Origin of the sequence: Kribbella sp. NPDC056951, assembly GCF_042674205.1 — a bacterium.
Taxonomy (GTDB): domain Bacteria; phylum Actinomycetota; class Actinomycetes; order Propionibacteriales; family Kribbellaceae; genus Kribbella; species Kribbella yunnanensis.
In genome coordinates, this window is sequence record NZ_JBHUQZ010000006.1 from 110,536 (window position 1) to 337,967 (window position 227,432).

210 protein-coding genes, 2 tRNA genes, 3 pseudogenes and 2 riboswitches (2 of these 217 only partly in view) are annotated in these 227,432 nt (G+C 67.9%); of the genes and pseudogenes, 84 read left to right on the plus strand and 131 right to left on the minus strand.

What is annotated here, in order from left to right:
* Together ACFTSF_RS23795 and ffh are read right to left on the minus strand one after the other, a co-directional pair.
* Positions 1-725 carry the 5' portion of a lytic transglycosylase domain-containing protein gene (locus ACFTSF_RS23795; RefSeq protein WP_380155848.1) on the minus strand. It extends 577 nt beyond the left edge of the window, so the window shows 725 of its 1,302 coding nt (coding positions 1-725); it begins with the start codon at positions 723-725; its stop codon lies off the left edge, out of view.
* 153 nt (positions 726-878) lie between these two features.
* Positions 879-2,450 (minus strand): signal recognition particle protein, encoded by a 1,572-nt coding sequence (gene ffh, locus ACFTSF_RS23800; RefSeq protein ID WP_380155849.1) that lies wholly within the window; start codon positions 2,448-2,450, stop codon positions 879-881.
* Positions 2,451-2,638: 188 nt separating this feature from the next.
* Here ffh and ACFTSF_RS23805 point away from each other — a divergent pair, with 188 nt between their 5' ends.
* Positions 2,639-3,529, plus strand: coding sequence for an arginase family protein (locus tag ACFTSF_RS23805; RefSeq protein ID WP_380155850.1), 891 nt, complete (start codon positions 2,639-2,641; stop codon positions 3,527-3,529).
* On the opposite strand, the gene ACFTSF_RS23810 is transcribed toward ACFTSF_RS23805, so the two are convergent.
* Genes ACFTSF_RS23810 through ACFTSF_RS23835 form a run of 6 tightly spaced genes read right to left on the minus strand, consistent with a single transcriptional unit; the run spans position 3,522 to position 10,117 of the window.
* Positions 3,522-4,028 carry a hypothetical protein gene (locus ACFTSF_RS23810; RefSeq protein ID WP_380155851.1) on the minus strand — a complete coding sequence of 169 codons (507 nt, stop codon included), beginning with the start codon at positions 4,026-4,028 and terminating at the stop codon, positions 3,522-3,524. The genes ACFTSF_RS23805 and ACFTSF_RS23810 overlap by 8 nt on opposite strands.
* A 45-nt stretch (positions 4,029-4,073) precedes the next feature.
* Positions 4,074-5,126, minus strand: coding sequence for a DUF2332 domain-containing protein (locus ACFTSF_RS23815; RefSeq protein WP_380155852.1), 1,053 nt, complete (start codon positions 5,124-5,126; stop codon positions 4,074-4,076).
* Positions 5,126-6,160 (minus strand): DUF2332 domain-containing protein, encoded by a 1,035-nt coding sequence (locus tag ACFTSF_RS23820; RefSeq protein ID WP_380155853.1) that lies wholly within the window; start codon positions 6,158-6,160, stop codon positions 5,126-5,128. Before ACFTSF_RS23820 ends, ACFTSF_RS23815 begins: the two co-directional genes overlap by 1 nt.
* Before the next feature lie 10 nt (positions 6,161-6,170).
* Complete coding sequence (locus ACFTSF_RS23825) at positions 6,171-8,429, minus strand: [protein-PII] uridylyltransferase (RefSeq protein ID WP_380155854.1); 2,259 nt, start codon at positions 8,427-8,429, stop codon at positions 6,171-6,173.
* On the minus strand, positions 8,430-8,768 hold the full coding sequence (locus ACFTSF_RS23830; protein ID WP_344155503.1) for a P-II family nitrogen regulator: 339 nt from the start codon (positions 8,766-8,768) through the stop codon (positions 8,430-8,432).
* A complete protein-coding gene (locus tag ACFTSF_RS23835) occupies positions 8,765-10,117 on the minus strand; it encodes an ammonium transporter (protein WP_344155500.1) in 1,353 nt (450 codons plus the stop codon). The genes ACFTSF_RS23830 and ACFTSF_RS23835 overlap by 4 nt, the downstream gene beginning before the upstream one ends.
* A gap of 263 nt (positions 10,118-10,380) precedes the next feature.
* On the opposite strand from ACFTSF_RS23835, the gene ACFTSF_RS23840 reads away from it, so the two are divergent.
* Positions 10,381-10,986, plus strand: a complete 606-nt coding sequence (locus ACFTSF_RS23840) for a TetR/AcrR family transcriptional regulator (protein WP_344155497.1) — start codon at positions 10,381-10,383, stop codon at positions 10,984-10,986.
* On the opposite strand, the gene ACFTSF_RS23845 is transcribed toward ACFTSF_RS23840, so the two are convergent.
* From ACFTSF_RS23845 to ACFTSF_RS23855, 3 genes are read right to left on the minus strand one after another with little or no spacing between them, the layout of a single operon-like run.
* Positions 10,978-11,187, minus strand: coding sequence for a hypothetical protein (locus ACFTSF_RS23845; protein WP_380155855.1), 210 nt, complete (start codon positions 11,185-11,187; stop codon positions 10,978-10,980). The genes ACFTSF_RS23840 and ACFTSF_RS23845 overlap by 9 nt on opposite strands.
* A complete protein-coding gene (locus tag ACFTSF_RS23850) occupies positions 11,184-11,618 on the minus strand; it encodes an RNA polymerase subunit sigma-24 (protein ID WP_380155856.1) in 435 nt (144 codons plus the stop codon). The genes ACFTSF_RS23845 and ACFTSF_RS23850 overlap by 4 nt, the downstream gene beginning before the upstream one ends.
* A 27-nt stretch (positions 11,619-11,645) precedes the next feature.
* Positions 11,646-12,596 carry an NAD(P)/FAD-dependent oxidoreductase gene (locus ACFTSF_RS23855; RefSeq protein ID WP_380155857.1) on the minus strand — a complete coding sequence of 317 codons (951 nt, stop codon included), beginning with the start codon at positions 12,594-12,596 and terminating at the stop codon, positions 11,646-11,648.
* 58 nt (positions 12,597-12,654) lie between these two features.
* Here ACFTSF_RS23855 and ACFTSF_RS23860 point away from each other — a divergent pair, with 58 nt between their 5' ends.
* Positions 12,655-13,230: a helix-turn-helix domain-containing protein gene (locus tag ACFTSF_RS23860; protein ID WP_380155858.1), complete on the plus strand. Its 576-nt coding sequence runs from the start codon at positions 12,655-12,657 to the stop codon at positions 13,228-13,230.
* A 37-nt stretch (positions 13,231-13,267) separates the two neighbouring features.
* The gene (locus ACFTSF_RS23865; protein WP_380155859.1) at positions 13,268-14,227 is read left to right on the plus strand and encodes an asparaginase; all 960 of its coding nucleotides are present in this window, start codon (positions 13,268-13,270) and stop codon (positions 14,225-14,227) included.
* Here the strand turns inward: ACFTSF_RS23865 and ACFTSF_RS23870 are convergent.
* From ACFTSF_RS23870 to ACFTSF_RS23900, 7 genes are all read right to left on the minus strand, one after another.
* Positions 14,199-15,422: a sigma-70 family RNA polymerase sigma factor gene (locus ACFTSF_RS23870; protein ID WP_344155481.1), complete on the minus strand. Its 1,224-nt coding sequence runs from the start codon at positions 15,420-15,422 to the stop codon at positions 14,199-14,201. The two genes, ACFTSF_RS23865 and ACFTSF_RS23870, sit on opposite strands and share 29 nt — an antisense overlap.
* Positions 15,400-15,807, minus strand: coding sequence for a YciI family protein (locus ACFTSF_RS23875; RefSeq protein WP_380155860.1), 408 nt, complete (start codon positions 15,805-15,807; stop codon positions 15,400-15,402). The genes ACFTSF_RS23870 and ACFTSF_RS23875 overlap by 23 nt, the downstream gene beginning before the upstream one ends.
* 335 nt (positions 15,808-16,142) lie before the next feature.
* Positions 16,143-17,321 carry a signal recognition particle-docking protein FtsY gene (gene ftsY / locus ACFTSF_RS23880; RefSeq protein WP_380155861.1) on the minus strand — a complete coding sequence of 393 codons (1,179 nt, stop codon included), beginning with the start codon at positions 17,319-17,321 and terminating at the stop codon, positions 16,143-16,145.
* 55 nt (positions 17,322-17,376) lie between these two features.
* Entirely contained in the window at positions 17,377-18,945 is a 1,569-nt protein-coding gene (gene cydC / locus ACFTSF_RS23885) for a thiol reductant ABC exporter subunit CydC (protein WP_380155862.1), read from the minus strand.
* A 149-nt stretch (positions 18,946-19,094) separates the two neighbouring features.
* Entirely contained in the window at positions 19,095-20,717 is a 1,623-nt protein-coding gene (cydD, locus tag ACFTSF_RS23890) for a thiol reductant ABC exporter subunit CydD (protein ID WP_380155863.1), read from the minus strand.
* Complete coding sequence (cydB, locus tag ACFTSF_RS23895; RefSeq protein ID WP_380155864.1) at positions 20,714-21,697, minus strand: cytochrome d ubiquinol oxidase subunit II; 984 nt, start codon at positions 21,695-21,697, stop codon at positions 20,714-20,716. The genes cydD and cydB overlap by 4 nt, the downstream gene beginning before the upstream one ends.
* An 11-nt stretch (positions 21,698-21,708) precedes the next feature.
* Entirely contained in the window at positions 21,709-23,127 is a 1,419-nt protein-coding gene (locus tag ACFTSF_RS23900) for a cytochrome ubiquinol oxidase subunit I (protein WP_380155865.1), read from the minus strand.
* An 82-nt stretch (positions 23,128-23,209) separates the two neighbouring features.
* On the opposite strand from ACFTSF_RS23900, the gene ACFTSF_RS23905 reads away from it, so the two are divergent.
* Genes ACFTSF_RS23905 through ACFTSF_RS23915 form a run of 3 tightly spaced genes read left to right on the plus strand, consistent with a single transcriptional unit; the run spans position 23,210 to position 26,206 of the window.
* Complete coding sequence (locus ACFTSF_RS23905; RefSeq protein WP_344155462.1) at positions 23,210-23,596, plus strand: BlaI/MecI/CopY family transcriptional regulator; 387 nt, start codon at positions 23,210-23,212, stop codon at positions 23,594-23,596.
* Entirely contained in the window at positions 23,593-24,498 is a 906-nt protein-coding gene (locus tag ACFTSF_RS23910; protein WP_344155459.1) for a M56 family metallopeptidase, read from the plus strand. Before ACFTSF_RS23905 ends, ACFTSF_RS23910 begins: the two co-directional genes overlap by 4 nt.
* Positions 24,499-24,508: 10 nt before the next feature.
* Entirely contained in the window at positions 24,509-26,206 is a 1,698-nt protein-coding gene (locus tag ACFTSF_RS23915; protein ID WP_380155866.1) for an aldehyde dehydrogenase family protein, read from the plus strand.
* Here ACFTSF_RS23915 and ACFTSF_RS23920 read toward each other — a convergent pair.
* The 5 genes from ACFTSF_RS23920 to ACFTSF_RS23940 all read right to left on the minus strand — a co-directional run bounded on the left by ACFTSF_RS23920 (position 26,189) and on the right by ACFTSF_RS23940 (position 29,793).
* On the minus strand, positions 26,189-26,749 hold the full coding sequence (locus tag ACFTSF_RS23920; RefSeq protein ID WP_380155867.1) for a dihydrofolate reductase family protein: 561 nt from the start codon (positions 26,747-26,749) through the stop codon (positions 26,189-26,191). The two genes, ACFTSF_RS23915 and ACFTSF_RS23920, sit on opposite strands and share 18 nt — an antisense overlap.
* 157 nt (positions 26,750-26,906) lie before the next feature.
* Entirely contained in the window at positions 26,907-27,998 is a 1,092-nt protein-coding gene (locus ACFTSF_RS23925; RefSeq protein ID WP_380155868.1) for a threonine aldolase family protein, read from the minus strand.
* A gap of 33 nt (positions 27,999-28,031) precedes the next feature.
* Positions 28,032-28,712: an anti-sigma factor family protein gene (locus tag ACFTSF_RS23930; protein ID WP_380155869.1), complete on the minus strand. Its 681-nt coding sequence runs from the start codon at positions 28,710-28,712 to the stop codon at positions 28,032-28,034.
* Positions 28,709-29,239: a sigma-70 family RNA polymerase sigma factor gene (locus tag ACFTSF_RS23935; RefSeq protein ID WP_344155447.1), complete on the minus strand. Its 531-nt coding sequence runs from the start codon at positions 29,237-29,239 to the stop codon at positions 28,709-28,711. The genes ACFTSF_RS23930 and ACFTSF_RS23935 overlap by 4 nt, the downstream gene beginning before the upstream one ends.
* Before the next feature lie 68 nt (positions 29,240-29,307).
* On the minus strand, positions 29,308-29,793 hold the full coding sequence (locus ACFTSF_RS23940) for a hypothetical protein (RefSeq protein WP_380155870.1): 486 nt from the start codon (positions 29,791-29,793) through the stop codon (positions 29,308-29,310).
* Positions 29,794-29,863: 70 nt separating this feature from the next.
* On the opposite strand from ACFTSF_RS23940, the gene ACFTSF_RS23945 reads away from it, so the two are divergent.
* Complete coding sequence (locus ACFTSF_RS23945; RefSeq protein ID WP_380155871.1) at positions 29,864-30,187, plus strand: nuclear transport factor 2 family protein; 324 nt, start codon at positions 29,864-29,866, stop codon at positions 30,185-30,187.
* Here the strand turns inward: ACFTSF_RS23945 and ACFTSF_RS23950 are convergent.
* The 3 genes from ACFTSF_RS23950 to ACFTSF_RS23960 form a co-directional block, all read right to left on the minus strand.
* Positions 30,177-31,145, minus strand: coding sequence for a zinc-dependent alcohol dehydrogenase family protein (locus tag ACFTSF_RS23950; protein ID WP_380155872.1), 969 nt, complete (start codon positions 31,143-31,145; stop codon positions 30,177-30,179). The genes ACFTSF_RS23945 and ACFTSF_RS23950 overlap by 11 nt on opposite strands.
* Complete coding sequence (locus tag ACFTSF_RS23955; RefSeq protein ID WP_380155873.1) at positions 31,142-32,167, minus strand: alcohol dehydrogenase; 1,026 nt, start codon at positions 32,165-32,167, stop codon at positions 31,142-31,144. The genes ACFTSF_RS23950 and ACFTSF_RS23955 overlap by 4 nt, the downstream gene beginning before the upstream one ends.
* A 74-nt stretch (positions 32,168-32,241) precedes the next feature.
* Positions 32,242-32,808: a TetR family transcriptional regulator C-terminal domain-containing protein gene (locus ACFTSF_RS23960; protein ID WP_380155874.1), complete on the minus strand. Its 567-nt coding sequence runs from the start codon at positions 32,806-32,808 to the stop codon at positions 32,242-32,244.
* Between the two features lie 127 nt (positions 32,809-32,935).
* On the opposite strand from ACFTSF_RS23960, the gene ACFTSF_RS23965 reads away from it, so the two are divergent.
* Positions 32,936-33,454: an RICIN domain-containing protein gene (locus tag ACFTSF_RS23965; protein WP_380155875.1), complete on the plus strand. Its 519-nt coding sequence runs from the start codon at positions 32,936-32,938 to the stop codon at positions 33,452-33,454.
* Here ACFTSF_RS23965 and smc read toward each other — a convergent pair.
* The 10 genes from smc to ACFTSF_RS24015 form a co-directional block, all read right to left on the minus strand.
* The gene (gene smc, locus ACFTSF_RS23970) at positions 33,451-36,999 is read right to left on the minus strand and encodes a chromosome segregation protein SMC (RefSeq protein WP_344155425.1); all 3,549 of its coding nucleotides are present in this window, start codon (positions 36,997-36,999) and stop codon (positions 33,451-33,453) included. The two genes, ACFTSF_RS23965 and smc, sit on opposite strands and share 4 nt — an antisense overlap.
* Before the next feature lie 270 nt (positions 37,000-37,269).
* Entirely contained in the window at positions 37,270-37,425 is a 156-nt protein-coding gene (locus tag ACFTSF_RS23975; RefSeq protein WP_238176310.1) for a hypothetical protein, read from the minus strand.
* Positions 37,426-37,617: 192 nt separating this feature from the next.
* Positions 37,618-38,472, minus strand: a complete 855-nt coding sequence (gene mutM / locus ACFTSF_RS23980) for a bifunctional DNA-formamidopyrimidine glycosylase/DNA-(apurinic or apyrimidinic site) lyase (RefSeq protein ID WP_380155876.1) — start codon at positions 38,470-38,472, stop codon at positions 37,618-37,620.
* Positions 38,473-39,225, minus strand: a complete 753-nt coding sequence (gene rnc, locus ACFTSF_RS23985) for a ribonuclease III (RefSeq protein ID WP_344155417.1) — start codon at positions 39,223-39,225, stop codon at positions 38,473-38,475.
* A gap of 13 nt (positions 39,226-39,238) precedes the next feature.
* The gene (rpmF, locus tag ACFTSF_RS23990; RefSeq protein WP_132408468.1) at positions 39,239-39,430 is read right to left on the minus strand and encodes a 50S ribosomal protein L32; all 192 of its coding nucleotides are present in this window, start codon (positions 39,428-39,430) and stop codon (positions 39,239-39,241) included.
* 67 nt (positions 39,431-39,497) lie between these two features.
* Complete coding sequence (locus ACFTSF_RS23995) at positions 39,498-40,013, minus strand: YceD family protein (protein WP_344155409.1); 516 nt, start codon at positions 40,011-40,013, stop codon at positions 39,498-39,500.
* Between the two features lie 126 nt (positions 40,014-40,139).
* Positions 40,140-40,613, minus strand: a complete 474-nt coding sequence (gene coaD, locus ACFTSF_RS24000; RefSeq protein WP_380155877.1) for a pantetheine-phosphate adenylyltransferase — start codon at positions 40,611-40,613, stop codon at positions 40,140-40,142.
* A complete protein-coding gene (gene rsmD, locus ACFTSF_RS24005) occupies positions 40,606-41,166 on the minus strand; it encodes a 16S rRNA (guanine(966)-N(2))-methyltransferase RsmD (protein WP_380155878.1) in 561 nt (186 codons plus the stop codon). The genes coaD and rsmD overlap by 8 nt, the downstream gene beginning before the upstream one ends.
* A complete protein-coding gene (gene recG, locus ACFTSF_RS24010) occupies positions 41,163-43,406 on the minus strand; it encodes an ATP-dependent DNA helicase RecG (RefSeq protein ID WP_380155879.1) in 2,244 nt (747 codons plus the stop codon). Before recG ends, rsmD begins: the two co-directional genes overlap by 4 nt.
* Positions 43,403-45,019 carry a DAK2 domain-containing protein gene (locus tag ACFTSF_RS24015; protein ID WP_380155880.1) on the minus strand — a complete coding sequence of 539 codons (1,617 nt, stop codon included), beginning with the start codon at positions 45,017-45,019 and terminating at the stop codon, positions 43,403-43,405. The genes recG and ACFTSF_RS24015 overlap by 4 nt, the downstream gene beginning before the upstream one ends.
* Before the next feature lie 36 nt (positions 45,020-45,055).
* On the opposite strand from ACFTSF_RS24015, the gene ACFTSF_RS24020 reads away from it, so the two are divergent.
* On the plus strand, positions 45,056-46,042 hold the full coding sequence (locus tag ACFTSF_RS24020; RefSeq protein ID WP_380155881.1) for an SAM-dependent methyltransferase: 987 nt from the start codon (positions 45,056-45,058) through the stop codon (positions 46,040-46,042).
* A gap of 70 nt (positions 46,043-46,112) precedes the next feature.
* Here ACFTSF_RS24020 and rpmB read toward each other — a convergent pair whose 3' ends face one another.
* The 5 genes from rpmB to ACFTSF_RS24045 form a co-directional block, all read right to left on the minus strand.
* On the minus strand, positions 46,113-46,334 hold the full coding sequence (gene rpmB, locus ACFTSF_RS24025) for a 50S ribosomal protein L28 (RefSeq protein WP_184830723.1): 222 nt from the start codon (positions 46,332-46,334) through the stop codon (positions 46,113-46,115).
* A gap of 84 nt (positions 46,335-46,418) precedes the next feature.
* Positions 46,419-48,401 (minus strand): aldo/keto reductase, encoded by a 1,983-nt coding sequence (locus ACFTSF_RS24030; RefSeq protein WP_380155882.1) that lies wholly within the window; start codon positions 48,399-48,401, stop codon positions 46,419-46,421.
* A gap of 35 nt (positions 48,402-48,436) precedes the next feature.
* Positions 48,437-49,267: a carbohydrate ABC transporter permease gene (locus ACFTSF_RS24035; RefSeq protein WP_344155384.1), complete on the minus strand. Its 831-nt coding sequence runs from the start codon at positions 49,265-49,267 to the stop codon at positions 48,437-48,439.
* Positions 49,254-50,291 carry a carbohydrate ABC transporter permease gene (locus tag ACFTSF_RS24040; RefSeq protein ID WP_380155883.1) on the minus strand — a complete coding sequence of 346 codons (1,038 nt, stop codon included), beginning with the start codon at positions 50,289-50,291 and terminating at the stop codon, positions 49,254-49,256. The genes ACFTSF_RS24035 and ACFTSF_RS24040 overlap by 14 nt, the downstream gene beginning before the upstream one ends.
* 1 nt (position 50,292) lies before the next feature.
* Positions 50,293-51,585 (minus strand): ABC transporter substrate-binding protein, encoded by a 1,293-nt coding sequence (locus ACFTSF_RS24045; protein ID WP_380155884.1) that lies wholly within the window; start codon positions 51,583-51,585, stop codon positions 50,293-50,295.
* Between the two features lie 130 nt (positions 51,586-51,715).
* Between ACFTSF_RS24045 and ACFTSF_RS24050 the strand changes: the two genes are divergently transcribed.
* Together ACFTSF_RS24050 and ACFTSF_RS24055 are read left to right on the plus strand one after the other, a co-directional pair.
* Positions 51,716-52,333, plus strand: coding sequence for an HAD-IA family hydrolase (locus tag ACFTSF_RS24050; protein ID WP_380155885.1), 618 nt, complete (start codon positions 51,716-51,718; stop codon positions 52,331-52,333).
* 85 nt (positions 52,334-52,418) lie between these two features.
* Positions 52,419-53,990 carry a GxGYxYP domain-containing protein gene (locus tag ACFTSF_RS24055; protein WP_380155886.1) on the plus strand — a complete coding sequence of 524 codons (1,572 nt, stop codon included), beginning with the start codon at positions 52,419-52,421 and terminating at the stop codon, positions 53,988-53,990.
* A gap of 1,210 nt (positions 53,991-55,200) precedes the next feature.
* Here the strand turns inward: ACFTSF_RS24055 and ACFTSF_RS24060 are convergent.
* The 3 genes from ACFTSF_RS24060 to ACFTSF_RS24070 are packed head-to-tail and all read right to left on the minus strand — an operon-like array spanning position 55,201 to position 57,362.
* Positions 55,201-55,593 carry a hypothetical protein gene (locus ACFTSF_RS24060; protein WP_380155887.1) on the minus strand — a complete coding sequence of 131 codons (393 nt, stop codon included), beginning with the start codon at positions 55,591-55,593 and terminating at the stop codon, positions 55,201-55,203.
* Between the two features lie 27 nt (positions 55,594-55,620).
* A complete protein-coding gene (locus ACFTSF_RS24065) occupies positions 55,621-56,751 on the minus strand; it encodes an MFS transporter (RefSeq protein ID WP_380155888.1) in 1,131 nt (376 codons plus the stop codon).
* Positions 56,748-57,362, minus strand: a complete 615-nt coding sequence (locus ACFTSF_RS24070) for an HAD-IA family hydrolase (protein ID WP_380155889.1) — start codon at positions 57,360-57,362, stop codon at positions 56,748-56,750. The genes ACFTSF_RS24065 and ACFTSF_RS24070 overlap by 4 nt, the downstream gene beginning before the upstream one ends.
* Positions 57,363-57,410: 48 nt before the next feature.
* Between ACFTSF_RS24070 and ACFTSF_RS24075 the strand changes: the two genes are divergently transcribed.
* Complete coding sequence (locus ACFTSF_RS24075; protein WP_380155890.1) at positions 57,411-58,568, plus strand: ROK family protein; 1,158 nt, start codon at positions 57,411-57,413, stop codon at positions 58,566-58,568.
* A gap of 167 nt (positions 58,569-58,735) precedes the next feature.
* On the opposite strand, the gene ACFTSF_RS24080 is transcribed toward ACFTSF_RS24075, so the two are convergent.
* From ACFTSF_RS24080 to ACFTSF_RS24090, 3 genes are read right to left on the minus strand one after another with little or no spacing between them, the layout of a single operon-like run.
* The gene (locus ACFTSF_RS24080) at positions 58,736-59,449 is read right to left on the minus strand and encodes a DinB family protein (protein ID WP_380155891.1); all 714 of its coding nucleotides are present in this window, start codon (positions 59,447-59,449) and stop codon (positions 58,736-58,738) included.
* Positions 59,446-60,243 (minus strand): bifunctional hydroxymethylpyrimidine kinase/phosphomethylpyrimidine kinase, encoded by a 798-nt coding sequence (gene thiD, locus ACFTSF_RS24085; protein WP_380155892.1) that lies wholly within the window; start codon positions 60,241-60,243, stop codon positions 59,446-59,448. The genes ACFTSF_RS24080 and thiD overlap by 4 nt, the downstream gene beginning before the upstream one ends.
* 1 nt (position 60,244) lies before the next feature.
* The gene (locus ACFTSF_RS24090) at positions 60,245-61,207 is read right to left on the minus strand and encodes a thiamine-phosphate kinase (RefSeq protein ID WP_380155893.1); all 963 of its coding nucleotides are present in this window, start codon (positions 61,205-61,207) and stop codon (positions 60,245-60,247) included.
* Between the two features lie 131 nt (positions 61,208-61,338).
* Here ACFTSF_RS24090 and ACFTSF_RS24095 point away from each other — a divergent pair, with 131 nt between their 5' ends.
* The 3 genes from ACFTSF_RS24095 to ACFTSF_RS24105 are packed head-to-tail and all read left to right on the plus strand — an operon-like array spanning position 61,339 to position 62,789.
* Entirely contained in the window at positions 61,339-61,572 is a 234-nt protein-coding gene (locus tag ACFTSF_RS24095; RefSeq protein WP_041290445.1) for an Lrp/AsnC family transcriptional regulator, read from the plus strand.
* A gap of 31 nt (positions 61,573-61,603) precedes the next feature.
* Positions 61,604-62,059 (plus strand): DUF3515 domain-containing protein, encoded by a 456-nt coding sequence (locus ACFTSF_RS24100; RefSeq protein ID WP_380155894.1) that lies wholly within the window; start codon positions 61,604-61,606, stop codon positions 62,057-62,059.
* 46 nt (positions 62,060-62,105) lie between these two features.
* Positions 62,106-62,789 (plus strand): DUF4129 domain-containing protein, encoded by a 684-nt coding sequence (locus tag ACFTSF_RS24105; RefSeq protein WP_380155895.1) that lies wholly within the window; start codon positions 62,106-62,108, stop codon positions 62,787-62,789.
* Here the strand turns inward: ACFTSF_RS24105 and ACFTSF_RS24110 are convergent.
* Both ACFTSF_RS24110 and ACFTSF_RS24115 read right to left on the minus strand, forming a co-directional pair.
* Entirely contained in the window at positions 62,726-63,844 is a 1,119-nt protein-coding gene (locus ACFTSF_RS24110) for a D-alanine--D-alanine ligase family protein (protein ID WP_380155896.1), read from the minus strand. The two genes, ACFTSF_RS24105 and ACFTSF_RS24110, sit on opposite strands and share 64 nt — an antisense overlap.
* Before the next feature lie 20 nt (positions 63,845-63,864).
* Entirely contained in the window at positions 63,865-65,064 is a 1,200-nt protein-coding gene (locus ACFTSF_RS24115; RefSeq protein ID WP_380155897.1) for a cytochrome P450, read from the minus strand.
* Between the two features lie 109 nt (positions 65,065-65,173).
* Between ACFTSF_RS24115 and ACFTSF_RS24120 the strand changes: the two genes are divergently transcribed.
* Positions 65,174-65,809: a TetR/AcrR family transcriptional regulator gene (locus ACFTSF_RS24120; RefSeq protein WP_344155337.1), complete on the plus strand. Its 636-nt coding sequence runs from the start codon at positions 65,174-65,176 to the stop codon at positions 65,807-65,809.
* Positions 65,799-66,911: a trans-sulfuration enzyme family protein gene (locus tag ACFTSF_RS24125; protein WP_380155898.1), complete on the plus strand. Its 1,113-nt coding sequence runs from the start codon at positions 65,799-65,801 to the stop codon at positions 66,909-66,911. Before ACFTSF_RS24120 ends, ACFTSF_RS24125 begins: the two co-directional genes overlap by 11 nt.
* On the opposite strand, the gene ACFTSF_RS24130 is transcribed toward ACFTSF_RS24125, so the two are convergent.
* Entirely contained in the window at positions 66,895-68,058 is a 1,164-nt protein-coding gene (locus ACFTSF_RS24130; RefSeq protein ID WP_380155899.1) for an MFS transporter, read from the minus strand. The two genes, ACFTSF_RS24125 and ACFTSF_RS24130, sit on opposite strands and share 17 nt — an antisense overlap.
* The gene (locus tag ACFTSF_RS24135) at positions 68,055-68,852 is read right to left on the minus strand and encodes a DeoR/GlpR family DNA-binding transcription regulator (protein ID WP_380155900.1); all 798 of its coding nucleotides are present in this window, start codon (positions 68,850-68,852) and stop codon (positions 68,055-68,057) included. The genes ACFTSF_RS24130 and ACFTSF_RS24135 overlap by 4 nt, the downstream gene beginning before the upstream one ends.
* Before the next feature lie 31 nt (positions 68,853-68,883).
* Between ACFTSF_RS24135 and ACFTSF_RS24140 the strand changes: the two genes are divergently transcribed.
* Both ACFTSF_RS24140 and ACFTSF_RS24145 read left to right on the plus strand, forming a co-directional pair.
* The gene (locus ACFTSF_RS24140; protein ID WP_380155901.1) at positions 68,884-70,044 is read left to right on the plus strand and encodes an MFS transporter; all 1,161 of its coding nucleotides are present in this window, start codon (positions 68,884-68,886) and stop codon (positions 70,042-70,044) included.
* A complete protein-coding gene (locus tag ACFTSF_RS24145; RefSeq protein ID WP_380155902.1) occupies positions 70,037-71,194 on the plus strand; it encodes an MFS transporter in 1,158 nt (385 codons plus the stop codon). The genes ACFTSF_RS24140 and ACFTSF_RS24145 overlap by 8 nt, the downstream gene beginning before the upstream one ends.
* Here the strand turns inward: ACFTSF_RS24145 and ACFTSF_RS24150 are convergent.
* The 3 genes from ACFTSF_RS24150 to ACFTSF_RS24160 form a co-directional block, all read right to left on the minus strand.
* On the minus strand, positions 71,191-71,439 hold the full coding sequence (locus tag ACFTSF_RS24150) for a hypothetical protein (RefSeq protein ID WP_380155903.1): 249 nt from the start codon (positions 71,437-71,439) through the stop codon (positions 71,191-71,193). The genes ACFTSF_RS24145 and ACFTSF_RS24150 overlap by 4 nt on opposite strands.
* Positions 71,440-71,591: 152 nt before the next feature.
* Positions 71,592-72,599, minus strand: a complete 1,008-nt coding sequence (locus ACFTSF_RS24155) for a sugar phosphate isomerase/epimerase family protein (protein ID WP_380155904.1) — start codon at positions 72,597-72,599, stop codon at positions 71,592-71,594.
* 12 nt (positions 72,600-72,611) lie between these two features.
* Positions 72,612-73,691 carry a Gfo/Idh/MocA family protein gene (locus ACFTSF_RS24160; protein ID WP_380155905.1) on the minus strand — a complete coding sequence of 360 codons (1,080 nt, stop codon included), beginning with the start codon at positions 73,689-73,691 and terminating at the stop codon, positions 72,612-72,614.
* Positions 73,692-73,764: 73 nt separating this feature from the next.
* Between ACFTSF_RS24160 and ACFTSF_RS24165 the strand changes: the two genes are divergently transcribed.
* Complete coding sequence (locus ACFTSF_RS24165; protein ID WP_380155906.1) at positions 73,765-74,886, plus strand: ROK family protein; 1,122 nt, start codon at positions 73,765-73,767, stop codon at positions 74,884-74,886.
* Here the strand turns inward: ACFTSF_RS24165 and ACFTSF_RS24170 are convergent.
* Genes ACFTSF_RS24170 through ACFTSF_RS24185 form a run of 4 tightly spaced genes read right to left on the minus strand, consistent with a single transcriptional unit; the run spans position 74,875 to position 79,460 of the window.
* Positions 74,875-76,539 carry a hypothetical protein gene (locus ACFTSF_RS24170; protein WP_380155907.1) on the minus strand — a complete coding sequence of 555 codons (1,665 nt, stop codon included), beginning with the start codon at positions 76,537-76,539 and terminating at the stop codon, positions 74,875-74,877. The genes ACFTSF_RS24165 and ACFTSF_RS24170 overlap by 12 nt on opposite strands.
* Positions 76,540-76,564: 25 nt before the next feature.
* On the minus strand, positions 76,565-77,695 hold the full coding sequence (locus ACFTSF_RS24175) for an aminoglycoside phosphotransferase family protein (protein ID WP_380155908.1): 1,131 nt from the start codon (positions 77,693-77,695) through the stop codon (positions 76,565-76,567).
* Positions 77,692-78,693, minus strand: coding sequence for an NAD(P)H-dependent glycerol-3-phosphate dehydrogenase (locus ACFTSF_RS24180; protein WP_344155301.1), 1,002 nt, complete (start codon positions 78,691-78,693; stop codon positions 77,692-77,694). The genes ACFTSF_RS24175 and ACFTSF_RS24180 overlap by 4 nt, the downstream gene beginning before the upstream one ends.
* A complete protein-coding gene (locus ACFTSF_RS24185) occupies positions 78,690-79,460 on the minus strand; it encodes a lysophospholipid acyltransferase family protein (RefSeq protein ID WP_380155909.1) in 771 nt (256 codons plus the stop codon). Before ACFTSF_RS24185 ends, ACFTSF_RS24180 begins: the two co-directional genes overlap by 4 nt.
* A 16-nt stretch (positions 79,461-79,476) precedes the next feature.
* Between ACFTSF_RS24185 and cofC the strand changes: the two genes are divergently transcribed.
* Positions 79,477-80,148: a 2-phospho-L-lactate guanylyltransferase gene (gene cofC / locus ACFTSF_RS24190; RefSeq protein ID WP_380155910.1), complete on the plus strand. Its 672-nt coding sequence runs from the start codon at positions 79,477-79,479 to the stop codon at positions 80,146-80,148.
* Position 80,149: 1 nt separating this feature from the next.
* Complete coding sequence (locus ACFTSF_RS24195) at positions 80,150-80,356, plus strand: hypothetical protein (protein ID WP_344155293.1); 207 nt, start codon at positions 80,150-80,152, stop codon at positions 80,354-80,356.
* A 65-nt stretch (positions 80,357-80,421) separates the two neighbouring features.
* Here the strand turns inward: ACFTSF_RS24195 and ACFTSF_RS24200 are convergent, their stop codons facing one another.
* From ACFTSF_RS24200 to leuC, 4 genes are all read right to left on the minus strand, one after another.
* Positions 80,422-81,024, minus strand: coding sequence for an HU family DNA-binding protein (locus tag ACFTSF_RS24200; protein WP_132413273.1), 603 nt, complete (start codon positions 81,022-81,024; stop codon positions 80,422-80,424).
* Positions 81,025-81,202: 178 nt separating this feature from the next.
* Complete coding sequence (gene corA / locus ACFTSF_RS24205; protein WP_380155911.1) at positions 81,203-82,363, minus strand: magnesium/cobalt transporter CorA; 1,161 nt, start codon at positions 82,361-82,363, stop codon at positions 81,203-81,205.
* Positions 82,364-82,614: 251 nt separating this feature from the next.
* Positions 82,615-83,214 (minus strand): 3-isopropylmalate dehydratase small subunit, encoded by a 600-nt coding sequence (leuD, locus tag ACFTSF_RS24210; RefSeq protein ID WP_380155912.1) that lies wholly within the window; start codon positions 83,212-83,214, stop codon positions 82,615-82,617.
* A gap of 14 nt (positions 83,215-83,228) precedes the next feature.
* Positions 83,229-84,659, minus strand: a complete 1,431-nt coding sequence (leuC, locus tag ACFTSF_RS24215; RefSeq protein WP_380155913.1) for a 3-isopropylmalate dehydratase large subunit — start codon at positions 84,657-84,659, stop codon at positions 83,229-83,231.
* Between the two features lie 112 nt (positions 84,660-84,771).
* Between leuC and ACFTSF_RS24220 the strand changes: the two genes are divergently transcribed.
* Positions 84,772-85,491 (plus strand): IclR family transcriptional regulator, encoded by a 720-nt coding sequence (locus ACFTSF_RS24220; RefSeq protein WP_012922430.1) that lies wholly within the window; start codon positions 84,772-84,774, stop codon positions 85,489-85,491.
* Here the strand turns inward: ACFTSF_RS24220 and ACFTSF_RS24225 are convergent, their stop codons facing one another.
* From ACFTSF_RS24225 to ACFTSF_RS24270, 10 genes are all read right to left on the minus strand, one after another.
* Positions 85,492-86,472 carry a LacI family DNA-binding transcriptional regulator gene (locus ACFTSF_RS24225; protein WP_380155914.1) on the minus strand — a complete coding sequence of 327 codons (981 nt, stop codon included), beginning with the start codon at positions 86,470-86,472 and terminating at the stop codon, positions 85,492-85,494. It abuts the gene before it with no gap.
* The gene (locus ACFTSF_RS24230; protein WP_380155915.1) at positions 86,456-87,343 is read right to left on the minus strand and encodes a nucleoside hydrolase; all 888 of its coding nucleotides are present in this window, start codon (positions 87,341-87,343) and stop codon (positions 86,456-86,458) included. Before ACFTSF_RS24230 ends, ACFTSF_RS24225 begins: the two co-directional genes overlap by 17 nt.
* Positions 87,344-87,351: 8 nt before the next feature.
* Positions 87,352-88,170 carry a carbohydrate ABC transporter permease gene (locus ACFTSF_RS24235; RefSeq protein WP_380155916.1) on the minus strand — a complete coding sequence of 273 codons (819 nt, stop codon included), beginning with the start codon at positions 88,168-88,170 and terminating at the stop codon, positions 87,352-87,354.
* A complete protein-coding gene (locus ACFTSF_RS24240; protein WP_380155917.1) occupies positions 88,167-89,033 on the minus strand; it encodes a carbohydrate ABC transporter permease in 867 nt (288 codons plus the stop codon). The genes ACFTSF_RS24235 and ACFTSF_RS24240 overlap by 4 nt, the downstream gene beginning before the upstream one ends.
* Positions 89,030-90,319: an extracellular solute-binding protein gene (locus tag ACFTSF_RS24245; protein WP_380155918.1), complete on the minus strand. Its 1,290-nt coding sequence runs from the start codon at positions 90,317-90,319 to the stop codon at positions 89,030-89,032. The genes ACFTSF_RS24240 and ACFTSF_RS24245 overlap by 4 nt, the downstream gene beginning before the upstream one ends.
* A 315-nt stretch (positions 90,320-90,634) precedes the next feature.
* Positions 90,635-90,710 (minus strand) — tRNA-Glu (locus ACFTSF_RS24250).
* Between the two features lie 78 nt (positions 90,711-90,788).
* Positions 90,789-90,860: transfer RNA gene (locus tag ACFTSF_RS24255), tRNA-Gln, on the minus strand.
* 138 nt (positions 90,861-90,998) lie between these two features.
* Positions 90,999-91,880 carry a CPBP family intramembrane glutamic endopeptidase gene (locus ACFTSF_RS24260; protein WP_380155919.1) on the minus strand — a complete coding sequence of 294 codons (882 nt, stop codon included), beginning with the start codon at positions 91,878-91,880 and terminating at the stop codon, positions 90,999-91,001.
* A complete protein-coding gene (gltX, locus tag ACFTSF_RS24265; protein ID WP_380155920.1) occupies positions 91,880-93,412 on the minus strand; it encodes a glutamate--tRNA ligase in 1,533 nt (510 codons plus the stop codon). Before gltX ends, ACFTSF_RS24260 begins: the two co-directional genes overlap by 1 nt.
* Entirely contained in the window at positions 93,405-94,193 is a 789-nt protein-coding gene (locus ACFTSF_RS24270; protein WP_344155255.1) for a fumarylacetoacetate hydrolase family protein, read from the minus strand. The genes gltX and ACFTSF_RS24270 overlap by 8 nt, the downstream gene beginning before the upstream one ends.
* A gap of 41 nt (positions 94,194-94,234) precedes the next feature.
* On the opposite strand from ACFTSF_RS24270, the gene ACFTSF_RS24275 reads away from it, so the two are divergent.
* The 7 genes from ACFTSF_RS24275 (at position 94,235) to ACFTSF_RS24305 (ending at position 102,603) form a co-directional block, all read left to right on the plus strand.
* On the plus strand, positions 94,235-94,717 hold the full coding sequence (locus ACFTSF_RS24275; protein ID WP_380155921.1) for a GNAT family N-acetyltransferase: 483 nt from the start codon (positions 94,235-94,237) through the stop codon (positions 94,715-94,717).
* A complete protein-coding gene (locus tag ACFTSF_RS24280) occupies positions 94,714-95,598 on the plus strand; it encodes a 3-methyladenine DNA glycosylase (protein ID WP_380155922.1) in 885 nt (294 codons plus the stop codon). The genes ACFTSF_RS24275 and ACFTSF_RS24280 overlap by 4 nt, the downstream gene beginning before the upstream one ends.
* A gap of 10 nt (positions 95,599-95,608) precedes the next feature.
* Entirely contained in the window at positions 95,609-95,803 is a 195-nt protein-coding gene (locus ACFTSF_RS24285) for a hypothetical protein (RefSeq protein ID WP_380155923.1), read from the plus strand.
* A 37-nt stretch (positions 95,804-95,840) separates the two neighbouring features.
* Complete coding sequence (locus ACFTSF_RS24290) at positions 95,841-97,751, plus strand: potassium transporter Kup (protein ID WP_380155924.1); 1,911 nt, start codon at positions 95,841-95,843, stop codon at positions 97,749-97,751.
* Positions 97,752-97,770: 19 nt separating this feature from the next.
* Positions 97,771-98,343: a DinB family protein gene (locus tag ACFTSF_RS24295; protein WP_380155925.1), complete on the plus strand. Its 573-nt coding sequence runs from the start codon at positions 97,771-97,773 to the stop codon at positions 98,341-98,343.
* A gap of 31 nt (positions 98,344-98,374) precedes the next feature.
* Positions 98,375-98,530: riboswitch (cobalamin riboswitch) on the plus strand.
* A gap of 135 nt (positions 98,531-98,665) precedes the next feature.
* Positions 98,666-101,539, plus strand: a complete 2,874-nt coding sequence (locus ACFTSF_RS24300; RefSeq protein ID WP_380155926.1) for a ribonucleoside-diphosphate reductase subunit alpha — start codon at positions 98,666-98,668, stop codon at positions 101,537-101,539.
* Positions 101,530-102,603 carry a ribonucleotide-diphosphate reductase subunit beta gene (locus tag ACFTSF_RS24305; protein ID WP_380156275.1) on the plus strand — a complete coding sequence of 358 codons (1,074 nt, stop codon included), beginning with the start codon at positions 101,530-101,532 and terminating at the stop codon, positions 102,601-102,603. The genes ACFTSF_RS24300 and ACFTSF_RS24305 overlap by 10 nt, the downstream gene beginning before the upstream one ends.
* Before the next feature lie 235 nt (positions 102,604-102,838).
* Here the strand turns inward: ACFTSF_RS24305 and ACFTSF_RS24310 are convergent, their stop codons facing one another.
* From ACFTSF_RS24310 to ACFTSF_RS24325, 4 genes are all read right to left on the minus strand, one after another.
* The gene (locus ACFTSF_RS24310) at positions 102,839-104,023 is read right to left on the minus strand and encodes an alginate lyase family protein (protein ID WP_380155927.1); all 1,185 of its coding nucleotides are present in this window, start codon (positions 104,021-104,023) and stop codon (positions 102,839-102,841) included.
* A gap of 79 nt (positions 104,024-104,102) precedes the next feature.
* Positions 104,103-104,354 carry a hypothetical protein gene (locus ACFTSF_RS24315; protein WP_344155229.1) on the minus strand — a complete coding sequence of 84 codons (252 nt, stop codon included), beginning with the start codon at positions 104,352-104,354 and terminating at the stop codon, positions 104,103-104,105.
* A complete protein-coding gene (cimA, locus tag ACFTSF_RS24320; RefSeq protein ID WP_380156277.1) occupies positions 104,351-105,940 on the minus strand; it encodes a citramalate synthase in 1,590 nt (529 codons plus the stop codon). Before cimA ends, ACFTSF_RS24315 begins: the two co-directional genes overlap by 4 nt.
* A 235-nt stretch (positions 105,941-106,175) precedes the next feature.
* Positions 106,176-106,574 (minus strand): hypothetical protein, encoded by a 399-nt coding sequence (locus ACFTSF_RS24325; protein ID WP_344155226.1) that lies wholly within the window; start codon positions 106,572-106,574, stop codon positions 106,176-106,178.
* A 170-nt stretch (positions 106,575-106,744) separates the two neighbouring features.
* Here ACFTSF_RS24325 and ACFTSF_RS24330 point away from each other — a divergent pair, with 170 nt between their 5' ends.
* Both ACFTSF_RS24330 and ACFTSF_RS24335 read left to right on the plus strand, forming a co-directional pair.
* Positions 106,745-106,942, plus strand: coding sequence for a hypothetical protein (locus tag ACFTSF_RS24330; protein ID WP_380155928.1), 198 nt, complete (start codon positions 106,745-106,747; stop codon positions 106,940-106,942).
* A 19-nt stretch (positions 106,943-106,961) separates the two neighbouring features.
* Entirely contained in the window at positions 106,962-107,456 is a 495-nt protein-coding gene (locus tag ACFTSF_RS24335) for a hypothetical protein (protein WP_380155929.1), read from the plus strand.
* Here ACFTSF_RS24335 and ACFTSF_RS24340 read toward each other — a convergent pair.
* The 3 genes from ACFTSF_RS24340 to ACFTSF_RS24350 are packed head-to-tail and all read right to left on the minus strand — an operon-like array spanning position 107,453 to position 109,806.
* Positions 107,453-108,541 carry a branched-chain amino acid aminotransferase gene (locus ACFTSF_RS24340; RefSeq protein WP_380155930.1) on the minus strand — a complete coding sequence of 363 codons (1,089 nt, stop codon included), beginning with the start codon at positions 108,539-108,541 and terminating at the stop codon, positions 107,453-107,455. The genes ACFTSF_RS24335 and ACFTSF_RS24340 overlap by 4 nt on opposite strands.
* Before the next feature lie 39 nt (positions 108,542-108,580).
* Entirely contained in the window at positions 108,581-109,630 is a 1,050-nt protein-coding gene (locus ACFTSF_RS24345; protein ID WP_344155217.1) for a 3-isopropylmalate dehydrogenase, read from the minus strand.
* Positions 109,627-109,806 (minus strand): hypothetical protein, encoded by a 180-nt coding sequence (locus ACFTSF_RS24350; RefSeq protein ID WP_344155215.1) that lies wholly within the window; start codon positions 109,804-109,806, stop codon positions 109,627-109,629. Before ACFTSF_RS24350 ends, ACFTSF_RS24345 begins: the two co-directional genes overlap by 4 nt.
* 123 nt (positions 109,807-109,929) lie before the next feature.
* Between ACFTSF_RS24350 and ACFTSF_RS24355 the strand changes: the two genes are divergently transcribed.
* The 3 genes from ACFTSF_RS24355 (at position 109,930) to ACFTSF_RS24365 (ending at position 112,218) form a co-directional block, all read left to right on the plus strand.
* Positions 109,930-110,496, plus strand: coding sequence for a class I SAM-dependent methyltransferase (locus ACFTSF_RS24355; RefSeq protein ID WP_344155212.1), 567 nt, complete (start codon positions 109,930-109,932; stop codon positions 110,494-110,496).
* Positions 110,497-110,587: 91 nt separating this feature from the next.
* Positions 110,588-111,100, plus strand: a complete 513-nt coding sequence (locus ACFTSF_RS24360; protein ID WP_344155209.1) for a SigE family RNA polymerase sigma factor — start codon at positions 110,588-110,590, stop codon at positions 111,098-111,100.
* A complete protein-coding gene (locus ACFTSF_RS24365) occupies positions 111,097-112,218 on the plus strand; it encodes a hypothetical protein (protein WP_380155931.1) in 1,122 nt (373 codons plus the stop codon). Before ACFTSF_RS24360 ends, ACFTSF_RS24365 begins: the two co-directional genes overlap by 4 nt.
* Positions 112,219-112,320: 102 nt before the next feature.
* Here the strand turns inward: ACFTSF_RS24365 and serA are convergent, their stop codons facing one another.
* From serA to ilvD, 6 genes and pseudogenes are all read right to left on the minus strand, one after another.
* Positions 112,321-113,919 (minus strand): phosphoglycerate dehydrogenase, encoded by a 1,599-nt coding sequence (gene serA, locus ACFTSF_RS24370; RefSeq protein WP_380155932.1) that lies wholly within the window; start codon positions 113,917-113,919, stop codon positions 112,321-112,323.
* 79 nt (positions 113,920-113,998) lie between these two features.
* Entirely contained in the window at positions 113,999-115,183 is a 1,185-nt protein-coding gene (locus tag ACFTSF_RS24375; RefSeq protein ID WP_380155933.1) for a serine protease, read from the minus strand.
* A gap of 114 nt (positions 115,184-115,297) precedes the next feature.
* On the minus strand, positions 115,298-116,317 hold the full coding sequence (gene ilvC, locus ACFTSF_RS24380; protein WP_344155832.1) for a ketol-acid reductoisomerase: 1,020 nt from the start codon (positions 116,315-116,317) through the stop codon (positions 115,298-115,300).
* Between the two features lie 185 nt (positions 116,318-116,502).
* A pseudogene (gene ilvN / locus ACFTSF_RS24385) lies at positions 116,503-117,006 on the minus strand (acetolactate synthase small subunit); the annotation flags it as partial.
* Positions 117,006-118,754, minus strand: a complete 1,749-nt coding sequence (locus tag ACFTSF_RS24390) for an acetolactate synthase large subunit (RefSeq protein WP_344155199.1) — start codon at positions 118,752-118,754, stop codon at positions 117,006-117,008. The gene ACFTSF_RS24390 and the pseudogene ilvN, both read right to left, overlap by 1 nt.
* Before the next feature lie 416 nt (positions 118,755-119,170).
* Positions 119,171-120,838 carry a dihydroxy-acid dehydratase gene (gene ilvD / locus ACFTSF_RS24395; protein WP_380155934.1) on the minus strand — a complete coding sequence of 556 codons (1,668 nt, stop codon included), beginning with the start codon at positions 120,836-120,838 and terminating at the stop codon, positions 119,171-119,173.
* Positions 120,839-120,892: 54 nt separating this feature from the next.
* Here ilvD and ACFTSF_RS24400 point away from each other — a divergent pair, with 54 nt between their 5' ends.
* On the plus strand, positions 120,893-121,606 hold the full coding sequence (locus ACFTSF_RS24400; RefSeq protein ID WP_380155935.1) for a class I SAM-dependent methyltransferase: 714 nt from the start codon (positions 120,893-120,895) through the stop codon (positions 121,604-121,606).
* Here the strand turns inward: ACFTSF_RS24400 and ACFTSF_RS24405 are convergent.
* Positions 121,603-122,583 (minus strand): hypothetical protein, encoded by a 981-nt coding sequence (locus ACFTSF_RS24405; protein ID WP_380155936.1) that lies wholly within the window; start codon positions 122,581-122,583, stop codon positions 121,603-121,605. The genes ACFTSF_RS24400 and ACFTSF_RS24405 overlap by 4 nt on opposite strands.
* Before the next feature lie 62 nt (positions 122,584-122,645).
* A riboswitch (ZMP/ZTP riboswitch) is annotated at positions 122,646-122,725 on the plus strand.
* Here ACFTSF_RS24405 and ACFTSF_RS24410 point away from each other — a divergent pair.
* Positions 122,713-123,651 carry a 5-aminoimidazole-4-carboxamide ribonucleotide transformylase gene (locus ACFTSF_RS24410; protein ID WP_380156281.1) on the plus strand — a complete coding sequence of 313 codons (939 nt, stop codon included), beginning with the start codon at positions 122,713-122,715 and terminating at the stop codon, positions 123,649-123,651. (Overlaps the previous riboswitch by 13 nt.)
* Here the strand turns inward: ACFTSF_RS24410 and ACFTSF_RS24415 are convergent.
* Complete coding sequence (locus ACFTSF_RS24415) at positions 123,648-124,187, minus strand: AAA family ATPase (protein WP_380155937.1); 540 nt, start codon at positions 124,185-124,187, stop codon at positions 123,648-123,650. The genes ACFTSF_RS24410 and ACFTSF_RS24415 overlap by 4 nt on opposite strands.
* A gap of 59 nt (positions 124,188-124,246) precedes the next feature.
* Between ACFTSF_RS24415 and ACFTSF_RS24420 the strand changes: the two genes are divergently transcribed.
* On the plus strand, positions 124,247-124,561 hold the full coding sequence (locus ACFTSF_RS24420) for a hypothetical protein (protein ID WP_380155938.1): 315 nt from the start codon (positions 124,247-124,249) through the stop codon (positions 124,559-124,561).
* 5 nt (positions 124,562-124,566) lie between these two features.
* Here ACFTSF_RS24420 and ACFTSF_RS24425 read toward each other — a convergent pair whose 3' ends face one another.
* The 3 genes from ACFTSF_RS24425 to ACFTSF_RS24435 are packed head-to-tail and all read right to left on the minus strand — an operon-like array spanning position 124,567 to position 126,851.
* Positions 124,567-124,830, minus strand: a complete 264-nt coding sequence (locus ACFTSF_RS24425) for a MoaD/ThiS family protein (protein ID WP_380155939.1) — start codon at positions 124,828-124,830, stop codon at positions 124,567-124,569.
* A 1-nt stretch (position 124,831) separates the two neighbouring features.
* Positions 124,832-125,917, minus strand: a complete 1,086-nt coding sequence (locus ACFTSF_RS24430) for an exo-alpha-sialidase (RefSeq protein WP_344155174.1) — start codon at positions 125,915-125,917, stop codon at positions 124,832-124,834.
* Between the two features lie 25 nt (positions 125,918-125,942).
* Entirely contained in the window at positions 125,943-126,851 is a 909-nt protein-coding gene (locus ACFTSF_RS24435; RefSeq protein ID WP_380155940.1) for a 2-hydroxyacid dehydrogenase, read from the minus strand.
* Between the two features lie 94 nt (positions 126,852-126,945).
* Between ACFTSF_RS24435 and ACFTSF_RS24440 the strand changes: the two genes are divergently transcribed.
* The 6 genes from ACFTSF_RS24440 to ACFTSF_RS24465 all read left to right on the plus strand — a co-directional run bounded on the left by ACFTSF_RS24440 (position 126,946) and on the right by ACFTSF_RS24465 (position 133,828).
* Positions 126,946-128,316: an FAD-binding oxidoreductase gene (locus tag ACFTSF_RS24440; protein ID WP_380155941.1), complete on the plus strand. Its 1,371-nt coding sequence runs from the start codon at positions 126,946-126,948 to the stop codon at positions 128,314-128,316.
* Complete coding sequence (locus tag ACFTSF_RS24445; protein WP_380155942.1) at positions 128,313-129,596, plus strand: class I SAM-dependent methyltransferase; 1,284 nt, start codon at positions 128,313-128,315, stop codon at positions 129,594-129,596. Before ACFTSF_RS24440 ends, ACFTSF_RS24445 begins: the two co-directional genes overlap by 4 nt.
* A 277-nt stretch (positions 129,597-129,873) precedes the next feature.
* Complete coding sequence (locus ACFTSF_RS24450) at positions 129,874-130,779, plus strand: LLM class flavin-dependent oxidoreductase (RefSeq protein WP_380155943.1); 906 nt, start codon at positions 129,874-129,876, stop codon at positions 130,777-130,779.
* Between the two features lie 31 nt (positions 130,780-130,810).
* Positions 130,811-131,887: a PQQ-dependent sugar dehydrogenase gene (locus ACFTSF_RS24455; protein WP_380155944.1), complete on the plus strand. Its 1,077-nt coding sequence runs from the start codon at positions 130,811-130,813 to the stop codon at positions 131,885-131,887.
* A 121-nt stretch (positions 131,888-132,008) separates the two neighbouring features.
* Positions 132,009-132,980 carry a general stress protein gene (locus ACFTSF_RS24460; protein ID WP_380155945.1) on the plus strand — a complete coding sequence of 324 codons (972 nt, stop codon included), beginning with the start codon at positions 132,009-132,011 and terminating at the stop codon, positions 132,978-132,980.
* 5 nt (positions 132,981-132,985) lie between these two features.
* A complete protein-coding gene (locus ACFTSF_RS24465) occupies positions 132,986-133,828 on the plus strand; it encodes a hypothetical protein (RefSeq protein ID WP_380155946.1) in 843 nt (280 codons plus the stop codon).
* A 265-nt stretch (positions 133,829-134,093) separates the two neighbouring features.
* Here ACFTSF_RS24465 and gatB read toward each other — a convergent pair whose 3' ends face one another.
* The 3 genes from gatB to gatC form a co-directional block, all read right to left on the minus strand.
* The gene (gene gatB / locus ACFTSF_RS24470) at positions 134,094-135,590 is read right to left on the minus strand and encodes an Asp-tRNA(Asn)/Glu-tRNA(Gln) amidotransferase subunit GatB (protein ID WP_344155151.1); all 1,497 of its coding nucleotides are present in this window, start codon (positions 135,588-135,590) and stop codon (positions 134,094-134,096) included.
* The gene (gene gatA, locus ACFTSF_RS24475) at positions 135,587-137,092 is read right to left on the minus strand and encodes an Asp-tRNA(Asn)/Glu-tRNA(Gln) amidotransferase subunit GatA (protein WP_380155947.1); all 1,506 of its coding nucleotides are present in this window, start codon (positions 137,090-137,092) and stop codon (positions 135,587-135,589) included. Before gatA ends, gatB begins: the two co-directional genes overlap by 4 nt.
* A gap of 73 nt (positions 137,093-137,165) precedes the next feature.
* On the minus strand, positions 137,166-137,465 hold the full coding sequence (gatC, locus tag ACFTSF_RS24480) for an Asp-tRNA(Asn)/Glu-tRNA(Gln) amidotransferase subunit GatC (RefSeq protein WP_380155948.1): 300 nt from the start codon (positions 137,463-137,465) through the stop codon (positions 137,166-137,168).
* A 211-nt stretch (positions 137,466-137,676) separates the two neighbouring features.
* On the opposite strand from gatC, the gene ACFTSF_RS24485 reads away from it, so the two are divergent.
* Positions 137,677-138,321, plus strand: coding sequence for an amino acid-binding protein (locus ACFTSF_RS24485; protein WP_344155142.1), 645 nt, complete (start codon positions 137,677-137,679; stop codon positions 138,319-138,321).
* Between the two features lie 16 nt (positions 138,322-138,337).
* Here the strand turns inward: ACFTSF_RS24485 and ACFTSF_RS24490 are convergent, their stop codons facing one another.
* From ACFTSF_RS24490 to ACFTSF_RS24515, 6 genes are all read right to left on the minus strand, one after another.
* On the minus strand, positions 138,338-138,604 hold the full coding sequence (locus tag ACFTSF_RS24490) for a hypothetical protein (protein WP_344155139.1): 267 nt from the start codon (positions 138,602-138,604) through the stop codon (positions 138,338-138,340).
* Complete coding sequence (locus tag ACFTSF_RS24495) at positions 138,582-140,039, minus strand: hypothetical protein (protein WP_380155949.1); 1,458 nt, start codon at positions 140,037-140,039, stop codon at positions 138,582-138,584. Before ACFTSF_RS24495 ends, ACFTSF_RS24490 begins: the two co-directional genes overlap by 23 nt.
* 95 nt (positions 140,040-140,134) lie before the next feature.
* Positions 140,135-142,234 carry an NAD-dependent DNA ligase LigA gene (ligA, locus tag ACFTSF_RS24500; RefSeq protein ID WP_380155950.1) on the minus strand — a complete coding sequence of 700 codons (2,100 nt, stop codon included), beginning with the start codon at positions 142,232-142,234 and terminating at the stop codon, positions 140,135-140,137.
* Between the two features lie 181 nt (positions 142,235-142,415).
* A complete protein-coding gene (locus ACFTSF_RS24505; protein ID WP_380155951.1) occupies positions 142,416-143,393 on the minus strand; it encodes a methionine synthase vitamin-B12 independent in 978 nt (325 codons plus the stop codon).
* Positions 143,390-144,481, minus strand: coding sequence for a tRNA 2-thiouridine(34) synthase MnmA (gene mnmA / locus ACFTSF_RS24510; RefSeq protein ID WP_344155128.1), 1,092 nt, complete (start codon positions 144,479-144,481; stop codon positions 143,390-143,392). The genes ACFTSF_RS24505 and mnmA overlap by 4 nt, the downstream gene beginning before the upstream one ends.
* Positions 144,481-145,683: a cysteine desulfurase family protein gene (locus ACFTSF_RS24515; protein ID WP_344155125.1), complete on the minus strand. Its 1,203-nt coding sequence runs from the start codon at positions 145,681-145,683 to the stop codon at positions 144,481-144,483. The genes mnmA and ACFTSF_RS24515 overlap by 1 nt, the downstream gene beginning before the upstream one ends.
* A gap of 1,030 nt (positions 145,684-146,713) precedes the next feature.
* Between ACFTSF_RS24515 and ACFTSF_RS24520 the strand changes: the two are divergent.
* The 7 genes and pseudogenes from ACFTSF_RS24520 to ACFTSF_RS24550 all read left to right on the plus strand — a co-directional run.
* Positions 146,714-147,769 (plus strand): annotated as a pseudogene (locus tag ACFTSF_RS24520) (alpha/beta hydrolase family protein); the annotation flags it as partial.
* A gap of 117 nt (positions 147,770-147,886) precedes the next feature.
* A pseudogene (locus ACFTSF_RS24525) lies at positions 147,887-149,176 on the plus strand (serine hydrolase domain-containing protein); the annotation flags it as partial.
* A complete protein-coding gene (locus tag ACFTSF_RS24530) occupies positions 149,176-150,252 on the plus strand; it encodes a M20 family metallopeptidase (RefSeq protein WP_380155952.1) in 1,077 nt (358 codons plus the stop codon). The pseudogene ACFTSF_RS24525 and the gene ACFTSF_RS24530, both read left to right, overlap by 1 nt.
* Entirely contained in the window at positions 150,249-151,031 is a 783-nt protein-coding gene (locus ACFTSF_RS24535; protein WP_380155953.1) for a GNAT family N-acetyltransferase, read from the plus strand. Before ACFTSF_RS24530 ends, ACFTSF_RS24535 begins: the two co-directional genes overlap by 4 nt.
* Positions 151,028-152,125 (plus strand): o-succinylbenzoate synthase, encoded by a 1,098-nt coding sequence (menC, locus tag ACFTSF_RS24540; RefSeq protein WP_380155954.1) that lies wholly within the window; start codon positions 151,028-151,030, stop codon positions 152,123-152,125. The genes ACFTSF_RS24535 and menC overlap by 4 nt, the downstream gene beginning before the upstream one ends.
* A gap of 48 nt (positions 152,126-152,173) precedes the next feature.
* Complete coding sequence (locus ACFTSF_RS24545; protein WP_380155955.1) at positions 152,174-153,745, plus strand: PucR family transcriptional regulator; 1,572 nt, start codon at positions 152,174-152,176, stop codon at positions 153,743-153,745.
* Entirely contained in the window at positions 153,739-154,536 is a 798-nt protein-coding gene (locus ACFTSF_RS24550; protein WP_380155956.1) for a MerR family transcriptional regulator, read from the plus strand. Before ACFTSF_RS24545 ends, ACFTSF_RS24550 begins: the two co-directional genes overlap by 7 nt.
* On the opposite strand, the gene ACFTSF_RS24555 is transcribed toward ACFTSF_RS24550, so the two are convergent.
* On the minus strand, positions 154,533-155,189 hold the full coding sequence (locus ACFTSF_RS24555) for a nucleotidyltransferase domain-containing protein (protein ID WP_380155957.1): 657 nt from the start codon (positions 155,187-155,189) through the stop codon (positions 154,533-154,535). The two genes, ACFTSF_RS24550 and ACFTSF_RS24555, sit on opposite strands and share 4 nt — an antisense overlap.
* Positions 155,190-155,235: 46 nt before the next feature.
* A complete protein-coding gene (locus ACFTSF_RS24560) occupies positions 155,236-156,027 on the minus strand; it encodes a class I SAM-dependent methyltransferase (protein ID WP_380155958.1) in 792 nt (263 codons plus the stop codon).
* 83 nt (positions 156,028-156,110) lie between these two features.
* On the opposite strand from ACFTSF_RS24560, the gene ACFTSF_RS24565 reads away from it, so the two are divergent.
* Positions 156,111-156,785 carry a TetR/AcrR family transcriptional regulator gene (locus ACFTSF_RS24565; protein ID WP_380155959.1) on the plus strand — a complete coding sequence of 225 codons (675 nt, stop codon included), beginning with the start codon at positions 156,111-156,113 and terminating at the stop codon, positions 156,783-156,785.
* On the opposite strand, the gene ACFTSF_RS24570 is transcribed toward ACFTSF_RS24565, so the two are convergent.
* Both ACFTSF_RS24570 and ACFTSF_RS24575 read right to left on the minus strand, forming a co-directional pair.
* Positions 156,766-157,713, minus strand: coding sequence for an electron transfer flavoprotein subunit alpha/FixB family protein (locus tag ACFTSF_RS24570; protein ID WP_344155095.1), 948 nt, complete (start codon positions 157,711-157,713; stop codon positions 156,766-156,768). The two genes, ACFTSF_RS24565 and ACFTSF_RS24570, sit on opposite strands and share 20 nt — an antisense overlap.
* 15 nt (positions 157,714-157,728) lie before the next feature.
* Complete coding sequence (locus tag ACFTSF_RS24575) at positions 157,729-158,502, minus strand: electron transfer flavoprotein subunit beta/FixA family protein (protein WP_380155960.1); 774 nt, start codon at positions 158,500-158,502, stop codon at positions 157,729-157,731.
* A gap of 234 nt (positions 158,503-158,736) precedes the next feature.
* On the opposite strand from ACFTSF_RS24575, the gene ACFTSF_RS24580 reads away from it, so the two are divergent.
* Positions 158,737-159,450, plus strand: coding sequence for a DUF2382 domain-containing protein (locus tag ACFTSF_RS24580; protein WP_380155961.1), 714 nt, complete (start codon positions 158,737-158,739; stop codon positions 159,448-159,450).
* A 72-nt stretch (positions 159,451-159,522) separates the two neighbouring features.
* Positions 159,523-160,257, plus strand: coding sequence for a class I SAM-dependent methyltransferase (locus ACFTSF_RS24585; protein WP_380155962.1), 735 nt, complete (start codon positions 159,523-159,525; stop codon positions 160,255-160,257).
* Here the strand turns inward: ACFTSF_RS24585 and ACFTSF_RS24590 are convergent.
* The 6 genes from ACFTSF_RS24590 to ACFTSF_RS24615 are packed head-to-tail and all read right to left on the minus strand — an operon-like array spanning position 160,244 to position 165,671.
* Entirely contained in the window at positions 160,244-161,059 is an 816-nt protein-coding gene (locus ACFTSF_RS24590; RefSeq protein WP_380155963.1) for a hypothetical protein, read from the minus strand. The two genes, ACFTSF_RS24585 and ACFTSF_RS24590, sit on opposite strands and share 14 nt — an antisense overlap.
* The gene (locus ACFTSF_RS24595) at positions 161,052-161,822 is read right to left on the minus strand and encodes an acyltransferase (protein WP_380155964.1); all 771 of its coding nucleotides are present in this window, start codon (positions 161,820-161,822) and stop codon (positions 161,052-161,054) included. Before ACFTSF_RS24595 ends, ACFTSF_RS24590 begins: the two co-directional genes overlap by 8 nt.
* Before the next feature lie 9 nt (positions 161,823-161,831).
* Positions 161,832-162,800 carry a class I SAM-dependent methyltransferase gene (locus tag ACFTSF_RS24600; protein ID WP_380155965.1) on the minus strand — a complete coding sequence of 323 codons (969 nt, stop codon included), beginning with the start codon at positions 162,798-162,800 and terminating at the stop codon, positions 161,832-161,834.
* Positions 162,800-163,579 (minus strand): enoyl-CoA hydratase/isomerase family protein, encoded by a 780-nt coding sequence (locus ACFTSF_RS24605; protein WP_380155966.1) that lies wholly within the window; start codon positions 163,577-163,579, stop codon positions 162,800-162,802. The genes ACFTSF_RS24600 and ACFTSF_RS24605 overlap by 1 nt, the downstream gene beginning before the upstream one ends.
* 50 nt (positions 163,580-163,629) lie before the next feature.
* Entirely contained in the window at positions 163,630-164,667 is a 1,038-nt protein-coding gene (locus ACFTSF_RS24610; RefSeq protein WP_380155967.1) for a Gfo/Idh/MocA family protein, read from the minus strand.
* Positions 164,664-165,671 (minus strand): Gfo/Idh/MocA family protein, encoded by a 1,008-nt coding sequence (locus ACFTSF_RS24615; protein ID WP_380155968.1) that lies wholly within the window; start codon positions 165,669-165,671, stop codon positions 164,664-164,666. The genes ACFTSF_RS24610 and ACFTSF_RS24615 overlap by 4 nt, the downstream gene beginning before the upstream one ends.
* A 167-nt stretch (positions 165,672-165,838) precedes the next feature.
* On the opposite strand from ACFTSF_RS24615, the gene glgX reads away from it, so the two are divergent.
* From glgX to ACFTSF_RS24645, 6 genes are all read left to right on the plus strand, one after another.
* Complete coding sequence (gene glgX, locus ACFTSF_RS24620) at positions 165,839-167,899, plus strand: glycogen debranching protein GlgX (protein ID WP_380155969.1); 2,061 nt, start codon at positions 165,839-165,841, stop codon at positions 167,897-167,899.
* A gap of 94 nt (positions 167,900-167,993) precedes the next feature.
* Positions 167,994-168,764, plus strand: a complete 771-nt coding sequence (locus tag ACFTSF_RS24625; protein WP_380155970.1) for an SGNH/GDSL hydrolase family protein — start codon at positions 167,994-167,996, stop codon at positions 168,762-168,764.
* Positions 168,765-168,804: 40 nt separating this feature from the next.
* Positions 168,805-169,626 (plus strand): MerR family transcriptional regulator, encoded by an 822-nt coding sequence (locus ACFTSF_RS24630; protein ID WP_380155971.1) that lies wholly within the window; start codon positions 168,805-168,807, stop codon positions 169,624-169,626.
* Positions 169,626-170,495 carry a transglutaminase-like domain-containing protein gene (locus ACFTSF_RS24635; RefSeq protein ID WP_380155972.1) on the plus strand — a complete coding sequence of 290 codons (870 nt, stop codon included), beginning with the start codon at positions 169,626-169,628 and terminating at the stop codon, positions 170,493-170,495. Before ACFTSF_RS24630 ends, ACFTSF_RS24635 begins: the two co-directional genes overlap by 1 nt.
* 46 nt (positions 170,496-170,541) lie before the next feature.
* The gene (locus ACFTSF_RS24640) at positions 170,542-171,117 is read left to right on the plus strand and encodes a TetR/AcrR family transcriptional regulator (RefSeq protein ID WP_380155973.1); all 576 of its coding nucleotides are present in this window, start codon (positions 170,542-170,544) and stop codon (positions 171,115-171,117) included.
* 33 nt (positions 171,118-171,150) lie between these two features.
* Positions 171,151-172,344, plus strand: coding sequence for a Cmx/CmrA family chloramphenicol efflux MFS transporter (locus tag ACFTSF_RS24645; protein ID WP_380155974.1), 1,194 nt, complete (start codon positions 171,151-171,153; stop codon positions 172,342-172,344).
* A gap of 385 nt (positions 172,345-172,729) precedes the next feature.
* Here ACFTSF_RS24645 and glgP read toward each other — a convergent pair whose 3' ends face one another.
* Positions 172,730-175,327 carry an alpha-glucan family phosphorylase gene (gene glgP, locus ACFTSF_RS24650; RefSeq protein WP_344155056.1) on the minus strand — a complete coding sequence of 866 codons (2,598 nt, stop codon included), beginning with the start codon at positions 175,325-175,327 and terminating at the stop codon, positions 172,730-172,732.
* Between the two features lie 221 nt (positions 175,328-175,548).
* Between glgP and ACFTSF_RS24655 the strand changes: the two genes are divergently transcribed.
* Positions 175,549-177,537: a maltotransferase domain-containing protein gene (locus ACFTSF_RS24655; RefSeq protein WP_380155975.1), complete on the plus strand. Its 1,989-nt coding sequence runs from the start codon at positions 175,549-175,551 to the stop codon at positions 177,535-177,537.
* Positions 177,538-177,764: 227 nt separating this feature from the next.
* On the opposite strand, the gene ACFTSF_RS24660 is transcribed toward ACFTSF_RS24655, so the two are convergent.
* The 3 genes from ACFTSF_RS24660 to ACFTSF_RS24670 all read right to left on the minus strand — a co-directional run bounded on the left by ACFTSF_RS24660 (position 177,765) and on the right by ACFTSF_RS24670 (position 181,825).
* The gene (locus ACFTSF_RS24660) at positions 177,765-177,992 is read right to left on the minus strand and encodes an FAD-dependent oxidoreductase (protein WP_380155976.1); all 228 of its coding nucleotides are present in this window, start codon (positions 177,990-177,992) and stop codon (positions 177,765-177,767) included.
* Positions 177,993-178,627: 635 nt separating this feature from the next.
* Positions 178,628-179,206 (minus strand): dihydrofolate reductase family protein, encoded by a 579-nt coding sequence (locus tag ACFTSF_RS24665; protein WP_380155977.1) that lies wholly within the window; start codon positions 179,204-179,206, stop codon positions 178,628-178,630.
* A 66-nt stretch (positions 179,207-179,272) separates the two neighbouring features.
* A complete protein-coding gene (locus ACFTSF_RS24670; RefSeq protein WP_380155978.1) occupies positions 179,273-181,825 on the minus strand; it encodes an ATP-binding protein in 2,553 nt (850 codons plus the stop codon).
* Between the two features lie 67 nt (positions 181,826-181,892).
* Here ACFTSF_RS24670 and ACFTSF_RS24675 point away from each other — a divergent pair, with 67 nt between their 5' ends.
* Positions 181,893-182,351, plus strand: a complete 459-nt coding sequence (locus tag ACFTSF_RS24675; RefSeq protein WP_380155979.1) for a pyridoxamine 5'-phosphate oxidase family protein — start codon at positions 181,893-181,895, stop codon at positions 182,349-182,351.
* On the opposite strand, the gene ACFTSF_RS24680 is transcribed toward ACFTSF_RS24675, so the two are convergent.
* Complete coding sequence (locus ACFTSF_RS24680; RefSeq protein WP_344155023.1) at positions 182,329-182,931, minus strand: winged helix-turn-helix domain-containing protein; 603 nt, start codon at positions 182,929-182,931, stop codon at positions 182,329-182,331. The genes ACFTSF_RS24675 and ACFTSF_RS24680 overlap by 23 nt on opposite strands.
* Positions 182,932-183,219: 288 nt before the next feature.
* On the opposite strand from ACFTSF_RS24680, the gene ACFTSF_RS24685 reads away from it, so the two are divergent.
* Positions 183,220-187,629: a S8 family serine peptidase gene (locus ACFTSF_RS24685; protein WP_380155980.1), complete on the plus strand. Its 4,410-nt coding sequence runs from the start codon at positions 183,220-183,222 to the stop codon at positions 187,627-187,629.
* A 62-nt stretch (positions 187,630-187,691) separates the two neighbouring features.
* Here ACFTSF_RS24685 and ACFTSF_RS24690 read toward each other — a convergent pair whose 3' ends face one another.
* The gene (locus ACFTSF_RS24690) at positions 187,692-188,222 is read right to left on the minus strand and encodes a winged helix-turn-helix domain-containing protein (protein WP_344155017.1); all 531 of its coding nucleotides are present in this window, start codon (positions 188,220-188,222) and stop codon (positions 187,692-187,694) included.
* 279 nt (positions 188,223-188,501) lie between these two features.
* Between ACFTSF_RS24690 and ACFTSF_RS24695 the strand changes: the two genes are divergently transcribed.
* From ACFTSF_RS24695 to ACFTSF_RS24720, 6 genes are all read left to right on the plus strand, one after another.
* Positions 188,502-189,581 carry an OmpA family protein gene (locus ACFTSF_RS24695; RefSeq protein ID WP_380155981.1) on the plus strand — a complete coding sequence of 360 codons (1,080 nt, stop codon included), beginning with the start codon at positions 188,502-188,504 and terminating at the stop codon, positions 189,579-189,581.
* Between the two features lie 104 nt (positions 189,582-189,685).
* Complete coding sequence (locus tag ACFTSF_RS24700) at positions 189,686-190,429, plus strand: hypothetical protein (RefSeq protein ID WP_380155982.1); 744 nt, start codon at positions 189,686-189,688, stop codon at positions 190,427-190,429.
* Positions 190,430-190,475: 46 nt separating this feature from the next.
* On the plus strand, positions 190,476-190,685 hold the full coding sequence (locus ACFTSF_RS24705) for a type II toxin-antitoxin system HicB family antitoxin (RefSeq protein ID WP_380155983.1): 210 nt from the start codon (positions 190,476-190,478) through the stop codon (positions 190,683-190,685).
* A 290-nt stretch (positions 190,686-190,975) separates the two neighbouring features.
* Positions 190,976-192,673 (plus strand): maltose alpha-D-glucosyltransferase, encoded by a 1,698-nt coding sequence (gene treS / locus ACFTSF_RS24710; RefSeq protein WP_344155829.1) that lies wholly within the window; start codon positions 190,976-190,978, stop codon positions 192,671-192,673.
* Positions 192,670-194,091, plus strand: a complete 1,422-nt coding sequence (locus tag ACFTSF_RS24715; RefSeq protein ID WP_380155984.1) for an aminoglycoside phosphotransferase — start codon at positions 192,670-192,672, stop codon at positions 194,089-194,091. Before treS ends, ACFTSF_RS24715 begins: the two co-directional genes overlap by 4 nt.
* Before the next feature lie 100 nt (positions 194,092-194,191).
* Entirely contained in the window at positions 194,192-197,113 is a 2,922-nt protein-coding gene (locus tag ACFTSF_RS24720) for an ATP-binding protein (RefSeq protein ID WP_380155985.1), read from the plus strand.
* Here ACFTSF_RS24720 and ACFTSF_RS24725 read toward each other — a convergent pair.
* Together ACFTSF_RS24725 and ACFTSF_RS24730 are read right to left on the minus strand one after the other, a co-directional pair.
* Positions 197,102-197,515 carry a type II toxin-antitoxin system VapC family toxin gene (locus ACFTSF_RS24725; RefSeq protein WP_380156283.1) on the minus strand — a complete coding sequence of 138 codons (414 nt, stop codon included), beginning with the start codon at positions 197,513-197,515 and terminating at the stop codon, positions 197,102-197,104. The genes ACFTSF_RS24720 and ACFTSF_RS24725 overlap by 12 nt on opposite strands.
* The gene (locus ACFTSF_RS24730; protein WP_380155986.1) at positions 197,506-197,742 is read right to left on the minus strand and encodes a CopG family transcriptional regulator; all 237 of its coding nucleotides are present in this window, start codon (positions 197,740-197,742) and stop codon (positions 197,506-197,508) included. The genes ACFTSF_RS24725 and ACFTSF_RS24730 overlap by 10 nt, the downstream gene beginning before the upstream one ends.
* Positions 197,743-197,841: 99 nt before the next feature.
* Here ACFTSF_RS24730 and glgB point away from each other — a divergent pair, with 99 nt between their 5' ends.
* Both glgB and ACFTSF_RS24740 read left to right on the plus strand, forming a co-directional pair.
* Entirely contained in the window at positions 197,842-200,076 is a 2,235-nt protein-coding gene (gene glgB / locus ACFTSF_RS24735; RefSeq protein WP_380155987.1) for a 1,4-alpha-glucan branching protein GlgB, read from the plus strand.
* 10 nt (positions 200,077-200,086) lie between these two features.
* Positions 200,087-200,959: a GNAT family N-acetyltransferase gene (locus tag ACFTSF_RS24740; RefSeq protein ID WP_380155988.1), complete on the plus strand. Its 873-nt coding sequence runs from the start codon at positions 200,087-200,089 to the stop codon at positions 200,957-200,959.
* A gap of 112 nt (positions 200,960-201,071) precedes the next feature.
* On the opposite strand, the gene ACFTSF_RS24745 is transcribed toward ACFTSF_RS24740, so the two are convergent.
* On the minus strand, positions 201,072-201,884 hold the full coding sequence (locus ACFTSF_RS24745; protein WP_380155989.1) for a phosphotransferase family protein: 813 nt from the start codon (positions 201,882-201,884) through the stop codon (positions 201,072-201,074).
* Between the two features lie 16 nt (positions 201,885-201,900).
* Complete coding sequence (locus ACFTSF_RS24750; protein WP_380155990.1) at positions 201,901-203,139, minus strand: MFS transporter; 1,239 nt, start codon at positions 203,137-203,139, stop codon at positions 201,901-201,903.
* A 23-nt stretch (positions 203,140-203,162) separates the two neighbouring features.
* Here ACFTSF_RS24750 and ACFTSF_RS24755 point away from each other — a divergent pair, with 23 nt between their 5' ends.
* The gene (locus ACFTSF_RS24755) at positions 203,163-203,621 is read left to right on the plus strand and encodes a MerR family transcriptional regulator (RefSeq protein WP_380155991.1); all 459 of its coding nucleotides are present in this window, start codon (positions 203,163-203,165) and stop codon (positions 203,619-203,621) included.
* Here ACFTSF_RS24755 and ACFTSF_RS24760 read toward each other — a convergent pair.
* Together ACFTSF_RS24760 and ACFTSF_RS24765 are read right to left on the minus strand one after the other, a co-directional pair.
* The gene (locus tag ACFTSF_RS24760) at positions 203,611-204,813 is read right to left on the minus strand and encodes an RNA polymerase sigma factor (protein ID WP_380155992.1); all 1,203 of its coding nucleotides are present in this window, start codon (positions 204,811-204,813) and stop codon (positions 203,611-203,613) included. The two genes, ACFTSF_RS24755 and ACFTSF_RS24760, sit on opposite strands and share 11 nt — an antisense overlap.
* A gap of 76 nt (positions 204,814-204,889) precedes the next feature.
* On the minus strand, positions 204,890-205,261 hold the full coding sequence (locus ACFTSF_RS24765; RefSeq protein WP_344154976.1) for a YciI family protein: 372 nt from the start codon (positions 205,259-205,261) through the stop codon (positions 204,890-204,892).
* A gap of 141 nt (positions 205,262-205,402) precedes the next feature.
* On the opposite strand from ACFTSF_RS24765, the gene ACFTSF_RS24770 reads away from it, so the two are divergent.
* The gene (locus ACFTSF_RS24770) at positions 205,403-206,881 is read left to right on the plus strand and encodes a flavin-containing monooxygenase (protein WP_380155993.1); all 1,479 of its coding nucleotides are present in this window, start codon (positions 205,403-205,405) and stop codon (positions 206,879-206,881) included.
* Here the strand turns inward: ACFTSF_RS24770 and ACFTSF_RS24775 are convergent.
* Positions 206,826-207,980 carry a citrate/2-methylcitrate synthase gene (locus tag ACFTSF_RS24775; protein WP_380155994.1) on the minus strand — a complete coding sequence of 385 codons (1,155 nt, stop codon included), beginning with the start codon at positions 207,978-207,980 and terminating at the stop codon, positions 206,826-206,828. The genes ACFTSF_RS24770 and ACFTSF_RS24775 overlap by 56 nt on opposite strands.
* A gap of 73 nt (positions 207,981-208,053) precedes the next feature.
* Between ACFTSF_RS24775 and ACFTSF_RS24780 the strand changes: the two genes are divergently transcribed.
* The gene (locus ACFTSF_RS24780) at positions 208,054-209,235 is read left to right on the plus strand and encodes a citrate/2-methylcitrate synthase (protein WP_380155995.1); all 1,182 of its coding nucleotides are present in this window, start codon (positions 208,054-208,056) and stop codon (positions 209,233-209,235) included.
* An 870-nt stretch (positions 209,236-210,105) separates the two neighbouring features.
* On the opposite strand, the gene ACFTSF_RS24785 is transcribed toward ACFTSF_RS24780, so the two are convergent.
* Positions 210,106-210,993 (minus strand): MurR/RpiR family transcriptional regulator, encoded by an 888-nt coding sequence (locus ACFTSF_RS24785; RefSeq protein WP_380155996.1) that lies wholly within the window; start codon positions 210,991-210,993, stop codon positions 210,106-210,108.
* Positions 210,994-211,100: 107 nt separating this feature from the next.
* On the opposite strand from ACFTSF_RS24785, the gene ACFTSF_RS24790 reads away from it, so the two are divergent.
* Positions 211,101-212,696, plus strand: coding sequence for a DUF5722 domain-containing protein (locus ACFTSF_RS24790; RefSeq protein ID WP_380155997.1), 1,596 nt, complete (start codon positions 211,101-211,103; stop codon positions 212,694-212,696).
* 16 nt (positions 212,697-212,712) lie between these two features.
* Here the strand turns inward: ACFTSF_RS24790 and ACFTSF_RS24795 are convergent, their stop codons facing one another.
* The 4 genes from ACFTSF_RS24795 to ACFTSF_RS24810 all read right to left on the minus strand — a co-directional run bounded on the left by ACFTSF_RS24795 (position 212,713) and on the right by ACFTSF_RS24810 (position 217,702).
* The gene (locus tag ACFTSF_RS24795) at positions 212,713-213,654 is read right to left on the minus strand and encodes a tetratricopeptide repeat protein (protein ID WP_344154959.1); all 942 of its coding nucleotides are present in this window, start codon (positions 213,652-213,654) and stop codon (positions 212,713-212,715) included.
* A gap of 76 nt (positions 213,655-213,730) precedes the next feature.
* Positions 213,731-215,524 (minus strand): NAD-binding protein, encoded by a 1,794-nt coding sequence (locus tag ACFTSF_RS24800; protein WP_380155998.1) that lies wholly within the window; start codon positions 215,522-215,524, stop codon positions 213,731-213,733.
* Complete coding sequence (locus tag ACFTSF_RS24805) at positions 215,445-217,118, minus strand: methylmalonyl-CoA mutase (protein WP_380155999.1); 1,674 nt, start codon at positions 217,116-217,118, stop codon at positions 215,445-215,447. The genes ACFTSF_RS24800 and ACFTSF_RS24805 overlap by 80 nt, the downstream gene beginning before the upstream one ends.
* Positions 217,119-217,198: 80 nt before the next feature.
* Positions 217,199-217,702, minus strand: coding sequence for a MarR family transcriptional regulator (locus tag ACFTSF_RS24810; protein WP_344154950.1), 504 nt, complete (start codon positions 217,700-217,702; stop codon positions 217,199-217,201).
* 44 nt (positions 217,703-217,746) lie between these two features.
* Here ACFTSF_RS24810 and ACFTSF_RS24815 point away from each other — a divergent pair, with 44 nt between their 5' ends.
* From ACFTSF_RS24815 to ACFTSF_RS24825, 3 genes are all read left to right on the plus strand, one after another.
* Positions 217,747-218,505: a maleylpyruvate isomerase family mycothiol-dependent enzyme gene (locus tag ACFTSF_RS24815; protein ID WP_380156000.1), complete on the plus strand. Its 759-nt coding sequence runs from the start codon at positions 217,747-217,749 to the stop codon at positions 218,503-218,505.
* A gap of 75 nt (positions 218,506-218,580) precedes the next feature.
* Positions 218,581-218,928, plus strand: a complete 348-nt coding sequence (locus tag ACFTSF_RS24820; protein WP_344154944.1) for a YciI family protein — start codon at positions 218,581-218,583, stop codon at positions 218,926-218,928.
* A complete protein-coding gene (locus ACFTSF_RS24825; RefSeq protein WP_380156001.1) occupies positions 218,929-220,191 on the plus strand; it encodes an RNA polymerase sigma factor in 1,263 nt (420 codons plus the stop codon).
* On the opposite strand, the gene ACFTSF_RS24830 is transcribed toward ACFTSF_RS24825, so the two are convergent.
* The 4 genes from ACFTSF_RS24830 to ACFTSF_RS24845 form a co-directional block, all read right to left on the minus strand.
* Positions 220,157-220,864 (minus strand): PH domain-containing protein, encoded by a 708-nt coding sequence (locus ACFTSF_RS24830; RefSeq protein WP_344154938.1) that lies wholly within the window; start codon positions 220,862-220,864, stop codon positions 220,157-220,159. The genes ACFTSF_RS24825 and ACFTSF_RS24830 overlap by 35 nt on opposite strands.
* Before the next feature lie 89 nt (positions 220,865-220,953).
* Entirely contained in the window at positions 220,954-221,112 is a 159-nt protein-coding gene (locus tag ACFTSF_RS24835) for a hypothetical protein (RefSeq protein ID WP_165952664.1), read from the minus strand.
* 291 nt (positions 221,113-221,403) lie between these two features.
* A complete protein-coding gene (gene meaB / locus ACFTSF_RS24840; protein ID WP_380156002.1) occupies positions 221,404-222,360 on the minus strand; it encodes a methylmalonyl Co-A mutase-associated GTPase MeaB in 957 nt (318 codons plus the stop codon).
* Positions 222,360-223,553 (minus strand): acetyl-CoA C-acetyltransferase, encoded by a 1,194-nt coding sequence (locus ACFTSF_RS24845; protein WP_380156003.1) that lies wholly within the window; start codon positions 223,551-223,553, stop codon positions 222,360-222,362. The genes meaB and ACFTSF_RS24845 overlap by 1 nt, the downstream gene beginning before the upstream one ends.
* Positions 223,554-223,645: 92 nt before the next feature.
* Between ACFTSF_RS24845 and mce the strand changes: the two genes are divergently transcribed.
* From mce to ACFTSF_RS24865, 4 genes are all read left to right on the plus strand, one after another.
* Positions 223,646-224,077: a methylmalonyl-CoA epimerase gene (gene mce, locus ACFTSF_RS24850; protein ID WP_380156004.1), complete on the plus strand. Its 432-nt coding sequence runs from the start codon at positions 223,646-223,648 to the stop codon at positions 224,075-224,077.
* 78 nt (positions 224,078-224,155) lie between these two features.
* Positions 224,156-225,073 (plus strand): anti-sigma factor RsbA family regulatory protein, encoded by a 918-nt coding sequence (locus ACFTSF_RS24855; RefSeq protein WP_380156005.1) that lies wholly within the window; start codon positions 224,156-224,158, stop codon positions 225,071-225,073.
* Between the two features lie 146 nt (positions 225,074-225,219).
* Positions 225,220-226,551 (plus strand): crotonyl-CoA carboxylase/reductase, encoded by a 1,332-nt coding sequence (ccrA, locus tag ACFTSF_RS24860; RefSeq protein ID WP_380156006.1) that lies wholly within the window; start codon positions 225,220-225,222, stop codon positions 226,549-226,551.
* Between the two features lie 95 nt (positions 226,552-226,646).
* A protein-coding gene (locus ACFTSF_RS24865) for a transposase (protein WP_380156007.1) crosses the window boundary here: on the plus strand, positions 226,647-227,432 show its 5' end (the start). Its footprint extends 885 nt past the window's final position; 786 of the gene's 1,671 nt are visible here — the first part of the coding sequence; its start codon is at positions 226,647-226,649; its stop codon lies beyond the right edge, outside the window.

Sequence of the window (227,432 nt, forward strand, 5' to 3'; positions counted from 1 at the left end):
GCCAGGTTGGCCCCACCCGAGCAGAGGTAGTCACCGGCGGCCCGGGCCGCGTCGAAGACGTTGTGCGGGTTCTTCACGCCGTCGCCGTTACCGTCGGCCCCGAACGACTTCCAGGTACCCGGAATGAACTGCATCGGCCCGACCGCGCGGTCCCACTGCTTGTCGCCGTCGTACTGACCCTGGTCGGTATCGGAGATGGCGGCCATCCCGGGCCCGCCGTTCAGCACCGGGCCGAGAATCTGGCCGTTGGTGTTCCCGTTCGCGTCGACCTTGCCGCCGTTCGCGTGGTCGGACTCGACCTTGCCGATCCCGGCCAGCAGCGGCCAGGTGATGTGGCAGTTCGGCTTCGCGATGGCCAGATCGTTCGCGACCTTCTGGTACGCCGCCAGGACGGTGCCGGGGATGCCGGACGCGTCACCGGGGACCCCGGGGATCGGCTGGACGCTGCCGTCGGTCGTCCCGGTGACCGGAACCGTGACGGTGGACTTCTCCTGGGTCGGCAGGCTGCCGTCGACACCGGGCTGGTTCGGTACGTCGTTGACGAGATCGTCGAAGACCGAGTCCGGGCGCTGGCCGGCCAGGGCGTGCGCGTCGACGATGAACGTGTTCGACGTGACGCCGCCGATCACGAACACGGCGACCATCGCGGTCGGCGGAGCCAAGCACACCCAGGTGGCGGTGAGCTTCCCCCGCCACGTGTCCAGGTTCTTGAACTGCTGCCTCATCCGATCCGTCCTTCGACGATCCGCAGTACCGACTTTCTCCGGGCGTAGGCACGATCTTAGCGGGCCCAGGATCATCGACAACGGGTAACGGGGTGTCACTTCGTGCAGTGACCGGTTGTCCGATCGGGCAGCACCGACCCCCGTCACTTCAGGCTACTGCCCGCCGAGCATTTTCTTCAGGTCGTCGGGCAGCTCGAAATCGCCGCCGTTCTGGCCGCCGCCGAACGCGGCCGGCAGCTGACCCGGCTGCGGCTCCTGCGGCTGCGGCGCGCCGCCACCACCGGCCCGCTTGGCCGGGTTGCCCGAGCCGCGCTTCTTGCCCTTCGCCAGCTTCTGCTGCTTCGCCTTGCGCCCGCCGGCGGCACCGCCGCCACCGGGGATCCCGGGCATCCCGGGCATGCCCGGGATCCCCTTGCCGGACGCCATCGCGGACATCATCTTGCGGGCCTCGAAGAACCGCTCGACCAGACCGCTGACGGTCGCGACCTCGGTCCCCGAACCCTTCGCGATCCGGGCCCGGCGGGAGCCGTTGATGATGTTCGGGTCGTTGCGTTCGGCCGGCGTCATCGAGTGGATGACCGCCTCGATCCGGTCGATCTCACGCTCGTCGAAGTTCTCCAGCTGGTCCTTGAACTGGCTGGCGCCGGGCAGCATCCCGAAGATCTTGGTCAGCGGGCCCATCTTGCGCACCGACTGCATCTGGGCGAGGAAGTCGTCCAGGGTGAAGTCCTTGCCGCCCTTCTTCTGCAGCTTGGCCGCCGTCTTCGCGGCCGCCTCCGCGTCGAAGGTGCGCTCGGCCTGCTCGATCAGGCTCATCACGTCACCCATGCCGAGGATGCGCGACGCCATCCGGTCGGGGTGGAAGACGTCGAAGTCCTCGAGCTTCTCGCCGTTGCTGGCGAACATCACCTGACGCCCGGTCACCTGCGCGATCGACAGCGCCGCACCACCGCGGGCGTCACCGTCGAGCTTGGACAGCACCACGCCGTCGAAGCCGACACCGTCGAGGAAGGCCTGCGCGGTGGTCACCGCGTCCTGACCGATCATCGCGTCGACGACGAACAGGATCTCGTCCGGGTTCACCGCGTCGCGGATGTCCGCGGCCTGCTTCATCAGCTCCTCGTCGACACCCAGCCGGCCGGCCGTGTCGACGATCACCACGCTGTGCTGCTTGGCCCGCGCCTCGTCCATCGCCTTCCGGGCCACGTCCACCGGATCGCCGACACCGTTACCCGGCTCGGGTGCGTAGACCGGCACCCCGGCACGCTCACCGACCACCTGGAGCTGGGTGACCGCGTTCGGCCGCTGCAGGTCGGCCGCGACCAGGATCGGCGTCTGGTGCTTGGTCTCCTTCAGCCACTTCGCCAGCTTCCCGGCCAGGGTCGTCTTACCAGCACCCTGCAGACCGGCCAGCATGATCACCGTCGGCGGCCGCTTCGCCATCCGCAGCTCACGGGTCTCCCCGCCGAGGATGCCGATCAGCTCCTCGTTCACGATCTTGATCACCTGCTGCGCCGGGTTCAGCCCGCCGCGCACCTCGGCCCCGCTGGCCCGCTCGCGGATCTTCGCGATGAACTCCCGGACCACCGGCAGCGCGACATCCGCCTCCAGCAGCGCGATCCGGATCTCCCGCGTCGTCGCTTCGATATCGGCGTCGGTCAGCTTGCCCTTGCCGCGCAGATTCTTGAACGCAGCGGACAACCGATCGGAAAGCGTGTCGAACACGGGAAAGTCCATCCTCTAGCGAGCACCGAACAACTCCCCGAGTCTACCGGCCACCCCACGCCCCTCCAGACCGCGGTGAGCCCGCAGCACACGAACGATCGAGCCGTGCCCAAGGCGGGCGGCGTGGACTGGGATGGGGTTACGATGCGCTAACCGGATTTGGATTGGTTAATGGTTAGGGAGGGATTGTGGCGCGGAGTCGGGTGGTGCTGGACGGGCCGTCGAACTTGGGGTTGCGGCCGCCGGCGGAGGGGACCGTGCCGGGCTGCTACAAACTGGCCGGGGCGTTGCGGGATCAGGGCATCGTGACGCGGATCGGGGCCGCGGATGCGGGATGCGTGGTGCCGCCTCGCTACGACCGCGGGAGCTGGAAGCCCGGGGACGGGGTGTTCAACGCCGCCGCGATGGCGTCGTACAGCGTGCGGCTGGCGGATCGGGTCGGCAGCTTGGTCGACGACGACAAGTTCGTCGTACTGCTGGGTGGTGAGTGCAGCAACCTGCTCGGGCCGGCCCTCGCACTGAAGCGGCGCGGCCGGTACGGCGTGGTCTACCTCGACGGCCATTCGGACATGCGGACCGTCGACAACGACGAGTACGTCGGCGCTGCGGGTGGCGAGGCGTTGGCACTGGTGACCGGGCGCGGGCAGCGCGATTTGACCGACCTGGAGGGATCGTCGCCGTACGTCCGCGACACGGATGCCGTCATGCTCGGGTACCGCGAGGACGAGTCGTATCTCGAGACGCTCGAGGAGGCCGGGATCCCGCACTGGTCCGCCCTCAACATCATCGAGGACCCTACGGCTGCGGCATCCGGAGTGCTCGCCCATCTGGAGCGGGAGGAACTGGACGGCTTCTGGGTGCACCTGGACGTCGACATCCTCGACGCCGCGATCATGCCCGCGGTCGACAGTCCCGATCCAGGCGGTATCGACCACGCCCAGCTACAAGCGCTCCTCCGCCCACTCGTCGCCTCGCAGAAATGCGTCGGGATCGACATCGGCATCTACGACCCCGACCTCGATCCCGAGCAGATCTACGCGGCAGAACTCACCGACACACTGGTCGCGTCACTCAGCTGAACGACACCGGAATGTAGACGTCGCCAGTGCGGTCACTCGCCGCAAAGTGGTCGCGGCGAGAGACGATCGCGCACGTGATGTCCGGGTCGCTGCAGTCGAGACCGCTATTAACCTCGGCAATCCGGATCTGCGCGGTAAAGGTGCCGTTGGAAGCGATCGGGTACGACGCGCTGCCGCCGAGCGGGTTGTTCGTCACCCACGCGGACGGCCCAACCGTCGTACCGCCCTGCCCGTCTCCACCGGCACACGGACTCGGCTTGGTCCCGTAGCTGTAGTCCGACGGCACCGCACACAGCGCGACGTAATACCCCTGGGCCGGGTTGTAACCACTGCCGGTAACAGTGATCGTCTCACCAGCCTTCGCCAGCCCGGTCGCGTTCGACGCATTCAGGGTCTTGCCAAGATTCGAAGCACTACCAGGCGCAGCCGAAGCCGGCGCAACCACGCCAACAGCCAGTGCCACAGCAGCGGTGAGAGTCAGAACGACACGACGCATCATCTGAGCGGAACTCCCTTGAGTTAGGTAAGCCTTACCTAACTCACCCTAGTCGTTCCCGGACGCCGAGGGGAAGCTCCAGACAAGGTCCTGCCCGTGATCCGCGATACGCCCAAGCACCCGCCGCCCACCCCCCGGCCAGACCTCCAGCTCAACCAGAAACTCACTCGGCGCCTCAACCCCCGGCTCAAAGCGCAACCGAGCCAGCGGCGCCGTCTCATCCGCCCACTCCCCCAGCTCGGCCACCTGCGCGTCCACAGCCGCACGGTCCTCGTCAGTCAGGTACTGCCACATGATCGAGTGCCACAACACCGTCACATGCCCCGGCGACAACTCCAGCCCGCGCACGAACGACACCGCGTCCTCTCGCCGTACGTCGGCCGGCACCCGCGCCGCGACCTCCAAGGCAGCCCGCAACCGCTCCAACCGCTCAACCATGTCCGCCCACACGTACGACGTCAGCGTGCGAGCGCCCTCGGCCGACAGCGGGTTCACCGGTGCGATGTCCGCCCCGACGCGCTCCGCGATTCGCAGTTCGGTCGGCTCCAGCTTCCGTCCTGACCACGCGTCCTCGATGACCACCGGACTGTCGGCAGCGCCGTACGACTCACCATCCGCGACGTACCGGAAGTGATCCGCCCGCAGGTTGAGTCCCGCACTCGCGCCGATCTCGAACAGGCGTACCGGCAACTGCACCTCCTGCACCAGTTGGAGCAGACCGCCGTAGAGCGCGGCCGAGCGTCGTACCTCGTTCGTCTGCGGCGGCTGAGTCAGCAGCGCGCGCACCTCGGCCGACCGGGACTGCAGCACCTGCTCGAAGGCCTCCCACCCGAGCACGGGATCCCACACCCCGTCAACACTCGGATAGAAGACCGCCAACTCCGGCACCTCCCCCGCCAGGACCAGACCGTGTACGGCGCCCAACAATCGCAGCCCGATCACGGAACCCGGTGGCGGATTCTCATATCCCGCCAGTACGTCGGCCGACACCCCGCCGAGCTCGTAGTTGTCCACGAGGCGCCGCAGGAGCTCGGCGTACATGGGCGACCCGAGGCTCTCGCACCGGACGGCCTGACGCTGGAGAGACCCTAGGAGGAGCATCAGGAACTCCAGACCATTCCTTGGCCGTGGGGGTCGGCGTGGCCTAGGACTTGGCGGGTGGCGCCTGGCCAGGTGTCGAGTTCGACCAGGAACTCGTCTCCCCATTCGCCTGGTGGCTCGAGTCGGAGGCGGGCCAGTGGGGTCGACTCGGTCGCGTGCGCGCCTAGGTCGGCCATGGCGGTGTCTACGGCTGACTGCTCGTCTTTGGAGAGGTAGCTCCACATGATTGAGTGCCAGAGGACGGTCAGGTGACCCTCGGAGAGTTCCAGGCTGCGGACGAAGGAGACGGCGTCGGCGCGGCGTACGTCGGCCGGCACCTCGCGGGCGATCGTCAGTGCGCCTCGAAGTCGCGTCAGGCGCTCCAGTTGGTCTGCCCACACGTAGGAGGTGAGTGTTCGGGCGCCCTCCTCGGACAGGGCGTTCACTGGTGCCAGGTCGCTTCCGACTCGCTCGGCGATGCGCAGGGGTGCGTGCGGGACCTCCCGGCCGGACCACGCGTCTTCGATTACCACTGGGCTGTCTGCACGGCCGTACGACGTGCCGTCGGTCAGGTTGTAGTTGAAGTGGTCGGCGCGGAGGTTCAGGCCGGCGCTTGAGCCGATCTCCATCAGTCGCACGGGCAGGGGCACCTCGTGGGCCAGTTGGAGGAGACCGCCGTACAGGGCGACGGATCGGCGGACCTCGTTGGTTTGGGGTGGCTGGAGGAGTGTGGCTCGCAGTTCGGCGGCTCGGGACTGGAGCACTTGGGCGAAGGCTTCCCAGCCGAGTACTGGGTCCCAGACTCCACCGACGCTGGGGTAGAAGCCTGCAAGCTCCGGCGCCTCGCCCGCGAGCACGAGCCGGTGCACAGCACCCAGTAGCGGCAAGGCAATGGACTCGTCGCGCTCGTGGCCTTCGTAGCTTCCGAGTACGTCGGCGGTTGCGCCGCCGAGCTCGTAGTCGTCCACCATGAGCCGCGCCAGCTCGGCGTACATCGGCGACCCGAGCTCTTCGCAATCGACGGCTTGCTGCTGTAGTCCCGCTACGACACCCATGGCGTCGAGGTTAGAAGGTCAGGCGATCCAGAACCGTCTTGGCGGTGGTGCGCGCGTCCTCCTCCTCGAGGGGCGAGCCATGGCGGTCGGTGAGGTAGAAGACGTCCACACACTCAGCACCCAACGTGCTGACGTGTGCAGAACGGATGTCTGCACCAGTCGCCGCTATGGCCGAAGCAACGTCGTACATCAGGCCAGGCCGGTCGTGAGCTCGCACCTGCAGCACAGTCGCGGTCTCGGATGCCCCCGGCAACAGATCGACACGACTGGCCACTCGAGGAGCCTTTGAGTCCCGCGCCGCCAAGCGCCGTACCAGGTCAGTGTTGTCCCGCAGCGCAACCGCAAGCCGGTCCCGCAACCGCACTGGGTCCGGCGCCGAGCCGGCCACCGTCCACTGCGAGATGCCAAGCCCATCAGCCGACGTCACTACCGCAGCACGCACGGAGAGTCGCTCAACAGCCAGTACGGCGGCCACTGTCGACAGCGTGCCCACCTGATCCGGTACGGCGACGTTGACCCGCAGGTCCCCATGATGATCGATCACGGTCACACCCAGCCGACCAATCCCGACAACCTGGTGCAGTTCCGGCACCGGAATCGGCGGAGTGTCGGTCCACATCCCCTGGCCACCACCAGCCAGTTCGCCACGCACCCGACGGCACAGCTCACCCACCAGCCGCATCCGCCATGGCGACGAAGCGGCCGGGCCGGCCGCACGCGCGTCGGCGTACGTGAGAGCTTCCAGCAGGTCGAGCGTCTCGGTGTCGCGCACGATCCCCGACACCAGCTCAACCGTCATCGGGTCGTCCAGGTCGCGCCGAGTGGCGACCTGCGCCAGCATCAGGTGCTGCCGGACGAGCAGGGTGATCGTGTCGGAGTCTGTCTCGTTGAAACCGATCCGGCGCGCGATGCGAGCAGCAATCACCGCACCGGTGACACTGTGGTCGCCCTCGACCGCCTTACCGAGGTCATGCAGCAGTGCGGCGACCAGCAACAGATCAGGGCGTCGTACGTCGCGCACCATCTTGGCTGCCTCGACACAGGTCTCCAGCAAATGCCGGTCGACAGTGAAGCGGTGGACCGCCGACTGCGGCGGCCGGAAGCGTACGGTGTCCCACTCCGGCAGGATCCGCGAGATGTAGCCGGCCTGGTCGAGCGCCTCCCACACCTCAAGCAGTCCGCTACCCGCGCCCAGCAGTGCACACAGCAGCCGCTGCGCCTCACCAGGCCAGGGCTCAGGCAATGCGAGCGCCTTGGCAGCCAACCGCGCGCAGACAGCAGGCGACAGACCGAGCTCACGATCCGCAGCAACCGCCGCGGCCCGCAGACCCAGGACGGCGTCCCGCTCCGGCCGCGCATCCGGCATCAGCACGACTTCGCCCTCGTGCTGGCCAACACCCTCATCGAGCGCGAGCAGCAGCGGCCCACCGGTCCGTTGGAATCGTCGCGAGCGCGGAGGCCGAGTCAGCAGACTCTCCACCCGCCGCCACGACATGTCGCACACATACGCAAGCGTCCGGCCAGTCGCATACACGTGGCGCAGCAACTCGTCCCGACCATTCAGTCCGAGCCCAGCCGCGACCTCACCGGCCACATCAGCGACCAAACGGTCTGTCGCCCGACCAGCCACGGTGTGCAGTTCGTCGCGCACATCCAGCAGGTCCCGCCGGGCCCGCTCCACCACGGGATGCGGGATGTCGATCAACCACGACGCCACCAAGGCACGCAGTACGACGGCATCCCGCAGACCGCCGTACGCCTCCTTGAGGTCCGGCTCGGCGAGGTGAGCGACCTCTCCGACGCTGGACGCCCGATCCCGGCACGCCTGCGCCAGCTCGGGCAGTCTGGTCTTCGCCGTACGTCGCCAGTCCGCCATCAGCACGGATCGCAGCTCCAGCGTCAGATGCGAGTCCCCCGCGACATGACGCGCGTCGAGCAGCCCCAGTGCAACTCGTACGTCGTCTGCCGCGGATTCCCGTGCCTGCGCGACGGTCCGGACGCTGTGGTCCAGCTTGGTCCGCGAGTCCCACAGCGGGTACCAGATCTGGGCAGCCAGCTCGTCCAGCCGTGGGTACCCGTCGACGTGCAGCAGCATCACGTCGAGATCGCTGTACGGCGAGAGCTCCTCCCGGCCGTAGCCGCCGACCGCGACCAGGGCAACGCCCTCGGTGGGTACACCGAGGGCGTCACAAGCCTTGGAGAGGAGCAGGTACAGCAGCGCGTCGGCCTCTTCGGCCCGGGCGCGCCGCTGTTCTGCCCGATCTGTCATCTAGAGGGCGTCTCCGTCCAGCTCACCGGTGCGCACGCGCACGATGGTCTCGACCGGGGTGACCCAGACCTTGCCGTCACCGATCTTGCCGGTCTGCGCGGCCTTGACGATCACGTCCAGTACGTCGGCGCCGTCACTGTCCTCGACGACCACCTCGAGCCGCACCTTCGGGACCAGGTCCACCTCGTACTCGGCGCCCCGGTAGACCTCGGTGTGGCCCTTCTGGCGGCCGTAACCGCTCGCCTCGGAGACCGTCATACCGGTGACGCCGAACGTCTCCAGTGCGGCCCGGACGTCTTCCAGCTTGTGCGGCTTGACCACCGCGGTGATCAGCTTCATGCGTTGGCACCTTCCTTCTCGGAAGTCTCGGTGGAGCCATTGTCCGTGGTCGCCGCCGCGGGCGCCGGGCGGGCCGACAATGCGCCGCGCAGACCGGTCGCGCTGAGGAAGTCGTACGCCGTCTCCGCGTGCTCGACCTGGTCGACACCGGTGATCTCGTCCTCTTCGGTGAGCCGGAAGCCGATGGTCTTGTCGATCAGCTTGGCCAGCAGGAAGGCGATCACGAAGGAGTAGACACCGACTGCCACGTTGGCCAGCGCCTGCCGCCCCAGTTGGCCGGCACCGCCACCGTAGAACAGACCGTCGACCGCGGACGGCGCTGCCGCCGTACCGAGCAGGCCGATCGCGAGCGAACCGAACAGACCGCCGACCAGGTGCACACCGACCACGTCGAGCGAGTCGTCGAAGCCGAGCTTGTACTTCAGCGAGACCGCGAAGGCGCAGATCGCACCGGCGAAGACACCGAGGATGATCGCGCCGATCGGGGTGACCGCGCCACAAGACGGGGTGATCGCGACCAGACCGGCGACCGCACCCGAGGCCAGACCCAGCGTCGTCGCCTTTCCGTGCACGAGCCGCTCGACGATCAGCCAGCCGATGACGGCGGCAGCGGTGGCGACCTGGGTGTTCACGAAGGTGACCGCGGCGGTAGTGCCCGCGCTCAGCGCCGAACCGGCGTTGAACCCGAACCAGCCGAACCACAGCAGACCGGCGCCGAGCAGGACCAGCGGCAGGCTGTGCGGCCGCATCGGGTCCTTCTTCCAGCCGATCCGCTTGCCCAGCACGATCGCCAGGGCCAGCGCGGCCGCACCGGCGTTCACGTGCACCGCCGTACCACCGGCGAAGTCGATCGCCTTCAGCTTGTCGCCGATCCAGCCGCCATTGCCCTCGTCCAGGAACCACACCGAGTGTGCGACCGGGAAGTAGACCAGGCAGGTCCAGCCGACCACGAACGCGATCCAGCCGCGGAACGTCACCCGGTCGGCGATGGCACCTGAGATCAGCGCCGGGGTGATGATCGCGAACATCAGCTGGAAGGCGACGAAGGCGAGGGTCGGAGTGGTGCCCGTGATCGCCTCCGGCGCCAGCAGGCCCTTCAGCCCGACCTCGGAGAAGTTCCCGATCACGTGCCCGTTGTCACCGCCGAACGTCAGCGAGTAGCCGACCACCACCCACAAGATGGTGACGACGGCGATGGTGATGAAGCTCATCATCATCATGTTCAGCACGCTCTTCACGCGCACCATGCCGCCGTAGAAAAAAGCCAGGCCCGGTGTCATCAGCATCACCAGGGCGGCGCTAGCCAAGACCCAGGCGGTATCGCCGGCGTTGATCTCCATCAACGTCATCCCTTCCATCTGCATCTGGGGGTGGCCGGCGTCCTCGATCGGGAGAACTCCACAACTCCGGGGAGCCCGCGCCCAGCCACACCGCACACGGTGCCGACACGCCGTTTCAGCCGATCGGTCCAAATGTTTCCGGCATGTGACAAAGCGCCCTCCCAGGTGACATCGGCGTGACATGGGTACCGGGAGGGCCAGGTATGGCACTCTGGCCTGGACCACACGGGACCGCAGCCGCGCCACTGCCCCCGTCCGAAGTAGGGAACGAAATGGAGATCGATCACGGGGTGACGCCGCGTCGCGGCCGGCCACGCGACCCGGACGCAGAGCCGAGGATCCGCCGGTACGCCGTCCAGCTGCTGCTGGAACGCGGATTCGACGGAATGACGGTGGACGATGTCGCGGAGGCCGCGGGAGTCGGCAAAGCGACGATCTACCGGCGGTGGGCGAGCAAAGAGGAGCTCGCGAACGATGCCATGGCCGGTCTGTTCGACATCGAGATCCCGGACGCCGACACCGGCTCGCTGGCCGGCGATCTGCGCGAGGTCTACGGGAACGCCCTGAGCTTCGTGAACAGCCCGGCCGGAGTCGCGCTGATGCGGCTGGGCATCAGTGAGGCGAACCGCGACGAGCGGTCCGCGGCCATCTACCGATCGTTGATCGATCGCCGCATCGAGCTCACAAAGGCTGCCCTGCAACGCGCCTGGGCCCGCGGTGAGCCGGTACGCCGCTCGGCGGACCCGGTGATGATGGTGCAGTGGCTGTCCGGTCTGTTCGTGCTCAGGATCCTGCTGAACGAGCCGATGCCGGCGATCGAGGACGCCGACCATCTGGTCGAGATCACCTTGCGGGTGATCCAGGAGGAGTCAGCCTGAGACGGGCAACCAGCCGTAGGCGAACGCGGCCAGGACGGCCAGCGCGATTCCCAACGCCAGCAGCACTCCGACGACCGTCGTACGGCGTCGGCGGCGTTTGAGGATCACGCCGGCCGTCCAGGCCCGGTCCGCCAGATCGAGCTCCGGCAGTTCGTCGGACACCTGGCTGAGTAGCGGACCGACGTCCTCACGCCTCATCATCTGGTCTCTCCCGCCGTGAGTGCTCTACGGAACCGTTCGAACGCGGACAGTCCCTGCGCGTGCACTGCGGTGTGCGACATGGTCAGTACGTCGGCCACTTCGAACTCGGTGAGCTCTTCCAGGTGCAGGAGCACGAGGATCGTGCGCTGGGTGGGTGTGAGGTCCGCGAGGGCTCGTTCGACCGGGTCCTCACTGTCGGGAAACGGCCGCACCCGGCTCCACCGCGTGAGGGCCGGCTGGTAGAGCAACCGCTGGACGAAGACGTCCGGGTCGTCCACCTTGGGCCAGGTCAGTGACAGCCGGGTGAATGCGTGCAACAGAGCGTGCTCTGCCCGCTCCAGCTCGCCGTACACAAGGTACGCAGTGCGTAGCCATCTACCCTGTCGCGCATCAACGTACGAAGCGAACTCCGGGTCGACCGTATCGAGCATCCACCCCTCCTGAGGCCATTCAACCTCTCAACTACCGCGCGCGGCGAGAGCCAATCGCGTCTCTTCTGCGATCAGATCCCCATTGATCGCCGCACCGGCCCGCAACCCCGCACCGGCCGCGTGCAGGACCTGTCCCATCGGGTCCGTCACGTTGCCGGCCGCAAACACCCCAGGCACTGCAGTCTCCCCCTTGGCGTCGACTTCAATCGCATCTCCGTAGACCGACCCGGCCATCTCCAGTACGGCGGTTTTCAGGCCGAGGTCGATCAGGAAGCCGGCACGGGAGCGCAGGACCGTCTGCACGGTCAGTGCGTCGCGAGGGATGACCTTGCCACCCTCCAGCCGCACACCGGTGAGCTTTCCGTCCACCACCTCGACCTGCTCGACTCTGCCTTGTACAACAGCGATCTGGCGGGCCGCGAGCTCCTCCCACTGCTCATCGGTCAGCTCGATGCTGTCGTGCAGGAACAGCGTGATGTCGTCACTCAACTGCCGGAACATCTGCGCCTGGTGCACAGCCTGCGGACTGGTCGCCAGCACACCGATCGCCTGGTCCTGCACCTCCCAGCCGTGGCAGTACGGACAGTGCAGCACGTCCTTACCCCACTGCTCAGCCAGACCAGGCACATCAGGCAGTACGTCGGTCAGTCCGCTCGTAACCAGGATCCGCCGCCCCTGGTACGTCGTACCGTCTGCCAGCTCGACCGTGAACCCGTCACCACGCCGGACCGCCGTGACGGTGCCGGTGGCGAACTGACCGCCGTACCCGGCGACCTCCTCGCGGCCGATGGCGTAGATCTCGCTGGGCGGTGTGCCATCCCTGGTCAGGTAGTTGTGCACATGGCCGGCCGGGGCGTTCCGGGGCTGGCCGTCGTCGATCACCAGCACCGACCGGCGCGACCGCGCCAGTGCGAGTGCCCCACTCAGCCCGGCCGCACCGCCGCCGATCACGATCACGTCGTACTCAGTCGTCTTCATACCGCAAAGATCCGCGATGACATTCGTTTTCGACAACATTGTTTGCCATAGTGGCAAGATGGAAGATTTCGAGGATGTGCTGGATGCGGTCGGGCCAAGGCTGCGATCGCTGCGGGCCGAGAAGGGCACGACACTGGCGCAGTTGTCGGAGTCGACCGGGATCTCGGTGAGCACGCTGTCCCGGCTGGAGTCCGGTCAACGCAAACCGACGCTGGAACTGTTGTTGCCGTTGGCACGCGCTCATCAGGTGCAGCTGGACGAACTCGTCGACGCACCGACAACCGGCGACCCACGGATCCACGCCAAGCCGATCGTGCGGCACGGCGCGACCTACATCCCACTCAGCAAACGGCCGGGCGGGCTGCAGGCGTTCAAGCAGATCGTGCCGGTGGGCTGGCCGGGTGGTGAGGTCATTCAGAAGACCCACGAGGGCTATGACTGGGTCTATGTGCTGTCCGGGCGGCTCCGGATCGTGCTCGGCGACAAGGACTTCGTCCTCACCGAGGGAGAGGTGGCCGAGTTCGACACGAGAGTGCCGCACTGGTTCGCGAACGCCGGGACCACACCGGCCGAGATGCTGTGTCTGTACGGACCGCAGGGGGAACGGATGCACGTCAGGGCGCGCACCCGCTAATCTTCGGCCGTCGGTCCGGACTGTGGAGGAGCTGGTAGTGAGCGTCGCGTTGTTCACCTTGGGCGGCACCATTGCGATGGTCGGCGACGGCCGACTGACCGGAGCGGAGCTGACAGCCGCCGTACCGGGTCTGGCCGAGCTGGGCCACGCGGTGGAGATCCAGGACGTCGAAAAGGTCTCCAGTGCCAACCTCACGATGGCAAAGATGCTCGAGGTCGTCGACGCTGCTTCAAAGGCTGTCGCCGCCGGTGCCACCGGTGTCGTGGTCACGCAAGGCACCGACTCGCTCGAGGAGACGGCGTTCCTGGTCGACCAGGTGTGGCCGCACCCGCAGCCCTTCGTGCTGACCGGTGCGATGCGCAACCCGACCCTGGCCGGGCCGGACGGGCCCGCCAACATCGTGGCCGCGTGCCGCGTCGCCTGCTCCCCCGCCGCCCGCGACCTCGGCGCCCTGGTCGTGTTCAAGGAGGAGATCCACGCCGCCCGCTGGGTACGCAAGACACACAGCACCAGTACGGCGACCTTCGTGTCGCCCAACGTCGGCCCGATCGGTCACGTGGTCGAGGACCAGGTCCGCATCCTCGCCCGGCCCGTTCGCCTGGACGGTGTCCAGGGCAGCGCCGAACCGGCCGACCTGGATGCCAACCAGGTAGCGCTCTACACGATGACGATGGACGACGACGGGCTGCTGCTGAAGGGCTTGGCCGAGACCCATCGTGGTCTGGTGGTGGCCGGCTTCGGTGTGGGACACGTCCCGGAGACACTCGCTCCGGTGCTCGGTGAGCTTGCGGCGGCGATGCCCGTCGTACTGACGTCGCGGACCGGTGCCGGCTCGATCGTGCGGAACACGTACACGTCGGCGGGCTCGGAGATCGACCTGCTGCAGCGCGGGCTGATCGACGGTGGCTTCCTCGACCCCTACAAAGCGCGGGTGCTGCTCCGGTTGCTGCTGGCAACCGATGACGACATCACTGCGGCCTTCGCTCAGTACCAGTGAGGGCGTCCGCCTTCATCGTCAGATAGTCGCGCTCGGGCAGGCTCGTCGTACGGCGAGCTGCCGCCCGGAAGTACTCGACCGCTGTCTCGTGGTCGCCGCGCATCTCATGCAGGTGCCCGCGGGTCGCATCGAGACGGTGGTTGTCCTTCAGCTCGTCGTCGATCGCCTCCAGCAGCTTCAGGCCGGCGTCAGGTCCGTCGACCATGGCCGCAGCGATCGCACGGTTGAGCTTCACTATCGGGTTGCCGGACAGGTCCTCCAGCAGTCCGTAGAGCGCGTAGATCTGCGGCCAGTCGGTGTCCTCGGCGCGCTCTGCCTCGTCATGCAGGGCAGCGATCGCGGCCTGCAGCTGGTACTCACCTAGCGGTGGCGCATGGAAGGCTTCGACGGCCAGTGCGACACCTTCGGTGATGTAGTCCGCGTTCCACAGCGTGCGGTCCTGCTCGGCGAGTGGGATGAGCTCTCCGGCACTACCGGTGCGTGCTGCGCGTCGGGCGTCGGTCAGCAGCATCAACGCCAGCAGACCAGTGACCTGCCCGTCCTTGAGCTGTGCGTGCACTGCGCGGGTCAGCCGGATCGCCTCACTGGACAGGTCATTGCGCTGCAGCTCTGCGCCGCTACTGCTCGCATAGCCCTCGTTGAACATCAGGTAGAGCACATGAAGCACGTTGCGCAGCCGGTCCGCATCGGCGGTGAGCTCGAAAGTCGCACCCTTGAGCCGGCTCTTCGCCCGACTGATCCGCTGCGCCATCGTTGCCTCAGGCACCAAATACGCGGTGGCGATCTCGGCGGTGGTAAGCCCGCCGACCGCCCGCAGCGTGAGCGCGATCGCCGAGGCCGGGGTGAGCGACGGGTGGCAGCACAGGAACAGCAGCCGGAGCGTGTCGTCCTGCTCCTCAACCTCCTCCGGCGGCAGCTCGCGCAACGCGGCGCGTTCCTCGCGGCGCCGCCGGGCCTGAGCCTGCCGGACCTCATCGATGAACCGCCGAGAGGCAGCCTGAATCAGCCAGGCCTTCGGATTGTCCGGCTGCCCGTCCCGCGGCCACGTGGTCGCCGCCGACAGCAGAGCCTCCTGTACGGCGTCCTCGGCCGCCGCGAAGTCGCCGCAGCGCCGAACGACCACGCCGAGGACCTGCGGCGTCAGCTCACGCAGCAGGTCCTCGAGCGCGTGGTCAGATGTCCCAGAAGTCTGCATCCGACTCCATCAGTCGACGCACCTCGATCGGCTGCTCGATCGGCACGCCACCAGGCCCAGGCGCGCTGGACTGCTCGGCGGCGATCTCCAGCGCCCGCTCCTCCGACTCAACGTCGATCAACGTGTACCCGGCCAGGATCTCCTTGGCCTCGGCATACGGCCCGTCCGTCACCACCGGCGCCGTGACACTCGCCGCCCGAACCACCTTCGCGTGCTTCGGCCAGGTGAGCCCCTGTACGTCGACCAGTTCACCGTTCTCGCGGAGCCGGCCCAAGGTCGCGTTCAAGTGGTCCAGGTGAGCCTGCCGGTCCGCCTCGCTCCACTCGTGCATGGTCGTCGTCGACGTGCCGCCGTCATGGTTCATCAGCAGCAGAAACTTGGTCATCTCAGGTCCTCCTCGGTGAGCATTTACCCAAAGGACGAAGCCGGCACCGGGCCCTCGACATGCTATGCACTCACGAGGGTCGACCCTAGCTCCACACGAGCCGGTACGACGTTGTGCACGGCTCAACCACGTGCACCCCTCGGAAGGTGGTTGATGCGTGCTCAAGGTGAGCTGGCCGGTTGACCTTGAGCACGGTTCGACCGTTTCGGTGGGTGTCGGGTGGCTGGTGGGTGCTCAAGGTGACAGCCCGCCCTGCGGGCTCACCCCCACGCGGCGTCACCCCGCACCACAGCACACCGCGCTTCATTCTGCTTGCGCGCAGGTGCGGGCGTCGGTCAGTCCAGGAGGGCGTCTACGAACTGTTCGGGGTCGAAGGGGGCCAGGTCGTCGGCGCCTTCGCCGAGGCCGACCAGTTTGACCGGTACGCCGAGTTCGCGCTGCACGGCGATGACGATGCCGCCCTTCGCCGTACCGTCGAGTTTGGTCAGCACCAGGCCGGTGACGTTGATGACCTCGCTGAAGACGCGCGCCTGGGTGAGCCCGTTCTGGCCGGTGGTGGCGTCGATGACGAGGAGCACCTCGTCGACCTCGGCGGACTTCTCGATGACTCGCTTCACCTTGCCGAGCTCGTCCATCAGGCCGGCCTTGGTGTGCAGCCGCCCGGCGGTGTCGATCAGGACGACGTCGGCCTCCTCGGCGATGCCTTCCTTGACCGCGTCGAACGCGATGCTGGCCGGGTCACCGCCCTCCGGGCCGCGCACGGTCCGGGCACCTACCCGCTCGCCCCAGGTTTGCAGCTGGTCGACTGCCGCGGCGCGGAACGTGTCCGCCGCGCCCAGGAGGACGTGCTTCTCCTCGGCGACGAGCACCCGGGCCAGGCGGCCGACGGTCGTGGTCTTGCCGGTGCCGTTGACGCCGACGACCAGGACAACCGCGGGCTGCGACTCCTTGCGGGTCACGGCGAGCGAACGGTCCATCGACGGGTTCACCAGCGCGATCAGCTCCTCGCGGAGGATCTCCCGCGCCTGGGCCGGTCCGACTCCCTCGACGCGCATCCGGGTCCGGAGCTTCTCCACCAGCTCCTGGGTCGGCGCCACGCCGACGTCGGCGGTGATGAGGGTGGTCTCGATGTCCTCCCACGCCTCTTCGTCGAGCTTGTCCCGCGACAGCAGCGCGAGCAGACCCTTGCCGAGCGAACCCTGCGAGCGCGCCAGCCGGGCCCGCAGCCGAACCAGCCGCCCCTGCGCAGACTCAGGCTTTTCGAGCACCTGTGGCTCGGGCAGCTCGGTGTCCTCGAGCGTCCGGGTCGGGGTGTCCCGCGGTGTCTCGGCATCCTCACCGACCGTCGGCTCGGCCGTCTCGAGCGGGGCCGGGCGGTCCGCCGGGGGCAGCGCGGAGCGGCGACGCCGGGTCACGACGAGTCCGGTCGCGCCGCCCAGTACGACCACCGCGACGACGATGATCGCGATCAGGACCTGGTCAGTCAGCAAGGTGACAAGCTCTGGGGTCAACACGGTTCCCCATCTTGGCAGACACCCGGCCCGCCTCCCGCATCCATCAGATCAGCCGTCACGGGAGGTGTACTGCCTGTCGCCGTGCGTGAGCGGGGGCCAGGTCGGGGCGGTGGGTCAGTAGGACGACCGTCCGTCTGCCTGCGGCTTGGAACAGGTCGGCGAGGAGCGCGCGGCCGGTCTCCTCGTCGAGGTGCTCGGTGGGCTCGTCCAGCACCAGTACGTCGCGGTCCGCGAGCAGCAACCGCGCGAACGCGAGCCGCTGTCGCTCGCCACCGGACAGCCGAGCCCCGTGCTCGCCGACCATCGTGTCCAGCCCGTCCGGCAGTCCTTCGACGAACACTCCGAGCCGGGCAAGGTACAACGCCCGCCACAACCGCAGGTCGCTGGCCCCAGGGTGAGCGAGCAGCAGGTTCTCCCGGATGGTCGTGTCGAACACATGACTCTCCTGGGTCAGCAGCCCGACCACCGACCGCACCTGATCACCTTCGAGGCTCGCCAGATCCACACCGTCCAGGAGCACCTCTCCATCGCGCGGCTCCAGGAACCGCAGCAGGACTGCCGCCAGCGTGCTCTTCCCCGATCCGCTCGCCCCGGTGATCACCACCCGGCTCCCGGCCGGCATGTTCAGGCTCAGCCCATCCAGTACGTCGTCGTCGCCGTACCCGACCCGGAGATGCTTCACCTCCAGGTCACGCCCGCGCGGCAGCTCCACGGCGGTGGCCGGCTCACGCACTGGCTCGGGGGCGTCGACTAGCTCCTGCACCCGACCGAGGGCGGCTCGCACCCGGATGGCGAGCTGCGCCGCAGCCGGGATCCCGCCGAGGACATCGGCCAGGGCGAGCGGAGTGAGGACGAGCACGGCGAACACCGCGCCGGTGATGTTCGCCGTGCTGCCCAGAACCAGACCGGCAATGCTCGCGCCGCCCACACACAGCACGAGGAGCGCACCGCCGAGCCCAGCACTCCAGGCCGAACGGCGCTCCGCCGCAGCCAGCCTGGCGTCACTGGCACTGAAGTCCGCCAGTACGTCGTCGACCGCGTTGAACGCGACAATGTCGCCCGCAGTCAGCAGTGTCTCGGTGGCGGATGCGGCCACATCGCCCCGCTCCCCCGCCAGCCGCCGCTCCGCACGCGCCGCCGTCCGTGCGGTCAACCACGGTACGACGGTGCACGCGATCAACACAGCCACTGCGACCGCGGCACCGGCAGTCGGCAGCAGCAACGCCAACAGAGCCACGGTCGCGAGTGCCGTCACCATCGCGACGGCAACCGGCAACAGCACCCGCAGCCACAGGTCAAGCACCGCATCCACGTCGAGCACCAGCCGCGCCAACAGATCACCTTGTCGACGACCGCTCAACCCACCAGGCGCGATCCGCTCCAGCCGTCCGGTGATCCGCGCCCGGGTCTCCCCCAACACCCGGTACGCCGCATCGTGGCCGGCCAGCCGTTCGACGTACCGGAAGACGCCCCGCCCGACCCCGAAGGCGCGCACAGCCACGATCGGCACCAGCAGGATCAGCACCGGCGGCTGAGCGGCAGCCGTGGTGATCAACCAAGCCGACGTAGCCAGCAACGCCACCGCAGACCCCGCAGCCGCAACCCCCGCCACGAGAGCAAGCACCAACCGCCACCACACTCCCCGCTGCGGCCGCACCAACGCCCAAGTCCCCCTCGTCACACGATGGGGGGATTGGGGGGTGGGAGATCGCATCCACTGCCCAGCCTCCTGTGGGCTCGGCGGGAGGTGGCTCGCGGGTTGTTGTTGGCGGCTCATGCTGGCACCAGTTCCTGGTTTCCGACGACGACTGTGCGGTCGGCGGCTGCGATCAGGGCGGGACGGTGGGCTATTAGGAGGACTGTGCGGCCGGTGGCTCGAAGGGTGGCGATGACGGTGGCTTCGGTATCGGCGTCGAGGCCGGCGGTGGGCTCGTCCAGGAGGAGGACCGGGGCTTCGGTGATGAGGGCTCGGGCGAGGGCTACTCGGCGTTGCTGGCCGCCGGAGAGGAGTTGGCCGCGTTCGCCTACTGGTTTGTCCAAGTCCAAGTCGGCGCCGGCCGCCAGAAGGGCCAGGCGGACGGCGTCATCCGTGGCGGTGGGGTTGCCGAGGCGGACGTTGTCGGCGACCGTCCCCATCCGCAGTCCCGGCCGCTGGGGCACCCAGGCGAACTGACGGCGCCACACAGTCGGATCGAATTCGTCCGCCGCACTCCCACCGACGACAACCACTCCCCGCTCCGGTACGACGAAGCCAAGGAGCACTGCGAGCACCGTCGACTTCCCAGCCCCACTAGCCCCGCTGAGCGCGACCACCTCCCCCGGCCGCACCTCCAGGTCGAAACCTTCGAGCGCGGGCTCCGACCGCCCGGGATACCGCACCGACACGTCGAACAACTGCAAAGTGTGAGACCGCAGGTCCGGTACGTCGGTCCGCTCACCTCGCTCGGGCAGTGGCGTCTCCAGCACCCGGAACACCTCCTCGCCGGCCGCGACTCCGTCCGCGCTGGCGTGGAAGTGCATGCCGACCTGACGCAACGGCAGGTAGGCCTCGGGCGCGAGGATCAGCACCATCAGCGCGGTCTGCAGGCCGAGGTGCCCTTCGATCAGCCGGAGCCCGACCCCGACCGCCACCAGCGCCACCGAGATGCTGGCCAGCAACTCCAGCGCGAACGACGACAGGAACGCCACGCGCAAGCTGCTCATCGACGCAACCCGGTGCCGGTCGGTGACCCGGCGTACGGCGTCCTCCTGTGCCTTCGCCCGACCGAACAGCTTCAGCGTCGGCAGACCGGTCACAACATCGGTGAAGTGGTGTGCGAGCACCCCCAGCGCCCGCTGCCGCCGTCGGCTGTGGGCCTGCGTCGCCCAGCCGATCAACGCCATGAAGATCGGAATCAACGGCAGCGTGACCACCACCGTCCCAGCCGCGATCAGATCGCCGGTCGCCATCCACCCGACTACCCCGGCCGGAACTGTTGCCGCGAGCACCAATTGCGGCAGATACCGGGCAAAGTACGGATCGAGATCGTCGAGTCCCTTGGTCAGCAGTGTGGTCAGCGCACTGCTGCGCTCACCACTCAGCCACACCGGGCCGAGCTTCAGCGCATGCTCCAGCACCTGCCGACGCAGTGTGGACTTCACCGCGGCCGCAGCGCGCTGCGCCACCACCTCCTGCAGCCACAGCAGCGCCGCACGCCCAGCCACCACCGCAGCCAGCGCCCAGGCCACCCCTGTCACATCCGCACCGTGCAGCACCGCTCCCGCAATCCCCTTCGCCAGCAGGACGGCCTGGACGATGATCAGCACCCCACTGGCGATGCCGATCAGCACCGACGCCACCAGGAAGGTCCGGGCGGCCTTCGCTCGGCGGAGCAACCGTGGGTCGAGGGGCTTCATGCCACCACGACCCGCTTGCGGAAGACCCAGTAAGTCCAGCCCTGGTAGAGCAGCACGAGCGGCGTGAAGATCGCCGCGATGATCGTCAGGATCTTCAGCGTGTACGCCGTCGATGCCGCCTCGACCGCGGTCAGCGTCGACTGGGGATCCAGGGTGGACGGGATCACCACCGGGAACAACGCCGCGAACAACGACACCACGGTCAGGCCGGTAGCGACCGCCGTACCGGTGAAGGCCCAGCCCTCGCGGCCGAATCGGTTGGCCACCAAACCGCCGACGAAGGTCAGTGCGGCCGCAGCCGCCACGATCGCCGAGCCGGTGTCACCGCGGAGCGCCTGTGCCCACCAGAGGAAGGCGACTGCCAGCAACGCGGTCAGCACGCCGAGCCGCGCCGCCAGCCGGTTCGCCCGCTCCCGCAGTACGCCGTCGGTCCGCAGCGCCAGGAAGATCGCGCCGTGGGTCGCGAAGACCGCCACGAACGTCACTCCGCCAAGCAGCGCGAACGGTCCGAACAGATCGCCGAGGCTGCCGACGAACTCATGTGAGCCGTCCAGCGGTACTCCGCGGACCACGTTGGCGAAGATGATTCCCCAGAGCAGTGCAGGCGCCACCGAGCCGATGGTGATCAGCGTGTCCATTCGGCCGCGCCACTCCAGGTCGGCCCGTTTCCCGCGGTACTCCAGTGCGACGCCACGCAGGATCAGCGCGACCAGGATCGCGAACAGCGGCAGGTAGAACCCGCTGAACAGCGTCGCGTACCAGTCCGGGAAGGCCGCGAACGTGGCCGCGCCGGCCATCACCAGCCACACCTCGTTACCGTCCCAGACCGGGCCGATCGTGGTGATCGCCGCCCGTCGCTCGGGTTCGTCGCGGCCGATCACCCGCAGCAGCGCGCCGACCCCGAAGTCGAAACCCTCCAGCACGAAGTAGCCGGTCCACAGCCCCGCGATCACGAGGAACCAGACAGTCGTGAGCTCCATCAGTCAGCCCTTCAGTACGCGAACGACAGTGGTTTGTCGGCGGCTTCGGAATCGTCGTCCGGTGCGGAACCCGGTGCTGGGGTGTCTGTCCCAGCCAGGCCGGCCCGGATGGTGCGGAGCATCAGCTTCACCTCGGCCACCGCGAGCACGCCGTACAGGACCGTGAAGCCGGCCAATGAGGTGATCACCTCGGCGGCTGTAGTGCCCGGTGAGACGCCCGATGCGGTGGGCAGCAGCCCGAACACCAGCCACGGTTGACGTCCGGTCTCGGTGAAGATCCAGCCGAAGCAGTTCGCCACGAGGGGCATCAGGGGTAGTGGTGCAACCGTCCAGATCAGCCACTTGGCCGGCGCCCGGCCTTTCCTGGTTGCCCAGAGCAACCACAGCGCGATCGCCCCGGACGCCAGCCCGACGCCGATCATCAACCGGAAGGTCCAGTAGGCGAGCGGGATGTTGGGACTGTAGGAGCCCGGGCCGTAGAGCTTCTCGTAGGCCTCCTGCAGCGAGTTGATGCCCTTCACCTCGCCGTCGAAGTGACCGGTGCCGAGGAAGGACAGCAGGTACGGCACCTTGACCGAGAAGATCTCCTTCGAACCGTCCAGCGTGCCGATCGTGAACAGCGACAGCGAGGCCGGCTTCTCGGTCTCGTAGAGCGCCTCGGCGGCGGCCATCTTCATCGGCTGCACCTCGGTCATCACCTTGCCTTGCTGGTCACCGCTGATCGCGACCCCGGCGCTGGCCGCGAGCACGATCACCGCACCGATCTTCAGCGCCGTCCGGAACACGTCGCGGTCCACGTCGGGCCGCCGGAGCAGGTGCCACAGCGCGACCGCGGCGACGAACGCACCGCCGACCATGAAGGCAGCGAAGATCGTGTGTGGGTAGGTGACGAGCACGACCTTGTTGGTGAGCACCGCCCCCAGGTCGGTCAGCTCGGCCCGGCCGCGCTCGGCGTTGTAGCGGAAGCCGACCGGGTTCTGCATCCAGGAGTTGGCGGCCAGGATGAAGTACGCCGACATCTGCGTGCCCAGCACCACCATCCAGATGCAGCCGAGGTGGACCAGCTTCGGCAGCCGGTCCCAACCGAACATCCACAACCCGATGAAGGTCGACTCGACAAAGAACGCGAGCAACCCCTCCAACGCCAGTGGCGCGCCGAACACGTCACCGACGAAGCGGGAGTAGTCGCTCCAGTTCATCCCGAACTGGAACTCCTGGACGAGGCCGGTGACCACGCCCATCGCGATGTTGATCAGGAACAGCTTCCCGTAGAACTTGGTCAGCCGTAGGTACTTCTCCTTGCCGGTCCGGTACCACGCGGTCTGCAGACCGGCGGTGATCGCGACCAGCGAGATCGTCACCGGCACGAAGAAGAAGTGGTACACGGTGGTGACGGCGAACTGCCACCGGGCCAGATCCAAGGTGTCCACGAGACCCCTCCAGGACGCATCTACGACGTGACGTAGTAGATGGTAGCGCGGATCTACTACAACGCGTAGTTATACTGGTCACGTGACCAGTGAGGAGAAGGCCCCGCGACCGCTCGGCGATCTCGAGCGCGTCGTCATGGAGCAGCTGTGGGCGGCGCCGGACGCGCTCACCGTGCGCGCGGTCTACGAGCAGGTCTCCACCACCCGCGACCTGGCCTACACGACCGTGATGACCGTGCTCGACCGGCTGGCGAAGAAGAAGCTGACGGAGCGCGAGCGCGACGGCAAAGCCTGGCGGTACCGGGCTGCCGCCCCCCGCGAGGAGATGGCCGCCGACCTGATGCGCGACGCGCTCGACCGCGCGGGTGACCGCCGCGAGGCCCTGGTCCGGTTCGTCGACCAGGTGAGTGACGAAGAGGCCGAGCTGCTCCGAGAGGCGCTGGCCAGGCTGGAGGAGCGGGAGGGGTGATCACCCCGGTCCTGCTCGCCGTACTGGCCCTGGCGCTCACCGGACCGGCGCCGGCCCTGCTGGCACGTTCCGCCTGGCCGTACCGGGTCCCCCGCGCCGCGGTCGCACTATGGCAGGCGATCGCACTCGCCGCCGTGCTGGCCGCACTCGGTGCCGGTATTGCGCTCTCCTACTCGACAGCCGGTCAGCCGGGTGAGCCACGCTTCAACCCGTCGTCGCCCCGCGATCTCTTGGCCGCAGCGATCCTCGCGATGACCGCACTGGTTGTACTGCGTCTTCTGTGGGCGACTGGGAAGGTGGCTGTCGGCACTCGGGCCCGACGCCGCCGGCATCGCGACCTGGTCGACGTACTGGCCACTCCAGACGGTCTGATCCCCGGACTGCGCGTTCTGGCTGAAGAGACTCCGCTCGCCTACTGTCTACCCGCGATCAGCGGCCACCGCGTGGTTGTCTCCGTCGGTGCGCTCGACCGGCTCGACGGCACCGAGCTCAAAGCAGTCCTCGCCCACGAGCAAGCTCACCTGCGTGCGCGGCACGACCTTGTCCTGGAGGCGTTCACCGCACTCCACGCGGCCTTCCCGCGCTGGGTGCGCAGCGAGGTCGCGCTCGAACAGGCCCGCACGCTAGTGGAACTGCTCGCCGACGACGATGCCCGCCGTCGCAACGGACCGCGCCCGCTGGCCCGGGCGCTGGTCGCACTGGCCGGCTCCCCCGCCCCTGAGGCCGGTCTCGCCGCTGCAAAATCCTCCACTGTCCTGCGAGTCCAACGACTGGCCGACCCCGAGCCGGGGAACACTGCACTTGCCGTCGGCACCTATACCGTCGCCGCCCTGTTGCTGGTCGTGCCGACCATCACCGTCGCGGCCCCTATCGTGCAGGCGATCGTCAACGCCGTCAGCTGAGGAGCCCCCTATGGACAGCACCGCCCCCGACCAGGCCGTCCGCGACCTCACCGATGCCAAGGACCGCTGGGCCGAGCTGCCCATCGCCGGCCGGATCGGCTATCTCGATCGGATCCGGTCCCTGCTCGCGGAGCGTTCGGACCGCTGGGTCGCTCTGGCAGCAGAAGCCAAGGGGCTGCGCGAAGACTCGCCGCTGCTCGGCGAAGAGTGGCTGGCGGGCCCGTACGGCGTACTGACCTGGCTGGCTGCCATCACGGAGACGCTGCAGGCGATCGACGCCGGCACGGATCCGCTGCGCGGGTCTGTCGTAAGTGAGCGCGCCGACGGCCAGACGGTGGTGCGCGTCGCACCGCACGACTTCAACGAGTGGCTGCTCCTCAACGGCTTCAGCTCCGAGGTGTGGATGCAGCCCGGCGTCACAGCTGCGAACGTCCGCGACCACCTCGGTTCCGCCTATCGCGGCCCGCGGGCCGCCGGCAAGGTCGCGCTGGTGCTCGGTGCTGGGAACGTCTCCTCGATCGCACCGCTCGATGTGCTCTACAAGCTGTACGCCGACAACGAGGTCGTGATCTGCAAGCTGAATCCGGTCAACGACTACCTCGGCCCACTGTTCGAGGAGATCTTCGCCCCACTGATCGCGGACGGCTTCCTCCGCTTCGTGAACGGCGGCGCGGACGTCGGCGAGTACCTTTGCACCCACCCCGGCGTCGACAGCATCCACGTGACCGGCAGCGAGCGCACCCATGACGCGATCGTGTACGGCGTCGGTCCGGAGGCCGCGTCCCGTCGGGAGCGCGACGAACGCATCAACCCGAAGCCGGTCACCTCGGAGCTCGGCGGGGTCGGCCCGACGATCATCGTGCCCGGCCCCTGGTCGAAGGCCGACATCGCCTTCCAGGCTGAGCACATCGCCACCCAGAAGCTGCAGAACAGCGGCTTCAACTGCATCGCCGCGCAGGTCCTGGTGCTGCCCGAGGGGTGGGAGCACACCGAGGCGCTGACCGCCGCCGTACGGGACGCTCTCGCCCGGGCTGAGCAGCGGCCGGCCTACTACCCCGGTGCCGACGATCGGCGGCAGGGTGTGACCGACGCCTACCCACAGGCGGAGACGCTGGCCGGCAGCCGCACCCTGGTGACCGGGATCGACGCCACGGACCCGAAGGCCTACGCGTTCACGACCGAGTTCTTCGCACCGGCGCTGGCCACGACCTCGCTGCCCGCCGGATCAGCCGCCGACTTCCTGGACCAGGCGGTGACCTTCGCGAACGAGCAGCTCCACGGCACGCTTGGCGCCAACCTCCTGATCCACCCGAAGACGATCCGCGAGCTCGGTCCGAAGCTCGACGACGCGGTGGCCGCGCTGCGCTACGGCACGGTCGGGATCAACGCCTGGACCGCGGTCGGCTACAGCAGCCCGCGCGCGACCTGGGGCGCATTCCCCGGTCACACGCCGGACGACGTACAGAGTGGGATCGGTGTGGTGCACAACGCGCTGCTCTTCGACCGGCCGCAGAAGACCGTCGTCCGGGGGCCGTTCACGCCGTTCCCCCGCTCGATCAGCGCGGGCAAGTCGTCGATGTCACCGCGCCCGCCGTGGTTCGTCACCAACAAGACCTCGCTGGTCACCTCCAGGCGGCTCGCCCGGTTCGCGGCGGACGGGAAGCTACGGCACCTCCCCGGCATCCTGCTCTCAGCGATGCGCGGCTGATCCCGTCGGTCGGTAGCGCAGCAGAACCCCGCGCTCGCCCGAAGGACGCGCCTCGATCAGCTCAAGGCCCAGCGTCGAGCCGTCGGCGGGGAACACACTGCGCCCCGCGCCGAGCAGGATCGGGCAGACGCGCAGCTCGATCTCATCGACGAGGCCGGCGGCCAGCAATGAGTGGAACAGCGAGATGCTGCCCCACAGCACGATGTCCTGGCCGTCCTCGGCCTTCAGCGCGCGGACAGCATCCAAGTCACGGACCACCGTCGCCGGCTCGTGTGCACCCCACGGAGTCTCCGCAAGGGTCGTCGAAACGACTACCTTGCGAAGCGCATTGAGTAACGGCGCAATCGGATGCTCGGCACTCGGCCAGTCACCCACGAACAACCGGTACGTCTCCGCACCGAGCAGCATGGTGTCGACCCGCTCGATCGTCGCCCGAACCTCGGCCTCGTGCTCGCCGAACGTGCCGAAGAACGAAGCCTTGCCGTCGGCGTCGGTGGCGTAGCCGTCGAGAGTGACGTACTCCTGGAAGATGAGCTGTCTCATCCGGGGAGGTTAGCCGAAGTGTTTGCCTTCGCCGCGGGCGACAGCGAGCAGGACCAGTCCGGCCAGCACGAGTAGAACAACCATGGTTACAACGAACGTCAGCACTTCTCTCCCCGATTTCCCCACACGATCCCCAGCATCTATCGGGTGGACGTGTTCACCCGCGCAAAAGTTCCCCATACGCCTTGGTGATCTCGGCCACCGACCACTGCAGGGTGTTCGGAGTGATCACCAGCTCGAGCCACGACCAGCCCGGTACGGCGGCCGGCTGCCAGCCAGCGCAGATCGACTCCCGGGTCCGCTCCATGCGGTCGACCGCGGCGGCGTCCATCGCCGCGGCGTCCCGTGGTGCGTACACCTGGAACGAGTTGGTGTGCGGCGGATCGGGCACCACGCGATAGCCCTCGCCCTGCAGAGCCATGGCCACCTCGACCGCACGCTCATACAGCTCGCCCATCAGCGGGAGCGCAGTGCGCAGACCCTCGCGCGCAGCAACGGCGTACGGGAGCATCGTGTACAGGTTGCCGCCGAGTCGGCGCTGCCAGCGTCGGGCCTCGGCGATCAGGTCCTCGGGCCCGGCCAGGACCGCACCGGCCAATCCGCCAAGCCCCTTGTAGAACGACACGTACACCGAGGTCGCCAGCGCGGAGATCTCCGCCAGGCTGTGCCCCAGGTACGGCGTGCTCTCCCACAGGCGGGCGCCATCCAGATGCAGCGGTACGCCGCGGTCCGCGCAGGCGGCCGCGAATACCACCAGCTCGTCCCAGGTGGGCAGCAGGAATCCCGGGTCGCGCAGCGGCAGCTCCAGCGTCACCGCGGCGAGCTTGCCTGGAATCGCCGCCAGCTCGTCCGGCCGCGGCTGCCGTGGGTCGGAGGTGAGCCGCTCGATCCGAAGCTGGTGCACCTCCTCCAGCGCGTTCAGCTCGTGAACCAGGAGGTGCGACTGCCCGTGGACGGCGACCCGCTTGGTCCCCGCACGGTCGGCGTACACGCGCAGGATGCTCTGCTGCGCCATGATGCCGGACGGCATGAACACCGCGGCCGGTTTGCCGAGGAGGTCGGCGACCTCCTGTTCCACGGCCTCGATGTCACCACCGTGGCCGTAGCTGTCGTACTTCTCCTCAGTAGCCGCCTCGGCCAGGCGCCGCAACCGCTCCGGCGCCGGCACGAAGGCATGTGACAACCAGCGGTCACAGTTCTCGCTGGCGGACTTACGACGGTCTCGGAGGTCGTCTGCGGAGGTAGCCACGAGTCCATCCTCTCGTGCGCCGCAAGAAGATTTTCAGACCGTCGTCGTGACCACGTGCTCGCCCTGCACGGTCTTGATCTCCACCGACTTCACCTGGTCCGGCGGCACCAGCACTCCACCACCGAAGCGGCTGCCGTCGCGCGCAGCTTTCTCCGAGATCAGCCAGCTGCCCGCAGTCCACGTCTTCCCGGCCTTGTCGGTCACGAGCATCACGCACTCGGCACCAGGCTTCAGACCGGTGATCTTGACCTGGATCCAGGCCCAGCCTTCCCGGGGCTCCACTGTGGTCGCCATCGTCGTCCCCGTCGCCGCATCCGTCGCCGTGACCTGTCTGGAGCCCGGAACGGGCGCATCGGCCTGGTCGACGGTCTGACGACCGATCAGCACGCCGCCGCCCAGCACACCCGCCACCAGGACCACTGCGGCCGCGACGAGCAGCCATGGCTTCCACTGGTTCTTCTGACGGACAGGCTTGGCGGTCTCGCGCACCTCGCGCAGCGTGCGCTGCAACAGCAGGTCACCGTCCTCGGGCGGCCCGTCCAGGAATGCCTCCGGCGGCACCTCGCCGAGGAACTCCTTCATCTCCTCGAGCTCGGCCAGCTCGGCCTGACACTCGGCACAGGTGGCCAGGTGCTCATCCACCTCACGCCGCTCGGCGGCGTCCAGCGCATCCAACGCGTAGGCACCCAGTTGTGAGTGGTCATGCTCAGTCATCGGGCCACCTCCCCGTTGTGTCCGGCCATCACCGCGCGCAGAGCTCGGAGGGCGTAGTACGTTCTTGATTTCACGGTACCCGGCGGCACCCCGAGTTCTTTGGCCGCCTCTGCCACCGAGCGGTCCCGGTAGTACAGCTCGACCAGCACCTCGCGGTGCTCGGGTGACACCTGATCCAGGGCACCCAGCACCACCATGGTGTTCACCACCGATTCGGAATGATCCCGCTCGACCGGAGGCTGGTCGACCACGTCCGCCACCTCGACAGGTCGCGCGGCTCGCGCTCTGGCCCGGTCGGTGACGATGTTGCGCGCCACCGTCAGCAGCCAGCCCCGCACCGAGCCTTTGGACTGGTCCAGGTCGTCCGCGTGCTTCCACGCCCGGACCAGCGTCTCCTGTACGACGTCCTCGGCCGCGGCCCGGTCGCCGGTCAGGCGGGTCGCGTACGCCAGCACGCTACGACCGTGCTCGGCGTACAGGTTGCGGACGAACGTCTCGCCCGCATCCGGACCCTGGTAGGCACTCACCGACGGAACGATAGCGGGTGCCCAGGCCGGGAAGAACTCGACCGGGGTGGTGGGGCGGGGAAGGTATATCAATAGCCGGCGTTGCCATCGTTCGAGGGCTGGGTCGTGATCTTCTTACCGTCCGGGCCGACCACCCACCAGATGCCACCAACAGCCTGTCCCTTGGTGTCGCCGGCCTTGGCGTCACCCGCGAACAGGTAGATCGGCAGTCCGCCGACCGCCAGCTGCTTGCTGCCGTCGGACCGGGTGATCGTCGTCACCTCGACCCCGTCGAGTTTCGGGGTGCTGTCGCCGGCCGCCACCGCCGGCCACTTCGCCAGGCACTCCCCCTCACAGTTGGACTTGCCGGCCGTGTCCTTGTCGAACACGTACACGGTCCGTCCGTTGCCATCGACAAGGATCTTGCCGAGTCCGCTGTCCGCGGTCTTCAACTGCGCTGCGGACTGCGACGTACTGGTGCTGGGGTTGCTCCCCGCACCCGTGTCGTCACCACAAGCAGTCAGCGCACCGAGCCCCAGCACGATCGCTCCCACCACACCGGCCACACGCTTCATCAGGTCCTCCTCGGAATGTCCGTTGAACACCTGCCATACGTGCCGATCCGGCTAGTGGTTCAATCGCGTTATGAGCCAAGAGATTCCGGCCGCGGTCCAGCGTGCGCTCACCGCGATCGACCAGCAGGACAACGACGCGTTCGTGGCAGCCTTCGCCGCCGACGGGTACGTCGACGACTGGGGCCGCCAGTTCCGCGGCCACGACGGTATCCGGTCCTGGAGTGACAACGAGCTGATCGGCAAGCGGGCGACGTTCACCGATACCCGCGTGTCCACACCGGGCAATCCGATCACCCTGGTGACTCAGGTGGGCGGTGACGGGTTCAACGGCCCGTCCCACTTCACCTTCGACATCCAGGGCGATCAGCTTGCCTCGATGACCATCACGGCCTGAGCAGTACCTTCCCGGTGCGGTCCGGCTGCCGCGAGTGCTGCACTGCCTTGGCGAACTCCGCCACGGGGTAGGTCGCCGCGACCCGCGCCCGCAGTACGCCGTCCACGGTCAGCCGGGCCAGTTCGCCGTACGTCTGCTCGATCTCACTCGCAGGTGTCTGTTCAAGCCAGTTAGGGATCCACAGGCCGCGCAGCTGCAGCTGCTGATAGATGTGGTCGCCCAAACCGACAGCTGGCGCTTGGCCGGTCACTGAGGAGTAGCTGACCACAGTGCCGCCAAAAGCGGCCCAATGCGCCAGGGCGCCGACTGTTGAGTCCCCGGCGCCGTCGAGCACCAGCTCGAACCGGTCCGTCCCCAGTGCGGATCGGATGCGCTCGCTGAGGTCGTCACCGTCGACCAGGACCACGTCGGACTCCAGTCCCTCCGCGGCTTCCGGTCGCCGTACGACGCTGAGGACCTTGAGCCCGGCGTGTTTCGCCAGCGCGGTCACGTACTGCCCGACCGCAGAGTTGCCCAGGTTCTGGCCAATCCAGTCGCCCGGCTTCAGATCGACGAACTTGGTCAGCGCGAGGTGAGCCGTCAACGGGTTGGTGCCCACCATCGCCAGCTGCAACGGATCACCGCCGTCCGGGATCGGTACGACGTTCGTCGCCTTCACCACGACCTGGTCGGCCCACGTGCCCTGCTCGTAGTTCGGCAGGATCAGCACGCGCCGTCCGTGCAGGGCCGGGTCGACGGCGCTGCCCACCTCGGTCACCCGCCCGATGCCTTCGGTGCCGAGGTCGAACGGCACCTTGGGCAGGTAGCCGTAGTTGCCAGAGGCAAGCATCGTGTCGACCGGGTTGATGGTGGCCGCCTCGATCGCGACCAGCACGTCGCCCGGCCCGACCGGGTCGGCGGCGGATTCGAGGACGGAGCTGTCGAGCAGCTCGCCCAGTGTCTTCAGGACTACCTTCATCGTGCTGCTCCTGTCGTGAGAACCATCCGGAATCGGGCCGCGCCGGACATCATCCGGGCGTAGGCCTCCGCGGCCTGCTCGAGCGGGACCCGCTCGACCATCGGCCGCACGTCATGCGCGAGGGCGAACGCGAGGTTTGCCTCGTTCTCGCTCGGGGTGCCGGTGAGCGACCCCTCGATCGACCGGCCGCCGAAGATCAGCGCGCCGGTGCCGACCTCGATCGGGTCGGCGGCCGCGCCGAGCACGATCAACTTGCCGCGCAGCCCGAGCCCCTCGACCAGCGGTGACATCGAGGCGCCACTGGCTGCGGTCGCGACGATCACCTGCGCACCACCGAGCTCCTGCAGCGCCTTGCCCGGGTCGACTGCCGAGCTGTCGATGTAGTCGGTCGCGCCGAGCTTGAGCGCCAGTTCGCGCTTGTCCACACCGCGGGCGATCGCGACCACGCGCAGGCCGAGCTTGGCGGCGTACTGGATGGCGAGGTGTCCGAGCCCGCCGATGCCCTGCACCGCGACGAGACCACCCGGGCCGGCCGCGCCCTTGCGCAGGCCGTTGAACACCGTGATGCCCGCGCACAGCAGAGGCGCCGCCTCCGCCGCATCCCACTCATCCGGTACGGCGACCAGTCCGCTCGCCGGCGCGGTCAGGTACTCGGCGTACCCGCCGTCGATGGTGTCGCCGGTGACCGGTTGATCGGTGCAGAACACGAAGTCGCCGCGGCGGCAGCTCGCGCAGACACCGCAGTGTCCGGCGAGGAAGCCGACACCCACGCGTTGGCCGACGGTCCAGTTCGCGACGCCGGTGCCGACCGCGTCGATCCACCCAACCACCTCGTGGCCCGGGACGACCGGCGTACCGGCTGAACGGCTGCCGTTCAGGTTGTGCACGCCCAGGACGTCGCTGTGACAGACCCCGCAGGCCTCGACCCGGATCCGCACCTGGCCGGCGAAGGGCGCGGACAGCTCGCGCTCGACCTGTTGGAAGGCTCCGTCGAGAGCCTCGATCGCGCGATAGGTAGCCATGATTCTCCTCTAAGACGGTCGGTCATCTTGGATTGGTCAGAAGAAAGCCGTCCCCTTGCGAGGACGGCGGAATTTCAGGCCAGCAGAGAGCTGAAGGTGAGGTCGAAGAAGATGTCGAAGGCCTCGCCGGACTTGTCCGCCCGGGCCCGCAGGATCGCGCCCTCCCAGGCGCTGGTCAGGTAGCGGGCGGTCCGCTCGGGGTCGAGGCCGGCGCGGATCTCCCCCGCCGCCTGCCCCGCCGCGATCGTCTCGGCCAGCGCCGACGACCAGTAGTCCAGGCCACCCTTCACCCGCAACCGCAGCGGCTCGCTGTGGTCGACCACCTCGGCCGCGAAGTTCCCGTACATGCACCCCTTGGTGTACTCCGACAGCTCCGCCCCCAACGACTCGAAGTGCCGCCGGATCCGCACCACCGGCGCCAGCGACTCGTCCCGCAACAACGGCACCGGCCGCGTCTCGCCGTACCGCTCCAGCGCCACCGCGGCGAGCGCCTCCTTGCTCTCGAAGTGGTTGTAGAACGACCCCTTCGGCACCCCCGCCCGATCGGTGATGTCCTTCACCGCCGCCGCATTGAACCCTCGCTCCAGGAACAACTCCACCCCGGACTCGAGGATCTCCTCCCGCATACTCCGTCTGGCCATGTTTCCAATATGACCGGTCGTCTCAGAAACCACAAGCCGCGCTCAGACTTTCGGTTCGGCACGAATGGTTTGTCCGGCGCGACGAGGCGTGCCTGAATGGCGGCCGACAGCTGTCGAAAGGGAGCAGATGACTGTACGCAGAACGGTCCGCCGGTTGATCCAGCTAGCAGTGGTCGGGGCGATGGCCATGGGGATGGCCACAGTGACCGGGGTGCTGCCGGCCTCCGCGGAAGACTACGCGTTCCTCTACGTCAACCAGGGCAGCCGCAACGGGTGCCTTGACCTGGGCAGCTACGCCAGCGGCTCGCCGGTCTTCTTGGCTCGTTGCAACGCAACTCTGGTGAGCCAGAAATGGATTCCGCAGGACAACGGACTGCTCCGGAACAAGGGAGCCGGCAATGGGTGTCTGGACCTGACCTCGTATCAGAACGGCGGGCAGGCGGTGCTGACTCCTTGCGACGGGCGTCTCAGTCAGCAGTGGGTCGAGGAGCAGCTCCCTGGAGGCCCGCTCGTGATGCTGCGCAGCGTCGGTAGCGGCGATGGCTGCCTCCAGTTCGCCGCGTACACCACGGGCACGCCGGCCACGTTGACCCGCTGCGCCGACAACGACCCGCACCAGGTGTGGGAAGTGACGTACCTGGGCTAGACCGGCTCGGGTTCGCGGATGCGTTGGGAGATGACCGCGGAGACGCCGTCGCCGCGCATGGTGACGCCGTACAGGGCGTCGGCGACCTCCATGGTGCGCTTCTGGTGGGTGATGACCAGGAGCTGGCTGTTCTCGCGGAGTTCTTCGTAGATCTCCAGGAGGCGGCCGAGGTTGGTGTCGTCGAGGGCGGCCTCGACCTCGTCCAGGATGTAGAAGGGCGAGGGACGGGCCTTGAAGAGGGCGACCAGGAAGGCGACCGCGACCAGGGAGCGCTCGCCGCCGGAGAGCAGCGAGAGGCGCTTGACCTTCTTGCCGGGTGGGCGCGCCTCGACATCGATGCCGGTGGCGAGCATGTCGTCGGGGTCGGTGAGGATCAGGCGGCCTTCGCCGCCGGGGAAGAGCCGGCTGAAGACGTGCTGGAAGGCGATCTCGACGTCGCGGTAGGCCTCGGTGAAGACCTGCTCGACGCGGTCGTCGACCTCCTTGACGATGTCCATCAGGTCGCGGCGGGACTTGCGCAGGTCCTCGAGCTGCTCGGACAGGAAGCGGTGCCGCTCCTCCATCGCGTCGAACTCCTCGAGCGCGAGCGGGTTGATCCGGCCCAGCTGGTTCAGCGAGCGCTCGGCGGACTTGAGGCGCTTCTCGACCTTGGCGCGGTCGAAGGGTTCGCCCTCGAGCTCCAGGGTGTTGTCGTCGCCGTCCTTGGGCAGCGGCGGCACCAGCTGGTCGGGACCGTACTCCGCGACGAGCGCCTCGACCGCGATGCCCAGCTCGCCGAGCGCCTTCTCGTACAGCTGCTCGAGCCGCATCTTCTGCTCGGCCCGGGCCAGCGCGTCGCGGTGGACGGTGTTGGTCAGCTGCTCCAGCTCGGAGCTCAGGTTGCGGGTGGCGGACCGGGCTTGCGCGAGCGCCTGCTCGCGGTCGGCGCGCTGGGCCTGGATCGCGGCACGCTCGGTCGCGGCCAGGTGCAGCGAGTTCTCCAACCGGGCCAGCACGTGGCCGGTCGCGAGGTGGACAGCCTGGGCAGCCTCGGACTGGCGAGCGCGGCGAGCAGCACGAGCGACCGCACGGGCCCGCGCTTCGCGCTCCTGGCGAGCTGAACGCTCCAGCTGGTCAGCCCGGCCGGACAGCGCCCGGGCCCGCTCTTCGGTGGTGCGCAGCGCGAGCCGCGCCTCCATCTCGGCGGCACGCCCGGCCTTGGCGGACTCGGAGAGCTGGTCGCGGGTCGACGTGTCGGGCTCGTCGCCGTCCTCGTCGAACATCTCGGCGTCGGTCAGCCGCTCTTCGAGCTCGGCCAGACCGGACAGGTTCTTGTCGCGCTCGGCCTCGGCCGCGGCGATCGCCTCGGCCATCCGCTGCGCCTCGCCACGGGACGCCTTGGCCAGCGACCCGAAGTGCGCGAGCTGCTCGGCGACCGCCGCCATCGCGGCATCCGACTCGTGCAGCCGGGCCAGCGTGATCTCGACGGACTCCTTCTGCCGGGACCGCTCGTCCTCCATACCGGCCAGCTCGAACCGCAGCCGCTCACTGCGCGCCGTCGCCTCGACCAGCTTCTCGGCGGCCTCGTCGACCGCCGACTGCACCTCGATCAGGCTCGGGGCCGCGTCAGATCCGCCGTACGCGAAGTGCGCACCCAGTACGTCGCCCGCTCGCGTCGAGCACGTGACGTCGGGCAAACCGCGGACCAGCGACTGCGCCGCCGGTACGTCGTCCACGATCGCGACCTTGCGGAGGAGTCGGCGCAGCGCGGGGCGCAGGTTCTGCGGGCACTCCACGACATCGACGGCGTACACAGCGCCGTACGGCAGGGTCGGCCAGCTTGGGTAGTCGTCGGTCGGAGCGTCGCCCAGGAGCATCCCGGCGCGGCCGAGGTCGTGCTCCTTCAGGTGACCGACCGCGGCCAGGGCGGCGTCGGCGTGGGTGATGGCGACCGCGTCGGCGGCCTCGCCAAGAGCGGCCGCGATGGCCGTCTCGTACCCGGAGCGCACGCTCAGCAGCGCCGCGACCGAACCCATCAGGCCGTTGACCTGCTCGGACGCGGCCAGCAGAGCGCCGGCGCCGTCCTTGCGGTTCAGGCCCAGCTCCAGCGCCTCCTTGCGGGCGCTCAGACCGGTCCGCTCACGCTCGGCGTCCCGCTCCTCGGCGCGCAGCTTGGCCAGCCGCTCGTCCAGCTCGTCCAGAACCGATTGAGCCGCCTCGTACTGGTCGTCCAGACCGCGCTCACCGGCATCCAGCCCGGCGACCTGGGTCTCCAGCGCGGTGAAGTCATGCTGGGCCTTGGCCGCGCGGGCCTCGGCCTCGTTCATGTTCGTGGCGAGGCGGCCGATCTCGGACTCGGCGGCGGCCGCGCGGCTCTTCAGCGCGTTCACCTGACCGGTCAGACGGGCCAGGCCCTCGCGGCGATCGGCGGCAGCCCGGATGAGCGCGGAGATCCGGCGCTCCTCCTCGGCCTCCTGGTTCTCCAGCACCTGGCGGCGCTCGACGGCCTCGGCCAGCAGCTCGGAGTGTGCCTCGACCTCGGCCTCGATCTGCGCCTCGGTCTCGCGCACCCGGGCCGCCTCGAGCTCGAGCTCCTCGGGGTCCCGGCCGGAGCGCGGGCCGTCGTCGGCCTCGTCGTTCAGCGAGCGGATCCGGTCGGCGGCGATCCGGGCGGTGCCCTTGATCTTCTCGCCGAACCCGGACAGCTGGTACCAGGTGTCCTGCGCGGCCTGCAGCGCCGGCGCGTCTTCGCGGAGCGCCTCCTCGAGCTCGGCCTCCAGGTCGCGCGCCTCGCGCAGCTTGGCCTCGATCTCGGTACGGCGCTCTGTCATCCGCGCCTCGTCGGCCAGCTCGGCCTCGAGCGCGGACTGGGCCTGGACGATGTCGTCGGCGAGCAACCGGGCCCGGCCGTCGCGGACCTCGGCCTGGATCGTCACCGCCCGGCGCGCCACCTCCGCCTGGCGCCCGAGCGGCTTCAGCTGGCGACGGATCTCCTGGATCAGGTCACCGAGCCGGTGCAGGTTGCCCTCGGTGGCCTCCAGCTTCCGGATCGCCTTCTCTTTACGCTTGCGGTGCTTGAGGACACCGGCGGCCTCCTCGACGAAGCCGCGGCGGCCCTCGGGGGTCGCGCGCAGGATCGAGTCGAGCTGGCCCTGGCCGACGATGACGTGCATCTCGCGCCCGATACCGGAGTCGCTGAGCAGCTCCTGGACATCCAGCAGCCGGCAGCTCTGGCCGTTGATCTGGTAGTCCGAGCCGCCGTTGCGGAACATCGTCCGGCTGATCGTCACCTCGGCGTACTCGATCGGGAGCGCGCCGTCGGTGTTGTCGATGGTGAGCACCACCTCGGCGCGGCCCAGCGGGCTGCGGCCGGAGGTGCCGGCGAAGATGACGTCCTCCATCTTGCCGCCGCGCAGGGACTTGGCGCCCTGCTCACCCATCACCCAGGCCAGGGCGTCGACGACGTTGGACTTACCGGAGCCGTTCGGGCCGACGATGCAGGTGATCCCCGGTTCGAAGTTCATCGTCGTGGCCGACGCGAACGACTTGAAGCCTCGGAGCGTCATGCTCTTGAGATACAAAGCGATGCTCTCCAACCCGTGAAAGGACAGACGATACCGAAGGAACCGTCGCAACTCGTAACGCTGTCGCTACCCGGGGAAGTAGTTCCGTCGCACAGTCTACAAAGCGCCGTACGCGAAACCGTGGAGGCCTACCGGTCGGAGCGGCAGGCGGGTGGATGTGGGAGCACAACATTTGCGGACAAGCACAACCGGCGGAGGCCCGGACGGGGGCCACCGCCGCCATCGTGCGGTAGTTCAGGTGCGGCCCGGTCCTCAGACCGTGGCAGGAGTGCGCAGAGCCTCGTCGACTGTCAGCAGCCGGCCCTCGTGGACCTGTGCGACGAGATGGTCGTTCTCTGCCTGCAGGCGCATCACGTGCGCCTCCAGATCGGCGACACGCCGGTTGAGCAGACGAACCTGCTCAAGCATGCGCGGGTCAGTGCCTCCAAGATGCCCTAGAAGAGCCTTGGCCATTGTGCTGTCCTCCGGAAGGGTTCTGGCCGGGTGTGCGCACCCCTGCTCAGATCGCGATGGGGAGCGCTGAAAATGTGTACCGTCTTTCAGGGTGACACCCGTAAGGCGGGCGGTCAACCTGGGCCACACTTATTAACAATACCTCGCTCACCAGCGGACGAGCCGCGGAACCGGCTGGCATCTCGGACAGCGGTACGACGAACGGTTCATGAACGGCTCGCGGCGGATCGGGCGGCCGTCCCGGGGGCACGGCGAACCCTCCTGCCCGTAGACGTTCAGACCGCGTTCGAAATAACCCGATTCGCCGTTCACGTTGACGTACAGGGCGTCGAAGCTGGTGCCGCCGACATCCAGCGCCTCGGCCATCACCTCATGGGCATGACGGAGAATTTCCCTTGCCTGCAAGGGTTTCAGCGATTCGGTGGCCCGCGCGTAATGCAGTTTCGCGCGCCACAACGCCTCGTCGGCATAGATGTTGCCGATCCCGCTGACGACTGTCTGGTCCAGCAAGGCCCGCTTCAGGCCGGTCTTGCGGCGCCGGAGCGCGGCGGCCGCGGCCTCGGCGTCGAACAAAGGATCGAACGGGTCCCGGGCGATGTGGGCGATCTCGGCGGGCAGCTCGGCGCCGCCCTCGGAATAGGACAGACCACCGAACATCCGCTGGTCCACAAAGCGGACCTCTCCACCGTCGTCGGCGAAGCGGATCCGGACCCGCAGGTGGGCCTCGTCCGGCGCGCCGACCGGCTGGACCCGGAACTGGCCGCTCATCCCGAGGTGGGTGAGGACCGCGTCACCCGAGGTGAGCGGCAGCCAGAGATACTTCCCGCGCCGGGCCGGCTCCGCGAACACCTGCCCCTTGAGCCGGGCGACGAAATCGTCCGGCCCCGCGGCATGACGCCGTACCGGGCGGGGGTGCAGGACCTCGACCGCGTCGATCGTCCGGCCGGTGGTGAAGTCCGCCAGACCGCGGCGGACGACCTCTACTTCGGGAAGCTCGGGCACCTAGGGCTGCTGGGAGGGATCCGTGCTGTCGGGATGCGCGGCGCGCAGGGCCTTCCAGGCGGTCTCGGCGGCCTGCTGCTCGGCTTCCTTCTTGCTCCGGCCGATGCCGTGACCGTAGGTGTCGGCACCGATCCGGACCCGCGCCTCGAACGTCTTGGCGTGGTCGGGACCGGACTCGGCGATCACGTACTCCGGGACGCCGACGCCGAGCTGGGCGACCAGCTCCTGCAGTGACGTCTTCCAGTCCAGGCCGGCGCCGAGCCGGGCCGAGGACTCCATCAGGTCGTCGAACAGCCGGTGCACGACGCTGCCGGCCACCTCGAACCCGCGGTCCAGGTAGACGGCGCCGATCAGCGCCTCGACGCAGTCGGCCAGGATCGACGACTTGTCCCGGCCGCCGGTGGCTTCCTCCCCGCGGCCGAGCCGCAGGTACTTGCCCAGTTTCAGCTCGCGGGCGACTCCCGCGAGGGCGCGCATGTTGACCACGGCGGCGCGCAGCTTGGCCAGCCGGCCCTCGGAAAGGTCCGGATGGTTGCGGAACAGCGACTCCGTGACGATGACCCCGAGCACGGAGTCCCCGAGGAACTCCAGCCGCTCGTTGGTCGGCAACCCGCCGTTCTCGTACGCGAACGAACGGTGGGTGAAGGCGTGCTCCAGCAAATTGTCAGCCAGCGCTACGCCGAGCCGTTCGTTCAGCTCGGCGTAGAGCCCCCCATGCGCCGAGGCAGGCTCAGCGTTGACCGATGAATTCACTGATGGGTGCCGTTTAGCTCTCGACGACCTGGCGACGCTCGCCCTTCGCGCCGTACTGGCCGCAGGTGGGGCAAACGGTGTGCTGCAGGTGCTTGGCGCGGCAGGCGGGGTTCACGCAGGTCACCAGCGCCGGCGCAGTGGTCTTCCACTGAGCCCGGCGGTTGCGGGTGTTGCTGCGCGACATCTTCCGCTTCGGAACGGCCACGGTTATGACTCCTCGGTTCGGCCGGGGGCTGGTTGACCCGGCCGGCTGGTGTGCGTGTGTTCGATGTTCAGTTGTCTTGCTGGTCGTTCTGGAGCAGTCCGCCCAGGGCGGCCCACCGGGGGTCGGCCGCGTCCTCGTGCTTGTGTCCGGGCTCCTCCACCAGGCGCACCCCGCACTCGGGGCACAGTCCCGGACAGTCGTCCGTGCACAACGGCTGGAACGGCAGCGCAAGCACCACCTGATCCCGCAGCGCCGGCTCGAGGTCGATCAGATCGCCCTCCATCCGGCTGGCCTCGTCCGGCTCGGCCTCGCTCTCCGGGTAGACGTACAGCTCCTGGACGTCAGCGAGGAACTCGTCCTCGATATCGACCAGGCACCGCGCGCACTCCCCGACCAGCCGGCCACTGGCCGATCCGGTGACGAGAACCCCTTCGACCACCGATTCCAGCCGCAGATCGAACTGGATCGGATCGCCCTCGGGGACGCCGATCACATCGATACCGAGATCTGCCGGTGCTGCGGCCGTGAAGGAGACTTCGCGCTGGGACCCGGCGCGGCGTGACAGCTCGTGGGTGTCGATCACGAGTGGGGACCGCGGATCCAAGACGCTCAGGGCTTCCCTTTCAGGCGTGGGCAGGCATAAATCTCGGTCTCAACGAGACCGGTAGACCACATTATCAACTACCCGGCCCGACACCCAATTCGGGGCCTATCGGTGTTTCGCCAGTAACCGTGCGTGAACACTGACCGTCACGAACGTGGACACGTCGCCACCGAGCTTGGCGATCTCCTTGACCCAGCTCGACGAGATGAAGCTGTGGTCGGCCGCGCTCGGCAGGAAGACGGTGTCGACGCCGGTCATCCGCCGGTTCAGGTGGGCCATCTGCAGCTCGTAGTCGTAGTCGGCCGCGGTCCGCAGGCCCTTCACGATCACGCTCGCGCCCTGCTCGGTGCAGAAGTCGACCAGCAGCCCGTCGAAGGTGGCGATCCGGACGTTCGGGAACGGTTCGGCGAGTTCGGTCAGCATCTCGACCCGCTCGTCGTCGCTGAACAGCCGCTTCTTGGACTGGTTCACCCCGGCCGCGACGATCAGCTCCTCGAAGGCGCCGGCCGCGCGGGCGATCACGTCCAGGTGGCCGATCGTGGGCGGGTCGAACGAGCCCGGAAACACAGCCTTAGCCATGTCGGTGACCGTACCAAAGACGCGCCTCGCCGTACTTGCGGTCACGCAGCCCGGTGAACCCCTCCGGCCACTCCCACGGCTCCCGCTTCCCACGCTCGACGACCACGAAGGCGTCCGCCGCGAGCCAGCCGTTCGCGGCCAACGCGACCAGCACGTCCTGCAGTTCGGCGGTCTCCAGCTTGTACGGCGGGTCGGCGTACAGCAGGTCGAATTCGGCCGGAGCCTCCCCCGCGGCGAGCTTCTCGACCGGACGACTCAGCACCGTGACCCCGGGCAGCCCGACGACCTTGATGTTCGCCGCGATCACCTCGGCCGCTCTCCGATCCGCCTCGACCAGAACCACCTTGGCCGCACCACGGGACAGCGCCTCAAGCCCGATCGCCCCGGACCCGGCGTACAGGTCGAGGACGGTCACCCCGTCGAAGCTGCCGAACTCCGCCTCCAGCGACGAGAACAACGCCTCCCTGGTCCGGTCCGCCGTCGGCCGCGTGCCGTCCCCCGGCGGTACGGCGAGCCGCCGCCCGCCCGCGACTCCCCCGATCACCCGTGTCATGTCTTCTCCAGGTACTCGGTGGATTCGGACTCCAGCGCGCTCTGCACGAAAGAACGCAGGGCTGGGTAGTCGGCCAGCCCGGGGTCGACCGAGATCAGGGATTGGGCCACGTGGCGGGCGGTGAAGATGATCTCCTCGTCCCGCAGCACGCTCAGCAGCTTCAGGCTGCTCCGCTTGCCCGACTGCGCCACGCCCAGTACGTCGCCCTCGCGACGCGTCTCCAGGTCGATCCGGGACAGCTCGAATCCGTCCGTCGTCGACGCCACCGCGGCCAGCCGCCCGTACGACTTCGTCCCGTCCCACAGGTCCGTGACCAGCAGGCACAGCCCCGGCACCTTGCCCCGGCCGACCCGGCCGCGCAGCTGGTGCAGCTGCGAGATGCCGAACCGGTCGGCGTCCATGATCACCATCGTCGAGGCGTTCGGTACGTCGACGCCGACCTCGATCACCGTGGTCGCGATCAGTACGTCGACCTCGCCGGCCGCGAATCGGGTCATCACCGCGTCCTTCTCGTCGGCCGGCAACCGGCCGTGCAGGATCTCGACCCGCAGGCCGTGCAGGATCTCGGCCAGCGCCTCGGAGACCTGCAGGACCGAGATCGGCGGCCGGGCCTGCTTCTTGCCGTCGCCCTCCTCGTCCCCGGCGGCCAGATCGCCTTCCTCGTCGGCCGCGTTCTTCACGTCGTCGCCGATCCGCGGACAGACGACGTACGCCTGGTGGCCCTTGCCGACCTCCTCGCGGACCCGCGCCCAGGCCCGGTCCAGCCAGTCCGGCTTCTGCTTGGCCGGTACGACGGAGGACTGGATCGGCGACCGTCCGGCCGGCAGCTCGGTCAGTGTCGAGACCGCGAGGTCGCCGAACACCGTCATCGCGACCGTGCGCGGGATCGGGGTCGCCGTCATCACCAGCACGTGCGGCGTGTTCTCGCCCGATTTCGCGCTCAGCGCCGCCCGCTGCTCGACCCCGAACCGGTGCTGCTCGTCGACCACGACGAGCCCGAGATCGGCGAACTGCACCTTGTCCTCGAGCAACGCGTGCGTCCCGACCACGATCCCGGCGGCTCCACTCGCGGCGTCCAACATCGCCGTACGGCGGGCTGCCGCGTTCAGCGAACCGGTCAGCAGCCCGACCTTGGTCGCGTGCTCAGCACCACCGAGCATGCCTTGCTCGGCGAGGTCACCGAGCATCCTGGTCAGCGTCTTGTGGTGCTGCGTGGCGAGCACCTCGGTCGGCGCCAGCAGGACCGCCTGACCGCCGTTGTCGACCACCGACAGCATCGCCCGCAGCGCCACCACGGTCTTGCCGGAACCGACCTCACCCTGCAGCAACCGGTGCATCGGATGTGGTCGCTCGAGATCGGCGAAGATCTCCTCCCCCACCTCGGCCTGGCCGGCGGTCAGCGAGAACGGCAGCCGCTTGTCGAACTCGTCGAGCAGGCCACCGGACGTCCGCGGCCGGGCGACCGCCTTCAGCGCATCGGTGACTGCGCGACGCTGAGCGAGGATCGTCTGCATGACCAGTGCTTCCTCGAACCGGAACCGGTTCTGGGCGGCGCTGATGTCCTTCTCGGTCTCCGGCAGATGCACCTTTTGCAACGCGTCGACCAGGCCGAGGAGCTTCTCCTTGCGCCGGATGAGTTCCGGCACCGGGTCCTCGAGCTCCTCGCTCAGGTTGTCCAGGACGATCTTGATACTGCGCTCGATCGTTGCTGTCGGCAACTTCGCGGTCGCCGGGTAGAGCGGGCGGAACGGCCGGGCCCGGCGTTCGATCTCGGCCTCGGTGAGGTCCTCGTCGTCGAGGATCTCGGTCCCTGGACCCTTGAGCTGCATGATGTCGCGGAACATCGTCACCTCGCCCCAGAACAGGGCCGCCGTACCGGGGGTCAGCTTGGTGGCCAGCCAGGGCTGGTTGAAGAACGCCAGCTCCAGGTCGTGCCGGCCATCGGTGACCACGACCTTGGTGAGCGTCTTGCGCCGGGTCCACTTCTGGACGTCGGTGAGCGGGATCTCGGCCTTGGTGTCGAGCGAGCGGACGGTGACCTTCTTGACCCGGCCGTTGACCGTTGCCTGGTCGCCGACCTCGAGCTCGTCGAAGGGGGTCAGCTCACCCTTCTTCAGATACCGCCGGGGGTAGTGGCGCAGCAGTTCGCCGACGGTCTCGATCTCGAGCACGTCCGCGAAAGTCTTGGCCGTCTTCGCTCCGACGAAGTCGCGGAGCTTGCGGTCCATATCGGTTTTCATTCCACCCCGATCAGCAACGGGTACCTGTCCTGCCCTCCGTCGTACACCACGACATCGACATCTTTGCGTTGCCGCCGCACGTGCCGCTCGATCGCAGCCGCCAATTCGGGGTCTGCATCGCGCCCGGTGACGATCGTCAGCAGCTCGCCACCACCGCCCAGCAACCTGTCGACGACCCCAACCGCCGCCTCGGTCAGGTCGTCGGTGATGAGCGCGAAGTCACCGTCGACAACGCCCAGCGCATCGCCCACGCGGCAGCGACCGGCCATCGTCCAGGCGTCCTTCACCGCGATCGTGACCGCCCCATGCCGGGTCTGCCCAGCAGCCGCGGACTGGTGGACGACGTCATCGTCGAAGCTAGCCGCAGCATCGTGTACGGCGATCGCCGCCAGCCCCTGGACCTGAGCCCGGGTCGGGATCACGGCCACCCGCAAGCCGTCCTGCCGAGCCGCAGTGGCAGCGGCTTCGGCGACCGCGATGGAGTCCTTGTCGTTCGGCAGCAGCACGATCTCGGCCGCCTGCGACTTCTCGATCGCGGTCAGCAGCTCGCCGGTTGAACACCGCCGGCCTGGTCCGCCCACCACGATCTTGGCGCCAGCCTCGGCGAACAGCGCGGCCAGCCCATCACCTGCGGCGACTGCGATCACCGCCCGACCCGGCGGCGGCTCGTGATGCGGCAGATCGGCGAAGTGCGTCACGCGGATCCGATGCGGCCGACCGATCGCGATCCCGAGCTCGATCGCGGCACCGACATCGTCCGCATGCACATGGACGTTCCAGAGGCCGTCTCCGCCGACCACGACGACCGAGTCACCCAGGTCTGCGAGCTGCCGCCGAAAGTCCGCGACAGCCTCGTCAGCGGCGTCCAGCAGGTACATCACCTCGTACGCCGGCCCGTCCGGGCTGAGGTCACCCGCAACCTCCTGCGGTTCAACCCGAGCCGGTACGTCGATCGTCACGGTCCGCCCGGTGAGCACGGACTCCATCGCCCCGAGGATCACGACCAGCCCCGCTCCCCCGGCGTCGACCACTCCGGCCCGCCGCAGGACATCGAGTTGCTCGGTCGTCCGGGTGAGCGCCAGCCGCGCGGACGCGACCGCGGCCAGGCACACGTCGGCCAGGCTCTTCCCGTCGTTGGCCGCGCTCATTGCCCCGTTGGCGGCCGCGCGGGCGACCGTCAGCATGGTCCCCTCGACCGGTTCCGCGACCGCGCCGTACGCGGCATCAGCGGCGTACGTGAGCGCATCGGCGAAGGCCGCGGCCTCGCTCATCCGCGGATCAGCCAGTACGCCGTCCCTGTCGCGATCCCGCGGCAGGTTCTCGGCCAGCCGCATCCCGCAGGCCCGCACGAGCTGCGAGGTGATCACGCCCGAGTTGCCCCGCGCGCCCAGCAGCGCGCCCCGGCCGAACGCCTGCACCGCCTCCGCGAACGTCAGCTCGCCCTTGGGCAGCGCCTCGCAGGCCGCCTCCCAGGTCAGGTACAGGTTCGTGCCGGTGTCGCCGTCCGGGACCGGGTACACGTTCAGCTCGTCGATCCCGCTCCGGGCCCGCCCCAGCTCCACCAAGGCGGTCCGAGCCCACGCACGCAACACCGCGACCGTCAGTTCCTCCACGCCCGGAAGATTAGTGCCTCGCGGTAGGTTCAGGCCGTGAGCGTGTTGTTCTCGGTTGCGGCCGACAGTTACGAGTGGGCTGTGCGGGAGATCCGTGGGGTGTTCGGGAAGGTGCCGATCCAGCGGGTCGGGGCCGATATCGGGCGGGTGACCGGGCCTGCGGTTCAGGAGCTCGCGGAGGCTTGTGACAGCGGGCGGATCATGTTCGTCCGGCACCTGACCTCGGAGATCGGGAGTTTCGACGAGTTGCCGCCTGGTTATGAGCTCGCGGAGCTGATTCTGGGCGAGCTGCCGGAGTATCCGAAGGCGCTTGCCGTGCAGGCGTGGACGGACCGTGCGGGGACCGGTGGGTCGTACTTCCACCGGATCGAGGAGGCGCTCGGCGAGCGCGGTGTGAGCGTGACCCGCTCGGATCAGAAGTGGGTCGTGTCGTGTTTCGAGAGCCCGCGGACGATCCTGCTCGGCGTGAACCGGCTGGCGGACAGCTTGTCGGACTGGCCGGGTGGGCGGATGCGGCTGGCGCGGGGCGAGGAGCGGGTGTCGCGGTCGGAGTTCAAGCTGGAGGAAGCGATCGCGACCTTCGGGCTGGAGCTGCCGGCGGGCGGCAAGGCGGTCGACCTGGGCGCGTCACCGGGCGGGTGGACGCGGATCCTGCGGGAGCACGGGCAGGAGGTTTGGTCGGTCGATCCGGGCTACCTGGATGTGCGGCTGCTGCGGGACCGCGGGATCCATCACGCGGAGACGACGGCCGGCCGGTTCTTCGCGGAGAACCGGGTTCGCTTCGACGTCGTGGTGAACGACATGCGGATGGATCAGATCCTGAGTGCGCGGATGATGATCGACGCGGCCGCGCACCTGCGCCGCGGTGGTTTGGCGGTCGTGACACTGAAGGGTGGCGGGAAGAACCCGCTGGACGGCGCCCGGCGCGGACTCGACGTGCTGCGCGCGGAGTACGACGTACTGCACGCTCGTCAGCTCCACCACAACCGCAACGAGATCACGGTCATCGCAGAACGCCGGTAAACACGAGTAGGCGCCCGGTGTGAAAACCGGGCGCCTAGTCAGGCCCTACACGGAAAGACTTGCGGGTGGGTCAGCCTACGACGCGCTGGACCTTGCCGGCCTTGATGCAGGACGTGCAGACCTTCATGCGGGTCGGGGTTCCCTTGATGATCGCCCGGACCGGCTGGATGTTGGGGTTGAAACGGCGGGGCGTACGAGCCTTGACCCGCCGGATCATCGCGCCCTTACCCAGGCGGGCAACGCTGTTGCCGAACGTCGGCTGCTTGCCGCAGACATCGCACTTCTTAGACATGATTCTCCGTGTTCAGGGTCGTGACACCGACAAACCATGTTACATGGGTGTCAGGGCTCGACCAATTCGGTCAGCAGGCGCTCCTCAGGCAGTGAGGTACGCCACTTCTTCGTCGCTCAGCGAGACGGTCAGACCAGGTGTCGAGGTCCGCGTCTCACTGATGTGCCGAGGCCCGATCAGCGGGAACACCGGGTACGGCTGGTGCAGCAACCAGGCCAGTGCGATCGCGGTCGGCTCGACTCCCTTGGCGGTCGCGAGCTCCCGGGCACGGTCCAGCCTACGGAAGTTCTCGTCGGAGTAGAAACAGCGGACCAGTTCCTCGTCCGACCGGTCCTCCGGCTTGGCCCTTCCGGTGAAGAATCCGCGGGCCTGGCTCGACCACGGGAACAGCGCTACCTGCCGGTCCCGCAACCACGCCTGCGACTCGTCGTCCGACACGTGCCGGCACCCGGCCCACGGTACGTCGTACGCGCGCGCGAGGCTGAGGTGGTTGCTGAGCAGCGTGAACGGCTGCTTGCCGTTCGCGGCCGCATACGCGTTCGCCTCGTCGAACCGCTCCAGCGACCAGTTCGACCCGCCGTACGCCTTGATCCGGCCGGCCTTGAAGTGCTCATCCAGTACGTCGACGAACTCGCCGACCGGGATGTCCTCGTTGTCGCGGTGCATCAGGTAGAGGTCGACGTGGTCGGTCTGCAGCCGCCCGAGGCTCTCTTCGAGCTGCCGGGTGATCGATGCGGGATCGCAGTGCGGGGTGTGCGCACCCTTGCCGATGACAACGACCTCGTCGCGGTTGCCGCGGGTCTTGATCCACTGGCCGAGCAGCTTCTCGCCGTATCCGCCGCCGTAGATGTAGGCGGTGTCGAACGTCGTTCCGCCGCGCTCGACGAAGTCGTCGAAGACGGTGGCGGCGTGGGTGAGGCTGTGCTGGTTGTCCACGCCCATCACGAGCCGCGACACCTGCTTGTCGAAGCCCGGGACCGACCCGTAGGTCATCGGCGCATCGGCCCGCTTGGTCAGCGGCCGGCCGCTCGCGGTCGGGACCGCGGCGTCGTCCCGCTCACTCGAGTACTGCTGACCGATCGCGGCCCGCCAGGCGTCCAGGACGGTCAGGTTGCCGAGGGTGTCGGCCCAGTTCATCTCGGGCGCCTGGCGTTCCGCGATGGCAGCAGCGACCGCTTCGGCCTCGGCCGCGTAAATGAGCGCAGGCTCGGCGGAGATGTCGCGGATCTCCTCGCCGACCTTGTGCAGGGTGACGTGGGTCGGCTTGCCGTCGCCGCCGAACCAGGGGTCCTCGACGATCAGGTAGCCCTTGCTGCCGACGATCCGAACCTGGTTCAGGTCACCGAGGTGGACGCCGGTGGTGACATGCGCGGTGACGCCGCCGTCGAAGAACAGCGTTGCGGCGGTCCATTCGTCGGCGCCGGTCTCGCCGACCGTCCCGACCGCGTTCACGGCGGCAGGTTCGGCGTACGGGAGTCCGCTGTCGGCGCCGGCGATCAGCCGCGCGTAGGAGACCGGGTACCCGCCGACATCCAGGATGCCGCCGCCGGCGAGTTCGTCGGCGTAGATGCGGCTGGTCGGGTTGAAGGAGGCGTTGAAGGCGAAGGTGGCCTCGATGTGGTGCACCTTGCCGAGCTCACCGTCCCGGATCAGCTGGGCGACGAGCTTGGTCTGCGGGAGGCACCGGTACATGTACGCCTCCATCAAGAAGACGTCGTTGCGGACCGCGGCCTCGATGATCGCCTCGGCCCACGCTTTGTTGATCGCCAGCGGCTTCTCGCACAGCACGTGCTTGCCGGCCTCGGCCGCCTTGATCGCCCATTCGGGATGCATCGGGTGCGGGGTCGCGACATACACCGCGTCCACGGTCTCGTCGGCGAGCAACTCGTCGTACGAGCCGTGCCGGTTCGGGATGTTGAAACGCTTGCCGAACTCGTCGGCCGAGGCGAGCGACCGGCTGCCGACCGCGACCACCTCATTGGTCTTCGAGGTCGGCACCTGGTCGGCGAAACGGGACGCGATGTTGCCGGTCCCGAGGATGCCCCAGCGGAGCTTGCTGTCAGTCAAAGTCGATCCCTAGTCAGTGTTTGGGAGAGGTGAGGTCAGAACTTCATGGCGCCGGCGGCGAGGTCGGCGATGAACGAGCGGGCGCCGATCAGGAACACCCCGATCAGCGGGATCACGCTCATCAGCGCACCCGCCATCACCATCGAGTAGTCGGTGCCGTAGATCCCGTTCAGCTGGTCGAGCGCGACCTGCAGCGTGAGCCGGTTCGGATCGGTCATCACGATCAACGGCCACAGGTAGTCGTTCCAGACGTTGATGAAGGTGAAGATGCCGAGGAACGCCAGCCCCGGCCGCAGTACTGGCAGACCGACGGTGAGGTACTGCCGGAAGAAGCCGGCGCCGTCGACCTTGGCGGCCGAGATCAGTTCGTCGGGGATCGCACCCGCGGCGTACTGGCGCATCCAGAAGATGCCGAAGGCGTTCGCGGCGCCGGGGATGATGAGCGCCTTCAGTGAGCCGATCCAGCCGAACTCCGCCAGCGTCACGAACTGCGGCACCAGGGACAGCTGGGCCGGGATCATGAACGTTGCCAGCAGCAACCCGAAGAGGAATTTGCGGCCGGGGAACTCGTACTTCGCGAACGCGAACGCGGCCAGCGAGTCGAAGAACAGCACCAGCACGGTGACCGAGACCGACGCGATCAGCGTCAGCAGCATGGAGCCGAAGAAGTCGACGTTGTCGAGCACCTTGCCCATGTTCTCGAACAGGTGCGAACCGATCAACAGCTTGGGCGGGTAGGCGAAGATGTCGGGTGTGGTGTTGGAGGCCATCACGACCATCCAGTAGAACGGGAGCAGCGAGACCACGACGCCGAGCATCAGCACGACGTGACCGACTACTGTGCGCAGGCGCTCAACGGACCCCATGTGCCGCCTCCTTCTCTTGCGCTGCCTTCTGTACGGCGATCTTCCGGTCCGCGCGGCGTTTCGCCCGGCTGGCCAGGCGTTGTTCGTCGGTACCGCCGATCAGCCGCCAGTTGATGATGCTGAACAGCACGATCAGGATGAACAAGGCCCAGCCGATGGCGGCGCCGTACCCGAACTGGTTCTTGATGAACGCACTCTGGTAGAGGTACGAGACGATCGTCATACCGGCGTCACCCGGTCCGCCGATGTTGTTGGTGTCGCCGAACAGCACCCGGGACTCGGTGAAGATCTGCAGGCCGCCGATGGTCGAGGTGACCACGGTGAACAGGATGACCGGGCGCAGCATCGGCACGGTGATCCGCCAGAACGTCTGTCGCGGGCTGGCGCCGTCGACCTTGGCGGCCTCGTAGACGTCGGCCGAGATCGCTTGCAGGCCGGCCAGGAAGATGATCGCGTTGTAGCCGACCCAGCGCCAGGTGACGATGGTGGCGATCGCGATCTTGATCCCCCACGGCTGGGTCAGCCACTCGACCTTGGCGATCCCGATCGACTGCAGGAACGCGTTCAGCAGACCGAAGTTGTTGCTGAAGACCGAGCCGAAGACGAGGGTGACGGCGACGACCGAGGTGACGTTCGGGATGAAGTACGCGATCCGGTAGAAGGTGCGGAACCGGGTCGCGTTGTGCAGCGCGTTCGCCAGTACCAGCGCGAGCAGCAGCATCGGGACTGTGGACAGCACCCAGATGATCATCGTGTTGCCGATGGTCTTCCAGAACTTCGGATCGCTGATCAGGTAGCTGTACTGCTCGAGCCCGACCCATTTCATCGGGCCGATGCCGTCCCAGGAATGGAACGAGATCCAGATCGAGAACAGGATCGGGAACGCGCCGAAGATCGCGAACAGGATGAAGAACGGCGAGATGGCGGCGTACTGCGGGAAGGCCTGGCGGAATTTGTTCGGCGGCTTCTCCGCGGTCGTCGCGGTGGTTTGTTTCAGGGCGGGAAGTGTCTTGGTCGCGGTCATCTCAGATCGCCCCCGCCCGGGTCAGTTCCCGCTCGATCTGCCGTTGCGCGTCGCTCCAGGCCTGGTCCGGTGACTTGCCGGCGGTCTCGACGTTGACCAGCTCGGCGCTGAGCGGCGAGCCGATGATCGAGTCGTACGGCGAGAAGTAGGCGCCCGGGTACTTCTTGGCGGATTCGGCGAACACGTCGACGATTTGCTGCCCGCCGAAGAAGTCGTCCGGCGCGCTCAGCCGGGGATCGGTGTAGGAGGCCGGCGTGGACGGGAAGAGCACCGGGTCGAGGAAGGCCTCGGCCTGGTTCTTCGCGGTCTCCAGCCAGCTGATGAAGGCGAATGCGGCCTGCGGGTTCTTGCAGTACTTGGTGATCGCCAGGAACGATCCACCGCGGTTGCCGGCGCCACCAGGAGCCGCAGTCACCCGCCAGAGTCCCTTCGTCTTCGGCGCCGCGTTCTTCGGGCCGAGCTGCGCCCACCAGACGGCAGCGTTGAAGGCCACCAGCTTGCCGTTGCTGATGATCGCCTTCGCGTCGGTCGACCCGTCCTGCGCATTGGCCGACAACCCTTCCTTGACCACCCGTACGGCGAGATCGAACGCCTCGCGGACGTGGTCCTGGTCGCCGATGTACTGGCCGTCGGCGGTCATGTACCGCTTCGGCTGCTGAGCCATCCGGTAGGAGAAGATGCTGTTCACGTTGTCGGTGATCGCGGAGCCGGGGACGGCCTGTTTGATCTTGTTACCGAGCGCGATGTAGGTGTCCCAGTCCGGCGCCTGTCCCGCGATCGCGGCCGGATCGACGTCGATCCCGGCCTTGCCGAGGATGTCGCTGCGGTAGAACAGCGCGGTCGGGCCGGTGTCCATCGGATAGGCCATCATCTTGTTCTGCGGGGTGACGCCGAGCTTCCACTTCCAGGGCAGGAAGTCGGATTCGCGTTCCTTCGCACCGAGCTCGTACAGGTCGTGGAACTGGTCCGAGTTCGGAAAGTACGTCGCGACGTCGTCGTTGATCGCGACGATGTCCGGTACCAGCGACTTGCCGGCCAGGGCGGTCAGCACCTTGGTCTTGTAGTTGCTGCCGATCCGGGTCATCGACAGCTTCAGGCCGTCGTACCCCGGGATGGCTTTCTCGGCCTGTCCGATCAGGTCGTCGTTGACCGAGCCGACCCAGGTCCACATGCTCAGTTCGTTCGCGGTCCCCAGTGAACTGCGGGAACCGCACCCGGTCAGCCCAGTCATCCCGGTCAACCCGGCGGCGGTGGCGGCACCGCCTGCAAGGAACGTCCTTCTGCTCAGCGGCATAGCCTCACCTGGCGCTTTCTGTTGGATTTCGCCGGAAGGTGTCTAATCGTGTTTACGTAGCCATTAGGTAAGCGCATACCGACTTAACCGGTCAAGGGGTAGCGGTCCCCCGGACTGACAGGATGGGCGCATGACGCCCTCGATCACCACCGTCCTCTTCGACGCCGACGGCGTCATCCAGCGCGGCACCCACGACTGGGCCGCCCGACTCCACGCCATGGTCGACGGTGACGGCGAGGCCTTCGTCAACGACCTGATGCTCGCCGAGCGGCCGGCGATCTGCGGCAAAGAGGAGTTCGAGGACGCACTGGCCGCCGTACTGCGCCGGTGGAACGTGACCGCGACCCTGGACGAGGCTATTGAGCCATGGAGCTGGTTCGCGGCTGAGCCGGTGGTCGTCGACCTGATCCAGGACCTGCGGCAGGCCGGCATCAAGTGCCACCTGGCCACCAACCAGCACGCCTATCGCCGAGCCATCATGAACGACGAACGCGGGTACGCCGCTCTGTTCGACCAGTCGTTCTATTCGTGCGACCTGGGGTTGGCCAAGCCCGACCCGGCCTACTTCCGCGCCATCCTCGCTGCGACCGGTGCTCCCGCGTCATCAGTCCTGTTCGTCGATGACATCCCGGCCAACGTCGAAGGCGCCCGCTCCGCCGGGCTGCACGCCGAGGTCTACGACCTGGCCGACGGGACCGACGTACTGGTCGCACTGCTCGGTCGCTACGGGCTGCCGATTTCGGCCTGAGGGCTTGTCGGCCCTTGGTACGTGTGGCATCGTCGCGGCCAATTGACAACGTAGGACAGTCACCAGCCGCTCCTGGAGGCACCACATGTCCGATCCGTACCGCCTGAGTCGTCGTGCTGCCCTGGGACTGGGCGCTGGCGTGGGGTTTGGCCTGGGCCTCGGGTCCGCCGTTCCAGCCTCGGCCACCGGGGCCTCGGCGTACCCGAAAGGCCAGCGGCCGCGCCTGCTGACCGTGCTCGACGAGAACTCTTTGACCCTCCCGGAACGGACCCTCGCGACCACTCTGCAAGGCCTGCTCGCCCGACGCGGTCCCGAGACGCTCTACCTGAACCTGCCCTCTCTCGGATACCAGTTCTGGCTGGACGACCTGGTCACCCGCTACGGCGTCCGAACTCAAGAAAGTGACCTGTGGACAACCGTCCGGCGGTCCGGTGTCCGCGGATATGTTCTCTTTCGAGCGGGCACTCCATCGGTCAACGTCGCGACGACGCTGGCCGGTGTCACCGGTGCTGTCGCGATCGAGGAGAGCCTGGAGGCCCTCGCGATCCGCAACGGCCTGCGCAAGGTGCTGGACGTCCGCGACAAGGACGACCGCTGGGTCGTCGACAACTACTGGCACCGCGTGCGGCACGACGTCGCGATCGAACAGAGAGGAGATATCGCCGAGCGACTGCGGGACTACGTCACGATGGCGGGGACGCTCGCCTTCTTCGACGGCAACACGGCCTTCCGGGCCGAAGTGATCGGCAAACTCGACGATGACGCCACCGTCATCGGCTGGGGCGACGCCTCCGCCGGCGAGGACAAGTTCATCGGCCCCAACTCCGACGCCGGCGCCAAAGCGCTGCCCGCCGACCACGCCCGGAACCTCTCAGTCCTGTCCGGCATCCGCAACAACCGCCTGAACCAGAGCGGAGGGGGTGGGGGGAGGGCCCTCGACCCGGACCCGAATGCCCACTACGTGACGTTCCTGATCACCGACGGGGACAACATCCAGTGGATGCTCGGCGACTTCCCGACCGACCGCCGCTGGTTCGGGAGCCCGCATCGCGGCAAGGTCGACCTTGGGTGGGGGATTTCGCCGTCGCTGATCGATCTGGCTCCCTCGGTGATGCGCTGGTACTACGACCAATCCGTCAAGGACCGCTGGGTCGTCGGACCGTCGGGCGGCGGGTACATGTACCCGAGCCGGTATCCGGCGGCGGCGCTCGAAAAGCACACCGCCTCGCTCGCCGACTCCATGGGTCGGGCCGACTTGTCCGTCGTACAGATCATCGACTTCGACTCGTTCGAGAACACCGAACTGTGGTCGTCGTACCTGAAGCGGCGTGAGATCGACGGTCTGATCTACCTCGAGTACTCCCGGTACGACGGCCACAAGGGCAAGGTCGTGTGGGCGGATGGCAAGCCGGTGATCTCGGCGCGGACGATGCTGTGGGACGGTCTGGACGGTGCCGACGAGGCATCGGTCATTGCCGAGCTCAACAATGCGCCCCGCGACCCGCACTCCACGGCTGGCTACTCGGTCGTCCTCTGGCACGCCTGGAGCAAGTCGGTCGACGACGTCATGACCGTCGTCAACGGCCTCGCCCCACACGTGAAGGTCGTCCCGCCGGACACGTTGGTGAAGATGGTCGCCCAGCACGCCAAGCCGTAGCGGTCCCGCGGGACAGCTTGGTGAAGGTGGTCGGCCGGTGCGCCACGGTCTAGGTGTCTCGCGGACCGCCACCACCGTGCAACCCATGCCCCGACGGCTCCCGCACGCTCAATCAAGCGTGCGCCGAGGGCCCAGCGGCCGGTTAGACGGTGGTGGCGGTCCGGCCGTCTCGCAGGAGTCGGCTCACCCGGCGGCGATGTTCCAAATGCCGTGCACGCGGACGCAGGCGCGGGCGTGGAGGTGGACGCAGATGCCATCACAAGTGACCGGTCGAGGCGTTGTCACGCGGGGAGGCGAGGTGCTGCCTGCAATTGTGATGGCGTTGCGGTCCGCACAGGTCACCCAGGAGAAGTCGAAGGCACCCGGCCTGGGCTCGACCTCCACGTGAAGGCGGTTCCGGCGAGCTCGCCCTGCAGGTGAAGGGGGTCTCGCCCTGTACGTGAAGGCGGTCTCGGCGGGTAGCGGACGTCCCCGGCCGAGTTCTTTCGCGCCTGCACCCCGACTCGACCACCAAAGGCGGCCGACCAAAACCAGAGTGCGCGCGACGTGGGTGGCTGGGCTGGTTGGCGAGGTCCGGCGACCGCGGCTGCGCGTCGTCTGGGGCTGACGGGCTGTGGCTGAGGTGCGTGATGCTCGAGGTCTTGCGTTAGTCGGAGGATTTTCGGGTCCAGGCGCCGATTTCGTTCCGACCAACGCGCCAGCTACCGCCGAGCCCCGAGAACGCGGGCCGGCGGTCACCTTGAGCACCCACCAACCAGCTGACACCCCACCGCAACGGTTGAACCGTGCTCAAGGTTGCCCGGCCAGCTCGCCTTGGGCACCGCTCAACCATCTTCCGGCCGCGCACGTGGTTGACCCGTGCACAACGTCGTAGCGGCTCTTGGTGGAGATGGTCGGTCGGCGGGCCCAGCTGCGGGGGACGGTCCGCTTGATGGGGCGGATGCAGATGGACGGGGAGGCCATCACGAGTGGGTGGCGGAGGCGTTGTCACGCAGGGCGCGAGGTGCTGTCTGCAGTTGTGATGGCGCGGCGGTCCGCATGGTGACCTCAGAGGCGTCGGGTGCTGGCCGAGGTTCCGGCGGCAGGTGCGCGGGTCCGGCGTCGGGAACGACACGTAGTAGTGCCCGGAATGCCGCGACGACTGAGTACGGCAGGCGGCGCGGCTCCACGAGCGACGGACTACTACGTGTCCTTCCGTACACCGGGCCGTTCAGCAGGGGCCGGTCCACTTGGCGGAGGCGGCGTTGTTCCAGACGGATGCGCCGTAGCCGGAGAGGCCGAAACCGCGGTCGAACTTCAGGTTGGGATCGCCGCCCTTGCCGTACGTCACACCGCGCGGGATGCAGATGAAGGCGCCGTGGTAGTTGGAGCCCCAGTAGAGGCGGATCGTGTCACATCCCGAGCAGGGGTAACCGCTGTTCTGGATGATGACGTTGTCGTTGGCACAGTCCCCCAAGGTCGGGGTGTTGTTCGGGAAGTCGCACCGAAGGCCGTTGTTGCGCCAGACGCTGAAGTTGCCGTCGTCTGCCGAAGCAGGGGCTGCGGACAAGAAGCCGGTGAGCAGAATGAGAGCGGCTCCGAAGAGCAGGCAGAGTTTTCTCATACCGCAAAGGGTCGGTGCCGCTTCCCTCTAGACCAACCGTTTCAGCCTTGGCCGAAGGTTCTCCGGATTGCTGGTGCGGCTGAGGGTGAAGAGGGCTAGGAGGAGGGGGATGGTGATGAGGTAGGCAAGGCGGAGGTTGACGAGGCGGGCTAGGGCAGCCAGGGCTGCGGGGGTGATGAGGATGGCGGTGCCGGAGGCTAGGGCGCCTAGGGCGGCTAGGCGGGTGGGGCTTAGGCCGGGGAGGGCTACCAGGGCGGCGAGGGTGACTGGGTAGAGCGGGGCTACGCCGATGCCGGCGATGACGAGCCCGAGGGCGATCAGGGCGGGGGCGTTCAGCAGGCTGACTAGCAGGGTGCCGATGATGGCTAGGGTGCCGCCGATGACGACTGGGGGTAGGGAGCGCCAGTGGACTGGGCCGATCGCGCGGCCTACGGCCATGCCGATGGGGAAGCTGCTGCCGAGGAGGGCGGCGACGGCGAGTGTTAGGCCGGAGTCGACGAGGCGGGCTACGGCCCAGACGACGAAGCAGAACTCGACGCCGACGGCCAGTACGACGCGCAGCCAGCCGAGGCCGACTGTCCAGCCGACCGCGTGGCCGGTCGGGGCTTCGGAGAGGACGGGCGGTACGACGTCTGGGCCTTTGACGGTGGCCAGGATCAGCAGGGGCGGTACGGCGACCAGCATGGCGACGCGGCCGGTGATTCCGAGTGCGTCGATTAGGCCAATCGTCAGTGGGGCGAGGATGCCGGCGGCGCTGGCGACTGCGTTGACGCGGCTGAGGCGTGCGGCTGCGGTGGGGCCGTGGAGCATCAGGGGTGCGACCAGAACGAGCAGCGCACCGCCTAGGCCGACACAAAGGCCGCCAACGACCACACCGGCGTACACGGGGGCCAGGGCTAGCAGTGCGCCGCCAGCGGCGCAGATTAGGGAGCCGACGCGCAGTACGACGCCGATCGACCAGGAGCGGAGTAGCGCCGGGCCGACCGCGGCGATGATGACCAGACCGACTGCGAAGGCGGACGAGAGCAGCGCCAGCCGGCCGGTGGGTTCGTTGAGGTCGCGGGCGAGGATGGCGACGCACGCGCCGAGGCCGGCGAGCAGGTAGCCCATTGAGGAGAGGCTGACTCCGATCTGGAGCTGCTCGGAGCGGGCGGTCATTCGGTGAACAGCTGGACGAGGTGGTGCAGGTCAGGGAGCCGGATGTCGGCCGGTACACCCTTGAGGCCGGCGGTGGTCGCGCCAGACGCGCGCCCGGCGGCCAGGCCGACCTGGGTGTCCTCGACGACCAGGCAGTGCTGGATGTCCACGCCTACGAGCTCGGCGACGCGGAGGTAGCCCTCGGGGTCTGGTTTGCCGTGGGCGACGTCGTCGATGGTGACGAGGATGGAGGGCGAGATGCCGGCCGCCTCTAGGCGGACCTTGGCCAGGCGGTTCGGTGCGCTTGTGTAGACGGCCCAGGGCAGGCCGAGGCGGTCGAGGGTCGCGATCAGCTCGTGCGCTCCGGGAGTCGGGACGACATCGGACAGGTCGTCGCACTCGAGGTCCAGGACGCGTGCACCTGCGACCGCGCGCTCGGAGTCGGAGAGGTTGGGCAGGAAGTGCGCGACGGTCGCCACGGCTGGGTTGCCGTGGGCGACGGCCAGGACGTCGGCCGGCGAGAGGCCGTATTCGGTCGCCCAGGTGCTCCAGCTCCGGTCGACGACCGCGTCGGAATCGACCAGCGTGCCGTCCATGTCGAACAACACCGCCCGAATGTCCCGGATCTTCACTGCCCCTCCAATTAAACTCGTACTCCGAGTATAAGATGGGACAATGTTATGACCAGTGGGCGCCGGGGACAATGGCAGACCGCCGCGGAGATCCTCACCCGGGTGAGCCGGGAACCGGGGATCACCCGGGCGGCGGTCGCACATGAGCTCGGGCTGAGCAGTAGCTCGACCACTGAGGTGACCGCGAAGCTCCGTGAGGTGCAGCTGCTCGCCGAGGTACCGGCACCGAGCCGGGGGCGCGGCCGACCGACGACGCTGCTGCGGGCGCATCCGTCTGGTCCGGTGGCGCTGGTGCTCGACCTGCGGCAGAGCAACTGGCGCAGTGCGGTCGTCGCACTCGACGGGTCCTTCCTGAGCCAGGACGACCGCCGCCACCGCACGCGGCGTGCACAGGTCGTGCTCGGGAACCTGCGCGGCGCCGTACAGGAGGCACAGGACCAGTACGGCGATCGGCTGCGGGCTGTTGGGTTGGCGGTGCCGGGGACGCTGCGGGACAACCACCTGCTGCAGTCTTCGGCGCCGGAGTGGTTCGAGCTGGACCTTGAGACTGTGACGGCGGGGACTGGGGTTCCGCTGTTGGCTGGGAATGACGCGACGCTGAGTGGGGTTGCGGAGGCGCGTTCGGGGGCGGCGGCTGGGGCTGGGACGGCGCTGCATCTGATCATCGAGGCGGGGATCGGTGGGACGTTACTGATCGACGGTGTGCCGGTGCTGGGGGCTTCTGGGGCGGCTGGTGAGTTCGGGCATACGCCGTACGGCGATCGCAGCCGGCAGTGTCTGTGTGGTGCGCGCGGGTGCTGGAACCTGGAGATCGATGGGCGCGCGTTGGCTCATCATTTGCGGGAGCCGGAGCCTGACGATCCGCATGGTTACACGCAGGCCGTCCTGCGCCGGACAGACCGTACGGCGGTGCGGGCGGTTGAGCAGGTGGTCACGGCGATCGCTGCTGGGCTGGCGGGGCTTGCCAATGCGCATGACCCGGATGTGATCACGCTGGGTGGGCTCGCGGTCCCGTTGCGGGCCGCGGCTGAGGAGGCGTTCAATCGCACGTTTCTGGAGGGGCTGATGGCGTTTCACCGGGCGGCTCCCCCGCCGGTCGTCGCGGCGGCTCACCAGACCGACGGCCCGCTCCGGGGCGCTGCCGCACTGGCGCTCGACCACCTGACGACCGAGTCCGCCATAGCTACCTGGGCGACAACCCGTTAGCACCCTCACCACCTTCGGATCCCACTGTGGTGAGCAGGGAGGGAGTGGGCCGCAGGATCCGACTCCCATGGCTGGGGAGTGCGGCCGCGAGGCGCCCCGGGCCGCGGGTCGTCAGGGGTGGTGTCGGTGGGCTGGTTGGCCGCGGGGGTGTCGGTGGCCTCTTCCGACTACTCGGAGTCGGCTGTGGGGGTGTCGGTGACCGCTTCCGACAACTCGGAGTCGGAAGTGGGGGTGTTGGTGAGGTCTTCCGACGGCTCGGAGTTGGGCTTGGGGGTGTCGGTGGCCTCTTCCGACGCCTCGGGGTTGGCCTCGGCTGGTTTGGGTTTGGGGATGATGGGGGGTTCCAGTTTTGCCAGGATGGTGATGATGTCGTGGCGGTGGTGCTGGATTTCGTGGGCGGTGTGGCGGATGACCCAGCCCAGGGTGCGGGGCATTCGGACCGGGTAGTTGTAGAGGCCTAGTTTGCCTAGTTGGGGTGGGGTGAGGACTCGGGCGGCGGCGCCGAAGTCCTTGGCGAAGCGGACCAGGGCGGCGGCTACCTCCATCGGGTCCTGGAGTTCGTACTTCTCCTGCTTCACCCGGCCGGTGCGGTCCATCGGTGCGTAGACCGGGCGGTCCTCGGCCAGGCACTGGGCGATGCGGAAGCGCTGCACCTCCAGTACGTCGCGCACGTGGCAGGCGTACTCGATCGCCGACCAGACTTCGGGCTCCGGCCTGAGCCGTACGACGTTGGTGTCCGGGCCTGCGGCGGCTTTGGTGAGCGCCATGCTGCAGTCGGCCGCCTGGCGGACCAGCAGGGTCACTGTGCCCTGCAGGTCACCGGTGTCGTAGTTGAACCCGCACTGCTCGCAGTACCCGTCGACCGGGGGCTGCTTCGTCAACTGCCACTCCCTCGAAATCTCCACGCGTGATCGACCGGACCGATGCCGCCGCCGAGTGCGAACCCGGCCTGGATCGCACCGGTCACGTACTCCTTCGCTGCACCGACCGCACTCTCGACGTCGTACCCGCGTGCCAGGTACGACGCGATGGCGCTGGCCAACGTACATCCGGTGCCATGGGTGTGCCGATTGTCGGCCCGGACCGCACTGTAGGTCCGCCGGACCCCTGCACCGTGCAACACGTCAACTGATTCGGGTCCCGAATCATGCCCGCCCTTGACGAGCACCCAGGACGCACCGGCCTCCAGCAGGGTTTTGGCCGCCAGCTCGCGGTCATCCAGGACTCCGGACACCGGTCCGAGCTCAGTCAGGTTCGGCGTCAGCACTGTCGCCAGCGGCACGATCTCCGTCCGTACGGCGTCCATCGCGTCCGCACCGAGCAGCGCGTCGCCATGCTTCGACACTGCGACCGGATCGACCACTACCGGTACCGACGGCGGCAGTGTGCGCAGTAGCGACGCCACGACGCGCACCATCGAGGCGGAGGCCAGCATGCCGGTCTTGACCGCGTCCACACCGATGTCGTCGACGACGCTGCGGAACTGCGCCCGCACCTGCTCCTCGGGCAGCTCCCACGCGCCCTGCACGCCCAGACTGTTCTGCGCGGTGATGGCAGTCAGCACGCTCATCCCGTGGACGCCGTTGGCCAGCATGGACTTCAGGTCGGCCTGGATCCCGGCGCCTCCCCCGGAGTCCGAGCCGGCGATGGTGAGCACGCGTGGCGGTCGGTTCATCTCAGCTCCTGAAGTGGGCGTGGCCGGAGTTGGCGGCGTACGGCGCTCCGTCGACGGTGACGGTCCCGGCCGGGCGGTCCTCATTGCCTTCGGCAACCGAGCCGATGACGGTCCAGCCCTCCGGTACGTCGGCCGGCTCGAAGGTACCGACCAGGGCGTGGTCCTCTCCCCCGGTCAGCACGAACTGCAGCGCATCCAGCCCAGTGGCGGCCGCAACGGCTTGCAGCGGCTCCGGAACGGCCAGGGCGTTCGGGTGGACGTCGATGACGACCTGACTCGCCACTGCGATGTGGCCGAGGTCAGAGAGCAGTCCGTCGCTCACATCACACATCGACGACGCACCGGCGCGTGCTGCGCGCGGACCTTCGTCGTACGGCGGTTGTGGGCGTCGGTGCGCTTCGACGACAGTCCGCGGCGACCGGAAGCCGCGCGTCAGCACGGTGTACCCGGCCTCCGCCCACCCCAGTCGGCCGACCACCGCCACCTCATCACCGGGCCGCGCCCCAGAACGCAGTACCGGCGCACGGCCGTCGAGTGTCCCGAACGCAGTCACCGATACGACGATCTTGTCGGACTGCACGGTGTCGCCACCCACAATGGCCGCACCGACCAGTTCGCACTCGTCTACGAGCCCCTGGTACAGCTCCTGGACCCATGCGACGGGCAGCTCGGCAGGTGCGCCGAATCCGATCACGAGTGACGTCGGCCGCGCTCCCATCGCTGCGATGTCGGCCAGGTTCTGTGCGGCGGCCTTGCGGCCCACGTCGTACGCGGAAGACCAGTCCTGGCGGAAATGGCGGCCCTCGACCAGCAGGTCGGTGGTGATCACCATCCGCCCGTCCGGTGCGGCGACGACGGCGGCGTCGTCGCCTGGACCGACCAGGACGTCCTCACTGGTGGACAGCCCTTTGGTGACGGCCTCGATGAGACCGAATTCACCTGTGCTCCCCAACGTCTCTGTCACGTCAGCAGACCTCCCATATCGCCAACCGGAGTCTAGGCGGTACCGTGACCGGGCAACGAAGAGTACGCCCGGCCCTCCCGCAGTACCGGAGCCGGTGCCCAGCTGAGGACGACTGAGTGGAGAACGACGTGGTGGTCCAGGCCTACATCCTGATCCAGACCGAGGTCGGCAAGGCTGCCGATGTCGCTGCGCAGATCGCCGAGGTCCAGGGAGTCACCCTGGCCGAGGACGTCACCGGTCCGTACGACGTGATCGTCCGCGCGGAAGCCCGCAACGTCGACGAACTGGGCAAACTGGTGGTTGCCCGGGTCCAGAACGTACCGGGGATCACCCGGACGCTGACCTGCCCTGTCGTCCACATCTAATCCCCGAAGAGACGCCGCCGACTCTTCAGTCATGCCCAAAGTTCTCCTCGCTGCACTCGGCCTGCTCGTGCTGGCCGGGTGCAGCCCAGGCCCCACGCCAGTTCCCGTGCCGTCACCGGCACCGGAGGTCGCTGCGGCCTGTGAGCCGCTGATCAAGGCCCTGCCGGCCAAGGTGCTGGACGCCAAGCGCCGCAAGGCCGAGCCGCCCAGCCCGCTCACCACCGCGTACGGCGATCCGCCGATCGAGGTGACCTGTGGCGTCGCAACGCCGGCCGGGATGGCCGAGGCGCAGTCGCAGTGTTTCGAGGTGAACGGCGTCGGCTGGTTCGCCAAAGAGGTCACCAACGGCTTCATCTTCACCACGATCGGCCGTGCGCTCTACCTGGAGATCGCAGTCCCCTCGAAGTACCACCCCGAGGCGAACGCTCTCACCGACGTCTCCGACGTGGTCAAGCAGTACAACAAGGTCATCACCCCCTGCACCTAAGGGCAGAACCCGGCCAACGACGCCCCCAAGCCCCTAGCCTGCAAAGGTGACTCGACGGGGTGCGATCGTCCTGACCACAGGTCTGGTCTTGACCGCCATCGTCGTCCTGGCCGCATCCAGCGGCACAGTGCACCCGTGGAGCGACCGTCCCCCGCGAACGCCGCTCCAACACCGCTCCGGCGACAGCACGAGCGGTCCGCGCATCAGCAGCGACCCGATGCCCGACTGGTTCGACACGATCCTGAACGTCGCCCTGGTCATGCTGGCCGTTCTCGTCGGACTAGTGCTGGTGTGGGTGCTGTACGCCGGGGTCCGGATGCAGCGTGACAAGTCAGCGCTCGCCAAGGGCGAGCGGGTCCGCGCGGAGCGCCTCGCCGCCGCAGTCGCCACCGGACTGGCACAGGTCGAGACCGGCACGCCCGACGACGCAGTGATCGCCTGCTGGGTCGCACTGGAGCGAGCAGCCGCCGCAGCCGACCTCAACCGGCGCCCCGCCGAAACCGCCGCCGAGTTCACCGCCCGAGTCTTCGGTACGGCGAACGTGTCGCGCGACGACCTCGACGCGCTGGCAGCGCTCTACCGCGAAGCGCGCTACTCCCGGCACACCAGCTCCGAGGCAGCACGTTCAGCCGCGCGCGCCGTACTCGAGCGGTTGGAGAAGGACCTTCAGCGCAGTCCGGTCGGCCGTGTCATCGCGAGAGTCAGCAGCCGGTCGACGAGTGCCGGATAGTCGACTCCGGAGGCGTTCCACAGCAGCGGGAACATGCTCTTCGGAGTGAAGCCGGGCATCGTGTTGATCTCGTTGATGACGAGCCGGCCGTCGGGTTCGAGGAAGAAGTCGACCCGGGCCAGCCCCTCCCCCTCGATCGCCTCGAACGCGGTCACCGACTGCGCGCGGATCTCGGCCGCGACCTCGTCCGGAAGGTCGGCCGGGATCGACAGCGCGGCGAAGTCGTCGCCCTCGGGCAGGTACTTCGTCTCGAAGTCGTAGAACTCGTGACCGCCACCGGAGACCGTGATCTCGCCACAGACACTCGCCTCGGGACGGCCGCCGTTCAGACCCTGCAGTACGGCGACCTCGATCTCGCGCGGGTGGTTGGCCGCGGCCTCGACCAGCACCTTCGGATCGTGCACGTGCGCCGCCGCGAAAGCCTCGTCGAGCTCGTCAGGCCCGTCCACCTTGCTGATGCCGAGGCTCGATCCACCGCGGGCCGGCTTCACGAAGACCGGATAGCCGAGCGCGTCGACCTTGGCCCGGCATGCCGCCGGATCGGCCGCCCACTCGCGGTCGCGGACGACGACGTACGGCGTGATCGCGAGACCGGCCGCTTGGAAGACGACCTTCATGAAGTGCTTGTCCATGCCGACCGCGCTGGCCAGTACGCCGGAGCCGACGTACCGGATGTCGGTCATCTCGAGCAGTCCCTGGATGGTGCCGTCCTCACCCCAGGGACCGTGCAGCAGCGGGAAGACCACGTCGACCTCGCCGAGCGTGTTCGGTACCGAACCGGGGTCGTTGACGACCAGCTCGCGGTTCGAGCCGAAGAGCACCGGGAGCGCGGTGACGTCGACCTCCGGAAGCTTGCCGTCGCTGATCGACAGGCGTTCGGGGTCACCATTCTCCAGCACCCAGTGACCGCTGGTGCTGATCCCGATCGGGATCACTTCGTACTTGTCGCGGTCGATCGCCTGCAGGACGTTGGCCGCCGTCACACACGAGATGGCGTGCTCGCTCGAGCGGCCGCCGAAGACCACTGCGACCCGGATCTTGCGTTCAGAGCTCACCGGGCCGACTGTAGCGGTCCTTACCAGGTGACCGGCAACGACTGGACGCCGTACACGAGGGTGTTGTCCTTGAACTGGATCTCCTCGAACGGAACGGCCAGCCGCAGAGTCGGGATCCGCGTGTAGAGCCGGCTGAAGACCTCCTGCAGCTCGACGCGGGCCAGCTGCTGACCGAGGCACTGGTGCGGACCGAAGCCGAAGGCGACGTGGGCCGCGCCGTCCCGAGTCACGTCGAGTTCATCCGGGTTGTCGAACACCGCCGCGTCGCGGTTGGCCGCCGACAGCGCCGCCACCAGGAAGTCACCCGCCTCCAAAGTCGCCGGGCCCGCCGGGATCTCGCCGATCACGTGCCGGAACAGGCCGAACTGGACGACAGACAGGTAGCGGAGCAGCTCCTCGACCGCGGTGGCCGCCAGCTCAGGCTGGGAGCGCAGCACCGCGAGCTGGCCGGGTTCGCGGAGCAGCGCGAGGGTACTGAGCGCGATCATGTTCGCCGTCGTCTCGTGCCCCGCGATCAGCAGCGTGACCCCGATCGTCGCCAGCTCCTCGATCGTGAGTTCCTCGCCCAGCTCCTCGCCGCGGGTGATCACGCGGGACAGCAGGTCGTCGTCCCGCTTGGCCTGCTTGGCGATCACCAGGCCGGCCATGTACTGGTTGATCGCCTCCATGGCCTGCCAGGTCACCTCGGGGTCGAGGTCGATCGACACCAGCACCGCGCTGCGCGCCTGGAACTCGGCGCGGTCCGCGTACGGCACCCCGAGCAGCTCGCAGATCACCAGCGACGGGATCGGCAGGGCGAACGCCTCGACCAGGTCCAGCGGACCACCGGCGGCGAGCATCGCGTCGATGTGCTCGTCGATCAGCTTCGCGACGCGCGGCCGGTACGCCTCCATCCGCTTGACCGCGAACTCGGTCGCGAGCAGCCGCCGCAACCGCCGGTGCGCGGGCCCGTCGACCTGCAGGATCTGCCCGGACTCGACCTCCCGGTCCAGCTCGGCGCCCACCACGACGTGCTCGGACGGCGCCGACCGCGAGCTGAGCCGGGCATCCCGCAGTACGGTCCGCACGTCGTCGTACCGGGTGAAGACCCAGGCGTCGACACCGGCCGGGGTGGACACCTTCGACGGCGCCTCGCGGTCGCGGAGCGCGGCGTACCCACTGGCCGGATCGAACGGGCAGCCGGTGGGCCGCTCGGTCGGGAACGTCGGATTCTCGGTCATGTCCACCCCTGGTGAGAGATTTTGGTAGTGACTACCATATGACTGTAGTTGCCAATCGGCATCGGCTCCCAGAGAGTCGTGACCGGGTACTCTGCCCGCGGAGGTCGAGATGGGACTGCGGGAGCTGAAGCGGGAACGGACCCGGCGGCTGATCGCCGACAAGGCGTTCGAGCTGTTCTGTCACCACGGCTTCGGCCGGACCACGGTCGAGCAGATCGCGGCCGCCGCCGAGGTCGGCCCGAGCACGCTCTACCGCTACTTCCCGACCAAGGAGACGCTGGTCCTCGAGTTCGTCGAGGAGTCCCTGATGGGCGCCGTCACCTGGTTCCGCGACCAGCCCGCGACCGCCGTACCGGATGGTCTGCAGGCGGTCATCGAGCGCGTCCTCGACGAGCTGGAGCGCAACCCGGACCGGGTACGCGCGGTCTACGAGATGGCCGACGAGACCTGGTCGGTCGCCGCTCACCTGCAAGCGCTGATCTGGCGCTTCCGCGAAGAGCTCACTGACGAGCTGGTACGGCGGATGTCCGGCCCGGACCCGGTGTTGGTCAAGTTCAGCGCGGCCCTGTCGGCCGGGAGCGCGATGAACATCATCGAGACCGTGGTCGGGATGTGGGTGGAGAACCCGGACGGCCTGGAGGTCAGGGAGCTGGCCCGGCGGGCGATGGGTCTGCTGCACGGCGACGGTATCCCCCTGCCCGCCGCGGTTCCCGGCCCCGGCGACAATGCTCCGCATGGCCCCTGATCTCGATCCGTCCACTGTCGTCGTCCATGCAGGCCGCCCCGAGCGGGCGCCGAACGCACCGGTCAGCGATTCGCCGGTGTTCAGTTCGACGTACGTCGCCGGTGGTGACCGCGGCTACGGGCGCTTCGGGAACGACGCGTGGACGGCGTTCGAGGAGACGCTCGGCGCGCTCGAAGGTGGTCGCGGCCTGACGTTCGCCTCCGGTATGGCGGCCGCCGCGGCGGTCTGCGATCTCGTACCGGTCGGTGGACGTGTCGTCGCGCCGATCCACGCCTACTCGGGCGTGCTCGCGCTGCTCGATCAGCAGGCGGCGACTGGACGCCTGTACGTCGATCGGGTCGATGTCGCGGATACCGAGGCTGTGTCGCGAGCTGTGGTTGGCGCCGACATGTTGTGGGTCGAGTCGCCGACCAACCCGGCGATGGAGGTCGCGGATCTGCCGGCGATCTCGGCCGCCGGGCGAGCGGCCAGCGCGACCGTGGTCGTCGACAACACCTTCGCGACGCCACTGCTGCAACAGCCGCTGCGGATGGGCGCGGACATCGTCATGCACTCCGCGACCAAGTTCATCGCGGGCCACTCGGACGTCGTACTGGGTGCGGTGGTCACCGCTGACGACGAACTGTGGTCGGCGCTCGAACTCCGCCGCCGCAGTCTCGGTGCGATTCCGGGGCCGATGGAGACTTGGCTTGCTCTGCGCGGTCTACGGACGCTCGCGCTCAGGTTGGAGCGGTCGCAGGCCACGGCCGCCTTCCTGGCTCAGCGGCTGCTCGAGCATCCGCGGGTCAGCCGCGTGCGGTACCCCGGTCTGCCCGACGATGCCGGTCATGCGCGGGCGGCGGAGCAGATGTCCGGGTTCGGCGCGATCCTCTCGTTCGAGGTCGGTGGCGACGCCGACTTCGCGCAGCGGATCTGCGAGAGCACCAAGTTGTGGCTGCACGCAACCAGTCTGGGCGGCGTGGAGTCGCTGCTGGAACGGCGTCGCCGGTGGGCGATCGAGGTGCCGACCATCCCCGACGACCTGATCCGGTTGTCGGTCGGGATCGAGCACCCGGACGATCTGTGGGCCGATCTGGAGCAGGCGTTCACTTCCGCGAGTTGAGCACCGGCCCGCCGAAGAAGGTCAGCACGCACAACACCAGCGGCAGGATGAACGCCAGGTTCAGCGGCATGAAGTGCGCGAGCCCGCCGATCAACGCCGGGCCGGCGAGCAGACCGACGTACCCGAGGCCGACCACACGGGCCATCAACGCACCGGCCGCGCGCGGGTCGAGGTTGCCGGCGGCGGTGAACAACTGCGGTACGCCGCCGGCCAGACCGATCCCGAATAGCGCCCACCCGAACAGCCCAAGCGCCACCCACGGGCTGACAATCACGATCGCGATCCCGACCGCCGCGATAGCAGCGCCCCACCGCACGATCGCGGCCGGACCGACCACCGCCGCGACCCGGTCGGTGAGGAACCGCCCGATCGTCATCGCCACCGCGAACGCGCCGTACGCATAGGCCGCCGTACTGGTCGACGTACCGAGGACGTCGCGGAACTGCAGCGCCGCCCAGTCGTTCGCCACCCCCTCGGACAGCATCAGGCCGAACGCCAACCCGCCGAGCGCCCAGACCAGCTTGGCCGGCGGCTTGGCGCGCTCCTCGGCGTGCTCCTCCTTGGCCGGTTCGGTTGCCTCTAGCAAGAATCGGCCGGCGCCCAGCGCGACGACGATGCACACGACACCAGCCACGCTCAGCGTGGTCTGAGTCGGTACGCCGGCCCGCAGCGTGGCCGCGCCGATCAGCGCGGCGATCGCACCACCGATCGACCAGACCGCATGGAACGACGCCATGATCGGGCGCGGATAGCCGCGCTCGACCACCACGGCCTGCGCGTTCATCCCGACATCGATCGAGCCGTTCCCGAAACCGAGGCAGATCAAGGCGAGCCCGAGACTCCACCAGTTCGTGGCGAGCCCCGGCAGGAACAGCGCGACGCCGATCAGTACTCCGGTGGCGGGGACGAGCCGGCGCTGGCCGAGCCGGTCGACGAGCGGACCGGCCAGCTGCATCGCCAGGAAGGCCGCACCGCCGAGTGCCAGCAGCAACAACCCGAGCATGCTGTGCGTGATCCCGGTCGCACGTTCGATACTCGGGATGTGGACGACCCACATCCCGACCGCGAACCCGTTCAGGCCGAAGTACAGAAAGGTCGCAATGCGGGCAGCTCTTGGCGGGGCGGCTGCTTCAAGAGTCGAAGTCACGCGGATTCCTCCGGGTCCGCCACCTCGACCAGGGTGCCGCGCTGCGTGAGCAACGTGCGCTGGTCCTCGGGGGCCGACGGGTCGGTGATGATCAGGTCGGGCCGTTCGGCCGGGCAGACATAGGCGAGTGCAGCGCGGTCCCACTTGGCGCCGTCGGCGAGCACGATCGACCTCGCCGCGACTTCGAACGCGGCCTGCTTCACCTCGGCGTCGCCGAGATCGAAGGCCGTCAGACCGGCGTCCAGGCTGAACGCGCACGGACTCAGTACGGCGACATCGAACCGCAGCGCCCGCAGCGAGGCGACGGTCAGCGGGCCGACCAGCGACAGCTCGCCCTTGCGCGCCTCGCCCCCGGGCATCAGCAGCCGCACCCGCGGCGCCTCGGCCAATTCGAGCGCGACGCGCAGCGACAACGGCATCACGGTGACCGCGCGCTGCTGGAGCAACCGCGCCACCTCGAGCGCCGTCGTACCGGAGTCGAGGACGATCGTGTCGCCGTCCTTCAGGTGCGCGACCGCGGCACGCGCGATCGCCTGCTTGGCGGCGACCGCGGCCTGGGAACGCAGCGAGTACGGCGGCTCGACGCCCGACGGCATCGCCGGAACCGCGCCACCGTGGACCCGCTTCAGCACGCCTTGGGCGGCGAGGTAGTCGAGATCGCGGCGGATCGTCATATCCGAGGACGCAGTGGCCTCGACCAGTTCCTGGACGGAGATTCGGTTTCCGCCACGGAGTCGATCTACGATCGTTTGATGCCGTTCTGCACTTCTCACGCGCAGAAATCTACCATCCACATGATCGTTCGAACAAACAGATTGTTTACTTGTGGCTGACACCGCCCAACTGGTCAAACGCTCGCGGTACGCCGTGGCGGCCGTCTTCTGTGTGCACGGATCGGTCACGGGGTCGTTCGCGACCCGGGTGCCGTGGATCCAGGAGCACTCCGGTCTGTCGGCCGGCGAGCTCGGGCTCGCCCTGGCCTTCCCGGCGATCGGGGCCGCGCTGATGATGCCGCTGGCCGCCCGGATCAGCCACCGCTTCGGCACCCGGACCGCACTGCGCGCTCTGCTCGCGCTCTGGACGCTCTCGCTGATCCTGCCGTCGTTCGCGCCGGGTTTGCTGACGCTTTGCGCGGCACTTCTCGTGTACGGCGGGACGTCGGGGATGGCGGATGTCGCGATGAACGCCCTCGGTGTCGAGGTAGAGCATCGGCTGCAGAAGTCGATCATGTCCGGCCTGCACGGGATGTGGAGTCTGGGCGCCCTGATCGGCTCGGCAGTCGGCACAGTCGCGGCGCACGCCGACGTGAGTGCGCAGGTGCACCACATCATCGCGGCGATCGTGCTGACCGTGCTCGGGGCCGTGGTCTGCCAGTTCGTGCTGAACATTCATCCGGAGGAGGACGAGGAGCCGCCGGCACGGTTCGCGTTGCCGCCGCGGTCGGCGCTGCTGATCGGCGCGGTCGGGTTCTGCGCTGTGTTCGCCGAGGGCGCGAGCCTGGACTGGTCGGCGGTGTACCTGCGCGACGTCCTGGCGAGCTCGCCTGGTGTGGCTGCGGGTGCGACCACTGGGTTCGCTTTGACGATGGCTATTGCTCGGCTCACCGGGGATGCGGTCGTCAACCGGTTCGGCGCGGTTCGCACGGTTCGCTGGAGCGGGCTGATCGCGGTGATCGGTGGCGTGCTGGTGGTGCTCGCGCCGAACGCGGTGGCCGCGATGGCCGGGTTCGGACTGATCGGGATCGGCGTCGCGGTCGTCGTACCGCTGGCTTTTGTCGCCGCGGCGCGCAGCGGTTCGAACGCATCGCACGCTATTGCTGGGGTTGCGACCATCACCTACGCCTCGGGGCTGGTCGCGCCGTCGATCATCGGCGGGATCGCGCAGGCCAGCAACCTGACCGTCTCGTTCATGGTCGTCACGGTCCTGACCGTTGCCTTGGCCGTCTTCGCTCCCGTACTGCGGACTCGAGCGCGCGTCGATGTCTGATCGCCGGCGCTGGGCCGTAGTCATCACCGCAACCGTCTTCCTGGTTGCCCTGTGCCTACGCCCAGCGCTCACGGCGGTCGGTCCGATCCTCCCCCGGATCGGCGCCGATGAGAACCTCGGTGAAACCGCCCAAGGCCTCCTGGCCGCCCTGCCCCTGCTGGCGTTCGCCGCCGCGTCGCCGCTGGTGCACTTCGCGTCCCGCCGGTTCGGGATGGAGCGGACCGTCCTGATCTCGCTGCTGGTGCTCGCGGTCAGCAGCGTCGCCCGGTCCTACACCGGCCAGGCCGGTCTCTGGATCGGCACGGTCGTCATCGGCGCATCGATTGCGGTCGGCAACGTCCTCGTCCCGGTCATCCTGAAACGGGACTACGCCGCGCATGTCTCCCGAGCCACCGGCATCTACACCGCCTTCATCACCGGCGGCGCCGCGCTCGCCTCGATCGTCGCCGTACCGATCGCTGACGCGGCCGACTGGCGCCTGTCCCTCGCAGTCTGGGGCGGCCTCGCCCTCCTGGCCGCACTGGTCTGGCTCCCCCGATCCCTCGGAGCTTCCCTACCGCTACCAGTCTCGCAAGCGGCTTCGCCGGTCAGCGTCTGGCGACAGCCGATGGCCTGGCTGGTGACCGGCTACATGGGCCTGCAGTCGACCAGCTTCTACCTGCTCGTGAACTGGCTACCTACCATCGAGATCTCCACCGGCATCTCGGAACGCACCGCCGGCGTCCACGTCTTCCTCTTCCAAGGCTTCGGCCTCATCGGCGGCCTCACCATCCCCCGCCTACTGAAGAACCCAGTGAGCCAACGAGCCGGCGCAGTCACCGCCAGCATCCCCATCGTGCTCGCCCTCCTAGGCCTCCTCCTAGCCCCCGGCCTAGCCGTCCTCTGGGCCATCATCGCCGGCCTAGGCCAAGGCGCAGCCCTGGTAGCAGCCCTCACCCTCATCAGCCTCCGCGGCCGAACCCACCACGAAACCACCCAACTCTCCGGCATGGCCCAGTCCATCGGCTACCTCCTGGCCGCCACCGGCCCCGTCATAGCCGGCACCCTCACCGAACAAACCGGCACCTGGACCGCCACCCTCACCACCTTCGCCGCCCTAGCCGCCGTACAAGTCCTCCTCGGCTTCGCCGCCGGCCGCCCGAGGAGCTAGAGCAGGCTGTTGAGGACTTCGGTGGCCTCTTCGTAGCCGGCGTCGCTGATGCGCTGGAGTTCGCGGAGGTCCTTGGCGGCGGCGGCTCGGCGGGTGAGGTGTTCGCCGGCCCGGTCGTTGCCTTCGTCGAGGAGATCGTTGAGGGTGCCGAGGTCGGAGCGCTCGTCGGCCAGGTCGGCGAGCTTGTCGGCTGCCTTCTCGTTGCCTTCGTCGGCCAGGGCCCGGAGAGTCTCGAAGTCCGTCATACCCCGAGTATGGCGCCCGCCGGCCAGCCGGCCGCCGGGGGCGTGAACAAGAACTGGAGGCCTTGAACAAGTTATGACCTGTTCAAGGCCCCGTCAGGGTGTCCGGACCCCCGTCAGGTGGCAGCCGTTTACTCGCCTTCGGGGATGGGGGCCTACTTGTCGGTGGCGAAGGCGGCGTCGAAGGCGGCGGCGGGCTTGTCGAAGGCTAGGGCGCGGATGACGTTGACGGCTTCGGCGGCGCCGACCTTGCGTTCCATGCCGGCGTCTTCCCACTCGACCGAGATCGGGCCGGTGTAGCCGATCGAGTTCAGGACGCGGAAGCAGTCTTCCCACTGCACGTCACCGTGGCCGGTGGAGTAGAAGTCCCAGCCGCGGCGCGGGTCGCCCCAGGGCAGGTGGGAGCCGAGGCGGCCGTTGCGGCCGCCGCCGACGCGCATGCGGGTGTCCTTGCAGTCGACGTGGTAGATGCGGTCCTTGAAGTCCCAGAGGAACGCGACCGGGTCGATGTCCTGCCAGACCATGTGCGACGGGTCCCAGTTCAGGCCGAAGGCGGGGCGGTGGTTGATCGCCTCGAGCGCCAGCGTGGTGGTCCAGTAGTCGTAGGCGATCTCCGACGGGTGCACCTCGTGCGCGAACCGGACACCTTCGGCGTCGAAGACGTCGAGGATCGGGTTCCAGCGGTCGGCGAAGTCCTGGTAGCCGGCGTCGATCACCGAGGCGGGCACCGGCGGGAACATCGCGACGTACTGCCAGATCGAGGAGCCGGTGAAGCCGATCACGGTGTCGACGCCGAGCTTGGCGGCGGCGCGGGCGGTGTTCTTCAGGTCCTCGGCCGCGCGCTGCCGGACGCCCTCGCCGTCACCGTCGCCCCAGATCCGCGACGGCACGATCGCCTGGTGCCGGAAGTCGATCGGGTTGTCGCAGACCGCCTGGCCGACCAGGTGGTTGGAGATCGCGTAGACGCTCAGGTTGTACTTCGCCAGGATGTCCTTGCGGCTCTGGACGTACGTGTCGTCGTCAATCGCCTGCTGTACGTCGAAGTGGTCGCCGGAGCAGGCGATCTCCACCCCGTCGTACCCGGCCTCGGATGCGAACTGGCAGACCTCCTCGAACGGCAGGTCGGCCCACTGACCGGTGAACAGCGTGATCGGGCGTGGCATGTGTGAGGCTCCTTAGACGGTGATCCAGCTGCTGTCCGCAGCAGCTGAGCGCAGTACGGCGTCGATCAGCTGGGCAGACCGCGCACCAGCGGCGAAATCGGGCAGACCGTCCGGGCGGTCACCCAGTACGGCGGCGTAGCTGTCCGCGACGAATGAGTCGAACGCGTCCTGGTACCCCTGGGCGTGTCCAGCCGGCAGGCGGTTCACGCGGGCCGCACCGGGGCTCAGCGTGTCGGGGTCGCGAGTCAGGATCTGGGAGGCGGTACGGCGACCTGCCCACAGCCGGTCGGGGTCTTCCTGGTCGAACCCGAAGCTCCCGTCGGTTCCGGAGACCTCCAGATAGAGGCGGTTCTTCCGGCCGGCCGCTACCTGGCTGACGACGATCGTGCCGACCACCCCGGCCTCGGTGCGGAACTGTGCGGTGGCCAGGTCCTCAGTACGGACCTCGTGGCCGCCGCGAACGGCATTGACGGTCCGCAGCTGCGCACTGATCGCGGCGATGCGGTCCCCGGTCACGAACTCGGTCAGGTCGCACCAGTGCGAGCCGATGTCAGCGAACGTCCGCGACGGACCACCGGTTTCGTCGTCGACTCGCCAGTTCTGGTCGTCCGCACCGGCCAGCCAGTCCTGCAGGTATGAGCCATGCAGACTGGTGATGACACCTGCCTCACCAGCTGCGAGGCGAGCGCGCAGCTCGCGGACCATCGGGTGGTAGCGGTAGACGAACGGTACGGCGCCCACCAGGCCGGCCTCGTGCGCAGCGGCCTCCAGCCCGGTCGCATCGGCCACAGAGGTCGCCAGCGGCTTCTCACAGATCACGTGCTTGCCTGCGGCGAGCGCCTGCAGGGTCACCTCGCGGTGGGTGTTGTTCGGCGTGCAAACGTGGATCACGTCGACGTCGGCGGCCAGCAGGTCGGCCAGCGTCTCGTACCCGCGCTCGGCTCCGGAGGCTTCGGCCGCTGCTTCGGCTCGCGCAGGGCTGGATCCGACCGCACCGACGATCTGGGCACCGGAGACCAGCGCCGATCTGCCGTGCACCCGGCCCATGAAACCGCCGCCGACAATCCCGACCTTCAGCTTGTTGGTGGACACGTCGAACGACGCTATGTGAGACTTTTGAACCCTGTCAAGCAAAAGTCCAGCGACCACAGACGGAAGTACGGTGATGAGCGATTCCGAGGTGATGGCACCCGACGCACTCCTGCAGTTGCTGCTCGACGGGCGCCCCCGGACCCGGGCCGAGCTCGTCGCGTCGAGCGGCCTCGCGAGGTCGACGGTCGCCGGCCGGATCGACGCACTGCTGACGTCAGGCCTCGTCGTCCCGTCGGGCGACGGCGTGTCCACGGGTGGGCGGCGGCCGGGCCGGTTCCGGCTCAACCCGGCCGCCCGGCTGATCCTCGCCGCGGACGTCGGCGCCACCCATGTGTCGGTCGCCCTGACCGACCTCACCGGCGTGATCCTCGGCCGGCTGACCACGCCACTCGACATCGCCGAAGGCCCGGATGTGGTTCTGGCCGAGGTCGTCCGCATCGGCCGCGCGCTGCTGCACGGCATCGGCCGTGCAGACACGGACCTCGCCGGAACAGGCGTCGGTCTGCCCGGCCCGGTCGAGCACTCGACCGGGCGGCCGAATCATCCGCCGATCATGCCGGGCTGGGATTCGTACGACGTCGCCGGGCGACTGAGCCGCGAACTCCCGGGACCGGTTCTCGTCGACAACGACGTGAACATCATGGCGCTCGGCGAACACGCGACCGAGTACGCCGACGTTGAGCATCTGCTGTTCGTCAAGGTCGCCACCGGCATCGGGGCCGGCGTGATCAGCGGCGGCCGACTGCATCGCGGCGCCCAAGGAGCGGCCGGGGATATCGGCCACATCCAAATCCCCGGTCACACTGAACTCTGCCGTTGCGGCAACACGGGTTGTCTGGAAGCGGTCGCGTCGGCCGCAGCCATCGCCAGCCGCCTTGGCGTTGCCGGCAGCCACGACATCGTCGAACTCGTCCGTGCGGGCAACACCGCAGCCATCACGGAGGTTCGCCAGGCCGGTCGCGAGATCGGCACCGTCCTCGCCGCCGCCGTCAGCCTGCTCAACCCGTCGGTCCTCGTGGTCGGCGGCTCACTCTCCCAAGCCGGCGACCACCTACTGGCCGGGATCCGCGAGACCGTCTACGCGAGGTCGTTGCCCTTGGCCACGACCGGTCTGCACGTCACCACCACGCGGTCCCCTTACGACGCCGCGTTGCGCGGTGCCGCCGTCCTGGTCCAGCGGCAGCTACTCAGCTGATATCTGCGCGACCGCTGCGGCGAGCTCCGCACGGTCGGTCGCGAGCGTCTCCCGCAGTACGGCGAGCTCGGCCTCGGTCAACGGCCCCGGTCGTCCGATCCGTTCGCGGAACCAGTCCGGCCACGGACCGCCGAAGTCGAACCGTCCCAGGTCGATCTGAACACCGGGCCGTAGCTCGGCTGCCTCCGCACTCAACGCGTCCTGCCACGCCAGCTGGTCCCGCAGGAACAGCAACAGCTGCGCCTGGTCCGGTTCGGCGGCAGGCGCCGCCCCGGGCCACATAGTCCGGTAGCCGTGGAGCTGAGTACCGGCCAGCCGATCGGCTACCGGTGTGACCTGGGAGCCGAGCTGAGTCAGCAGGATGAAGGCAGTCGCGCGTTCGACCGGGTCATCGGACACCACCAGTACGTCGACCAGCTGGTGTGCGAACGCAACCGGCTCAGCGGTCCGCATCCACGACTGACCTTCCGCGTCGGCGACCATCCGGCGCATACTCGCCGCTATCCAGGCCCGTACGTCGGCAGTGGTCAGCTCTGGCCGCCATGGCCCGGCCACGAGCGGCCAGCGTCCGGGACGGTCGATGCGGAGCCAGGGCAGCAGCACACCTTGCACCCCGAGCGGACTGAGCTTCGTACCGCTCTCGTCGAACATCCCCAGCCGCCGCAGCCGACCGACCGCAATCCGCACCGGCTCACTGCCGAGCGACTCGTCGAAGCCCGCCGGGAGACCCGGTTGGTACGCCGCGTAGACCGCAGCCATCACCTCGTCCCGATCGGACGCCGGTACGTCGCCAACCACCGCACGGACCAGGTGATCCCAGGACGCCGGCCGGCTGCCGGGGTCGGCCCACGCGGTCAGGCGCGGTCCCCGCAGTACGTGGGCACCTGTCCAGTAGACGAGTTCGGAGAGCACTGCGATCCGCCAAGCCTCCTGGACCGCGGCAGCGTCGCCGAGAGTCGTTGCTGCCAGGGCCTGCGCCACGGTGTCGTCATCGAGTACGCCACTCGCGCCGACTGACGGCTGAGCTACCAGCCACAGCGCCAGCTCGACAGCCGCCGACACCAACGGCGCCTGCTGCGCAGCCGCACCGGCCACGGACGGGAGCACGAGACGTGGAAACGGGATCGTGACTCCGCCGTACGGGTCACCGCCGAGTGAGACCTCCCCGCGGCGCAACGGACCGGCGAGTCGATCCGCCTCCTCCCAGGACAGCTCTTTGTAGCGGGCCAGCCAGGCGTCGACGTCTGTCCCGGTCGTGAGGTGGTGCAAGCGGCGAACGGTCGACCAGCCGAAGGCATCCTGCATCCGCTCGCCGCTGCCGCCAGTCAGTACCGGGTGGAGCGACTTGACCTCACGCCGGAGAACCTCCGCGGATTCCCGGTCGCCCTCGAAGACCACCACATCCCGCAGGACCGGCAAGGTCACCGCGGCCGCAGCCCGCCAGGCCGCATCGAACTGCAGCACGAACGGCGCGATCCCCATCACCGTCTCGACGAGCGACCCCTCGGGCCAGCTCAACGGATCGGTGTGCCCCAGCACCGCGGCGCGACACTCGAGCAACTCCCGCAGTACGTCGAGATCCGGCTCAGCCAGCGCACCGGTCTCGTCCAGCCAGTCCGGGATACGGTTGACGAAGGCATCGATCTGGTCCATGCCGAAACGCTAGTAGGCCGTCGGGTCAGGCCCAGTTGATCGCCAACTCGTCGATCATCTGCACCGCCGGATCACGCGCAATGTCCCCACGCCGGACCGCTCCAACCCCGTACCGCCGCACCCAGTACGCCGTCCGCACGAGCTCGAGCTGAATCCACCGCCGTACCCGCTGGCGGTCGAGTTCCGCGGCCTCGCAGTACGCCGCCAGCTCCCGTTCCATTCCCTGCAGCAGATCGCCGTGCATCAGCACCAACGTCCGAGCCTTCAGGAACGTCACCGCGTCGTACGCCGGATCTCCGATCAGTCCCTTCGGATCCACCGCGAGCCACGGTTCTCTGTCGGCGCTCAGGATGTTCCGATGATGCAGATCCCCATGCACCAGTACGTCGGGCTGCTCCCGCACCAACTCGTCAATCACCGCCGAAGCCCGAGCAACCACCGCATCAGGCAACGCCCCCGCAAACTCCACGGCGTCCCGCGCCAGCTCCTCAGCCCACTCGTCAGCACGATCAGACAACCGAGGAAGCTCGCGAGCGTGGTCTCGGAGGGGTGGACCGCCGGGCGCCTGCAGCACGGGAGTCGCGTTGTGGATCTGGCCCGGGACGGGAGTCGCATCGGGGGCCTGGTCCGGGACGGGAGTCGCGTCGGGGGCCTGGTCCCGGAGGGGAGACGCGTTGTGGGGCTGGTCCCGGAGGGGAGGGGTGTTGTGGGCGGCGTGCGTGCTGGTGGGGTGGTGTGGGTGCGGGAGTGCCTTGGGGGCGGGGATTGCGAGCAGGCGGCTCATCTCCCCTCCCACCACCGCTACGTCGGCGCCTGAGTCTCGGAGGGTGGTGGGGTGGGCTCGTTCCAGGAGCATCGCGTAGTCAGCGTCTGCACGTTCGTGGAGGTGGACTGCGCCTCGGCCGTTCCAGGCTGTGTAGGCGTCTGGTTCGTGGACGTTGCCGGGGTGAGGGAACGACACCTTCATCACCAGCGGTTCGCCGGTACGACGGACTGGGACGATGACGCCTACTTCGCCGTGCATCCAGTCGCCGTCCGGAGTGCACGACCAGCGGTCGAGCAGGTCTTGCACAATGGTGGGTAGGTCATCCAGCCAGGCTGCTCCGGTTTCGCCTTCGCGTGCGGTGGTGCCGGCGGCGAAGGCTTCGGGGATCACCAGCGCTCCGCCTTGGCCGAGCGGGACACGAGACTGAACAGCATGTCCTTCGGGGTCATCTCCCCCGCGACCACCTTGGTGACGGCTTCGGCGATCGGCATCTCGACATCGTGGTGATGGGCAAGCTCGGCGATCGACGAGCAGGACTTCACGCCTTCGGCTACCTGCCGCGTCGCACCGGCGATCTCGGCAACCGTCATCCCCTGGCCGAGCTTCTCGCCGAAGGTGCGGTTGCGGGACAGCGGCGACGAACACGTGGCGACCAAGTCACCAAGCCCTGCGAGCCCGGAGAACGTGTGCTCATCCGCACCCAACGCCGCACCCAGCCGAGCGGTCTCGGCGAGACCGCGCGTGATCACCGACGCCCGGGCGTTGTCGCCAAAGCCGAACCCAACAGCCATCCCCACGGCCAGCGCGATCACGTTCTTCGTTGCGCCGCCGAGCTCACACCCCACGACATCCGTATTCGTGTACGGACGGAACGTTCCCGAATGACACAGCTTCTGCAACCGGTTCGCCGTACCTTCATCCGCACACGCAACCACCGCAGCAGCAGGCTGCCCCTCAGCAATCTCGCGCGCGAGGTTCGGACCCGACACGACCGCGATCCGCTCCGGCCCCGCACCGGTCAGCTCCGCGATCACCTCGGACATGCGCAACGTCGTACCGACCTCGACGCCCTTCATCAAGCTCACCAGCGGTACGGCGTCCGGCAGCACCCCGGCCCAGTCGCGCAGGTTCTCCCGCAGTGACTGCGAAGGCACGGACAGTACGACGGCCTCCGCGCCATCGGCCGCCGCGGCCGGATCGTGAGTCGCAGTGATCGCTTCGGACAACCGGATCCCCGGCAGGTAGTCGGGGTTCTCATGCTGGGTGTTGATCACGTCGCAGACCGACTGCCGCCGGGCCCACAACGAGACCTGGTTCCCCGCCCCCGCCAGCACCGTGGCGAACGCCGTACCCCAGGACCCGGCTCCGAACACTGCAACCTTCGTCATTCGTTCTCCTCACGTCGAGCTTTGCGCAGATCGAACAACTCTTTGGGCGGGGTCTCACCGCGCAGCTCACCGAGCGTCTCGGCGAGTGCCCGCATGATCACCTCGGTTGCCTCGTGCAACAGCTGGTTGGTGATCGGCTTGCCCTGGAACGCGCTCAGGTCGACCGGCTTCCCGGCCCGCGCCATCACGGTCTTCCGCGGCAGCAACCGGATCTTCAGCCGCCCGGTGTAGGACTGCAGAATCTCCTGCGCACCCCAGTTCGCGATCGGAATCACCGGAGCGCCGGTCATCAACGCGATCCGGGCCGCGCCCGTCTTCCCATTCATCGGCCACAGATCCGGGTCGCGGGTAATAGTGCCCTCGGGATAGACGCCGACGCACTCACCGCGTTCGACCGCTGCCACCGCGTCGCGGAACGCATCGGCGGCCTGGGTGGAATCGCGGTGCACGGGAATCTGCCCGGCGCTGGTGATGATCCGGCCGGCGATCGGCAGTTTGAACAACGACGCCTTGCCGAGCAGCCGCGGAATCCGCCGGCATTCCCAGATGAAGAAGCCGAGCACGAACGGGTCGAAATGGGAGATGTGGTTCGGCACGAACACCACGCCGCCGGTCCGCGGCATGTTCTCCCGGCCGCTGAACCGGGGCTTGGTGAAGATCAGCATGAAGGGCTTGACGAGCGCGACGATCACGCCGAACCAGAAACCCCGCCGCGGTCTCGGGTCGTCCACTGCTGCCTCCTGGTGCTGGTCACTGCTCTCCGCCATGGGAGAATCCTGCCTGATGGCAGACCTACAGGTCGTTCCCTGGATCCTGGCGATCCCGGTGAAGCGTACGGCGATCGCGAAGAGCCGGCTGGCTGCGGCCTACCCGCAGCACCGGCCGGAGCTCGCGCGCGCCTTCGCTGTCGACACTACTGCGGCCGCGCTGGCTTCGGGCCTGGTGCGCGCCGTTCTGGTGGTCACCGACGACCCGGTGGTGGCCGCGGACGTGACCGCGGTCGGCGCCCACGTCGTACCGGATCTGGCCGCCGACGGGCTGAACGGCGCGCTCCGGCACGGCGCCACGATCGCTGCCGCAGAGTTCCCCGGGCACGGCGTGGCTGCGTTGTCGGCCGACCTCCCGGCACTACGCCCGGCCGAGCTCACCGCCGTACTCGCAGCCTGCACAGCCCCACGCTCGTTCGTGATCGACCAGCCCGGCACCGGTACGACGTTGCTCGCGGCCACGGCCGGTGTCGCGCTCGACCCCCGCTTCGGGATCGGCTCCGCCCTGGCCCACCAGGCTTCCGGGGCAGTCCCCATCGACCTGCCGAACATGGACTCCGTACGGCGGGACGTCGACACGGCAGCCGATCTCGCGCACGCGGTCCAGCTCGGCGTCGGTCCCGCAACCGCTGACGTGATGTCGCTGGTGCTTGGTTCCGCAACGGGTTCCGAAGGCCTAGCCTGCTGACATGCAAGCCACAGTGAGCCGGTACGACAGCGAGAGTTTCTCCGGAGCGGTGCTCACCGACACCGGGATCGAGCTTCCCTTTACCGTGCACGCGATCGCGGAGACTCCGGTTCGCCTGCTGCGCGTGGGCCAACGCGTCCGTATCCAGACCACAGGCTCCGGTGCGACTCTTGCGATCACCAAGGTCGACTTCGCAACCGTGCTCTAGAACAAAAGCGAAGGCCGGTCGCTCCTGGAGGGAGTGACCGGCCTTCTGCCGTCGTACTAGTTACTTCAGCGGGCTGCGCGCTTGGCCGGAGCCTTCTTCGCGGCAACCTTCTTGGCGGGGGCCTTCTTGGCCGGCGCCTTCTTCGCCACTGCCTTGACCGGAGCGGCCTTCTTGGCCGGCGCCTTCTTGGCGGCAGCCTTGACCGGAGCGGCCTTCTTCGCTGCGGCCTTGACCGGAGCAGCCTTCTTGGCCGGCGCCTTCTTGGCGGCAGCCTTGACCGGAGCGGCCTTCTTCGCCGCGGCCTTGACCGGTGCGGCCTTCTTGGCCGGGGCGGCCGCCTTGGTGGCGGTCGCGGTGGCCTTCGGGGCTACCAGCTTCGGCAGCTTCTTCGCACCGGAGACAACGGCCTTCAGCTCCGCACCCGCGCGGAACTTCGGCACCACGGTCTTCTTGGCCTTCAGAACCTCGTTCGTGCGCGGGTTCCGGACCAGGCGCGCCGGACGGTCGATGGCCTCGAAGGCACCGAAACCGGTGATGGCGACCTTGCCACCCTTCTTGGTCAGCTCGCGCTGGATGGTGTCGATGATCGACTCCAGAGCGTGCTGAGCCTGGCGGCGGTTTCCGTCGAAGTGCACTGCGAGCGCTTCGACCAACTGGCTCTTGTTCACTGTCTTCCCTCCGTGAACTGGGTGTCGAGCACAGCGCTCGATCTCACAGGAACGTTATGGACAGATGAGGCCGTTGCCAAACACCCACGCGGCATTTCGGCTTGTTTTTAGGCGATTCTTGCCACAAATCGCCCCGATCGGGTGCTCCTGCGGGGTTTTGAGGCTGTTTCCGGCAGCTTCACAGCCACCCGCGACGCTTGAAGACCTGATGCAGACCGACGCACACCAAGGCCATCAGACCGATCGCGAACGGGTATCCGAACTGCCAATGCAGCTCCGGCATCGCGTCGAAGTTCATCCCGTAGACGGTGCCGATCAACGTCGGCGCGAACAGGATCGCCGCCCACGCAGAGATCCGCTTCACCTCTTCGTTCTGCTCGCTGCTCGCGATGGTGAGACTCTTCATCTCCTCGTTCTGCTGCTGGGCGACCAGGGTCGCGTTCACCGTCAGGATGTCGCGCAGCAGTTCGCGGAATCCGTCGACCTTCTCGACCACCTCGGTGACGTGGTCGGCGACGTCGCGCAGATAACGCTGCAGTTCCTCGTCGACGCCGTACTTGTCGAAGCCGCCGCGCAGTCCCTGCAGCATGCCGACGAGCGGCCGGGTCGCGCGCTGGAACTCGATCACCTCACGGGACAACTCGTAGATGCGCCGCGACACCTTCGGGTCACCGCGGAACACCTCGGTCTCGATCTCGTCGATGTCGTTCTCGAGACCGGCGACCACTGGCGCGTAGCCGTCGACGACCTTGTCCAGGATCGCGTAGAGAACAGCCTCGGTACCGAGGTTGAGCAACTCCGGGTCGTGTTCGACCCGACGCCGTACGGCGGCCAGGTTGGGCGCTTCGGCATGCCGGACCGTCACCACGAAGTCCGGGCCGACGAACACGTGCACCTCGCCGAACTCGACCTCCTCGGTCGCGTCCCGGTACCGCGCGGCTTTCAGTACGACGAACAACGTGTCGCCGTACCGCTCGAGCTTCGGCCGCTGATGGGCCTGGATGGCGTCCTCGACGGCGAGCTCGTGCAGGCCGAACTCCTGGGCCAGTGAGTTGAGTTCGCGCTGGTCCGGGCGATACAGGCCGATCCAGGCCAGGCCCTGCGGCGCCTTGTGCAGCACGCGATAGGTCTCGGCCAGCGACTCCGGCGACGCGATCCGGCGGCCGTCGCAGTAGATCGCACTGTCGACGACGCTGTGGCCTTTGGGCTTCTGGGTGTCGCGCTGCTTCTCGACGGCCGGCTCGATCACAGGCGCGGGTGCAGCGTGCTTACGCGCGGTGCCACGCAGTGACGGCGTACGGCTGAACGCACGAAAAGTGCGCAGGCGAAGGTCGGACATGAGTCCTCCAGGTGCGGTGGTACGGGTGAGTGAGCGCATGTCGCGTCTGCCCGACCACTACTGCACGGAGGAGAAAAGTCAGCCTCACAAAGGTCGAGCGAGACCCATAGGTCTGGAGGGTTCGCTGCTGCTGTTCATCAGCGCCTCACCTCCTAGGTCTCGCAAGCCTTGTTCTGACAACCCAGCAAGGGTAACACCAGAGTTATCGCCCCTGTCCACGCAAACGTTACAGGGGCGAGAACTCTTCTACATCAGGCCTTTGCGGGCAGGGTGGCCGGCTTGAAGGACGGCCGGGTTGCTTCGTACGCGGCGATGTCGGCCTCGTGGGACAAGGTGATGCCGACGTCGTCGAGGCCGTTCAGCAGCCGGTAGCGCGTGTAGTCGTCGATCTCGAACGGCGCCGAGAGCTCACCGGCGGAGATCGTCTTGGCCTCGAGATCGACGGTCACCTTGGTGCCCGGGTCCTTCTCGATCGTTGCCCACAGCTGCTCGACGACGTCCTGGGTGACCAGGGCCGCGAGCAGTCCGGCCTTACCGGAGTTGCCGCGGAAGATGTCGCCGAACCGCGAGCAGACGACGACGCGGAAGCCGTAGTCGAGCAGGGCCCAGACCGCGTGCTCACGCGAGGATCCGGTGCCGAAGTCGGGCCCGGCCACCAGGACGGAGACACCGTCGTACTCGGGCTGGTTCAGGACGAACTCGGGATCGTTGCGCCAGGCAGCGAACAGGCCGTCCTCGAATCCGGTCCGGGTGACCCGCTTCAGGTACACGGCCGGGATGATCTGGTCGGTGTCGACGTTGCTGCGGCGCAGCGGGGCCGCCGTACCGATGTGCTGGGTGAAGGCATCCATGATTACTGAGCTCCTCAGACGTTCTCGGGTACGACGACGTTCAGCGGCTGCAGGTCTGCCGGCGCAGCGAGCGTGCCAGTCACGGCGGTGGCGGCGGCGACGAGCGGTGAGACCAGGTGGGTGCGACCGCCCTTGCCCTGACGGCCTTCGAAGTTGCGGTTCGACGTGGAGGCGCTGCGCTCACCGGGAGCCAGCGTGTCCGGGTTCATGCCCAGACACATCGAGCAGCCCGCGCCCCGCCACTCGGCGCCGGCGTCCTTGAAGATCTTGTCCAGACCCTCGGCCTCGGCCTGCAGCCGGACCCGGCCCGAGCCCGGTACGACGAGCATCCGGGTGCCCTCGGCAACCTTCCGCCCGGCCAGCACGCCGGCCGCGGCGCGCAGGTCCTCGATCCGGCCGTTGGTGCACGAGCCCAGGAAGACGGTGTCCACCTTGACCTCGCGCAGCGGCGTACCGGCGGTCAGGCCCATGTACTCCAGCGCGCGCTCGGCCGCGATCTTGTCGTTCTCGTTGTCGAAGTCGTCCGGCGACGGGACGTTGGCCGACAGCGGAACGCCCTGGCCAGGGTTGGTGCCCCAGGTGACGAACGGCGCGATGTCCTCGGCGCGCAGCACGACCTCGCGGTCGAAGGCGGCGTCCTCGTCGGTGGCCAGGCTCTTCCAGTACTCGACCGCGGCTTCCCAGTCGACGCCCTGCGGCGCGTGCGGCTTGTCCTGCAGGTAGTTGAAGGTCGTCTCGTCCGGCGCGATCATGCCGGCCTTGGCGCCCCACTCGATCGACATGTTGCAGATCGTCATCCGGGCTTCCATGCTCAGCGAGCGGATCGCCTCGCCGCGGTACTCGACGATGTAACCCTGGCCGCCACCGGTGCCGACCTGCGCGATCAGCGCGAGCACCAGGTCCTTGGCCGAGACACCGTCCGGCAGGACGCCGTCAACGGTGACGGCCATCGTCTTCGGCCGGGCCTGCATCAGCGTCTGGGTCGCCAGCACGTGCTCGACCTCGCTGGTACCGATGCCGAAGGCAATCGCACCGAACGCACCGTGCGTCGAGGTGTGGCTGTCACCACAGACCACGGTCATCCCGGGCTGGGTCAGGCCGAGCTGCGGGCCGATCACATGTACGACGCCCTGGTCCGGATCGCCGAGCGTGTGGATCCGGATGCCGAACTCCTTGGCGTTCTTGCGCAGCGTCTCGACCTGGGTCCGCGACACCGGGTCCGCGATCGGCTTGTCCACGTCGTACGTCGGGACGTTGTGGTCCTCGGTCGCGATCGTCAGATCAGGACGCCGTACCGGGCGGTCGGCCAGCCGCAGGCCGTCGAACGCCTGTGGGCTGGTGACCTCATGCACCAGGTGGAGATCGATGTAAAGGAGGTCGGGCTCTCCGTCTGCATGGCGCACAACATGTGCATCCCAGACCTTTTCCGACAACGTCCTACCCATCAGACTCTCCTTTGAGGTTTCCTGTGTGGTGAGGGTGCTTTCGCTCACAGTGCTCTCGATCGAGGGCCCGAAGCGACTTGCGTTCCACGATTCGAGACGGCAGTATCGTCTCATGGACAACTCTAGCGGAGTCGGCGTGCTCGACAAAGCAGCTCTCGTTCTGTCCGCACTCGAGTCCGGGCCGGCAACCCTGGCCGGACTCGTCGCGGCCACGGGGCTGGCGCGGCCGACGGCACATCGGCTGGCCGTGGCTCTCGAGCATCACCGGCTGGTCGGCCGGGACATGCAGGGACGCTTCGTGCTCGGCCCGCGACTCAGCGAGTTGGCCTCCGCTGCCGGTGAGGACCGTCTCCTCGCGACCGCCGGTCCGGTGCTCGCACGACTGCGTGACATCACTGGTGAATCCGCCCAGTTGTTCCGCCGTCAGGGCGAGTACCGCGTGTGTGTCGCGGCCGCCGAGCGCCCGTCCGGTCTGCGCGACACCGTTCCCGTGGGCAGTCAGCTGACCATGGCGGCCGGGTCGGCTGCCCAAATACTGCTTGCCTGGGAGGACCCGGAGCGCATGCACCGCGGCCTTCACAACGCGACCTTCAACGCGGCCGCACTGGCCGGTGTGCGGCGTCGCGGCTGGGCACACTCGGTCGGTGAGCGTGAGCAGGGCGTTGCCTCGGTCTCCGCACCGGTCCGCTCCCCCAGCGGCAAAGTGATTGCCGCGGTCTCCGTATCCGGCCCGATCGAGCGCCTGTCCCGTCAGCCTGGCCGCATGCACGCCCCGGCCGTCATGGCCGCGGCCGAGCGCCTCTCCGAGGCACTGCGCCGCGCTTCGGAGTAATCAACACCCGCACGAAGTTCGCGGTACCAACTCGTAGTCCAACACCACTCTGGCCGCCTCCCGATCGGGGGCGGCCAGTAGTACGTCTACGGCCCGCCGCGCGATCTCATCGACCGGCTGGCGCACACTGGCCAGCGGCGGGATCGTGACCGCGCACTCATCGGTGCCGTCGACACCCATCACCGCCACGTCCTCCGGCACCTTTAAACCGGCCTCCCAAGCAGCAAACAGCACACCGAACGCCTGCTCGTCCGTAGCGCAGTACACAGCCCGCGGCGGCCGCTTCTGCTGAAACCAAGCCCGTACGGCGTCCCGCGCAGCAAACCGCGATACCGGCCCGGCCTGGTACCGCACTGTCGTCTTCGGATGTGCTTGCAGCGCACGCTCAACCCCAGCCCGGTGTTGCGCCGTACCGGGTGAGTCTTCCGGACCTGTCAGCACAGCCAACGTCTTGTAGCCGTGCGACAACAGGTGATCCACCGCCGCCTCAGCCGCGGCCACGTAGTCAATAGACAGTGTCGAGACCGTCACACCATCCGGTACCGGGTGCAGCGCCACTACCGGCACACCTGCCGAGCTGAATCGCCGGATCGCCGGCTCCGCCAGCAACGACACCAGTACGACGCCATCCACCTTCCGCTCGATGAACGAGCCGATGTGCGCCGACTCCTGCGCCGGATCACCCGCCGAGTCGCCGATCAGCAGCAGGTGACCGTGCGCCCGCGCCACGTTCTCCAGGTGCTCGGTCAGCGTGCCGAAGAAGGGATTGCGCACCTGCGGGATCAACAGCCCTAAAGAGAAGGAGCGTCCTGCGCTGAGTGCACGGGCGACGGCGTTCGGCTTGTAGTCCAGCTCAGCGGCCGCCTCCAGCACCCGCTGCCGCGTTGCCGCCGCTACCGGACGCGGACCGTTGTTGAAGACATAGCTGACGGTTGCCGTGGACGTACCCGCCCGATCGGCGACGTCACGAGCCGTCGCCATCGGTCTCCCCTGCTGCGGCCACGATCCGCGCGGTGATCTCGTCGGCAACAGCAACGGCATCCAGCTCGCTCACAATCCGCACGGTACCTGCCGGATCCGGGGTGAAGGTACTGAGACCGTCGGTACCGATCTCGACGCGCCCAGGCTCGGACAGCGTGAACAGATCCGGCCGGGTCAGGGTCAACACCGCTACCGGGTCGTGCGGGACGTTCCACGACTCGTTCCAGTACGCCCACCACTGCTCGATGTCCGCACCGAGCGCCGTACCGAGCGGTCCGGCGGCGCGGATCCGTTGCAGCAGAGTGGTCGTGATACTGACCTGACGGGTGATCTCGATGGCAGTGATCGTGGTGGGGATCCCTGCAGTGAGCACAGCACGTGCAGCCACGTCGTCGCTCTTGAAGTTGTGCTCCGGCTCGGCGTCCGCACCGAACCAACCGCCCATCACCCACAGGTGCCGGATCCACTGGGCAATCCGGGGCTCCAGCTCGAGTGCGGCGGCCAGATTGGTCAGGGGGCCGATCGCAACGACATCCAGTTCCCCCTGGTTGTTCTGCAGCCGGGCGACCAGGTCTTCGGGCGCACTGCCCGGTGCGAACGTCTCCGTGTCCAGATCCTTGTGCAGGGTGCCCTCGTGACCCGCCCACCACACCTTGCGGCCCGACAACGGTTCCGCCGTACCGGCCACGACAGTGAGGTCGCGATCGGCCAGAGCGCCGTACCGGCGGGCTAACTGCGCGCGCAGCCGGGTGTCGCCGTACACGGTGTGGATCGCGACGAGATCGAGGCTGGGGGTGCCGAGGATCAGAGCGAGTGCCATCGCGTCGTCGACGTCCGAACCGATGTCGGTGTCGAGGATCAGTTGGCGCATTGGTCTCCCTACTTGAGTCCGCTGCTGGAAACGGACTGGACGAAGTACCGCTGGAACCCGGCGATGACGGCCAGCGGAATGATGGTGAGCACGACGGCGCCGGCGAAGACCAGGCCGTAGTCGGTGAAGTTCTGTCCTTGCAGATTGGCCAGGGCGACCGGGCCGACGATGTGCTCGGCATCTGTGCCTATTAACAGCGGCCAGACGTAGGACTGCCATTGGAACAGAAACAGCATCAGCCCGGCACCGATCAGCGCTGGTTTCGACAACGGCAGGTAGATCCACCGGAACACGCCGAACCAGCCGAGACCGTCCAGCCGGCCGGCCTCGACCAGCTCGGCCGGGATGCCGAGGAAGAACTGCCGGAGCAGGAAGATCGCCATCCCGTTGCCGATGCCCGGTAGCACTAAGCCGGTGAAGGTGTTCGTGAGGTTCCAGTCGCGGAACATCGTCGACAGCGGGATCGCGATCGCGTCGAACGGCACCAGGAAACTCAGTACGACGATGCCGAACGCGAGCCCACGACCGCGGTACTGGAAGGCGGCCAGCCCGAACGCGGCGGACGCACAGACCGCTAGCCCGATGACTACGGTCGCGGCGCTGACCAGGATCGAGTTGAGGGTCGCGCGACCGATCTCACCGCCGAAGAGATCGCGGTAGTTGATCAGGGTCGGGTTCAGCTCGAAGAACGACTCCCAGGACAGCGGACTGAGATGCGCGAATGTCTCCGAGCCGGGGCGGAACGAGTTCGTGACGACCCACAGCAGTGGGATGAAGAACAGCAGACCGATCACGGCGCCAAGCACCGACAGCCCGAGTCGCTTCACGAGTGATCACCTCGCAACAGCCGGAACTGCGCGGCCACGATCGCGATCGTCAGGGCAACCAGCAGGACGACCTCGGCCTGCGCGACGTGGATGTCGCCCAATGCGTAGGCGCGGGTGTAGACGTCGTACATCAGGAGGTTGCTGACCCCGTTCGGTCCGCCCTTGGTGAGGATCTGCACGGGGGCGAACACGAGCAGGTTCGACACGGTGTCGGCGACGAGCACGAACGCGAGCGGCCGCCGTACCAGCGGGAGCGTCACCGAGATCATCCGGCGCCAGGCGCCGGCACCGTCGAGCAGTGCGGCCTCGCGGATCTCACCGGGGATGTCTTGGATGCCGGCGATCAGGAACAGCATCCAGTACCCGACGCCGATCCACGAAAGCAACACGATCAGTGCCGGCAGCACCTGACTCGACGAGGTGAGGAACGGTTGCTCGGGTAGACCTAGCCTGGCCAGGAAGCTGTTGGCGATCCCGTCCGGCCGATAGATCACGCTCCAGATCACCGCCGAGACCGCGGGCGGTGTGGCGATCGGCAGGATGACCAGCGTGCGCCACAGGCGAGTGCCGGGTGCGCGCTGGGTGAAGAGCACCGCGAGCAGGAACGACGCGACGACCTGGATCGGATTCACCAACACGGTGAACAGGAGGGTCACGGCGACGGCTTGGCGAAAGTCCTTGTTCGCCAGCAGATCCGTGTAGTTGCTGAGGCCGGTGAAGACGCGACCGCCGCGGAGCAGGCTCTCGGCGTAGAAGCTCTCGATCAACGCGTAGACCGCGGGACCGATCCGGAGCACGGCGAGACTGATCAGCGCCGGTGCCAGGAAGGCGAGCGCGATCAGTCCTTGCCGCTGCTTCTTCACTTAATCGACTTCCAAGCGTCCATCAGCTGACGGGTTGCTTCGGCGAGGCGGGCGTTGGGTTCGCTGCCGTTGCGGATATCGGCGAACGCCTTACCCATCACTTCCTCGAACTGGATGTAGCCGACACTCACCGGCCGCGAGGTCGCCGTACTGGCTGCCTCGTACGCCGTGATGGCCGAAGCGCCGGCGGTGTGCGCACCGGAGTACGCGTCCATCGCGGGCAGGTACTGCTTCTGCGCCTCGAGGTTGGCCGGGATGATCGTGGTCGTCTTCGTGGTGGCCAGGTTGCCGGCCGCATCGAGAGTGGCGAACTCGAGGAACTTCCGCGCCATCCCCTGCTGTTTGGATGCCGGGTTGATCCCCAGCGACCACGACCCGGTCGGCGTCACCGGCTTGCCACCGGCGAAGTACGGCAGCGGCGCGACACCCCAGTCGAACTTCGCGCTGCCGAAGATCTTCAGGTCCCACGGACCACCGACGAAGAACGCCGCGTTGCCCGTGCTGAACACCGGACCGGTCTGAAAACCGCCGATGCCCCGCGGCGACAGTCCGCTCGCGTAGGTGGCGCCGTACCACTGCATGGCCTTCTTCCAGCCGTCGGTCTCGACCGCCGGTGTGAGCGCGTCGTCGCCGGTGATGCCGGAGCCACCGCCAAGCGACTCGGCCAACGGCTGCAGCTGGTAATAGGCCTCCGGCTGCTCCATGAACAGCCCGTACTTGGTCCCCGCCTGCTGCGCCTTCCGGCCCGCCGCCTCGACCTGCTCCCACGTCCACCGCTTCGCCGGATCCGCAGTCGGCGGCGCGACCTGCGCTTTGGCCAGCGCGGTCTTGTTGTAGAAGAGGAACTGCGTCGAGTTCCACATCGGCAGCGACCACAGCTTGTCGCGGAAGTGATTCACCGCGTACGCCGTCGGTCCGAACGAACTCTTCGCCCGCGCATCCAGCTCGCCGAGGTCGACCAGGAACCCCTTGGCCGCCAACTGCGACACCCGCGGCTCGTCGACCGTGTAGACATCGATCCCGGCATCCTTCGCACTCAGCCGCTGCTGCATCGTCGCGTTGAACTGATCGAACGGGATCTGCGTGTAGGTGACCTTGATCCCCGGATTCTTCGCCTCGAACGCAGCGATCACCGGCGCATACGTCGCCGCGTTGTCCGTCCCCGTGAACGTGATCGTCCCGGTCTCCGGACCCGCGTTCCCGGCAGCCGGCTGATCACCCGACCCACCACACCCCGCCACCACCGCCGCGACCACCAGGGCCGCCAGCACCACATTCCGCCTCATGAGCACCTCTCAAGACCTGTCCCGAGAATCTAAGCGGTTAGACTAAGCGCTTAGATCTCTGCCGTCCAGCGCTCCCCACAAACGGATATCCGGCTCTCCTGACCCATCGGAGGAAGTTGGACACAGGCGCAGGTCCGTTCCGGGTAGTCGGCGGGACACAACTCGGGGGTGCATACCGCGCGCGGGGACCTTGAACAGGTCATGCCTTGTTCAAGGCCACCATGTTCTGTTCACACCCCCAGCAACTGCTCGGTGCGGCCGCGCCGAACCACCCACGAAAAGCGCCTCCCATCGGTGATGGGAGGCGCTTCGCTCTGGTAGCCCCGACGGGATTCGAACCCGCGCTACCGCCTTGAGAGGGCGGCGTGCTAGGCCGCTACACAACGGGGCCAGAGTTTTGCCGACCAGCCCTGACGGGCCGGGCAACGAGGTTGAACTTTACCGATTTTCACCGGTGCGGTCCAATCCGCTGGGGTACTAGGACTCGAACCTAGACTAACTGAACCAGAATCAGACGGGCTGCCAATTACCCCATACCCCAAAGGCATTTCATTCAAAAAAAGAACACTGCGCCGGCTTGGAGAGTTTGTTTCCGCCCTCACCATCCCGGCTCGGAGAGCTTACCCGAGCCAGGTCCCGGACACCAAAACGAGGTCCCGGCGGCGGGTTGTCACTCCCGTCACACGAGTCTCGGCATCTGTGTCAGTGGCAGCTCACACGTTGTTTCGACCTTGGTCCGGCGGGCGATCCAGAGCGCGGCTGCGCCGAACAGCGCGAACTTCGCGATGTCCACGAGGACCAGCGACCACGGCGCTTCCTTCACTCCGAGACTGGCGCCGACGCTGTCGGTCAGAGCGGCGTACACGAAGGTGACGACGTTGTTCGCGGCGTGGGCCGCGATGCCTGCCTCTAGTCCGCCGGTGCGGATCGCGAGGATGCCGGCGACCAGGCCGAAGGCGAAGCGGTCGAGGAACAGTGCCGGGCTCTGCCAGGGCAGTACGCCGTGCGCGAAGGTGAAGAGCAGGGTGGTGACGAGTACTGCCACCACTGGGTTGCGCAGCAGCGCGCCGCACGCCTGCAGGAGGTAGCCGCGGTAGTAGTACTCCTCCCCCGCCGACTGAAGAGTCGAGGTGAGCAGGACCACGACGATGACCGCGGCAGCGTCCGGCGCGGGGCCGTCGCCGCGGCCGACCAGCTCGATGCCGAGGAGGTGGATCGCACCCAGCGACAGCAACTCGACCACGACAGCGGCCGCGGCGAACCAGGCCAGTGGGACCCAGCGGATCCGCCCGAGCACCGAAGACAAGAGACCCGGCGCCTGCCGGTTCAGCAGGCGCGCGACGACGATGCTCAGCGGGATGAACATCGCCAGCGACAAGTTGGTGGCCAGCAGGGTGATCCACGAGATCGTGCCTTCGGGATCCTGCCGGATCGACTTGGCGCTGCTGATGAACAGGATCGACGCGATCGCCCAGCCGACCCAGATCGTGAGCGCGCCGAGAACGACGTACCCGGGTGGGGCCTGGTCGTTCTTCATCAGCCGTTGGTACGTCGGGCCCATCAGTGCTCCACCTTCACCAGCGCCTGCTCGATCCGCCGGAGTGAGGTCTCCCGGCCGAGCAGCTCCATCGATTCGAACAGCGGCGGCGAGACCCGGCGGCCGGAGACCGCGACCCGGACCGGACCGAACGCCTTCTTCGGTTTGAGACCGAGACCGTCGACCAGCGACGCCCGGAGTGCGGCCTCGATCGCCGCGGTGGTCCACTCGACACCTTCAAGCGCCTTGGCCGACGCCGCCAGCACAGAGCCGGCATCACCGGCCAGCACCTTCGCCGCGGCATCCGGCTCGATCACGAAGTCTTCGCCCGCGAACAAGAAGCCGAGCAACTCGACCGACTCCCCGAACGCGTCCATCCGCTCTTGCACCAGCGGTACGGCGGCCCGCAGTACCGCGAGCTGGTCATCGCTCGGCACAGCCGGCAGGTACCCGGCCGCGACCAGGAACGGGACCGTCCGGGCAGCGAACTCGTCCTGCGGCAGCATCCGCATGTGGGCGGCGTTGATCGCCTCGCACTTCTTCTGGTCGAAGCGGGCCGCGTTCGAGTTCACCTTGCGGATGTCGAAGGCATCGATCATCTCCGCCAGCGTGAACACGTCGCGGTCGTCGGCGATCGACCAGCCGAGCAGGGCGAGGTAGTTCAGCAGGCCCTCGGGCAGGAAGCCCTGGGTCCGGTACTCGTCCAGGCCCGCACCGGAGTCGCGCTTGGAGAGCTTCTTGTTGCCCTCGGACCCCATCACCATCGGCAGGTGCCCGAACCGCGGGGTCCGGCCGCTGCCGACGCCGATCTCGGCGAGCGCCTCGTAGAGCGCGATCTGCCGGGGCGTCGAGGAGAGCAGGTCCTCACCGCGCAGGACGTGGGTGATGTCCATCAGCGCGTCGTCGACCGGGTTCACCAACGGGTAGAGCGGATAGCCGTTGGCGCGGACCAGGACGTAGTCGCCGAGGTTCTCCGGGAGGAAGGTGATCTCGCCGCGAACCAGGTCGTCGAACACGATCGGCCGGTCCGGCATCCGCAACCGGACGACCGGCCGGCGGCCCTCGTCGAGGAACGCCTTGGCCTGTACGGCGTCCAGCGCGCGACAGTGGCCGTCGTACCCGCTGGGTTGTCCGGCCGAGCGCGCGGTCTCGCGGCGGTCGTCGAGCTCCTCCTGCGAGCAGTAGCAGTGGTACGCCTTACCGGTGACCATCAGCTTGCCGACGATGTCGGAGTAGATCTGCATCCGCTCGGACTGCAGGTACGGGCCGTGGTCGCCACCGGCCTCGGGGCCCTCGTCCCAGGTCAGGCCCAGCCAGCGCAGCGCGTCGAGGGTGTAGTCGAGCGCCTCGGGCGTGTTCCGGGCCTGGTCGGTGTCCTCGATCCGCAGCACGAGCGTGCCGCCGTAGTGCCGGGCGAAGGCCCAGTTGAACAAGGCACTGCGGATGTTGCCAACGGTGAGCAGGCCGGTCGGGGACGGTGGGAACCGCACCCGGACGTCGGCCGGAGCTAAGCCAGCCAGGACGCCGGAGTCGTCGCGAGCGGGCTGCTCAGTCACGCACGATCACCCTGTTCGTCAGAGTGCCGAGGCCCTCGACGGTGACCGCGACCGAGTCGCCGGGCAGCATAGGGCCGACGCCGGCCGGCGTCCCGGTCAGTACGACGTCGCCGGGCAGCAGCGTGGTGAACGAGGTGATGTAGGCCAGTACGGTCGGGATGTCGAAGATGAACTGCGACGTCCGCCCGTCCTGCTTGGTCTCGCCGTTCAGGGTTGTGGTCACCCGCAGATCCGCCACGTCGAGGTCGGTCTGGATCCACGGGCCGAGCGGGCAGAACGTGTCGTAGCCCTTGGCCCGGGCCCACTGCCCGTCGGACTTCTGCAGGTCGCGCGCGGTCACGTCGTTCGCGATCGTGTAGCCGAAGATCACTTCCTCGGCGCGCTCCTTGGGCAGGTCCCGGCAGATCCGGCCGATCACGATCGCCAGCTCACCCTCGAACTGCAGGTCGTTGGTCTGCTCGGGGTAGACGATGCCGTCCAGCGGGCCGACCACCGAGGTGTTCGGCTTCAGGAAGATCATCGGCTCCTTCGGCACCTCGTTGCCCAGCTCGGCGGCGTGCGCGGCGTAGTTGCGGCCGACACAGACCACCTTGCTGCGCGGGATCACCGGGGCCAGCAGCCGGACGTCGGCCAGCTGCAGCTTCTCCCCGGTGAACTGGACCGGCCGGTAGAGCGGGTCGGAGTCGAGCACGGCGACAGTGCCGCTGAGGCCTTCGGGGTCGTCGGTCTCGACGACGCCGTACTTCGGTTCGTCGTCGACGGAGAATCTGGCGATACGCACGGGCCGAGCCTACCGTCGCACTGGAATGAGACAGTGGTGCGGTGACTTGGGAGATCCGCCAGGCCCGGCCGGACGAGTACGACGCCGTCGGCGACCTGACCGTGGACGCGTACTCACACGACGGTTTCGTCCGCGGTGAGTACGCGATGACGCTACGTGCTGCCGCCGACCGCGCCGCCAAGGCCGAGGTGTGGGTCGCGGTCGACGCGTCCGGGCTTCTCGGCACCGTCACCTACTGCCCGCCCGGCTCGGTCTACCGCGAGATCGGGCTGGATCACGAAGGCGAGTTCCGGATGCTCGGAGTCGCCGGACGCGCCCGTGGACTGGGGATTGGGAGCGCCCTGACCACGCACTGTATAGAACGCACCCGCGAGCTCGGCCTCCCCCGCATCGTGCTCAGCACTGCGGTCTACATGAAGACAGCACACCGCCTGTACGAACGCCTCGGCTTCCAGCGCCTCCCCGACCGCGACTGGTCCCCCGTCGCCGGCATCGACCTCTACGCCTACGAACTGAACCTGTGACCATCTCCGATCCGCGCATTGCGCCGCCGCACGCGGTCCCTCTCCCCCGCGCCGAGTGGGAGCTCTTGCACCGTGCGCACACTTCCCGGGTTGATGCGCTCCTTGCGGATCACCTCGCCCGGCGACAGCGCCGTGAACCACATCCGGTCGAGGACTTCCTCTTCACCTACTACTCCGCGCGGCCGGCCCAGCTCCGCCTGTGGCATCCCGGCCCTGGCGTCCGCCTGCTCGACGCCCCCGAGTACGCCGAACGCCGTGGCTACGTGGTTGTGGACGGCGCCGCGCAACTCCATCCGGCCGAGATCGAGCGCCGTACCGACAGCATCAGGTGGATCCGCGGTCTCCTCGCGTCCACCCTCGATCGGCAACCGCAGTTCGGGTGTTTCGGGTTGCACGAATGGGCGATGGTGTACCGGACGGACGCCGTACGGCATCAGAAGTGGCCGTTGCGGTTGGGGGCCGAGGGCACCGATGAGGTGGTCGAGTCGCACAAGATCGGGTGTTCGCACTTCGACGCGTTCCGCTTCTTCACCGACGCGGCCCGGCCGCTGAACGTCCTGCAGCCGACCCGCGAGGCCCAGCCGCAGCTCGAGCAGGGCGGCTGTCTGCACGCCAACATGGACCTCTACAAGTGGGCGACCAAGCTCGCGCCGTTCACCCCGAGCGCACTCGTCCTGGACTGTTTCGAGCTTGCCCGCGACATCCGGACGCTCGATATGCGCGCCTCGCCCTATGACCTGGCACCGCTGGGTTATGACCCGGTCCGGATCGAAACGGCCGCCGGCAAGGCCGAGTACGCCGCCGCCCAGCGCACCTTCGCGGAGCGCGCCCGCCCGCTCCGCGAGCAACTCGTCGCCCTGTGCAACGAACTTCTCGACTAACCTCCCGCTCATGGGAAAGATCGTCGCGATTGCCTTCGGTGTGCTGCTGACCGCGCTCGGCGCCGTCTGGGCGTTGCAGGGACTGGGTTATCTCAAGGGCAGCTCGATGACCGGGAGTTCGCTGTGGGCCATCGTCGGCCCGATCGTGGCCGCGTTCGGCGTCTCGCTCATCTTCGTGGCGATCCGGGGTCCGCAGAAGCGCTGACGCACCCGCGCACCGGGCGCGTGATTCAATGCAATCCGTGACGAGCCAGACGACAGGGGCACGGACCCCGGCCAAGGCCGCTTTGATGATCGGCGCCCTCGGCGTCGTCTTCGGCGACATCGGGACCAGTCCGATCTACACGATCCAGACGATCTTCAACCCGGGTGATCCGCACCCGGTGGAGACCGCCACCCAGAACGTCTACGGGATCATCTCGCTGATCTTCTGGGCGGTCACGCTGATCGTGACGATCAAGTACGTGCTGCTGGTACTGCGCGCCGACAACCAGGGCGAGGGCGGCATCCTGGCGATGATCACCCTGATCCAGAACATCCCCCGGACGAGCGGGCGCCGTACGACGGTTCTCCTCGCCGGGCTCGGCATCTTCGGCGCGTCACTGTTCTTCGGCGACTCGATGATCACCCCGGCCATCTCGGTACTGTCCGCGGTCGAGGGCGTCAAAGTGATCCAGCCCGGCCTGGACGCCTGGGTGGTACCGATCACCGCGGTCATCATCATCGGCCTGTTCAGCGTGCAGAAGCACGGCAGCGGCCGGATCGGCCGCTCGTTCGGTCCGATCATGATCGTCTGGTTCGCGGCGATCGCGGTCTGCGGGATCGGCGGCATCCTCGACCACCCGAGCATCCTCAAGGCGCTCTCGCCGACGTACGCGATCGGCTTCCTGACCGGGCATTTCGGGACCGCGTTCTTCGCGCTCGCGGCCGTCGTACTGGCGATCACCGGCGCCGAGGCCCTGTACGCCGACCTCGCGCACTTCGGCCGTCAGCCGATCACGCGGGCCTGGCTGTTCCTCGTCTTCCCGGCCTGCATCCTGAGCTATCTCGGCCAGGGCGCGCTGGTGCTGGAGGACCCGAACGGATTCACCAGCCCGTTCTTCCTGCTGGTCCCCGAGTGGGGCCGGATCCCGATGGTGATCCTGGCGACGGCCGCGACCGTGATCGCCTCCCAGGCGGTCATCACCGGCGCGTTCTCGGTCGCCCACCAGGCCGTCCAGCTCGGCTACCTGCCGCGGCTGCGGATCCAGTACACCTCGACCGAGACGGCCGGCCAGATCTACGTCCCGTGGGTCAACTGGGCGCTGATGATCGCCGTACTGACTCTCGTCTTCGCGTTCGAGACCTCGGCCGCACTGGCCTTCGCCTTCGGGATGGCGGTCACCGGCACGATCGTCATCAACTCGCTGCTGTTCTTCTACATCGTCCGGAAGCAGTGGCAGAAGCCGTTGTGGCTGGTCCTCCTCGGCGCCGCCATCTTCCTCACGGTCGAGCTGCTCTTCCTGGGCGCGAACCTGACCAAATTCGTGCACGGCGCCTGGCTGCCGCTGCTGATCGCGGTCAGCGTCTTCCTCGTCCTGACCACCTGGCAGCAAGGCCGCCAACTCGTCACCGCCAAGCGCGAACGCGAAGAGGGCCAACTGCGCGAGTTCATCGACACCCTGCACGAGCGCCCGATCACCCGCGTCGACGGTACGGCGGTCTTCCTGAACCGCGGCAACACCACCGTCCCGCTGGCGATGCGCGCCAACGTCGAGCACAACCACGTCCTGCACAAGAACGTGGTCATCCTCTCGATCGAGACCGTCACCGTCCCGCACGTCCCCGAACCCGAGCGCATCCTGGTCGACGACCTCGGCTACACCGACGACGGCATCATCCACGTCACCGCCCGCCTCGGCTACGTCGAGTCCGCCAACGTCCCCGAGATCCTCGAACGCGCCGCCGCCCAGAGCACCGAACTCACCGTCGACCCCGACGACACCTCCTACTTCCTCTCCGCCATCGAGCTCAAACTCGGCGACACCAGCGGCATGCCCCGCTGGCGCAAACGCATCTTCCTCGCCACCACCGCGATCACCGCCGACGCCGCCGAGTACTTCCACCTCCCCCGCGAACAGGTCGTCATCGTGGGCTCGCAAATCACCGTGTAGGTCTGTTACATTCGAACACATGTTCGAGTGGGACATCTTGCAGCAGCCCTCCGCCATGGCGATGGTGCGAGGGCAGTTGGGGTTCAGCTGGATGGTGCTGTCCGCGCGGCTGGCACAGTTGACGGACGAGCAGTACTTCTGGCAGCCGGGCGATGCGGCACTGACCGTCGTACGGCGGCACTATCCGAGTCACTATCGGTCATTGGGGTCCGGCGAGTGGGTGGCGCAGTGGCCGGACGAGCCTGATCATCGGGGGCCGCGGACGATCGCGTGGTTGATCGCGCATCTGACCGAGACGTTCTTCGAGCGGTGGGAGTGGACGTTCGGACCCAAGGAGCAGGGGCGAGGCGACATCACGTTGCACGGGAACGCGCGGGATGCGGTCGCCTGGCTGACGCATTGGGTGGAGGCCTGGCAGGACGGGATCGCGTCGTTGCCGGAGGAGCAGGTGGCCACGGTGGGGCTCAGTCAGGCGACGGCACTGGATGCCGAGGAGCCGTTCGGGCACGTGGTGTTACGGCTCAATCGCGAGCTCATCCATCACGGATCAGAGATCATGACGTTACAGGATCTGTATGGCGTCACGGCGTGAGGACCACAACATGTGCGACATGCGGCGTGTCGCTACCACTAGATCTAGCGGCTGCCCTAAAGTCTGTCGAGCTGGCGGTCAGGGGAATCCGGTGCGAGTCCGGAGCTGCCCCGCAACGGTGAGCGGACGTCCTGTCGTAGTGGGGCGGCCGCGAGTCCGGATACCTGTCGCCGGCGCGTGCACCGCCGGTGCGCGCGGTCCGAGACCTCGAGGGTGGGTCGCAGGGCGAGACGACAGTTTTCCGGCCGGTGCTGTCCGTCCCGTCATGCGCTCATGCCTTCTGGTCGCGGTCCTTCGCACGCGTAGGGAGAGAAGAGCTTCTGTGACCATCGCTTCCACATCCCGATCGGCGGCCGACGAGGCCGGCCACGGGAACCAACTGACCGTCGTCCGCCGCGACGGCAGTAACACTGTGTTCGACGCGACCAAGATCTCGGTCGCCGTCACGAAGGCGTTCCTGGCCGTCGAGGGTAACGACGCCGGCGCCACCCACCGGGTCCGCGACCTGGTCACCGACCTGACCGGCCGGGTCGTCGAGGCCCTGACCAGTCGCGGTGACGCGCGGCGTAGCGTCCAGGTCGAGGACATCCAGGACCAGGTCGAGCTGGCTCTGATGCGCGCGGGAGAGCATCAGGTCGCCCGGGCCTACGTGCTGTACCGCGAGGAGCGGACCAAGGCCCGCACCCCTGCCGACCCGGCTGAGCTGGCCACCACCAAGCCGGTCGTGTCGGTCCGCCAGGCCGACGGGACCCGCGTTCCGCTCGACGTCGACCGGCTGCGCGTGATCGTCGCCGAGGCCGCCGCCGGGCTGGACTCCGTCGACCCCGAGCAGATCCTGAACGAGACGATCGGGTCCTGTTACGACGGGATCGCCCAGCACGAGGTCGAGCTGGCTCTCGTGATGGCGGCCCGGTCGTACGTCGAGACCGAGCCGCAGTACAGCTATGCCGCGTCCCGCCTACTGCTGGACCAGATCCGCCGCGAGGCGCTCGGCCGAGTACACGGCGAGCCGCGGCAGGCCAGCCAGGCCGACATGGCCACGGCGTACGCCGAATACTTCCCGCGCTACATCGCGACCGGGATCGAGGCCGGGCTGCTCGACCCCGAGCTGGCCACCTTCGACCTGGACCGGCTGTCCGCGGCAATCCGCCCTGAGCGCGACCTGGACTTCGCCTTCCTCGGTCTGCAGACGCTGTACGACCGCTACCTGCTGCACATCGACAAGACCCGGTTCGAGCTGCCGCAGGCGTTCTTCCTGCGGGTCGCGATGGGGATGGCACTGCGCGAGGAGGACCGCGAGGGCCGCGCGATCCAGTTCTACGAACTGCTCAGCTCGTTCCGCTTCATGTCGTCGACCCCGACCCTGTTCAACTCCGGTACGACGCGACCGCAGCTGAGCTCGTGCTTCCTCACCACGGTGGACGACGACCTGGCCGGCATCTTCGCCGGGATCCGCAACAACGCCCTGCTCGCCAAGTACTCCGGCGGCCTGGGCAACGACTGGACCCCGGTCCGCGGAATCGGCGCCAAGATCCGCGGCACCAACGGTGAATCGCAAGGCGTCGTACCGTTCCTGAAGGTCGCGAACGACACGGCCGTAGCAGTGAACCAAGGCGGCCGGCGGAAGGGCGCGGTGTGCGCGTATCTCGAGACCTGGCATATGGATATCGAGGAGTTCCTCGATCTGCGCAAGAACACCGGTGACGAGCGTCGCCGGACGCACGACATGAACACGGCCAACTGGGTGCCGGACCTGTTCCTGCAGCGGGTCGAGGCGGACGGTCAGTGGACGCTGTTCTCGCCGGACGAGGTGCCGGATCTGCACGATCTGTTCGGCGCGGCGTTCAAGACGGCGTACGAGAAGTACGAGGCGGCCGCCGACCGCGGTGAGATCCGGATGTTCCGCCGGGTCCGCGCGCTCGACCTGTGGCGCCGGATGCTGACTGTGCTGTTCGAGACCGGCCACCCGTGGATCACCTTCAAGGACCCGTGCAATCTGCGCTCGCCGCAGCAGCACAACGGTGTCGTCCACTCGTCGAACCTGTGCACCGAGATCACGCTGAACACGACGGTCGACGAGACCGCGGTCTGCAACCTGGGTTCGGTCAACCTGGTCGCGCACCTGACCGAGACGGGCCTCGACGCCGACCTGCTCCGCGACACGGTGAAGACCGCGGTCCGGATGCTCGACAACGTCATCGACGTGAACTTCTACACGACGCCGGAGTCGGAGCGCGCCAACCAGCGGCACCGCCCGGTCGGCCTCGGCCTGATGGGTTTCGCGGACGCGCTCTTCTCACTGCGCATCCCGTACTCGTCGGACGCGGCCGTCGCGTTCGCCGACAGCTCGATGGAAGCCATCAGCTACCACGCGATCGAGGCGTCCAGCGATCTCGCCGCCGAGCGCGGCCGCTACTCGACGTACGACGGTTCGCTGTGGAGCCAGGGTGTGTTGCCGATCGACTCGCTGGAGCTGCTGCGGTCGGCCCGCAACGGTGACGTGATCCTCGACGACGCCAAGACGCTCGACTGGGATGCCCTGCGGACCAAGGTGCTGCGCGACGGCATGCGGAACTCCAACGTGATGGCGATCGCGCCGACCGCGACGATCTCCAACATCTGCGGGGTCAGCCAGTCGATCGAACCGGCGTACAGCAACCTGTTCGTGAAGTCGAACATGTCCGGTGAGTTCACCGTCGCCAACCCGTACCTGGTCAACGATCTGAAGGCACGCGGTCTGTGGGACCAGGTGATGGTCTCCGACCTCAAGTACCACGACGGCATCCTGGAGAACATCGACCGGGTCCCGGCCGACCTCCGCGAGCTGTACGCGACCGCGTTCGAGATCGAGCCGCTGTGGCTGATCAAGGCCGCGTCGCGCCGGCAGAAGTGGATCGACCAGGCGCAGTCGCTCAACCTGTACATGGCTTCTCCGTCCGGCAAGGCGCTCGACGAGCTCTACCGGAACGCGTGGCGCTACGGGCTGAAGACGACGTACTACCTGCGTTCGCAGTCGAAGACCCATGTGGAGAAGTCGACACTGAAGGGCACCGACGGCAAGCTGAACGCCGTCTCCGCCACCGTGCCGACGGCAGTGCCGGTCACCGCACCGTCGGCGATCGACAACGCTCCACTGCCCGAACCAACCGGAGCAGTCTGCTCCCTCGAAGACCCTGACTGCGAGGCCTGCCAGTGACGACCACCGACAACGCGACCGGACTTGGCTCGATCGCCGTCGGCGCCTCCCGCATCGACGTCTCCGACAAGGCGATGATCAACGCGCGGGCCGACGTGAACCAACTGCTCCCGTTGAAGTACAAGTGGGCCTGGGAGAAGTATCTGGCCGGCTGCAACAACCACTGGATGCCGACCGAGGTCTCCATGCAGGCCGACATCTCGCTGTGGAAGAGCAAGGACGGCCTCACCGACGACGAGCGGCTGATGCTGAAGCGCAACCTCGGCTTCTTCGCCACCGCGGAGTCCCTGGTCGCGAACAACATCGTCCTGGCCGTCTACCGCCAGCTCACCAACCCCGAGTGCCGGCAGTACCTGCTGCGCCAGGCGTTCGAGGAGGCCGTGCACACGCACACCTTCCAGTACATCTGTACGTCGCTCGGTCTCGACGAGGGCGAGCTGTTCAACATGTACCGCGAGGTGCCGTCGATCTCCGACAAGGACGCCTGGGCCCTGAAGTACACCCAGCACCTGGAGGACCCAGACTTCAAGACCGGTACGCCGGAGTCCGACACCGCGTTCCTGCGCGACCTGATCGCGTTCTACGTGGTCTTCGAAGGTATGTGGTTCTACACCGGCTTCGCGCAGATCCTGTCGCTCGGCCGCCGGAACAAGATGGTCGGCATCGCCGAGCAGTACCAGTACATCCTGCGCGACGAGTCGATCCACCTGAACTTCGGCATCGACTGCATCAACCAGATCAAGCAGGAGAACCCGCACCTGTGGACCGAAGCCTTCCAGGCCGAGGTCCGCCAGATGCTCACCGAGGCCTGCGAACTCGAGGTCGCCTACGGCCGCTCCACGATGCCCAACGGCATGCTCGGCCTGACCGCTGACCTCTGCGAGCAGTACATGCACTTCATCACCGACCGCCGCGCCGAACAGATCGGCATCGCCCCGATCTTCGGCGAGACCCGCAACCCGTTCGGCTGGATGTCCGAAGTCATGGACCTCAAGAAGGAAAAGAACTTCTTCGAGACCCGAGTCATCGAATACCAGTCCTCCAGCGGCCTCAGCTGGGACTAGCCAGCACGCACAACCGAACCGCCGTCGCCCGACTCCCCGTCAGGCGGCGGCGGTTCGCCGTTCCCACCCCCCACACCTTGAGCACCGCTCAACCATTCAAGCGCCGCCTAAATGACTGATCCGTGCCCAAGGTCCCGCGTCGAAACCACCTTGAGCACCCCTCAGCCACCGAGGGGGGTTGTGGATGGTTGGTGGGGGCCCAAGGTGGGCGATTCACTCCGCGGTTCGGATGGGGTTAGCGGGGGTTGTTGGCGTGGGTGAGGGTTTCCCAGGCGAAGAAGTAGTTGGCGCCGGCTGGGCGTTTGGACTCGGTGTAGGCGAGCGTGGTGGGCATCTGCTGGCCGAGGCGGTTGTGGTAGTGGTTGTAGACGATTTCGCTGACTGCGCCTAGGCCGAGCTTCACGGTTCCGCCGCAGAGGTTGGACGGTACGGCGGTGCCGGTTTCGTAGCGGGTGTGGAAGTAGTAGCCGTCGGTGAGTCGTTTGCCGGCTTCGCCGTACAGGTTGACGCCTTGGTGCCAGGCGGTTTCGGCGACGTGGGTGGCGGCGGTGAGTCCCCAGCCGGTGTGGCCGAAGTCGCGGCAGGTCTCTTGGGCGAGGCCGTTCGAGAACGTGGACTGGCCTTGCCAGTAGGCGACGATCTCCTCGCGGGTGTCCTTCGAACCGCAGGTGGACGGAGCCTTCGGCCAGGCGCCGTCCGTGGTCTGGTAGACGTAACCGGGCAGCCGGCCGCGCCAGATGCTGACCGCCTTGTCGAACGCGGCCTTGTCGTCGAGGAAGACCGCGATTCCGATCGCGGCGTCGGTCATGATCAGTTCCCAGTTGCCGTTCTTGCAGCCGGCGCCGTTGCGGACCTCGGGCAGATACACGGTGCGCAGCATGTTCTCGAACCGCGCTCGCTGGGCCCACGAGCCGCCGTACGTGTGTTTGATCAGTTCACCGGTTCGCGAGAACGACGCGCCGGACCAGCCGGTCTGCAGGGGTGCGTTCGAGTTGGTGTGGTCCTGCAGTACGGCGGACCACGCGTCCATGATCTGGATCGCCTTCTTGGCGTAGCGGTCGTCGTTGGTGAAGTACCAGAGCAACGCGTGCGTGTACGCCGCGAGCGCGTCGTTGCGTTCGTCGGAACAGCCGTTGTTCGGGTTCGAGTTCGAACCGCATTCGACGATCGCGCGAGGTTTCGGGGTGTACGACAGAGCGCCGTACGAGCTGCTCTTCATCGCGTTGTACGCCGCCGTCTGCGGCTGGGCGCCGGACTGAACCTGCTGGCGGGCGAAGTCGAGTTGCGCTTTGTTGACGAGCACACCGGGATGTTTGAAGGCGGCCGGCGCCGCTGTGCTCGGCGGGGCGGCGAACAGTACGGCGGTACTCGCGATCAGGCTCAGGGCGACAGTGACGAGAAGTGGGCGTAGTCGAGTCATGGCAGCCTCCTGGGGGCGGTTGGGGCGCGCTCACGAAGCTACCCAGGAGACAACGATTAGTAAACCTTCTTGGCAAAACTCAGCTGACGGTGACCTCCAGGACGCCGATCACCTTCTCGAGGCGGGCGGCGACCCGGCCGGCGTCGAAGCCAGTGCCGGCGACGACGATCTCCAGCGTGCTCGACTCAAGGCAGAGTGCGAGGCGGCGGACGTCGTACGGGTTGAGCAGTACGGCGATGCGCGCGAACATGCCCTCGGTTTCGACGATCTCGGCGGTGAAGGTCGTGGTGACAGCCGGGGCGACGACGGGGGCTTCGAGGACGGTGGTCATCGGGCTTCCTCCTTGTGGCGCAGGAGGCCGAAGGTGAAGCCGTCGACGAGGGCCTCCCAGCTGGCCTCGACGATGTTGTGGCCGACTCCTACGGTGACCCAGGATCCTTCGCCGTCCGCGGTTTGGATGAGGACTCTGATGACGGCATCGGTCCCGTGGCCCTGGTCGAGGATGCGGACCTTGTAGTCGACGAGCTCGAACTTGTTCACCACCGGGTAGGCCCGCTCGATCGCCGTCCGCAGCGCATGGTCGAGCGCGTTCACCGGGCCGTTGCCTTCACCGGTGACGATCTCCCGCTCTCCCCCGGCGACCAGCTTCACCGTCGACTCCGAGACCGCCTCGCCGTCGGCGCGGGATTCGGTGATGACCCGCCAGGACTCGACGTCGAAGAACGACGCCCGCTTCCCCGTCACCTCTTCGGTGAGCAGCAGCGAGAACGACGCATCGGCCGACTCGAAGGTGTAGCCGCGCGCCTCCATCTCCTTCACCCGATCGGCGACCCGGCTGACGAGCTCCCGGTCGTTGCCGAGATCGAAACCGAGCTCGCGGCCCTTGAGCTCGACGCTGGCCCGGCCGGCCATCTCCGAGACGAGCATCCGCATGTCGTTGCCGACCAGGGCCGGATCCGTGTGCTGGTAGAGGTCCGGGTCGACCTTGATCGCGCTGGCGTGCAGCCCCGCCTTGTGGGCGAAGGCGGACAGGCCGACGTACGGCTGCCGGGTCGACGGCGGCACGTTCGTCACTTCGGCGATCGCGTGCGCGATCCGGAACGAGTCGGCCAGGTGACCGGCCGGCAGCAGTTCCATCCCGCGCTTGAGTTCGAGGTTGGCCACGACCGCGAGCAGGTCGGCGTTGCCGGTGCGTTCGCCGTACCCGTTGATCGTGCCCTGGACGTGCGTGACGCCGGCCTCGACGGCGGCGATCGAGTTCGCCACCGCGCAGCCGCCGTCGTTGTGGGCGTGGATCCCGAGCCGCGCCCCGGTGCTCTCGAGTACGTCGCGGACGATGTCCTGCAGTTCGCGGGGCAGCGTCCCGCCGTTGGTGTCGCAGAGCGCGACCACGTCGGCGCCGGCCTCGGCCGATACTCGTACTACTTCGAGCGCGTAGGCGCGGTTGGCGCGGTACCCGTCGAAGAAGTGCTCGGTGTCGAGGAAGACCCGCTGCCCGTGCTCACGCAGGTGCTTGATGGTGTCGGCAACCATCCGCAGGTTCTCGTCGAGCGTGGTCCGCAACGCCCGCTCGACATGCGCATCGTGGCTCTTGGCAACGAGTGTGACGACCGAGGCCCCGGACTCACGCAGCGCCGAGACCTGTGGGTCGTCGGCCGCCGCGGTCTGCGGCTTGCAGGTCGCACCGAACGCGGCGAAGGTCGCGTTCCGCAGGTCCAGCTCGGTGCGCGCCCGCTGGAAGAACTCGGTGTCCTTCGGTACGGCGCCCGGCCAGCCGCCCTCGATGAATCCGACGCCCAGGTCATCCAGGTGCTGCGCAATGGCGATCTTGTCGGCCACCGACAGCGCGAGCCCCTCCTGCTGCGCACCGTCGCGCAGGGTCGTGTCGTAGACGTGGAACTCGTCGGAGATGCTCATGATCGAGGCCTTCCGGTGCGGCTGGCGAGACTTCATCGGGCAAACAAAAAACCTCCCGCAAGGTGCGAGAGGTCCGCGCGCTCAGGTACTGCCGGCTGAGCGCGCCTAGGTAATAATCACCCGGTGGTTGTTCATGACGTTTGGCAGTCTGCCACACAAAGTCCACCCACTGGCGGAACTGTCTCGCATCACGAACATCCGGTACGCGTTCCAGTACTGAGGAGTAGCCGATAGTTCAGCCGGTCAGGCTCCAGCCCGGATCGTCCCACGCGGTGTAGAAGTCCTCGCGGGACAGCTCCCGCAGCCCCCAGGCATCCCGATCGAGCGCCTTGTCGACGAGCATCCCCTCGTCGTCCTCGAGCCGCTGCCACCAGTACCGCGTGATCTCCCCGTCCTCCGCAGCGCCGAGCTGCCGCACGACAACCCACTCCCGCTCGTGCCACACCGCCTCGAACAGCCAGTCCGTCCCGTCGTCACCCGCCAACGCGCCGTACGTCCGCGGCGCCGTCCCACGATCCAGCTCCCGGATCAGCTCCACCGTCGTCCGCACCGCGATCATGGTCTCGTAAGACCAGTCCCGCCGCTGAGCGAGGTCCGTGTAATACGCCTGGACATCGTCCGGAAGGCTACTCATGCCGTCCGACCCTATCTGGCGAACCCTGGGCGAACGGCCCGGAAGCCCTGAGAGGATCCTGTGAATCGCGGCAGAAGCCTCGACCGCCTGGGGAAGGAAACGATGAGCGACCAGACCAGCCAGCTCAAGTACCGCCTGATGGCCTTCACCGTCTCGTCTCGATCCTGGTGGTGTTGTACCTGGTGATGGCCCTGATCGTGCTCGTCCGCTCGAAGCCGAGCGCGGTGATCTTCAGCGGCATCGGCGGGCTGGTGACCACGCTCCTGATCCTGTCGGCCGACTCGGACTGGACCGGCGCGCCTGTCGTTGCCCTTGGCCTGTGGGCGATCGTCGCCGTCATCGGTTTCCTTGCCTGGAAAGACGCCTGACAGCCACTACCGTGTTGCCATGAGTGACGAAGCGCAGCGTGAGGCGTTTGAGAACGAGGTTCGTACGGCGCTCTTTCGGCCGGGTGGGGAGTTGCATCAGCTTCGGTTCCGGCTGATGTTGTTCGGCAACGCGGTCGCGCTTCTCGCGTTGCTCGCCCCGACTTGGTATGTCGTTGCCGGGGACAACCCGATGCCGCATGTGGTCAGCACCCACAGCGGGATCTCGTTGTTTGCGGGCGCGGGTGAGACGGTTGAGAAGGGCGCGTTGGGGCCTGTTCCGGTGATCGTCTACATCCTGCTCGCGGTCACGCTGCTGTTCGTGCGGGCCGCGTCTGTGACCGGCATCCTGGTTTCGCTTGCCGGTGCGGTGACGACGTTTGTGATCGTGGTGAGCCGGCCGGAGTCCAGGGGTGACACCGAGGTTGAGTGGACCGGCGCGCTCGTGGTGGTCATCGGCCTGTGGTTGCTCGCGGCAGCTATTTGCGGTGCCGCGAGCTCCACAGCGAAGGGCTAGCAGACCTTGGTCATCCAGTTGTGGGGGTCGGCGGCGCGCCCGTACTGAACGTCCAGGAGGGCGCTGCGGACGGCTGCGGTGACCTCGCCACCGTTGCCGTCGGCTACCTGGACCTCGCCGTCCTTCCACTTCAGGGAGGCGACCGGGGTGATCACCGCGGCGGTACCGCAGGCGAAGACCTCGCGGATCCGGCCGGAGGCGGCGCCGTCGCGCCACTCGTCGACAGAGATCTTCCGCTCGGTGACCGGGTGGCCGAGGTCGGTGACGAGCTTCAGGATCGAGTCCCGGGTGACGCCCTCGAGGATGGTGCCGGACAGCTCCGGGGTGACGACCGAGTTGTCGTCGAGGACGAAGTACAGGTTCATCCCGCCGAGCTCTTCGACCCACTTCTTCTCGATCGCGTCGAGGAAGGCGACCTGGTCGCAGCCGTTCTCGATCGCCTCGGCCTGGGCCAGCAGCGACGCGGCGTAGTTGCCGCCGGTCTTGGCCGCGCCGGTGCCACCGGGGGCTGCCCGGGTGTACTCCTCGCTCAGCCAGATCCGGACCGGCTTCACGCCGCCGCTGAAGTACGACCCGGCCGGGGACGCGATCGCGCAGTACGTCACCTGGGCGGACGGGCGGACGCCGAGGAACGGGTCCGATCCGAACATGAACGGGCGCAGGTACAACGAGGTTTCACCACCGCTGGGCACCCAGGCCTGGTCCAGCTCGACGAGGGCCTTGATCGAGTCCAGGAACGCGGACTCGGGCAGCTCCGGGAGCGCGAGCCGGCGGGCCGACTTCGCGAACCGGGCCGCGTTGGCCTCGGGGCGGAACAGGTGGATCGAGTCGTCGGGATGACGGTAGGCCTTCATCCCCTCGAAAATGGTCTGGGCGTAGTGGAACACCGAGGTCGCGGGAGACAGCTCCAGCGGTCCGAAGGCGGTGATCCGTGCGTCGTGCCAGCCGTCGTTCTTCGTCCAGGTGGCGATCGCCATGTGGTCGGAGAAGTACTGCCCGAAACCTGGGTTCGCCATGGTCCGGGCACGCTGGTCGTCGCTCGCCGGGTGGGTGTTCGGCTCAACGATGAACTCAAAGGCGCTCATAGCCGCACCGTACCTCTAGCGCTACTGGTCATGCGAGACTCAGCCCGCCGCACGCTTGGCGATGGCGTCGCCGATCTCGGCCGTCGTGCGGACCGACCCCGTGCGCTCCTCGATGTCGGCTGTGACGGCCGCCTCGATCGCGGCCGCGGCCTCGGTCAGGCCGAGGTGCTCGAGCAGCAGCGCCGCGGACAGGATCGCCGCGGTCGGGTCGGCCTTCTGCTGGCCGGCGATGTCCGGGGCGGAGCCGTGCACCGGCTCGAACATGCTCGGCGCGGTCCGGTCCGGGTTGATGTTGCCGCTCGCGGCCAGCCCGATCCCGCCGGAGATCGCCGCGGCCAGGTCGGTGATGATGTCGCCGAACAGGTTGTCGGTGACGATCACGTCGAACCGGGCCGGGTCGGTGACCAGGAAGATGGTCGCCGCGTCCACGTGCAGGTAGTCGACGGTGATGTCGGGGAAGTCGGCCTTCACCGCGTCCACGGTCCGGGTCCACAGGTGACCGGCGTGCACGAGCACGTTGTTCTTGTGCACGAGCGTGAGCTTCTTGCGCGGCCGCGCCTGGGCCCGCGCAAACGCGTCCCGTACGACGCGCTCCACGCCGTACGCCGTGTTGACGGAGACCTCGGTGGCGATCTCGGCCGGGGTGCCGACCCGGAGTGCGCCACCGTTACCGACGTACGGGCCCTCGGTGCCCTCGCGGACGACGACGAAGTCGACGACGCCCGGGTTCGCCAGCGGGGAGCCGACGGACGGGTAGATCTTCGAGGGCCGCAGGTTCACGTAGTGGTCGAGGGTGAACCGCAGCTTGAGCAGCAGACCGCGCTCGAGAACACCGGACGGAACGCTCGGGTCGCCGACCGCGCCGAGCAGGATCGCGTCGTGCTTGCGAATCTCCTCGAGCTCGGCATCCGGGAGGGTCTCACCGGTGGCGTGCCAGCGCTTCGCGCCCAGGTCGTACTCGGTCCGGTCGAACGTCACGCCGTACTGGGCGGCTACCGCGTCGAGGACCTTGAGCGCCTCGGTGGTGACCTCCGGTCCGATCCCGTCTCCGGGAACGACGGCCAGCGTGAAGTTCTTGTTGTCGCTCACTTCTTGGGTTCTCCCCCGTTGTCGCGGCGGTTCATGGCCTCTTGGACAGCCTTGACCTCGTCGGCGGCCGGGCGCGCGGGCCGGCGGCGACGGGCCGCCTTCCGCTCGCGGGCGTCGATCGCGGGCCAGTTGGCTGGATACATGTCGTACATGCTGCACTCTCCCCGGTTGGACATGGGCGGCAGGATGGGTCCGAATTTACTCTGGCATGCGACTATTTCGCCAGCATGCGGGCATCCCATCCCGCTATGTGAGATCTCAGTGCGGGGACTGGACCGCAGCTGTGCAACTCTCAACCGGTGAGTGCTCCTCCAGAACTGCCGCCGCTGGTTTCCGCGGCCCTCAGCCTCTCCGGACGGCGTGGCTTCGTCAGCTCCACCAGGAACGAGACCGGCCGGCTCCTGGCCAGCCTGGCCGCGTCCAAGACCGGTCTGCTCGGCGAGCTCGGCACCGGCTGCGGTGTCGGTTCGGCCTGGCTGCGCAGCGGCGCCGGCGAGGGGACCAAGATCGTCACCGCGGAGAGCGATCCGCAGCTGGCCAAGGTGGTGGCGGAGCTGTTCGCCGACGACGAGCGCATCGAGGTCGTCTCGGCCGACTGGACCGCACTGATCGAGCGCGGCCCGTTCGCGCTGCTCTTCGTCGACGCGCGCGAGGCCAAGCTCTCGGCCCGCGACGTGATCGCCGACGTGGTCGAGCCCGGCGGCTTCGTCGTCCTGGACGACTTCACCCCGTCCGCCGTGTGGCCGCCGATGTACGAGGGCCGCGTCGACACGCTCCGCCAGGAGTGGTTGATGGACTCCCGCTTCACTACCGTCGAGGTGATGGTCGCCCCCGACGCGGCCGTCCTCCTCGCTACCAGGCACTGAATCTCTCGGAGACCCTTGCCAACACTTCGGGCGTCCCGAAGCGTCAAGGGGGCAGCCGGTGCGGAGGGCACCGGGTGCTGAGAGGACACAGATGGCCATCGATCGTGAATTCGAGGAGTTCACGATCAGCAGACAGCGGGCGCTGTTCCGCTACGCATACCTGCTGATCGGCGACCGGGGTCTCGCCGAGGACCTGCTCCAGGAGTCCCTCACCAAGACCTACGTGCGCTGGAACAAGTTGCGCGACTCGGCCAACGCCGAGGCCTACACGCGCAAGGTGATGACCAATACGGCGATCGGCTGGTTCCGGCGCCGGTCATGGCACGAACGACCCAGTGACAACCTGCCGTCCGGCATACCGGCGCGCGCTGACGACACGTCCGCCCGGATCTGGCTCTGGGCCGAGGTGCGCAAGCTGCCGCCGCAGCAACGCGCCGTACTGGTGCTGCGGTACTACGAGGATCTGAGTCAGGCCGAGACCGCGGCCATCCTCGGCTGCAGCGAGGGCACCGTGAAGAGCCAAGCCTCCCGTGCCCTGAAGAAACTGCGCGCCGGACTCGCTCCCGAAGCGCTCCCGCTCCTGGAGAAGGTGGTGACCGCATGACCGGTCTGCTGAAGGACACGTTCACCGAAGAGGCCGAGGCCATCGGTGACCCGAACATCGACCTGGCGGCGATCGCCGCGAACGGCACTCGCCGGATCAAGCGCCGCCGGCTGGCCACGGTGATCACTGCGGTGGCTGCGACGGCCGCCATCGTCGGTGGCGGACTGACCGTCGTACAGCAGGTCAACGGCGACCCGGACAGCAAGGTCGCCGCCGGCGGTCCGCTGGCCGAGCGGCGGGCAACCTGGGCCGACGGCAAGGAGATCTATTACGGCTCCGAGGTGATCCGGGTCCCCGTCGCGATCTCGTCGTTCCTGCAGACCAACGCGGCCTTCGTCTTCACCAGCGCCGACGGCGGCGTCTACCGGGTCAGCCCGGGCGAAGCGGCCACCAAGATCGGCAAGGGCAGCACGAATCACCGGCTCGCCACAGACGCCGACCAGGCAGTCGTCGGCTGGGTCGACACGAGCCCGGCCGTGCCGCAGTTCGTCCTGTACGACGTCGCGGCCGGGCGCGAGCTCGCGCGCACGGCAACCGGTAACAAGGCCGGCCCGCCCACCGCGGACCGGGCGCTGCGGGTCGCCGCGATCGACAACGGCATCGCGTACTTCGGCGCCTCGGACGGCCTGCACCGCTGGACGATCGCCACCGGCGTCGGCGAACTGCTCAAGCCGAAGGCGTCGCCGGAATTCCTGCTGGCCGCCGAAGCGGGGCAGGTCGTCTGGACACACCCGAACGGCGACGACACCGACCTGGGCGTCGGTCCGGACGTCAACGCGGCCGACCCGGCGCATTACCCGGGCTGGCACGCCAACCTGTCCCCCAAGGCGCGCTACCTGATGACCGACGAGGCCGACGAGGTCGGCGTGGTCGACCTCGTGAGCGGCAAGACGTCGCCGGTCACGATCCCCGGCTACGGGCTGATCGTGCCGACCCAGTGGAAGGACGACCGCACCTTCTTCGCGATCGGCTTCCGGGACGAGGCCTCCCGTCTCGATCTGCTGGACTGCTCGATCAAGTCCGTCGACGTCGGCTGCAAGGTGGCCCTCAACGGGTTCGCACCACCGCTGACAGAGAAGTCGACCACGCAGTTCCCGAACGGCGTACCGGCGTACTAGGGCACAAAGGTCGGGCCCGGACACTTGGGTCCGGGCCCTGACCAGCCACCATGCGCCTGCGGGTGGCTGGCTAACAGTCAGTTAAACAGCCGCGGATGCTAGTCAGTTGTCAAGGTCCACAGTGCGGGCAGTGTCGGCCTGGACGACCGACGAGATGTCGTCCAGTACGGCGGGCGCGACGGCCGAGTCGACCGAGAGCGCGACCAGCGCCTTGCCGCCCTTGCGGTCCCGGCTGACCTGCATACCGGCGATGTTCACGTCGGCCTCGCCGAGGATCCGGCCGATCTGGCCGACGATGCCCGGGCGGTCCTCGTAGGTGAAGAAGGCCAGGTGCGCGGCCAGCTCGACCTCGACGTCGAAGCCGTCGACCTCGACCAGCCGCTCCGACTGCCGGACGCCGACCAGCGTGCCGCTGACCGAGACCTGGGCGCCGTCGGCGAGCGTGCCGCGGAGCGTGATCAGGTTGCGGTGCTCCGGGCTCTCGTGGTCGGTGACGAGCCGGACCTCGAGGCCCCGCTCGGCCGCCAGCAGCGGTGCGTTCACGTAGGAGACGTTGTCCTCGACGACGTCGGCGAAGACACCCTTGAGTGCGGCGAGCTCGAGCACCTTGACGTCGTACTGCGTGATCTCGCCGCGGACCTCGACGTCGAGCTGCTGCGCGACGCCACCGGCCAGCGCGGTGAAGATCCGGCCGAGCTTCTCGGTCAGGGCGATCCCCGGCCGGACGTCCTCGGCGATCACGCCGCCCTGGACGTTGACGGCGTCCGGAACCAGCTCACCCGACAGGGCGAGGCGGACCGACTTGGCGACCGCGATCCCGGCCTTCTCCTGCGCCTCGTCGGTCGACGCGCCGAGGTGCGGCGTGGCGACGACGTTCTCGAACTCGAACAGCGGCGAGTCGGTGCACGGCTCCTTGGCGAACACGTCCAGCCCGGCCGCGGCGACCCGGCCCTCCTTGAGCGCCGAGTACAGCGCGGTCTCGTCGACGATGCCGCCGCGGGCCGCGTTCACGATGATGACCTCGGGCTTGACCTTGTGCAGCTGCTCGTCACCGATCAGGCCGATGGTCTCCGGGGTCTTCGGCAGGTGCACCGAGATGAAGTCCGACGCGGCCAGCAGCTCGTCCAGCGACGCGAGCCGGACGCCCATCTGCGCGGCCCGGCCGGCCTGCACGTACGGGTCGTAGGCGATCACGTTCATGCCGAAGGCGGCCAGCCGCTGCGCGACCAGGACGCCGATCTTGCCCAGGCCGACGATGCCGACGGTCTTCTCGAACAGCTCGACACCCGAGTACTTGCTGCGCTTCCACTCGCCGTTCTTCAGCGACTGGTCGGCGGCCGGGACCCGGCGCGCGGCGGCCAGCAGCAGCGCGACCGCGAGCTCGGCGGCGCTGACGATGTTGGAGGTCGGCGCGTTCACGACCATCACCCCGGCCTGGGTGGCGGCCTTCACGTCGACGTTGTCCAGGCCGACCCCGGCCCGGGCGACGACCTTCAGCTTCTTCGCCGCGGCCAGCGCCTCGGCGTCCACCTTGGTGGCGCTGCGGATCAGGATCGCGTCGACGTCGGCGATGGCGGGGAGCAGCTCGGCGCGGTCGGCGCCGTTCGCGTGCCGGATCTCGAAATCGGGTCCGAGCGCCTCGACGGTGGCCGGGCTCAGCTCTTCGGCGATCAGGACGACGGGACGAGTCACATCAGTCATGGGAGATGTCTCCTGCGAAAGCGGTAGGGGCTCGTAAAGGTTCAGAGCACCGCGCTGTGCCCGCTGACTCGATCGTACCTCAGGTCGATTCGCAGGGCCGCGCGGCGGTCATCTGCTTGGACTGGTCCAGGCGCAGGACCCGGCCGGTCCGCTCCAGCTTGTACCGCATGTCGAGCCGGTTGCAGGTCTGGCCGCCCGACTTGTGGGCCGTCGGGGCGAACAGGACGGAGTACGCCATCCGCACGTTGACGCTGCCGTCGGCGTTCTGGGTGACCTCGGTGATCGCCGGGTCGAAGAAGTACGTCGTCTGGTGGCTCAAGCGGTCCTGCGCCACGGACAGCGCGTTCGCCAGCCGCGTCGAGTAGTACGCGCGGACCCCGGCGAAATCGTGCCGGTTCTGCAGCGTCAGGTAGTTGGCCAGCATCTTCTGGGCATCGGTGGCGAGCGCGGTAGCCGCGACCTGCAGCTTCGGGGTGACCACGCTGCCCGGGCCACGCGACTCCTCGCAGCGACCGCCCAGATCCGGTACGCCGTCGGTCTGGGCGACGTAGCCGCGCAATTCCGCGGCCGGCGCGATCCGGCTCGCAGCCAGGTTGTCACCGGTGACCATGCCGACGAGTTGACCGGACCTGCTGACCACCGGGCCGCCGAGCTTGCCGAGATTCATCACCTCGCTCAGCGGGCGCGGACGGCGTACCGATCCGACCTGCTGCACGGTGAGCTCGCCGGACTGGGTGTAGCCGATCAGCGCCCGCTCGGTCTGCGGGTCGGGGGTTCCAGTGGCCAGCGTCAGGGGCGGCGTGGTCGGCAGACTGATCACCTGCAGCAGCGCCACGCCGTTCCCCACGCGGAGAACGTTGGCACGCCGGACCAGGCCGTCCGACAGGATGACCGCAACGCCTTTCGCCTCCCGGACCGCGATGGCAGCGGTCAGGACGAGCCCGGTGCCGACGACCGCACCTGTGCCCTCACCCGTGCCGCTGCAGGTTGTCGCGAGCACTCGGACCACACTGGGCTTCGCAGCGGTCAGGGCCGCGGCGGTGTCGATCGACAGCCGGTCCTGGCGGATGAACCAGCCTGCGGCGGCACCGCCCGCGACAACGAGCAGGAAGGCCACGAGACCGGCCAGGAAGCGTCCGAAAAGCCACGGGCGGCGCGGAGGAGGCGCCGTACGGCGGACTGCCGGCTGCAACTGGGTGAGCGGGGGCGCGCCGGCGGGGACCCGCCGGGGCGGTCGCGGCGGCGCCTGCCTGCCGTCGTGCACCACCGCATTGCCTCCTCGCCGTCACTGGACCGATCGTGGCCGATTCTGCCAGCTGGGACGGCCAAGGGCCCGGACCATCCACCTGAATGGTCCGGGCCCTGCACAACTACTGGATCAGCGGGCGGACGAGCCCTCGACGTAGTCGTCGTCGTGCGACTTGACCCATGCCATCAGACCGCGCAGTTCCTTGCCCACGGCCTCGATCGGGTGCTCCTGGCTCTTCTTGCGGAATTCCGCGAACTCCGGCGCACCGGCGTCCTGGTCGGCGATGAAGCGGGCCGCGAAGGTGCCGTCGGTGATGTCGCCGAGGACCTCCTTCATCCGCGCCTTCACCGACGCGTCGATGATCCGCGGGCCGGACACGTAGTCGCCGTACTCGGCGGTGTCGGAGACCGACCAGCGCTGCTTGGCGATGCCGCCTTCGTAGATCAGGTCGACGATCAGCTTGAGCTCGTGCAGGCACTCGAAGTACGCGACCTCCGGCTGGTAGCCGGCCTCGGTCAGCGTCTCGAACCCGGCCTGAATCAGCGCCGACACACCACCGCAGAGGACGGCCTGCTCACCGAACAGGTCGGTCTCGGTCTCCTCGGTGAAGGTGGTCTTGATGCCGCCGGCGCGCAGGCCGCCGATGCCCTTGGCGTACGACAGCGCCAGGTCCCAGGCCTTGCCGGAGGCGTCCTGCTCGACCGCGACGAGCACCGGGACACCACGGCCCTCGGTGTACTCACGCCGTACCAGGTGACCGGGGCCCTTCGGGGCGACCATGAAGACGTCGACGCCGGCCGGCGGCTTGATGTAGCCGAACCGGATGTTGAAGCCGTGACCGAAGACGAGCGCGTCGCCGTCGACCAGGTTCGGCTCGATCGCCTCGGCGTACAGCTTGCGCTGGGCCGGGTCCGGAGCCAGCACGACGATGACGTTGGCCTCTTCGACGGCCTCGGCCGGGGTGACGACGCGCAGGCCCTGGGCCTCGGCCTTCGCCCGGCTCTTCGAGCCCTCGGGCAGACCGACGCGGACGTCGACGCCGGAGTCGCGCAGCGAGAGCGCGTGCGCGTGGCCCTGCGAGCCGTAGCCGAGAACGGCCACGTGGCGGCCCTGGATCACCGACAGGTCGGCGTTGTCGTCGTAGAACATTTCTGCTGCCACTGGGAGCCTTCTCCTTGGTAGTTGCGTTGGTAAGTCGGTACGGCGCTCGTTCAGTTCTGGCGGGCGACCGGGCGGCCCGGCGGCGGCGCCGGCACCGGGTGGTGACGCTGTGGGGGTTGGGCCTGCACGGTCGGGGTCCCCGACTGGACGTGCGGCGGCGGCACCGGGACCGGCCGGAGCGTGCGGTCGGAGATGGAGCGGCTGCCCCGTCCGATCGCCACCATGCCGGACTGCACCAGCTCGCGGACGCCGAAGGGTTCCAGCACCCGGAGCATGGCCTCGAGTTTCTCGGGATTGCCGGTCGCCTCGATGGTGATCGCGTCCGGTGCCACGTCCACCACCTTCGCACGGAACAGCTGGACGGTCTCCAGCACCTGCCCCCTGGTCAGGGTGTCGGCCTTCACCTTCACCAGCAGCAGTTCGCGCTGAACCGTCTGCGTGGGCTCGAGTTCGACGATCTTGATCACGTTCACCAGCTTGTTCAGCTGCTTGGTGATCTGCTCCAAAGGCTGCTCGTCCACGCTGACCGCGATGGTCATCCGGGACACCTCCGGGTGCTCGGTCGGGCCGACCGCGAGGGAATCGATGTTGAAGCCCCGCCGCGAGATCAGCGCCGCGACGCGGGCCAGCACACCGTGCTTGTTCTCGACCAGAATGCTCAACGTGTGCTTCGTCATCACAGCTCCTCCGAGTCCCACTTGGGCGCCATGTCGCGGGCGATCTGGATCTCGTCGTTGCTGACGCCGGCGGCGACCATCGGCCAGACCATCGCGTCGCGGTGGACGACGAAGTCGACGACGACCGGCTGGTCGGTCACCGACATCGCCTTGTCGATCGTCGCGTCCACCGAGGCCTTGTCGGCGCAGCGCAGCCCGACCCCACCCATCGCCTCGGCCAGCTTGGCGAAGTCGGGAATGCGGTTCGAGTGCAGGTCGGTGTTGGAGTAACGCTTGTCGTAGAACAGCGTCTGCCACTGCCGGACCATGCCCAGCGACTGGTTGTTGATCACGGCAACCTTGATCGGGATGCCCTCCAGCGCACAGGTGACGAGCTCCTGGTTGGTCATCTGGAAGCAGCCGTCACCGTCTATCGCCCACACGGTCTTGTCCGGCCGGGCCACCTTGGCGCCCATCGCGGCCGGCACCGAGTACCCCATGGTGCCGAGGCCGCCGGAGTTCAGCCAGTGCCGCGGCTTCTCGAACGGCAGGTAGTGCGCGGACCACATCTGGTGCTGACCGACACCGGCCGTGTAGATCGTGTCCGGGCCGGCGATCTGACCGATCCGCTGAATCACGTACTGCGGGGACAGGCTCCCGTCCTCCGGCTCGTCGTACCCGAGCGGGTACTTCTCCCGGACCGACACGAGCTGGTTCCGCCAGGCGTCGTACGACGGGGTCCGGCCGCTGGTCGAGATCTCGGTGCGGAGCGCGGCGATCAGGTCGGTGATGACCTCCTTGCAGTCACCCACGATCGGCACGTCGGCGGCACGGTTCTTGCCGATCTCGGCCGGGTCGATGTCGGCGTGGATGACCTTCGCCTCCGGGGCGAACGAATCCAGCTTGCCGGTCACCCGGTCGTCGAACCGCGCGCCGAGCGTGATCAGCAGGTCCGAACGCTGCAGTGCACCGACCGCGGAGACCGAGCCGTGCATCCCCGGCATCCCGAAGTGCAGCTCGTGCGTGTCGGGCAGCGCGCCCCGGGCCATCAGCGTGGTGACCACGGGAATGCCGAGCAGCTCGGCAAGGTCCTTCAGCTCCGCCTCGGCCTGCGCGCGGATCACACCACCACCGACGTACAGAACCGGCTTCTCCGCGGCGGTGATCAGCCGGGCCGCCTCACGCACCTGCTTGGGGTGCGGGCGGGTCACCGGACGGTACCCGGGCAGCGACAGCTCGGTCGGCCAGTGGAAGTCGACCTTCGCCTGCATCGCGTCCTTGGTCACGTCGACCAGCACCGGGCCGGGCCGGCCGGTGGAGGCGATGTGGAACGCCTCGGCGATCGTGGTGGCGATGTCGTTCGGGTCGTTGACCAGGAAGTTGTGCTTGGTGATCGGCATCGTGATGCCGCGGATGTCCGCCTCCTGGAAGGCGTCCGTCCCGATCGCCGCGCTCGCCACCTGACCGGTGATCGCGACCAGCGGGACCGAGTCCATGTACGCGTCCGCGATCGGCGTCACCAGGTTGGTCGCCCCCGGGCCGGAGGTCGCCATACAGACCCCCACCTTGCCGGAAGCCGCCGCGTACCCCTGGGCCGCGTGCCCGGCGCCCTGCTCGTGGCGTACCAGGATGTGCCGGATCTGGGTCGAGTCGAGCATCGGGTCGTACGCCGGGAGGATCGCGCCGCCCGGGATGCCGAACACGGTGTCCACTCCGGCATGTTCCAGTGCGCGGATCAGAGCCTGTGCCCCGGTCAGCTGCTCGCTCATGAGTGCCTTCCCTCAATCCTGATCACGTGTGCCTTGCTTGGCTTGTGGCGATCGATTCATCTTCGCTGGTGGCCGTTGCGGGGCTTCCGCTGGGTCTCAGATAGTCGCCCGTGCAACAAAAAACCCCCTCGGCCGGGTTGGCTGAAGGGGCGCGCTCGACTCAGTGGTCGCGTCAGTCGGCGCGCCGCACAAGTACGAGGAGAATCGATCGCATGTAGGCATTATTCGCCCGCGAACCACACCGGGGTCAAGTTCGAGCCCACCCCGTCCCACCATCCGAGACGCCCATCCCACCCCCTGGCGCCTTCCGGTCGATTCCCATCTGGTGGGTAGACCCATCGGATGGTGGGTTGGCCAGGCTCCTACCGGTGGGCCAACCCACCATCTGCCTGGCCTACCCATCAGACGGGGGCGGGTCAGATGCAGACGGCGCCTTCGGAGGCGGAGCGGACGAGGCGGGTGTATTTGCCGAGGACGCCTTTGGTGATGGCGGGCTGCTTGGGCGTCCAGCCTTCGGTACGGCGGGTGAGCTCTTCGGGGTCGACGTGGAGTTCGAGGGTGCGGTTGGCGACGTCGAGGGTGATGCGGTCGCCGTCGCGGACGAAGGCGATCGGGCCGCCGTCGACGGCTTCCGGGGCGACGTGGCCGACGCAGAGGCCCGTCGTACCGCCGGAGAAGCGTCCGTCGGTGAGCAGGAGCACGTCCTTGCCGAGGCCGGCGCCCTTGATCGCGCCGGTGACCGCGAGCATCTCGCGCATCCCGGGGCCGCCCTTCGGGCCTTCGTAGCGGATCACGACGACGTCGCCCGGGTTCAGCTCCGGTACGGCGTCCATCGCCGCCCGCTCGCCGTCGAACACGCGCGCTGTCCCTTCGAACACGTCGGAGTCGAAGCCAGCGCTCTTCACGACCGCACCTTCCGGAGCGAGCGTGCCGTGCAGGATCGTGATGCCGCCGGTGGGGTGGATCGGCTTGTCGAGCGCACGAATGATCGCGCCGTCGACATCCGGCGGGGCGATGTCGACGAGGTTCTCGGCCATCGTCTTGCCGGTCACGGTCAGGCAGTCGCCGTGCAGCAGACCGGCATCGAGCAACGCCCGCATGATCACCGGGATACCGCCGACGCGGTCCACGTCCGTCATCACGTACCGGCCGAACGGCTTCAGGTCACCCAGATGCGGGACCTTCTCGCCCACCCGGTTGAAGTCGGCCAGGGTCAACTCGACCTCGGCCTCGCGGGCGATCGCGAGCAGATGCAGTACGGCGTTCGTCGAGCCACCGAGCGCCATCACCACGGCGATCGCGTTCTCGAACGCTTCCTTGGTGAGGATCTGGCGCGCCGTGATCCCCTTCTGCAGAAGGCCGACGACCGCTTCGCCGGACTTCCGCGCGTACCCGTCCCGACGGCGGTCCACAGCGGGCGGCGCTGCTGATCCGGGCAACGACATACCGAGAGCTTCGGCAGAGGCGGCCATCGTGTTGGCCGTGTACATCCCGCCGCATGCACCCTCGCCCGGACAGATCGCGCGCTCGACGGCGTCGACCTCCTCGCGAGTGATCAGGCCGCGAACACACGCACCGACGGCTTCGAACGCGTCGATGATCGTCACGTCCTTGTCGCCAAGGCGGCCGGGCATGATCGAACCGGCGTACAGGAAGACGCTCGCCAGATCGAGACGCGCCGCGGCCATCAGCATGCCGGGCAGGGATTTGTCGCAACCGGCCAGCAGGACCGAACCGTCGAGGCGCTCGGCCTCCATCACGGTCTCCACCGAGTCGGCGATGATCTCGCGGCTGACAAGTGAGTAGTGCATCCCGACATGGCCCATCGAGATGCCGTCGGAGACGCTGATCGTGCCGAACTCCAGCGGGTACCCACCGGCCGCGTGCACGCCCTCCTTGACCGCCTTCGCGAGCCGGTCCAGCGAGAGGTTGCACGGGGTGATCTCGTTCCAGCTGGACGCCACCCCGACCTGCGGTTTCACCCAGTCGTCGTCACCCATCCCGACCGCTCTGAGCATTCCTCGGCTCGCGGTCGCTTCCAGACCGTCGGTGACTGTGCGGCTGCGGGGCTTCACATCGACCATGGGCTCACTCTAAACACATTGCCCCACCGTCCTGGGCTCTCTAGCGTTCGCGCTGTGGATCCCTACGGTGACGAGAAGCTGGTCGAGCTCTACGACCTCGACAATCCCGACGGCGACGATCACGCGTACTTCCGCGCTCTCGCCGACTCCCTCGATGCCCGGAAGATCGTCGACCTCGGCTGCGGTACCGGCCTGCTGACGCGCTCACTGGCGACGCCCGGCCGGGAGGTGATCGGTATCGATCCCAGCCCGACGATGCTGAACTACGCCCGCCGTACGCCGAGCTCCGTCACCTGGCTCACCGGCGACGCCAGCGTGATCTCGCCGACCGCGGACGTCGACCTCGTGGTGTGCACCGGGAACACGGTCATGCACATCCCCGACCTACCCGCTGCCCTGACTGCCTTAGCTGGAGCGCTCCGCGACGGCGGCGTACTGGCCTTCGAGTCGCGGAACCCGGTGGCGCGGGCGTGGGAGTCGTGGACGCGCGAGGCGACGTACGGGGAACGCGACACCCCGATCGGCCACCTCACCGAATGGCTCGACCTGATCGAGGTCGCCGACGGCCGCGTCGTCTTCGATGCCCACAACCGGTACGACGACGGCCGCGACGACGTCTACCGCAACGAGCTGTACTTCCGCTCGCTCGCGGAGATCAGCGACGCGTTGGACGCAGCCGGATTCGCAGTGCAGGTGACTGCCGGTTGGCAGGGTGAGCCGTTCTCTGTGGACTCTCGGCTGATGGTTTTCCGCGCCGAGAAGGGCTAGTCCATCCGTTTGGCGAGGGCTTCGGCGAAGCCGGGGACGCCGCCGACGTAGGACCACGGCACGCTCTCGATCCGGCCTTCGGTGCGGCACGCGTGATCCATCGCCTCGGACTTCGCGCCCGCCCACTTGAGCGCGAACGCCATCGCGCCATGCGCGGATACATCCGCGGGATCCGGCGTACGGGCGTCGTTCCACCACTTGTCGCGGGCTGCGGTCAGGTCCGGTCGGCGACCGGAGACCTCGCGCGCGTACCGCTTCAGGCGCTGGACGCGCGGCGGGTCCTTGTCCGACGCGACCTCCAGCCAGACCTCGTTGAACACGTGGGCCGCGATACTGCACAGCACACTGCCCGGCCGCGCCCGCCCCACCACCGCGTCCCCGAAATCAACCAGCTCAGCCAGCTCCAGCCCGGACCACTTCTTCGCCAGCACCTGAACCCGACCGGTATGCGCCGCGTAGCTCCCCGGGTGCCGGATCAGCGCGGCGTGGAAGATCTCGGCCTTGTCCTCCGGCTCCGCCTGTAACCCGAGTGCCGCCCACTGCAGGACCTCCCACGGCACCGCGTCATCCGCAGCCGCCACGATCGCCCCTTGGAGCACCTCGGCCGCCGTACGCAAAATGTCGTGGAACGTCGCAAACCGCTGCGCCGACACATCCTTCGCCCGCTGCCCGGTCCGCACCGACCACGCCTCGAACACCAGCGTCTGCCCGAACCACAACAAGAGATCCGGATCCTTCGGGTAAGCCTCGAGCCGCATCTCCAGCTGTTCGCTCCGCCCAACCGCCGCCTTCGCCAGCCCAGTAGCCCGGATCGACCGCAGATTCGTATTAGCCGGCGTCACCTTCAGCAGGGCCAGCCCAGTCGACAAATCCCCTCGCCGAACCGCCGCGTACGCCGCGTCGAGGTCGTCGTCCACCCAGGCCTGATCCAGCCTCAGCCCGGCCAGATCGACACCTTTCCGCGAGAAGAACCCCATTCGCGGATGGTAAGACTCCTCGGACCTCTGTGGACAAGGATTGCACTTTCCTGCAATACCCTGTGCCCTACCGCGACTGGCGAGGGTGGATCACCACCGGGGAGCGAACAGCTACGTGGCGTCGTCCGCCTGGGCGCCTCCTCCCGGAGGTCGCGCATGCGTTATGGGATGAATCCACATCAGGCCGCGTCGATGACGGTCGTCGGCTCGGCCGCACCATTCACCGTCGTGGCGGGCAATCCGTCGTACATCAATGTCCTCGACGCGCTGACCGGCTGGCAGCTCGTCCGGGAGGCCGCTCTTGTTTTTGGGGTACCTGCAGCGGCGTCGTACAAGCATGTGTCCCCGGCTGGCGCTGCGCTCGGTACGTCGGTTGCTGACGCGTACCGGCGCGCACGGGACGCCGACCCCAAGTCGTCGTACGGCGATTTCGTGGCGGTCTCGCAGGTGGTCGACGCTGAGCTGGCTGACGTGCTGCGTCGGGTCGTGAGTGACGGGATCATCGCGCCTGGGTACGCGCCTGGTGTGGTTGAGGTGCTGGCCGCGAAGAAGCGGGGCACGTACTTGGTGCTGGAGGCGGATCCGTCGTTCGAGCCACCGCGCGAGGAGGTGCGTGAGCTGTACGGTCTCCGCCTCAGCCAGGAGCGGGACGACGTACCGATCACTCGAGACCTGCTGTCGGCCGAGGTGGGTGACGCCGCCGCACGGGATCTGATGCTCGGCCTGATCGTCGTCCGCTACACGCAGTCCAACACCGTCGCTCTCCTGAAGGACGGTATGGCGATCGGCATCGGCGCCGGCCAACAGTCCCGCGTCGACTGCACCCGCCTAGCCGGCGCGAAAGCGGCCGAGTGGTGGTCCCGCCACTCGCTTGAGCCGCTCACCGGCGTGTCGATGGTCTCCGACGGCGCACTCCCCTTCCCCGACAACGTCGAAGAGGCAGCCCGCTTCGGCGTCACCCACATCGCCGAACCCGCCGGGTCCATCCGCTCGGACCAGATAGCCGCCGCCTGCGCTCGGTTCGGCATCACCTGGTCCCCCACCAACCTCCGCCTCTTCCGCCACTAGCTCAGGCGGTACCTCCCGGCGGCGACCCCCATCCGAACAGCCTCCGCCGTGGCGGCCGCCGACTGGCCGGTCGTGTCGAGGGCGTGGCGCTCCAGCGCGCCTAGGTCGGCAAAGACGCCGTACATGTGAGTGAGAGCGCCTTCGTCACGCAGTGACTCGGGACCGCGGTTCTGCGCTCGGGCGATGGTTGTCTCAAGTGCAGGCCGCAGTGCGACGTAGGACAAGGTCAGACCGTCGGCCTCCGCAGCCGCCCGAAACGGAGGCACGTAATGCGGTCCAACAACACCGTCGACCACGACGTCGTACCCACCGCGTGCATACGTCGCAGCCGCGGCCACGTACGCATCCACCACCACATCGTTCTGCCTCGACGCATCCGGCAGGTACGGCGGGATGAACCCAGTCCGGATCGCCTCGTAGAACTGGTCGGTCACCAGATGCACAGTCGCCCGCTCAGCATCCGAGGCAACCAACCTCGCCACCGTCGACTTACCGGCTCCCGGAGGCCCACTCACCACGATCACGTCGCCCTTCACTTCCCGGACGCTACAACCGGCTCTTCCGCCACCAACCCGTCCCGCACATACTGCTCACCATGTGGGCAGTCATCGGCGTGTGGGACATCGACCCCGACCTCATCGAGAGTCTCCGCGACCAACTGTCACTGATGGCCTCGAGCAAGATCCCCCTGCCCGGCTTCGTGCACGGCACCTGGACCCGCGACGGCCACATGATCCAGGTCTACGCGGACGAGACGAACGCCCGCCAATACCACCAAGCGATGCTCGACCAAGGCGCCGTCGACCGCCCCGGCATCCGCAACATCGTCTGGGCCGTCTCCGAGGTAGGCGCCGAATCCGACACCACCGGCTGGACCGACCGCACCGGCACCCACCACCCCCCAACCTGACCGCGCTAGCCGCCGGCGACGCTGGGGAGGATTAGGAGTTCGGCGCCGTCGGTGAGGGGGGTGTCGGGGCCGGCTAGGTCTCGGATGTTGTCGGGGCCCAGGTAGATGTTGACGTGGCGGCGGACTGCTCCTTGGTCGTCGGTGAGGCGGCGGCGGAGTGGTGGGTCGGTGGCTGCTAGGGCGGCGCGGACGGTGGTGGCTTCGACTTCGACCTGCTCGGCTCCGCCCGCGAAGGGGCGGAGCACGGGTGGGAGCTTGAGGGTGATCACGTCAGATCACCGCGGCGCGCAGGGTGAGTACGTCGGGGAGGTGGCTGGCGACCTCGGTCCAGGTGTCGCCTGCGTCGGCGCTGGCGTAGACGCAGCCGTCGCGGGTGCCTACGTAGACACCGGCCGATTCGGCGGCGTCGGTGGTGAGCGCGTCGCGGAGGACGGGGACGTAGGAGACCTCGGGCAGGCCGTTGGTCAGCGGCTCCCAGGTCGCACCGGCGTCGCGAGAGCGGTAGACGCGACAAGTGGCATCAGTGGGGATTCGGTTGCCGTCGGCCACCAACGGGAAGACGTACACGGTGTCGGGCTCATGCGGGTGCACGGCGATCGGGAAGCCGAAGTCCGACGGCAATCCATCGGCGATGCTCTTCCAGATCTCGCCACCGTCGTCGGACCGGTACACACCATGGTGGTTCTGCGCGAACATCCGCTCCGGTACGTCGGGATGCGCCGCCAGCTTGTGCACACACTGACCGAACTCGGGATCCGGGTCGGGCAGGAAGTACGCCTTGATCCCGTGGTTGGCCGGGGACCACGACTCCCCACCGTCAGTCGTCTGGTAGACACCACCGGTCGACATCGCGACGCTGATCCGCGCAGGGTCGGTCGCGTGCGGCAGCACGGTGTGCACGGCCTGACCGCCGAACCCTGCGCCCCATTGCTCGCGATGCGGGTGGTCCCACAGGCCGCGGACGAGCTCGAACGTCACTCCCCCGTCGGTCGACTTCCACAGCGCCGACGGCTGACTCCCGGCGTACACAACACCCGGCTGGGCAGCCGGCGCCGGCTGGATCTGCCACACGCGCTCCAGCGACGCATCGGTCCCGGCCGGGAACCCGATCGAGCCCTCCGCCGGCTCGTCCCACGTCTTCCCGAGATCATCGGAGTGGAACACCGCCGGTCCCCAGTGCTCACTGGTCCCGCCGACGAAGAGTCGCGGCTGCTCACCGCGCGTGTCGATGCCCACGGCGTACACGCCCTGCATCTCGAACGCGGGACCGTCGAGCCTCCACTCCCGGCGCGCAGCGTCGCTGCGGCCGATCCAGAGCCCCTTCTTGGTCCCGATCAGCAGTACGGTCTCGGACATCGTTGTCCTCCTGTGGATCGACGAACTAGCGTGGCGGCCCCGCCACCACATTGATGAGTGCTTCCCCCTGCGCGAAACGCTCCAGCTGCGCCCGCACCAACCGGGCGACCCGCGGCTCGAACGCCGTCGAGGCACCCCCGCGATGCGGGTTGATCAGCACATTTGGAGCAGACCACAGCGGATGACCTGACGGCAACGGCTCGGGATCGGTGACGTCGAGCGCGGCCGAGATGCGCCCCGTACCGAGCTCAGCCACGAGCGCACTGGTGTCGACGATGACCCCGCGAGCCACGTTCACGAGCAGTGCGCCGTCCTTGAGCCGGGCAAGGAACTTCGCGTCGACCATGCCGCGTGTCTCGTCGGTCGCCGGAGTCAGCGGTACGACGACGTCCGCCTGCGGCAGCAACTCCGGGAGGTCGGTCGTCGGGTGAACACCGTCCCGCGGCCGCCTCGCCACGCGGATCACCTCACACTCGAACCCGGCCAGCCGCCGCTCCAGCGCCTCACCGATCGACCCGTACCCCACGATCAGCACGGTCCGATCCGCAAGCGAGTCGTCCATGTCCACGTAGTCGGTCGGCCACACACCGAGCTCCTGGTTGCGCACCGCCCGCGGCAACCGCCGGTACGACGCCAGGATCAGCCCGACCGCCAATTCGGCCGTCGACGCGTCGTGGACCCCGCGTGCGTTGCACAAGGTGACGCCCTCCGGCAGATGCGGTACGACGGCCTCGTATCCCGCGGTCTGCAGCTGAACCACCTTCAGATCCGGCATCGCGGCGAAGGCGGCGGGCAGATCCACCCCGACCATGTACCCCGGCACGAAGAACTCGGTCCCCTCCGGCTCCGTCTGCGCCGACACCCCGTCCGGCACCCCGCCGAGGACCCGCTCGGAGTCCTCCCACGGAAGCCACGCCCTCACCAGATCACCCATGAGGAAAACCTACTCGCCGCCACGGACAATCCGCGCGAGCAGGCGTGACAGAAGACCCATGCGTGCTCCCGAACCGCCGTCGTACTCTGATTAGGTGCCCTCGACATCGGATGCGGCTGCAACGCTCGCGCACGATCAGGCGGTAGACCGGCTCCGCGCGTCGTACCAGCGCATCCCGGTCGGCGAACCCGTGCGGCTGGCCAAACGCAGCTCGAACCTGTTCCGGCCGCGCACCGAGCTCGCTGCGCCCGGCCTGGACGTCTCCGGGCTGACCGGGGTGCTCAGCGTCGATCCGGTCGCGCGGACAGCCGACGTACAGGGCATGTGCACCTACGAGGACCTGGTCGCAGCGACCCTGCCGCACGGGCTGACGCCGATGGTGGTCCCGCAGCTCAAGACGATCACGCTGGGTGGCGCGGTGACCGGGCTCGGTATCGAGTCCTCGTCGTTCCGCGCCGGACTGCCGCACGAATCCGTGCTGGAGCTGGACATCCTGACCGGCGCCGGCGAGATCGTGACGGCACGGCCTGGTGACGACCTCTTCCGGATGTTCCCGAACTCCTACGGCACACTCGGCTATGCGACCCGGCTGCGCATTTCACTCGACCGCATCTCCCCGTACGTCGCCCTGCGCCACGTCCGCGTGTCGTTGGACGACCTGGCCCCGGCGATCGACGAAATCGTTGCCTCTGGCACGTATGACGGTGAACCGGTGCACTTCGTCGACGGGGTCGCGTTCAGCCCGTCCGAGGCCTACCTGACGCTCGGGCGCAACAGCGACGCCGCGGTGCGGGCGAGCGACTACACCGGTCAGCAGATCTACTACCGCTCCATCCAGCAGCGCCAGACCGACTGCCTCACCGCTCACGACTACCTGTGGCGGTGGGACACCGACTGGTTCTGGTGCTCCGCCGCGTTCGGTGCACAGAAGCCATGGGTACGGCGGTTGTGGCCGCGGAGGTGGCGGCGCAGCGACGTGTTCCACAAACTCGTCGGTTTCGAGAACCGTCATCACCTCGCTGCCCGGATCGGTCAGCGCCGCGGTCACGCGCCGCGCGAGCGCGTCGTACAGGATGTGGAGATTCCGGTGGCGCGGCTGGCCGAGTTCCTGCGGTGGTTCGACAGTGAGGTCGGGATGCGGCCGGTGTGGCTGTGCCCGCTGCGGTTGCGCGGAACCGCGTCCTGGCCGCTCTATCCGCTGGCGCCCGGCGCGACGTACGTGAACGTCGGCTTCTGGGGCACCGTCCCGATCGCTGCCGGTGCTGCGGACGGTGATGTCAACCGCGCCATCGAGGACGCCGTCGCCCGCTTCGGCGGCCACAAGTCGCTCTACTCCGATGCGTACTACTCCCGGGAGACGTTCGACCGGCTCTACAACGTCCCGGCCCTGACTGAGGTGAAACAACGCTACGACCCGGAAGCCCGGCTCACCGGGCTCTACGAAAAGGCGGTGACGCGCCGATGACGACGCTAGCAACACAGGTATCCATCGCAGAAGCCCTGACCACCGTGACCCCGGAAGGCCTCCCCTTCCGCTTCACGGCGTACGACGGCAGTGCCACCGGCCCCGCGGATTCCCCGATCCACATGCACCTGGCGACCGAACGCGGCCTGTCCTACATCCTGACCGCCCCCGGCGACCTGGGCATGGTCCGCGCGTACGTCCAGGGCGACCTGGAGATCACCGGCGTCCACCCCGCGAACCCGTACGAGTTCATGCGGATGATGCTCAACCAGGTCCACTTCGAACGCCCCACCCCGAGCGAGGCCCTACGCATCGTCCGCGGCCTCGGCTGGTCCCACCTGAAGCCACCGCCTCCCCCACCGCAAGAACACCTCCCGAAATGGCGCCGTACCTTCGAGGGCCTCCGCCACTCCCGCCTGCGCGACAAGGCCGCCATCCACCACCACTACGACGTGTCCAACACGTTCTACGAGTGGATCCTCGGCCCGTCGATGACCTACACCTGCGCTGTCTATCCGACTCTTGATTCGACGCTGGAAGAAGCGCAGTACGAGAAGTACGACCTGGTCGCGCGCAAGCTCGATCTGAAGCCCGGCATGCGCTTGCTGGACGTCGGCTGCGGCTGGGGCGGCATGGTCCGCCACGCGGCCCGCGAGTACGGCGTCACCGCTTTGGGCGTCACGCTTTCATCGGCGCAAGCCGAGTGGGCCGCTGCCGCCATCAAACGCGAAGGCCTGGAGGACCGCGCCGAAGTCCGCTACCTCGACTACCGAGACGTCCCCGAACGCGACTTCGACGCCATCAGCTCCATCGGCCTCACCGAACACATCGGCGTCCGCAACTACCCGGCGTACTTCGGCTTCCTCCTGGACCGCCTCAAGCCCGGCGGCCGCCTCCTCAACCACAGCATCACGCGCCCCGACAACCGCTACCGCTCCACCGGCGCCTTCATCGACCGCTACATCTTCCCCGACGGTGAACTCATCGGCTCCGGCCGCATCATCGCCGAAGCCCAAGACGCCGGCTTCGAAGTCCGCCACGCCGAAAACCTCCGCGAACACTACGCCCTCACCCTCGCCGCCTGGTCCGACAACCTCGAGACCCACTGGGACGAGGCAGTAGCCGAAGTAGGCCCCGCCACCGCCAAGATCTGGGGCCTCTACCTAGCCGCCTGCCGAGTCGGCTTCGAACGCAACAACACCCAACTCCACCAGTTCCTAGCCGTAAAACTCGACGCCACCGACGCCCACTTCCCCCTACGACCCACCTGGCTCAGCTAACTGCGGACCGCCCACACTCACCAACTGCCTTCGATGGCGGTTTCCGGCCAGCGATTGAGCGTGGCGGCAGGCGTGCCGCCGGAGTTGGTGAGTGGTGGCGGTCCGCCCACACTCATCAACCGCCCTCGGCGAGGGTTGCCGGCCGGCGGTTGAGAGCGGCGGCGGGAGTCGCGCTGCAGTTGGTGGGTGGGCGGTTCGGGACTGATGTTGGTTGTGCATGAAGTGGGGTGGGGATTGGCATTGGACCTGGGGTGTGGGGGCGGGTGACGGTGGGGGGATGGTCGAGTTCGGGGTGTTGGTGGATGTTCGGGAGGATCGGTACGGCGAGGTGGTGGCGGAGGTTGTTGCGGCTGAGGGGTTGGGGTTCGGGAGTGCTTGGTTGTCGGAACACCACCTTTCGGGGGATGGGGTTTTGCCTTCGCCGTTGGTGATGGCGGGGGTTCTGCTGGGGCGGACCGGGCGGATTCGGGTGGGGACGAACGTGCTGGTGCTGCCGTTTCGGCATCCGGTGCTGGTGGCGGAGGAGGTCGCCGTACTGGATCTGGTGTCGGGTGGGCGGTTCGTGCTGGGGGTGGGGCAGGGGTATGCGGAGCGGGAGTTCGAGGTGTTCGGGGTGGATCGGCGGCGGCGGGGGCGGTTGCTGGAGGAGGGGGTGGGGGTGATTCGGCAGGCGTGGGCCGGGCAGTTGGGGGTGACGCCGCGGCCGTCTACCGAGGTGCCGATTTATGTGGCTGGGGTGACTGAGGCGGGAGTGCGACGGGCGGCACGGGTTGGGGACGGGGTGATTGTCTACTGCGCTACGCCGAAGGATTTTGTGGCTCGGCGGCGGTTGATGGAGGCGGTGCTCGCCGAGGTGCCGCCACTCGTTTGCACGGGGATCATGCACGTGGATGAGGACGCGGACCGGGCGTGGGCCGACGCGGCACCTGGGATCGCCTACCTGGAGGGCGAGATCGCGTCGTACGGCGGGAACGAGCCGCCCGCGTTGCGGCGGGAGGACTACTTGGTGGGTACGCCGGAAGATGTCGCGCGGAAGCTGATCGCGCTGCACGCCGAGGTGCGGTTCGTGGAGTTCGCGCACTGGATGCGGTTGCCGACGATGTCGCACGCGGTGGCGATGCGGTCGCTCGAGTTGATTGCGAGTCGGGTCGCTCCTGCGGTTCGGGCTGGGGTTGGGCGATAGCTTGGGGGGACCTGCGAGCTGAGGAGACGGCGTGGTCGGACGGGTTGTGGTGGCGGTGGCTGCGTTGGCCTTGGTGGCCGGGTGTTCTGAAGGGGGCGCTGCGCCGACGCCCAGCAACTCCGGTACGGCGCCGGCTGGGTCAGTCAGCCAGGTCAAGCTGACCGTGGCGTCGACCGTGGTGAGCGGGATCCAGGTGCCGTGGGGGCTGGCGTTCCTTCCGGACAAGAGTGCGTTGGTGGCTGAGCGCGACACCGGGAAGGTAAAACGGATCGTCGACGGGAAGGCGACCGACGTCGGCACGGTCGACGGGGTGGACCCCTCGTCGGAGGGCGGGCTGCTCGGACTCGCGGTCGATCCCACAGCGCCGTACGTGTATGCGTACTTCTCGACCAGCGGCGACAACCGGATCGCGCGGCTGACCTATAAGGACGGGCGGCTGTCGGAGCAGACCACGATTCTCGAGGGGATTCCGCAGGCGGCGATCCACAACGGTGGGCGGTTGAAGTTCGGGCCGGACGGCTTCCTGTACGCCGGGACCGGCGACGGTGGCGATCGGCCGAACTCGCAGAACGACGACTCGCTGGGCGGGAAGATCCTGCGCATCACCACCGAGGGCAAGGCCGCGCCCGGCAACCCCGGCGGCCGGCTGTGGATCACCAAGGGCCACCGGAATGTGCAGGGGCTCGCGTTCGACGGGAATCAGCTGTACGCCGCCGAGTTCGGCCAGAACACGTGGGACGAACTGAACGCGATCACGCCCGGGTCGAACTACGGATGGCCGGCGGCGGAGGGCGCCGAAGGGCTCGACGGGATGGTCGATCCGATCGCCCAGTGGAAGACGAGTGACGCTTCGCCGAGTGGAGCGGCCTTTGCCCAGGGCCACGTTTTCATGGCGTCGTTGCGGGGTGAGCGGTTGTGGGCGATCCCGGTCGCGGGCGGCAAGCGGGTCGGCGAACCGCAGGCCTTCTTCGTCGGCGAGTACGGCCGCCTGCGGACGGTGGAGGTCGCGCCGGACGGATCGTTGTGGGTCACGACCTCCAACACCGACGGACGCGGCGAGAGCCGAGATGGTGACGATCGAATCCTGCGGGTGACGATCGGGCGATGACTGGTTGAAGGACAGTTGTTGTCCGACTGTCATCTGACTCGTCAACCGTTTGAGGATTTCGGCCGTCTGGTACTAGTGGGGAGGAACCCCTTACGCAGCAGGCTTTTCCAGAGGAGTTGGTATGGTGCCCGACCAGGCGTCCGTCGTCCCCAGCAGTGTCGTCGCTTCGGTGAGCACCTTCGCGGATGCTCAGCAGACAGTCGACTACCTGCGCAGTTACGGGATGGACTCACGAAGCCTGGAGGTGGTCGGCGCCGAGCTCCGGCTGTCGCGCAGACAGGCGGCGGTCCCGGTAGTCCGCCGCACCCTCCTGAGCGCCGGCGCCGGTGCCCTGCTCGGAGTCCTGAGCGGAGTCTTCGTCACCCTGGTGGCCGAGACGACACTGACCGCGTTCTCGGTCCTACTTTGGGGATTCGTGTACGGCGTCCTGGTCGGCGCCATGTGGGGCCTCTTCCAAGGCCTAGTCCGAAACCGCCCCGACGCGCCGCCCATCGAGGTCATCACCCCGACGTACTACGAGGTCCGCTGCGCGCAGGACGACGTCTCGGTTGCACTAACCCTCCTAGCCACCGACCCAGAGCCCGAGCCCGCCCCCGAACCCCAGCCTTTCGCCGAACCCGACCGCGTCATCGCGGCCGAGCCCTTCACCAAGCTCAATCCCTTCGTCGAGCCAGCGCGTTCCTCCGAGCCCAACCCCTTCCTCCAGCCCGAGCACTTCGCCGAACCCAACCCCTTCGTCGAGCCCACGCGCTCCAACACCCCCAAGCCGCAGCATGAACCCAAGCCGCAGCCGGCAGCGAAGTCGCGCTACCTGGTCGAACCGCCCGTGCGTGTCACAGCGCCCGAGCCCGAACCTGAGCCGGTCGCCGAGTCGAAGCCCGCGGTTGAGGAGCCCAAGCCCGACGCTCCCAAGCCTCCGGTCGACGAAAGCCAGCCCGACGAAGCCGAGCCTGTGGTCGACGAGCGCGAGCCTGAGCCGGCGGTCGATGAGAAGCCGGTGGTTGACGACAAGCCCCAGGTGCGGCGGCAGCCGGCGCAGACTAGTCGGAAGGCTCGCGCCAAGAAGAAGACGGCGCGCACCAACGCGGCCTGACCAGCGTGGATCATTCCGCGTTCCGACGTACGGCGGTCGCCCCGGTGCTGGCCGCGTACGCCGGGACGCCCGGGGTTGATGCGGTCATGCTCGGCGGATCGACTGCTCGGGGTGATGCGGATCGGTGGTCGGATGTCGAGGTCGGCGTGTTCTGGAGTCGACCACCGACCACGGCCGAGCGCCTGGCCCCCGCACCGAGCGTTCGCCCGGGAACGCCGGAACACGCAGGCTCACCGTGGTTCGACTATCTGTCGGTCGACGGGTTGGCGGTGGATGTCGAGCACGCGTTGTCGAGCTCGGTGGATGAGACGCTCGACCGGGTGCTGGCAGCGAACGTGCCTGATCCGGATGGTCTGACGCTGCTCAAAGGACTCGTCGACGGGCGGGAGATCGCTGGCCCGCGACCGGAACTGGTGCACACGTGGAAGGACCGGGCGGCGACGTACCCGCGCGGTCTCGCGTCCGCGATCGTCGAGCAGGACGGGGCGATCGACAAGTTCTGGCGGTGCCAGATGCTGATCGAGCGCGACAACCCCGTGTTGCTCGCGCGCGAATTCCTTCGCATGACGAACCAACTGCTCGCCGTACTGCATGCTGTGAACGGCTGCTACAGCGGTCACATCCTGGCGTTCAAACGCCTGGACACGATGGAAGCCGAGCTCACCCACGCCCCACACCAACTCGCAGCCCGGTTGCGAGCGGTCTTCACCGCTCCCCCGCCGCAGGCTACCGAGATCCTCCGCCAACTGATCGAAGAAACCTACGACGTCATCGAGGCACACCTGCCCAAGGTCGACGTCGAGCGCCTACGAACCCGCTTCCGAGCAACCCGCACACCTACCTCTTGATGGCCGCCACTGAAGCCACCGTGTTGATGGCCGCCACTGAAGCCACCGTGCCACTGTGAGGAGCTGGCCGGCGAGTGTGAGAACGGTGTTGCTGGTAAAGGCTTTCCGCCACGACGGTGGTCACACTCGACGAGGTCCGACGTCCACTGGCTTCACTGGCGGGCGTCCACTGGCTTCACTCGCCGACGTCCACTGGCTTCAGTGGCGGGGTGGGCAGGCAGGAGTCTGGGGTGGTGGGGCCGACGAGGCCCCACCACCGGTCGAACTAGATGCCTAGTTTGGCATTCAGGAGTTCGCGGACCTTGGCGGCGTCGGCCTGGCCTCGCATGTCCTTCATGACGGCGCCGATGAGGGCGCCCGCGGCGGCCGGCTTGCCGGAGTTGACCTTTTCGACCACGTCGGGGTTCGCGGCGATGGCTCGGTCGATGGCCTCGATGAGGGGGCCGTCGTCGGAGACCAGGGCGAGGCCGCGCTTCTCGATGACCTCGGCCGGCGTGCCTTCACCGGCCAACAAACCTTCGAAGACCTGCCGAGCCAGCTTGTCGTTGAGGGTGCCCTCGTCGACGAGCTTCTGGACCTGAACCACCTCGGCCGGGCCGACCGGCAGCTCGGCGAGGTCGACGCCCTGCTCGTTGGCGGCGCGGGCCAGTTCACCCAGCCACCACTTCTTGGCGGCTGCGGCGGCGACGCCGAGGTCGATCGTCGCGACGATCGGCTCCAGGGCGTTGCCGTTGATGACGTCGCGCATCTCGAGGTCGGTGAAACCCCACTCCTCCTGCAGCCGCGCGCGGCGCAGCGAGGGGGCCTCGGGCAGGGTGGCCCGCAGCTCCTCGACCCATTCGCGTGAGGGCGCGACCGGCACCAGGTCCGGCTCGGGGAAGTAGCGGTAGTCGTCGGCGTCCGACTTCTCCCGGCCCGAGGTGGTGATGCCGGTGTCCTCGTGCCAGTGTCGCGTCTCCTGCAGGATCTTGCCGCCCGCGTTCAGTACGGCGGCTTGCCGGGTGATCTCGTACGTGATCGCACGCTCGACCGAGCGGAACGAGTTCACGTTCTTGGTCTCAGTCCGAGTCCCCAAAGCCGTCGTACCGGAAGGCTTCAGCGACACGTTGGCGTCACACCGCAGCGACCCCTGATCCATCCGAACATCCGAGACGTCCAGCGCCAGCAGCAGATCGCGCAGCTGGCTCACGAACGCACGCGCAACAGCGGCAGCCTTGGCAGGCGGGACCTCGATCGTCTTGGTGACGATCTCGATCAGCGGGATTCCGGCCCGGTTGTAGTCGACCAGCGAGTGCGACGCACCCTGGATCCGGCCGGTCGCGCCACCGACGTGGGTGGACTTGCCGGTGTCCTCCTCCATGTGGGCGCGCTCGATCTCGATCCGGTACGTCTCACCATCGACCACAACTTCGGTCCACCCGTTGAAGGCGATCGGCTCGTCGTACTGCGAGGTCTGGAAGTTCTTCGGCATGTCCGGATAGAAGTAGTTCTTCCGGGCGAACCGGCACCACTCGGCGATCTCGCAGTTCAGCGCGAGGCCGATCTTGATGGCGGACTCGACGCCACGCCGGTTCACCACCGGCAGCGCGCCCGGCAGGCCGAGGCAGACCGGGCAGGTCTGCGTGTTCGGCGGGGCGCCGAACTCGGTCGGGCAGCCGCAGAACATCTTCGACTTGGTGTTCAGCTCGACGTGGACCTCGAGACCCATGACCGGGTCGTACTGCGCGAGGGCATCGTCAATAGCAACAACTTCAGCGGTCATCGGGTCACCTCCAGCTCCGGAGCCTTCGTCATCAGTACGCCGCCCCACTGCTCGGCCAGCGCGGATTCGAGCGCGGCGCCGACCGTGTACAGCAGGTCGTCGCGCATCACCGGGGCCATCACGTGGAAGCCGACCGGCAGGCCGTCCTCGTCGGCCAGGCCGCACGGGAACGACGCGGCCGCGTTGCCGGCCAGGTTGGACGGGATCGTGCACAGGTCGTTCTTGTACATGGCGATCGGGTCGTCGATCCGGTCACCGATCGCGAACGCCGTGGTCGGCGTCGCAGGCGAGACCAGTACGTCGACCTGCTCGTAGGCCTTGGTGAAGTCCCGGGCGATCAGCGTCCGGACCTTCTGCGCCTGGCCGTAGTACGCGTCGTAGTAACCGCTCGACAGCGCGTGCGTTCCGAGGATGATGCGTCGCTTCACCTCGTCACCGAACCCGGCCTCGCGGGTCAGGCTCGTCACCGTCTCGGCGCTATTCGTGCCGTCGTCGCCGACGCGCAGCCCGTACCGCATCGCGTCGAACTTGGCCAGGTTGGACGAGGCCTCGCTCGGCAGGATCAGGTAGTACGCGGGCAGTGCGTACTGGAAGTGCGGGCACGAGACCTCGACGACCTCGGCACCCAGCTTGGTCAGCAGCTCGACCGCCTCGTGGAAGCGCGCCTCCACACCAGGCTGGTACCCCTCGCCGCCGAGCTCCTTGACCACACCGATCCGCAGACCGGAGACATCACCGTTGCGGGCAGCCGCCACGACGGGGGGAACGTCCTGGTTGATCGAGGTGGAGTCCATCGGGTCCCACCCGGCGATCGCCTCGTGCAGCAGCGCCGCATCCAGCGTCGTCCGGGCACACGGCCCCGGGGTGTCGAGCGACGAGGCCAGTGCGATCAACCCGTACCGCGAGGTGCCACCGTACGTCGGCTTCACGCCGACCGTCCCGGTGAACGCACCGGGCTGCCGGATCGAGCCGCCGGTGTCGGTACCGATCGCGAGAGGCGCCTCGTACGCCGAGATGGCCGCGGACGAGCCGCCGCCCGAACCACCGGGGATCCGGCCGAGGTCCCACGGATTGTGTGTGGTCCCGTACGCCGAGTTCTCGGTGGAGGAGCCCATCGCGAACTCGTCCATGTTGGTCTTGCCGAGGATCACGATGCCGGCCGCCTTCAGCCGCTTCACCACGGTCGAGTCGTACGGCGGCTTCCAGCCCTCGAGGATCTTCGAGCCGGCAGTCGTCGGCACGCCCTCCTGGGTGAGCACGTCCTTGAGCGCCAGCGGGACACCGGCCAGCGGACCGAGCTCTTCGCCGGCCGCACGCTTGGCGTCGACGGCCGCGGCCTGCGCCAGCGCACCCTCGGTGTCGACGTGCAGGAACGCCTTCACGGACCCGTCGACAGCCGCGATGCGATCCAGATGCGCCTGGGTCACCTCGACCGAACTGGCCTGCTTCGACGCCATCAGCTCGGAGAGCTCGGCCGCGGTCTTCCTGGTCAGATCTGACATCGTCAGTCCTCGCTTCGCTCAGACAGCCGACGCCATGGACGCTGTGCTTTTTGGTTCGCTCGCATGCGCTCGCTCACGAGTCCTCCTCCAGGATCCGCGGCACCCGGAATCGCTGCGCCTCGGCTGCCGGGGCGCCGGACAGCGCCTGCTCCGGGGTGAGGCACTCGACGTTCTCGTCGGCGCGCATCACGTTCGTCAGCGGCAGGGCGTGCGAGGTCGGCGGAATGTCGTCCGCCGCGACCTGGCTGACCTGCCCGACCAGGGTGATGATCTGGTCGAGCTGTGGCGCGAGGTGATCGAGCTCGGCGTCGCTGAGCTCGATCCGCGCCAGTCGCGCCAGGTGCGCAACCTCTTCGCGGGTAATCGATGGCATGAACCGGTCCAATGTGTCTGCAGTTGCTGGACACGCCACGGCAAACCTCCACGTGGCGCTCAAGTCATCCTAGAGGGCGGCTGTGACAGGTTTATTTCCTCGTCCCCGTTCGCGGTTCGAGAGGGCCCGGGCGTGTTGCGGGTTCCGCTCTGTAACATGGGCGGCGACAGGGCGTTACGCGCAAGGTGATCGGCTGGGAGATGATCGTTCGGTGTTCCTGCTGCGATTGATCATCCCGGACCGGCCCGGTTCGCTCGGCACGGTGGCCACCGCCCTCGGTGAGGTGAGTGCCGACATCCACGCGATCGAGATCGTCGAGCACCGCCGCGAGAACGGCACCGCGGTCGACGACATCGTGGTCGACCTGCCTCCCGGCGTACTGCCGGACCGGCTGGTGTCGGCCTGTAACAGCGTGGACGACGTCGAGGTGATCTGGTTCTCCCGGTACGGCGCCGGCGGCGGACTGCACATGGACCTCGAAGCGGTCGAGCAGATGACCTCCGCACCCGCGGACGCGATCGACCTGCTGATCGAGCAGGCGCCGGCCGTCCTGCACGCCGACTGGGCTGTCCTCTTGGACGGGACAGGTTCCGAGGTGAAGGTCGCGCTGGAGACCAGCGCCACTCCGGAGTTCGGTGACGTCGCGGCAGCCTGGCTGCCGCTGGAGAAGGCGATCACCCTGGACGCACCGGATCACAAGGGTCTGTCCGAGTCCGTGCTGGTCGCGGCGCCGCTGGAATCCGACCGCCGGATCATCGTGGTCGGTCGCCGCGGTGGACCGGAGTTCCTCGGCTCGGAGGTCGCTCGATTGAGCTACCTCGCCTCACTCGCAGTCACCATCCGCGCCACCGCCTAAGGCGGCGAACTTCCAGCTATCCCAGCTGGAAGTAGGTGAACGTCCAGAGTCCGGCGAGCACCAGCAGCACCAGGACTCCGACCAGCGAGACGATCAGGATCGTCTGGCTGTTGCTGCCGCTGCGCTCCGGGAGGTCGAACTGGGTGGGACCCCAGGCCCCACCCCCTTCGACCCGTTGGGCCGCCTCAGGCGGTGGGGCCACCACCGCCTGTTCGACCCGATTCTCCCGGGGCAGCTTCATCACATCTCCGCCGATCAGCTCAGACGTAGTACGACTCAGCATCGATGTTAATCGTCCGGGACAAGTAGTCGTCCCGGTCGTTGTTCCGGATCTCGACCCGCCAGCCACCGACGAACGCCGCGGCCGGCTTGCCGTCGTTGTGCTTGGCGATGAACTCCTTCAGCGCTGCCGAGTCCGGCCCCTTGAGCGCACCGAACGCGTCACCGACGACCGTCGGCCAGGCGGCCTCCGCGGCCTCCTTGCGCCCGTTGATGCTGATCTCGAGCCGCTTCACGCCACCGTCGGAGGTGCCGTAGCCGAAGACGCGCTGCGAACCGAAGTCGCCGACCTTCTTGGAGCACATGACCTTGCAGTCGTAGCCCTTCGCCGTCAGCGCGCTCTTCAGCTGCGCCTCGGTGGTCTGCCAGGTCTTCTCCGGCACCTTGATCGACTCCTCACCGGACTTGCGCCCGGACAGGGTCACGGAGCTGTCGTTGCTCAGCCGGAACTCGCCCCACGAGGTGCCGACCTTGTCCGACTTCTGACCGGTCTTCACCGCGTCCTGGATCTTCTTCACCTCGCTGCCGCCGAAGGTGTCGTTACCGAGCGCCTGCAGCGCGGCGTCGAAGCTGACCGCGGCGTTGTTGCGGTTGTCGTCGTCGCGGGAGGTCAGCTCGAGGCTGATGATCGACCCGTCCTTGGTGAACTGGAAGATCGCGTCGACCTGGGTCGGGCCGTCGTACTTGAAGCAGCCGCGGTGCGCACCGGCGTCGTTGTTGAACAGATCGGAGCATTGGTAGCCGATGCCCTGGAGCTTCTGCGTCGCCGCCTCGGCCTGACCCGACGAGTTGCCGGTGCCGCCGCCGTTGGTCGAACCTGAGGTGGGCTGCGGGCCCGGATCGGCGGTCTTCTTGTCGCCACCGAGGCCGCGGACGACCAGCACGATGATCAGGCCGATCAGCAGAATGCCGACCACGCCACCACCGATCACCAGCGGCATCTTGTCCTTGCCGAAACCGCCCGGTCCCTTGGAACCACCGGAGCCAGGGCCCTGCTGCCACGGCTGCTGGCCTGGCTGACCACTCTGCTGCTGGTGCCAGCCGCCCTGCTGGGCGCCCTGCTGACCCCAGGCCTGCTGCTGGTACGGCTGCTGCTCGCCCTGCTGCGGCGCGCGCTGGCCCCAGCCCTGGGCAGGCTGTCCCTGCTCAGGCTGGCCCTGCTGCGGCTGCGAAGGCTGCCCGTGCGAAGGCTGGCCCTCCGGCTGACCGGGCTGCGGCCGGCCAGGCTGCTGACCCCATCCGCCACCACCCTGCTGCGGAGGCTGGCCCTGCGGCTGCCCGTGCTGCGGCTGCTGCGGGTTCTGCCCCCAACCGCCGCCACCCTGGCCAGGAGGCTGCTGTCCCCAGCCGCCGCCTTGACCTCCTTGGCCCCCCTGCTGTCCGCCCGGCTGGCCCCCCGGCTGCCCGGAACCCCACGGTCCCTGTGGCGGCGTCGTCATATTCGCTCCTTTGACCCATGCATGGACGTGCAAAACTAACAGTCCGACGGCTCAGCTCTGGTGCCGGATCCCGTGATTCTTCAGGTAGCCCGCGACTAGCCCGGCTCCGGGGTACTCGCGACCGCCGTGGCTGCCTCGGCGCCGTCGGCCAGCAGCACCCGGAATCCGGCCGCATCGAGGATCGGTACGCCGAGCTGAACCGCCTTGTCGTACTTCGATCCCGGCGAATCGCCGACCACCACGAACGACGTCTTCTTCGACACCGACCCGGCCACCTTGCCACCGCGGGACACGATCGCCTCGGTCGCCTCGTCGCGGCTGAACCCCTCGACCGTCCCGGTGACCACGACCGACAACCCCACCAGTGTCTGCTCGACGACCGGCCCGGTCCGCTCCTGCCGCATCACGACGCCCGCGGCCTTCCACTTGTCCACGATCGCCTGATGCCAGTCCACCGCGAACCACTCGATCACCGCATGCGCGATGGTCGGCCCGACACCTTCGATCTCCGACAGCTCCTGCTCACTAGCAGCCCGTACGGCGTCGATGTCGTCGTACACCGCGGCGAGCGCCTGGGCGGCGGTCGGCCCGACGTGCCGGATCGACAACGCGACCAGCCCACGGGCCAGTGGCTGGGTCTTCGCCTGCTCCAGATTCGTCAGCAGCTTCTGGGCATTCGCGGAGAGCGCGCCGGCCTTGGTGGTGAAGAAGGAACTGCGGATCAGCTCGTCCGCGGTCAGCGTGAAGAGGTCGCCCTCGTCCACGATGAGCTCGTCGCCGATCAGCGCGTCGGCCGCCTTGAAGCCGAGCACCTCGATGTCGAAGGCGGCCCGGCCGGCCAGGTGGAACATCCGCTCGCGCAGCTGGGCCGGGCACGATCGCGAGTTGGGGCAACGGATGTCGATGTCGCCCTCCTTCATCGGCCGCAGCTCGGTCCCGCAGGACGGACAGGCGGTCGGCATCACCCAGGGCTTGGCGTCGTCGGGGCGCAACTCGAGGACCGGCCCGAGGATCTCCGGGATCACGTCGCCGGCCTTCCGCAGCACCACGGTGTCGCCGGGGACCACGCCCTTGCGCTCGACCTCCTTGGCGTTGTGCAGGGTCGCGAACTCCACCGTCGATCCGGCCACCCGGACCGGCTCCATGACGCCGTACGGCGTGACGCGGCCGGTGCGGCCGACGTTCACCTCGATGGCCAGCAGCTTGGTGGTGACCTCCTCCGGCGGGTACTTGTATGCGATCGCCCAGCGCGGTGCGCTCGAGGTCGATCCCAGTGCCCGTTGCAGGTCGATCTCGTCGACCTTCACCACGACACCGTCGATCTCGTGGTCGACCGAGTGCCGGTTCTCGCCGTAGTACGCGATGAACTCGTTGACCTCGGCCAGCGTCTCGACCCGGCGCGCGCGATCGCTGACCGGCAGCCCCCACGCCTTCAACTGCTCGTACGCCGAGGAGAGCCGCCCGAGCCGATGTCCCTCGACCTTGCCCAGGCCGTGCACGACGAACCGCAGCGGACGGCTGGCCGACACCCGCGAGTCCTTCTGTCGCAGTGATCCGGCCGCGCTGTTGCGTGGATTGGAGAACACATCCTTGCCGGCCTCGGCCAGCTGCGCGTTCAGCTCGGTGAAGTCCTCGACCCGGAAGTAGACCTCGCCGCGAACCTCCAGGAACGCCGGGATGTCGTCACCCTGCAACTGCTCCGGGATGCTCTTGATCGTCCGCACGTTCGGCGTGACGTCCTCACCCGTCCGCCCGTCGCCGCGCGTACCACCGCTGACCAGGCGACCGTGCTCGTAGACCAGATCGAGGGCAAGCCCGTCGACCTTGAGCTCGCAGAGGAACCCCGAGTCGTGGATCTGCTGGACAGTCACCTCACGCTCGAGCCGCTTCGCCCAGGCCTCCATCTGCTCGGCCGAGAACGCGTTCCCCAGACTCTCCATCCGCATCGGATGCTCGATCGGCGCGAACAACGTCGAGATCGGCACCCCGACCTTCTGCGTCGGCGAGTCCGGCGTCCGCAACTCGTTGTACTGCTCCTCGATCGCCTGCAACTCGTGCATCAGCGCATCGAAGTCGGCATCGGAGATGACCGAGCTACCCAGGTAGTACTTCGCCCGGTGGTCCTCGATCTCGTTGCTCAAGGCAGCATGCCGCTCTAAAACCTCAGGCGGCGCCGCCGGAATCTCCTCGCTCATGCCCAAAACCTACCGCCGCCCACCGACAAACCCGCTCTCCTCCGACCAACCCTCCCGGGGCAATTTGAGGGGAGATCCGTCCAAGTTGCCCCTTCTCCGCTCGTTATTTCAGGGGAGAACGGTGCGTTTGGGGGGATATCCGTTCAAATGCACGCGGCGGGTCGTCAGGCGTCGGCCGGGGTCAGGCGTCGGCGGCTTCGCCTACTACGTCGACGATTTTGCGGAGGAGGTCCAGGCGGGCGCGGGCGTCGCGGAGTGAGGGGGAGGCGGCGAGGCCGCAGGCGGGGGTGATGACTACCTGCTTCATGAGTTCGGGGTCGAGGCCTAGCTCGCGCCAGCGGCGGATCAGCGGGGCTGCGGCCTGCTCCTGGTTCGGCAACGCACCGGTGGTGGGGACCAGGCCGGCGTAGATGGTTGCACCGGCCTCGGACGCGATGGCCAGTTGGTCCCAGCCGGGCTCGTTGAGCAGCGAGATGTCCACGGCGATCCCGGAGGCACCGGACTTGGTGAACACCTCGATCGGCGGCCGGGCTGCGCAGCAGTGCACCACGGTGGGTCCAAAGCCGGTGAACTGGCTCAGCAGCTCGACCGCACCCGGCCCGTCGACAGACCGATGCTTGCTCCAACCAGATGCGGTCGGGATAGCTCCAGCCAGTACGGCGGGCAGTGCGGGCTCATCCACCTGCAGTACGACGTCCGCCCCGGGCACGCGTTTGCGAATCTCAGCCAGGTGCAGCTCAACGCCGTACGCGAGCGCCTGAGCGAGGTCCCGCCGTGCACCGTGGTCCGCCAGCACCTTGTCACCGCGCGGGCGCTCCACCGTCGCGGCCAGCGTCCACGGGCCAGTGACCTGCACCTTCAGCGGACCCACATAGCCGTCCGCGTACTCCTCCAGCACGTCCAGGTCTTCCCGCAGCAGTGCGCGCGCCCTGCGCTGGTCGAGACTCGCAGTGGCGTCACCGCCCCCGGTCAGCCGCCACCCGGCCGGCTGCAGGTCTGCAGCCAGCTCGGTGACCAGAGCGATCGCCCTGCTCAGCATGTCGCCGTACGGGCGTGCCGGGAGCTCAGGCAGGAACGGAATGTCGACCGCTTCGAGCAGGACCTTGGTCCACTCGCGCATGTCCTCGCCCGGCAGTGAGCCCAGGCCAGTCGTCGTCACGCGTGCTGCGCAGCTACGCGAGTGACCGCGTCGATGGTGGCAGACCCGATGACGCGGGTGCCGTCGTACAGGACCACGGCCTGTCCGGGGGCTACTGCGGAGGCCGGCTCGGTGAAGTCGACCAGGACCTGGTCGCCCTCGAGGCGTGCGGTCACTGCGATCTCCTCGCCGTGCGCACGCAGCTGGGCGGTCACCTGCAGCTCGGACGTCGGCATCGGACCGCACCAGCGCGGCTTCGAGGCAGTCAGCCCAGTCACAGCGAGCTCTTCGCGCGATCCGACCGTCACAGTGCGGTCGACCGGGCTGATGTCCAGGACGAACCGCGGCTTGCCGTCTGCGGCCGGCGTACCGATCCGCAGGCCCTTGCGCTGGCCGACGGTGAAGCCGTGGGTACCGCTGTGGTCGCCGAGCTTGTTGCCCTGCGCGTCGACGATGTCACCGGGCGACTCCCCCAGGTGCTTGCTGAGGAAGCCCGCAGTGTTGCCATCGGCAATGAAGCAGATGTCGTGACTGTCCGGCTTGTCCGCCACCGACAGCCCGCGGCGCGCGGCCTCTTCGCGGATCTCGGTCTTGACCGTGTCACCGAGCGGGAAGAACGCATGCGCCAACTGCTGCTGCGTGAGCACGCCCAGCACGTAGGACTGGTCCTTGGCCGGGTCCACGGCGCGGTGCAGCTCACGACCGTCCGGAGTGTCGACGATGCGCGCGTAGTGACCAGTCACCACCGCGTCGAAGTCCAGTGCGAGCGCACGCTCGAGAACCGCGCTGAACTTTACCTTCTCGTTGCAGCGCAGACAGGGGTTCGGTGTGCGGCCGGCGGCGTACTCGGCGACGAAGTCCTCGACCACATCGGCGTGGAACCGCTCGGCCAGGTCCCAGACGTAGAAGGGGATGCCGATCACGTCCGCGGCACGGCGTGCGTCCCGGGAGTCCTCGATGGTGCAGCACCCACGCGCACCGGTCCGGTACGACTGCGGGTTGCGGCTCAGCGCCAGGTGCACTCCGACGACGTCGTGCCCGGCTTCGGCCATCCGCGCCGCCGCGACGGCGGAGTCGACTCCGCCGGACATGGCTGCGAGTACCCGCATCAGGTGTTCCTTCCCACGTTCTGCAGACCGGCGGACTGTGCCCGCTCCACGACCGGTCCGATGTTCTCCAGTACGGCGTCGATGTCGGCCTGACTCGACGTGTGTCCCAAGGTGAAGCGCAGCGACCCGCGCGCACGCTGGTCGTCGTACCCCATGGCCAGCAGCACGTGGCTCGGCTCGGCGACTCCGGCGTTGCAGGCGGAACCGGTCGAGACCTCGATCCCGCGGGCGTCGAGCAGCAGCAAGAGCGAGTCGCCCTCACAGCCGCTGAACGACAAGTGTGCGTTACCGGGCAAGCGACCGGCCGGGTCACCCGACAGTTGCGCGCCGTCGACAGTCTCCAGGACACCCTTGATCAGTGTGTCCCGCAGTCCGGTCAGCCGGGCGGCCTCCAGCGGCTGCTCCTTGATCGAGTGCTCCACTGCGACCGCGAATCCGGCGATAGCCGGCGCATCCAGCGTCCCGGAGCGTACGTCGCGCTCCTGGCCGCCACCGTGCTGCACCGGGGTCAGCTTGGTCTCCTTGTGCACCACCAGCGCGCCTACGCCGTACGGGCCGCCCAGCTTGTGCGCAGAGACTGTCAGCGCGTCGACACCCAGCGCAGCGAAGTCCACCGGCACCTGCCCGATCGCCTGGACGGCGTCGGTGTGCACGGGGATCCCCCACTCGGCGGCCAGCGCAGCCACCTCGCGGACCGGCTGGACCGTGCCGACCTCGTTGTTGGCCATCATCACCGTGACGAAGGACACCGTCTCCGGTGCCGACTCGATCGCTCGCCGTACGTCGTCCGGCCGGACGCGGCCCAGGTCGTCGACCGGCAGCCACTCGAGCTGTGCGCCCTCGTGCTCGGCCAGCCAGACCGCCGGGTCCAGTACGGCGTGGTGCTCGATCCCGCTCAGCAGGATCCGGCGGCGGCGCGGGTCCTCGGCCAGGCGTGCCCACCACAGCCCCTTCAGGGCCAGGTTGTCCGCCTCGGTACCGCCGGAGGTGAAGACCACCTCGCTCGGCTGCGCTCCCAGCGCGGCGGCGATCGTCTCGCGCGACTCCTCGACGGTCCGGCGAGCGGCCCGCCCGGCACCGTGCAGCGAGGATGCGTTCCCGGTGCGCCCCAGGTGCGCCGCCATCGCCTCGATGGCTGCGGGCAGCATCGGAGTCGTCGCAGCGTGATCGAGGTAGACCGCACGAGGGCGCAAAGAGGTCATAACACCCTCAAGGGTAAGTCCTGCCGGGATGTTCCCGATCCGCCGCCGGGATTCCGGACACGCCGGGCACTTGGTCGGCCCAGACGAATAGCTCCCGATCACTTGTCGAATCCGACAAGTGCATCCCCGGGTACCGCCACCTAGCATCGCCTCAGCAGCTGCTGCCACCGAGGAGGACTTCGTGACCCGACGTCTGCGCATCGACGACCTGGCCGAGCTCGCCGTACCGGAGCAGCCCACGCTGTCACCTGACGGCCGCCAGATCGCGTACGTCCTGCGGACCACCGACCTGAAGGCCGACCGCGACCTGCGGAACCTGTGGCGAGTCCCGGCGGCAGGTGGCGAGCCACGGCAGCTGACCCGGTCCGACGGCGACAGATCGCCAGTCTGGTCACCGGACGGCACCAAGCTGGCGTTCCTGCGGGCCAAGGACGGCCCAGCGCAACTGTGGGTGCTCCCCAGTGACGGTGGTGAGCCTGAGCAGCTCACGACGCTCCCACTAGGCGCTGGTGCACCGAAGTGGAGTCCGGACGGCACGCGGATCGCCTTCAGCGCACCGGTCGACATCGCGCCGGTCGAGGGCGGCAGCCAGGACGCACCGATCGTCACGGACCGGTTGGACTACCAGTCCGATGGCGCAGATTGGCTGCGGACAGTCCGCCGGCACATCCACCTGCTGGAGGTCTCGTCGAAGCAAGTCCGACAGGCCACTGAGGGTGACTGGAACGCCGGCGCTCCGGCCTGGTCGCCTGATGGGACGAAGCTGGCGTTCGGCGCGGCTACTGCGACAGATGCGGATCTGACTGCGAAAGCACCGGCGTACGTGCTGGATGCGACCGATGCGAAGGCCACGCCTCGCCTGGTCGGTCTGGCCGACGGACAGGTCGCGGCGTCCGGCTGGACGGCCGATGGCGAGTCTCTGCTGCTGGTCGGCAACCTGCACGGACCAGTGGGCCACAGCCGCCTGCTGCGACTGGAGCTGGCGTCCGGCACGGTCACTGAGCTGGCGGAGTCCTTCGACCGCAACGTGATGGTGGGTGAACCGGCCTACCCAGGCGGTCACCCGGTTCTGATCGACGAGGGCAACACCGTCCTGTTCTGTGCGCGAGACCGCGGCTGCACCCACCTGTACGCCGTACCGGTGGCTGGTGGCGTTCCGAGGCGAGTACTGGGTGAGGCGGGTCAGAACGTCTCCGGTATCAGCGTGGTGGGCGGAGTCGTCACGACCACGCTCACCACCGAGACGTCGTACGGCGAAGTTGTCACCGTCGACCTGGAATCCGGTGCGAGCACCACGCGGACGTCGTACGGCGAGAAGCTCAAGGACGTCGAGCACTTCCGCAGAGTCGAGCGCGAGTTCACCATCTCGGACGGGACCGTGGTCGCGGCCTGGCTGATCCGCGACCCGGACGCGACCGGAGCCCAGCCGCTACTCCTGGACATCCATGGTGGTCCGCACGGCGCCTGGAGCGCTGGAGCCGACGAGATCCACGGCTATCACCAAGAGCTGGTCTCCCGCGGCTGGAGCGTGCTGCTGGTGAACCCCCGCGGCAGTGACGGGTACGGCGAGGAGTTCTTCACCGGTGTGGTCGACGGTTGGGGGACGTCCGACGGCAAGGACTTCTTGGAGCCGATCGACGAACTAGTTGCCGAAGGCATCGCAGACCCCGATCGTCTCGCAGTCGCCGGCTACAGCTACGGCGGTTTCATGACGTGCTATCTGACGAGTCGGGACAACAGGTTCGCGGCGGCCGTCACCGGCGGAGTGATCAGCGACCTGACCAGCATGACGGGCACCTCGGATCTCGGGCACTACCTGACCGCCTTCGAGCTGTCTGGTGGCGACCTGGCTGCGATGTCACCGATGACCCAGATCGATGAGGTACAGACGCCGACGCTGATCATCCATGGCGACGCTGACCGCCGCTGTCCCCTCGGCCAGGCGCAGCAATGGCACACCGCACTACGGGAACGCGGTGTGCCCGCCCAGCTGGTCCTCTACCCGGACGCAGACCACCTCTTCATCGTGCAGGGCAAGCCATCGCACCGCCTCGACTTCAACCGCCGGACGCTCGAGTGGGTCGAGCAGTACGCCGGCAGTGCGGCCGGACCGCGGCGTCCGCGAATCGATGCGGCGCACTGGCAACGCAGGCTGACCACACTGGCCGCCAAGCACCGCGTCGTGGGCGCAACGCTCGGCATCTTGCGTGGAGACGAGCTGGTGCAGGCCGCGACCGGCGTACTGAACCAGAAGACTGGTGTCGAGGTCACTACGGACTCGCTGTTCCAGATCGGGTCGATCACCAAGGTCTGGACGACCACTCTGGTGATGCAGCTCGTCGAAGAGGGACTACTCGACCTGGACGCGCCAGTGGTCGCCGTACTGCCCGAGCTGCAGTTGAGCAATCCGGATGTCGCCAAGCAGATCACCATGCGGCACCTGCTCACGCACACGAGTGGCATCGACGGTGACGTGTTCGAGGACACCGGACGTGGTGACGACTGCTTGGAGAAGTACGTCGAGGTGCTGGCGGACGTCAGCCAGAACCATCCGCTCGGTGCGACCTGGTCCTACTGCAACTCGGGCTTCTCACTGGCCGGACGGCTGATCGAGAAGCTCACCGGCAAGACGTGGGACCAGGTGCTGCGAGAGCGCATCATCGAACCGCTCAGCCTCGAGCACACGGTCACCCTGCCAGAAGAGGCTCTGATGCACCGGGCCGCGGTCGGGCACGTCACTGCGCCCGACACCGGCACCCAGCTCGCACCGGTCTGGGGCTTCCCGCGGTCGGTCGGTCCGGCTGGGCTCATCACGTCGACGGTTGCCGACGTACTCGCCTTCGCCCGGCTGCATCTCGACAGCGGTCTGACTGCGAGCGGCAAGCGGCTGCTCTCCGAAGCGAGCGTCACCGAGATGGCCGCGCAGCATGCCGAACTGCCGGACAAGCACACGCTGGCTGACTCCTGGGGACTCGGCTGGATGAGGTTCGAGTGGGACGGCCGGCGGCTGATCGGCCACGACGGCGGCACGATCGGCCAGGCGGCGTTCCTGCGGATCCTGCCCACCGAAGGACTGGCCGTCACGCTGCTGACCAACGGCGGCGGCGCCGGCGACCTGTACGACGAGCTGTTCCGCGAGATCTTCGCCGAGTTGGCCGAGGTCACGATGCCAACTCCCCTGGTCCCACCGGCCACGCCGCCTGCGGTCACCGTGGAACGGCACATCGGACGCTACGAGCGCGGCGGTTCGACGCAGGAGGTGCTGGTCCGCGATGGTGAAGCAGTACTGCGCACCACGTTCACCGGACCGCTGGCAGCGCTGATGCCCGAGGTGGTGCAGGAGCGCACTCTGGTCGCGGTCGACGACAGTGGCGACCTGTTCGCGTTCCAGCCGGACGGTGTGTTGGCTTGGACTCCTGTGACGTTCTATTCGCTGCCGACCGGTGAGAAGTACCTGCACCTCGGCTTACGCGCGACACCGAAGGTGGACTGATGGATCTGCTCGCGGATATCGAGACCCTGGTGACCTGTGAGTCGCCGTCGGCGGACAAGGACGCGGTCGCGGCCAGTGCGGACGTCGTTGCCCGGCTGGGGACCGAACGCCTCGGCAAAGCACCTGAGTACCTCGTCATCGACGGCTGGACGCACCTGCGCTGGAAGTTCGGCGACGGGCCGAACCAGGTGCTCGTCGTCGGCCACCACGACACGGTCTGGCCGTTGGGCTCGCTGGCGACCCACCCGTTCCAGATCGAGAACGGCGTCATGCGCGGACCCGGGTCGTTCGACATGAAGACCGGTGTGGTGATGGCGTTCCACGCTATTGCCGCACTCCCTGACCCGAGCGGTGTCACGCTGCTGGTGACCGGTGATGAGGAGCTGGGCTCACCGTCGTCCCGGGCATTGATCGAAGCCGAGGCGGCCGGCTGTGTGGCCGCGCTGGTGCTGGAGGCTTCGGCGGACGGCGCACTCAAGCTGGAACGCAAGGGCGTCTCCAACTACGAGCTCCGGATCATCGGTCGCGCCTCCCACGCCGGACTGGAGCCAGAGCTCGGTGTGAACGCCAGTGTCGAGGCCGCGCATCAGATCCTCGCAGTCAACGAGCTGGGCAACCCAGCGGCAGGTACTACGGTCACACCGACCAAGCTGGTCTCTGGGACTGTCCGCAACACCGTCCCGGCCGCAGCGAGCTTCCTGGTCGACGTGCGCGCCCGGACTGTCGCAGAGCAACTCCGAGTGGACGAAGCGATGCGAGCACTCCAGCCCGTGCTGCCGGAAGCAAAGCTGGAACTGATCGGCGGACCGAACCGGCCGCCGTTCGAACGCAAGATGGCCGAAGACCTGTACGAGCACGCCTCTCGACTCGCAGCAGAGCTCGGTCAGCCGCCACTGCGCCAGGTCTCCGTCGGCGGTGCGTCCGACGGCAACTTCACCGCAGGCATCGGTACGCCGACCCTCGACGGACTGGGCGCGGTGGGCGGCGGCGCCCACGCCGATGACGAACACGTCATCGTCGCCGAGATCGAACCCCGCACTCGACTTCTCACCAGACTGATCTCCGAGCTGCTATGACTGAAACATCCACAGCCGTCCAGGTGCGCGAGCTGACCGAACTGAGCGATCTGGAAGCCGTGTACCAACTGTTCGACGCCATCTGGCGACCGGACCCGAACAATCCGCCCGTGACCACCGAACTGCTGCGCGCGATGTCCCACTCAGGCAGCTACGTGAGCGGCGCGTACGACGGCCCCGAACTGGTCGGGGCGTGTGTCGGATTCTTCGGTGCACCGTCGGAGCGGACTCTGCACAGTCACGTGGCCGGTGTGTCCCGTCAGTCCCGCAGCCGGAACGTCGGGTTCGCCCTCAAGCTGCACCAACGGGACTGGGCACTGCAGCACGGTCTCACCGCGATCGAGTGGACCTTCGATCCGCTGATCCGTCGTAACGCGTACTTCAACCTCGTCAAGCTCGGTGCGCGGCCGAAGCAGTACCTGACCAACTTCTACGGTCAGATGCGCGACGAGATCAACGGCAACGACGAGAGCGACCGGCTGCTGGTGCGCTGGCAGATCGACGAACCGGTCGGCGGTGTCGAGACATCGACGACAGCCATCGCCTTGGATCGCGGCAGCGACGGTCGGCCGATCCGCAGCGAGTTGCCGATCACCGGGCCGGTGGCGGTCGCCGTACCGAGTGATGTGGAGAGCTTGCGGGTAACGAACTTCGCTGCGGCTCAGGAGTGGCGGTTGGCGGTGCGTGAGGTGCTCGGTGGCTTGCTGGCGGACGGTGCGCGCGTCACGGGCTTCGATCGGACCGGATGGTACGTAGTCGAACGAGAGGGAGTGGCATGAAGCTGACCGGAGTCGAACTGCGACGGGTGTCGCTACCGCTGGTGTCGCCGTTCCGAACCTCGTTCGGGACCGAGGTCACGCGGGACGCGCTGCTGGTCCGCGCGGTCGGCACCGAGGCCGAGGGCTGGGGCGAGTGCGTCGCCATGGCCGCACCGCTGTACTCCGAGGAGTACGTCGACGGCGCGATCGACGTACTGCGCAGATACTTCGTGCCCGCGATGGCCAACGTCTCCGAGGCCACCCAGGTGGCGCCGGCGCTGGCGAAGTTCCACGGGCATCGGATGGCGAAGGCCGCGCTGGAGACCGCTGTACTGGATGCCGAACTGCGAACCGAGGACCGATCGCTGGCGCGTGAACTAGGCGCTGTGCATGACCGCGTGCCGTGTGGAGTGTCCGTCGGCATTATGGACTCGATTGATCACCTGTTGACTACTGTGGAGGGTTATCTCGATGAGGGATATCTCCGGATCAAGTTGAAGATCGAGCCCGGCTGGGACATCAAGCCGGTGGCCGCGGTCCGGGAGCGGTTCGGCGACATCCTGCTGCAGGTCGACGCCAACACGGCGTACGGCGTCTCGGATGCCCGGCACCTGGCCCAGCTCGACGCCTTCGACCTGCTGCTGATCGAGCAGCCGCTCGACGAGGAGGACATCCTCGGCCACGCGGAGCTGGCCCGGCAGGTCAAGACACCGATCTGCCTCGACGAGTCGATCACGTCGGCCCGCGCGGCCGCTGCGGCCATCTCGCTGGGCGCGTGCTCGATCGTCAACGTCAAGCCCGGCCGCGTCGGCGGCTACCTGGAATCCCGCCGGATCCACGACGTCTGCGTCGCGAACGGCATCCCGGTCTGGTGCGGAGGCATGCTCGAAACCGGCATCGGCCGTGCCGCGAACGTGGCGCTGGCCGCCCTACCCGGCTTCACCCTGCCCGGTGACACCTCGGGCTCCTCGCGGTACTACCAGACCGACATCACCGCGCCGTTCACGCTGGCCGACGGCCACCTCGCCGTACCGACCGGCCCTGGCATCGGCGTCGAGCCACTGCATGAGGAGCTGGCCGCGTTCACCACCTCCACCGAATGGCTGCCCCTGTAGGAATCAACAAAGGACGGTCCGAAAGCTGTCCGGATGCACAATGGCTGAGTGACCCAACGACCCCGGGCCAGCCTCGGCCGCGTCCTCGACGATCTGGGCGCGACCCTGCTCGAGCTCGTAGCCGGCGACCCGGACACGCCTATCGGTGGCGTCGTCATCCACGACCCACTGGACGACCCGGTCCTCCCCCAGCACGCGCTCGTCCTCGGGGTCGGTCTGCACGACCCCGAGGAGATCGCCCAGGTACTGCGCGACCTCGGCCGCCAGCACGCGGCTGGGCTAGTACTGCGGAGTCCGGTCACCGTGGACGAGCAGACTGCCGACGAAACGGGCGTGGCCGTCCTCGCACTGACCAGAGGCGCCACCTGGGACCAGCTCGGCATCTTGCTGCGCTCAGTCCTCGACGTAGGCGTTGCGGAAGCCGAGACTCTCGGCGGCCTGCCCGCCGGCGACCTGTTCGCGCTGGCGAACGCCACTGCGGCGCTACTCGACGCACCGGTCACCATTGAGGACCGCAGCTCCCGAGTGCTCGCCTTCTCCGGACGTCAGGACGAGGCCGACACCGCCCGCGTCGAAACCGTCCTCGGCCGACAGGTCCCCGAACGATACTCACGGCAGCTCTCCGAGCGCGGGGTCTTCCGACAGCTCTACCGATCCGACCAGCCGGTCTATGTGGCCCCGATTCCGGTTGCTGAGCCCGAGAGCGCGATGCCACGCGTGGCCGTTGCAGTGCGAGCCGGCGACGAGGTTCTGGGGTCCATCTGGGTCGCTGTCCATGAGCCGTTGAGTGCTGAGCGTTCTGAGGCGCTACGCGATGCCGCCAAAGTCGTTGCCCTGCACATGCTTCGCATCCGCGCCGGTGCGGATGTCGAACGCCGGCTACGCGCCGACCTGGTCAGTACGGCGCTCGACGGTTCCCGGGAGTCGCTCGACCGACTCGGGCTCGCCGACCGGACACTCGTCGTACTGGCACTCGCCGTACCGGAGTCGTCAGAGCGGCAGCGAATGGCCGATGCATTCGCGATGCACCTCGGTGCGGTCTTTCCGCGGTCAGCAGCGGCACTGGTGAGTGACGTGACCTACGGGCTCGTGCCGGCCGACAGCGAGGAGCGTGCTGCCCGAGTCGCTCAGGACTTCTTGGACCGGGTCGGCGAGCGGTCCGGAGCCGTCATTGGAGTCGGCACGGCAGTGCGGTTGCCGCAGGCACGAGCCAGCGCAGACCGCGCACTGCGAGTCCTGCGGACCAGTCGGCGCGCACAGCGCGTCGCCCGGCTGGCCGACGTACAGGTTGAGGCGCTGCTGCTGGAACTGCGCGACCTCGTGGAGGCGCGCGGTGAGCAGCTGACCGGACCGATCGCGAGGCTGGTGGCCTACGACCGAGAGCACAACGCCGCACTGGTCGAGACACTGCGGGCCTGGCTGGATGCCTTCGGCGACGTGACCACTGCAGCGGCTGCGGCCTACGTGCATCCGAACACCTTCCGGTACCGGCTACGGCGGCTCGCTGAGGTCGGCCAGCTGGATCTGAGCGACCCGGACGCACGGTTCGCGGCAATGCTTCAGCTAAGAGTGCTTGCAGCTGACACCGTGTCAGGCGGTTCGCTGGACGCACCATGTTGAGTATCGGAGACCTCGCCCGCCACACCCGCATCTCGGTGCGGATGCTGCGGCACTACGACGCACTGGGGCTGGTTGTGCCCGAGCGCGTCGACCCGCACACCGGACACCGGTTCTACGCGCTGTCGCAGATCTGGCGTGTCGACAGTCTGGTCGCGCTGAAGGAGCTGGGGTTCACGCTGGAGCAGTGCGGCGCAATCCTCGACGAACAGCTACCTGTCGAGGAGCTGCGCGGAATGCTGCGGCTACGGCGTGCCCAGCTCGAGCAGCGGATGACTGCGGACGCGGACCGGCTGACGGAGGTCGAGCGGCGGCTCCGATCGATCGAAAGAGGACTGACCATGACCAACCGCACCCTCAAGCTCGGCCCGCTGCCCGCCATCCGCCTGCTGCACCTGCAGGCCGAGGTGAACGACGAGTCCGAGATCGGCGGCGCTGTGATGGCACTGACCGAGAAGCTGGACGCACTGCAGCTGTCCGGCCAACGCGTGCACACGTACTACGGTCGCCCGGACGGCACCAAGATCGAGGTGTCGGTCGGCATCGCAGTCGGCGCGACAGAGAACAACGCGACCGGCCTGGACCTGACCGACATCCCAGCGGTGCCGCGGGGTGCGTCGGTGACCTACCGGGGCCCGGCCGAGGGCATCGGCGACACCTGGCGGACGCTGGACGTCGCACTGGACGAACAGGGCCTCGAGTCGTACGGCGTCTATCGCGACATCCGCGTCAACGTCGAAGACCCGGCTGAGGTCGTCGTCGAGCTACAGGCGACCGTCCGGCCAGCCAGCTAACGAATCCGCGCCGGCCACGGGTGACCGGGGTGCAGGTGGTCGATCATGTCGGCCAGCCAGACCCGCTGGTCGTTGGACAGCAGTGGGAGTGCGGCGTTGAGGTCCAGCTCATCCTTCGGCCTGGCCTGCTTCGCCTTGTAGGCCAGGGCCATCTCCGGGTTGAGGTACCGCACACCGTCGGGTGCCCGCCAGGTGATGTCCTCGAGCGCGAAGTCGAGCATCGGATCGCGCCGGAACACCCAGCGTCCGTCGCGATCCGGGTTCACCACCACGTCGAACTCCCACGGCGACAGCGCATGCTTGCGCAACCAGATCTGGTCCGCATCCTCCGGCTGCTCGGGCCGCTCGTCGGTGAGCGGCTGAAACCGCCCACCGGCGTTCGACCACAGGTCGTACGAACCACGCAGGTGCAGCCGGAGCTTCTCGATGTCGCGCCGCCACAACGACACGTCGACATCCTCGTGCTCCCGGTGCACTCCGGTGAACGCGTCGATGGCCCATCCCCCGGCCACCCACCACTCCCCGTCGTACCGGCTCAGCATTGCCAGTGCATCAGCCGGCGTCGACCGCTTCCACGGACCGTGCAACCGGTGGAACGCCAAGTCCTCGGGATCCAGCCCGTCGTCGTACCAGAACCGTTCCTCGTCAGCCACCTGCCGATCTTCACACACCAGCAGCATCACCGGCAGGCGGTACGGGTTACTGAGCGGTGGCAACGATCTGGAGGTACTGCGCGCCGGCCAGCAGGGTCCCGTCGGTAGCCCGGTTGGCACGCTCGTACGCACCCTCAGCCGCCGCTGCGAAAGCAGACTGCGCTGTGGCGTCGAGCCGCTCGTACAACATCCGCCACGGCGGCAGATGCGTCAGCATGGTCGCCACCTGGTCGCGCGCAGACCTCGCGAACGTCTCTTGCACCAGTACGTCGCTACTCGTCACTGCGATGCGGTCGCCGAACAGCTCCTTGTAGTGCTGCTCAGTCCCCCACAGATGCGGTGACTGCGCACCCGGCGGTGGTGGCGGCAGTACGTCGGCCAACGCGGCTTGCAGGTCGGCCATCAGTCCGGTCAAGCACCAGCTCACCAAGCCGATTCGCGCACCGGGCTTACACACCCGCAGCAACTCGTCGGCAGCCCGCTGCTGGTCCGGTGCGTACATCACCCCGAACGTCGACAGCACGACATCGAAGGTCGCATCGCCGAACGGCAACTGCTGCGCATCCGCGAACTCCGTCTGGATCGACAGCCCCTCAGCCGCAGCACGTCGTACGGCGCGTTCCAGGCCGACCGGGCTGAAGTCCGAGGCCGTCACCAGGGCACCACGCCGAGCCGCGGCGAGGGCGGTGTTCCCGGTCCCGGCGGCGATATCCAGCACGCGGTCACCCCACCGGACCGCGGTCGTCTGCACCTGCAGCTCACTCGTCAGCATCGACTGGTGGGCCAGTGGTTGATAGTCGATCTCGGCACACCAGGCCGCCTGCATAGGTGTCGTCATCTCGTCCCCCGCAGTATTGATTATTTGGCACTCCGTAATTCGCTAGCCTTTGCGGCTAGTCAATTGAGGACTACGGTAGCGGGGTGGCCGACAATGTCAACCCCCGCCGGTACGCCTCGCCCGTTCGGGAACGCCGGGCGCAGGAGACGCGGACCGCCGTACTGGACGCGGCGGAGCAGATGTTCACCACCCGCGGCTTCGTCCGGACGACGCTGCCCGCGGTCGCGGATGAGGCCGGGGTGTCCCTGGCCACGGTCAAGCTGGCCTTCAAGACAAAGACCGAGCTGCTGCTGAACGTCTGGCACCGCACCCTGGCCGGTGGCGTGGACGATCAGGTGCCCGTTGTCCAGCGGGAGTGGCACCTGAAGCAGTACGAGATCGCCGACCCGGTCGAGCGCATTCGGTTCGCGAGTGACAACGGCGTGATGATCCGGCAGCGGATCGCCGGATTGGTCGCGGTCATCGAGGCAGGCGCGCTGGTCGACGACACGCTGGCCGAGCTACGGGACCGGATGTTCGAGGAGCACTGGCAGGTCACCCGGATCTTCGCGCAGCGGCTGGCGGACGACGGGCACCTGCGTGACGGGCTGACGATCGAGCGAGCCACGGATGAGCTCTGGCTGCTCAACCACGTGAGCAACTACCGGCAGCTGACCGAGACGCGTGGCTGGTCGGCCGAGGAATACAAAGCGTGGCTGACCAGGTCGGTCAGCCACGCCGTACTGAAACCTGAGCTGCTCAGGACTTGCGCTTGGTGACCTCTTCGGTGGCGGCCGGGAGGACCTTGTGCAGGTCGCCGACGACTCCGAAGTCGACCAGCTCGAAGATCGGCGCCTCGTTGTCCTTGTTGATGGCGACGATGGTCTTCGAGGTCTGCATACCGGCCCGGTGCTGGATCGCGCCGGAGATGCCGGCGGCGACGTACAGCTGCGGGGAGACGGTCTTGCCGGTCTGACCGACCTGGTAGGCGTGCGGGTACCAGCCGGAGTCGACCGCGGCGCGGGATGCGCCGACAGCAGCGCCGAGCGAGTCGGCGAAGGCCTCGACCGGACCGAAGTCACCGCCGGTGCCACGACCACCGGAGACGATGATCGCCGCCTCAGTGAGCTCCGGACGACCGGTCGCCGCGCGCGGCTTCGACTCGGTGATGCGAGCCGTCTTGGCGGCATCCGAGATCGTCACGTCGAACTCCTCGACCTCCGGGGAGGTCTCCGCCGCCTCAGGGGTCGCGGCGTTCGGCTTCACCGTGATGATGGCCGTGCCCTTGGTGATCTTCGACTTGACGGTGTAGTTGCCCGCGAACACCGACTGCGTGGTCACCGGGCCCTCCTGTACGTCGACGGCGTCGGTGATCAGTCCCGATTCGAGCTTGACCGCGAGCCGGGCCGCGATCTCCTTGCCCTCGGCGTTCGACGAGATCAGGATCACCGACGGCTCGATCTTGGCCGCGACCTGCTGCAGCGCCTCCGCCTTCGGCGACACCAGGTACTGCGAGAGCTCCGGATTGGTCAGCGCGATCACCTTCGTGGCGCCGTACTGACCAAGGGCGGGCAGCGCCTCCGAAGCGTTGTCGCCGATGAAGACCGCGACGGGCTCGCCGAGGCGGCGGGCGATGGTCAGGAGCTCGGCGGTCGTCTTGCGCACGACGCCCGCGGTGTGGTCAACGAGAACCAGAACGTTCGACATAAGACTGCTCGCCCCTCAGAGGAACTTGTTGGTGGACAGGAACTCGACGAGCCGGCCCGCGCCGGAGCCGTCCTCATCGGTCACGATCGTGCCCGCGGTACGCGCCGGACGCGCGGTGACCTCGACGACCTCGGTCCAGGAACCGACCTGGTCCGGGGTGATCTCGAGGTCGGCCAGCGACCAGGTCTCGACCGGCTTCTTCTTCGCGGCCATGATGCCCTTGAACGACGGGTACCGCGGCTCGTTCGCCTGGTCGGAGACGCTCAGCACCAGCGGCAGCGTGCCCTCCACGGTGTCACTCGCGGTGTCGCCGTCCCGGCGGATCCGCACGGTCGTGCCGTCGACGGTGACCTCGGAGCCCAGCGTCACGGCCGGCAGGCCGAGGCGCTCCGACACCATCGCGGGGACGACACCCATGCCGCCGTCGGTCGAGCTCATCCCGAACACGACCAGGTCGGCCTCGAGCTTGGCCAGCGCCTTCGACAGCACCAGCGAGGTGGCGACCGCGTCGGAGCCGTGGATGGCGTCGTCGAGCACGTGCACACCCCCGTCCGCGCCCATCTGCAGACCCTTCTTCACCGCGTCCGCAGCCTGCTCCGGCCCGACAGTGAGGATGGTCACCTCAGCGTCGCCGGCCTCCTTCACGGTCAGCGCGGTCTCGACGGCGTACTCGTCCAGTTCGGACAGCAAGCCGTCCACACCGGCACGGTCCACCGTGTTGTCCTCCGGGCGGAAGCGGCGGTCCGCCGTGGCATCCGGCACGAACTTCGCGCAGACGACGATCTTCATAGCGTGTGGGACCCCTTCTGGTTAACGGTCTCTCCAAGCCTGCCACGGATGTTACTCGCGAGAAACATATGCCACGTGCGAGCCCCATCACACCGCCGGCGCCTGTTCAGGCTATCCCGTTCTCCCGGCAACCTGGAGTGAGCCGTTGGTCACCCCGTGTTTGCGGATCAGCACCCCGGGCACCGGACCCGGCGTTAATTGCTACGCGCAAACAACGACACGGGGTTGATAACGATGACCATGCAGGGAATCGAGCAGGTCGTGGGCGAGACGGCGTACGACGCGACCGGGGACAAGGTCGGGTCGGTCGGCACTCTCTATGCCTCCGACACCAGCGGACGCCCGGAGTGGGTGACGGTGAACACGGGGATGTTCGGGACCAAGCACAGCTTCGTACCGCTGGACGGCGCTCACGTCGAGAAGGACGGACTGCACCTCGCGACGTCCAAGTCGAAGATCAAGGACGCACCGCGGATCGACAGCAACGGTCACCTGAGTGCGCAGGAAGCCTCGGAGCTGTATCGCTACTACGGCATGCAGCTGCCGCAGATGGCTCAGGAGCAGGACGGATCGATGGTCCGTCACGAGGAGCGGCTGCGCGCCGGGACCGAGACTGTCGAGACCGGGCGGGTCAGTCTGCACAAGCACGTCGTGACCGAGGAGCAGCAGGTCACAGTGCCGGTGAGCCACGAGGAAGTGCACGTGGTTCGCGAACCGATGGCGGACGGCGAACTGGGCCGGGCCGGTGAGCTCGGCGACGACGATCGCGAGGTCGTGCTGCACGAGGAGCGGCCGGTCGTCGGCAAGGAGACCGTCGCCGTCGAGCGGGTCGGCCTCGAGACCGAGACCGTCCGTGGCGAGGAGAACGTCACCGAGACCATCCGCAAGGAGCAGGTCGAGGTGGAGGGTCTGGACGACGACGGGACCGGTCGGCACAAGCGGTCCTGACGGATAGATCCAACAGTGGCGGTGTTCGGGCTGGGCGGGCCCGGACACCGCCGCTGTGCGTAAGGTGACCGCGTGACCGAGATATTGACCCTCACCGGTGAGCGGACCGCGCCAGGGATCTGGCACGAGAACTACTGGTTCGCGCGGCACGAAGCGGCGTACCGGTGGATCGTGGCCGAGCTGCTGCCGACGGCCGGCCGGGTGCTCGAAGCGGGCTGCGGCGAGGGGTACGGCGCTGAACTGCTCCGGACCGCCGGGTCCGAAGTGGTGTTCGGGCTGGACTACGAAGACAACACCATCCAGCACGTACGGCGGGTGTATCCGCACGTGCAGGTGGTTCGCGGAAACCTGGTGCAGACCGCGTTCTCGGACGCGAGTTTCGGGCTGCTGACGTCGTTGCAGACGATCGAGCATTTGTGGGAGCAACCGCGGTTCGTCAGCGAGTGCGCGCGAATCCTCGCGCCCGGAGGGATCGCCGTACTGAGCACTCCGAACCGGCTGACTTTTCCGAGCGGAAACTGGTATCACACGCGTGAGCTGACGATGGCCGAGTTCAGCGAACTCGTCGAGCCGGAGTTCGAGATCACGCACACGCTCGGTCTGCATCACGGCTCGCGATTGCAGGCCTGGGAGGCAGAGCACGGTTCCTGCGTGGATGCTCAACTGGCCGGCCCGCATGACGAGTGGCCGGATCACCTGCGCGAACTGGTGACCAACACGACGTACAAAGACTTTGAGATCAGGCCGGGCGACCTGGACGCGTCGCTCGACCTGATCCTCGTTGCGGTGAAGCCTACGGACGGATGAAGCGCTCGAGGATCTTGCCGGCGATCAGGTAGACCAGCGCGGCGATCCCCCAGTTCACCAACAGAGTGTTCTTCGCGGTCTCCAGCCGGAACAGGTCCTTGAACGGGCCGACCAGGTCGTGACCGCGCTCCAGCACCCAGCGCACGATCTCGTTGCTCTGGTTGGTCTGGTCGAGTGCCGTGAAGAGCGCGCCCAGCGCCAGCAGGGCTGCCGCGAGCACAGCGATCAGCCAGATCACGGAAGCCAGCAGGTTCCGCAGCTGCCGGACACCCGAGCCCACCGAGCTCAGCGCCTGCTTGCCCGCGGCGGATCCCTTGGCCGGTGTCGCACCGGGCTTGGCCGCCGAGGACGACGTCGCCGTCGTCACCCGGCTGACCGGCTTGGTCACCGTGGTCTCATCCGGGGTGCTCGAGCTGCCGGACGAGCCGGACGCGGCCGAAGCTGCGGCCTCCTCGCGGGCCTTCTGCTCGGCGACGATCTCGGCCGCCGTGCGTGGCTTGGCCGTCTTGGTCGCGGTCGCCGCCGCGACGGGAGTGTCCTCGGGTGCCTTCGGTTTGTCGTCGTTGCCCACGTCACCCATCTCCTCAGCCGGGTTCGGTTCCTCACCTGCGCCCGGAACCGGTGCGGCCGCCTTCCTCCGGCGGCTGACCGGGACCGGTCGCGGCGACAACCTGCGCCGGGCCCCGGCGATCGGGGCCGGCGCGGCGGTCGTTGTCACGTCGTCAGTCGTTTGCAGCGCTGGATCCAACGTAGCGCGCAACGGGTCGGCCTCGGATCCCTCGGGCCTGGCGTGCTCAGCCACGCTGCGTCTCCTCTCCGACAACCATCCGGTCGTGCGGGACATAGTGCCCGACTGATGAGTAACTTGAGAACCCCTCGGCACCCTTCGTGCCGGAGCGCAGCCGGGCGGTGGTCGCTGCGTTCACCTCGGCGAGCTCGGCCAGGTAGGCACGGCGCGGCGCGTCGGCGGCATAACGGGTGCTGCGGTCGGCGACGACGACCGCCGGAACCCCGGCGGCGACGGCGTACGCAGGAATGTTGCCACGGGCAACGCTGTTCGCGCCGATCACCACGCCGCGACCGATGTCGGTTCCGCGGGTGACGGTGACCTTGGTGGCCAGCCAGCAGTCCGGGCCGATCCGGACCGGCGACTTCACCAGCCCCTGATCCTTGATCGGCAGCCCGAGGTCCTCGGTCTTGTGGTCGAAGTCGCAGATGTACGTCCAGTCCGCGATCAGGGTGGACGCGCCGATCTCGATGTCCAGGTAGCAATTCACCGTGACATCGCGGGCGAACACGACCTTGTCGCCGATCCGCAACGTGCCCTCGTGCGCGCGCAACCGGGTCTCGTCACCGAGGTGCACCCATTTGCCGAGGATGATCCGGCCGTGTCCCGGCCGGGTCTCGATCTCGAGTTTCTTGCCCAGGAAGACGAAACCCTCGGTGATGACATGGCGGTGCCGAAGCTTGAACCAGGCGAACCGCCAGTACCGCTTGAGGTAGTACGGCGTCCACGCCCGGTGGCGCAGCACCCAGCGCAGATTCGCCACGGACAGCAACCGCATTCGCTTACCCTACTGCGCTACTCCGGTAATCGAGACGTTGTAGTACAGCTCGTCCGGGACAACGTTGGACAGAACCTTGTCCACCTTGGACAACTGCAGCCAGGACTTGTAGGCGAACATCCGCCAGCCGAAGCCGAGCTTCTGCTCCGGTACGGCGGCCTCGAACGTCCGAATGGGCCAGCCCAGCCACGCGGCGGTCAGCTCCTCGGTCACCGTCTTCACCTCGACAGCGCCCGCACGTGTTGCCGTCCGCGCGAGGGTGTCGGGGTCGAACGTGTGCAGGTCCACAACGGCTTCCAGCGCAGCAGCACGAGAGGACTCGTCGAGCTCCTCCTGCGGACGCCGCCAGTCCGAGAGTGCGGGCAGCTTGGTGACGTTGGTGGTCGCCCACCAGGTCAGGCGGGACAAGCGGCGGGCGATGAAGTCGCCGTACCGGGTCGGTTCGCCGCAGATGACGAAACGGCCGCCAGGCTTGAGAACGCGGAGCATTTCGCGGAAGGCGAGCTCGACATCCGGGATGTGGTGGATGACCGCGTGACCGATGACGAGGTCGAAGCTGTCGTCGTCGTACGGGAGCTTCTCCGCGTCGGCGACCCGGCCGTCGATCGCGAAGCCGAGGGTCTTGGCGTTCTTCTTGGCCGCCTCGACCATGCCCGGCGACAGGTCGGTGACGTGCGCCTCGTCCATCACGCCGGCCAGCTTGAGGTTCAGCGTGAAGAAGCCGGTACCGGCGCCGATCTCGAGCGACTTCCCGTACGGCCAGCCCTGGTCACCGGCGATGTCGGTGAACCGGTCGCGCGCGTAGGCGACGCAGCGCTCGTCGTACGAGATCGACCACTTCTCGTCGTACGTCGAGGCTTCCCAGTCGTGGTAGAGCACCTGGGCCAGCTTGTTGTCGTTCCAGGCGGCCTCAACCTGCTCGGCAGTAGCAGCAGGCTTCGCCTGCGTCGCAGCGGGCTTCTCGGCGGAGGTGGTCATCACTGTCCCTTAAATTCGGCCTTGCCAGGCCCGTTCTCGACAAACGACTTCATTCCGATGGTGCGGTCTTCGGTAGCGAAGAGTGCTGCGAACTGCTGGCGCTCGATCTCCAGGCCCGTGGCCAGGTCGACACCCAGTCCAGCGTCGATCGACTCCTTGGCTGCTCTCAGCGCGAGCGCGGCTCCCTTGGCGAACTGCGATGCCCAGGCGACCGCGGCGTCGTACACCTCGGCGGCCGGGACGACCTTGTCCACCAGCCCGAGCTGCAGCGCCTCGGCGGCGTCGACGAAACGGCCGGTGTAGATGATGTCCTTGGCCTTCGACGGGCCGATCAGCCGCGCGAGCCGCTGGGTGCCGCCGGCGCCGGGGATGACGCCGAGCAGGATCTCCGGCTGGCCGAGCTTCGCGTCCTCGGCGGCGATCCGGTAGTCGGAGCACAGGGCGAGCTCGCAACCGCCACCGAGTGCGTACCCGGTGACGGCCGCGACCGTCGGCTTCGGGATCGCGGCCACGGCGGACAGGGCGGCCTGCAGCGGACCGGAGCGCTTGACCATGTCGGCGTACGACATGTCGGCCATCTCCTTGATGTCCGCGCCGGCGGCGAAGACCCGCTCGCCGCCGTACACGATCACCGCGCGGACGTCGTCGTTCGCCGTCGCCTCGTCGGCGGCGGCCCGGATCTCGTCCTGCACCTGGACGTTCAGGGCGTTCATCTTCGGCCGATCCAAGCGGATCGTGCCGACACCATCACTCACGGTCAGGTTGACGAACTCACCCATCACGTCGCTCCTTCTCGCCTACCCACGGGTCACAATCACCCGGAACCGTACTACAGGTCCACGGGCTGACCAGAAGCGGCGGAGCGGCGGGCTGCGTCCACGATCTGCAGTGTGCGCAGGCCCACAGCACCATCCGGCTGCGGTACGACGGCCGGCTGCTGACCGGGGACCGGGGGGCCGGACTCGCGGACCGCACTCAGGAAGGTCGCCAGCAGCGACTCGTCCAGATTGCCGCCGAAGGCCAGGAAGACCTCACCGTCCGGGTCCGTCCCACCGACGTGCGGCAGGAAGGGCTCGATCTCCACCGAACCGTTCGTGCCAGTGACCTGCAGCGAGACACCACCCCAGGTCGGACCGTTGTCCGGGACGCTCCACGAGCAGTCGATCGTTGCCAACAGCCCGTTGTCGTAGGTGATGGTGACCAGTCCGCCGGTCTCGACCTGCACACCCTTGTCCTGGTGCAGCACGTGGTTCGCAGCGGCGTACACGCGCGCAGCGGACGCACCACCGGTCAGACCGTCGATCAGGTCCGCACAGTGCACGGTGTGGTCGACCAGCGCACCACCGCCGGCCAGCGTCGCATCCGTGAACCACTGACGAGCGTCGTACGGGATCTTGCCGTTGTTGGTGCCCAGTACGGCGAACACGTCGCCGAGCCGGCCTGCTTCGACCATGGCACGCAACCGCAGGTACGACGGCGCAAAGCGAACCGGGTACGCGATCATCAGGATGGAACCCGCTGCGGCACAGGCATCCAGCATGGCTTGACCATCTGCCACCTCAGTGGCCAACGGCTTCTCACACAGCACATGAGCGCCGACCGCTGCCGCCCGCTCGACCAGTGCGCGGTGGCCGGCGTTCTCGGACGTCACCACGACAGCGTCCGGTCCCCACGCGAACAGTTCGTCGTACGAGTCCACATAGGGCACACCGAGCTTCTCGGCGAGCTCCGAACCGCGGGGGCCGGCGTCTGGCGCCGCTGCGCCATCCGGGTCGGCGGACAGCACCTCTACGTCGGGCATCTGGCCCAGCAGGTAGGCGTACGAACCAGCATGGGTGTGAGCGAACGAAGCGATCGCAACCTTCATGCCACTGCCCCGTTCAGCTCGACGGTCTTGCCGGACTCCATGGACAGCCGAGCGGCCTCGGCGAGGTCGACGGCTGCAACCCCATCAGCTCCGAGCACCCGTGGCTCTGGCCCACCCCGCAGTGCGATCGCCAGCTCCCGCAGCTGTGTCAGATAAGGGCTCTCCCCCAGTGCGGACGCCGGGATCAACAGATCGACAGCGTCCTCATCGTTCTGCAGCTCTTCGACGAATCCGGTGTCCACACCCGACGTGTGCTTCAGTACGCCGGATGCACCGGCGACGTGGAAGCCGGTCCGGAACGGGGTCCCGGGCACACCCCAGGTCGCCCGGCACAGCGAGATCGCACCGGACTCGTGGGTCAGCGTCACGTGCGCGGACACGTTCACCGGGCTGATGCCGTCCACAGTCGGCGGGTTCTGAACGGCGTACACGCTGGTGACCTTGCCGCACAGCCACTGCGCCTGGTCGAGGTCGTGAACCATCAGGTCCATGATCACGCCACCGGAGCGAGCGACATCGCGGTACCAGCCCGCACCGGCCGGCGACGAGGCCTGCCGGAAGAAGCGGGCCACCGCGACCGCGCCGATGCGCCCGCCCTGCACTGCGTCGTACGCGGCCTTGTACTCGGGGAAGTAGCGCACCACGTGCGCCGGGTAGACCTTCACCCCGGCGGCGTCGGCGGCTGCCATCACCTCGTGCGAGTCGGCCGCGGTGAGCGTCAGCGGTTTCTCGCAGATCACGTCCTTGCCGGCTGCGATGGCCGCCAGCGTCAGCTCCTTGTGCGTCGGCGACGGCGTGACGATGTCGACGAACTCGACCTCGGCGAGCAGATCGTCCAGGGACGCCGCCACCTCCAGCCCGTACTGCTCGGCCAGCGACTCCGCGCCTTCGACCGAATAGACCACAATGCGTGCGCCAAGCGCCTTCCACGCTGCCACGTGCACGTGCGCGATGTTGCCCGCGCCGATCAGACCGACCCGCAGATCGGCCAGCTGTTCCGCCATTGAGACCCTCACATCGGTCCGGAAGTATGTCGTAACTTAGTAACGATCCTTGCCTATCATTGCGCACAGACGTTCACAACCACCGTCTCACGATCACTCCCCGGGCAATTGGGGTCAATCGACCCCACCCGGGTATGAGTTTGAGAGGACTTGTGCAGAATGTGCCGGTGACTGAAGCCTCCGAGCCTCGTCTGGGGGCAGTGGTCCAGACCGATGGGACAACCTTCACGCTGTGGGCCCCCGCGGCCGAGCGGGTGGAGCTCGCACTGATCGCCGACGACGGCAGCCAGCGCAACCTCGACCTCGCGCACACCGGTGAGTTCTGGACTGGTTTCGTGGCCGGTGTCTGTCCCGGCCAGCGGTACGGGTACCGGGTGCACGGTCCGTTCGACCCGTCGCACGGACTGCGGTTCAACCCGTCCAAGCTGCTCCTCGACCCGTACGCGCGGGCTGTCGACGGCTCGCTCGATTTCGCGAGCCCGCTGATCTACGACTCGTCAGAGGGTGACTCGGCCGGACATGTCCCGGTCAGTGTCGTGGTCGGCGACTCCGAGCCGCCACCGCCGATCTGCAAGCCGGTGCACTGGGGCGAGACCGTTGTGTACGAGCTGCACACCAAGGGCTTCACCAAGCTGCACCCCGACGTACCGGAGCACCAGCGCGGGACGTACGCCGGTCTGGCGCACCCCTCGGTCATTGCGTACCTGCAGGAGCTCGGGGTCACCTCGGTCGAGCTACTGCCGATCCACCAGTTCCTGACCGAGCCTGCGATCGCGCACCGCGGTCTGCCGAACTACTGGGGCTACAACACCCTCGGGTTCTTCGCTCCGCACGCGGAGTACTCGTCAGCCGGCACACGTGGCGAGCAGGTGGCCGAATTCAAGGCCATGGTGGCCGCATTCCATGCCGCCGGCATCGAAGTGATCCTCGACGTGGTCTACAACCACACCGCCGAGGGCGGGTTCGACGGACCGACGCTGAGCTTCCGCGGGATCGACAACCGCGCGTACTACCGGCTCGGCCCCGGCGGCACCATGTACGACGTCACTGGCACCGGCAACTCGGTCGACACCTCGCACCCGCAGGTCCGGCGACTGCTGATGGACTCGCTGCGGTACTGGGTCGAGGAGATGGGAATCGACGGGTTCCGGTTCGACCTGGCGGTCACGCTGATCCGCAACGAGCGCCACGAGGTCGATCTGGTCGACCACCCGTTCCTGTCCGAGGTGGCGGCGGATCCGGTGCTCAGCGGGGTGAAGCTGATCTCCGAACCCTGGGACATCGGGAACTTCGGCTACCAGGTCGGTAACTTCGGCACTCCGTGGTCGGAGTGGAACGGCAAGTTCCGCGACAGCGTGCGCGACGTCTGGCGGAACACCTCCGACGGTGTGAAGGACCTGGCCTACCGGCTCTCCGGCTCCAGTGATCTGTACGGCGACGACGGCCGCTACCCGTATGCGTCGATCAACTTCGTCACTGCGCATGACGGCTTCACCCTGCGCGACCTCGTCAGCTATGACCACAAGCACAACGAGGCCAATCACGAGGACAACCGGGACGGTACCGACGACAACCGCTCCTGGAACTGCGGTGTGGAGGGTGAGACCGACGACCCGTCGGTGATTGCGCTGCGGAAACGCCAGATGGCGAATCTGATGTCCACCCTGATCCTGTCGACCGGCGTACCGATGATCACCATGGGCGACGAGTGCGGGCGGACGCAGGGCGGTAACAACAACGCCTACTGTCAGGACAGCGAGCTCTCCTGGTTCGACTGGTCGCTGCCGGAGCAGTGGGCCGACCACCTCGCTCTGACGAAGAAGCTGATCGCACTGCGCTCGGCACACCCCACTCTGCGGCAATGGCACTACTTCTCCGGACAGCCCGTCGTACCGGGCGGCCGGAAGGACCTGTCCTGGATCGCACCGCACGGTGGCGAGATGAACGAGTCCGACTGGCACGACGGGAACCTGCGCACGATCGGCATGTTCCTGGCTGGGGACGCGCTGCGGGCGACCGACGCTGCGGGCAACGCATTGACGGACAGCTCGTTCCTGCTGGCGCTGAATGCCACCTCCGAGGTCCGGGAGGTCGTCGTACCGGATGCGTCGTGGGCGCCTGGCTATGAGGTGGTGCTGGACACCAGCAACAGCATGGTGACTGAGGTCGAGGCCGGTGCGACCGTGCCGCTCCCACCGCGTTGTTTGGTGCTGCTGCGCGCGCTCTGACCGGGGCGGTGGGGTGGGGAAGGTATCTGGCTAGCTTGTTAACCTTCGCCTTGTACCTTCATTGGTCACCTGCTGTTCATGTTTGGGGGGACCAATGTTTCTACTGCGCCGCGCCTCACGCCGCGAGCGGACTACGCCCATCGGCGCGCTGCACCGCGGCATCATGCGGTGGGGCGAGGCGGAGCGGACGAGTTCCCGGCTGGCCGTGCAGCGCTGGCTCGACGGGGTCGCGTACGTCGACGTCCAGGCGCGCACGTACGCCGACTACTGGACGCAGCAGAATCAGACCGCTTTGACGACCACTGGTCCGCTCTGGGTGGTGCTCGGCGACTCAACCGCTCAGGGGCTCGGCGCCTCCAGCCCACTGCACGGCTATGTCGGTCAGGTGCTCAACGCACTCCGCCGTACCGGCTCTCCGTGGCGCGTGCTCAACCTGTCCCGCTCGGGCGCGCAGACCCAGCACGTACTGAAGGATCAGCTCCCCCTGCTCGCCGGTCTGCAGCCCGCACTCGTCACCTGCGGCATCGGCAGCAACGACATCCTCGCCACCCCACCGAAGCGTTTCCGCGACCACCTGCGCGAAGTGATCGAGCGCCTGCCCACCTCCTCGGTCGTGATGGACCTGACCGTGCCGGACCGCCTCTGGCGCGTCGGCGGCGCCGTCAGTCCGTACGTCGCCGGCATCAACCAGCACATCAGTACCACCGCCTCAGACCGCGGACTGCCCGTGGCTGAGGTCTCCCGGTACGCGCGTCCGCCCTGGCGCGGCATGCTCGCCCGCGACAACTTCCACCCCAACAACCTCGGCTACCGCCGCCACGCCGACGCCCTGCTCGCCGCACTCCCGGCAGACGTGCGCAGCTGACGCTTTACTCTGCCCCTGGGGCAGAGGGTTTGATAGTCGCGTGTTGACGATCAGTGAGTTCGGGCGGCGGGCAGGGCTTTCACAGAAGGCCTTGCGGCTGTACGACGTGTCGGGGCTGCTGGCGCCGGCTCGGGTGGACCCGGCCAACGGGTACCGCTTCTACGACGAAGAGCAGTTGGAACGCGCTCGACGGATCAGCGTGCTGCGGCAATTGGACATGCCGCTCGCGACGATCGCCGCCGTACTGGCGGGGTCGGATGCCGAGGCTGTCATCCGGCTCGATCGATGGTGGGCGGCCGAGGAGGCCACGACGGCTGCTCGGCGCGCGACGCTCGAGTACCTGCGGAGCCGGCTGACCCACACCGCCACCGGCCTGACACCACGGCCGGTGCTGGTCCGCGACGTACCGGCGACGAAGGTCGCGACGATCCGGACCGATACCGATCAGCAGTTCCTGGTCGGGGCGATCGTGTCCGCGACCAACGAGATCATGTCGTACCTGGGCTCGGTCGGCGCATCGCTCACCGGTCATTCGTGGGTGATCTACCACAGCGCCGTGACGCCGGAGGCGGAAGGAACGGTCGAGATCTGCGTGCCGTTCGAGGGTCTCGTCGACCCAGCCGGTTCCATCGCGATCCGGGTCGAGCCTGCCCATCGCGAGGCGTACTGCACGATCACGATGGACGAGTGTTCGTTCCCGCGCATCATGCTCGCCTACGACCTCGTCTCCGACTGGGCCCGGAGCAGCGGCACCCCCGAGGCGGGACCACCGCGCGAGCTCTACCTCCCCGACTGCCATCTCCTCCCCCGCGACGAACCTGCCGTCGACATCGCCCTACCCATTCTCGAGAGGAACGTTTGATGGACTACGCACTGCAGACGCCGTACAGCGATCCCGGTGAGTTCGCCCACCTGTTCGACGCCCTGCCGGACGACATCCCGGCCATCGGCGCCGTTGTCCGCAATCTGCTCATCCACTATCGCGGTGGCGGTATCGAGTTCACCGGCGACCGTCTGGCCGAGATCGACCATCGCTGGGTGTCGTCGATTCTTGCCACCGACGAACACCGCAACGGTACGGCGCTCGCCGTACCGCGGGAGCCGTTCGACCGCGTCGTGGGCTGCTGCCGCGACTACACCCTGCTCTTCGTCTCCGCCCTTCGCCACAAGGGCATTCCGGCCCGCAGCCGGATCGGGTTCGCGGTCTACTTCGGCGAGGGCTTCAACCACGATCACGTCGTCGCGGAGTACTGGAACGGCGACCGCTGGGTGATGACGGATGCCCAACTCGATCCCGCCGACGACCACCCCTTCAACACTCTCGATATGCCCCGCGGCCCGTTCGTCTCCGCCGCCGAAGCCTGGCGCGAGGCCCGCGCCGGCCGCGTCGACCCCGATGTGTACGGCGTCGAGCCGGGCGTCAACGTTGGCGGGCTCACCCTGCACGGCTTCTGGTTCATCCGCACCTACGTCTACTACCAACTCGCTCATCTGATGGGCGAGGAACTCCTGCTCTGGGAGACCTGGGGCGATCTCGGTCCCACCGTCACCGAGGCCGAGGCGGCCGCCACCGACGAACTCGCCGACCTCCTGATCGCCGCCGACAACGGCGACGACGCGGCCTGGAAGGAACTCGTCAACCGCTACCCGGCCCTCGGTCCCAACGGCCGTACGTTTCTCACCTCGCCTTCCGGTCGCCTGCATGCCTGGGTGGAGCTGGCCAAGCACTGAGATCAGTTTTGGATAGCTCAGTCCAAAACGTGCTACGGTCGATCTCATGGTCAGGCCGCGGATGTTCGACGAGGAGCAGGCTGTCGATGCTGCGATGCGGGTGTTCTGGGCGTCGGGGTACGAAGCGACCTCGACGCAGGAGCTCTGTACGGCGACCGGGCTCGGGCGCAGCAGCATCTACAACACGTTCAGCAGCAAGCGGTCGCTGTTCGATCTCGCGCTGCAGCGATACATGGCGCAGACGACGTCGGCGCAGCTCGAGCTGATCCGGCGTACCGAGCTGCCGATCCGGGAACGGGTCCGGCAGATCCTGTGGCGTGCTGTCGAGCCCGATCCGGGTGATCCGTCCGGCTGCCTGGTCATCAACACCGTGGTTGAGCTCGGCCCGACCGATCCCGAACTCGTCGAGATCCTCGACCGCGACCACGCCGTAAAGCTGACCGCCCTCGCCGACGAGATCCGCGCCGCGCAAACCGCGGGTGACGTCGACGCGAGTCGCGATCCGAACGCGCTCGCCGACTACGTGTACGTCGTACTCGGCGGGCTGCGGGTTGCGGCCCGGCGCGGTGCGCCGGCCGGTGCCCAGCAGTCCGTCATCGAGGCCGCGCTCCAAGCCTTCTGAGCAGAGGAACCCATGTCCGTCCAAGGCAAACCCATGCCCTTCGCCGTCTACTTGCTCGGCGCCGCAATCTTCGCCCAGGGAACGTCGGAGCTCATGCTGGCCGGGCTCCTCCCCGAGATCTCCACAGACCTGAACGTCTCGATCCCAGCCGCCGGTCTGCTCATCTCGGCCTTCGCCGTCGGCATGCTGGTCGGCGCTCCAGTCCTGGCCGTCGTCACCTTGCGCTGGTCCCGGCGCGCCGCGATGCTCGCCTTCCTGGTCGTGTTCGCCTTCACCCACGTGGCCGGCGCCCTAACCTCCGACTACGGCTTCCTGCTCGCCACCCGAGTCGCCGGTGCCTTCGTGTACGCCGGCTTCTGGGCCGTCGCGTCGGTCACCGCGATCCAACTCGCCGGCCCCGAATCTCGGGCCCGCGCCATGAGCGTCCTGGCCGGCGGTCTCACCGTCGCGTCCATCGTCGGCCTCCCCGCCGGCACCGCCCTCGGCCAGCACCTAGGCTGGCAATCCGCCTTCTGGGCCGTGGCCGCGATGTCAGCCCTCGCCATGGTCGGCGTCATCTTCACCATCCCCGGCGGCCGATCCTCAACAACCCCCGAACTCCGCCAAGAGTTCCGCGCACTCCGCAACCCAAGCCTCTGGCTCGCCTACGGAACCACCGCGTTGTCGACCGCGGCAATCCTCGCGATCTTCTCCTACCTGGCCCCGCTGCTCACGGACTCCACCGGTCTCTCCGCCGCCTGGGTCCCCGCAGTCCTCGCCGTCTACGGCGTAGGCGCCCTCATCGGCATCACCACCGCCGGCCGAACCGCAGACCGCCGCCCCTTCACCACCCTCACCGTGGCGCTAACCGGCCTCATCGCCGCCGCCGTCACGCTCGCACTAGGCGCCGGCACCCCCTGGCTCGCCGTACCCGCGATCATCCTGGTAGGAGCCTTCGGCTTCGCCAACAACCCGGCAGTCAACGCCCGAGTCTTCACCCTCGCCGGCAACGCCCCAACCCTCGCCGCCGCCTTCAACGTCTCAGCCTTCAACGTAGGCATCACTGTAGGCCCCTGGCTAGCCGGCCTAACCCTCGACGCCGGCGCCGGCTACCCCTCCGTCGGCTGGACAGGCGCCCTCTTCGCAATCCTTGCCCTAGGCACCATTCTCCTAGCCACCCGCCTGCCGCACGGCGGACCGCCAACACTCACCAACCCTCCTCCCAGCCACAAAATCACCACCCACTGAGCGCAAACCAAACGAGCCGCACCGACTTACTGAGTGCTGGCGGTCCGCTTCACACCTCGAACAGCACACCGACTGTGCACTCGCTGCGTGCATGCGGTGAGAGGGCAGCCCGGAAACCCCAGGCAACGTGGAGCCGCGATCACCGGCCCCCGAGATCGCGGGCCGGCGATCGCCTTGAGCACCCATCAACCACACGAGCCCCGCCGAAACGGTCGAACGGTGCTCAAGGTCGACCGACCGGCGCACCTTGAGCACCCGTCAACCACCTTCCGGCCGCGCACGTGGTTGAACCGCGCTCAACGTCGTACCGGCTCGTGTGAAGGCTGGTTGCGGCCGGCCGGGGGTAAAAGAAACCCCGCCTGGTGAGGCAGGCGGGGTTGGGGGGTTAGAACTCGGAGCCGGCTGGGAGGTCCGGGGCGCTGGGGTCGTCGGGGTCGGACGGGCCGGCGGCTAGGCCTAGTTCGGCGGGGCTGGCTAGGGCCTTGTGCTGGGGGACTACTCGGACCGTGTAGCCGAAGGGGCCGGTGCGGTCCAGCTTCAGCTCGCCTTCGTAGCGGTGGCGGTTGCCTTCGTAGGTTTCGGCCAACGACAGGGTGGCGCGGACGGGGTCGGTGATTTCGTCGTTGGCGTCTACGCGGCCGTGGAGGACCTCTACGCAGATGTCGGTGGGCTCTAGGTCACCCAGTGCGGCGAAGGCGCGGACGCCGACGGTGGTACCTAGTTGCGGTACGTCGCCGAGGCCTTGAAGCTCCACGTGGTCGACGCGGATCTGCGGCCAGGCGGCGCGGACCTTCTTCTTCCACGCGGCGAGGTCGCGGGCGCCGTCGTACGTGGCGTTCAACGCACGGGACGAGAGTGCGGCCGGGACGTAGAGCTGCTCGACGTAGTCGCGGACCATGCGGGTCGCGAGGACCTTCGGGCCGAGTTCCTTGATGGTGTGCCGGAGCATTTCGATCCAGCGGCCGGGGACCTCGCCGTCGTAGAAGCGCGGGGCGACCTGCTTCTCGATCAGGTCGTAGAGCGCGTGTGCCTCGAGGTCGTCGCGGCGGTCGGTGTCCTCGATGCCTTCAGCCGACGGGATCGCCCAGCCGAACTCGTCGTCGTACCACTCGTCCCACCAGCCGTCGCGGATGGAGAGATTCAGCGCACCGTTCAGTGCCGCCTTCATGCCGGACGTGCCGCAGGCCTCGTACGGGCGGAGCGGGTTGTTCAGCCAGACGTCGCAGCCCGGGTACATCGGCTGCGCGAGCGCGATGTCGTAGTCGGGTACGAAGACGATGCGGTGCCGCACCTCGGGGTCGTCGGCGAAGCGGACCATCTCCTGGATGAGCTTCTTGCCGCCCTCGTCGTGCGGGTGCGACTTGCCGGCGATGACGATCTGGATCGGCCGGGTCGGGTGCAGCAGCATCGCCTTCAGGCGCGCGGGGTCGCGCAGCATCAGCGTCAGCCGCTTGTACGACGGGACGCGGCGCGCGAAGCCCATCGTCAGCACGTCGGGGTCGAGGATCTCGTCGACCCAGCCGAGCTCGGCGTCGCTGGCACCGCGGTTGATCCAGGACTGCCGGACCCGCGACCGGGTGTCGTCGATGAAGCGCTGGCGCAGGATCCGCTTGGTCTCCCAGATCTGCGCGTCGGTGGTCTTGTCGAGGCCGTCGAAGATGTCCTCGGACTCGGACCGGTCGGTCGTCGCCAGCGTCAGCTGGTTGATCTCGCGCGCGACCCAGGTCGGCGCGTGGACGCCGTTGGTGATCGACGTGATCGGTACGTCGGTGCTGTCGAAGCTCGGCCACAATCCGGCGAACATGCCGCGGCTGACCAGCCCGTGCAGCTTGGACACGCCGTTCGCGCGCTGCGCGAGACGCAGACCCATGATCGCCATGTTGAAGACGCCCGGGTCACCGCCCTCGAAGTCCTCGGCGCCGAGCTGCAGGATCCGGTCGATCGGCACGCCCTCGCCGAACGCGTCGGCCGAGAAGTGCTGCTGGATGAGCTCGACCGGGAACCGGTCGATACCGGCCGGGACCGGGGTGTGGGTGGTGAAGACGGTGCCACCGCGGTTGACCTCGAGCGCGGTGTCGAAGTCGAGGCCCTTGTCGGCGGCGAGTTCGCGGATCCGCTCGACGCCGAGGAAACCGGCGTGCCCCTCGTTGGTGTGGAACACCTCGGGCGCGGCATGTCCGGTGATCCGGCAGTACTCACGGACCGCGCGGACACCGCCGACCCCGAGGAGCAGTTCCTGGAGCAGCCGGTGCTCCGTCGTCCCGCCGTACAGCCGGTCGGTGACCTCGCGCTCGGCGGGCTCGTTCTCCTCGATGTCGGAGTCGAGCATCAGCAGCGGCACGCGGCCGACCTGGGCGACCCAGATCTGGGCGCGCAGCTCGCGCTCCTCGGGCAGCGTGATCGAGATGGTGGCCGGGGTGTCACCGTCGCGGAGCAGGCTGATCGGCATGCCGTCGGGGTCGACGAGCGGGTAGCGCTCCTGCTGCCAGCCCTCGCGGTTCAGCGACTGCGTGAAGTAACCGTGCCGGTACAGCAGGCCGACACCGATCAGCGGTACGCCGAGGTCACTCGCTGCCTTCAGGTGGTCACCGGCCAGGATGCCGAGACCGCCGGAGTACTGCGGCAGCACGTGGGTGATGCCGAATTCCGGGGAGAAGTAGGCCACCGAGCTCACCGGCGTACCGGCCTCGGCCTGGAACCACCGGGCGTCGGAGACGTACCCGTTCAGATCGGAGACGGCCAGCTCGAGCCGGCGCAGGAAGGCCGGGTCACTCGCCAGCTCGTCGAGCCGGGCCGCCGGAACCTCGCCGAGCAGCCGGACCGGATCACCGCCGGTACTGCGCCACAGCTGTGGATCCACGGCCTCGAAGACATCCTGCGTCTCCGGGTGCCAGGCCCAGCGCAGGTTGTTCACCAGGGTGCCGAGACCGGTCAGCGGCTCGGGCAGGACAGGGCGGACGGAGAATCGTCGTATCGCTCGCACCGGGACACCGTACCGGCCATCAGCTGGCAGAACACCCCCGGCATGCATCTTTTTTGCAACACGAGCAAGACTTTGCAGAGCTACGTCCGGTGACCGGTTGTTCACATCCCAGACAGTGGACCGAACCGTGACCCATGCTTGCGCGGTGTGGACGCTGGGAACCGATACGGTCAGGCTTGTAGTTCAACGATCACCCTAGAGAGCGAAGGTTCTGCCACGCCATGACTGGGCGCATCCCGATCACCGACGTCAGCCCGACCGTCGACGCCGGAGCGTATCCGGCCAAGGCCGCGGTCGGCGAGACCTTCACCATCGCGGCCACGGTGTTCCGCGAAGGCCACGATGCGGTGAATGCGAACGTCGTTCTGACGTCGCCGACGGGACAGACCAGACGGATGCTGATGACACCAGGTGCCCCGGGCACCGATCGCTGGAGTGTCGACGTCACCTTGCAGGAGCAGGGCGCGTGGACGTTCGCGGTCGAGGGCTGGAGCGATCCGTACGGGACGTGGCGGCACAACGCCGAGATCAAGATCCCGGCTGGTCTCGACGTCGAGCTGATGTTCGCCGAAGGAGCTGCCTTCTTCGATCGCGCGGCGGCCGGCGTACCGCCCGCCGTACGGGCTGATCGGGCCACGCTGGGCGATGCCGCGCAGGCGTTGTCGAACAGCGCACTGCCGCCGGAGGCACGGCTCGCCGCCGGCATCTCGCCGCAGGTGCGGGCCGCGCTCGGCCGCTACCCGGTGCGTGAGCTGATCACCTCGTCGGAGACCTACCCGGTGTGGGTCGACCGGGTCCGCGCGCTCTACGGCAGCTGGTACGAGTTCTTCCCGCGCTCCGAAGGCGCCGAGTACGACGAGGCCGCCGGCGAGTGGAAGTCCGGCACGCTGCGGACCGCCGCCGAGCGGCTCGAAGCGGTCGCGAAGATGGGCTTCGACATCCTCTACGTGCCGCCGATCCACCCGATCGGCACCGCGTTCCGCAAGGGCCCGAACAACACGCTCGACCCGAAGGAAGGCGACCCGGGGTCGCCGTGGGCGATCGGTTCCGAGGACGGCGGTCACGACGCCATCCACCCCGAGCTCGGCACCTTCGAGGACTTCGAGTACTTCGTCGGCCGCGCCCGCGAGGTCGGTCTCGAGGTCGCGATCGACCTGGCCCTGCAGGCTTCCCCGGACCACCCGTGGGTCAAGGAGCACCCGAAGTGGTTCTCGGTCCGCGCCGACGGTTCGATCGCGTACGCCGAGAACCCGCCGAAGAAGTACCAGGACATCTACCCGATCAACTTCGACAACGACCCCGAAGGCATCTACGCCGAGGTCCTGCGGATCGTGAAGCTGTGGATCGACAAGGGTGTCACGGTGTTCCGGGTCGACAACCCGCACACCAAGCCGGTGAACTTCTGGGAGTACCTGCTCGGCGAGATCCGCAAGACCGACCCGGACGTGGTGTTCCTGTCCGAGGCGTTCACCCGGCGGCCGATGATGCACGAGCTGGCCAAGGTCGGTTTCCACCAGTCGTACACCTACTTCACCTGGCGCAACGAGAAGTGGGAGCTCGAGGAGTACCTGGAGGAGCTGACCAAGGAGAGCGGCCACTTCCTGCGGCCGAACTTCTTCGTCAACACTCCGGACATCCTGACCGCCTACCTCCAGTACGGCGGCCCGGGCGCGTTCAAGATCCGCGCTGCGATCGCGGCGACCTCCTCACCCTCCTGGGGTGTCTACGCCGGGTACGAGTTGTTCGAGCACGTCGCCCTGCGGCCGGGCTCGGAGGAGTACCTGGACACCGAGAAGTTCCAGCTCCGCCCGCGGGACTGGGCCGCTGCGGACGCCGAGGGCCGGACACTCGCGCCGTACCTGACCTTGCTGAACACGGTCCGCCGCCGGCACCCGGCGCTGCAGCAACTGCGCAACCTGTCGCTGCACACGACCGACGACGAGGCGATCATGTGCTTCTCCAAGCGCACAACCGCCCCTGACGGCCACAGCGACACCGTGATCATCGTCGTCAACACCGACCCGCACGCGGTTCGCGAGACGGTCGTCCACCTCGACATGGCCGCGCTCGGCATGCGCCCCGAGGACACCTTCACCGTGTACGACGAGATCACCGGCGCGACCTGGCGTTGGGGTCAGCAGAACTACGTGAAGCTCGACCCGAACGGCGAGCCGGCCCACATCCTCGCCGTACGACGCGGTCAGGCCTGACCCCGCGGCGCTATCGCACGGCTCCTACGTCGCCGAGCTACGCGCCGCACCCCGCCCGCCCCCGCTCATCGCGGTCCATCCCCTCCCGGCTACCGCCGGGACCTGCGAGCTACCGCTCGCCACCGACAGCCCGGGTCGGCGCCTCTTCGGAGCGCCGACGGGCTGACGGGGGCTAGGTAGCTCCTGTGGTCCCGCCGAAGGCGTTTTCAGCGGGTCGAGGGGTCAGTTCAGTCGGCTGCGGAGACGAGTCCGGCGACCTCTTGGGCGCAACCCCAGCTGAGACTGACGCCCGCGCCGCTATGGCCGCAGTTGTGAATGATCAGAGTTCCAGTCGCCGACCGCTCAACCTCAAGACGAGCGGTCGGCCGTAGCCCAACTCGATGTTCCAGGATCGTGGTCTCGGCAAGCCTGGGCTCAAGCTTGACGCATCTGTCCACGATCGCTGTCGCGACCACGTCGGTGGCTAGCGCACCTGACTTCGGTCACCTTTGTCGCATTCGAAACGATGCACGGTGCCGGCCTGAGACGATGCGTGTCCGCGCGGGCCAACTGAGGCACAAACGAGGCCGGATACGCCCGGTGAACCGCCTCATCAGATCCGGGTGGGTGCGGCGCGCGGACCTGCCCCACTCACCAACCCGCTCCTGGACGGTCCGGCCAGGTCGCGCTGAGCGCGAACCGAGCAGGCTCCGCAGAGTTGGTGAGTGGGGGCGGTCCGCCCACCCCCTCCAACCCCTGTCCCGCCTCACTCCTCAGCACACTGGCTTCGCTCGACGCACCACCAGCAGCTCGCCTCGACTGCGAGGAGACTGTCGCCGGTAAACGATGGACAACCGCACGGAGGCCACACTCGACCGCCCACTCCCCACACTCACCGACCACACAGGTCCAAGGGCCACCCGGCTCCACCGCCTGATCGGCCGCACGCTGACCCGCGGGAACGTGACTTAACCACTGCCACCGACTGCACGGCTCAGGCACCAACCCAACGACCGAAGTCAGGACCTACCCGCCATCGTCGCCGGCCTTCCGGTCGAGGCAGGCGGCGGTCACCTCGCCGTCATCGGCAATGGTCGACTCCAGTCGGTGACTAGCGGACGATCTGGTAGCGGAGGTGGGTTACTCCGCTGCCCGCTTCGACTACTCGGTCGCGGTTCAGCGTGATTGGACCGCCGCCGAGCAGGTCGAAGAGGCGGACACCGCCACCGAGTAGTACCGGCACCAGGCTCACGTGGAGCTCGTCGAGCAGACCGACGGCCAACGCCTGCTGGGCTGCGGTAGCGCCGTGGACGCCGACAGTCTTGTCCCCTGCTATCGCTTTGGCCTGGGCGACTGCGCTCTCGATGCCGTCGGTGACGAAGGTGAACACATCCGGCGACTCGGCCGGCGGGTTGTGCGTGAGGACGAAGCACGGGGTCTGACCGGCCGGGCCGCCGTCACCCCAGCCGCCGTCGCCCACGCAGAAGTCGTACGAGCGGCGTCCCATCAGAATCGCGCCGACGCCGTCCGACATCTCCTGGATGACCGCCTCGTCCGCGGCGGTCGCGGTTTCTCCCAGCCAGTGGTGCAGTACTTCGCCGCCTTCGCCGAGCGGCTTCTCCCGACTGTCGTGCGGCCCGGTGACGAAACCGTCCAGTGACATCGACATCCCTGACGCAACCTTGCCCATCGCTCCTCCTCCTTTGAAGGTGTTTCGCTAAGCCTGTCGCTCGGGGCACCTTCCGGGGATCCGTGGTCACCACTGAACTGTGCGTTCGAAGGCCGCACCGATGCGATCCCACTGCGCTACCGCCTCATCCATCAACTGCTGATCGCCAGTGTGGCGGGCCTTAGCCCGGGTCAGACAGGCCGCAGCCCACTCGTTCTCGACGGCCGCCGCTTCAGCAGCCGCGATGCACTCGACCGCATCGGGTAGTCCGGCGACGACCGCCAACTCAGCCCCGGCGGCATGCGCGTAGGGCGACCACCACTTCTCCGGGAACGGCGCGAGCGCGGCATCCACCAGTGCGCGAGCGTCGTCGTACCGGCCGGTGTGTACGGCGATCCGCGCGTCGACGAACGCGGCCGGCGCGGCCAGCGAGAGCGAGTCGGCAGGGTTGTCGACATGCGCGATGCGTCGGGCCCGCACCCGCCATTCCTCGTACGCCGGTCCGTCGCCGCGCAGGCCGTGGACCATGGCAACGATCGCCGCAGCTGATGATGGCCAGTGGCCACGCAGTGAGGACAGCTCGGATTCCACGCCGTACGTGGCCGCACACAACCAGCCGTCCCAGAGGATGTCGGCTTGTTCGAGTGCCTCGTCGAATCGTCCGGTCAGCCCGTACAGCCGGATCAGTCGCGGCGCGACGATCGCCGGATGCGTGCCCGCCTCGGTGTCCCGGGCCGCGATCATCGCCGCGGCCGGTAGATCCCCCGCCGCGATGGCCGAGGTCGACGCGACGTGGAAGAGGTCGACCAACTCAGCCGCAACCGCGGGGTCGGACCGAGACGCCGTCGCGGCCAGCCGCAACCGTTCGTCGGACAGCCGGTGTGCCTGACGAAGATGACCCGCGTTGGCGAGCGCCGTACCCAACGCGTCCAACGCGCCCAGCACCAACGCCACATCCCCTGTACGCCGTGCCGCCGCGACCGCATTCCGCGACAACTCGAGATCTGGGTCGAGCGGATTCTCGCCCGACGCCCAGGCCCGCGCCATCGCCAGTACGGCGACGCACCGTTCGTCACGAGGATCCGCAAGAGCCGTCGCCTCGGCCAGCAACTCGACCAACCGCTCTCGCGGTACCGGCTCGGCGAACGACATCGAGAACCGCGTCGCCGCGATCACCGCCGAAGCGAGTGCGACTGCCCGCGCCGTACCCACGGCTCGATCACTTGCCTCCAGCAACAACCCGAACGCGGCCTCGTCGGCGCTGATCAGCGCGACGTCTGCTGCCGACTGCAGATCCGCCGCAGCTCGGTCCGGGTTCAGCTCCGCGGCCCGGACGTAGTGGTTGCGGGCAGCCACGACCTGACCGTGCACGAAGCTCAAGTGGGCAAGGGACTTGGCGAGGCGATAGCTGTCCGGCGTGGTGTGCGTCAGAGCGTTGCGCAGGTCGTCCGCGACTGCGGTGAAGTCAGTAGTCGCCTCAGCTGCGGTGTCCGCGGCCCAGCGCACGTAGCGCGGGATCAGGTCCTCGCCGCTCAGCTCCAGTTCGTGGGCGGCGACCGCTCGTACCGTCTCCAGCAGCGACCACCGTCCCCGATACACGATCAGACTGCGGTCAGCGAGCCGGCCGATCAGGTCGGCGACCGCACCGACCGACAGCTCCGGGCTGAGCGCAGCAGCGGCCGGTAGGTCGAAGCTTCCAACGAAGACTCCCAGGCGACGGAACAGCCTCCGCTCCTCGTCGTCCAGCAGGTCGAGGCTCCAACTGATCACGTCCTGGAGCGAGTGGTGCCGCTGGTCCGGACCGCGTCCGCCGGAGATCAGCCGCAAGAGGTCATCAAGCGCTGCCTCAATCCCGTCCACACCCAGCGATGCGGTGCGGGCAGCCACCAACTCGATGGCCAGCGGCATCCCGTCGAGCGCAGCACACAGTCGCTCAACAGCTGCGACATCGGAGACGGCCCCGGTAGCGCGCTCCAGAAACAGCTGCGGCGCAGAAGCACCGAGCGACGGCACCTCCACCAACCGCTCCCCCGGTACGGCGAGGCGTTCGCGGCTGGTGACGAGAATCCGCACCTGCGGGCACAGCCGGAGTATGCGGGCGACCAGCTCACCCACCTCACCAATCACGTGCTCGCAGTTGTCCAGCAACAGCAGTGCGCGCTCGGACCGCAGCCGCTCGATCACCGCATCAGTCGGCGTACCAGGTGGTCGCTCGACAACCCCCAGCGCCTGCGCGACCGCTTGACCGACTCCCCCGGCCCGCACCGGCACCAGGTCGACGAAGACCGCGTTCTGACCCGCGGCGACCTCGACAGCGAGCCGGGTCTTGCCCATCCCGCCAGACCCGACCAGACTCACCAGCCGCGCCGCACCGAGCGCTGCGGCGACCGCCGTACGCTCCTCTTCTCGCCCAACGAAAGACGTCGGAAAGACAGGCAGACCAGACACCGGCTCTTCAGCCAGTGCGGCCAGGCTGCGGCGATCCGGTACGCCGGCCTTGCGTAGCAGCGAGGCGACGTGGCTCTCGACCGTGCGGATGGACAGGTGCAACTGAGCCGCGATCTGCGCGTTCGACTGGTGCCCACGAATCGCGGCCAGCACCTCGGCTTCCCGCGCGGAAATCAGCTCCAGCCACTCCATCTTCGGCACTCTAATCTCCGTAGTGGCCACGGATGCCTGGAATGCCGCACCGGCCGAAGCTGGACGTATGACACCTCAAGAGACCGCGCACCGAGTCATCGCCGCCAACAACTACCTGACCCTCGCCACCGCAGACGGCGACGGACACCCGTGGGCCTCACCCGTCTTCTACACACCCGACGGTGACGACTTCTACTGGGTCTCGCGTCCGACCAGCACGCACTCCCGCAACCTGGCGGAGCGCCCCGAGGTCGCGATCGTCATCTACAACTCCCAGGTGCCCATAGGCGCAGCTGAGGCCGTCTACCTGACCGCGTACGCCGAACAGGTCGGCCCAGCGGACCTGTCCCGCTGCGCGCAGCTCTACAGCAGCCGGCTACCCGAACAAACTCGTTTCGAACCTGAGCGACTGCAGGCCCCAGCCGACTTCCGCCTCTACCGCGCCCGAGCGGTAGAAGCGTCCGTCCTGCTGAACGACGGCGGCCCCGATCTCCGGGTGCCGATCAGCCTGCGCGCAGACTCGTGATGGCCGGGTGCTGGTGGTCGGTGAGGCGGAACCCGGTACCGCGGACGGCGTCGATGGTGACCGTCGTACCGAGGTCGTCGAGTTTGCGCCGCAGGCGTTTCACCACCGAGTGGACGTCTGCGGTACCGCGGAGTTCGCGAGTACCCCAGACGGCCTGGTGGAGTGCGTCGTAGGTCCAGACCCGCACCGGTGCGGACATCAGCCGCGAGAGCAGGTCGTGCTCGAGTTCGGTGAGCTGGACCTCGCGACCGCGCCACCGGGCGACCGAACGAACCCGGTCGATGGTGAGTACGTCGGCCTCCGGCGAACCGTCCTGGCGCGCGGTCGACGTACTGTCGGCGGACTCTGGTTCGGGGGGCTCCGGATGTTCGGCCGGCGGCGGTTGCCGGCCGGGAACCAGGAGCTTGCGCAGTTCGTCGAGACTGGAGACGAGCAGCAGCGGCGCGACGTCGTCGATGAGCTCGGCGAGGCGGACACGCTGTTCGGGCGAGGCTGCTACTGCGATGAGCAGCGGGAACGGATGGGCGTCGGTCGTGGTCAGATCGACGTCCGCTGGGGCGGGGACACGGGCGGTGACCATCCCGTCACGATGTCAACCTCTGCCTCAGATCGTCAACGGATTGCCAATCTTTGACTACGTTGCCTCGATTGGCACGACCGTTAGTCACATCTTGCTCACCAACTGTGCTTGTGACCCGGTTCAGATGACACATAGGGTCCTCGACAGGCTCGCCGTGTCACACGCGGCGACCTGGGGGGCACGCAGCGTTCGTTCAACGATTCACCGCCAGGCCGAGCGCCTGCCCTCTGCGCACCACATGACTCGGGGGAGTCAACTCGGGGTCGTCACAGTGAGGGGCTGCGAAGAATGTCAGACAGCAGACGTAGGGGGCTCGCCAGAACTCTGGTCGGCGCCCTGGCGACGGTGGCCGTCGTCGCGACCGGGCTAGGCGCAACCGGCGCCGCCCTGGCCGCGCCGCCCACCAAGCCGACCGGAACGGACCCGGCGAGCAAGATCAAGCCGGACCTGATGGCCAAGTTCACCGCCAAGGACGCCAAGGCCGCGAACGACTACTGGGTCTACTTCGGTCAGAAGGCGGACCTGACCTCCGCCAGCAGGATCAGCGACTGGACCGAGCGCGGGACCGCCGTGGCCGAGAAGCTGCGCGCGACCGCCACCGCGACCCAGAAGGACGTCAAGGCCGAACTGGACGCGCAAGGCGTCAAGTACAAGGCGTTCTGGGCCACCAACGCCATCCGGGTCAACGGTGGATCGTTCGAGCTGGCCAAGAAGCTGGCCGCGCACAGCGAGGTCGCCGGGCTCTACAACCCGATGCAGGTCGAGGTCCCGAAGATCACCGAGGGCACGGCCGAGCACGAGATCAACGCGGTCGAGTGGGGCGTCGCCAACATCAAGGCGAACCAGGTCTGGACCCAGTACGGCGACAAGGGCGCCGGCATCACCATCGCCAACATCGACACCGGTGTGCAGTTCGACCACCCGGCGCTGGTGAAGCAGTACCGCGGAAACCTCGGCAACGGGACGTTCGACCACAACTACAACTGGTTCGACGCGGCCGGTACGTCGCCGAACCAGCCAGCCGACGGCAACGGTCACGGCACCCACACGATGGGCACGATGGCCGGTGACGACGGCGCCGGGAACCAGATCGGTGTCGCGCCCGAGGTCAAGTGGATCGCAGCGAACGGCTGCTGCCCGAGCGACCAGGCGCTGATCGAGTCCGGTCAGTGGATGCTGCAGCCGACCAACCTGGCCGGGCAGAACCCCGACGCCAGCAAGCGGCCGAACATCATCAACAACTCGTGGGGCTCGCAGCTGCCCTCGAACGACCCGTTCATGGAGGACGTCACCCTCGCCTGGGCGGCTTCCGGCATCTTCGGTGCGTTCGCGAACGGCAACAGCGGCTCGGCCTGTAACACGTCCGGCTCGCCGGGCAGCTCGACGAGCAACTACTCGGCCGGCGCCTACGACATCAACAACAACATCGCCTCGTTCTCCGGCCGCGGTGCCGGCCAGAACGGCACGATCAAGCCGAACATCTCGGCCCCCGGCGTGAACGTCCGGTCCAGCCTGCCGGGCAACACGTACGGCGCCTTCAACGGTACGTCGATGGCCACGCCGCACCTCGCGGCCGCGGTCGCGCTGCTGTGGTCGGCCTCGCCGACGCTGAAGAGTGATGTGGCCGCTACCCGCGCGCTGCTGAACACGACGGCGATCGACACGGCCAGCACCCAGTGCGGTGGCACCACCGAGAACAACAACGTCTTCGGTCAGGGCCGCCTCGACGCACTCGCTCTGCTGAACGCCGCTCCGGTCGGCGACACCGGCACCCTGGCCGGCAAGGTCACCGCCGCGACCGGCGGCGCCGCACTCGCCGGAGCCACCGTCACGGTCAAGAAGGCCGGCCAGGCCGACAAGGTCCTGACCACCAGCAGCACCGGCACCTACTCGAGCGTGCTGCCGGCCGGGTCGTACGACCTGACCGTCGCCTCGTTCGGCTACAAGTCGCAGACCGCCACCGCGGTCGTCACCACCGGCCAGACCACCACGAAGGACTTCGCGCTCGCGAGCTCCCCGCAGGTCAGCGTCGGCGGCACCATCTCCGACGGCTCCGGCCACGGCTGGCCGCTCTACGCGAAGGTCAGCGTCGAGGGTCCGGGCGGTGTGTTCGACTACACCACGCCGAGCAACGGCCGGTTCAGCTTCAAGGTTCCGGGTGGAGCGGCGTACAACCTGAAGGTCGAGTCGCAGATCCCTGGCTACGAGACCACCACCGTTCCGGTCACGGTCGGAACGAGCAACGTGACCAAGAACGTGGCCGTCAAGGTCCGGCAGGACTCCTGCCTGACCGCACCGGGCTACAAGAACGGCTCGGACGGCGTGTACGAGACGTTCGACACCAAGGCGGTGCCGAGCGGCTGGACCGTCACCGACGGCAAGGGCAACGGCCAGGTCTGGAAGTTCGACGACCCGGGCAACCGCACCAACCTCTCCGGCGGTACCGGCGCGTTCGCAGTCATCGACAGCGACAAGTACGGTTCCGGCGGCGCGCAGGACACGTCGCTGGTCAGCCCGACTGTCGACCTGTCCGCGGTCACCGCTCCGGTGATCCGGTTCAACCAGGACCTCAACTGGCTCGGTGGCGAGAAGGCCGACGTCGACCTCTCGATCGACGGCGGCGCCACCTGGACCAACGTGCTGCGCCAGGCCACCGCGGACGCCCGCGGCGTCAAGGAGATCGCCATCCCGACCGCGGCCGGCAAGTCCGCCGTCCAGGTCCGCTTCCACTACTACGACGCCTCGTACGAGTGGTGGTGGGAGGTCGACAACGTCCTGATCGGCAGCCAGGTCATCTGTGAGCCGGTCGGCGGCGGTCTCGTCGTCGGCAACGTCAAGGACGCTAACACCGGCGGTGCGGTCAACGGCGCGGTCGTCACCCGTGACGGCTCCACCGAGTCCGGTACGTCGGTCGCCACGCCGGAGGACACCGGTCTGGCCGACGGCTTCTACTGGCTGTACTCGTCGGCCGACGGCGACCAGGGCTTCACCGCCAAGGCCGGCAACTACGTCAGCGCGCAGTCGACCGTCTCGGTCGAGGCGGACTGGGTGACCAGTGCCGACTACACGCTGGCCGCCGGACAGCTGAGCGTCACCCCCGGTGACATCGGCGCCACCCTGCCGCTCGGCGGCAAGACCAGCAAGAACGTCACGGTCACCAACACCGGCGGTGCGCCGGTCAAGGTGAAGTTCGGTGAGAAGGACGGCGGGTTCGTCCTGGAGAACGCCAACGGTTCCAAGACCACCAAGGCGCAGGTGCTGAGCAGCCAGGGCGCCCCGCTGCAGCGGATCCAGGTGCCGACGTCGTTCGCCCAGACCCTGTCCGGCAAGCCGATCGACGCTCCGGAGAGCAACGTTCCGGGTGCGGCGCCGTGGACCGGTATCGCCAACTACCCGGGTGTCGTCATGGACAACCGCGTCGTGACTGTCGACGGTACGGTCTACTCGATTGCCGGTGGCAACGGGTCGGCCTCGACCGGGAACAGCTACAAGTACGACGCGGCCGCCAAGGCGTGGACTGCGATCGCCCCGCTGCCGGGTGCTCGTAACGCCATCACCCTCGGTGTCGTCAACGGCAAGATCATCGCCAGCTCCGGCTGGGGACCGTCCGGTCCGGACGCGGCGACCTGGTCCTACGACCCGGCTGCCAACGCCTGGACCGCAGTGGCCGCCAACCCGGCCCCGCGGGCCGCGGCTGGTCAGGCTGTCGCCGGCGGCAAGCTGTACGCGGTCGGTGGCTGCACCACCGCGAACTGCCTGCCGATGAGCAACTCGGTGGTCAGCTACGACCCGTCGAGCAACACCTGGGCCACGCTGGCCAACTACCCGCAGTCGGTGGCGTTCGCCTCCTGTGGCGCGATCGACGGCAAGGTGTACTGCGCCGGCGGTAACGACGGCACCAACTCACTGAAGAACGCGTACGTCTACGACCCGGGTGCCAACTCGTGGACCGCGGTCGCCGATGCCCCGGCCGACCACTGGGCCGGTGCGTACGCAGTCGCCGCAGGCAAGCTGCTCGTCGTCGGTGGTGTCCAGGCGGGCGCCGTCACCAACGCGGGCTTCGCCTACGACCCGACCGCCAACACCTGGGCCGCACTGCCGAACGCCAACCAGGCCCGGTACCGCGGTGGCGCGGCCTGTGGCTTCTACAAGGTCGGTGGCTCGTCGGGTGGCTTCAACGCCACGGCGGACTCGGAGAACCTGCCGGGTCTGGAGGACTGCTCGGAGTCCGCGGCCGACGTGAGCTGGCTGGCGCTGGACAAGACCGAGGCCGAGCTGGCCCCGGGCGAGTCCACGACGGTCAAGGTCACCCTCACCGCGAACGTCGACCAGCCGGGCACCTACACCGGTGGCGTCACCATCGGTGAGGACACGCCGTACACGGTCAACCCGGTCGACATCAAGCTGACCGTCACGCCGCCGTCGACCTGGGCCAAGATCCAGGGCACGGTGACCGGTGTCAGCAAGACCGGTACCCGGGCCGCACTGCCGGGAGCGACCGTCCAGGTGGACTCGTGGGCGCAGTCCTACACGTTCATCACCGACAAGGACGGTAAGTACGCGTACTGGCTGGACATCCGCAACAACCCCCTCACGCTGATCGCGGCCAAGGACGGCTACAAGCCGCAGACTCGCAGTACCGAGCTGCTGTCCGGCGAGCCGATCACGGAGGACTTCGCACTGCTCGCAACCAAGTAAGACCCACAACTGAATAGTCAGGCCCCCCGGACCGCGATGGTCCGGGGGGCCTGATCGTTTCTCTAAGCAGTGGGCAGCAGGTGGAAGCCGACGCCGCGGACCGCGTGGATGGTCACCGTGGCCTCCAGGTTGGCCAGCTTCTGGCGCAGACGCTTCACCACGGAGTGGATGTGTGAGCCGTGCCCCAGGTGCTCGTTACCCCAGACCGCGTGGTGCAGACGCTGGTACGTCCAGACCTGGCCGGGCTCCTCCACCAGACAGTGCAGGAAGTCGTGCTCCAGCCGGGTCAGTGGCACTTCACGGTCCTCCCAGCGGACCACCCGGCGTTCCATGTCGAGCAGCAACTCGGGCTCCGTGCGTACTGGTTCTGGATCGAGCACCGGTACGACGGATGGTGTCACCACGACCGGTGTGGCCGGTGACACCGTCTCGGTGAGCTCCAGGAACGCCCGGGCCTGTTCGGCACTCGACACCAGCAGCAGCGCGTCGGCGTCACCGAGCAGCCGGGCCAGGTGCACCCGCTCGGCTGTCGACCTGGCGACGCCGATGATCAACGACGAGTCCGCCGGTTTTTGCCTAGCTAGCCTCTCCATCCGACCCCTCCCTCTCACCCCGGACGCCGCTGAGCAGACGCCATAACGCACGCACAAGTACGGTTTACGACGCGAACTAAGTCAAGGGATTCCCTGCACAGCGGCCTGGCACAAATGCGACCTGTCCGAGACAGGACAGTTCTGACCGGATCCGGTCGGCCGACACGCTGTATCGATTTGCCTGACCAGCGTGCGTCCTATGTGCGCGGCGGAGTAGTCTCCTCGCGCACGGTCACTTCGGCCCGCACCCGTCGGAGGACCGCTTCTGACGGAGGAACAGTGCCCGGACTCGTTCGGCGGCCGCTCGTCGGCTGGCTGCTCGCGGCCCTCGCCGTACCTGTGTTACTCACTGCTGTACTGATCCCGGTCCGGACCGGCTCGATCGAGGACGAGCTCCGCGCCCAGGCCACCACCGCCCTCACCGACCACGGCATCGCCGGCGCGACCGTCGTGATGGACGGCCGGGACGCGTCGGTGCTCGTCTCCACCGATATCGACGCGGCGCAGATCCGCGAGATCGTCGGCGGAGTCGAGGGCGTCCGTACCGTTGCTGTCGCGACCGGACCGGGCCAGCCCGCGCCCAGCACCCCGGCGCCGGACGAGCAGACGGCCGGCTTCGAGATCGGCCGGACCGACACCGCGATCCGCGTCCAGGCGACGGTCCGCAGCGAGCTGGCCAAGGACGCGATCAAGACCGAGGTCGAGAAGGTCCTCGGACCCGACCGCGAGTACGACCAGCGCGTGAACGTCGACGCCACCAACGGGATCGCCGACGTCGGCACCCTGTCGGCGCTACTGCATGCACTGGCGATCGGCACCGGCGACGCCTCGGTCCGGTACGACGGGACCACGGTCACGCTGAGTGGCGCCGTACCGGATCAAGCCACGAAGGCGATGGTCGCCCGAGCCGCGGCCCAGGCCGTGCCGGGCGCAGTCGTCGCCGACGAGTTGAAGGTGCCGGAGTCGAAGCCGACCGTGAGCGAGGCGTGCCGGACCTTCAAGAGCCGGCTGTCGGAGTTCGGCCGGCAGAACCGGATCAACTTCCTGTCCGGCACCGCGATCGTCAACGATGCCTCGAAGAAGTCAGTCCTCGGCGCCGCCGAACTGCTCAAAACCTGCGCCACCGCCCGCATCGAGGTAGCCGGCCACACCGACAACCTGGGCTCCCCCGCCACCAGCCTCCCGCTGTCCGAACAACGAGCCGCCGCCGTCAAGGCCGAACTCGTCCGCCTCGGCATCCCCGCGAACCGAATCCTCGCCGCCGGCTACGGCCAGGCCTTCCCGATCGCCCCCAACACCACCGCCACCGGCCGGATCGCCAACCGCCGGGCCGAACTCAGAGCACTGCAGGAGAACTGAATGCCCCGGCTCATCCTCGACACCTGGATCATCCTGCTGGTCGCCTTCCTGCTGGGCAGCGCCCTCGCCTGGTTCGTCTACCACACCACCAAGGGAGCCCGCCGATGAGCTGGCTGTTCCGCCACAACTGGGCCTGGTCCCTAGCCGCCTTCCTCCTAGGAGCCGCCATAACCTGGCTCCTCCTAGACCGCCGTACCCCCGCTGTCACCGAAGAAGCCGCACGCGAAGAAGCCCTAGTAGGCGCACCGAGCGCCGCAGCAGCACCTGCCGCCCCGGCTGCCGCTGCCCCGGCCACCTCCGTAACCCCAGCCGCACGAACCAAGCCCGCACGCCCCGAGCCCACCAGACCCGAGCCGGCACCCACAAAACCCCAACCGGAGCAGGCGAAGACCACCCCCGCCACTCCCGTGGAGCCCACTCCCCCGGCCCCCGAACCCGCAGTCGCCGCGGATCCCGAGCCCGAGACTGTTGCTTCGGAGCCTGAGCCCGCGATCGTTGCCTCGGAGCCTGATCCTCCCGCGACTCCGCGGTCCGAGGCGACATCGGGTGAGGGTGAGTTCTCCCGGTTGATGGACAGCGGGTCGTCCTCGGCACCGACCTTGTTCGACGACGAGGTGCCGGTCGGGCGGTTCGGTCCGGGCTCCGCGGACGCCGTACCGCATCAGGGGCCGCCGGACGGTTTCACCATCAAGGGCAACGCGCAGTCGATGCTGTTTCACACCCCCGACTCCCCGTACTACGGCCGCACCAAAGCCGAGGTGTGGTTCCGCAGCGAGGCCGACGCCGAACGCTCCGGCTTCACGAAATACATTCGCAAACCGCGGAAGTCCACCCAGCCCGGCACCTGACCCACGGCCGGTCCTACGATCGCCACCAACAGACCAGGAGGCAGGGTTGGAGCGAGAGATCACGATTCCCTTCCTCGTCGAACAGGACGAGAACGGCGCGTGGGCTGCCCAGGCGGCGCTGACCCCCAACGCTTTCGCGAACGGCCAGGGCGACACTCGTGAGGAAGCCATCGAGGACCTCAAGAGCGCCATCGCGCTGCTCGCCGAGGAGGTCGGGATCCCCGAGCAACTCGTCGTGACGGTCAATGTGCCGTAATGCCCAGAAGCAGTAGGAAACGTGGTTTCGGGCGGCGTTGAGGTAGAAGACCAGTCGGCGAGAGGTCTTACTGGGCAAGACGTCTGCGAGTGCATTTGCTTGTACTGGCAAAGGGCCGTCAGACTATGCGCAACGCACTCGCGGAACCGTCCATCGCGCGGCGTCACCACATCACCGGGCTGGCCCTTCCTTGCACTGCTTCCTTTTGAGTACTTCGATTCGGGGTACGGGGGTTTGCGGGCGCGGGCGAGTCCCCCACAACACTCCCGATGGAGGTGAGCGTGACCGACATGCTGCCGGAGCAGCACCACGGATTGACGAAGAAGGATCCGCTGTGGTTCAAGCGGGCCGTCTTCTACGAAGTCCTGGTGCGGTCGTTCAAGGATTCGAACGCCGACGGCATCGGCGACCTGCAGGGCCTGACCGAGAAGCTGGACTATCTCGAATGGCTCGGTGTGGACTGCCTTTGGCTGCCACCGTTCTATCCGTCACCGTTGCGCGACGGCGGTTACGACATCTCCGACTACACCGGCGTGATGCCCGAGGTCGGCACGATCCAGGACTTCGCCGCGTTCATGGAAGCCGCGCACTCGCGCGGGATGCGCGTCATCGTCGACTTCGTGATGAACCACACCTCGGACGCGCACCCCTGGTTCCAGGAGTCGCGGAAGAACCCCGACGGCCCGTACGGCGACTTCTACGTCTGGTCGGATTCCGACGAGCCGTACGGCGACGCCCGGATCATCTTCGTGGACAGCGAGCAGTCGAACTGGACCTGGGACCCGGTCCGCGGCCAGTACTTCTGGCACCGGTTCTACTCCAGCCAGCCGGACCTGAACTTCGAGAACCCGGCCGTCGGCGACGCGATGATCGAGGCGCTGAAGTTCTGGCTGGATCTGGGCATCGACGGGTTCCGGCTGGACGCGGTGCCGTACCTGTTCGAGGAGGACGGCACCAACTGCGAGAACCTGCCGCGCACCCACGAGTTCCTGAAGCGGGTCCGCAAAGAGGTCGACGCGAACTACGAGGACCGGATCCTGCTCTGTGAGGCGAACCAGTGGCCGGCCGACGTGGTCGACTACTTCGGTGACCGGGACTCCGGTGGTGACGAGTGCCAGATGGCGTTCCACTTCCCGGTGATGCCGCGCATCTTCATGGGTGTCCGGCGTGAGTCGCGGTTCCCGATCTCGGAGATCCTCGCGCAGACCCCGGCGATCCCCGACACCTGCCAATGGGGCATCTTCCTGCGCAACCACGACGAGCTGACGCTCGAGATGGTCACCGACGAGGACCGCGACTACATGTGGTCGGAGTACGCGCAGGACCCGCGGATGAAGGCGAACATCGGCATCCGCCGGCGGCTCGCCCCGCTGCTGGACAACGACACCAACAAGATGGAGTTGTTCACCGCGATGCTGTTGTCGTTGCCGGGATCACCGATCCTGTACTACGGCGACGAGATCGGCATGGGCGACAACATCTGGCTGGGTGACCGCGACGGCGTCCGGACCCCGATGCAGTGGTCCCCGGACCGGAACGCGTCGTTCTCGACCGCGACCCCGGGCAAGCTCAGCCTGCCGGTCATCATGGACCCGGTCTACGGCTACCAGGCGGTGAACGTCGAGGCCGAGATGGAGAACGCCTCGTCGCTGCTGCACTGGACCCGGCGGATGATCCAGACCCGCAAGCAGCACCCCTGCTTCGGGATGGGCACCTTCACCGACCTGGGCGGCTCGAACCCGAGCGTCCTGTCGTACATCCGCGAGTTCGGCGACGACGTCGTCCTGTGCGTGAACAACCTGTCGCGCTTCCCGCAGCCGATCGAGCTGGACCTGCGGCAGTGGGAAGGCGTTGAGCCGGTGGAGCTACTTGGCGGGGTGCACTTCCCAGCGATCGGTGAATTGCCCTACCTTTTGACGCTCGGCGCGCACGGTTTCTACTGGTTCCGGCTGCCCAAGCCGGCCGACCACGAGGAGAGCATTTCGTGACTTCCCATCTGGACCAGGTCCAGTCCTTCTGTGCGAGCCAGCGATGGTTCGGGGAGAAGGGACACGACGTCGTCGTCGACGCGATGGCCACTTCGGTGTGGCTGTCCGACGACGGGGTGTGGCCTGCGGTCCGGATCGGGTTCGTCTACTGCTCGGGTCCGCCCGGATCGGATATCCCGATCCGGGTGTACCAGCTGCCGCTCAGTTATCACCAGGCGCCGGCCGACAACCTCGGCCACGCCCTGATCGGCGACTGGGACGAGCAGGACCTCGACGACACCCGCGTGTGGGTGTACGACGCCTTGCACGACAAGGAAGCCACGCCGTACTGGCTGGACGGTCTCACGAACGGCCGTCGGCTGGACGGGCTGGAGTTCCACCCGGTGCATGCACCGGAGACGACGACGGTGGTGCCCGAGGACGCGCAGTCCCTGGTGCTGACCGTCGAGCAGTCGAACACGTCGCTGGTCTTCGGCGACGTGGCGCTGCTGAAGGTGTTCCGCCGGCTCGAGCCCGGGAGCAACCCCGGGGTCGAGATCGAGTCGGCGCTCACCGAGTCCGGGTCCGAGCTGGTCCCGGAGGTGCTCGGATCGGCGCGCGGCAGCTGGCCGCGGGCCGGTGGCGGTACCGACAGCGGTGAGCTGGCGATGATGACGGCCTTCCAGAAGAACGCCACCGACGGCTGGTCGTTCGCGACGTCGTCGGTGCGCGACCTGTACGCCGAGGCCGATCTGCACGCGGCCGAGGTCGGCGGCGACTTCGCCGGCGAATCGCATCGGCTCGGTGCGAGCACTGCGCAGGTCCACGCCGAGCTGGCGAAGGCACTCGGCACGGATGTCTGGGAGCAGGACAAGCTCGTTGAGCACGCCGCCGCGATGCAGCGCCGGCTCGCGCAGGCCGTGGCCGCGGTACCCGAGCTCGCGCCGTACGCCGAGGGTCTGGGCCGCGCGTTCGACAATCTGGCGGCGGCTGAGCAGCCGGTGCTGGTGCAGCGCATCCACGGTGATTTCCACCTGGGTCAGGTGCTGCGCACGATCGACGGCTGGAAGCTGATCGACTTCGAGGGTGAGCCGGCCAAGTCGCTCGTCGAGCGGCGCGCGCTGGACACTCCGGTGAAGGACATCGCGGGGATGCTGCGGTCCTTCGACTACGCGGCGCGATCGCTGCTGCTGACCGATCACGAAGGTGATCTGCAGATCGCGTACCGGGCCTCGGAGTGGGCGAGCCGCAACCAGCAGGCGTTCTGCGATGGGTACGCCGAGGTTGCGGAGAGCGACCCGCGTCAGCAGTCCGCGTTGCTGGACGCGTTCCTGGCGGACAAGCTGATTTACGAGGTGCTGTACGAGGCCCGCAACCGGCCGACCTGGTTGCGCATTCCACTAGCTGCGGCGGCCCAGCTGGCCGGTGTCGAGCAGTAGAACCTTAAAACCTCGTCCAATACCCCAAATCTCCGCCAAGTAATCCTCCATTGTGAGAATTACTGAGCGTGCGGGCGTCGCCACTGTAATACTTGCGGGTATGCCACCCGCTCCACCGCTTGAGGTCCTCGTGCTTGGGCCTCTCGCTGTCCGGGTCGGCGGCAGGGCGGTCGCGGTCGACCGGCCGCTGGAGCGGGCGTTGCTGGTGCGGCTGGCGTTGGCCGGCGGGATGTCGGTACCCGATCATCGGCTGGCCGCGGATCTCTGGGGTGATGTCGATCTGGCGCGCCCGACCGAACGGCTGCGGGTGCTTGCGTCCCGGCTGCGGGCGGCGATCGACTCCCCCGACTCGTTGACCCGGGTGAACGGCGGCTATGCGTTGGCCGCCGACCTGAGCGACCTGTCGGAGGCCCGGGCAGCCGCCGAGCGGATGCACACCGCCGTACGGTCCGGTGATCGCCTCGGCGTCAAGACGGCCGCGCAGGAGGCGCTCGATCTGTGGCGTGGCCCGTCGCTCGCCGACCTGCGCACGATCCCGTACGCCGTTGCCGAGGGCGAGCAACTGGATGCGTGGAAGCTGACTCTGCAGGTGGAGTTGCTCGATGCGGAGTTGTCACTCGGTCATGCGGCCGAGGCGGCGCGCGAGCTCGAGGCACTCGCCGCGGAGAATCCGTTGCACGAGCGCCTGTGGTGCCTGCTGGCACTCGCGCTCTACCGGACCGGTCGCCAGGCGGACGCGCTCAGCCGGATGTCCAAGCTGCGCAACCGGCTGGCCGACGAGCTCGGTGTGGACCCGGCGCCGGACACCGCGGCGATGGAGCTGCGGCTGCTCCGGCAGGATCCGACTTTGTTGCCGACGGCATCTGAATCCCCGGCGCCGAGCGCGGCCACTCGCTCTACGCCCACGGCTCCCGCCGGTGCGGTCGCCGACCTGCCCTCGCCGCTGACCAGCTTCGTCGGCCGGCAGGAAGAGCTGTCCTGGCTGATCAACCGGATCCCGCAGCCCGGTGTCATCACGCTGGTCGGCGGTCCGGGGAGCGGCAAGTCCCGGTTGTCGTTCGAGGCGGTCCGGACGGTGACCGATCGCCCGGTTCGCTTGGTCGAGCTGGCGCCGCTGTTGCGCGAAGGCGCCGTACTGGAGGCGATTGCGGGCGAAGAGGCGAGCGGTCCGGATCCGCTTGCGTCGGCTGCCTCGGCGCTCGACGGTTCGGTGCTGGTGATCGACAACGCCGAGCATGTGGTCGAGCAGGTCGCCGACATCGTGGCCGCGCTGGTACGGCGGGCGCCGGGGCTGACCGTGTTGGTGACTTCGCAGCGGCCGTTGCAGCTGGAGGCTGAAGAGGTTCGGCCGATGCGTCCGATGGATGCGTTGGCGGCCGCGCAGCTGTTCACCGAGCGCTGCGCGATTGATGCCCAGGGCGCCGATCCCGAACAGGTCGCCGCGATCTGCACGGCGGTCGACCGCCTCCCACTCGGAATCGAGCTGGCGGCGGGTCTTACGCGCACCCTGACTGTCCCGCAGTTGGCGAAGCGGTTGACGGATCGGATGCGGCTTCTCGTGGCCGGCGGGCGGGATTCGCAGGCCCGTCATACAAGTCTGGTCGCGGCACTCGACTGGAGTCACCAGCTGCTCGGGGACACCGAGCGTGCTGTACTGCGTCGCGTCGCGGTCTTCGCCGGTGGTTTCACTCTTGAGGCGGCCGAGCAGGTCGCGCTCGATCCGCGCGATGTCGCGCCCGCACTGACCGAGCTTGCGGACCGGAGTCTGCTGACAGTCGAGGCGGTCAACGGGCGTCGCTTCCGTTTGCTGGAGACCGTGCGGGACTACGCGCTGACGAAGCTGGAAGAGGCCGGTGAGACCGACACTGCGCGGAGCGCCGAGCTCGACTGGGCCATGAGCTACGTCGAAACCGCCGGCCAGAACAGCGACGACTTCGCCAACGCCGAAGCCCTGACCGAAGTTTTCGCCGAGTGGCCGAACCTGCTCGACGTACTCGATCGTGCTGCTGGCACGGAACGCGCCGCGGCAGGTCTGCGACTCGCGCTCGTCATGCACACCCCGTGGCTGATCCGAGGCTGGTACGCCGAGGCTGCGCGACACTTCGACGCGTTGACCGATGCACCGGGCGCGACCACGTCCGAGCGCCTGACCGCGTTGTGTAACCACGGTTTCGTGCTCACGATGCGCGGTCAGTTCGACCGCGCCGCCGAACTGCTGACCGAGGCCGAGCGACTCGCACCACTGCAGGACGACGACACGTTGACGCTGACTGCGCTGTACTACCGCAGCATCGTCGAGATCGAGCGCGGCCGCCTACTGGACGCCTTCACCCCACTACTGACCGGACAAGCGCTGGCCCGCTCCTCCGGCGAACACGAGCGCCGCCTGTCGGCGTTCACCGATGCGCTAGGCACGTTGTACGTCTACGCAGGCCAATCCGAGCGCGCCCTCGAGTGCTACGAGACCTGCATCGTCGCCGACCGCGAATTCGGCGACGAGCACGGTCTATCGCGAGGGCTTAGCAATCTCGCCGGCGCCCTGGTCGGCCTAGACCGCTGGGACGAGGCCCTCAAAGCAGCCGCCGAATCCGACCACTACGCCCGCCGCCTCGACGACCGCCAGATCCTCCCCCTGAACGACGTCATCCGCGGCCTGGCCGCCGCAGCCCGCAACGACCTCGACGAAGCCGAAAAACACCTCCGCTCCGCCGTCGAATACGCCCTCGCCGACGACAGCGGCGTCAGCCACGCCTACATCGACCTGGCCGACGTCCTGGTCCGCCAAGGCGAACTAGACGAAGCAGCAGCCCTCCTGGACGCCGTCTTCGCCGAAGCCCCCGCCCAAAGCACCTCCTGGCTAGCCGCCCGAGCCGTAGCCGCCGCCCTAGCCCTAGCCCAAGGCGACCGCCAGCGCACCACCGACCTGGTCAGCGACACCACCATCGCCTACACCCGCACCGGCTTCGGCTGGCCCCGCTACGCCACCCGCCTCACGGAGGTACGCACCGCCTTAAGGCAATAGCTCAAAGGCGTCGCAGTGGAGCGGGCGGACGACGCTGAAGTGTCGTCGATCGAGCGTTGCCACCTGCTCGATGCCCAATCGCTCCGCAGCCGTGGCCACCGAAGCATCCGCTGTCCCCAACGGCAGATCGCGATAGACAGAGGCCAGTTCGGCGATCCGTAGCCAGTCTCTCGGCACCACCGGTTCAGCGACCAGGTTGCCGTTCGCGAGGTCGCCGAGGAACCGGATCTCCGGAACCGGCCCGAGGCGACTCGCCAGCAGGTAGGTGACCTCGGTGATCACGAGCGTCGGCACGAGCAACGGCCCTGGGTGTGTCGCCAGCAGTTCGAGACATTCCTGATGATGCTTGTCGTCCGCGTCGACATAGGCATACAGCGGACCGGCATCGACGATCAGTGCGATCGGTCGACCTCCGCCGCGAGAATCTCCTCGATGCGCTCAGAGACATCCGACTGACCACTGCGGCCCGCACCGGCAGCCAGCAGCCGCCGGCGCTTGCCGCGACCGTTGGCGAGGTGTGTCTCGAGGGCTTCCCGGGTCAGCTCCGAGATCGTCAAACCCCGACGTGCGGCCTCGTGCCGTAGCTGTGCGTCGACCTCGTCTGGAAGCTTCACTGTGGTTCGCTTCATGGTATGCCAGCATACCAGCGCGAATCTTCCTCGTGTAGGTCGTGACTTGTCGGGTACGGGGTGCAGTGAATGTGTTGGCTATCGGGCAGGATGGGGTGCATGGGATCGAGTGAGCGCGAAGCCATGGAGCAGCCGGTGGTGGCTGTCGAAGAGCCTGTGGTGACAGCGGTTTCGGTGGACCGGACTGTGCTGGAGCGAGTGGTGGGTGGGACCTACCACGATGCGCATCAGGTGCTCGGGCCGCATCTCGGCGAGCACGGGGTCACCGTGCGGGTGCTGCGGCCGTTCGCCAGCTCGGTCACCGTCCTGTACGGCGGCAAACGCCTGCCACTCAGACACGAGCACGACGGGATCTGGGTCGGGGTGCTGGACACCGACAAGGTGCCGGATTATCGGCTCGAGGTCAGCTACACCGATGGTCCCGCGGTCGAGGTGGACGACCCGTACCGGTATCTGCCGTCGCTCGGTGAGGTCGACCTGCATTTGATCGGCGAGGGCCGGCACGAGCAGTTGTGGACGGTGCTCGGTGCGCATGTTCGCCGGTACGACGGTCCTACGGGTGCGGTGACCGGGACGTCGTTCGCCGTCTGGGCGCCCAACGCGCAAGGCGTTCGGCTGACTGCCGACTTCAACTTCTGGGACGGGCGTGCGCATCCGCTGCGCTCGCTGGGCTCGTCCGGTGTGTGGGAACTGTTCGTGCCGGGCATTGGCCCGGGCACGCGGTACAAGTTCGACATCTGCGGCCGGGACGGCGTGTGGCGGCAGAAGGCGGACCCGATGGCGAACCTCGCCGAGGTCCCGCCCGCCAACGCATCAGTGGTGCACGAATCGTCGTACGAGTGGGCTGACGCTGACTGGATCGAGCGCCGGGCCGCGTCCCAGGCGTATGCCGAGCCGATGAGCGTCTACGAGGTGCACCTCGGGTCCTGGCGCAAGGGGAAGTCGTACCGCGAACTCGCCGACGAGCTTGTTGCCTATGTCAACGACATGGGGTTCACCCACGTCGAGTTCATGCCGGTGATGGAGCATCCGTTCGGCGGTTCCTGGGGTTACCAGGTGACCTCGTACTTCGCGCCGACCTCGCGGTTCGGCGACCCGGACGACTTCCGGTTCCTGGTCGACAAGCTGCACCAGGCAGGCATCGGCGTACTGGTCGACTGGGTGCCGGCGCACTTCCCGAAGGATGCGTGGGCGCTGGCCCGCTTCGACGGGACCCCGCTGTACGAGCACCCGGATCCGCGCCGCGGCGAGCAGCCCGACTGGGGCACGCTGGTGTTCGACTTCGGCCGGCCGCAGGTGCGCAACTTCCTGGTCGCGAACGCGATCTACTGGGCCGAGGAGTTCCACATCGACGGCCTGCGCGTGGACGCGGTCGCCTCGATGCTCTACCTGGACTACTCGCGCCAAGAGGGCCAGTGGGTCCCCAACCAGTACGGCGGCCGCGAGAACCTGGAGGCCGTGTCGTTCCTCCAGGAGATGAACGCGACGCTTTACAAGCGAGTGCCCGGCGTGATCACGGTCGCCGAGGAGTCGACGTCGTGGCCGGGTGTCACCCGCGACACCCATCTCGGCGGGCTCGGGTTCGGCTTCAAGTGGAACATGGGCTGGATGAACGACTCGCTCCGCTACCTGGAGCACGAGCCGGTGCACCGCCAGTACCACCACCACGAGCTGACGTTCTCGATGATGTACGCCTACTCGGAGAACTTCGTCCTCCCGCTGTCCCACGACGAGGTCGTGCACGGCAAGGGTTCGCTGCTGCGCAAGATGCCCGGCGACCGCTGGCAGCAGCTGGCTAACCTGCGCGCGTACCTGGCGATGATGTGGGCGCACCCGGGCAAGCAGTTGCTGTTCATGGGCTGCGAGTTCGGTCAGGAGTCGGAGTGGTCCGAGAAGGGCGAGCTCGACTGGTGGCTGCTGGACCACGGGAACCACCGCGGTCTGCAGGACCTCGTCCGCGACCTGAACGGCGTCTACACCGGCACGGCGGCCTTGTGGCGGACCGATCACGCGCCGGAGAAGTTCAGCTGGATCGACGCCAACGACGCCGGCAACAACGTCTTCTCGTTCGTCCGCTTCGGTGACGAGGGTGAGCCGACGATCGCCTGTATCGCGAACTTCTCCGCACTCCCGCACCACGGCTACCGCCTCGGCCTCCCGTACGCCGGTCAGTGGTCCGAGGTGATCAACACCGACGCCGGCAACTACGGCGGTTCCGGGGTCGGCAACTTCGGCGCGGTCACCGCCGACGGCCCCGAGTGGCACGGCATGACGACAAGCACCGAGCTATCCGTTCCGCCCCTGGCCACCGTGTACTTGCGGTACGACGGGTAGCGTTCGTGGAGTGACCGCCGTACAACCGCTGACCGATGGTGACCTGACACTGCGCCTTGCTACGCAGGACCAGCAGGTGGTGACGTTCGAAGTCGAGAACGGCAACCCTCTCGGCACAGTGGAGGTACGGCGGACTTCGCCTGGCGCAGGCCTGGTCGTGTGGGCGCTGGACGGCGGCCCCGAGTTCGCCCAACGAGCCGTCCGGCTACTGTCCGAATACGCCTTCACCGAGCTCGGTCTGGACCGGTTGCAGATCGACGTCGACCCGTCCCTGCACTCGTCGATGCGGGTCGCGATCCGATCCGGCTTCCGTCGCGAAGGTCTCCTCCGCGGCGCCGCGCTCGTCGACGGCGAGCGCCGCGACGTCGTCGTCTACGGCATGCGCAGCGACGACCCGCGCCCCGATTCCGTCCTCGGCTGGACAACGCTGATGGACTCCACGCTGCCGAAGAAGCGCGTGATCGCGCACGTCGTCGTACAGGACACCACCGGCCGCGTCCTGCTCTGCCAGGTCAGCTACAAACAGGACCTCGAACTCCCCGGCGGCGTCGTCGAACCCGACGAAGACCCCGCCACCGGCGCCTCCCGCGAGATGGAGGAGGAGCTCGGCATCGCCCTCCCCCTGCTCGGCGTCCTAGCCATCGACTGGCTCCCCCGCTGGGAAGGCTGGGGCGACGCCGTCGAAATCCTGTACGACGGCGGCGTCCACGACCCGACATTGCTCGAAACCCTGCACCCCGACGGCCGCGAAATCCTCGCCCTGTCCTGGCACTCCCCCGAAGCCCTAGAAGGCCTCGTCTCCCCGTTGAACGCCCGCCGCCTCCCCCAAATCCTCGCCAAGCCCTCCCAACTCCACAACCTCAGCAACGGCGAACCGATCTAGTCGTGAGGGCGGACCTGTGCCACTCACCAAACCGGTCGGCAGCCCCGTCGGCAGCGCCTGCTGAGCGTGAGCCGGGCAGGCCGCGCAGAGTTGGTGAGTGGGGGCGGTCCGCTCACCAAGGCAGGCGGTTGAGGTCGGCGGTGCACCAGGCGTAGTGGCCGTCGCCTGCGTTGGGGTCGTAGATGGTTGCGGTGATGATCGCGTAGGCCTGGCGGTAGAGGTGCATGCGCTCGCGATCGTGACCGAGCGCCTCGAAGCGGTCGAGCAGGGCGAGATCACGCTGCCTGGCGTCGGCGCCGTACATGTCGAAGAAGCCGGCGGCGAGGGCGGCGTCGAAGGTGTTGTCGCCGGCGGTCGAGAGGAAGCCCCAGTCGAGCAAGGCGGACGGGCGGGCGCCGTCCATCAGCAGGTTGGGTGGGCAGATGTCGCCGTGGACGATGCTCAGGCGGTCCAGGGTGATGGACGCGAGCCGCCGGATGACCTGATCAAGCAGCTTGGGGAAATCCGGTACGTCGCGCGCCAGGTGCTCGCGGGACGCCGCTGCCCGGCGCTGGACGAGAGCTGCGAGTGCCTCACCCCACGAGAGGTCGTCGTCCCAGAACGGCTCGTTGAGTAGCGGAAGCGCCTTGCTCGCCGGACCAGCGGTCGTCGTGCCGAGCGCCTCGACCACATTTACGAACGCGTCGAGGTTGGTCCGGTCGAACGGCGTACCGGTCAGCAGGTCCTCGTCAGTGACGGCCAGCCCGTTGTCCGCGGTCTCGATCTTGCGGATACGCGGCGTACGGAACGGGAGCTCGGGCACTTCGTCGAGGAACGCCTTCAACGGACGGACATCGTCGGGGCGCCGATCGAACCAGACCTTGCGGACCAGACCGTCACCGAGGTCGTAGACGGCGCCTTCCATGCCCTGCCCGATCAACTTCATAGGTGAGCACTCTGCCTCACCTGACCAGAGCGGTCGACGCAATTACCGCTCCGGCGATAGCGACACCGAGGCTGATACCGACCTGGCGGCCGGTGGAGACCATGGAGGAGGCGAGACCGGCCATGTCGGTGGGCGTCTCGGACACAGCGGTGTTGACGAGGGGCGGGTTGATCATGCCGACGAAGATGCCGAACACCAGGTAGATCGCGAGGACGATCGGCAGCGGGGTCGCGGCTCCGAGGGCGAACGAGGCGAGCACGCTGACGACGAACGCCGTACCGGCGATCAGGAGCGGCAGGCGTGGACCGCGTGCAGCGACCAGGCGACCGGCGTACGGCGCGACGAGGAGAATCGCGAGGCCGACCGGCAACAGCGTCACCCCGGCGGCCAGTGCCGGCAGGCCGCGCACGTTCTGCAGATAGAGGGTGGTGACGAAGAGGTAGGCGCCGAACCCGACGTACGCGACCAACGCGATCACCAGCGCGGAGCTGAAGCGGACGCTGCGGAACAGGCGCAGTTCGAGCAACGGTTCGGTACGGCGGCGTTCGTACGCGATCAGCGCGGTCGCGGCCAGCACGGTCAGGATGAGCAGCCACGGGACTGACTCGATGATCGCGGCGACCAACGTGCCGAGCGTGAGTATCAACAGGAGTTGGCCGACAGGGTCGAATCGGCGGGCGTGATCGGCGCGGGTCTCGGGGACGAACAGCTGGGTGCAGACGACGGCGATCACGACGATCGGCAGGTTGACCCAGAAGATCGATCGCCACCCCCAACTGTCGACCAGCGCGCCGCCGAGAATCGGCCCGAGCGCGAGAGCGAGACCGGACATCGAGCCGAAGATGCCGATCGCCTTGGCGCGTTCGGCCCGGTCGGGGAACGTGGTGACGACGATCGCCATCGCGACCGGGTTCAGCATGGTGCCGCCGACCGCCTGGACCGCGCGGGCTGCGATCAGCCAGCCGATCCCGGGCGCCAGGCTGCAGGCCAGCGAGCCGAGGCCGAACACGACCAGGCCGAGCTGGAACACCCGGCGCCGGCCGATCCGGTCCGCGGTCGAACCCGCGAGCGGAAGCAGTACGGCGAGCACCAGGGTGTAGGCGTCGACAGTCCATTGCAGGCCGCTGACCGACGTACGGAGATCACTGTGGATCGACGGTAGAGCCACATTGACGATCGAGACGTCCATCAGCGAGACGATGATGCTCGCGCAGCAGATCGCCAGGACGACTCGCTGCCTCGTTGAAACTCTCATACCTCGAACCTAGGATTTAGAGCGTGCTCGAAGTCAAACCTTCTGCCGAAGCCGATTCCGGAGATGCGCTGCCCGAAGCTGGAGTGAGCATCGCCGAGGCGGCCGAGCGGACCGGCGTCAGCGTGCACACCCTCCGGTACTACGAACGCGCCGGTCTGGTGGTCACCACCGTCGACCGGACCAGCGGCGGCCGACGGCGGTACCGCGATCTCGACCTCAAGTGGATCGGCATCTGCACCCGCCTGCGCGCGACCGGGATGCCGATCCGGACGATCCGCGAGTACGCCGATCTCGTCCTGGCCGGCGCCGGGAACGAGAAGGAACGCCTCGCGCTGCTCGAATCGCATCGCGCCGAGGTGCTCACCAAACTCGCGGAGCTCCAGGAGAATCTCCAGCTGATCGACCACAAGATCGACGTCTACCGCGGCCGGCTCGAGGCCGGGACCGCCGACACTCTCTGGTTCCCCGGCCCTACTGGCTAGCTCGGCGGCGCTCCAGGAACCGGCGTTCGGCCTCATTCGTCGTGAGCGCCACAGCCTCGCCGTACGCATCGGCCGCCTCGGCCTGCCGACCCAACCGAGCCAGTACGTCGGCCCTGGCCGCGGGCAGGTAGGCGTACGACCGCAGCGCCGGTTCGTTGCCCAAGGCATCCAGCTCGGCGAGTACCGCGGCCAGATCAGCACCCGGAACCAGACTGCGCGCCGCCGCCCGGTTGAGTGCGACGATCGGCGTCGGCCAGCTCACCATCATCGCGTCGTACATCCGGACGACCTGCTGCCAGTCGGTTCGCTCCCACGACGGCGAAGTGACATGCAGGCCCGCAACCGCCGCCTGCAAGGCGAAACGACCCTGCCCAGTCAGCAGCGCAGCGGTCGCGCGCGACACCCCTTCGGCGAGCATCTTCACGTCCCAGCGGGACCGATCCTGATCCGCGAGCAGCACCAGTTCGCCGTCCGCGCTCATCCGGGCGTCACCGCGCGCCTCATTCATCAGGAGCAGGCCGAGCAACGCCTCCGGCTCGGTCTCGGTCGGCATCAGCCTTTGCAGTAACCGGGCGAGCTCGATCGCGCGGCCAGTCAGATCAGTCCGGGTCAGCTCGGGGCCGGCCGCGACGTGGCCGGCGGTGTAGACGAGGTGGACGACGGTGAGGACCGCGTCCAGCCGCGCGGGCAGCTCGTCATCGGCCGGGATCCGGTACGGGATGCCGGCGGCCGCGATCTTCTTCTTCGCCCGGGTGATGCGGGCCGCGGCGGTCGATTCGCTGATCAGCAGCCCGGCCGCGACCTCACTGGTGGTCAGACCGCAGATCAGCCGGAGCGTCAGCGCCACCTGCGATTCCTGCGCGAGCGCCGGGTGGCAGCAGGTGAAGACGAGCCGGAGCGGGTCGGTCGGGTGCTCGACCTCCCCCGGTTCCTCGATCAGCAACGGCAGCTTCCGCCGGAGCGTGGTCTCGCGCCGCAGCCGATCGAGCGCCAGCCGCCGCGCAACCGTCGTCAGCCAGCCGCCGGGATTGGCCGGGATCTCGTCCGGCCAGTTCCGGAGCGCCTGGACGAAGGCATCCTGCGTGCAGTCCTCGGCCAGATCCAGGTCCCGAGTCAGCCGCACAACCGAGGCCAGAACCGACGACCAACTCTCCCGATGAGCGCGCTCGACTGCGGCCACAACCAGCCGCACATCTACACCCGCCTCCTCCCACACCCCGGTTGCGGGAGTGCTCCGGGGTGTGGATGGAGGTTCGGTCATCGCGCGGTCAGGCCTGCGGGCCGCTGTCCGCGGAGGTGTCCATCACCGGGCGGACCTCGACGTTGCCGGCCGGGCAGATCTTCGCCAGCTCGAGCGCCTGGTCCAGATCACGGGCCTCGACCAGGTAGAAACCGCCGAGCGCCTCCTTGGTCTCCAGGAACGGCCCGTCGGTGACGAGCGGCTCCGACCCCTCGCGCTGCTTGACCGTGCTCGCCGTACTGGACCGCTCCAGCGCCTCGCCGCCGAGGATCCGGGCCCCGGCCTTCTCGACCGCCTCCGCGAACGCGCCGTGCAGCTTCATCGCCTGCTGCCAATCCTCCGGCGTGACGTTGTCGTACCACTCCTCGCTGTCGAAGAGCAGGAACATGTACTGCGCCATCTCGGGCTCCCTAGTCTCGGGCTTTCTTACTGGACATCTTGCTGACGATCGGCCCCGAACGGAATCGACAGCACCGTGCGGGCAGTTTTCGCGGTACTGTTGAGTGCGTACTCAACAAGCCTTCCGCCCCAGGAGGAACGCATGGAGCACCTCGACGTCCTGATCGTCGGCGCCGGTCTGTCCGGGATCGGCGCGGCGTACCGGATCCAGACCCAGTCCCCCGACCGGTCGTACGCGATCCTCGAATCCCGGGACGCGATCGGCGGAACCTGGGACCTGTTCCGCTATCCGGGGATCCGGTCGGACTCCGACATGTTCACGCTCGGCTTCCCCTTCCACTCGTGGGGCGGGAAGGCGATCGCCGACGGGCAGGACATCCGCGAGTACGTCACCGAGACGGCATCGACATACGGGATCGACAAGCACATCCGGTTCGGGCAGCGCGTTCTGCGCGCATCCTGGTCGTCCGAGACCGCGCAATGGACGGTCGAGACGGACGACTCGTCGTACACGTGCTCCTTCCTCTACACCTGCAGCGGGTACTACGACTACGAGCAGGGGTACGTCGTCGACTTCCCGGGGCAGGAGTCGTTCCAGGGGAAGGTGGTGCATCCGCAGCACTGGCCGGAGGACCTGGATCATGCCGGCAAGCGCGTGGTGATCGTCGGCAGCGGCGCGACCGCCGTCACGCTCGTCCCGGCGATGGCCGATATCGCAGAGCACGTGACGATGCTGCAGCGCACGCCGAGCTACGTCGCCTCCCGGCCCGCCAGCGATGCGTTCGCCGACCGGATCCGCGGCGTACTGCCGGAGAAGCTCGCCCATCGCATCGTCCGCACGAAGAACATCGCCCTCAGCACGCTGACCTACCGGGCGCTCCGCAGGTTCCCCACTCAGGCGGCCAGGCTGCTCAACGGCATGGCGGCCAAGCAGTTGCCCGACTCGATCCCCGCCGATCCGCACTTCACCCCGCCGTACAAGCCGTGGGACCAGCGGCTCTGCCTCGTCCCGGACTCCGATCTGTTCCGCGCTCTGCGGAAGGGGACGGCTTCGGTGGTGACCGACGAGATCGAGCGGTTCACCCCGACCGGACTGCTACTCAAGTCCGGTCGTGAACTGGAGGCCGACATCGTGGTCACGGCGACCGGCCTGAAGATGGTTGCCCTCGGCAAGATCTCGCTCACGGTCGACGGCCGCGAGGTCCCGGTGAGCTCGACCTTTGTCTACAAGGGTCTGATGCTGAGCGGTGTACCGAACCTGGCCTGGTGCGTCGGCTACACCAACAACTCCTGGACGCTGCGCTCCGACCTGAGCTCCCAGTTCGTCGCCCGCCTGCTCAACCACCTGCGCGAGACCGGCACCGACATCTGCCTGCCTGAGATCGACGCGGCCGAGTACGACGCTCCCCGGCGGCCCGTGGTCGATCTGTCCTCGGGGTACATCCAGCGAGCCGCCGGCATTCTGCCCCGCCAGGGTCCCAATGGTCCCTGGCGGTTGCGGCAGAACTACCCGCGGGATCTGCTGATGTTCCGCTTCGGTTCGATCGAGGACGGCGTACTGAAGTTCACTCGACGGGCGCCGGTGGCGGCGGGCCGACGTACTGCGCACTCGGGCGGATGATCTTGGAGTCGGCGGCCTGCTCGAGGATGTTGGCTGACCAGCCGATCACTCGACTGACCGCGAACGTCGGGGTGAACATGGCGCGCGGGATACCGCAGAGCTCCATCACCACCCCAGCGTAGAACTCGACGTTCGCGTAAAGGTTGCGACCGGGCTTGAGCTCAGCCAGTACGTCGACGATGCGCTGCTCGACCGTGGTCGCGAACTCGACGAGCTCGCCGCCGGGGCCGTGGCTGATCGGCCCGCGGGCGATTTCGCGCAGCATGAGTGAGCGGGGGTCGTCGGTGCGGTAGACGGCGTGCCCGAAGCCCATGATGCGGTCACCGGCCTCGACCTTCGCGCGGACCCAGGCGTCGATGCGATCCGGCGTACCGATCTCGTCGAGGCTGGCCAGTGCACGGTCGGGGGCACCACCGTGCAGCGGGCCGGAGAAGGCGCCGATCGCTCCGGCGACCGCCGACGCCAGGTCGGCGCCGGTCGAGGTGATGACGCGGGCGGTGAACGTTGACGCGTTGAATCCATGATCGACGGTAGCGATCAAGTAATGCTCAATAGCGGACGCCTCAACATCGGTCGGCACCTTCCCGGTGACCAGGTACAGCCAACTGGCGGCGGCGGTCAGGTCGGCGCGCGGGTCGAGAGGTTGCTGACCTTCGCGGAGCCGGTACAGCGCAGCGAGGATGGTCGGGGTGACCGCGCAGACGAGCATGGCGTCCGCTTTCCGGCGAGCCGGGTCGACATCCCACAGTGGCGGCAAATTCTTGGTGGCCGCCAAGAGGGAAAGGGCAGTTCGGAGGCCGGCCAGGGGGTTGAATGTAGGCCCGGCCGCGGCGATGGCGGGCAGGACTGCGCGGACCTCCTCCGGCAGCACCCGCAACGGCGCGAGCTCGGCGATGAACTTGGCGCGCTCGGCAGCGTTCGGCAGGTGGCCCTCGAACAGGAGAAACCAGACGTCTTCCAGCGTCTTCGACTTGGCGAGGTCGACCGCCGAGTACTGCCGGTAGTGGTAGAACCCTTCATCGCCGCGGACGTCGCCGAGGGTCGTCTCGGTGACGACGACATTGCGGAGACCGGGCGGAACACTGATCGTCGTTGACATGACTTCAGGGTTGATTCGCAATCAAGTATTGTCAATATTGATCCAGTCAACATGAGTGCATGATGGAGCGTGGATGCCAGCCGAAGGTGACGAGAATTACCTGACCACCGCCCAGGTCGCCAGGCGGCTCCGGGTGAAACCCGAGACCGTCTACGCCTACGTCAGCCGCGGCCTGCTCACCAGCGTCCGCGCCCGCGGCCGCCGCGGCAGCCTGTTCGCAGCAGCCGAGATCGAACGCCTGGCAAGCCGATCAGTCGAACACTCCGGCGCCGTCGAGGAGACCGAGTCCGCCCTCACCCTGCTCAGCGGCGACGAGCTCTACTACCGCGGCCACTCCGTCCGCGACCTCGCCACCTCCGCGTCGCCCGAGTCAGTCGCCAACCTCCTCTGGACCGGCGAACTCACCGACCAACCGCCGTTCCCGATCCACCGCCCCTCGATCGACCTCGCCCGAGCCGCCATGGGCGTCCTTCCACCCACCGCACGCCTCACCGACAAGCTCCGCATCGCCGTAGCCGCCCTAGGCGCCGCAGACCCCCTCCGCTTCGACCTCCAACCCACCGCAGTCACCACCGCAGCCCGCACCCTCCTAGGCACCCTCATCACCGCCCTCCCCGGCCCCACCGCCTCACCGAACTCCTCCCCCGGCACCCGCCTCTGGCCCAAGCTCGTAACCACCGCCCCGTCCGCGCAACCACCGCGCCCCGACCTGATAGACGCCGTACTCATCCTGCTGGCCGACCACGGCCTCGCCGTCTCCACCGTCGCAGCCCGAGTAGCAGCAAGCGCCCGAGCCGACCTGTACGCCGTCGTGTCAGCAGGCCTAGGCGCCTTGGACGGCCAGTACCACGGCGCAGCCCCAACCCTGGCCTACGAATTCCTGGACCGCGCAAAAGACGACCCCTTGACCGCCCTCTCCGACAACCTCCGCGCCGGCACCCCAGTCCCCGGCTTCGGCCACAAGATCTACCGCGCCCGCGACCCCCGAGCCGAAACCCTCTTCGAACTCCTCGGCGACGCCCCGATCATGCAAGTCGTCCAAACAATCACCACCCGCACCAAGTCCTTCCCCAACAGCGACCTAGCACTAGCCGCCCTCATGCACGCCCACAACCTCCGCCCCGACGCCGGCGAAGCCCTCTTCGCCCTGGCCCGCATCACCGGCTGGACCGCCCACGCCCTGGAGGAATACGCCGCCCCCGCCCTCCGCTTCCGAGCCCCCGGCATCTACACCGGCGAACCCACCTCCGACTGAGCTCCTCCGCAGCGACCTTGAGCACGGTTCGATCGTTTCGGTGGGGTGTCAACTGGTTGGTGGGTGCTCAAGGTGACCGCCGGCCCGCGATCTCGCTCCCGCGGATGTCTGGCACGTTGATCGGAACGGAATCGGCGCCTGGACCCGAAAATCCTCCGACTAACGCAAGACCTCGAGCATCACGCACCTCAGCCACAGCCCGTCAGCCCAAGACGACGCGCAGCCGCGGTCGCCGGGCCTCGCCAACCAGCCCAGCCACCCGCGCGGCGCACCCTCTTGGTTTGTCGGCCGCCTTTGGCGGTCGAGTCGAGGTACAGGTCCGAAAGGACTCGGCCGGGGACGTCCGCTCTGGCTGATCGCCGCCTCCGGCCGACTAAAAAGAAAGCGTGGCTGAGCGCCGCGGTGGCTGAGGCGGATGGCGAGGTCCGGTGACCGCGGCTCCACATCGCTTGGGGTTACCGGGCTGTGGTCGCCGTGCCGGAAGGAGGCCGGCTGACAACTGACCCACCCCGCACCTCACCAAACGGCGCCGGGCCTCGTCGTGCGTGCTGCGCCTCGTCGTGCGTGCAGCGCGGTCGTGCGTTGGACGGTAATTTTTTCGCGGATAGCGCCCCAAAGTTACCGACCAACGCATCCTCCGCGGCCAACGTCCGATGGTGCGGAGACCACGCCTGCCTGAGACCACGCCTGCGGGTTCTTCGGACATTGCGGCAGCGGGGACCTCGGATGCCGCAGAGGCGAGCCTCAACCACGTGCATCACCAACCAGAAGCTCAGACCGGCGGTCAACTGCACACGATGAGCCACCACCCGCCGGGCGTGGACGGGCAACACCACCCGCGCCACGAATGAGGTGCACGGGTGGGGGCGATCACCTTGCCTGGCGGCGGTGGGTGGCTACTGCGTCGGCGGTGATGTCGAAGGCTTGGGAGGAGAGGGGGTAGTCGCGTTGGGCTACGCCTAGGTAGAGGGCGTCCAGGACGATCATTTGGGCGTGGCGGCCGGCTAGGGCGCCGGAGCGGAAGGTGATGTCTCGGGCTGCGGTGAGGAGGACTATGTCGGCGGCTTGGGCCAGGGGGGAGCGGGGGTAGTTGGTGAGGGCGACGGTTGTGGCGCCTTGGGTGGCGGCTCGAGTTAGGGGTTCTACTACCTCGATTGTTTCGCCGCTGTGGGAGATGCCGACGGCTACGTCGCCGGGGCCGAGCAGGGCGGCGCTGGTGAGGGCGTTGTGGACGTCGCTCCAACTGTTGGCGCCGCGGCCGATGCGGTGCAGGCGGAGGCGCAGTTCCTCGGCTACTGCGGCTGAACCTGAGACGGCGTACAGGTCGACTCGGCGGGCGTCGGAGATTGCGAGTACTGCGCGGCCGAGTGCGGACACGTCGAGGGCTGCGACGGTGTCTTCGAGGGCTTGGGTGTCGGCGCGGAGCAGGGTGCGGAGGACGTCGTCCAGTGAGTCGTCAGGGCCGACTTCGGCGCCGGTACCGCGTTCCCAGCTCAGGCTGCTGCGGCCGGTCTCGGCAGCGAGGCCCAGCCGGAGCTCGGCGTACCCGGAGAGGCCGAGAGCGAGGCAGAACCGGGTCACGCTCGGCAGCGACGTACCGCAGCGGCCCGCGAGTTGGCCGATTGTCGAGGACGCGACTCCGCTCGGATCGCGCAGTACCTCGGCCGCGATTCGGCTCTGCGCGGGGCTGAGCGCAGGCAGCAGTCCGCGGATCCGCACTTCGAGGCTCGGCGGGGATGGGACGGCAGCAATGCTCATGTGAATTATTCTCAGACCAGTACGTCGAGGATTGCAAGAGTTCACAATGCCCTTCGGCGGACGTTGCAAGGGTCGACGCGGCCGCGCGCAGCCGCCATCGTCACCTCATGCAGCTTCGCCGGATCGTCATCGCCCTAGCGACCGTCGCCGCCCTCGCCATCCAGCCCCTCAACGCCCCGGCCGCACCAGCCGCGCTGGCCCACCCGGCGGCACCAGCGATGCCTCAGGCGGGTCTGCCCTACCCGGCGCGCGACGCCTACCGGATCAAGGCGATCCAGCCCGACTTCTGGGCCAACCCGCAGGAGATCGCGAGCAACAACACCGGCGGCGTCGCGATGAACATGGTCTGGGCAGCCTGGGAGCAGACCAGCAAACCCGCGCCCTGTTCAGCAACAGAGCAGGAGTACGACGACCGCTGCTTCACCGTGGACCCGGCCACCGACGCGGCGATCAAGGACTGGACCGACCGCGGCGTGATCGTCACCGCAGTCGTCTACGGCACGCCCGCTTGGGCGCGGACCGGTAAGCCCTGCTCCCCCGTCAACCCGGGCATGGAGATCTTCTGTACGCCGAACAATCCCGCCGACTTCGGCCGGTTCGCCGGGATGATCGCGCAACGGTACGACGGTCTGCACGGCCACGGCCGGATCGCGGACTTCGTGATCGGCAACGAGGTCAACACGAATGCCTGGTTCGACATCGGCTGTGGTGAGGGCACTCCGTGCAACACCACGAAGTGGTTGGACGAGATCGCCGCCAACTACAACGCGGCGTACGACCGGATCGGCGCAGCGCAGTCGGAAGCCAAGGTACTAACGTCGATCGACCAGCAGTTCGGGATCGAGCTGGAACGCCCAGCCGCAAGGGACGCCACCCTGGCCGGCCAGACGGTACTGCGTGGGCTCGCCAACCGCGTCGGCGCTCGCACCTGGCGAGTCGCCGCGCACCCGTACGCGCACCCGTTGACCAGCGACGTGGTGAGCGCGGACGACTACCCCTATCTGACGCACGGCAATGTCGGCGTACTGCTCGGCTGGTTGCAGCAGAACTACCCGAACAGCCCAGCCGCGACCGAGGTCCAGCTCACCGAGAGCGGCGTGGTCTCGACGGCACCATCAACACCCGCACGCCAGGCGGCCGCGCTCTGCAACATCTTCCGCAACGTCCTCGGCACGCCCGGGATCACGAACTTCGTCTACCACCGGATGGTCGACCACCCCGAAGAGGGCATCGGGCTCGGCCTCCGGTACGCCGACAAGTCGGCCAAGCCCGCTTGGTCGACCTGGGCGCTGGCCAACCGCAACGACCTGAACCCGCCGCAACTCAGCTGCGGATTCGAGAAGTTGCCCTACACAACATTGACCCGCGGGTACCACGGAAGCCGCGGCCACTGGGCGTCATCCCGGCTGCTGCCAAACGGGTTCGCCGCCGAAGGCACCTGGCGCCTGCTCCGCGAACCCGCGCCCGGCACCGCCCGGCTGTACGAATGCCAGGTCGGCGGGCACAACCTGTTGACTCGCGACGCGGGATGCGAAGGACTGCGCGCCCTCGGCCCGGTCGGCTATGTGCTCACGTCGTCCGCCCCCGGCGCAGTGCCCATCTACCGCTGCTACATCCCGGGAAATGGAGACCACTTCATCTCCCGGGACTCCAACTGCGAAGGCCAGCGCACCGAACAACTCCTGGGCTACTCAGCGCCCTAAGAGTCAGCGCCCTGACTTAGAACAGCGCAGCCATCAACCGGCGCCGGGCCTTGCCGACCCGCTCGTCCTCGGCGCCGACGACCTCGAACAGCTCCAGCAGATGCAGGCGGACAGTGTTGCGCTCGTCCCCCGCGGTCGTCTGGATCACGGTGATCAACCGGCTGAACGCGTCCTCGACGTGACCGCCCATCAGGTCGACATCGGCGACCAGCATCTGCGCCTCGATGTCGCCCGGGTTGTCGGCCGCGCGGGTGCGGACATCAGCCGGCGCCTCCTGGGTCCGCTTCCACAGCTGGACCCGGGCCAGACCCGACTTCGCCTCGGCGTCGTTCGGCGTCTCCTTGATCAGTTCCTCGTACGCCGCGATCGCGCCCTCGAGGTCACCCGCCCCGACCGCGTCCTCCGCCTTGGCGTACCGCGGGTTCGGCGCGTCTTCCTCTTCGGAGGCCGGCGCCTCGGCCGGCGCTCCGACCGGCTCAGCCCGGCCGGTGACACCGTTCGCCACAGCCACAGTGAGCAGCTGGTCGAGGTACTGCCGGGCCTCGGCCTCGCCGAGCGGGCCCTGGAACAGCGGGACGACCTGCCCACGCAGTACGGCGATCACCAGCGGCACGGACTGCACGCCGACCGCCTGAGCCAGCTGCGGGTTCGCGTCGATGTCGATCCGCGCCAGCACGAACTTACCGGCGTACTCGGTCGAGAGTTTCGACAGGACCTGGCCGAGCTCGGCCGACCCCGGTGCGCGCGGCGACCAGAACTCGACCACCACCGGTACCTGCAGGGACCGCTCGATCACGTCGCTCTGGAACGTCGGCTCGCTGACGTTCAGCACGTACGACCCTGCAGCTGAACCACCAGCCGAACCACCGGCGGCCGGCGCACCGGCGGGCGCACCCGCAGGCTTCCGCAGAGCCGACAGATCGATCGCCCCGGGACGGGAGAAGTTGGACTGACTCACCACTGCCCTCGCATTCCGCTCGCGCCCATCAGGCGCCCACCGCGTACGTTCACTGGTCTATCTTCTCCGACGCTACTCAAGCGTTGGGAGCCCGGGTAGCCAGGAGTAGCCGAGCCAGCCCGCTCCGGGTACCCGCGACCGCGATCCGGTCGCCCCCTTGGAGCAGTCCGTCGTACGCCGGGGTCCAGTCCCAGGGGTCCGCACCATGCTTGTGCGCGAGCACCCGGAGACCGCCCGCCTCGTCCAGTTCGCCGAGCCGGAGGCCGACCGCGACCGAGCTTGGTTCGACCGCCACCTCGGTCAGCAGCAGGACCCGACGTCCGGCCGGCACGGTCACCTGACTGCGCCGGTTCGCCGCCGCGGCCGCGATCGCCGGGGCGACCAGCATCGACACCGAGCGGCTATGCCCGAGACCGAGCCGCCGTTCGACCCGCTGGGCCAGGTCGTGGTCGAACATCCGCATCGTGATCCGCGCATCCGGGTTGAGATCCCGGACCACCATCGCGGACTCCAGATTGGTGATGTCGCCATCGGTCAACGCGAGGACCGACTGCGCCCGCTGGACACCAGCCGACCGCAGCGTCTCCTCGTTGCTGCTGTCCCCGATCACGACCGGGATCCGCAACCGGTGTGCAGTCTGTACGCCGGGCGCATCCTCATCGTGTTCGACGCCGACCACCGCGACGCCACGCTCGGACAGGATCTCAAGCACCCGGGCGCCGACCGTACCGAGGCCGCAGACGACCACATGGTTGCGCGGCCGGCCACGAACGCCACCGATCACGCGGGACAGTCGCGCCCCGATCAGCGAGTCGACGATCACCGCGGTCAGCAGCGCCACCAGCACGATGCCGGTCAGCTGGACGATCACGGCCGCGACCTTCGCCCACGGCGCCGCGTTGGAGAACGTGTCGTCCTCGATCCCGGCCGAGGTGACCGCGCCGGCGACCAGATAGAGGGCCCGCAACCAGTCGATCTTCGCGATGAAATGCGTCAGCACGGTCCCGATCAGCACGAGACCCACCATCACGGCCGCGATCCGCCGTACGCGGCGATCGAGCACGTCGCTCAACGCCATTAACCACCCGGCCCGCCGTACGTCGCGCGTCCGCCAGACCGTCCTGATCCCGGTCCCGAGCACGATGTCGCCACTCGGATCGGCGCTGGACATCGGCAGCAGCTCCGGCGTCGCGGACGAGGTCGTGTCGGCCAGCACGGTCAGATGTGGTTCCCGGATCAGCTCGGCCTGACCAGCGACCAGCCGCCGATCACCGATCTCGAGCCAGGTGAGCTCGTCATCCTCCAGCGCGTCCGCCACGAACGCGGGCGCGGCCAGCGAGGGCCCGGAGATGACCACGCAATCGCCCAGCAGGCTGTGCAGCTGTTTGCCCAGCCGCGGGTTGACCATCTGCACGATGATCCGCAGTCCAGGATCCATGTCGCGCGCGGTCAACGCGGTGTGCACGTTGTGGACGTCGTCGGTGTCGAGCAGCACCAGCGCCCGTGCGGTCGACGGCTGTCCGTCCTTCGCGTCGATGCCGGCGCGGCGCAGCAACGACTCACTGATCACCCGGACGCCCATCACGTGCGCGCCGAGCTCGCTGATGCGGTCGAAGTGCCGCGAGGCGGGGTTGACGATCGCCACCACCTGCTCGCCCGAGCTCACCAGCTCGGTGACGACCCGCAGCATCGTGCGGTCCGAACCACAGACGATGACGGCCCGCCCATCGGGTGGGCCGGCCGCCGCCTGAATCCGCGCCGTCGTACTGGGTTCTGTCGGTACTGCTTCCTCAGAACCGGGCGGGCTCTCGGTACTCGCCCCACTCGTCCCGAAGAACGTGACAGATTTCCCCCATCGTGGCCTCCGCACGCGCCGCCTCCAGCATGGGCTCGATCAGGTTGCCAGTCCCTCTGGCCGCTTCGACAAGAGCCGCCAGCGTACGCCGTACGAGGTCCTCGTCGCGCTGGGACTTGCGCGCCGCGAGCACCCGGCACTGCTCGATCTCGACCTCATGGCTGACCCGGAGGATCTCCAGGCCGCCGGAAACGGTGTCGGTGAGCGTGTTCACGCCGACGATCTTCTTCTCGCCCTTCTCGAGCTTCTGCTGGTACTCGAAGGCCGCATCGGCTATCTCGGCCATGAACCAGCCGTCCTCGATCCCGCGCAGGATGCCGCCGGTCATGGTGCCGTCCGGGCTCATCTCCTTGATCCGCGCGAAGATCTCCTCGGCCTCGGCCTCGATCTTGTCGGTCAGCGCCTCGACGTACCAGGAGCCGCCGAGCGGGTCGGCGACGTTCGTGATGCCGATCTCCTCCATCAGCACCGACTGCGTGCGCAGCGCGATCTCGGCCGACTGGTCGGTCGGCAGCGCCAGCGTCTCGTCGAGCGCGTTGGTGTGCAGCGAGTTCGTGCCGCCGAGAACGGCAGCAAGAGCTTCGACAGCAGTCCGTACGACGTTCAGTGTCGGCTGCTGGGCGGTCAGCGAGACGCCTGCGGTCTGGGTGTGGAACCGCAGCCACTGCGCCTTGTCGGTCTTGGCGCCGTACACGTCGCGCATCCAGCGGGCCCAGATCCGGCGGCTGGCGCGGAACTTCGCGATCTCCTCGAAGAAGTCCAGGTGACTGTCGAAGAAGAACGACAGACCGGGCGCGAACACGTCGACGTCGAGACCGCGGTCGAGGCCGAGTTCGACGTACCCGAAGCCGTCGGCGAGCGTGTACGCGAGCTCCTGGCCGGCCGTCGATCCGGCCTCGCGAATGTGGTACCCGGAGACGCTGAGCGGCTTGTACGCCGGGATGCCGGCCGCGCAGTACTCCATCAGGTCACCGATCAGGCGCAGGTGCGGTTCCGGCGGGAACAGCCACTCCTTCTGCGCGATGTACTCCTTGAAGATGTCTGTCTGCAGCGTGCCGTTGAGCTTGGAGATGTCCGCGCCCTGCCGCTCGGCGGCGACCAGGTACATCACGAAGGCCGGTACGGCGGGGCCGGAGATCGTCATCGAGGTCGTGACGTCCTCGAGCGGAATGTCCTTGAACAGCCGATCCATGTCAGCGGCCGAGTCGATGGCGACGCCGCAGTGGCCGACCTCGCCGAGCGCCTTGGGGTCGTCGGAGTCGCGACCCATCAGCGTCGGCATGTCGAACGCGACCGACAGGCCGCCACCACCGCCGTTCAGGATCATCTTGTAGCGCTCGTTGGTCTGCTCGGCGTTGCCGAAACCGGCGAACTGCCGGATCGTCCACGGCTTGCCGCGGAACCCAGTCGCGTGCAGACCGCGGGTGAACGGGAACTCGCCCGGCCAGCCGATCCGGTCCATCCGCGGGTCGTCATGCCCCTCCGGTGGGCCGTAGACCGGCTCGACCTCGGTGCCGGAGAGCGTCGTGAAGTCCGCCTCCCGCTTGCGGGCGGCGTCGTAGCGCTGCTGCCACCGGCTGCGGCCGGCTGCGATCTCCTCGGCATCCATGGTCTCAAAATACTAGGACGTCCAACTATTTCCAACCGCGGAAAGCTGACAACTCCGTGAACACGCCCAGCTGAACAGGGCTAGCTGAAGTCGCCCGCGCTCCGGCGCAGCGGTTCGAGGACCGACCAGAGCATCTTCAGCTGCTCGTCGGTCAGGCCCTTGAGCGCGAAGTCGGCGTCGACCAGGTCGGCGGTCGCGCGCTCGACAAGGTCGCGACCGTCCTGGGTGATCTCGCACAGCACGGCCCGGCCGTCGTCGGGATGCGGGATCCGCAGCACCAGACCGGCAGCCTCCAGCCGCCGGACGATCGACGTCACCGAGGTCGGGTGCACCTGCAGGCGCTCACCCATCTTCCCCAGCGGCAGCGATCCGCGCCGGGAGAACGTCAGCAGCACCAGCGCCTCGAACCGCGCGAAGGTCAGCCCGTGCTTGCGGAGGATGTCGTCGAGTTCGCCGATCACGATCTGCTGGGCCCGCATCAACGACGTGACGGCACGCATCTGCTCGACCGCGCCCCACCGGTGTCCCCACTGCCGCGACGCCTCGTCGATCGGATCGAACGGCAACGCCCGTCTCCTCGCCATGAACCGAAGAGTAACTGTCGGCGGCCTGTGGGATGGTCAAGGGCATGGGATTGCCAGCCGAGTTCTACCTGTCAGCGGAGTACTACCTCGAGCAGCTCGCCGCCGAGTCTGCCCGCCTGCGCGAGGTCGCGGAGCTTGGGCTGGACGCGGCCGTGCCGAGTTGCCCGGGCTGGACGGTCGAGTCCGTCGTCCGGCATGTCGCTCAGGTGTATCTGCACAAGATCGAGGTGCTCAGGCTCGGCGCCCTCCCGAAGCCATGGCCGCCGGAGGGGCTCGACGAACGCGACGCCTTCGAGCTGTACGACGAATCTCTGAGCGCTCTGACGGCGGCACTGCGGCAGGCCGGGACCACGCAGCAGACCTGGACCTTCAGCCCGGCCGACAGTACGTCGGGCTTCTGGTACCGGCGGATGGCGATGGAGACCGTCGTACACCGGATCGACGCCGAGCTGGCGCATGACGTGGTCACCCCGATCGCGGCCGAGCTCGCGCTGGACGGGATCGACGAGCTGCTGTATCCGAACCTCGGTGGCCCCTGGTGGGACGAGAACTGGACCAAGCACCCGCTCGACGCAACCGTCCGGATCACCGCCGAAGGCAGATCGTGGACCGTCCGCGCCGACGCCACCAGCGTCACCGTGCTGCAAGGCGCCGAGGGCGAGGCGGACGCGGAGATCTTCGGTGATCCGGGCGCCGTCTACCTCTGGCTGTGGGGCCGGACCAGCGACGACGCCGTCCAGTTCACCGGCTCCGAGGACGTCGTCCGGGAGTTCCGCGGCCGCCTGACCGAAGCCACGCAATAGGGATGTCCTGATGGCGAGTTGCTGTTCGTTCCTTTCCCGAAGGACCAGAGTGGTCCTGATGAGAGGAGTTCCGAGATGACGCAGTACCTCGCACTCACCTACACCGCCGACGTGGACTGGTGGGCACCGGAGCAAGCCGCCGAGCTGGCCGAGTACCGGCAGTTCGGCGTCGACAACGCCGGCCAGATCAAGGCCAGCGCCGTCCTCCACCCGACGACGACCGCGACCGTGGTCCGCGTCGAGGGCGCCCGCGGCGGGCAGGTCGTCACCACCGACGGCCCGTACGCCGAGACCAAGGAAGCCCTGACCGGCTACTACCTGATCGAGGCCGAAGACCTGGAGGAAGCGGTCGCGATCGCCGCCAAGATCCCCGCCGCCTGGAACGGCGCCGTCGAGGTCCGCCCGGTCATCCTCGCCAAGTAGATGTACGACGAAGTCGCGGACACGATCCGGATCGAGGGCACGCGCATCCTCGCGACCCTGATCCGGACGGTCGGCGACGTCCAACTCGCCGAAGACGCCGTCCAGGAAGCCACCCTGGCCGCCCTCAACGCCTGGCCGGTCACCGGAATACCACCCGAACCCCGAGCCTGGTTGACAGTCACCGCCCGCCGCAAAGCAATCGACATCATCCGCCGCGAACGCGCCCGCGCCGACAAAGAACGCCAGGGATCCGAACTCCTCGAGCTCACCCACCCAGCTCCTGTTGAGGATCCGGTGTTGCTCGGTGATGCAGTGGACTCCGAGCAGGTCCTTCAGGACGATCTGCTTCGGCTGGTGTTCACGTGTTGCCATCCGACGTTGTCGCCGCCTACTCGGGTTGCGCTTGCTCTGCGCACGCTCTGCGGGCTGTCTCCCGCCGCGATCGCCGCGGTCATGCTCACCACCGAGGCTGCGACCGCGAAGCGGCTCACTCGGGCCCGGAAGAAGATCGCGGCCGCCAACATCCCGTACCGCGTTCCGCCCGCGACCGAACTCGCCGACCGACTACCCGCGGTCTGCGCGGTCATCCACAGTCTGTACACGTCCGGTCATGCGCCGGCCGCGGGCGAGACGCCGTACGACGTCGATCTGTGTACCGAGGCGATTCGGCTGGCCGAACTCCTGCACGGGCTACTCCCCGAGCAGCCGATGCCGACCGCCGTACTGGCTTTGCTGCTGCTAACCGAAGCCCGCCGTCCGGCCCGCCTCGATCCAGAAGGCGAAGTCGTCACGCTCGACCAGCAGGACCGAACGCTCTGGGATGCCGCAGCGATCAAACGCGGAATCACCTTGCTCAACGACTCTTTGGAGCGGTCCGACCGACAGGCCGACCCGTACCAACTCCAGGCCGCGATCGCGGCCGAGCATGCGCGAGCCCCGGCGTACTCGATCACTGACTGGCGCGAGATCGTCCGCCTCTACGAGCTCCTGCTCTCGGTCGCGCCAACACCGGCTGCCGAGCTCGCGCACGCAGTCGCGATCGCTGAGGTCGATGGACCGCAAGCCGGGCTGACCCTGCTGAAGCAGCAGACCGGCTCACGCACCCACGCCGTACGTGCCGAGCTCCTCGCCCGCCTGCATCGCTATCCCGAGGCGATCGACGAGTTGTCCCAAGCCGAACCCGCGACCACCGCCGAACGGCGGCATCACGAGCGTCGGCTCGAGGAGTTCAGTCGTCGGTCCAGTTCCCGCGATCGCTGTTGAAGATCGACTTCGAGGCGGGTGCGGAGGTGGGCGCCGGCCGGGAGTGATGCGCCGGTGCGGCGGTCGTGGTGGTGACCTCCTGCGCCGAGTCCATCCCGATCGGGCCGGTGCCGTCGTCGTCGGAGTCCTCGTCGCTCTGGACGACGTCGACGCTCGCGGAGGCGCGTAGACCGGTGCGCTGGATAACGCGCTGAATGGTCAGGTCGCGGTCGTCGGGCCGGCTGACCCACTTGATCTCGCGGAAGCCCTGGTCCTGCGCGGCCGACTCGAAGATGAAGTGGCCGTAGCCCAGCATCCGGCCGATGATCGGCTTCTGCAGGGTGATGTCGAGGACTCGCGCGATCGGGGTGGTCGCGACCGTCTGCGAGAAGACGCCGCGGATCCGCATCACGCGCATGTTGGTGACCACGAAGCGGTCGCGGTGATGGGTCAGGAAGTTCCAGAAGGCGTGCGTGAGCAGCACCAGGCAGATCGCCAGCAGCACCGGCTGCCCACCGATCGGTGTGGTCACCATCGCGACCAGCAAGGCCGCCGCGAGCAGGACCTCGAGCATCGGGACCGTGAAGACGACCCAGTGCTGCCGGACCTCGTCGATGACGACTTCGCCCTCGTCCGAGATCAGGTGGCGTCGCACCTTCGGATCGAACATCCGGAAGAGGCCAATCCCGGCCATCCGCTCACTCCCCTGGACTGCGTCAGTTGTGACCCCGTAAAGCCAAGTGTCCCGCACGAACGGTCGTTGCGGGACACCCAGGCGTCAGATCAGTTGAACAACGCGGTCAGGAACGTGATCACGCTCCCGAACAGGTCACCGACGCCGGAAAAGGCGCCCCCCACCGCATCGGCGGCGTTCGTCGGCTGCGTGAACAGATAGAAGCCGGCAAAGGCGATGAGCGACCAGATCAGCAGCTTCTTCGGCATGTCACCACTCCTCGTTCCAAACCACTGGGTCGACTGTGTTTGTATCACGGACCGTCACTAAATGTCACTGACTGAACACAGCCCACCGCACAATGCTCACCAGCTACAAGCTCCATTGTGTAACGGATCCGGGGGCATGGCAGCAACCGGCGCGCCGCCGTGAGACGTGGATCGCAGACCGTGACCGAATAGTGGCACATTTGCCCGAATACGGGACAGTAGCCCTCAGTCGACCAGTCGATTACACGGTGTGACAGAAGATGCCGGACTGTCGCACGGACGAGACCTAAATCACAGGGCTGCGATCAGTTCATCAGCCGCGCTGTACGGATCCGTGTTCCCCTCGGCGACCTTCGCGGCCAGTACGTCGAGCCGCGCGTCCCCATGCAGATGCGCGAACCGCCGCCGCAACGCGGTCATCGCGATCGCCTCGATCTCGTCGCGGGCCCGGGAGCGTCGCCGGTCGCCGAGGACGCCGTTGCCGCGCATCCAGGTCAGCCGGTCCTCGATCGCCGTGACCACCTCGTCGACGCCTTCGTTGCGCGAGGCCACCGTTTTCAGGATCGGCGGTACCCACGCGCCCTCGGGCCGCTCGGCCAGGGCGAGCATGTGCCGCAGGTCGCGGGTGACGTTCTGGACGCCGTCCCGGTCGGCCTTGTTCACCACGTACAGGTCGCCGACCTCGAGGATGCCGGCCTTGGCCGCCTGGATCCCGTCACCCATCCCAGGAGCCAGCAGCACGATCGTCGTGTCAGCCATCCCGGCGATCTCCACCTCGGACTGCCCGACCCCGACCGTCTCTACGAACACCACGTCGAACCCGGCCGCATCCAGCACCCGCAACGCCTGCGGGGTCGACCACGACAGCCCGCCCAGATGCCCGCGGGAGGCCATCGACCGGATGTACACGCCCTTGTCCAGGGCGTGGTCCTGCATCCGCACCCGGTCGCCCAGCAACGCCCCACCGGAGAACGGCGACGACGGATCGACCGCCAGGACGGCTACCCGCTTCCCGGTCCCCCGGTACGCCGTGACTAGCGCGGACGTCGACGTGGATTTGCCGACACCGGGCGAGCCGGTGATTCCGACGATGTGCGCATGACCGGCGTACGGGGAGAGCGCGGCCATCACCTCGCGCAGCAGCGGCGACTCGTCCTCGACCAGCGAGATCAGCCGGGCGACGGCCCGGGAGTCACCCTCCCGGGCACGATCGACCAGCTCACTGACAGGCGGAGTGCGGCGCGGCATTACTTCTTCGCTACGCGGACGATCAAGGCGTCGCCCTGACCGCCGCCACCACAGAGCGCGGCCGCGCCGACACCGCCACCACGACGACCGAGCTCGAGGGCCAGGTGCAGCACCAGGCGAGCGCCCGACATACCGATCGGGTGGCCGAGCGCGATCGCGCCGCCGTTCACGTTGACCTTGTCGGCTGCGACCCCGAGCTCACGGGTGGAGGCGATCCCGACGGAAGCGAAGGCCTCGTTGATCTCGATCAGGTCGAGGTCGGCCGCGTCGATGCCTTCCTTGCTGCAGGCCTTCTTGATCGCGTTGGCCGGCTGGCTCTGCAGGGTCGAGTCCGGTCCGGCGACCGAGCCGTGCGCGCCGATCTCGGCGATCCAGGACAGCCCGAGCTCCTCGGCCTTCGCCTTGCTCATCACGACGACAGCGCAGCCGCCGTCGGAGATCTGCGACGCCGAACCGGCAGTGATCGTGCCTTCCTTGCCGAACGCCGGACGCAGCCGGGCCAGCGACTCGACCGAGGTGTCGCCGCGAACGCCTTCGTCGCTATCGATCACCAGCGGGTCGCCCTTACGCTGCGGGACCTCGACCGGGACCACCTCGTCGGCGAAGACACCGTTCTTCCACGCGGCCGCGGCCTGCTGGTGCGAACGAGCACTGAACTCGTCCTGCTCCTCGCGGGTCAGAGCGCCGTTCGCCTGCTCGGTGAGCGCACCCATCGGCTGGTCGGTGAACGCGTCCCAGAGCCCGTCGAACGACATCGAGTCGACGAGCGTGGTGTCGCCGTACTTGAAGCCCTCACGGGACTTCGGCAGCAGGTGCGGCGCGTTGGTCATCGACTCCATCCCGCCGGCCACGACGATGTCGTACTCGCCGGCGCGGATCAGCTGGTCGGCCAGCGCGATCGCGTTCAGGCCGGACAGGCAGACCTTGTTGATGGTGATCGCCGGGATGTTCATCGGGATGCCGCCCTTGACCGCGGCCTGGCGAGCGGTGATCTGACCGCCGCCGGCCTGCAGGACCTGACCCATGATCACGTACTCGACCTGGTCCGGCGCGACGCCGGCCTTGTCCAGTGCACCCTTGATCGCGAACCCACCGAGCTCCGCTCCGGTGAAGCCCTTGAGACCGCCCAGCAGCTTCCCGATCGGGGTGCGCGCGCCGGCCACGATGACGCTTTGGTTCTGCGTGTCAGACATGCTGTCACGATACCTGCGAGAGCACTGGTACGCGTCTGTCGAACGGGTCACACGAACGACCTCTTGCTCGTTTTGGCTTCTAGGGTGAAGGAATGGACGAGCTCTTCGAGGCGATCGATCACGTCGGCATCGCCGTACCGGACTTCGACGCCGCTGTGCGGCACTACGCCGACGTCTTCGGGATGACGGTCGCGCACGAGGAGATCAACGAGGAGCAGGGCGTCCGCGAGGCGATGCTCTCGGTGGGCACCTCCGGTTCGTCGATCCAGCTGCTCGCGCCTTTGTCGGACGCGTCGCCGATCGCCAAGTTCCTGGACAAGCGCGGGCCGGGCATCCAGCAGTTGGCCTACCGGGTCCGCGACATCGATCAGGTCTCCGCCGTACTGCGGGAGCGCGGCGCCGAACTCCTGTACGCCGAACCGCGCCGAGGTACCGCCGGATCCCGGGTGAACTTCATTCACCCCAAGTCGGCCGGTGGTGTGCTGGTGGAGCTCGTCGAACCTGCCCCGGTTTCAAAGGCCTAGTGTTACGGCTGTCCAACAGCCCGTGACGGCGCGCAGAAACCCCCATCGGAGTTGGGGTTCGCGGACTACGCTGTTCTGGTGCTGAAGGACAGCGCCACCGATTCCTTGGACGGTGTGCCGGCGGGGTTCCAGCACGAAGCCTTCGTCTATGCGAGCGACGAGGAGTTCGTGCGGCAGTCGGTGCCCTTCGTCCACGACGGCCTGGCGACGGACGCGACGATCGTGGCGGTACTCCCGCCGGACCGCATCGCCATACTCCGGGAGACCCTCGGAGAATCCGCGGCACGAGTGCGTTTTATCGATATGACCGTGGCTGGGCGCAACCCCGCGCGGCTGATCCCCTTCTGGCGCGAAATTGTCGGGCAGGCGGGCGGCCGGGCCGTGTACGGCCTCAGCGAGTGCGTCTACCCCGGTCGCACCACAGCGGCGTACGACGAAGCCTTGCTCCACGAGGGTCTGACCGACATCGCCTTCGCCGCCGACTCCGGCTTCCGGCTCTGCTGCCCGTTCGCCGCGACGGTCGGTATCGATCCGACTGCCCATCACTCGAGCACAGAGCATTCCGGCGGGGAGGCGTTGGCCGAGAAGACGTTCCGGACGCCGCTGAACGACGTACCGGATCGGGCCGAGCGCTGGGAGTTCGGGCTGGCCGACCTCGGCGATGTCCGGAAGTGGGTGAACGGGCAGGCGTCGTCGCACGGGGTGTCGCGAGACCGGATGGACGATCTCGGGCTGGCGCTGCACGAGGTGTGCACGAACAGCATCCGCTTCGGCGGCGGCCGGGGCGCACTGTCGGTCTGGATCGAGAACGGGTCGCTGGTCTGCGACGTGGCCGACCACGGCCGGATCGACGACCTACTCGTCGGCCGGGTGATGCCTCCGCTGGACGGGCTCGGCGGCCGGGGCGTCTGGCTGGCCAACCAGCTCTGCGATCTGGTCCAGCTGCGCTCGGGTGACGGCTTCACTCAGGTCCGGCTCCACACGCGCCTGCGCTGACCATCTGGGGTAAGACCACTGACAACGGTGGACTACAAAAGTGACGGTCGTCTCAACCGCTCCCAACTGTGTCACAAGGCACAGCCCGCGAGGCATACTCAACGGTAACGTCCGCTCACCAGTCCACTCCTTGCAGGAGGTACGACGTGAAGCAGATCCTCGACGCGATCCTCGCCGGTGACAGTGCAGCAGTCGGTGCGCTCGACGTACCGGACCATTACCGCGGGATCACCGTGCACGCCGACGAGGCCGACATGTTCGAGGGGCTGGACGCGAAGGAGAAGGACCCGCGCAAGAGCCTGCACCTGGACGACGTCCCGACACCCGAGCTCGGCCCGGGTGAGGCGCTGGTCGCGGTGATGGCGAGCGCGATCAACTACAACACCGTGTGGACGTCGATCTTCGAGCCGGTCTCGACGTTCTCGTTCCTCAAGCGGTACGGGAAGTTGTCGCCGCTGACCGCCCGCCACGACCTGCCGTACCACGTGGTCGGCTCCGATCTGGCCGGCGTCGTACTGCGGACCGGACCGGGCGTGAACGCCTGGAAGCCCGGCGACGAGGTGGTCGCGCACTGCCTCTCGGTCGAGCTCGAATCGCCCGACGGGCACAACGACACGATGATGGATTCCGAGCAGCGGATCTGGGGTTTCGAGACGAACTTCGGCGGTCTCGCCGAGATCGCGCTGGTGAAGTCGAACCAGCTGATGCCGAAGCCGGCTCACCTCACCTGGGAGGAGGCTGCGTCTCCGGGGCTGGTGAACAGTACGGCGTACCGGCAGCTCGTCTCGCCCAACGGCGCCAACATGAAGCAGGGCGACGTCGTACTGATCTGGGGTGCGTCCGGTGGGCTCGGGTCGTACGCGACCCAGTTCGCGCTGAACGGCGGGGCGATCCCGGTCTGCGTGGTGTCGTCGCCGGAGAAGGCGGAGATCTGCCGCGCGATGGGCGCCGAGCTGATCATCGACCGGTCGGCCGAGGGGTACAAGTTCTGGAAGGACGAGTCCACTCAGGATCAGAAGGAGTGGAAGCGGTTCGGCGCGCGGATCCGCGAGCTGACCGGTGGCGACGACCCGGACATCGTCTTCGAGCACCCGGGCCGCGAGACCTTCGGTGCTTCCGTGTACGTCGCGCGCCGCGGCGGCACGATCGTCACCTGCGCCTCGACGTCGGGCTTCATGCACGAGTACGACAACCGGTACCTGTGGATGAACCTCAAGCGAATCATCGGCTCGCACTTCGCCAACTACCGCGAGGCCTGGGAGGCAAACCGGCTGATCGCCAAGGGCATGGTGCATCCGACGGTGAGCCGCGTGTACCCGCTCGAGGAGACCGCACAGGCGGCGTACGACGTGCATCGCAACCTGCACCAGGGCAAGGTCGGCGTACTGACGCTGGCGCCGACCGAGGGCCTCGGTGTCCGCGACCCCGAACTGCGCGCCAAGCACCAGGAAGCCATCGATCGCTTCCGCAACAGGTAATGCTTGGGTAGCGGGGCCGATTGGCTGGTCAGGGGGCGGGTCTGACAGGCTTAAGCTGGGGGATTCAGCTGAGCCGCCAGAAGGGAATCTCAGGAATGCCTGACGAGTCGAGCCTGCCGTTCTTCGACCGCACTGCAACCGCGGCCGGAGGCTTTCCGGTCAGTCGGCGTGGCTACGACAAGCAGGCCGTGGACGACTACGTCCGCGCCCTCGAGATGCAGCTGGTCGAGATCCGGAGCCGGGCCGAGCAGCTGCAGAGCAGCGTCGCGCCGATGCAGCGCGAGCTCGACGAGACCCGCCGCCAGCTCGAGGCCAGCGCCAACCCGTCGTACGCCGGCCTCGGGGACCGCGCCGCGCAGATCCTGCGGCTCGCCCAGGACCAGGCCGCCGAGGCCCTCGACGAGGCCCGCCGCGAGGCCGAGGAGCTGCGCACCACCGCCGCCAAGGAGGCCGCTGCCCAGCGCGCCACCGGCGAGCGGGAGGCCGAGGACATCCGGACCGTCGCACTGAACGAGTCCGACAGCATCCGCCGTACTGCCGAAGGCGATGCCGCCGAGCTCCGCCGTACCGCGGAGACCGAGGCCTCCGAGGTGCTGCAGGCGGCCAAGCGCAAGGCCGAGCAGCTGACGCTGACCGCCGAGTCCCAGGCCAGCACGCTGAAGAACGGCGCGCTGCACGAGGCCGAGAAGATCCGCACCGCGATCCAGCGCGAGTCCGCCGCCCTGCGCGCCCGGCTCGCCGACGAGCGCGAGCAGCAGGCCAAGGAGCTCGCCGACAAGCACCAGCAGATCGCCGCCGACACCGAGAACCTGACCACCCAGATGAAGGAGGCCGCCGAGGCCTCCGAGCGCCGGGTGGCCGAGGCGACCGAGCAGGCGCGC

Excerpts from the sequence above, each read along its gene's own strand:
- ACFTSF_RS24810 (WP_344154950.1), bottom strand. The coding sequence starts at position 217,702 with ATGGCGAGGAGACGGGCGTTGCCGTTCGATCCGATCGACGAGGCGTCG.
- ACFTSF_RS24040 (WP_380155883.1), bottom strand. The coding sequence starts at position 50,291 with ATGACCGCGACCAAGACACTTCCCGCCCTGAAACAAACCACCGCGACG.
- ligA (WP_380155950.1), bottom strand. The coding sequence starts at position 142,234 with ATGAGCGAGGAGATTCCGGCGGCGCCGCCTGAGGTTTTAGAGCGGCAT.
- ACFTSF_RS24180 (WP_344155301.1), bottom strand. The coding sequence starts at position 78,693 with ATGACGAAGGTTGCAGTGTTCGGAGCCGGGTCCTGGGGTACGGCGTTC.
- ACFTSF_RS24780 (WP_380155995.1), top strand. The coding sequence starts at position 208,054 with ATGCCAGCCGAAGGTGACGAGAATTACCTGACCACCGCCCAGGTCGCC.
- ACFTSF_RS24315 (WP_344155229.1), bottom strand. The coding sequence starts at position 104,354 with ATGACCACCGTCCTCGAAGCCCCCGTCGTCGCCCCGGCTGTCACCACG.
- gatA (WP_380155947.1), bottom strand. The coding sequence starts at position 137,092 with ATGTCAGATCTGACCAGGAAGACCGCGGCCGAGCTCTCCGAGCTGATG.
- ACFTSF_RS24230 (WP_380155915.1), bottom strand. The coding sequence starts at position 87,343 with ATGCGCCAACTGATCCTCGACACCGACATCGGTTCGGACGTCGACGAC.
- ACFTSF_RS24285 (WP_380155923.1), top strand. The coding sequence starts at position 95,609 with ATGGGAAAGATCGTCGCGATTGCCTTCGGTGTGCTGCTGACCGCGCTC.
- ACFTSF_RS24730 (WP_380155986.1), bottom strand. The coding sequence starts at position 197,742 with ATGAAGCGAACCACAGTGAAGCTTCCAGACGAGGTCGACGCACAGCTA.
- ACFTSF_RS23875 (WP_380155860.1), bottom strand. The coding sequence starts at position 15,807 with ATGACCAAGTTTCTGCTGCTGATGAACCATGACGGCGGCACGTCGACG.
- ACFTSF_RS24100 (WP_380155894.1), top strand. The coding sequence starts at position 61,604 with ATGCCCAAAGTTCTCCTCGCTGCACTCGGCCTGCTCGTGCTGGCCGGG.
- mce (WP_380156004.1), top strand. The coding sequence starts at position 223,646 with ATGGACGAGCTCTTCGAGGCGATCGATCACGTCGGCATCGCCGTACCG.
- ACFTSF_RS24820 (WP_344154944.1), top strand. The coding sequence starts at position 218,581 with ATGACGCAGTACCTCGCACTCACCTACACCGCCGACGTGGACTGGTGG.
- ACFTSF_RS23850 (WP_380155856.1), bottom strand. The coding sequence starts at position 11,618 with ATGCTCGATACGGTCGACCCGGAGTTCGCTTCGTACGTTGATGCGCGA.
- ACFTSF_RS24220 (WP_012922430.1), top strand. The coding sequence starts at position 84,772 with ATGGACAACTCTAGCGGAGTCGGCGTGCTCGACAAAGCAGCTCTCGTT.
- ACFTSF_RS24625 (WP_380155970.1), top strand. The coding sequence starts at position 167,994 with ATGTTTCTACTGCGCCGCGCCTCACGCCGCGAGCGGACTACGCCCATC.
- ilvD (WP_380155934.1), bottom strand. The coding sequence starts at position 120,838 with ATGGTCGATGTGAAGCCCCGCAGCCGCACAGTCACCGACGGTCTGGAA.
- ACFTSF_RS24690 (WP_344155017.1), bottom strand. The coding sequence starts at position 188,222 with ATGGAGAGGCTAGCTAGGCAAAAACCGGCGGACTCGTCGTTGATCATC.
- ACFTSF_RS24245 (WP_380155918.1), bottom strand. The coding sequence starts at position 90,319 with ATGAGGCGGAATGTGGTGCTGGCGGCCCTGGTGGTCGCGGCGGTGGTG.
- ACFTSF_RS23835 (WP_344155500.1), bottom strand. The coding sequence starts at position 10,117 with ATGACGTTGATGGAGATCAACGCCGGCGATACCGCCTGGGTCTTGGCT.
- ACFTSF_RS23940 (WP_380155870.1), bottom strand. The coding sequence starts at position 29,793 with ATGAAGCGTGTGGCCGGTGTGGTGGGAGCGATCGTGCTGGGGCTCGGT.
- ACFTSF_RS24560 (WP_380155958.1), bottom strand. The coding sequence starts at position 156,027 with ATGACGACACCTATGCAGGCGGCCTGGTGTGCCGAGATCGACTATCAA.
- ACFTSF_RS24065 (WP_380155888.1), bottom strand. The coding sequence starts at position 56,751 with ATGACCGCCCGCTCCGAGCAGCTCCAGATCGGAGTCAGCCTCTCCTCA.
- ACFTSF_RS24195 (WP_344155293.1), top strand. The coding sequence starts at position 80,150 with ATGCAAGCCACAGTGAGCCGGTACGACAGCGAGAGTTTCTCCGGAGCG.
- ACFTSF_RS24435 (WP_380155940.1), bottom strand. The coding sequence starts at position 126,851 with ATGGGTGATCTGGTGAGGGCGTGGCTTCCGTGGGAGGACTCCGAGCGG.
- gatC (WP_380155948.1), bottom strand. The coding sequence starts at position 137,465 with ATGCCATCGATTACCCGCGAAGAGGTTGCGCACCTGGCGCGACTGGCG.
- ACFTSF_RS23920 (WP_380155867.1), bottom strand. The coding sequence starts at position 26,749 with ATGAGACAGCTCATCTTCCAGGAGTACGTCACTCTCGACGGCTACGCC.
- ACFTSF_RS24635 (WP_380155972.1), top strand. The coding sequence starts at position 169,626 with ATGGACTACGCACTGCAGACGCCGTACAGCGATCCCGGTGAGTTCGCC.
- ACFTSF_RS23870 (WP_344155481.1), bottom strand. The coding sequence starts at position 15,422 with ATGCAGACTTCTGGGACATCTGACCACGCGCTCGAGGACCTGCTGCGT.
- ACFTSF_RS24325 (WP_344155226.1), bottom strand. The coding sequence starts at position 106,574 with ATGAGTAGCCTTCCGGACGATGTCCAGGCGTATTACACGGACCTCGCT.
- ACFTSF_RS23955 (WP_380155873.1), bottom strand. The coding sequence starts at position 32,167 with ATGGCTACCTATCGCGCGATCGAGGCTCTCGACGGAGCCTTCCAACAG.
- ACFTSF_RS24060 (WP_380155887.1), bottom strand. The coding sequence starts at position 55,593 with ATGAGAAAACTCTGCCTGCTCTTCGGAGCCGCTCTCATTCTGCTCACC.
- ACFTSF_RS24165 (WP_380155906.1), top strand. The coding sequence starts at position 73,765 with ATGAGCGATTCCGAGGTGATGGCACCCGACGCACTCCTGCAGTTGCTG.
- ACFTSF_RS24775 (WP_380155994.1), bottom strand. The coding sequence starts at position 207,980 with ATGTCAACGACGATCAGTGTTCCGCCCGGTCTCCGCAATGTCGTCGTC.
- ACFTSF_RS24035 (WP_344155384.1), bottom strand. The coding sequence starts at position 49,267 with ATGGGGTCCGTTGAGCGCCTGCGCACAGTAGTCGGTCACGTCGTGCTG.
- ACFTSF_RS24075 (WP_380155890.1), top strand. The coding sequence starts at position 57,411 with ATGACCAGTGGGCGCCGGGGACAATGGCAGACCGCCGCGGAGATCCTC.
- ACFTSF_RS24120 (WP_344155337.1), top strand. The coding sequence starts at position 65,174 with ATGGGACTGCGGGAGCTGAAGCGGGAACGGACCCGGCGGCTGATCGCC.
- ACFTSF_RS24835 (WP_165952664.1), bottom strand. The coding sequence starts at position 221,112 with ATGCCGAAGAAGCTGCTGATCTGGTCGCTCATCGCCTTTGCCGGCTTC.
- ACFTSF_RS24600 (WP_380155965.1), bottom strand. The coding sequence starts at position 162,800 with ATGACCACCTCCGCCGAGAAGCCCGCTGCGACGCAGGCGAAGCCTGCT.
- ACFTSF_RS24670 (WP_380155978.1), bottom strand. The coding sequence starts at position 181,825 with ATGGAGTGGCTGGAGCTGATTTCCGCGCGGGAAGCCGAGGTGCTGGCC.
- ACFTSF_RS23810 (WP_380155851.1), bottom strand. The coding sequence starts at position 4,028 with ATGATGCGTCGTGTCGTTCTGACTCTCACCGCTGCTGTGGCACTGGCT.
- ACFTSF_RS24295 (WP_380155925.1), top strand. The coding sequence starts at position 97,771 with ATGTTCGAGTGGGACATCTTGCAGCAGCCCTCCGCCATGGCGATGGTG.
- rsmD (WP_380155878.1), bottom strand. The coding sequence starts at position 41,166 with ATGACACGGGTGATCGGGGGAGTCGCGGGCGGGCGGCGGCTCGCCGTA.
- ACFTSF_RS24390 (WP_344155199.1), bottom strand. The coding sequence starts at position 118,754 with ATGAGCGAGCAGCTGACCGGGGCACAGGCTCTGATCCGCGCACTGGAA.
- cimA (WP_380156277.1), bottom strand. The coding sequence starts at position 105,940 with ATGAGCATCTCCGACGAGTTCCACGTCTACGACACGACCCTGCGCGAC.
- ACFTSF_RS24790 (WP_380155997.1), top strand. The coding sequence starts at position 211,101 with ATGCAGCTTCGCCGGATCGTCATCGCCCTAGCGACCGTCGCCGCCCTC.
- ACFTSF_RS24615 (WP_380155968.1), bottom strand. The coding sequence starts at position 165,671 with ATGGCGGAACAGCTGGCCGATCTGCGGGTCGGTCTGATCGGCGCGGGC.
- ACFTSF_RS24605 (WP_380155966.1), bottom strand. The coding sequence starts at position 163,579 with ATGGGTGAGTTCGTCAACCTGACCGTGAGTGATGGTGTCGGCACGATC.
- ACFTSF_RS24580 (WP_380155961.1), top strand. The coding sequence starts at position 158,737 with ATGACCATGCAGGGAATCGAGCAGGTCGTGGGCGAGACGGCGTACGAC.
- ACFTSF_RS24335 (WP_380155929.1), top strand. The coding sequence starts at position 106,962 with ATGAGTGACGAAGCGCAGCGTGAGGCGTTTGAGAACGAGGTTCGTACG.
- ACFTSF_RS24405 (WP_380155936.1), bottom strand. The coding sequence starts at position 122,583 with ATGGGGTTCTTCTCGCGGAAAGGTGTCGATCTGGCCGGGCTGAGGCTG.
- ACFTSF_RS23915 (WP_380155866.1), top strand. The coding sequence starts at position 24,509 with ATGGACAGCACCGCCCCCGACCAGGCCGTCCGCGACCTCACCGATGCC.
- ACFTSF_RS24745 (WP_380155989.1), bottom strand. The coding sequence starts at position 201,884 with ATGAAGTTGATCGGGCAGGGCATGGAAGGCGCCGTCTACGACCTCGGT.
- ACFTSF_RS24515 (WP_344155125.1), bottom strand. The coding sequence starts at position 145,683 with ATGACCTCTTTGCGCCCTCGTGCGGTCTACCTCGATCACGCTGCGACG.
- mnmA (WP_344155128.1), bottom strand. The coding sequence starts at position 144,481 with ATGCGGGTACTCGCAGCCATGTCCGGCGGAGTCGACTCCGCCGTCGCG.
- ACFTSF_RS24445 (WP_380155942.1), top strand. The coding sequence starts at position 128,313 with ATGACGACGCTAGCAACACAGGTATCCATCGCAGAAGCCCTGACCACC.
- leuC (WP_380155913.1), bottom strand. The coding sequence starts at position 84,659 with ATGGGTAGGACGTTGTCGGAAAAGGTCTGGGATGCACATGTTGTGCGC.
- ACFTSF_RS23825 (WP_380155854.1), bottom strand. The coding sequence starts at position 8,429 with ATGACAGATCGGGCAGAACAGCGGCGCGCCCGGGCCGAAGAGGCCGAC.
- thiD (WP_380155892.1), bottom strand. The coding sequence starts at position 60,243 with ATGAACCGACCGCCACGCGTGCTCACCATCGCCGGCTCGGACTCCGGG.
- ACFTSF_RS24145 (WP_380155902.1), top strand. The coding sequence starts at position 70,037 with ATGTCTGATCGCCGGCGCTGGGCCGTAGTCATCACCGCAACCGTCTTC.
- ACFTSF_RS24765 (WP_344154976.1), bottom strand. The coding sequence starts at position 205,261 with ATGGCGCAGTACATGTTCCTGCTCTTCGACAGCGAGGAGTGGTACGAC.
- ACFTSF_RS24260 (WP_380155919.1), bottom strand. The coding sequence starts at position 91,880 with ATGGGCCCGACGTACCAACGGCTGATGAAGAACGACCAGGCCCCACCC.
- ACFTSF_RS24685 (WP_380155980.1), top strand. The coding sequence starts at position 183,220 with ATGTCAGACAGCAGACGTAGGGGGCTCGCCAGAACTCTGGTCGGCGCC.
- ACFTSF_RS23860 (WP_380155858.1), top strand. The coding sequence starts at position 12,655 with ATGGAAGATTTCGAGGATGTGCTGGATGCGGTCGGGCCAAGGCTGCGA.
- coaD (WP_380155877.1), bottom strand. The coding sequence starts at position 40,613 with ATGGCTAAGGCTGTGTTTCCGGGCTCGTTCGACCCGCCCACGATCGGC.
- ACFTSF_RS24655 (WP_380155975.1), top strand. The coding sequence starts at position 175,549 with ATGACTGGGCGCATCCCGATCACCGACGTCAGCCCGACCGTCGACGCC.
- cydB (WP_380155864.1), bottom strand. The coding sequence starts at position 21,697 with ATGGAGCTCACGACTGTCTGGTTCCTCGTGATCGCGGGGCTGTGGACC.
- ACFTSF_RS24785 (WP_380155996.1), bottom strand. The coding sequence starts at position 210,993 with ATGAGCATTGCTGCCGTCCCATCCCCGCCGAGCCTCGAAGTGCGGATC.
- ACFTSF_RS23945 (WP_380155871.1), top strand. The coding sequence starts at position 29,864 with ATGAGCCAAGAGATTCCGGCCGCGGTCCAGCGTGCGCTCACCGCGATC.
- ACFTSF_RS24045 (WP_380155884.1), bottom strand. The coding sequence starts at position 51,585 with ATGCCGCTGAGCAGAAGGACGTTCCTTGCAGGCGGTGCCGCCACCGCC.
- ACFTSF_RS24125 (WP_380155898.1), top strand. The coding sequence starts at position 65,799 with ATGGCCCCTGATCTCGATCCGTCCACTGTCGTCGTCCATGCAGGCCGC.
- ACFTSF_RS24575 (WP_380155960.1), bottom strand. The coding sequence starts at position 158,502 with ATGAAGATCGTCGTCTGCGCGAAGTTCGTGCCGGATGCCACGGCGGAC.
- cydD (WP_380155863.1), bottom strand. The coding sequence starts at position 20,717 with ATGAAGCCCCTCGACCCACGGTTGCTCCGCCGAGCGAAGGCCGCCCGG.
- ACFTSF_RS24610 (WP_380155967.1), bottom strand. The coding sequence starts at position 164,667 with ATGAAGGTTGCGATCGCTTCGTTCGCTCACACCCATGCTGGTTCGTAC.
- ACFTSF_RS24365 (WP_380155931.1), top strand. The coding sequence starts at position 111,097 with ATGACCGGTCTGCTGAAGGACACGTTCACCGAAGAGGCCGAGGCCATC.
- ilvC (WP_344155832.1), bottom strand. The coding sequence starts at position 116,317 with ATGTTCTACGACGACAACGCCGACCTGTCGGTGATCCAGGGCCGCCAC.
- serA (WP_380155932.1), bottom strand. The coding sequence starts at position 113,919 with ATGACTGATGTGACTCGTCCCGTCGTCCTGATCGCCGAAGAGCTGAGC.
- ACFTSF_RS24340 (WP_380155930.1), bottom strand. The coding sequence starts at position 108,541 with ATGAGCGCCTTTGAGTTCATCGTTGAGCCGAACACCCACCCGGCGAGC.
- ACFTSF_RS24155 (WP_380155904.1), bottom strand. The coding sequence starts at position 72,599 with ATGCCACGCCCGATCACGCTGTTCACCGGTCAGTGGGCCGACCTGCCG.
- ACFTSF_RS24535 (WP_380155953.1), top strand. The coding sequence starts at position 150,249 with ATGACTGAAACATCCACAGCCGTCCAGGTGCGCGAGCTGACCGAACTG.
- ACFTSF_RS23930 (WP_380155869.1), bottom strand. The coding sequence starts at position 28,712 with ATGACTGAGCATGACCACTCACAACTGGGTGCCTACGCGTTGGATGCG.
- ACFTSF_RS23950 (WP_380155872.1), bottom strand. The coding sequence starts at position 31,145 with ATGAAGGTAGTCCTGAAGACACTGGGCGAGCTGCTCGACAGCTCCGTC.
- ACFTSF_RS24495 (WP_380155949.1), bottom strand. The coding sequence starts at position 140,039 with ATGACGACGCCGCCACAGGGACCGTGGGGTTCCGGGCAGCCGGGGGGC.
- ACFTSF_RS24185 (WP_380155909.1), bottom strand. The coding sequence starts at position 79,460 with ATGGCGGAGAGCAGTGACCAGCACCAGGAGGCAGCAGTGGACGACCCG.
- ACFTSF_RS24420 (WP_380155938.1), top strand. The coding sequence starts at position 124,247 with ATGTGGGCAGTCATCGGCGTGTGGGACATCGACCCCGACCTCATCGAG.
- leuD (WP_380155912.1), bottom strand. The coding sequence starts at position 83,214 with ATGGATGCCTTCACCCAGCACATCGGTACGGCGGCCCCGCTGCGCCGC.
- ACFTSF_RS24530 (WP_380155952.1), top strand. The coding sequence starts at position 149,176 with ATGGATCTGCTCGCGGATATCGAGACCCTGGTGACCTGTGAGTCGCCG.
- ACFTSF_RS24665 (WP_380155977.1), bottom strand. The coding sequence starts at position 179,206 with ATGGGCAAGGTTGCGTCAGGGATGTCGATGTCACTGGACGGTTTCGTC.
- ACFTSF_RS24460 (WP_380155945.1), top strand. The coding sequence starts at position 132,009 with ATGGTGCCCGACCAGGCGTCCGTCGTCCCCAGCAGTGTCGTCGCTTCG.
- ACFTSF_RS24645 (WP_380155974.1), top strand. The coding sequence starts at position 171,151 with ATGCCCTTCGCCGTCTACTTGCTCGGCGCCGCAATCTTCGCCCAGGGA.
- ACFTSF_RS24310 (WP_380155927.1), bottom strand. The coding sequence starts at position 104,023 with ATGACTCGACTACGCCCACTTCTCGTCACTGTCGCCCTGAGCCTGATC.
- rpmB (WP_184830723.1), bottom strand. The coding sequence starts at position 46,334 with ATGTCTAAGAAGTGCGATGTCTGCGGCAAGCAGCCGACGTTCGGCAAC.
- ACFTSF_RS24450 (WP_380155943.1), top strand. The coding sequence starts at position 129,874 with ATGGTCGAGTTCGGGGTGTTGGTGGATGTTCGGGAGGATCGGTACGGC.
- ACFTSF_RS24720 (WP_380155985.1), top strand. The coding sequence starts at position 194,192 with ATGCCACCCGCTCCACCGCTTGAGGTCCTCGTGCTTGGGCCTCTCGCT.
- ACFTSF_RS23960 (WP_380155874.1), bottom strand. The coding sequence starts at position 32,808 with ATGGCCAGACGGAGTATGCGGGAGGAGATCCTCGAGTCCGGGGTGGAG.
- ACFTSF_RS24490 (WP_344155139.1), bottom strand. The coding sequence starts at position 138,604 with ATGCTGAGTCGTACTACGTCTGAGCTGATCGGCGGAGATGTGATGAAG.
- smc (WP_344155425.1), bottom strand. The coding sequence starts at position 36,999 with ATGACGCTCCGAGGCTTCAAGTCGTTCGCGTCGGCCACGACGATGAAC.
- treS (WP_344155829.1), top strand. The coding sequence starts at position 190,976 with ATGCTGCCGGAGCAGCACCACGGATTGACGAAGAAGGATCCGCTGTGG.
- ACFTSF_RS24825 (WP_380156001.1), top strand. The coding sequence starts at position 218,929 with ATGTACGACGAAGTCGCGGACACGATCCGGATCGAGGGCACGCGCATC.
- ACFTSF_RS24150 (WP_380155903.1), bottom strand. The coding sequence starts at position 71,439 with ATGACGGACTTCGAGACTCTCCGGGCCCTGGCCGACGAAGGCAACGAG.
- ACFTSF_RS24050 (WP_380155885.1), top strand. The coding sequence starts at position 51,716 with ATGACGCCCTCGATCACCACCGTCCTCTTCGACGCCGACGGCGTCATC.
- ACFTSF_RS24570 (WP_344155095.1), bottom strand. The coding sequence starts at position 157,713 with ATGTCGAACGTTCTGGTTCTCGTTGACCACACCGCGGGCGTCGTGCGC.
- menC (WP_380155954.1), top strand. The coding sequence starts at position 151,028 with ATGAAGCTGACCGGAGTCGAACTGCGACGGGTGTCGCTACCGCTGGTG.
- ACFTSF_RS24350 (WP_344155215.1), bottom strand. The coding sequence starts at position 109,806 with ATGTCCAACCGGGGAGAGTGCAGCATGTACGACATGTATCCAGCCAAC.
- ACFTSF_RS24550 (WP_380155956.1), top strand. The coding sequence starts at position 153,739 with ATGTTGAGTATCGGAGACCTCGCCCGCCACACCCGCATCTCGGTGCGG.
- ACFTSF_RS23840 (WP_344155497.1), top strand. The coding sequence starts at position 10,381 with ATGGAGATCGATCACGGGGTGACGCCGCGTCGCGGCCGGCCACGCGAC.
- ACFTSF_RS23830 (WP_344155503.1), bottom strand. The coding sequence starts at position 8,768 with ATGAAGCTGATCACCGCGGTGGTCAAGCCGCACAAGCTGGAAGACGTC.
- ACFTSF_RS24830 (WP_344154938.1), bottom strand. The coding sequence starts at position 220,864 with ATGGCCGGGATTGGCCTCTTCCGGATGTTCGATCCGAAGGTGCGACGC.
- ACFTSF_RS24640 (WP_380155973.1), top strand. The coding sequence starts at position 170,542 with ATGGTCAGGCCGCGGATGTTCGACGAGGAGCAGGCTGTCGATGCTGCG.
- ACFTSF_RS24770 (WP_380155993.1), top strand. The coding sequence starts at position 205,403 with ATGGAGCACCTCGACGTCCTGATCGTCGGCGCCGGTCTGTCCGGGATC.
- glgB (WP_380155987.1), top strand. The coding sequence starts at position 197,842 with ATGGGATCGAGTGAGCGCGAAGCCATGGAGCAGCCGGTGGTGGCTGTC.
- ACFTSF_RS24170 (WP_380155907.1), bottom strand. The coding sequence starts at position 76,539 with ATGGACCAGATCGATGCCTTCGTCAACCGTATCCCGGACTGGCTGGAC.
- ACFTSF_RS23855 (WP_380155857.1), bottom strand. The coding sequence starts at position 12,596 with ATGAAGACGACTGAGTACGACGTGATCGTGATCGGCGGCGGTGCGGCC.
- ACFTSF_RS24680 (WP_344155023.1), bottom strand. The coding sequence starts at position 182,931 with ATGGTCACCGCCCGTGTCCCCGCCCCAGCGGACGTCGATCTGACCACG.
- recG (WP_380155879.1), bottom strand. The coding sequence starts at position 43,406 with ATGAAAACCGATATGGACCGCAAGCTCCGCGACTTCGTCGGAGCGAAG.
- ACFTSF_RS23820 (WP_380155853.1), bottom strand. The coding sequence starts at position 6,160 with ATGGGTGTCGTAGCGGGACTACAGCAGCAAGCCGTCGATTGCGAAGAG.
- ACFTSF_RS24225 (WP_380155914.1), bottom strand. The coding sequence starts at position 86,472 with ATGGCGACGGCTCGTGACGTCGCCGATCGGGCGGGTACGTCCACGGCA.
- ACFTSF_RS23965 (WP_380155875.1), top strand. The coding sequence starts at position 32,936 with ATGACTGTACGCAGAACGGTCCGCCGGTTGATCCAGCTAGCAGTGGTC.
- gatB (WP_344155151.1), bottom strand. The coding sequence starts at position 135,590 with ATGACCGCTGAAGTTGTTGCTATTGACGATGCCCTCGCGCAGTACGAC.
- ACFTSF_RS23815 (WP_380155852.1), bottom strand. The coding sequence starts at position 5,126 with ATGCTCCTCCTAGGGTCTCTCCAGCGTCAGGCCGTCCGGTGCGAGAGC.
- ACFTSF_RS24845 (WP_380156003.1), bottom strand. The coding sequence starts at position 223,553 with ATGTCTGACACGCAGAACCAAAGCGTCATCGTGGCCGGCGCGCGCACC.
- ACFTSF_RS24675 (WP_380155979.1), top strand. The coding sequence starts at position 181,893 with ATGACACCTCAAGAGACCGCGCACCGAGTCATCGCCGCCAACAACTAC.
- corA (WP_380155911.1), bottom strand. The coding sequence starts at position 82,363 with ATGTCCGACCTTCGCCTGCGCACTTTTCGTGCGTTCAGCCGTACGCCG.
- ACFTSF_RS24815 (WP_380156000.1), top strand. The coding sequence starts at position 217,747 with ATGGGATTGCCAGCCGAGTTCTACCTGTCAGCGGAGTACTACCTCGAG.
- ACFTSF_RS24595 (WP_380155964.1), bottom strand. The coding sequence starts at position 161,822 with ATGCGGTTGCTGTCCGTGGCGAATCTGCGCTGGGTGCTGCGCCACCGG.
- ACFTSF_RS24805 (WP_380155999.1), bottom strand. The coding sequence starts at position 217,118 with ATGGATGCCGAGGAGATCGCAGCCGGCCGCAGCCGGTGGCAGCAGCGC.
- meaB (WP_380156002.1), bottom strand. The coding sequence starts at position 222,360 with ATGCCGCGCCGCACTCCGCCTGTCAGTGAGCTGGTCGATCGTGCCCGG.
- ACFTSF_RS24750 (WP_380155990.1), bottom strand. The coding sequence starts at position 203,139 with ATGAGAGTTTCAACGAGGCAGCGAGTCGTCCTGGCGATCTGCTGCGCG.
- ACFTSF_RS24700 (WP_380155982.1), top strand. The coding sequence starts at position 189,686 with ATGAGCTGGCTGTTCCGCCACAACTGGGCCTGGTCCCTAGCCGCCTTC.
- ACFTSF_RS24055 (WP_380155886.1), top strand. The coding sequence starts at position 52,419 with ATGTCCGATCCGTACCGCCTGAGTCGTCGTGCTGCCCTGGGACTGGGC.
- cofC (WP_380155910.1), top strand. The coding sequence starts at position 79,477 with ATGGCAGACCTACAGGTCGTTCCCTGGATCCTGGCGATCCCGGTGAAG.
- ACFTSF_RS23845 (WP_380155855.1), bottom strand. The coding sequence starts at position 11,187 with ATGATGAGGCGTGAGGACGTCGGTCCGCTACTCAGCCAGGTGTCCGAC.
- ACFTSF_RS24115 (WP_380155897.1), bottom strand. The coding sequence starts at position 65,064 with ATGACCGAGAATCCGACGTTCCCGACCGAGCGGCCCACCGGCTGCCCG.
- ACFTSF_RS24430 (WP_344155174.1), bottom strand. The coding sequence starts at position 125,917 with ATGTCCGAGACCGTACTGCTGATCGGGACCAAGAAGGGGCTCTGGATC.
- ACFTSF_RS24360 (WP_344155209.1), top strand. The coding sequence starts at position 110,588 with ATGGCCATCGATCGTGAATTCGAGGAGTTCACGATCAGCAGACAGCGG.
- ACFTSF_RS23975 (WP_238176310.1), bottom strand. The coding sequence starts at position 37,425 with ATGCTTGAGCAGGTTCGTCTGCTCAACCGGCGTGTCGCCGATCTGGAG.